Here is a 229715-nt window from a genome sequence, read left to right on the forward strand (position 1 = left end):
TTTTGCGGAAAAGTAGTATTTGCCACTGATTGACTGGAATGCTCGTAGATAATCAAATCTCAGTGGTCAAACGCGTGAGTCGTGCAGGGCGACCGGTCGCGTAACCGGCTGATTCAGGTTTATCTTTTGGTAACAAGACCATCTCCAAACGGGGTGTAAATTCAGAAGCAGATGAAATGCGGCGGTCATTCCGGTAGCGGGGTGGCGGCCATCCGGTTCAGCATCGGCGCAACTGTCGTGTACGACGTGACGCACATGCCGACGGCATTCCCGTCTGCCGACGCGCGCCGCCTGGATGGCGGGTCGCGTCAAAGCGGGAACGTCGTGGCTCCCGCAGCCGCGCGTTCCCTTCGAGTTCGATGACAACGAGGCCGGATGACATCCGGCTCGACCTCCGGGGGCTCTCGCCGTGTGCAGTTTCGATCTTCGCCAAAGCTGCGGAAACGCAGCGCGGAAAGGCGGCCATGCGCCGCCGGCCGCAGCGCACGCGAACGGTTCGCGGAGTGGAGAAAGTGATGGTTCGCTATGAATATGCCAATAACGCGCGATAAGAGCGCCGGCGCGGGGAGTGGTAACGGGCAGCGTCCGTTGATTTACTGGACGCAGTCGCCGTCCGTCATGCTGCGAAAGGAACTGGCGCGACGCGACTGGAAAGTGTCGATCGTCGCGCAGGCGAGCGAGCTGCGCGAAACGTCCGGCGAAATCACCTGCGGCATCCTCGACCTGAGCGGCGGCCATGCCGACGCGATCGGCAGCATCGCGTCGACCTGCGCGTCGATGCGCGACGTCGTCTGGGTCGCACTCGTCGACGCCGGCCAGACCGCTTCGCCGAACGTGCGTGCGCTGTTGCGCGACTATTGCTTCGATTACGTCACGTTGCCCGCATCGCACCAGCGGATCGCCGATACGGTCGGCCACGCGTACGGGATGGAGTGCCTGTTCGCGCGCGACCGGGAGCGTCTCGAATCGGAGGAAAAAGGCATCGTCGGCACCTGCAGCGCGATGCTGCGGCTGTTCGATACGGTGCGGCGCTTCGCGCGCACGGATGCACCGGTGTTCGTGTTCGGCGAAACGGGTACCGGCAAGGAGTTGACGGCGGTCGCGATCCACCGCCATTCGGAGCGCCGCAACGGCCCGTTCGTCGCGGTCAACTGCGGGGCCATTCCGCCCCATCTGTTGCAGTCCGAACTGTTCGGCTATGAGCGCGGCGCGTTTACCGGCGCGAACGCGCGCAAGATCGGCTATGTCGAAGCGGCAAACGGCGGCACGCTGCTGCTCGACGAGATCGGCGACCTGCCGCACGAGAGCCAGGCGAGCCTGCTGCGTTTTCTGCAGGAGCGCGCCATCCATCGCCTTGGCGGCAGCGATCCGGTGCCGGTCGATGTCCGGATCGTATCGGCGACGCACGTCGACCTGCGCGGTGCCATGGAGGAAGGGCGCTTTCGGCCGGACCTGTTCCATCGCCTGTGCGTGATGCGCATCGACCAGCCGCCGCTGCGCGCGCGCGGCAAGGACATCGAGCTGCTCGCGCATCACATGCTCGAACGCTTCCGCGGCGATGCGCGCCATCGCGTGCGCGGCTTCTCGACCGATGCGATCACGGCGCTCTACAAGCACGACTGGCCCGGCAATGTCCGCGAGCTGATCAACCGCGTGCGCCGCGCGGTCGTGATGACGGAAGGGCGCCTGATTACCGCGCAGGATCTCGAACTCGAATACTGTCTCGATGCCGCGTCGCCGTCGGTGGCCGACATCCGCAAGTCGATCGAGCGCGAGGCAATCGAAACCGCCTTGCTGCGCACGCGCGGGCGCGTCGCGGCTTCGGCACGCGAGCTCGGCGTGTCGCGCGCGACGCTGTATCGCTGGATGGAGGCTTACGGGATCGAGCGGCCGCGCGGGACGGGTTCGTCCGATTGAGATTCGACCGGGGCGCTCGCGGCTTTCGGCAGCCGCGAGCGTCGCGTCAACCGGCCTGCGTGGCGCGCACCGAGCGCGCGGCGTTCACGGCCCGGATGTCCACCACCGGCGGCCCCTCGGCCGCAGCCCGGTGCTTTCCGGCCACTTCAAGCGGCACGAGCGCGACACGCGCCGGCGTGCCGGGCGCGAGATGGAACCAGTCGTCGCGCGGCATGAAGCCCGGCGCATCGATCTGCACATGGCGCGCGACGTGCCGTGTGTCGATGTCGACGTGCCACGTGTCGCCGGTGCGCGACACGCACGCCTCCAGCCCGAGTTCGCGACGCACCAGCACGGCCGGGTGCGTGCGGGACGGGAAATGGAACGCCTGCGACAGCAGCGTGCCGTCGTCGGCGCGTAGCGTCGCGACGACGGTGTCGTGTTCGCAGGGCCCGAAACGGTACGCATAGGTCCAGTCGAAGAAGCGGCCGAGCAACTCGGCCGAGCCGATTCGTACCGTGTCGTGTGCCGCGATCCGTACCGGGCAGCCGGCCCGCGCGACCGGCGTGCGGCCGTCGCGCAGCGCGACCAGCTCGAGCGCCGCCGACAGCGGCGCAGGGCGCTCGTTGACGACATGCACGTCGAGCCCGTTCAAGCCTTCGTCGACGAGCAGCACCTGCACGGGTTGCAGGACCTGGCGCAACGCATGCCACGCCGATTTCGGCCGATGCGCGGCGTCGATCACGCCCCAGCCGGCGCCCGGCATCACGTCCAGGAATTGCCAGACGAGCGCACCGGCGCAGCGCGAGCCGGTGCGACGCCATTCGGAAAACGTGTCGCGCATCAGGTCCGCGATCACCGCGCGCGACAGCTCGAAGTAGCGTGCCGGATCCTCGCGCCGCAGCCGGTCGGGCGCGACGTCGTAGAGCGTCTGCAGATAGTGGTCGCGAATGTCCTCGAAATCCCACGACGTGCCGGGGTCGCGCGGCACGGCGGCCTTCCAGCGCGGCTCGTGCACACCGGGCCAGCCGAGCTCGGCGAGTGTCGTATCGCACGGCACGTTCGAGAACGCGAGGCATTCGCTCGCGAAGCGCACGTCCGCGCGGCGCGCGTCGTCGAGCGGGCGCAGGTACGCACCGACGCCGTAGTAGTGCGACACGCGTTCGCGTGGCGCGAACGGCAGCACGCCGCCGTCGGGCGAATCGGGCACGTACGGGACGTCGGGCCGGCGCGCGGCCGCAAGGCCGGCCAGCCGGTCGGCGGTCAACTCGAGGAAGCGCTGCTTCGGCCCGAGCCCGGACATCGCGGCCTGTTGCGCGATCTCGCTGCCGCCGCACAGTACGGCAAGCGACGGCGAGGTGCCGTGACGCGAGAGGAACTGCCGGGCTTCGCGATCGACGTTGTCCGCGAATGCGGGATCGTCGAGCGCATAGTCGAAGTTCGCGAACATGAAGTCCTGCCAGACCAGCAGCCCGAGCCGGTCGCACCAGGCGTGAAAGGCATCGGCCTCGTAGGTCATCGTGCCGCCGACGCGGATCATGTTGAAGCCGGCGTCGCGCGCGAGCCCGAGCAGGCGGGCGTAGGTGGCGTCGTCCGCATGCAGCGCGAGCGGCGCGGCACTGCTCCAGCACGCGCCGCGCGCGAACACGGGCACGCCGTTGATGCGCAGCCCGAAACCCTTGCCGTCGGCACCGGCGTCGACCTCGATCGTGCGGAAACCCGTCTCGCCGAGCGGCCGCCGTTCGTCGCCGATATGCAGTGCAATGTCGTACAGTACCGGCTCGCCATGCGTATGCGGCCACCAGAGGCGCACGTCGGGCACCGCGACGCTTGCGCGCAGACGGTCGGCGCCGGCCCGTTCGAGGGTGGCATGGTGCTTGCCGCACGACAGCCGTGCCGCGAGCGCGTCGGGCAGCGGTGCGGCGAACGTCAGTTCCGCGTCGAGCCAGCCCGTGTCGCCTTCGATGCGCGCACGCAGGTCGCAATCGACGAGAACGGGTCCGTCGGCCGGATCGAGCACGTCCACGGGCCGCCACGGGCCGGTCGGCACATGCGGCGGGAACCAGCCCGGCATGTGGCCAAACAGCGACGTGCGGATCGTGCGCAGTGTCGCCGGCTCCGCGAGCCGCGTGCGCCAGCGCGCCCGGCGCGGCGCGCGCGCGTCGCGCAGGTGCGGGGCGAGCGCGCGGAAACAGAGGGTCAGCCGGTGCGTGCCGTCGAGCGACACGGCGACGTCATGCGCGACGAACATGCTGTCGGAGTGGAGGATCGGCGTGTCGTCGAGCCACGCCTGCGCGAGCGTCGCAAGGCCGTGAAAGCGCAGCACGCGCGGCCCGTGTCCGCGTAGTTCGATCCGGTACCAGTGGTCGCGCTCGTCGAGCGATCCGGCTTCGTCGAGCCGGCCGGCGAGCGCAAGCGACTGCGCGACCGTGCCGGGCACGGTCGCCGGGATCCAGTCGTCGCCGGCGGCCAGGAGGTCGCGCGGTTCCCGTGCGGCACCCGCGGCCGTCGCCAGCATCGACCACGCGGGCAGGGCACGCGCGCGCGTCACCGCATGACCGGCACGGGTGCCGCGGTGTCGCTGCGCACGGGCGTCATGTGCCGCAGCGGCAAGCCGATCTGCCGCGCGCAGGCGACCACATCCGAGTAGGCGGCCTCGATCGCTTCGAGCGTCGAGTCGCCGCGCTCCTCCTTGCCGCGCGCGCAGGCGCGTGCGAGCCGGAATTCCAGCACCATCGCTTCGGACGCGATGCGATCGCACGCGGCGCGGATCTCGGCGAACGGCCCGACGCAGCCGCTGGCCTGCAGCCAGCGCGCGTAGTGGCCGAACAGTTCGAAATTCGCGCCGAGCTGACGAACCGAATTGAACGAGTAAGCATGGAAGTGCTCGAGCGGTGAGTCGGCGAGTGTCCGCGCGTCGGTCTGCAACTGCCGCCGGAACGCGGCGATCGGGTCGACGACCGGCAGGCGCCGCAGGTGGCGCTGCAGCGCGGCGAGCGACGTTTCGCACAGCGCGCGCTCGTCGAGCGGCGCGAACCGCCGCTTCGCGCATTCGACGTACGGCGGCAGCGTCATCGGCGAACTGCCGCCGACGAGCCCGTCGTAGTCGAAATCCTCGGCCACGTAATAGCCGCTGTTGTGGAAGTAGCCGATCTGGCGTTTCGCGCGGTCGATCGCATCGATGCCGATCGTCGTCTTCGTGTGCTGCATGCGGTAGCTGCTGCCGCGCGTATCGGGCAGGAACCACGCGTCGACCTCGACGATCATCAGGTGGCCGCGCGCGACCTGCGTTTCGATGTGCCGGTCGAGCGGTTCGTAGATCGAGTGCTCCTGCACGACGATGCCGTACAGCCGCTCCAGTTCGTCGTGCGGAAACTTGAAGAACGTGAACTGGTCGCCCTCGAAGTCGAGCGCAATCGTGAACGGCAGCGCCGCGTACGGATTGAAGCCCCACCACCGGAGCACCTCGAGCCACATGTCGACGTAGCAGTTGGTCTGTTTCCAGACCATCTCCTGGCTGTGCAGCGGATGCGGCCGGTAGTGGCGCGCGCGGTGGCGCACATCCTCGAACGACGCGTCTTCGCCGTCGCGGGACACGAATCTCATGGCGTGCCCCACAGCACGTCGCGGACGTCGCGCGGCCACGCATCGAGGTCGAAGCCGTGATGGCGGAACAGCGCGAGCGTGAGCCGTTCGAGGCCGAAGCCGACGCAGCCGGTGTGCGCGACGTCGCCCGTCGCGGTGCGGATGTCCCACAGCAGCCCGAAATGATCCATGTGGTAGTTGAAGCTCAGGCAGGCGGTCTGGCGATCGTCGTGTTCGATCGGAATCAGCAGCTCGAACTTCAGGTTCTGCTCGCGCTGGCTGTTCGCGACGATCTTGCCGCCGCGCCCGAAGAACGGATCGTTCGCGAGATCGATCGCGTTGGGCAGGCGCAGCGCCTCGATCATCCGCGTGCCGCGTTCGATCCACGTCTCGCGGAACGCCACGATCTGCTCGGGCGTGCCGATCCGCACATATTCGCGCATCCGGAACAGCTGCATCCGGGTCGGATCGAGCGACGGCTCGTGGCGGAAGCAGTATGAGAAGACGTCGACGATCCGCCCGTCTGCCGGCAGCGCGCCCGCACGCGCGACGACAGGATAGACGGGGTAGCACGCGGCCGGCGTCATCACGACATAGGTCGGTTTCTGGCTTTCCGTCCAGTCGTCGCCGCGATCCAGGCACTGCAGCACGCGCTGGTGCTGGCGCTCGTCGCCGCAGAACGCATGCACGCTGCCCGCGAGCTGCGGGAAGCTCTTCATGTATTCGCTGCGCTCGAACTCGGTGCGGCTCATCGCCGGCGGGAAGCGCAGCACTTCCGCCTGCTGGTCGGCACCGATGCGCGTGACGAACGCATCGAGCGCTTCCACGACGCGCTCGAATCGTTCGCTGCGGCCGAACAGGCCCTGGATGCCGGTCGAGACCAGCAGGCCCGCGTCGATCAGTTCGTCGCGCAGCGGGTTGACGCCCGCGCGGTCGATCGGCGCGTCGGCGGGAGCGGAGGAGGGCACGGCAAGGCGATCGTTCACGTATGTTTCTCCAGCGTCGCAGGACGCAGTGCGAGCAGCAGGTTCGAGGTATTGGCGGCAATGCGGTCGTTGCTGATCATCAGCGGCGCCGCGTGCAGGTCGCGAATGTGGCGGCCGATGCTGAACGGCGTGCCTTGCTTGTAGCCGGCCATCCCGCAGATCATCATGGCCTGGTGCGCGACTTCCAGCGCGGTCGTCGACACGTAGGTCTTCAGCGTGTTGATCTCGGCGGCCCAGGCCATGCCGGCCGACCACGAGCGCGCCGTCGCATTCGCATGGAGGCGCAGTACGTTGTCGACGCGGGCCTGCATCGCCTGCATCAGCGCGAGCGACTCGGCGATGCGCCGCGACGCGGGCGACGGCGCGCCGTCGGTCTGGCGTGCCTGCGCGCGGAAGAACTGGTGTGCGCGATGGAACGCGTCGCCGGCCACGCCGATCCATACCGCGGCCCACAGGATGTGTGACACCGGCACCATCGTTTCCTCGGCGATCTTCGCGAACGGCACCGGCAGGCACTGGACGGCGGCGCCTTGCGCGTCGAGCTCGAAGCCGTTGCTGCAGGTGCCCCGCATCCCGAGCGTGTCCCATTCGCCGCGACGCGTGAGCGTGTAGCCGTCTCGCAGCAGCGTGACGAGCACCTGCTCGGAAGCCGGCGCGTCCGCATCGCGTCGCGCGGTCGCGAGGATGCCGTCCGCATAGTCGCCGTAGGAGATCGTCGGCGCGGATTTACGCAGCCGGAACTCGCCGCCGTCGGTTTCGAGCGCGCACTGGCTTGCGCGCAGGTTGCCGCCGACGCCGTTTTCCGACGTGGCCGATGCGAGCAGCCACTGATGGCGCACGAGCTGCTGCAGGAACAGCTTGTGCCAGCCCTGGTCGACCGCGTGGTCGACGATGCACGCGACCTGGATTTGGTGCATGGCGAACACCATCGCTGACGACGCGCAGGCCTGGCCGAGAATCGAGCAGGCCGACACGACGTCTTCCAGCGACGCGCCAGCGCCGCCAAGATGGGTTGGCACCATCGCGCCGAGCAGGCGGCGCGCGCGCATCGCCTCGATCGCCTCGACGGGGCAGCGCGCGTCGCGGTCTACCGCGTCCGCGTGCTGGGCGGCGATCTGCGCGACGGCATGCGCGGCCTCGTCGAGCCGACGCGAATCGCTGTCGGACGCGAGTTCGGGAAGCAGCGCGCTCATGCGGAATGCTCGGTGCGTTGCAGCGTGGCGATCGTGTCCGCGAGCGCATCGATGCTGCGGAACAGGTTGCGGTTCAGCATCTCGTCGGGAATCTCGATGTTGAATTGCTTCTCGATCGCGAGCATCAGCTGGATCGTGTCGAGCGAGGAGAGGCCCGCTTCGTAGAGGTCGTCCCCGTCGCCGATCGAATCGATCGCGGCTTCGAGGTGGGCGACGTGCTTCAGGATGGTTCTGATTTCGTTTTTCACGTGCTGCTCCGGCGTGCGTGGTGTCGTCCGCTCGGGCAGACGCGCGATACGCGCTGACGTCCCCCCGGCAGTCCGGCATCAGTAGACCATTGGCAGACACTGCGTTCTGTTCGCCACCCTACAAACAGCTAACCCCGCGCACCGACGCGCCGCGCCGAGCGGGCAGGCCGGTCAGGTGCGCGATGCGGCCGGCACACCCGAGTCGGCCGACAGGATGCGCTTCATCTCGTCGCGCACGATCGCCCGGCAGCCGCACGACATTTTTTCGAGGCCGTCGAGGTTGGCGAGCTCGATCGAGCTACGGTATTGCCGGATCAGGCCCAGCTTCTGGATTTCGCCGGCCGCATCGGTGACCGTCTCGCGCCGCACGCCCAGCATCTGCGCCAGCATGCTGTGCGTCACCTGGATCTCGATGCTGCGTGTGCGGTCGTACGCCAGCAGGAACCATCTGCATAACTGATGTTTGAGCACGTGATGGCGGCTGCAGAACGTGATCTGCGAGACCTGTGCCATCAGTACGCGCACGCAGACGAACACGAGATGGCGGATCACCGGCGACGCATCGAACGCGGCGGCGAACACGCGCCGGTCGAGCCGGTAGACGAAACCGTCGCGGCAGGCGACGGCCCGGCAGGGCATCCGGCCGCTGCCGCCGATCACGTCGTCGCATACCACGCTCTCGCTGCCGATCTCCGCGACTTCGAGCGTCATGCCGCCGGACGACACGTACTGCAGCGAAATGGCGGTCGTGACGGGCAGGTAGACCGCGGCGAGCATCTCGCCGGGTTCGCAGAGCACCTGCCCCGATTTCAGGTGGACCAGTTGAAGGTGGGGCGCCAGCGTCGCGAGCTCGTCGCGGTCGATGGCCGCGAGAAACCGGTTCGCGTCGAAGCTGTGGGAAAGCTCGATCATGCCGTTCGCGTACGCGACGGCGTCAGGGGCCTGGTGAGTCACGGCGCATCCTCGTAGGGTGGCGGTCGCGCGTCGTCGCGGCGATACCCCGGAAAGGGGAATTCGCACGCTCGTGCGGACTTGTGTTCGTCATGAATGGAGTGGCGGTGCTGGAGAAAAGGCTAGCACGCCATTGAATTCGATCAATTGCACATTGCGTCATTTCACAAAGTTTGACGATTTTCTCCCGAGTGCAAACGTTATCCGGATTTAATGATTCATTCCGTCGGAATTAATCATCCGAAAACAGAATGCGACTGACGGCATTCATTCGGTGTCGGTCGTGAATCAATCGGGCGGTGGCGCGCATCGCGTGGAGAAAGTGCCTGCTGTACATTGAACATTATTTGACAAATAAATGGTGCGCGCAAGAATGTCTATATCAATCAAAGGCTTGTCGGAGAAGTGTGCGGTGGGTAACAGAGTTTTGAATTAGTGCGTCGATTCAAATTTGAGACAGTTTCAAACAACCGTGTGAGGTGGGGTGTCACTGCGGAGTGTTGTCCAGTACGTCATGTAAACAATTGAAAATGGACTGTAAGTATATGAACGGCAAGCCTCGCGACGCCGGTGCGGCTGCCTCGGTTCGATGCAAACGAAATGATCAGTCAAATGGCGTGCAGTGTCCGTCGTTCGGAAGAGTGTCCGGAAATGAGACGGTTTTTTGTTTTTTAGCCGATTATTCGGGCGATCTAAATCCGGCGTGATTCACATATTAAGGATGGGCATGTATTGGCACGTAAATCGCTTATTCGGGCTGGCGTGTCGAAACGGGACGGCCGACTCGATCCGGCGGCGACAAGCCGATGGTCGGTCGGAATCAGGGTTGTGGGCCGCAACCACTGTCAACGTCCAGGCGCGCATCGCGATAACGAGTTCCGTGCACGCGGCTGCAGGCGGCGCGGACAATAAAAGGGATACAGACATGCTTCATCTTCACTCGAGCTACTCGGCGAACGCCATCCTCGCAGCCCTCCCGGAGGACAGCATCCGCACCATGGCACCGCATCTCGAACTGGTCCGGGTCAAGGCCGGGGCGCTCGACCGGGTCGGCGAGCCGATGCGCCACGTGCATTTCCCGACGACGGCAATGATGTCGGTGCAGCACCTGATGGAGGACGGTGCGATGGTCGAGGTCGCGCAGATCGGCCGCGAGGGGGTGGTCGGGCTGGCCACGCTGGCCGGGGGCGCCTCGGTGTCGCACCGGGTCGAAGTTCGCATTGGCGGGATGGCCTATCGCGTGCCGAGCTGCGTGATGCGCGCCGAATTCGAGCGATCGCCGGCCACCTATCGTCTGTTGCTCAACTACTGCCAGGCGACGATGGCGCAGATTTCGCGCAGCGCGCTGTGCAACCGGCATCACTCGGTCAGCGAGCAGCTCAGCCGCTGGCTGCTGCTCGCGCACGATCGCATCGACGGCGACGAACTGGCCGTCACGCAGCAGACGATCGCGAACATGCTCGGCGTGCGGCGCGAAGGCGTGACGGAAGCGGCAGGCAACCTGCAGGAAGCCGGGCTGATCCGGCAGCGCCGCGGCCGCATCACGGTGCTCGACCGCGAAGGCCTCGAACATCACGCGTGTGAATGCTACGACCTGATTCGTGCCGACTATCGCAGGTTGCTCGGCACGCGCGGGACGGCGAGGTCGACGCCGATTCGCTCCCGCATGCCGGAGGCGCGTTGCGGGTTCCCGGCACATGGTGCGTGACGATGCAGTCGAGGTCCGGTGGAACCAATGCGATACGGCGTGCCGCGATCGCAGCGACCGACGTCGTGCTCGTGCTGGCGGGCGCGCTCGCGGCGCAGGCGGCGTCGGGCCTCGCGTGGCGCGAGCTGTCCGATGCGCAGCGCGGCGCGATCGCGCTGTTGTGCGTGTTGACTGTGGCGTTGCTGCCGCGTTACCTGCGCAGCGTGCGCGGCAGCGTGGCGCCGCAAGGTGGCACGCATGCGCTGACGCAGACGATGGTGGCGCTCGTCTGCGCAAGCGTGCTGACGGTGGCCGCCGCGACGTGGATCATGAACCGCGGCGGCACGGTCACGACACGCTGGATCGTGCGCACGGTGCTGGCCGGCGATGCCGCGCTGCTGCTGGGCCGCGCCGCGCTGCTGGCGCTCGCGCTGACGCGTGACGACCCGCGCGCGCGGCAGCGCCGCGTCGCGGTAGTCGGTGCAACCGCGTACGGGCGTGTCGCGGTCGAGCGGATGCAACTCGCGCCGCAGGGCCCGTTCGTGGCGGTGTGCGTATTCGATGACGATGCGCAGGCAGCCTCCGGCGGCATCGGCGGCGTGCCGGTGATCGACGACTGGAACGCGTTGCGCGACCTGATTCGCGGCGGCGAGATCGACGAGGTATGGCTCACGCTGCCGATGTCGCACGAGTGGCGGATCCAGCGCATCGTCCGCGAATTGCGCGACGAGTTCGTGGAGCTGCGGCTGCTGCCCGACGTGCGCCAGATGGCGGTGGTCGATCGCTCGGCGACCGACGTGCTCGGCATGCCGGCGATCAATCTCGCGACCACGCCGCGCTCGGCGCCGGAGCTGTGGGCGAAGTTCGCGTTCGACCGGCTGTTCGCATTCGGCGTGCTGATTCCGTTGCTGCCGCTGCTGTCGATGCTGGCGATCGCGGTCAAGCTGTCATCGCCGGGGCCCGTGCTGTTCAGGCAGCGCCGCAAGGGCGTCGACGGCCGGGAGTTCGACATCCTGAAGTTCCGGACGATGCGCGTGCATCGCGACCAACCGGGCGTCGTGCGGCAGGCGTCGCGCAACGATTCGCGCATCACGCGCGTCGGCGCGTTCCTGCGGCGCACGTCGCTCGACGAACTGCCGCAGTTCTTCAACGTGCTGTTCGGGCAGATGTCGGTCGTCGGCCCGCGTCCGCACGCGATCGAACACGACGATTTCTACCGGCAACTGATCGACTGCTACATGTACCGCTACCGTGTGCGGCCCGGCATCACCGGATGGGCACAGGTGAACGGCTATCGCGGCGAGACGCGCAAGGTCGAGGCGATGGAAGCGCGCGTGAAGTTCGATCTGTTCTACATGCAGAACTGGAGCTTCTGGTTCGACATGAAGATCATCCTGTTGACGGTCGTGCGCGGCTTCATCGGGCGCAACGCGTTCTGACGAAGCCTGGCCCCGGAACGCCGCCGGTTCGTTGGCCGGGCCTTCCGTCGGGAGCGAATGCGAATGCGAGTGCGGCGCGCCGTTGCACGTGCCCGCCGCGCGTACCGTGCTCCGCCTCGCGGCGCGCGGCGGCGGCGGGAACGCGCGTCAGCGCATCACGAACGCGTCGGGATAAGCCGAGTGCTCGGCGGTATCCCTGACGCACGCCTGCGCGATATCGAGCACGTCGCGCACGGCCGGGTTGTTCTTCAGCGCATGCTGGTGAACGAGGTAGAAATTGAACCACTGGCTCGAATCGAACGGGCGCGCAACCAGCTCGCGGTTGGCGCACAGGTCGGCGGCGGTCAGCGCATTGAGCAGGCTGACGCCGTCGGTGAGCCGAATGACTTCGCCGAGCGAGCTCATGCTGACGCGCAATTCGTAGCCGAGCCGGCGGCGATCGCTTGAATCGTCGTAGATCAGATGGTCGGACTGGATCGGCTTGATGTACTGCTGATCGGCAAGATCGTCGTAGGTCAGCAGCTTGCGCGCGGCAAGCCGGTTTTTGCGCGTCAGCAGCGCGACCATCTTCGCGCCGAACACCGGCACGAAGATCAGGCCCGGTTCGTGGATCTCGTAGGACACGATCGCGAGATCGAGGCGGCCGCCTTCCACATCCGAGATGAGCCGTCCGCTCGCGGCGACGTCGAGCGCGACACCCGTGCCGCCATGCGCCTGCGCATACTGCTGCGCGAGCCGGGGCCCGAAGCGGTGGCACAGCCCCGGCGCACACCCGATGCGCAGCGACGCGACCCCGTTGTCCTGCAACAGCGAAATTTCCTCTTCGATGCGATTCAGCCGGTCGAGCAACTGCACGGCCTCGTCGAGCATGTAGCGGCCGGCCGGCGAGATCTGCAAGCGCTGGTTCTCGCGTGCGAACAGCCGGATCCGCAGGCTGTCCTCCAGCCGCGCGAGGGCATGACTGACTGCCGACTGCGTGATGCCGAGCTGAACGGCCGCTTGCCGTGTGGAGCCGGCCGTGGCGATCGCATGGAAGATTTCGATGTCGCGCAGGCTGAAGTCGCTCCGCATGTTCGCTCCGGTCAATCAATTGATTAAAAAAGATCATATATTGACCGAAAAATAATTCAAAGCGAGACTGCGATCCAGTCAAACAACAGGCCGGTTCCTTTTGCTGTCTTGGCTTTCGAGCTGTCGGCAGATGATGAATCAAATCGGTCACTCATCTTACGGAGACACTTTCAGCGCCGTTGCGCCACCGCGCAGCGCGCTGTCCGCCATGCCATGTTCGATTTCCATCTCGTGTTCAAGTACCTGCCGATGCTGTTCGAAGCGGCCGCCGTGACGGTGGAGCTGACGCTGCTCGCCACCGTATTCGGCCTGGTCATCGGCCTTGGCGCCGCGCTCGGCCGCCTGTCGCGCCATCGTGTGCTGCGTGATGCCACGAGCGCCTACATCTGGCTGATCCGCTCGACACCGCTGCTCGTGCAGCTCTTCATCATCTATTTCGGGCTGCCGCAGTTCGGCATCGAGCTGTCGCCGTTCACGTCCGGCGTGATCGGTCTGGCGCTCAACGTCGGCGCCTACAACGCGGAGACGATTCGTGCGGGCATCCTCGCCATTCCGCACGGGCAGATCGAGGCGTCGCGGTCGCTGGGCTTTGGCGCCGCGCGCACGATGCGGCTCGTCGTGCTGCCCCAGGCGCTCAAGTTGATCGTGCCGCCGCTCGGCAACAACCTGATCATTCTCACCAAGGACACGTCGCTCGTGTCGACCATTACGCTCGCGGAGCTGTTCATGCGCACACAGCAACTGGTCGGCGCGACCTTCAAGCCATTCGAACTCTATTTCGCCTGCGCCATGATCTATGCATTGCTGACCACCGGTACGAGCATGGCGCTGCGCCAGCTCGAACAGCGTCTGATCCTGAAGGGAGGTCGCGCATGAACGGGGCCCAGCCGCAGATCGTCCTGCGCGACATCTACAAGACCTATGGCGCGCTCCACGTGTTGAAGGGCATATCACTCGAGGTCCGCAAGGGCGAGGTGGTCGTGCTGATCGGGCCGAGCGGATCGGGAAAGAGCACGCTGCTGCGTTGCGTGAATCATCTCGAGACGCCGACGCGGGGCGAGGTGAGGGTGCTCGGCGGTCTCGTCAACGATCCTGCCCGCGGACACCGTGCCCAGGAGCGTTACCTGAATACGATGCGGATGAAGGTCGGCATGGTGTTCCAGCATTTCAACCTGTTCCCGCACCTGACCGTGCTCGAAAACCTGACGCTCGCGCCGATGCAGCTGCTCGGCATGACGGCCGCGCAGGCACGCGACGAAGCGAGGGAACTGCTCGACAAGGTCGGCGTGCTCGACAAGCAGGATGTCTATCCCGGCAATCTGTCCGGTGGCCAGAAGCAGCGCGTCGCGATCGCGCGGGCGCTGGTCCTCAAGCCCGACGCCATGCTGTTCGACGAGCCGACGTCGGCACTCGACCCCGAGATGGTCGGCGGCGTGCTGGCGGTCATGGAGCGGCTGGCAAAGGCCGGCATGACGATGATGGTCGTCACGCACGAGATGCGGTTCGCGGAGCGTGTGGCGGATCGCGTCGTCTTCATGGCCGACGGCCGGATCGTCGAGGACGGCTGCCCGTCCGAGATCTTCCATCGGCCGTCGCACGAACGGACCCAGGCGTTCCTTGCCGACATCCGGTGAGTGCGCGCGACATCGAATCCCCCTACGCAACCCGAAAAGGACGTCAATGAGCGACCATCTCTTTTACCAGTCTGCCGTGCAGTTGCCGACCATCGCGCGCGCCGAAGGCATCTATGCCTGGGACACGGACGGCAAACGTCACATCGACGCGTGTTCCGGCGCCATCGTGGCCCAGTTGGGACACGGCCATCCGGCCATCCGCGACGCGATGCTCGCGCAGCTCGACAAGGTCGCGTTCTCGTACCGCACACAGTTCGAGAATCAGCCCGCCGTGGATCTCGCGGAGAAGCTCGTCGGCCTCGCCGGCGGCCGTTTCGATCGCGTGTTCTTCTCCAGTGGCGGCTCGGAGTCCGTCGAATCGGCATTGAAGCTTGCACGCCAGTACTGGGTATGCCGCGGCGAGCCGGCGCGCAGCGTGTTCATTGCGCGTCAGCCGTCCTATCACGGCTCGACGATGGGAGCGCTCGCGATGACGAGCTACACGCCGCTTACCCGGCCGTTCGAGCCGATGATCCAGCTCTATCCGAAGGTTGCTTCGCCCACGCAGTATCGCGTGCCGCCCGGCACGAGCGCGGAACAGCATGCGCTCGATTGTGCGGACGAACTCGACGCGGCGATTCGCGAAGTCGGTGCCGAACGGGTGGCCGCCTTCGTCGCGGAGCCGATCGGCGGCGCCAGCACGGGCGCCGAAGTGCCGCACGATGCCTACTTCAAGCGTATCCGCGAAATCTGCTCGCGGCACGGGATCCTGCTGATTCTCGACGAAGTGATGACGGGCATCGGCCGCACGGGGCGCTGGTTCGGCTTTCAGCACTGGAACGTCGACGCCGACATCCTGTGTGTCGCCAAGGGGCTCGGCGCCGGGTACTACCCGACGTCGGCGATCGTGACCCGGGCCGAGCTGACCGACCCGATCCTGGCGTCGGGCGGGTTCCAGCACGGCTATACCTATGCCGGCAATCCGCTCGCGAGCGCGACGGCGCTGGCCGTGATCGACGTGATCGAACGCGAGGGGCTGGTGGAGAACGCGGCAGTGACAGGCGACTACCTGCGCAACCTGCTCGACGATCTCGCGACGCGGCACGACTTCATCGGCGACGTGCGCGGACGCGGCTTTCTGCAGGCGATCGAGTACGTGTCGGATCGCGACGCGAAAACCCCGTTCGACCCGGCGCTCCGGTTCGGCGAGCAGGTGACGCGCGCCGCGCGTGAACAGGGCGTGATCGTCTATCCGCGCAAGTCGCTGATGGGAGAAACCGGCGACCATACGTTGATTGCACCGCCGCTGATCACCACGCGCGCGCAATGCGACGAGATCGTCGAGCGGCTCGACCGGGCATTCCGGACGCTCGGGCGATGAGGGGCCCACGCATGGACAAGCGCATGCAACTGGCCGACGCGGTCGCACCGATCCCGGACGGCGCGTCGATCATGGTCGGCGGGTTCGGGTCGCCGGGCACGCCGTTCTCGCTGCTGGCCGAGTTGCAACGTCAAGGCAAGCGCGATCTGACGATCATCAAGAACGACGCGAACCAGGACAACTACGGCGTGTCGCGACTGATCGAGGCCGGTGTCGTGCGTCGGCTGCTGACCACGCATCTCGGCTTGAGCGGGCCCGCGCGGCGCGCCTACCTGTCCGGCGCGCTGCAGGTCGAATTCTTTTCGCAGGGGTTGTTCGCCGAGCGCATTCGCTGTGCGGGCGTCGGCCTGCCCGGCGTGGTGACCGATATCGAACTGCCGCCGGAACTCGGCGTGACGCGCGAGACGATTTCGGTCGATGGACGGACGCTGTATTTCGAATCCGCGCTGCATGCGGATTTCGCTCTGCTCCGCGCCGACCGGGCCGATCCCGGCGGCAACCTCCGCTTTCGCGGCGCGGCGCGCAACTTTTCGCCGCTGATGGCGATGGCCGCGGATCGGGTGCTGGTCGAGGCACGCGTCGTCGACGCGACGCCCATGGCACCCGACGACATCCATACGCCGGGCATTCACGTGCACGGCCTCATCCAGATCGACGGAGACAGCGATGAATACCAGCCCATCCAGCGCTGACCCGCGCCACGTGATCGCGCGCCGGGCCGCGCGCGAGGTGGCGCGTGGGCAACTGATCAACCTCGGCATCGGCTTGCCGACCCTGATTCCGTCGTATCTCGGCGATCCGCCGGCCGCCTGGATCCACTCGGAGAACGGCATCGTCGGCGTCGGTGCGCTCGCGTGCGCGGCCGATCTCGACCGCGAGTTGATCGATGCCGGCGGCGGCTATGTGTCGGTCGTGCCGGGCGGCGCGATCGTGGACAGCGCCGAGTCGTTCGGCATGATCCGGCGCGGGCTGGTCGACATCACGTTCCTGGGCGCGTTGCAGGTGTCGGCGCACGGCGACCTCGCGAACTGGCTCGTGCCGGGCGGCCTCGTGGCCGGTATCGGCGGCGGCGCGGAACTCGCGCAGAAGGCGCGCCGCGTGATCGTGACGATGCCGCACACCGACAAGAACGGCCGGCCGAAGATCGTCGAGCAATGTACGTTGCCGCTCACGGCCCGACGCCGTGTCGCGATGGTCATCACCGAACACGCGGTATTCCGGTGCGACGCGGACGGGCTGACGCTGGTCGAGCGACTGGGAGCGATGAGCGTGGCGGACATCCGGAACCTGACCGATGCCGACTTCACCGTTGCCCGGGAGGCCGCATGACGTACACCGATCGCGACGCATGGATCGTCGGATATGCACGCACGCCGATCGGGCGTGCGTTTCGCGGCGCGTTCAACGATACGACGTCGCCGACCCTTGCCGCCCTGTCGTTACGCGCCGCGGTGGCGCGCAGTGGCCTCGATCCGGAACGGATCGACGACGTGATGCTCGGCTGCGCATTGCCGGAAGGCACGCAGTATTACAACGTCGGCCGGCTGGCGGCGCTGGCGGCGGATCTGCCCGTCAGCGTGCCGGGCATGACGGTCGACCGGCAATGCGCGTCGGGACTGATGTCGGTTGCGCTGGCGTCGGCGCGAATCGCCGGTGGCGAGGCCGATGCGATTCTGGCGGGGGGCGTCGAATCGATCAGCCTCGTCCAGAACGCACACATGAATCGCTACCGTCAGCAGGACGAACAGTTGCTGGCCCGACACGTCGACGCCTATATGCCGATGGTCGAGACGGCGGATGTGGTCGCGAGTCGATATCGCGTGTCACGTCGCGCACAGGACGACTACGCGGCGCTCAGCCAGCATCGCGCTGCGCATGCGGCGCAAGCGGGCTGGCTGCGCGATGAAATCGTCGCGGTCGACGTGCGCAAGCTCGAGCGGGACAAGGCAAGCGGCGACAGCGTGCCGCGGAGGCTACAGGTGAGCGAAGACGAGTGCAGGCGCCCCGGTACGTCGGTCGACGCGCTGGCCGCGCTCGATGCCGTGCGTGACGGGGGCACCGTGACGGCCGGCAACGCCTGTGCGCTCGCGGACGGTTCGGCCGCCTGCGCGGTCGTATCCGGTGCGATGTTGCGGACGCTGGACGCACCGCCGCTCGGGCGCATGATCGCGTGCGCGGTAGCCGGCTGCCGGCCCGACGAGATGGGCGTGGGCCCCGTGCCGGCCGTCCACAAGCTGCTCGCGCGCACGGGTTTGTCTCCTGCCGAAATCGACCTGTGGGAACTCAACGAAGCGTTCGCGTCGCAGGTCGTGCATTGCGTCGATGCGCTCGGGCTGTCGTACGAAACCGTCAACGTCAACGGCGGCAGCATTGCGCTCGGTCATCCCTATGGGATGACGGGCGTGCGGATGGTCGGCCATGCGTTGCTCGAAGGGGCGCGACGGGGCGTACGCCGTGTCGTCGTCACGATGTGCATCGGCGGCGGGCAGGGCGCCGCCGCGCTGTTCGAGGTCGCGCACCGCTAGTGGCCGCGCGATGCCACGTCGAACGCGTCGCCGCGTTCGACTCACGATCAAATCGACATTCTGGAGACTGGAAATGACTTTGATGCAACGATTGACGATGGTGGCCTGCGCGGCGCTCATCGGTGCTGCCAGCGTCGCGGCCCACGCCGACGATCTCGACAGGGTCCGGCACACGGGCAACCTGACGTTCGCACTGACCGGCAAGTATCCGCCCTTCAGCTTTATCGACGAGTCGGGCAAGCTGACCGGCTTCGACGTCGATATCGGCAACCGCGTCGCGAACCGGCTAGGCGCGAAGCCGGTCCCGGTCATGACCGCCTGGGACGGCATCGTCGGCGGGTTGCTGGCCGGCAAGTACGACGCCGTGATCGGCAGCCTGGCCATCACCGACGAACGGTTGAAGGCCGTGGATTTCACGCGGTCGTACTATCGTTCGGGCGCGCAACTCTTCGTGCCGAAGGGCAGCACCGTGCAGGACATCGGGCAACTGAAGGGCAAGGTGGTCGGTGTCACGCTCGGCGAGACGTATGAGGCGTGGCTGCGCAAGAATCGGCCCGATGTGCAGGTGAAGACCTACAAGGGGCTGCCCGACATCCTGATCGACATGCAGAACCGCCGTATCGAAGGATTCGTGACCGACCGCATCGCGGGCATCCTGACGATACGCGACAAGCACGTCGATGCGAAGCCGGCCGGGCCGCTGCTTTATCCGGAGAAGATGGGGATCGCGGTGCGCAAGGACAGCCCGAAACTGCTGGATGCGATCAACGCCGCGCTCGATACGATGCTCAAGGATGGCGAGTACGGCGCGATCAGCAAGCAGTGGCTCGGCGAGGACGTGCGCTGAGCGCGCAGTCCGCCGAAGCAGCAGCATGCCGGCGGCGGGCGCGGCGTTCGAGCCTGCGCTCGCCATCGGACGCGTTGCTTCACGGTGCGATCGTGTCGTGATTTCGCGTCCGTCCCCAGTTTCAGCAAACCCATGGCGAGCGCTGCAGTGCACGCTGATTCCGGTCAACACACGCGTGTTCAATGGGTTTATCCTGCGTCGAATGCGTCCGGCAGTTCTTGTCTCCGGGCGCACATCCGGACACGGTGGCAGGCGGTGACGCCTGCCCGCCGCGCACCGGCGCGACACCGCGCGCCGCAATGCTCCGCGCGGAACCCGGAACAGGAGAGACTGCCATGCCGCTCGACGAACAACAACGGCAGACGCTGAAACGGCGGCTGAACGAGAGCGAGCAGACGTTGCGTGCGGAGATCCGCACGAGCGAAGACCAGCGCGCGTCGGAATCCTATGCAGACCTTGCCGGCGCGGCGCCGGACGAGGGCGACGAGGCGAATGCGGATCTGTTCGTCGACGTCGATCATGCGTTGATCGGCATGAAGCTGACCGAACTGCGCGCGATCGGCCGCGCCCAGCAGCGGATGCGCGACGGCAGCTACGGCGAATGCATCGACTGCGACGGCTCGGTTGGCTACGAGCGCCTGCTGGCACGCCCGGCCGCCGAACGCTGCACGCATTGCCAGTCGATCCACGAGCGGCAGTACGCCACGACGCCGCGCGCCTCCCTCTGACGTTGACGCTGCGACCGGAACGGCGCTGCACGCGATACGCGGCCGGCGTACGATGACGAACGGGCGCCCGGCGGTGTCAGCATGCGGCGCCGGGCGGGCAGACGCCGTCGCGCACGCGCGCGGCGCCATCCACGTGGAAGGGAGCCACGCCGATCATGCCGATCAACAATGCCGGGTGTGCGGCCGTGTTCGCCGAGATCGCCGACATGCTCGAGATCCAGAGTGCCAATCCGTTCCGGGTGCGCGCCTACCGCAACGCCGCACGGACGATTGCCGACTACGGGCGCGATATCCCGACGATGATCGCGAATGGCGACGATCTCGGGAAGATTCCGTCGATCGGGCCCGACCTCGCGTCGAAGCTGCGCGAGATCGCCGCGACCGGCACCTGCGAGCTGCAGCAAACGCTGCGCCACGCGTTGCCGGGCGCGATCGTCGAACTGCTCGACGTGCCGGGGCTCGGCGCGAAACGCGTGAAGGCGCTGCATGACGCACTGCACGTCGATTCGCTCGAGCAGCTTCGCGCGGAAGCGAAGAGCGGGCACGTGCGCGAGCTGCCGGGCTTCGGCGCGAAAACCGAAGCGCATCTGCTCGAAGCGATCGACGACCGGCTGAAGCGCGAGCCCCAACGTTTCTTGCTGCCGGATGCGGCGCACGCGCTGCTGCCGCTGCTCGAACGCCTGCGCGCGATCGCGGGCGTCGGCAAGGCCGTGCCGGCCGGCAGTTTCCGCCGCCGCCGCGAGACGGTCGGCGATCTCGACATCCTCGTCACCGCACGCGATCCGGTCGCCGTCGCCGAAGCGTTCGTCGGCTATGGCGAGGTGGCGCGCGTGCTCGCGCACGGCAAGACAAAGTCGAGCGTCGTGCTCGCCAGCGGGTTGCAGGTCGACCTGCGCGTCGTCGATGCCGATGCGTTCGGCGCGGCGCTCGTCTACTTCACCGGATCGAAGGCGCACAACATCGCGTTGCGCAGGATCGCACAGGCCGGCGGGCTGAAGATCAACGAATACGGTGTGTTTCGCGGCGACGAACGGATCGCCGGTGCGACCGAGGCGTCGGTCTACGCGGCGATCGGGCTGCACGACGTGCCGCCCGAATTGCGCGAGGATCGCGGCGAGATCGACGCGGCGCGCGCGGGCACGCTGCCGGCGCTGGTCGAGCGCAAGCACGTCCACGGCGACCTGCATGCGCATACCGACGCATCGGCCGGCCGCGACAGCCTGCGCGCGATGGCCGATGCGGCACGCGCACGCGGGTTCGCGTACCTGGCCATCACCGACCGGGCATCGCATGCCGGCGGCGGTCGCAACAGCTTCGACTGGCTTGCGCACCAGCTCGACGAGATCGATCGCCTCAACGCGTCGTTCGACGATTTCGTGCTGCTCAAGGGCGTGGAGGCCGGCATTCGCGAGGACGGCAGCCTCGATGTGCCCGATGCGATGCTCGGCCGGCTCGATCTCGTGGTCGGTGCGGTACGCGACGGCTTCGAGCTGTCGCGCGATGCACAGACCGCGCGCATGCTGCGCGCGATGGACCATCCGCATTTCACGATTCTCGCGCACCCGACGGGCCGCGTGCTCGGCGAGCGCGACGCATGCGAACTCGACGTGCCGCGCGTGATCGCGCACGCCGCGGCGCGCGGCTGTTTCGTCGAACTCGATGCACAGCCGCGGCGGCTCGACCTGCCGGACATCTGGTGCCGCGAGGCCGCGAGGGCCGGTGTGCCGGTGGCGATCGGCTCGGATGCGTGCAGCACGGACGAACTCGACAATCTTGCTTACGGCGTCGATCAGGCGCGACGCGGCTGGCTCACGCGGCCCGACGTGCTGAACACGCGCACGCTTGCGCAATTGAGGCCGCTGCTTGCACGCACGATGGGGGCGCACGGCGCGTCGAAGCGCGGCGGCGCGAAGGGCGCGTGAACGCGGCCGGCGGCGCGTGCCGCCAGCCATCAGCCATCAGCGATGCGTAAGTGCGGTCACGTCATGCCAGCACGTCGGCCGCCGGCACATAGGGCAGGCCGAGCGCCAGCGCGACCGCTTCGTACGTGATGTGCCCGTCGCACACGTTCAGCCCCGCGCGCAGATGCGGATCGTCGGTCATCGCCTGCTTCCAGCCCTTGTCGGCGAGCGCGAGCGCAGCCCCAAGCGTCGCGTTGTTCAGCGCGAAGGTCGACGTGCGCGCGACTGCGCCGGGCATGTTCGCGACGCAGTAATGAACGACACCGTCGACGACGAAGGTCGGGTCCGCATGCGTCGTCGCATGCGAGGTCTCGAAGCATCCGCCCTGGTCGATCGCGACGTCGACGACGACCGCCCCGGTACGCATCGTCGCGATCATGTCGCGCGTGACGAGCCGCGGCGCCGACGCGCCCGGCACGAGCACCGCGCCGATCACGACATCGGCATCGCGCACGGCTTCGTCGATCGTGTGCGCATTCGAGCAGACGGTCGTGATCCGGTTGGCGAACACGAGGTCGAGCTGGCGCAGCCGGTTCACGTTGGTGTCGAGCACGGTGACGCGTGCGCCGAGGCCGACCGCCATCTGCAGTGCGCCGGTGCCCACCACGCCCGCGCCGAGCACGACGACATGCGCGGCCGGCACGCCGGGCACACCGGCCATCAGCAGGCCACGGCCGCCACGCGGGCTTTCGAGGTGAGTCGCCGCGACCTGGATCGACATGCGCCCGGCCACCTCGCTCATCGGCGCCAGCAGCGGCAGGCCGCCGCCCGGGCCCGTGACGGTTTCGTAGGCAATGCAGACGGCGCCGGACTTCACGAGCGCGGCTGCCTGTTCGGGATCGGGCGCGAGATGCAGGTACGTGTAGAGGATTTGCCCGCGACGCAACATCGCGCATTCGGCCGGCTGCGGCTCCTTGACCTTGATGATCATGTCGGCGCGCGTGAAGACTTCGTCGGCGCCGTCGCAGAGCGATGCACCCGCGGCCGTGTAGTCGTGGTCGAGCAGGCCGATCGCCGTGCCCGCGCCGCGCTGCACCAGTACGCGATGGCCGTGTCGCGTCAGTTCGCGCGCGCCGGCCGGCGTGAGGCCGACACGGTATTCGTGGTTCTTGATCTCCTTCGGCACACCGATCAGCATGAGTCGCCTCCATGGCCTTCGTTATCGTTGTCGTGCAGGTGCGCGATGCGGCGAACGATGCACGTGCGGCCGATCGCGCAGGGGCGTATCGACCGCAGTACTGGAATAACAGGGTAGTAGTGCGCGGAGGGAAGTCAAGCGGCCGGCACGCGTGCGCCTGCGCGCGCACTGCATCGCAACATGCGTCGTGGCGGGTTGCGACCGGACGTCGCAATGCATGTGTTGCCGGGTTTCGGTATCGTCACGTGTGTCGCGGGCCGAGGCCGCGTGCCGGAACCTTGCCGACAACACATCGAGATAACGAGACAACGAGACGAGGACACTGACCGCCATGACCGGAGCGTATTTCATCGTGCCGACGCTTTGCGCAATCGCACTCATTCACGTCTACTGGGCGTTGGGCGGGCGGCGCGGCAAGGGAGCGGCCATTCCGGAGCAGGACGGCAAACCGCTGCTGCGGCCGACCGCCATCGGCACGCTCGCCGTCGCGGCGGCGTTGCTGGGCGGCGCGTGCGTGGTTGCCGCGCGTGCCGGCTGGCTGGGGCTGAACCCGTATCACGGCTCGATCACGTTCGCGGTCGTTGCGCTCGCATTGATCTTCGCGGTGCGGGCCGTCGGCGATTTCCGTTACGTCGGCTTCTTCAAGCGGATTCGCGGGTCGCGTTTCGCGCGGATGGACACGTTGTATTACTCGCCGCTTTGCGCGGCACTGTCGCTGTCCATCGCGTCGATGTTCTGGCCGTGGTGAGCGCGCGTCCCGGCGCGCTGGCGTACCCCTCTCCATAAGGAATCCCGCCGGCACGGCGTCGGTCAGCCCAGCGCCGTTTTCAGCTAGGAAGCGCAGGTGGCCTTGCCGATGCACGCGCGGTGCATCGACCTCGAACGTCACGGGCACGCCGTCGCGCGTGCCGACGGCCAGCGCCGTCCGGAGGTCCGCCGACCGATGCCCGTGATGACGGGCGCCGGCAGTTCTTTCTTCCAGGTACGCATGAGGCGCGGCGGCTGCCAGGCCGACATGCAAACCGGCCCCCTCGGCTACCCCGTGTGGCCGGAAAGAGACAGGCTTCGGCGAAGCTCGACGCACAACAATCCTCTGCCTGACGCCCGCATCGACCGGTAATCGCGCGATCCTTGCGCGTTCCGGCTTCCGGATTTTTCAATTGTTGCGATTTTCAATGCATTGAATTGCATTGGCGCGTCTTTTATTGGAACCGGTTCCATATATAATCCGCGGCACTTGTCGCCGGATCCGAAAGAGGGTCGTGCACGTCGCGCTTGCTGTCGGCAAACGTGACGTCTAAGTTGAATGAGGGTCATGAGCGATGAGGGGCAAATACGGGCAGATGCCGGTATTTGTCAGACGATAAGACCCGTGAGAGGTCGATCCGTGCGGCGCAGCCTGAACCGGCGCGCTGCGCGGCTGCATGAAGGCGCTGCTGCGCGTTGCACGAGCGGTGCCTGCATCGAGGTTGTTCGCAACAGACGAAACAACAGGACGGCCAGCCGCGTGCGGCATGGCTGCCATCCCGGACGTACCGCATGCGGAGTGCGCGCGTCCGGGCCCCGATCCCCAACGATCAACATCCGACCATGTCCACGTCACCTGACAAACCCAACTCGCGCCGCCGTTTCCTGCGCACGTCGGTCGCGCTCGTGCCGATCGCGTCGGTCGCCGGCTGCGACCTGCGCTCGTCGTCGCCGTCCGCGACGACCGGCAACGCGCCCGGCGCATCGGCCAACGCCGAACGCGCGCCGTACAAGCCGACCTTCTTCGATGCGAAGGAATGGGCGTTCGTCCAGGCCGCTGTCGACCGGCTGATTCCGGCCGACGCCGAAGGCCCCGGCGCGCTCGAATCGGGCGTGCCCGAATTCATCGACCGCCAGATGGAGACGCCGTATGCGCACGGCGCGACCTGGTACATGCAGGGGCCGTTCCAGCAGGGCGTGCCCGAGCTCGGCTACCAGTTGAAGCTGGTGCCGCGCGACATCTACCGGCTCGGCATCGCGGCGGTCAACCGCTATTGCGAGAAGACCCACGGCAAGGCGTTCGCGGATCTCGACGCGCCGACGCGCGAAACGGTGCTCGGCGCGCTGGAGAAGGGTGGCGCGCAGATCGACGACGTGCCGCCTGGCGTGTTCTTCGGCCAGCTGCTGCAGAACACGCGCGAAGGCTACTTCTGCGATCCGGTGCATGGCGGCAATTACGACATGGCCGCATGGAAGATGATCGGCTTTCCGGGCGCGCGCGCGGACTTCATGGATTTCGTCAACCAGAGCGGCAAGCCCTATCCGTACGGCCCCGTCTCGATCAACGGGGAGCGCAGCTGATGGCCGCAGAGAAAAAGCCGCATGTCGATGCGGTGATCGTCGGCTTCGGCTGGACCGGCGCGATTCTCGCGAAGGAACTGACCGAAGCAGGCCTGAATGTCGTCGCGCTCGAGCGCGGCGAGTATCGCGACACCTACCCGGACGGCGCGTATCCGAACACGATCGACGAGCTGACCTACAACATCCGCAAGAAGCTGTTCCTCGACCTGTCGAAGACGACGGTGTCGATCCGCCACGGCGTGAGCGACACCGCGCTGCCGTACCGGCAGCTCGCCGCGTTCCTGCCGGGCGAAGGCGTGGGCGGGGCGGGTCTGCACTGGTCGGGCGTGCATTTCCGGATCACGCCGGAAGAGCTGCGCCTGCGCAGCCACTATGAAGAGCGCTACGGCAAGAAGTTCATCCCCGAAGGGATGACGATCCAGGACACGGGCGTGACCTACGACGAGCTTGAGCCGTATTTCGATTTCGCCGAGAAGGTGTTCGGCACGTCGGGGCAGGCGTACAAGGTCGGCGGCAAGGTGGTCGGCGACGGCAACGTGTTCGAAGCGAACCGCAGCGACAACTTCCCGTTGCCCGCGCAGCTCAACACGTATTCGGCGCAGCGCTTCTCCGACGCGGCGAAATCGCTCGGCCTGCATCCGTACCGGCTGCCGTCGGCGAACACGTCGGGCCCGTACACGAACCCGTACGGCGTGCAGATGGGGCCGTGCAACTTCTGCGGCTACTGCAGCGGCTACGCGTGCTACATGTACTCGAAGGCGTCGCCGAACCTGAACATCCTGCCCGCGCTGAAGCAGGCGCCGAACTTCGAGCTGCGCTCGAAGTGCCACGTGCTGCGCGTCGACCTCGACGACACGAAAAAGCGCGCGACGGGCGTGACCTACGTCGATCCGGCCGGGCGTGAAGTGCACCAGCCGGCCGATCTCGTGATCGTGGCCGCGTTCCAGTATCACAACGTGCACCTGCTGCTGCTGTCGGGCATCGGCAAGCCGTACGACCCGATCTCGGGCGAAGGCGTCGTTGGCCGCAATTTCGCGTACCAGAACCTGTCGACGATCAAGGCGTTCTTCGACAAGGACACCTACACGAACCCGTTCATCGGCGCGGGCGGCAACGGCGTCGCGGTCGATGACTTCAACGCGGACAACTTCGACCACGGCCCGCTCGGCTTCGTCGGCGGCTCGCCGCTGTGGGTGAACCAGGCCGGCGTGAAGCCGATCAGCGGCATCGCGACGCCGCCCGGCACGCCGCAGTGGGGCTCGGCGTGGAAGAAGGCGGTCAAGGACAACTACGCGCACACGATCTCGATGGACGCGCACGGCACCAACATGTCGTACCGCGACGTGTATCTCGACCTCGATCCGACCTATCGCGATTCGTACGGCCAGCCGCTGTTGCGGATGACGTTCGACTGGAAGGACAACGACATCAAGATGGCGCAGTACGTGACCGGGCAGATGAAGAAGATCGCGGAGGCGATGGGGCCGAAGGCGATCGGCGTGTCGACGCGCGAGTTCGGCAAGCACTTCGATTCGCGCGCGTACCAGACGACCCACCTCGTCGGCGGCGCGATCATGGGCACCGACCCGAAGACGAGCGTGCTGAACCGCTACCTGCAGTGCTGGGACGTGCACAACGTGTTCGTGATGGGCGCGTCGGCGCTGCCGCAGGGCATCGGCTACAACCCGACCGGGATCATCGCGGCGCTGGCCTACTGGTCGGCGCGTGCGATCCGCGAGCAATACCTGAAAAATCCTGCCCCGCTGGTGACCGTATGAAGAGGACGATGAACCACAACGTCGCGCGCCGGGTGTCGCGCGCGCTGGCGGCCGGCGCGACCTGGGCGGCGTTCGGCTTCGCAGGCTCGACGGCCTTCGCGCAGCCGGCAGCGCCCGCGGCGGCTTCCGGCCCGGCGGCCGCACCCGCGGCCCAATCCGCCGACGCGGCCCTGATCAAGCGCGGCGAATACCTCGCGCGAGCGGGCGACTGTATCGCATGCCACACCGCAAGCGGTGGCAAGCCGTTCGCGGGCGGGCTGAAATTCGATACGCCGATCGGCGCGATCTATTCGACGAACATCACGCCGGATCCGAAAACGGGCCTGGGCGGCTGGACGGCCGAGGACTTCACGCGCGCGGTGCGCGAGGGCGTGCGCAAGAACGGCGACACGATGTATCCGGCCATGCCGTTCCCGTCCTATGCACGCCTGACCGACGACGACATGAAGGCGCTGTACGCGTACTTCATGCACGGCGTCGCGCCCGTCGAGCACGAGAACCGCGCGGTCGACATCGTGTGGCCGCTGTCGATGCGCTGGCCGCTCGGCATCTGGCGCAAGATGTTCGCGCCGACGCCGAAGCCGTTCAACGCGGCGCCGTACACCGATCCGGTGGTCGCGCGCGGCGCGTATCTCGTGCAGGGTCTCGGCCACTGCGGCGCGTGCCATACGCCGCGCGCGCCGACCATGCAGGAGCGCGGGTTGACCGACGCGGACGGCCCGGACTTCCTGGCCGGCGGTGCGGCGATCGACGGCTGGGTGCCGACGAGCCTGCGCGGCGAGCCGCGCACGGGCCTCGGTACGTGGACGGAAACCGAGATCGTGCAGTTCCTGAAGACGGGCCGCACGCTGCGCACGGCCGCGTTCGGCGGGATGACGGACGTGGTCGGTCACAGCATGCAGCACATGACCGACGACGACCTGAACGCGATCGCGCGCTACCTGAAGACGCTGCCGCCGCGCGTGCAGGGTGAACAACCCCACGTGTACGACGCGGCTGCCGCGAAGGCGCTGCAGGCCGGCGACGCCAGCAAGCCGGGCGCAGCCGTCTATCGCGACAACTGCACGGCCTGCCACCGCAGCGACGGCCACGGCTACACGCGCGTGTTCCCGGCCCTCGCCGGCAACCCGGTCGTGCAGGGCGACGATCCGACCTCGCTGATCCACGTCGTGCTGGAAGGCAGTGCGCTGGAGGGCACGCGCACCGCGCCGTCGACGTTCACGATGCCGCCGTTCGGCTGGCGCCTGTCGGACCAGGAAGTCGCGGACGTGTCCAACTTCGTGCGCACGAGCTGGGGTAACACCGGGGCGCCGGTGACGGCCGCACAGGTCGCGAAGGTGCGCAAGAGCGTGCCGTCGACCCGGCCCGAGCCGCCGCCGGGCGCGCGGTTCCCGCAAGCGTCGCGCTGACGGGGCGGCGGGGCGCCAGCCCCGCCTGTCCGGTTTGCTTCAAGGCGCCGCCGCACCCGCGCGGCGCCTTTCATTGCGCCGGGGTTGCACCCCGCAAAGGCGCGCCAACGCGTGAAATTTTCGCGGTGGCGCGCCATTTTTCCGCCTCATCCCTTATCCTTTCGTTCTTGAACCTTACTAAATAGTTACAAGAACTCGGGAGGGGGGATGCCTCATGACGTCAGCCTGATTGCGTTGCTCGCGGCCGGTTTCGGTCTCGCGATGGTCTTCGGTTACTTCGCGTCGCTGCTGAAAATGCCGCCGCTCGTCGGCTATCTGCTCGCCGGGATCGTGATCGGTCCCGGTACACCCGGCTTCGTCGGCGATCTGTCGCTCGCGCAGCAGCTCGCCGAAGTCGGCGTGATGCTGCTGATGTTCGGCGTCGGCCTGCATTTCTCGCTCGGCGATCTCCTCGCCGTGCGCAAGATCGCGCTGCCGGGCGCGATCGTCCAGATTACAGTGGCCACGCTGCTCGGCGGCGGGCTCGCGCTTACCTGGGGCTGGAGCGTCGGTGCGGCGCTCGTGTTCGGGCTGGCGCTGTCGGTGGCGAGTACCGTCGTGCTGTTGCGCGCGCTCGAAGGGCGCGGGCTGGTCGAGACGGTCAACGGGCGCATCGCGGTCGGCTGGCTCGTCGTCGAGGATCTCGTGATGGTGCTCGTGCTGGTGCTGCTGCCGCCCGTCGCAGGGCTGCTCGGCGGCACGCCGCCCGGCGACGCGCATGCGGCCGGCGGCAGTGTGTGGAGCACGCTCGGCGTCACGATGCTGAAAGTCGCGGCGTTCATCGCGTTGATGCTGGTGGTCGGCAAGCGCGTGTTTCCGCGCATTCTGTGGCTCGTCGCGCGCACGGGCTCGCGCGAGCTGTTCACGCTGTGCATGATCGCGGCCGCGGTCGGCATCGCGTTCGGCGCGGCGAAGCTGTTCGACGTGTCGTTCGCGCTCGGCGCGTTCTTCGCCGGGATGATGATGCGCGAGTCGGAATTCAGCCGGCGCGCGGCCGACGAGACGCTGCCGCTACGCGATGCGTTCTCGGTGCTGTTCTTCATTTCGGTCGGGATGCTGTTCGACCCGAAGATCCTGCTCGCGGAGCCGCTGCACGTGATCGAGGTTGCGGCGATCGTGCTGGTCGGCAAGACCCTCGCGGCGGTCGCGCTCGTGATCGCGTTCCGCTATCCGCTGAATACCGCGCTGACGGTCGGCGCGGGCCTCGCGCAGATCGGCGAGTTCTCGTTCATCCTCGCGGGGCTCGGCCGCGCGCTCGGGCTGCTGTCGGCCGAGGGGCAGAGCCTGATTCTGGCGGTCGCGCTGATCTCGATCGCGATGAATACGCTGCTGTTCGCGATGATCGATCCGGCGCTCGCGTGGATCCGCAAGCATTCGGCGTTCGCGCGCAAGCTCGAGGCCCGCGACGATCCACTCGCCGCGCTGCCGATGTCGACGCCGCAGACGCACCTGACCGGGCAGGTCGTGATCGTCGGCTACGGCAAGGTCGGCACGCGGATCGCGCACGCGCTGGACGAGCGCGGCATTGCGTATGTCGTCGTCGAGCAGAATCGCGAGCTCGTCGAGAAGCTGCGCGAGGAAGGTGTCGCGGCCGTGTCGGGCGATGCGATCGAGCCGATCGTGCTCGTGCAGGCCCATATCGCGCGCGCCGGGATGCTGGTCGTCACGCTGCCCGACGTGTTCGACGTGCGGCAGATCGTCGAGATCTCGCGCACGCTCAATCCGGCGCTCGAGGTCGTGCTGTGCACCAACAGCGGCGACGAGGCCGCGCTGCTGTCGAACGAGGGCATCGGCACCGTGTTCATGGGCGAGACCGAGCTCGCGCGCGGGATGACCGAGCACGTGCTCGGCCGGATGGTGAAGCCGGCTGCGGCCGCCGCGCATTGACCGCAGGCGGGATCGCGCCGCGCACCGGGCAGGGCGCGGCGGCCCGGGCGGCCGCCGGCCCCGCGTCCCTGTTCAGGATCAGTAGAACGTCTCGAGCGTCAGTTCCTGCGCCATCACGCGATTGCCGGCCAGCAGGCCGCCATCGACGGGCAGCGCGACACCGGTGATGATCCGTGCGGCCGGCGAGCACAGAAACAGCGCGGCCTGTGCGACGTCGTCGGGCGTCGCGAAATCGTCGAGCGGATACCACTTCCTCAATTGCTCGAACACCTGCGGGTTGCGCTGCACGCGCGCTTCCCACGCGGGCGTCTTCACGGTGCCCGGCAGCACGATGTTCGCGCGCACGCCGTCGCGGCCGTATTCGATCGCCAGCGATTTCGTGTAGCTGATCAGCCCGGCCTTCGCCGCGCTGTACGCCGGATGTCCGAGCGCGTGCACGCCGTTGACCGAACCGATGATCGCGATCGCGCCACGCCCGCGCGCACGCATGCCGGGCAGCACGGCTTCGACGCTCACGTAGGTGGCCGTCAGGTTCGCGTCGAGATCCGTGCGCCAGGTGGCAGGCGTCGTGTCGCGCAGCGTGGTCGACGCCGCCGTGCCCGCGTTCGCGACGAGCACGTCGACTTGCGGATGCGATTCGAGCATCGAACGCAGCCGCTCGGCGTCGGTCAGGTCGTCGACGACCGGCGTCGCGCGCGCGTTGCCGAGCGTATCGAGGAAGCGGTCGAGCGACGCGCGGTCGCGATCGAGCGCGAGCACGCGGTCGCCGGCCGCGAGGAAGGTGCGGCACAGCGCCTGGCCGATGCCGCCGGCGGCGCCCGTCACGAGGGTGGTGCGTGTCATGTCGGCTCCTTGGGTTGGCTCACAGACCGAGTGCGGCGCGCGCCTGCTTTTCATTGTCGCGCGTGATCAGCGTGCCGGACGTCAGCACGAGCGGCGGCGGCACCTGGTTCTTCGTGACCCAGTCGTACATGTTCACGCTCGTCTGGTAGCCATGCTGGCGCGGATTCAGCAGGATCGAGCCGTAGAAGCCCGTCGGCTTCGGCTTCGCGAATTCGTTGAGCGCAACCTGGCTGCCGTTGATGCCGACCGCAACCATCGCGTCGGCGCCGATGCCGCGCCCCTCGGCGGCGCGCACCGCGCCGACCGTCGTGTCGTCGTTCGAGCCGAACGCGACCCAGCGCTTGAAATTCGCATGCTTGGTGAGCGCGATGTTCGCCGCGTTGAATGCGCCTTCGGTGTCCGCCGTCATTTCGGGGGCGTCGATCACGTTCGCGGCCGGAAAGCCGGCGGCCTTGAGCGCGTCCACCGCGCCCGTCGTGCGCTCTTTCGCGGTCGGCAACTGGTCGTACGCGATCCGGATGATGCCGACCTCGGCCGGATTCCAGCCGCGCCGTTTCGTCTCGTCGGCAATCGCCTGGCCGACTTGCTGGCCGATCTTGTACGCGGAGATGCCCATGTGGGGCACGCCCTGGAGCGGTGCGCCGTGGCCGTCGACGAGCTGATCGTCGACCGACATCAGCTTGATTCCCGCGCGCCTGGCCTTGGCGGCGATGCCGGGGCCGAGCTTCACGTCCGGGGCGCAGATGATCACGCCCTGCGCCTTTTGCGCGGCGAGGCTGTCGAGCGCGGTCGATACCTTTTCACCGCTCGGCGTCGCGATCTTGATCAGCGTGAAATGCTTTTCCTTCGCCGCCTGTTCGGCGAAGCGCCATTCGTCCTGGAACCACGGATCGTCCGGCTGTTTGACGAGGAAGCCGATTTTCACGTCGGCGGGGTCGGCGGCATGGGCGGGTACCCCGCCGACCAGTGCCGCGCTCGCGATGGCCAGTGCGAGCGTCTTCCAGTGGAATCGCATGCGTGTCTCTCCTTTGTTGTAATCGCGCACGCGGGCAGGGCTGCCCGACGCGCGGAAAAATTGTAGGAGGAGGGAGCGGGAACGCTCAAATGATGCGCGGCATTCCTAGAAAGTGGGACGGTGCCCGGCGGCGGGAACGGGTGTGGAGGCGACGAGTCGGTGAGGGCGTCACGCGCGCGCCGGAGGCCGACGCGTCGCGCGAGCTGCGCCGATCATCCCGCCGCCGTGTTTGCCTGCGCCGGCGCTTTCGACGGCGCGGCAGTCTTCAGCGGCGCGGCGGTTTTCGGCGCAGTGGCCGTCTTGGTCTGCGCAGCCGCTTTCGGTGCAGCTACCGTCTTCTGCGGCGCAATCGCCTTTGCCGGCGGCGTCTTCTCGGGCTCGACCGGTGCGTCGGGCGGCACGCCGAGCAATTGCAGCGAGCCGCTCGTGACCGATGCGAACACCGGGCCGGCCACCGTGCCGCCGTAATAGCCCTTGCCGCGCGGCTCGTCGATCATCACCGCGACGATCAGGCGCGGGTTGCTCATCGGCGCCATCCCCGCGAACAGCGCGCGGTACTTGCCCTTCGCATAGGTCGCGCCGACCTGCTTGCGCGCGGTACCCGTCTTGCCGCCGATCCGGTAGCCGTCGACGCGCGCGCGGCGCCCCGTGCCGCCTTCGCCGACCGCCATCTCGAGCATCGAGCGGATCGACGCGGCCGTTTGCGCCGACGTCACGCGGTGGCCGCGATGCGCGTCGATCGTCTGCTGGTCGGTGCCGTTCTTCAGCAGCGACACCGGATGCAGCGTGCCGTCGCCCGCATAGGCCGTATAGGTTTGCGCGATCTGCAGCAGCGACATCGACAGGCCGTAGCCGTACGCCATCGTCGCCTGTTCGATCGGCCGCCAGCGCTTGTAGCCGCGCAGCCGGCCCGATGCGACGCCCGGGAACGTCAGTTCCGGCGCGCGGCCGATCCCGTATTCCTGGTACTTGTTCCAGATCGTTTCGGCGGGCAGGTTCAGCGCGAGCTTCGCGAGCGCGACGTTGCTCGACTTCTGCAGCGCCTGCGATACCGTCAGCGAGCCGTGGTTCGACGTGTCGTGGATCACGGCCGGGCCGATCTTGTAGGTGCCCGGCGACGTGTTGATGATCGTGTTCGGCGTGACCTTGCGCTCGTCGATCGACAGCGCGACGACGAGCGGCTTGATCGTCGAGCCCGGTTCGAACGTGTCGATCACGGCACGGTTGCGCAACTGCTGGCCGGTGAGGCGCGCGCGGTCGTTCGGGTCGAAGGTCGGGTAGTTCGCGAGCGCGAGGATCTCGCCGTTCTGCGCGTCGAGCACCACGACGCTGCCGGCCACCGCGTTGTTTTCGACCACGGCCGCCTTGAGCTGGCTGAACGCGAGCTGCTGGATGCGGCGGTCGATCGTCAGTTCGATCGTCGCGCCGTGCTGCGCCGGGACGAGCGGGCGCGTATCCGACACGATGCGGCCGAGCCGGTCGCGAATCACCTCGCGCTGCCCGGAGGTGCCCACCAGGCGTGCATTCGCCGCGAGCTCGACGCCTTCCTGGCCCTTGTCCTCGATGTTCGTGAAGCCGACCACGTGCGCGGCCGATTCGCCTTCCGGGTAGAAGCGCTTCGAATCGGCGATCTGCGTGATGCCGTCGATCGCCAGCTTGTCGAGCTTGCCCGCGGTGTCCGCATCGACCTGCCGCTTGAGCAGCACGAACGTTTTGTCGTTGCCGAGGCGCCGCTTGACCTCGACGAGCGGCATGTCGAGCAGCTTCGAGATCTGCGGGTAGTCGGTGTCGGCAACCTGCTTCGGGTTCGCCCAGATTTCATAGGTCGACAGGCTGACGGCGAGCATCGCGCCGTTGCGGTCGACGATGCTGCCGCGCGTCGCGTCGAGCTCGATCGTGCGCTGGTAGCGCTTCTGGCCCTGGCCGACATAGAACTCCTTGTTCGCCACCTGCACCCAGAAGGCGCGGCCGATCAGTGCGGCAAACGCGAGGAACACGATGATCACGATCAGCTTCGAGCGCCACATCGGCAGGCGCGACGCGAGCATGGGGTTCTTGGTCGCGGCCGCGTACGGATCGGCGGGGTGGGTCTTCTTTTTCACGCTCATGCAATGGCCGGGTCGGGCCGCCGGAGGGCGGCTAGTCAGTCTGAATAATGCGATTGTAATAAATGAGTAAACACCGTGTGGGGAAAGTGTGTTCCGGCCCTGAGAAAAAGCGGGTATCGGTGCTCCGGCAAAGGGCGGAATCGGGGCGGAAAGGCGGGGGATGCGGCACTTCACCGACGCGACGCGGCCGGCGAGGCAAGGCGGGCGATTTGCTGCGTGTCGATCCGGGCGCGCGATCCCGGGGACGGCCGATACCGGCCGCCCCCGGTATGCGATCAATTGCCCGGGGCACGGTTATTTATTTGAACCGGAAAATGAAAACGCCCCGATATGGGGCGCCGTTAATGCTGAATATCGAAATGAATATCGTTGAAACCGGAATAAACCCGAAAACCGCAGACGAATTACATCGATGATTTCTATCGGGCGACGGAAATGAACTCGTGGTATTCCGGCTCGCTGGTGCAACGATCGACGGCCTGCAGCCGCCACGCGCCGGGGTGATCGCCGGCGAGCACGGCGGGGCCCTGTTCGCGCTGCGTCGCATCGAACGACAGTCCCTTCAACTGGCACACGGCATTCCCGCCGTCGGCCGCGCAGAGCGCCATCGCGCCCTCGACATCGCGCACCTTGCCCCAGGTCGGAAGATCCATGCCCTGATGTGCCTCGCGCGACCACAGCCCCTCGTCAGTATCGACCCACAGTACCGCGAAGGAATGCCGGGTTGCCGATTCGCTGCCATTAATCCGAATGGTGAGGCGCATTGTGATCGTCTCCTATAAAAATGACACATTCGACCGTTTTGACTTGAACAGTCTAGATAGACTGGTGTGAAACGCAAGTGATAAACCGCAATAAATCCGTATTGAGTTCATTACGGTTTCAGATGGAACGACGTCTGACGATTCATGGTTATTCCAGTGGTGCGCGCAAACACGCGCGCACCGGCGATCGCGATGCCGATGGGGGCCGGGGCGATCATCGAGACATGGGATGACATGGCCGGGAGGCGCGTCGATCTGTCGCGCGCGGCCGGCTGCGGAAACCGGGCCGATCCGCGGTGGTGCCGCATCGTCGGAAGGCGGCCCGATCGGATGTTGCGGCGTTTTGACGGCGCGGCCGGTACGACAGACTCCGACAATCGCGTACAAATCGGCACACTTTCACGAAACTTTCGGGACAGACTTGCCTGCGGTCGGGCCCCACACTGGAATCTTCCCGATCCAGTGCCGCGGACGCCCGTCCTCGGCGGCTGCCGCCGCCTCGTGCCAGAGACGCGATCGACGCGATCGCGGGCCGCACGCCCGATCGGGACTGCCGGGGCGCGCGTCAGGCCCCGGCCCGGCCGGTGAGCCGTGCGCAGCCCGCAACCGCGGGCATCGCGCCGCCCGGCCGACTCATCGAAGGAGACTATCGTGCTGATCTGGAAAACCGCGTTGTCGCTCAACTGGCGGACGAGCCTCGTGTCGCCGGCCAGCGCACCGGTCGCGGCGGCGAACGTCGGGCGCCTGGTGCTGACCGGCGCAACCGGCTTCATCGGCAGTACCGTGCTGACGGCGCTCGTCAATGCGGGGCTGCTCGACCGCATCGTCTGCGTCGTGCGTGCGCAGGATCGCGGCCACGCCGTCGCGCGGCTGCGCGAAGCGGCGCTGCGTGCGGGGCTGGCGCCGTACTGGGCGTCGCGCCTGACCGATGCGAACGTGATCGTCGGTGCGCTCGGCGACGTATGGCAGGGCGCCGACGCGTCGCGCCTCGCCGCCGCGACGCACGTGATTCACTGCGCGGGCCATGCGTCGCCGGCCGACGGCGTGCACCTGCGGGCCGACATCGCCGATGCGGTGCGCTTCGCCGAACGCTTCGCACGGGCGCCGCGCCTGCAGCGCTTCGTGTATGTCGGCACCGCCTACGCGCATGCGGGCCGCGGCGGGATCGTGCAGGAAGAGACGGCGGGCGACGCGGCGAACGACGTCGCGCGCGACGAGGAAGGCCTGCCGGGCGCGGTGCTCGCGGCGGACTACCTGCACGCGAAGGCGCAGACCGAGCAGCGCCTGCGTGCACTCGGGCTGCCGCTCGTCGTGGTGCGGCCGTCGCATGTGGTCGGCCACACGGTGCTCGGTACGCGGCCCGCGCCGAATTCGTTCTGGATGTTCCGGCTGGCGCATGCCGCGCGCCGCTTCACCGCGCGGCCGATGACGCGCATCGATATCGTGTCGGTGGACGACGTGGCGCGCGCGACGATGCTGCTGGCCGTCAAGCCGACGCTCGCGCACGACGTGTATCACGTGTCGGCCGGCGACGAGGCGCCGCAGGTCGCGCAGATCGTGCGTGCGATGGACGAGGCGGCGGGGATGACCGGCGCGCCGCGCTACGCGGCATGTGCACCGGCCGAATTGCCGCTCGTGGTGCGCGATGTGCTCGGGCGGACCGATCCGGCCCTCGAGCGCGTGATCGGCCGGGCGCTGCAGCGTTGCGGGGAATTCGCGACGGTCGATCGCGTGTTCGACAACCGCCGCGTGCGCGACGAAATCGATTTCGAGCCGTTGCCGTTCATCGATTATGTCGAGGAGTGCATGCGCACGTCGCGTGGCGTGGCCGTGACCGAGCTGATGCGCGGCGCGGTGCACTGATCGCCCGCGCCGCATCGGCCCCCGTTTCCGCCGCTGGCGGGAACGGGGGCCGTTCTCACGTGTTGCCGCCGAGCTCGATGAGCCGGTCGAGCGCGCGATAGATGTCTTCGAGGCCGTCCTGGCCGAACCGCGACTCGAGCTGCCGGTACTGCTCGTCGATCCGCGGACCGATTTCCGTGACCAGTTTCCTGCTTTGCGGCGTTAGGCTGACCAGCAGCCGACGCTGATCTTCCTGCGCGCGCGTGCGCGTGATCAGGCCGTCGCGCTCCATCCGTTCCAGCACGCCCGTGAGGCTCGGGCTCAGGATGCAGCAGCGCCGCGCGATCTGTCCCGCTTCGAGCGCATGTGCCGGCTCGCCGTCGAGCACGCGGATGATCCGCCATTGCTGTTCGGTCAGCGCGAATTCCTTGAGAATGGGGCGAAACAGACCCATCAGCGTTTCGCGGGCCTCGAGCAGCAGCATGGCCAGATTGCGATGGTCGAGCGTTCGGTTCATCGGGGTGAGCAGTGGACGGGGACGCATCAATCTTAACAGCCGCGGGTAGTGAATTTCGCATATCAGGGTAATCGAGGTTGTCAGCGCCCGATTGTTTACTTAAGATGTTAACTATTGACGATGCGCCGCGACGCGCGGCAGGGGAATGACGCATGGAGCTGTCTTGCACGACCGCCGCGGCGCCGCCGTTGCCGGTCGCCATCGGTACCGTCTACGGTGCGCTGCTCAACGAGCGCGCGGCGCTCGACGCACTCGGCGATGCCGTGGACGCGCCGCCTTACGGCCGCCCGCCGCAGGCGCCGATCCTGTACATCAAGCCCGCCAATACGCATGCGGCCGACGGCGCGGCCGTCGTCGTGCCGGCCGGCGTCGACGCGCTGGAGATCGGCGCGTCGGTGGCCGTGGTGTTTTCGCGCCGCGCGACCCGCGTGCCGGCTGACCGGGCGCTCGACTACGTGCACGGCTTCACGCTCGCAAGCGACGTGTCGGTGCCGCATCCCGATTACTACCGTCCGGCCGTGCGCTTCAAGTGCCGAGATGGTTTCTGCCCGCTGGGCCCGGCCATCGTGCCGGCCGCCGCGCTGGGCGATGTCGATGCGATCGGCCTGACCGTGCGGATCGACGGCGAGGTGGCCGTGTCCGCTTCGACGGCCACGCTGATTCGCCCCGTGCGCGAGCTGATCGCCGACGTGACGGCCTTCATGTCGTTCGACGCGGGCGATGTACTGCTGCTCGGCGTCGCGGGCGGCGCACCGCGCGCCCGCGCGGGCAGCACGATCGAGATCGCCGCCGCCGGCATCGGCACGTTGCGGCACACGCTGATTGCGGAGGAAGCACGATGAAGACGGCGCGCGTGATCTACAACGGCGCACTGCATGCAGCCGAACCGGCCGGCGACGGCGCGATCCGCCTCGATACGGGGCGCGTCGTTGCGGAAGAGGTGGTCGAATGGCTGCCGCCCGTCGCGCCGCGCACGACGTTCGCGCTCGGCCTCAACTATGCCGACCACGCGAAGGAACTCGCGTTCAAGGCGCCGAGCGAGCCGCTGATCTTCCTGAAGGGGCCGAACACGTTCATCGGCCACCGGTCGCGCACCGTGCGCCCGGCGGATGCCACCCACATGCATTACGAGTGCGAGCTGGCCGTCGTGATCGGCCGGCCCGCGCGCAATGTGAGCCGCGCGCAGGCGCTCGACTACGTGGCCGGCTATACGGTCGCGAACGACTATGCGATCCGCGACTATCTCGAGAACTACTACCGTCCGAACCTGCGTGTGAAGAACCGTGACACCTGCACGCCGCTCGGGCCGTGGTTCGTCAGCCGCGACGAGATCGGCGATGCGGGCGACCTGACGCTGCGCACGACGGTGAACGGCCAGGAGACGCAGCGCGGCAGCACGCGCGACATGATCTTCGACGTGCCGGCGCTGATCGAGCACATCAGCGGCTTCATGACGCTCTCGCCGGGCGACCTGATCCTGACCGGCACGCCCGAGGGGCTGGCGGATACCAAGCCGGGCGACGAGGTCGTGACCGAGATCGAAGGGATTGGCCGGCTCGTGAACACGATCGTCGGCGAAGCAGACTACTATCGCGCCGGCTGAGCCCGTCGCCCAAGGAGAGAGCATGACCATCAAGCACTGGATCGACGGCCGCGAAGTCGAAAGCCGCGAGACGTTCACGACGCTGAATCCCGCGACGGGCGATGTGATCACCGACGTCGCATCGGGCGGCGAGGCCGAAGTCGATGCGGCCGTGCGCGCCGCGAAGGAAGCCTTCCCGAAATGGGCGAACACGCCGGCCAAGGAGCGCGCGAAGCTGATGCGCAAACTCGGCGAGCTGATCGAGAAGAACGTGCCGATGCTCGCGGCGCTGGAGACGCAGGACACCGGCCTGCCGATCGCGCAGACGAGCAAGCAGCTGATTCCGCGCGCGTCGGAGAACTTCAACTTCTTCGCGGAAGTGTGCGTGCAGATGAACGGCCGCACCTATCCGGTCGACGACCAGATGCTGAACTACACGCTGTACCAGCCGGTCGGCGTGTGCGCGCTGGTGTCGCCATGGAACGTGCCGTTCATGACCGCGACGTGGAAGACGGCGCCGTGCCTCGCGCTCGGCAACACGGCCGTGCTGAAGATGTCGGAGCTGTCGCCGCTGACGGCCGACCAGCTCGGCCGCCTCGCGCTCGAAGCCGGCATTCCGCCGGGCGTGCTGAACGTCGTGCAGGGCTATGGCGCGACGGCCGGCGATGCGCTGGTGCGCCATCCGGACGTGCGCGCGGTGTCGTTCACCGGCGGCACCGTCACCGGCAAGCGGATCATGGAGCGTGCCGGTCTCAAGAAGTATTCGATGGAACTCGGCGGCAAATCGCCGGTGCTGATTTTCGACGACGCCGATTTCGATCGCGCGCTCGACGCGTCGCTGTTCACGATCTTCTCGATCAACGGCGAACGCTGCACGGCCGGTTCGCGGATCTTCGTGCAGCGCACGATCTACGACCGCTTCGTGCAGGAATTCGCGCGCCGGGCGAACAATCTGATCGTTGGCGATCCGTCCGATCCGGCCACGAATCTCGGCGCGATGATCACGCGGCAGCACTGGGAGAAGGTCACGGGCTATATCCGCATCGGCGAGCAGGAAGGCGCGCGCGTGGTTGCGGGCGGCGCGGACAAGCCGGCGGGCCTGCCCGACCATCTGCGCAACGGCAACTTCGTGCGGCCGACCGTGCTGGCCGACGTCGACAACCGGATGCGCGTCGCGCAGGAAGAGATCTTCGGGCCGGTCGCGTGCATCATTCCGTTCGAGGACGAAGATGAAGGGCTGCGGCTCGCGAACGACACCGCGTACGGTCTTGCTTCGTACATCTGGACGCAGGACGTCGGCAAGGTGCATCGCCTCGCGCGCGGCATCGAGGCCGGGATGGTGTTCGTGAACAGCCAGAACGTGCGCGACCTGCGCCAGCCGTTCGGCGGCGTGAAGGAATCGGGCACCGGTCGCGAGGGCGGCGAGTACAGTTTCGAGGTGTTCGCGGAGATCAAGAACGTGTGCATCTCGATGGGTTCGCACCACATTCCGCGCTGGGGCGTGTAACGGGCGAGGGTCGTCTGGCAGCACGAATGATTCCTTAGCCGGCACGCCGGCCACGCATGGGGCTGGAGTAAGCGCTAAAGCGCTAACTCCGGCCGACCGCGAAGCATGGGGCTGAAGTAAGCGCTAAAGCGCTAACTCCAGCCGACCGCGAAGCATGGGGCTGGAGTAAGCGCTAAAGCGCTAACTCCAGCCGACAGGAGACTTGAACGATGGGCAAACTGTCCCTCGCCGCAAAAATCACGCACGTGCCGTCGATGTACCTGTCGGAATTGCCCGGCAGGCATCACGGCTGCCGCGAAGCGGCGATCCGCGGCCATCAACTGATCGGCGAGCGCTGCCGCGCGCTCGGCGTCGACACGATCGTCGTGTCGGACGTGCACTGGCTCGTCAACGCCGGCTATCACGTGAACTGCAATGCGCGGTTCGCGGGCACGTACACGAGCAACGAGCTACCGCATTTCATCCGCGACATGGAGTACGCATATCCGGGCAACCCGGCGCTCGGCCAGTTGATCGCCGAGACGGCCAGCGAGCGCGGGATCGCAACGCGCGCGCACGAGATCGACAGCCTCGAACTCGAATACGGCACGCTCGTGCCGATGCGCTACATGAACGCCGACCAGCACTTCAAGGTCGTGTCGATCGCCGGCTGGTGCATGTGGCATCAGCTCGACGAAAGCCGGCGCTTCGGCGAGGCGCTGCTCGAAGCGATCGAGAAGAGCGATTCGAACGTCGCGTTCCTCGCGAGCGGGTCGCTGTCGCATCGCTTCAACGACAACGGCAGCCCCGAGGAATCGATCCACCAGATCAGCCGAGAATTCTTCCGGCAGGTCGACCTGCGCGTGGTCGAGCTGTGGAAGCAGGGCGATTTCAAGACCTTCTGCGCGATGCTGCCCGAGTACAACACGCATTGCCACGGCGAAGGCGGGATGCACGACACCGCGATGCTGCTCGGCTTGCTCGGCTGGGATCGCTACGATAAACCCGTCGAGATCGTCACCGACTATTTCGCGAGTTCGGGTACCGGGCAGATCAATGCGATCTTTCCGTTGTCCTGAGCGTCGCGCCACGCATTCGACAGGAGACTCGACATGCCCCATATCGTCGTCGAATACACCGCGAACATCCGCGACGACGCGCGCATTCCCGCGCTGCTGCGCACGATCAACGAAACGCTGATCGCACAGGGCGGCGTGTTCCCGACAGGCGGAATCCGCTCGCGCGCGATCGAGCTGCAGGACTATTGCGTGGCCGACGGCACGGAGGACGACGCATTCGTCCACGTGATGCTGAAGATCGGCTCGGGCCGCACCGACGCGCAGAAGAAGGCCGCGTGCGATGCGCTGTTCGACGCGGTCAAGGCGCACTTCGCGGAGCTGTACGCGAAACGCTACCTCGCGCTGTCGATGGAGCTGACCGAGTTCAGCGAAAGCGGCTCGTACAAGCACAACAACATTCACGCCCGCTACAAGCGGGCCGGCTGAACCCCATTCCCGATCCGACCATGCTCGAACCCGCCATCATCGACCAGCTCGCGAAGCGTCTGCACGACGCCGAGCGCGAACGCCAGCAGATCCGCCAGATCTCGCTCGACCATCCCGACATCACGATCGACGACGCGTATGCGATCCAGCGCGCGTGGGTGGCCCTCAAGCTCGCGGAAGGCCGCACGCTGAAGGGACACAAGATCGGCCTCACGTCGAAGGCGATGCAGAACACGTCGCAGATCGACGAGCCGGACTACGGCGCGCTGCTCGACGACATGTTCTTCGCCGACGGCGGCACGATTCCCACCGGCCGCTTCATCGTGCCGCGCGTCGAGGTCGAGCTCGCGTTCGTGCTCGGCAAGCGGCTGACCGGCCCGGACTGCACGATCTTCGACGTGTACGACGCGGTCGACTACGTCGTGCCCGCGCTCGAGATCATCGACGCGCGCAGCCAGTCGATCGACCCCGACACGAAGCGGCCGCGCAAGGTGTTCGACACGATCGCCGACAACGCGGCGAACGCGGGCGTCGTGATCGGCGGCCGGCCCGTGAAGCCGCAGGACGTCGACCTGCGCTGGGTCGCGGCGATCATGTCGCGCAACGGCGTGGTCGAGGAAACGGGCGTCGCGGCCGGCGTACTGAACCATCCGGCGAACGGCGTCGCGTGGCTCGCGAACCGGCTCGCGCGCTTCGACGTCGCGCTGGAGCCGGGGCAGATCGTGCTCGGCGGGTCGTTCACGCGGCCGTGCGCGGCGCGGCCGGGCGACACGTTCAGCGTCGACTACGGCCCGCTCGGGACGATCCAGTGCTACTTCGAATGAGGTGAGCGAACGATGCAGATGCCTTCGAATGTCTTCAAGGCCGCGCTCGCGCGCGGCGATGCGCAGATCGGGCTGTGGCTCGGGCTCGCGAATCCGTACAGCGCCGAGGTGGTTGCGGGCGCCGGTTTCGACTGGTTGCTGATCGACGGCGAGCACGCGCCGAACACGGTGCCGACGATCCTCGCGCAACTGCAGGCGATCGCGCCGTATCCGTCGCATCCGGTCGTGCGTGTGCCGTGGAACGATCCGGTGATCGTCAAGCAGGTGCTCGATCTCGGCGCGCAGACGTTGCTCGTGCCGATGGTGCAGAGCGCGGATGAAGCGCGCGCGGCGGTGGCGGCGACGCGTTATCCGCCGCATGGCATTCGTGGTGTCGGCAGCGCGCTGGCGCGTGCGTCGCGGTGGAATCGTGTCGGCGACTACCTGCATCGCGCGAACGACGAGATGGCCGTGCTCGTGCAGGTCGAGACGCAGGCGGGGCTCGATGCGATCGATGCGATTGCGCGGGTCGAAGGTGTCGACGGCGTGTTCATCGGGCCGGCGGATCTGGCCGCAGACCTTGGGCATCTCGGCAATCCGGGGCATCCGGATGTGCAGGCGGCAATCGACGGCGCGATCCGGACGATCAAGGAGGCCGGCAAGGCACCGGGGATCCTGAGCGCGGATGAGGCGGCCGCGCGGCGTTATCTGGAAGCGGGAGCGCTGTTCGTCGCGGTCGGGGTGGATACGACGCTGCTGGCGAGGAGTGCGGAGCGGTTGGCTGCGCAGTTCAAGGGGAAGGGCGGCGAGGCCGTGAAGAGGCGGGACGGGACGTATTGACGAACCGGTAGCGGCTGGCGGTTTCCGCCTGCTGATGCGGCACACCCATCCGTCGCGGTGCAAACCCGCCTCCATATCCCCCCCGGCGTCATCCCCAACGCCCGCCGGACCATGTCGATGAACGCGCTCGCATTGTCGTACCCGGGATCGAGCGCGATCGTCGTCACCGGCGCGACATCGGCAATCCTTTCCGGCGCCCGCAGCAGCCTGGCCTGCTGACGCGACTGCGCGAACGTCAGCCCCGACTCGGTGACGAAGCGGCGATACGTCGTCCGCGGGCTGATGCCGGCCCACCCCTCCAGCTGCCGGCTGTCCACGAGGTTCGTGGCCAGCGCGTTGATGATCTTCATGGGCCGTTGGTTCTTCGGCCGCGTGCGCCACAGCATCCCTGATCGTGCGAGGTCTTGCCAACCTCAATGCTTCACTGATCTGAGGACGGTTAGAATCGCGCTGGAGGACCCATCTCATGCCAATGAAAAAGAGTGCGCTCGTGACGGCCGCCATTGCAACGCTGAGTCAGCGAAGCGTGGCCATCGATAGGGCGCAAGTGCAGCTGAAGTGGTTGATATCCCTGCGGTGAATCTGAGTAACCGAGCATTTGAATTGCCTCATGGCGATGCTATTTAATACAGCGGCCATCCGAAAGATAGGCCAGATACATTCAGGCGCAGGAATCGACGGATGAGCAAGAATCAAGACATCCAACATGCAGGTCCGCAACCAATGACCGGGTTTGTGTTGCTGTTCGTCGACTGCCTGTCGGCCACGATGCCGAACGGTTCGACCTCCGTGTCAAATGGTGACGGTATTGGTGGTGCTGGCGAGTCGGGCCGCGCGTGAAATTTTTGATCGATACATTGCGCTTCGCCGTCGCCACCTTACTGCTCGTCACCACGGCGCATGCAGGCGCCCTGACTTCCGCCGGTCATCAGTGGACCACTGCTACGTCTGATCTTCCACGTGACGAAAAACTGCCGCTCTTCGATCCACATCGAAAAGACTTCACCTGCGTAGTTGAGGCGCAACGGGTGCCTCCAGTGGATCCGCAGGCGGACATGTGGTTTCAGCAAGCGTTGATCTTGGACGATCCGGCGGTACCTGCCGACAACATCGACTATGCGAAGGTGTATCAGCTCTATCTACAGGCCGCTGGAAGAAACCACTGGAAGGCGATGCTGAACCTCGCATCGCTGATTTTGAGCAATCGTTCCGGCGTACCGGAACACGATCCCGAAGCCGCGATTCAGTGGGTCGAGAAGGTCATGAGGCTCGATATTCCCGATGCATACGACCGGATGGGCATCTATCACCTCGACGGGGTGGTCAAGGGCGGCGGTGCCAGCAGGGCGTACGCATTTTTCCAGCGAGCCGCCGATCTGGGGAGTCCGGCCGCGATGGCTTTCCTTGGCTACAAGCTGGCTGCGTCTTACGACAACCCCGGCGAAGGTTTTTGGGCCAACCAGGAGGTGGGAACCCGGATGCTCGAATGTGCGCTGGCACAGGGATATGGCGATGCCGCAGAGAAACTGGGTTTGATCTACGCCCGTCCCAATACGCTCGAGGCAAAACGCCGTGCACTGAACGTCTTGCATGAAGGCGTCAAGCTGGGAAGCGCCAAATGTGCCGATAGCCTTGCGGCGGAATTTGACGGGATGGACCTCGACAATGGCACCAACCTGGTCGGCCATATCGACAAGGCACGTGCTCGACGCTACGGCAAAGTCGCCGATGGCCTGAAACTTTACGATGGGCGATTGAAGCTTCCCAACCTGGACAAGATATTGCCCTTGCCGCCAGCGCCGCTCCCCAAATGGAACGGCGATATACAAACGCTGATCAATACCGCGAAGGCGGTCACTTAGCCGACGAGGCGACCAAGAGCGACGCCGCGCACACGATGAGGTTTCGAGCGCGCGACAAGTCTCATCGGGTCAATGCCGGTCAGCAAGCAGTTCGAGGAAGCAAGTTGATTCGCTCAATGAAAAACGTTCCAGCGCGCCGCAGCGCGCGACCAGCAGCCATGCCGGTGCGGTTTCTGGCTGCGCTCGCGTTAGGCGTGCTGGTGGCCGGCTGCCATCAGGGGGCGTCGCAGGCAGGCGCGACCGCACCGGTGGTGCCTGCAGCCAGCGCGGTCGAGAATCCGGCGTCGGTCAGCGGATTGAATTACGCATCGTATGGGGTTGGAAGTTTCTCCATCACGGATTCCGAAGGTCGAAGCGGGGGAGGTCCGAACATCGCACCGGTTGGCAAGACCGGGGAACCGAGTGGTGGTGGCTCCGAATCGTGCTGCGTCTATGTGCCGGAGAAGTGGCGCGACGGCATGACGGTGCACGTGCGTTGGGAGCGTGACTCGCACCCATACGACGCCAACGACCGTAGCGGCGACCAATGGCTCGAAGCCGTGGCAAAAGTGCCGCCGTATGGACCCACGCAGTACAACTTCGTGGTGCAGTTCCTCGAGGACGACCGGATTCGCGTCCGCGTCGACGACGGCAGTTCGTTGGACAAGCCGGCCAGCAACGATCCGTATGTCGTTCAGGGTGTGCTCGACGCCACGGCGAACGCGCAGATGCAGGCGCTGCGCGAGCGCGACAAAGCGGCCGAGGCATACGACCGGCAACTGCAAGAAAAGGTGGATAAGGCGTTGAATCACGAGGCGGGCAAATGAGCCTGATCCAATAGCGGAAGTGCATGCCGGAGGCCGGTCGTCCTGGCGAAGCGAAGCAGGTGTGGAGCGAGGGGCGTGCCAAAGCCGTTGATCCGAAGATGGGCTGCATGGGCTATGACTGACTTCCGCCAAAAGAGGAACTTGGTGACGACCTATCCGAAATGCTGGTGATGTCACTCGTTCGCCAGAAATTCTTGTTGGCTAGCGATCAATGACGCGCCACATGCGGTCGTCATCCCGTCCAGCGCTACCGCGCGGCCTTCGATCGTGTACTGGCTCGAGCCTTGAACGATTGGATAAGCGCCGTTGCACTTCGGACACGAGACCATGTGGCCGACGCCAGATGCGGACCTGCCGTTCAAATTCGAAAGTCCAAAGCCTTCGAGCACCATACCGCCGTGATCCGTTGTGTCGCCTTTGCGGATGATGGCCTTCATAGTGATGGATGCCTCCGTTCAGAAATGAAATCCTACAATATCGTTCGATTGCCTGGCAGGAGCGTCGAGGTAGATGCTCGATGCCATGAAATCGGTATCGAAGTTGCGAAGCAGATCTATTTGCCCGTTTTCAGGAGGCGAATTATTTCGGCGTTTTTGCTGATATCAGCAACGTCCAGAGGCGTTTGGTCGAATTCATTCTTCATTTGCTTCTTGGCTCCGCATTTCAGAAGAAATTTAACCGATTCTACTTGCTTCATCATTGCTGCCTGATGAAGCGGTGTATTGCCCAAGTCACCTACAATGTTCACATCGGCGCCAGCATCAATCAACACCCTCATATCGTCAATGGCACCCTTGCGCGCGGCAAGATGCAAGAGAGTATCGTCCACCGCTCCTCGTTGATTTGGGTCGGTCAGTTCAAGGCCCAAAAATTCAGGGTGGGTCTTGTACTTCTCAAAAACAGATTTCAGTTGCTCTTTTGAGGACATTTTTGCGTGCATTTCCTATTGTGATCATCCTTCAGATTCCGAAGGCGATTTTTCCAACCGGCAAGCTTTTGGTCATGCCGCCCTGGTAGCCACTTTTGATCCCATGCCTCGTACAATTTAATGCACTTCTCGGCATGGTCGATTTGTCGAGAAAGTGTCGAACAGTCGTTACTGCCAGGAGGAGGTGTATCACAGATGCCTTTAGCATATTCGTACTCGGACTGGCGTGCATCTGTTGCGCTCTGTGTTCCGGAATTGGAGACCGCATTCGCCATCCAGATCATCGCTCCGGCACCGACAACGGCTCCCAGCAAGCCACCGACAATGGTGCCGATTCCTGGAAACACGGCGGTTCCGCCGGCAGCGCCCAGCTCAGCGCCTGCCGCCATGGTAAATAACCCAGTCGGATCGATGGACTCTCCCGGCCGATTATCCGCATAAGCGTAGTGGTTCGCTCCGCCTAGCAGTCCAATAGGGTCCTGATTGATATATCGTCCGACTTCTGGATCGTAGTACCGATGCCGGTTGTAGTACAACCCGGATTCAATATCGCGATACTGTCCAGGATACCGAATTGGGTTGTCGATCTCGGCGACAATCTGATGTTGAGTTTGCCCGTAACCCTCGAAATCCACCGCCCACACAACATTGCGGTCGTCATCGATCAGTTCCTGCGGCGTACCTAAGTGATCGTTCAGATAGTGATAGCGCTTGCCATCTGCCAGGCGTGCGAGCGGGCCCTGATGATCAGGATGCGCAATATAGGTCACGACGGCGTCATCGTGCGTGGTCGCGCCCGCATGCACCTCTTGCAGCATCCAGTCGCGGTCCCACACAAAGAGGGTCATGCGTGACGGCTGACCGGCAGGCGTATGAACCTTTGCGATTCGCCGCCCCATCGCGTCATAGCAATATTCCGTGCGTCCGCCATCGACATACTCGATGCCGATAAGCTGATGCCCACCATCGTAGCGATAGCGCGTTACGCGCGGCGGCGATGCCGCCGTGTTCGCTCCGGGAGTGTCTTGGCGTGACAGCAGCCTGTCGAGCAAGCTCGGCGTCGATTTGGCTGATGGTATGTCCGTCATGAGTTGGGCCGTTCGCCCTATCCGGTTGCCGTGACCGTCGTAAGCGAACTCCAGCAGCGTTTGTGTCGCTGTGTCGATCGAAATAAAGCGCGTTAGTCGGTCGCCGATTACACCTTGTTCGTTGTCCGCGAGTACGGTTTCTGTCACGTCGCCGGTCATCCTGGCCAGCAGGTTTCCAGTCGGGTCGTATCGGAACGTCTCGCTCGTCACGTCGGAAATCGCTTCCCCACCTTCGCTCCAGCGCCCGCAGCAGCCTGGCCTGCTGACGCCACCGCGCGAACGTCAGCCCCAATTCGGTGACGAAGCGGCGGCTCATCGTCCGCGCGCTGATGCCGGCCCATTCGACCCATTTGGTCGAGCCGTGCGGCGACAATCCGGGATTCACCGTCATGCCACCGCGCGTGAGGCCAAAAGACAGCCCCGTGCGACACACGCCCGCCGCATCCGGCTCAGAAGCGCTGCTGAATCCCCGCCGTCACCCCGACCTGCGTGGTGCCATACCCGTTGACATCACGCGATACGCCCACCTTCTGTCCATGTTGCCCGATCGCAAACGCACCGGCCGCGTACAGCACCGTGCGCTTCGACAGTGCGTACTGCGCGCGCATCGACACGAGCGTCGGATCGGCGTCCGTGCCGCCCTTGATGTTCTGGTGATACACGGCGCCGATCAGCGAGAACGTCGGCGTGAACTGGTACGAGCCGCCGAGCCAATACATGTCGCTCAGCTGGTTCGCGGCGCTCGTGCGATACGCACGCTTGTAGTTCCGATAGCCCGCCATCGTCTTCAGGTTGCCGAAGTCGTAGCTCAGGCCCGCATGAATCCCCTGGATGTAGTTGACCGGATCGGCCGGCGTGACGCTGTCGGACGCGCCGTTCTGCCGGTCGAACGCGACCACCGCGGCGAACGGGCCACCCTCGTAGCCGATCGCCGCGTCGTACTTCGAGCTGGTCTTCACGCTGCCGGGCACGTTGCCGAAGCCGTACATCGCGCCGAACTTGAAGCCGCTGAATTCGCCGTCGTAGCGCACCGCGTTCGACGAGCGCGTGAACATGCCGTCCTTGCGGCCGCCGGTCGCCATCGACGACGTCGCCCACGAATAGTTCTGCGCATACCCCATCGGGTCGAACGGCAGCATGTAGTCGTAGGTGACGGTGAAGTTGCGGCCGAGCGAGATCTCGCCCCACTTGCCCTTCAGGCCGACGGTTGCGCGGCGCCCGAAGATCGAGTCGGGGCCGTCGTCGGACGCACCGTTTGCGAGGTCGATCCCGCTTTCGAGACGGAACACGGCCTTCAGCCCGCCGCCGAGATCCTCGACGCCGCGCAGGCCCCAGCGCGACGTGTTCTTGTTACCGGACTTGAGCTTGTACGAATTGCCGCCTTGTGGCGCCGCGTGGTTGGCGAACTCGATGCCGGCATCCATGATCCCGTACATCGTGACCGACGACTGCGCGTGCGCGGCGCCTGCGGTGAGGCCGGCGACGGCGGCCGAGCCGGTCAGGACGGCGGCGCGAAGGGAACGTTCTGCGCGTGACTTCATTGACGGTGTCTCCTTGGTTCTTGTGAGTGGGTGAAACAGGGGGAAGCGGATGCGGCGCGCAGCACGCCGCGGCGGACGCGGGGGAGGCGTCCGCCGGACCTGCGTGTCATCGGATGGCGCGATGCGCGCGGCGTGCATGCGCGGCGGCGAGCGGGCCGCCGCGTGGGTCAGCCCGCTTTCGCGAACGCCCAGCAGTCGTTGGTCGGGAATTCGATCCAGTGCTTGCCCGCTGCGCGCGGCACGTGGCCGAACGCGCGCAGGCGCATGTCGCCGCAATGGAACAGGTATTCCCAGCGGTCGCCGAGATACATCGACGTGACGAGGTCGGCCTGCAGCCGGTTCGCGCCCGGGCCGTCGGCGACCTGCACGCGTTCGAGGCGGATCACGGCCTGCGCGTCCTGGCCCGGCGCGAGCGTGTCGCGTGCAAGCGCGCGGATTTCCCAGCCGTCGCCCGCGAGCGTCACGCATTCGCCGTCGATCGCCGCGACGCGCGCATCGATCCGGTTGTTGCTGCCCATGAACTCGGCTGTGTACAGCGAACGCGGCGCACCGTACAGCTCGGCCGGCGTGCCTTCCTGCTCGATGCGGCCATTGCGCAGCAGCAGGATGCGGTCGGACATCGCCATCGCCTCGGTCTGGTCGTGCGTCACGCACAGGGCCGACAGCCCGAGCGACACGATCAGCTCGCGCAGCCACGCCCGCGCTTCTTCGCGCAGCTTCGCGTCGAGGTTCGACAGCGGCTCGTCGAGCAGGATCACCGGCGGGTTGTAGACGAGCGCCCGCGCGATCGCGACGCGCTGCTGCTGGCCACCCGACAGTTGATGCGGAAAGCGCTCAGCGAGATGACCGAGGCCGAGCTGGTCGAGCGCGGTTTGCACGCGGCGCTTCTGTTCGGCAGGAGCTACGCGGCGCAGCTTCAGCCCGTAGCCGACGTTGTCGGCGACGGTGCGGTGCGGCCACAACGCGTATGACTGGAACACGAGGCCGAGCGAGCGCTGCTCGACGGGCAGGTCGACGCGCTGCGCGCCGTCGAAGAACACGCGGTCGTCGAGCTGGATGCGGCCGTCGGATGGCTGTTCGAGGCCGGCCACCGCGCGCAGCAGCGTGGTCTTGCCGCTGCCCGACGCGCCGAGCAGGCACACGACTTCGCCGGCCTTCAGTTCGAACGACACACCCTTGAGGATCGGATTGGTGCCGTAGCTGAGGTGCAGATCGTCGACGATGAGCTTATCCATGAAGTTTCACTCCGAAACGCAGGGCCACGCCGAGACCGGCGCCGACCATCGCAATGTTGATGACAGAGAGCGCGGCGACCTGGTCGACGGCGCCGGTCGCCCACAGCGACACGAGCAGCGCGCCGATCACTTCGGTGCCGGGTGACAGCAGGTAGACGGCCGTCGAGTATTCACGCTCGAAGATCATGAAGATCAGGAGCCACGCGGCGAGCAGGCCGAAGCGCACGAGCGGCAGCGTCACGTCGAGCGACACGCGGCTGCGCGTCGCGCCGACGCTGCGGCCGGCTTCCTCGAGTTCGGGGCCGACCTGCAGCAGCGCGCTCTGGATGAGCCGCATCCCGTACGCGAGCCACACGACCGTGTACGCGATCCAGATGCTCCACATCGAGTTCTTCAGCTCGCGCAGGCCGGGCACGAACAGGAAGATCCACAGGAACGCGAGACCGGCGAGCAGGCCGGGCACCGCGCGCGGCAGCAGCACGAGGTAGTCGAGCAGCTTGGTGGCCCAGTCGGGGCGGCGGTGGCCGGCGAACGCGACGAGCGAGTAGAAGCCGATCGCGAGTGCGCCGCCGATCACGCCGATGCCGAGCGTATTGACGATCGCGCGCACCAGGTTGTCCTGCTCGAACAGCTCGATGAAGTTCGACAGCGTGAGCACCTCGGCAAGCGCGACGCCTTCGCCCCAGTTGGTCACGAACGCGCGCAGCACGATGCCCGAGATCGGCACGATCACGGTCAGCATCAGCCACAGCGCGACGATCGCGAGCGCGACCCAGCGCCATACGCCGAGCGGCAGCACCGTCGCGCGGCCGGCCTTGCCCTTCACGGTGACGAAGCGGTTGGCGGTCTTCAGCAGGCGGCGTTGCAGCAGCACGAGCGGGAACGTGATCGCGACGATGCACACCGCGACCGCGGCCATCAGGTGATACGACGGCACGCCGAGCTTGTTGGTCAGCTTGTACAGGTAGGTCGCGAGCACGAGGTGGCCTTCCGGATCGCCGAGCACGAGCGGCAGCCCGAACACCTCGAAGCCGAGGAAGAACACGAGCACGCCGGCGAACAGCAGCGCGGGCATCGTCATCGGCAGGCTCACGTCGAGCGCGACACGGAACGGGCGGGCGCCCGTCACGCGGGCGGCTTCCTCGACGTCCGAGCCGAGGTTGCGCAGCGCGGCCGACGAGTACAGGTACACGTGCGGCACGTGCGTGAGGCCGACGATCACCGTGATCGCGAAGATCGAGTACACGTTCCAGGGCACGCTTTGCACCCCGAACAGTTCCTTGAACCACACCGAGTAGAAGCCGACCGGGCCGGCCGCGACCACGTAGCCGAACGCGAGCACCATCGGCGACACGAACACCGGCGTGAGCAGCAGCGGTTCGAGCCAGCGGCGGCCGGGCAGGTCGGTACGCACCATCAGGAACGCGAGGATGCCGCCGAGCGGGATCGAGATGAACAGCATCCCGCCGGCGATGATGAACGAGTTCTTCACGGCCGACCAGAAGTCGGGATCGCTGAAGATGAAGCGGAAGCCTTCGATGCCGAGCGTCTTGTTCGCATCGAAGAACGGCGCGGACAGCAGGCTCTGGAACAGGATGAAGCCGAGCGGCAGTGCGACCGCGACGGTCAGCACCGCGACGACGATCCAGCGCAGCATGCCGGCGAGCGGCCGCAGGCTGTTGACCGGCAGCGCGGGAATCGCGTCGCGCGGGCCGGTAGTGGGTGGAACGGCCGGTGCCGTTCCGCGGGTGCTGGTTGAAAGCATGAGTTCGCCCCTGCGGCCATCCGGATGGCCGCCTCAAGGAAGTCGGTAAGGGGAAGGGGCCGCCCGCGCCGTGTGCGGCGGGCGGCCGGCAGTCAGCGGATCAGCCGATCAGCGCTTGATCGCCTGCTGCCATTGCTTCAGGAAAGCGAGGCGCTTCGACTGGTCGAGATAGACGAGCAGGCCGGTGCCGATCTGGATCGGCTTCAGCGAATCGCCGAGTTCCTTCGTGAGGCTCGCGGCCGACGTTTCGCCGGTCACGTCCGCACGGATCGCGTACAGGTTCGCCTGGTTGGCGATCAGCGTCTGGCCGCGCTTGGACAGCAGGTAGTCGACCCACAGCTTCGCGGCGTTCGGGTTCTTCGCCTTCTTCGAGATCGTGGCGAGACGGCTCACGACCTGCGTGTAGTCCTTCGGAAACACGTAGCCGATCGACTTGTCCTTCTTCGCCTTCGCATACGCATACGAACCGATGATGTTGTAGCCGATCAGGTTCTCGCCCGACGAGATCCGCTCCATCATCGCGCCCGTGCTCGACTGCAGCTTCGGGCCGGTCGCGCCGATCGCCTTCACGAGCTCCCACGTGACCTTCTCGTTCACGTGCGCGTCCTGCGTCAGGTAGTTGAAGCCGACGCCCGATTTCTCGATGTCGTAGGTCGTGACCTTGCCCTTGAACTTGTCGGCCTGCGTGGTCAGCAGCTTGATCAGGTCGGCGCGCGTCTTCGGCACTTCGTTCTCGGGAATCAGGCGCTTGTTGTAGACGATCGCGAGCGGCTCGAACGTCGTGCCGTACGCCAGCTTCTGGTATTGCGCCCACTGCGGCACGTTCGCGCTTTCGGGCGAGTCGTACGGGGCCATCAGGCCGTCGTTGACGAGCTTCACCTGCAGATCCATCGCCGAGCTCCACAGCACGTCGGCGCTGGTGCTGCTTGCCGCGTTTTCGCTGATGTAGCGGTTGTACAGCTCGGTGCTGTTCATGTCGTTGTACTCGACCTTCACGCCGTACAGGCTTTCGAAGTCCTTGATCAGCGGGCGCACGAGGCCCGTGTCGGTCGTCGAGTAGACGATCAGCTTGCCTTCCTTCTTCGCGGCGTCGATCACGCCCTGGTAATTCCCCGGATACCCGGCCGGAACCTGCGCGGCGGCGCTGCCGGCGGCAGTGCCCAGAACGACCGCCAGCGCGGCGGCGAGGTGCTTCGGTGCAAACGGCATGTCTTCCTCCAGTTACGTCTAGGTGTTGTTCGAGTGGAGCGGATGTTAATTGCGGCGCACTTTCAGCCTGCTTTCATTTCGGTTCACAATCGCGTCGTTTGTGTCATGGATTTCCCGAGGTCGACGCGGCGGCGGCCGCGCGTTTCGCGGCGCGCGGCACGATCTGGCAAGGCAGGAAGGCGGGTTGCCGGCGAGCGCGGCAAGGATGGCTGGGGCGGCTATGCGGGTTGCGCGAGCAGCTTGCCGAGCAGCCGGCCGCCATGCCGCGCATGCGCGGCCGTCAGCGCGGCGTACCCGACGACGACGCCCGCTTCGCACCGGGCGCTTCGACAGAATCCGTGGATCGGCTGCAATTCGATGCCGTCCGCTTTGGCTTGCGCGACATACGTCGCGTCGTCCATCCCGGGCGGCAGCCACAGCACGAAATGAAAGCCCGCGTGTTCGCCGGACACCGAATACCGCCCGGTGGCGTGTTTCGCCAGCTGGTCGAGCACGATGTCGCGTCGTTGGCGGTACGCGTGACGCGCGGCACGCAGATGCTTCGCAAAATCGCCGTGCGCGATGAAGCGGGCCAGCGCCAGCTGCGGCGCGGCGCCGACCGAGCGCGCGGTTGCATGCCACACGGCCGACAGCGCCGGCCGCAGTTCCGCCGGCACGACCATGAAGCCGATGCGCAGCCCCGAGAACAGCGTCTTGTTGAACGAGCCGCAGTAGATCACGCGATCGCACGTGTCGAGCGATTTCAGCGCGGGCAGCGGGGCGGTCTGGTAGCTGAATTCGCCGTCGTAGTCGTCTTCGATGATCCACGTGCGGTTGCGCTGCGCCCAGTCGAGCAGTTCGAGCCGGCGCGACACCGACATCGTGACGCCGAGCGGCGCCTGGTGCGCGGGCGTCACGTAGGCCGCGCGCGCGTCGGGATGCCGATCGAGCAACCCGGTGTCGATGCCTTCCCGATCGACCGGCACGTCGATCACGGTCGCGCCCGCGATCGTGAAAATCTGCCACGCCGACGCATAGCCGGGATCCTCCATCAGCACCGTCGAGCCGGGCGTGAGCAGCGTGCGCGCGACGAGATCGATCGAATGGCGGATGCCGGTCGTGATGAAGATGTCGGCCGCATCGCACGGGATGCCGCGGTATTCCCGCAGGTACGCGGCGATTTCATTGCGCAGGCTTTCGACGCCTTGTGCCGGCGTCGCCCCGAGGTCGTGCGCCGTCGCGGCAAGCAGGCTGGCCCCGAGTGCCTTCTTCCATTCCTGCATCGGCAGCAGGCCGGGATCGGCCAGCCGCGCGACGAACGGAACGCCCGGGCGCACGCCTTGTTCCGGCGCGGCGGCGTCGGTCGTGCGCGGCGGTGCGGGCCGCGGGTCGGAAGCGGGAAGGCCGTTGTCGCGCGACTGCGCGGCCGCGCGCAGATAGCTGTCCGGCACCACCGCGCATACCCGCGACCCCGATCCTTGCGTGCGGGCGATGTAGCCCTCGGCGCACAGCCGGTCGTACGCCGCTTCGACGGTTCCCCGGGCGACACCCCAGCGCGCGGCGAGGGTGCGGCTGGACGGCAGCGGACTGTCGCCGGGCAGCAGGCGTTTCAGGATCGCGTCGCGCAGCGTGTCGGCAATGCACTCCTGCTTCGACTGCGGACTGCCCGCGGACAGCCAGGCGGGGCACGGCAGATCGAGCGGAATCGCGGCTTTGCCTCGTGCCATAGTGGTCTAGTCAATGCTGGATTTAATGGCCCTTCAGCTTATATCACTTTGACCTTAGATTGCTGTCGACCACATCAATCCGACCGGAGACGGGCTCACCGCATGAAAACGCGTTCATTACCCCAGTGGGGCTGGCTGTTCCTGTTGATGCTCGTCGTGTGCCTGCCGCGGGTCACGATCGATGCGTACCTGCCGTCGCTGCCGGCGATGGCGGACGCGCTGCACGGCACCGACGCCCAGTTGCAGCTCACGCTGACCCTCTACATGGTCGGCTATGCGCTGTCGATGCTGGTGTCGGGGCCGTTGTCCGACCGCTACGGCCGCCGTCCCGTCCTGCTCGGCGGCTTGTGCCTCTACGTGGTTGCGAGCGTCGCCTGCGCGTGGTCGACCAGCATCACGGCGATCGTCGCCGCCCGCATCTTCCAGGCGTTGGGCGGCTGCAGCGGAACGGTGGTCGGGCGGGTGATCGTGCGCGAGCGCTTCCCGACTGCGATGCAGGCCACGATGCTGGGCCGGATCTCGGCCGGCATGGCGCTGTCGCCGGTGATTGCGCCGCTGGCCGGCAGTGCGGTTGCCGAGTGGCTCGGCTGGCGCGGCGTGTTCGGATGGCTGGCGGCGGGTGGGCTCATCGCGACGGCGATGGTACTGCGCTACCTGCCCGAGACCCGCGAAAGCGACGCGCGGCCGACGCCGGGCGCGGGGCTCCTGCGGACATACGCGGGCCTGCTGCGCGAGCGCCGTTTCCTGCGCTACTCGCTCGCCATCAGTTTCGCGTACTGCACGTACTACCCGTTCATCGCGGAATCGTCGACGCTGTTCCAGCGGCAACGCGGCGTATCCGGCCCGGTGTATGCGGCGATCTTCGGCCTGACCGTGCTCGGCTACCTGATCGGCTCGAACGTGTTCGCGCGGACCGGCACCCGCTGGAAGGCCGATTCGGTCATTGCGGTGGCGGCGGGCGTCAATCTGGCCGGCGCCGTCGCGTTGTGGATCGGAGGTGCGATCGCGCCGACGGCGGTGGCGGCGCTCGTCGTCCCGATGTTCTTTGTGATGATTGCCGTCGGGATCGCGATTCCGGCCTGCCAGTTTGCGGTGATGCAGCCGTACACGACGATCGCCGGGACGGCGTCCGGGCTGTTCTTTTTCATCCAGATGGGAATCACGGCCGCGTGCGGCGGCGTGCTGGCATGGCTGTCGGATGGCACCGCGCGCCCGATGATCGTCGTGACGGTCGGCGCGAGCGTCGCGTTCGTGGCGGTGGCGGTCGGCCTGCGCGAGCGGCGGCGCGCAGGCGACGGTTCACGCTTCGCGACACGGAACCGGCCCGCCGCCGAGCGTTGAGCGATGGTCGGCCGGCCCGGCCGACGCGCGCCCGCGCCGGCGGCGCAACCGGTGTTTCCGCGAGGCGTCGGCATGGAAAGGATCATGTAATGTAGCGACCTGTCGCTGACCTTACCGGAATCCCCATGCGTGTGCTGCTCGTCGAAGACAATCCGAACCTCGCCCAGTCGCTGAACGACGCGCTGAGCGCGGCGCGCTTCGCGGTCGATCACATGGCGGACGGCGAGGCGGCCGACCACGTGCTGCGCACGCAGGATTACGCGCTGGTGATCCTCGATCTCGGGCTGCCGAAGCTCGACGGGCTGGAAGTGCTGCGGCGGCTGCGCGCGCGGCGCAATCCGGTGCCGGTGCTGATCCTGACCGCGCACGGCTCGGTCGAGGATCGCGTGAAAGGGCTCGATCTTGGCGCCGACGACTATCTCGCGAAGCCGTTCGAACTGACCGAACTGGAGGCGCGCGCCCGCGCGCTGATCCGCCGCAGCCTCGGCCACGAGCATTCGCGGGTCGAATGCGGGCCGCTTTCGTACGACAGTATCGACCGCAGCTTCCATCTCACGGGCGAGCCGCTGTCGCTCACGCCGCGCGAGCGCTCGGTGCTCGAGGTGCTGATCCTGCGCAACGGCCGTGCGATCAACAAGGACACGCTGTCGGAGAAGATCTTCGGGCTCGACGAGTCGGTCAACGCCGATGCGATCGAGATCTACGTGTACCGGCTGCGCAAGAAGCTCGAGAACACGGGAGTCGCGATCGTCACGTTGCGCGGGCTCGGTTATCTGCTCGAAGCGAAGGCGAAGGCGGAGGCGGCCGAGTGAGCCACCGCCGCGCTCACGATCCTTGCACGGGGCCGGTAGACGCGTTGACTCGCTACGCCGGATCGACACGTTCGCGACCCGCCAACGACACGCATGCCATTCACGGCCGACCGCGCGGGCGCGGCGAAGCGCGCCGCGCATGCTCCGCCATGCTCCATCGGCCGGCCTGGCGGGGGGGGCGAGTGACCCGCCCGAACCTGCGCACCCAGGTCGCGCTGTGGTTGCTGCTGCCGCTGCTCGGCCTGCTCGCGCTCGACTCGTGGCTCACGTACCAGCGCGCGATGAACGCCGCGCACGTCGCGTTCGACCGGACGCTGTCGTCGTCGCTGAAGTCGATCCGCGAAGGTGTGCGGCTCAATGACGGCGAGATCGAGGTCGACCTGCCGTATCTCGCGCTCGAAATGCTCGAATCGAGCGACGGCGGCAAGATCTACTACCTGATCCGCGAGGACAACGGCCACACGATCACCGGCTATCCGGACCTGCCGCTGCCGCAGGGGCGCGACGCGGGCGACGGCGCGCTGTTCGTCACGCGCTACTACGACGTCGTCTATCGCGGCGAGCAGTTGCGGATGGCCGCGCTGCGCATCCCGGTGCACGACGTGCCGACCGCGCAGTCGCGCATCGTGTGGGTGATGGTCGGCGAGACGATCGAGGCGCGCCAGGCGCTCGCGCGAGAGATCCTGATGGGGTCGCTGCTGCAGGAAGGATTGCTGGTCGTGCTGGCGCTCGGCATCGTGTGGCTCGGCGTCGGGCGCGGGCTGCGGCCGCTGAACCGGCTGTCGGCCACGGTCGCCGCGCGCAGCGAGGACGATACGACGCCGCTCGATACCGGCGCGGTGCCGAGCGAACTCGCGCCGCTCGTCGAGTCGATCAATCAGTACATCGGCCGCACGCAGCGGATGCAGGTCGCGCGGCGCCGCTTCTTCGCGGATGCGGCCCATCAACTGAAGACGCCGCTCGCGGCCGTGCAGGCCGGCGTCGAGCTCGCGCTGCGGCCCGATGAGCAGCCGCGCGCGAACGGGCATCTGCGGCGCGCGAACGGCGCGGTGCGGCAGGCCGCGAAGATCGTCCAGCAACTGCTGTCGCTGTCGCGGCTCGATTCGGACAGCGGCCATGCGGTCGCGCACAAGCCGGTCGCGCTGCACCGGCTCGCGCGCAGCGTGACGCTCGACTGGTCGCCGGTTGCACGCGCGCGCGACATCGATCTCGGTTTCGAGCACGAGGCCGACCTCGACGTGCACGGGCAGTCCGACCTGCTCGGCGAGATGATCGGCAACCTGATCGACAACGCGATCCGCTATGCGGGCGACCGGGCGGTGATTACGGTGCGCGTGTCGCGCGATGGCGAGCATGCGCGGCTCGACGTCATCGACAACGGGCCGGGCATTCCGGCGGACGAGCGTGATGCCGTGTTCGAGCGCTTCCATCGCGGCAGCAAGACGCAGACGGTGGAGGGGACGGGGCTCGGGCTGTCGATCGTGCGCGAGATCGCGCGCGTGCATCAGGGTAATGTGACGCTTGCCGATGCGGCCGGCGGCGGGCTGGTTGTCACGATCCGGTTGCCGGCGCTGAGCGATGCGGCGCAGCGCGCCGCGTGATGGCGACTAGCGATGCGGGACGCGCTGGCTGTGAGTGGCGGCTTCCCGGCATTGAAGGGGCGAGCGGTTCCGCACGCGCGGCTCAATCGCCGAACCCGATCTCCGCTTCCAGCGACTGGCCGACTTCGAGCCACGTGCCCGCGCCTTCGACGACGATCGCGTTGATGCCGAATGTCAGTTCGCCGTCGAAGTTCGGGTTCGCACGATAGGTCTGCATCGTGTCGGTCGGCTCGTGCGGCCACGCCGGATTGGGCGCGCCGGTGACCTGGTCGATCGTCGGCATCGGGCAGCGCGTGCACAGCTTCACGAGACGCAGCCGCACGGGTGTCGCGCCTTCGGTGTCGAGATGCTCGACGAAATCCTCTTCGTATGCGGCGAGATCCGACACGACGATGTTCGGGCGGAAGCGGTTCATCGGAATCGCCGGCGCACCTTTCGCGGCGAGCCGCGCGTTCAGGTCGTCGAGCGACGACTGACCGATCACGAGCAGCGGGTAACCGTCCGCGAACTGCGTGTGCGTATCGATCTCGCCGGTCCATTTGCGATTGCAGCCGCGGCGCGTGTCGGACCCGAAGCGCGCGAGCTTCGTGGGCATGCCGAGGAATTCGGTGAGCCACGCGGCCGTTTCGGCGCCCGTGTCGATCGCGTCGACGGTGTCGCGCCAGACGGTCGCGGCCATTTTCGGCGTGGCGGGCGTTACGTCGCCGTCGAGCGGCGTGCGGATCTCGCGCATGCCCGGTGCGTTCAGCACGAGCGCATCGCTGTCGAGCGCGGTGCGGATCAGCGCGAGGCGCGGATGCGTGCGCTGCGTGATCATCTGCCCGGCGGGGTCGGTGATCAGCCAGTGGCGGTCGTACGCCAGGCCCGTTTCGAGCAGTTGCGCGCGCGACAGCGCGATGCCGGCGCAGGATTTGATCGGATAGACGAAGAGTTCGGCGATGGCTGGCATGACGCTGGCTGAAGGCGGATGGCGAGACTGCGATTGTGCCAGATCGTGCCGAAGCCGGTCGGACGGCTGCACGCCGTCGAGCGGCCGGTCATGCGAGCGGGAAGCCCGGGTCGAACGTCGCGCGCACGTCGAGCGGCTGGCGCAACAGCCCCGCCTTCAGGTAGAAGTCGGCCGTGCGTTGCTGTTCGGCGATGACCGTCGCGTCGATCGGCAGCCAGCGCGTATTGCGGCGCTCGAACTGCAGCCTGGCGGCCGCCGGCGGAATGCCGATGATGCGCGCGAGTGTAGCGGAATACGCGTCGACGTGCCGGTACGACCATGCCTGCGCGCGCACGACGCGCCGCAGGAAATCGTGCAGCACGTCGCGCTTCGACGCGATCGCCGCGTCGGTCGCCGCGATGTAGCTGAGGCCCGACCACAGTCCGCGGCCGTTGACGAGCACGCGCGCGCGGCCGCTCGTTTCGGCGAGCGCGGTATAGGGTTCCCAGGTCGCCCACGCGTCGATCGAGCCGGTTGCGAGCGCAAGCATCGTATCGGCCGGTGGCAGGAAGCGGAACGAGACGGCGTCGGGCGGCAGGCCGGCCGCGTCGAGCGCCTTCAGCGTGACGAAATGGCCGATCGAGCCGCGCGTCGTGCCGATCCGCTTGCCCTTCAGGTCGGCCGCGCCTTTCAGCGCCGCATCGGGCCGCACGAGCACCGCCGTGCCGTACGGATCGGAACGGTTCGCGCCGATCACCTTGATGCGCGCACCCGACGCGAGCGCGAAGATCACCGGTGCGTCGCCGATCGGCCCGCAGTCGACGGCGGCCGCGTTCAGCGCCTCGGCGAGCGGCGCGGCGGCCGGGAACTCGGTCCACGCGATGTCGTACGCGAGGCCGTTCAGTTCGCCGGCCGCTTCGAGCAGCGCGCGCAGCCCGCCTTTCTGGTCGCCGGCGCGCAACAGCGGCCGTGTGCCCGATTGCGCGCGTAGTGCAGCCGGGGCCGCGGCGATCGTGGCGAGGGCGCTCGCTTGCGCGAGGAAATGGCGTCGGGTTGGATTCATCGTGAAGTTCGGTTGGAGGAGACGTTCAGGGATTCACTCAGTGCGGGAGCCCGGCCTGCACGTCGCGCACGGGTTCCGTGTCGACGCGCAGCAGCAGCGCGGTCAGCGGATCGCGGTTCGCTGCCGGTACTGCCGGTTGTGCCGTGGCGTCCGAGCGGCACAGCAGGTCGGCATCCGACCAGCCGGCGCTGCCCGGCAACGCGCGCGCCCGCAGCCAGCCACGGCGATCGGCGAGAAGCTGCGTGCCGCCGAGCGCGTCGGGCGCCACGCCGGCGATCGTCGCGAACGCGAGCCATGCGTCGGGCGTCGATGCGACGCAATCGGCTCGCGCGGTGCCGGCCGCCTGCGCCGCGGGCGGCGTACCGCTTGCCGTGACGAGCAAGGTTTGCCAGCGCGCATCTTCCGGCGGGGGCGTCGCGCCCGGCGCGAGCGCGACGATGCGCACGCGCTGGCCTTCGCGCCAGCGCTCGAGCGATTGGGGTGCGGCGGTGCCGCAGCGCACGTCGAGCGCCGGGAGCGGGACGGGCACGGGCCACGCGCCTTCCGCCTGCGCACCGCTGCCCGCGGCGAGCGCTTTCAGGTAGTCGAGCAGCGCCCAGGTGTCCTGCGGGCCGAGCGTCGCGGCGAAGCCGGGCATCGTCGACACGCCGTGTTCGTCGCGCGTGCCGTGGCGCACGCGCCAGAACAGCTCGCCGTCGAGACGGCGGGCGAGCAGCGCGCCGGCGAAAGTCGGCGGCCAGTGCGAGAGCGTGGCCGCGAGCGGCCCTTCGCCGCGTCCGTCCGCGCCGTGGCACGCCGCGCAGTGTTGCGCATACAGGTGCGCGCCGCGCATCACGTTCGATACCGAAAACGGCGCGGGATCGCGCTGGAAACTCGTCGGCACGGCGGGCGAGAGCCACAGCGAAGACGGCGGCCACGGCGCGAACCACGCAACGGCCAGCGCGGCGAGCGCCGACGCGACACGCCACTTGCGCGAAGCGAACGCGATGCACGCGAGCACGACGGCCAGCGTCGTCGCCGCGGCGGCGAACGCGAGTTGCCGCGTGAGTCCCGCGTCGATGCGCAGCGTTTCGAGCGCGATGCGGTGTGTCCACGGCCACGCGGCTTGACCGTCGGCGTCGCCCGTCAGCCCGAGCGCATGCAGCACGCGCGCCAGCGCGTTCTGCGCGCGATACAGCCCTTGCAGAAACATGAGCGCCCAGTCGGCGAACGTCGGCGCGTTCATCGGCACCCTTCCCGCCGCGGGGCGGCCCATCGTCGAACGGCACCGCGCATCTACCAGCTCGCATCGAGCCCGAGGTGCCGCAGCGCGTCGTGACGCAGTTCGGCGAGGCGCGGGTCGCCGCGATGGCGCGGGTAGGGCAGGTCGACGTGCAATTCGGCGACGATCCGCGCGGGGCGCGGCCCGAACACGATCACGCGCTGCGCGAGGAACAGCGCTTCCTCGACATCGTGCGTGACGAGCAGCGCGGAGAAACCGTCGCGTTGCCACAGTGCGGTGAGCTCGGCCTGCATCGTGAGCCGCGTCAGCGAATCGAGCTTGCCGAGCGGCTCGTCGAGAATCAGCAGGCGCGGATCGTTGACGAGCGCGCGGGCCAGCGCGACCCGCTGCGCCATCCCGCCCGACAACTGGTGCGGGAACACGTTCGAGAATTCCTGCAGCCCGACGCGCGCGAGCGCATCGTCGACGCGATGCTGCGACGCACGCGCCACGCCGCGTGCCTCGAGGCCGAGCGCGACGTTTGCACGCACGCGCCGCCACGGGTACAGCGTCGGGTCCTGGAACACGACGATGCGCGACGGATCGGGTCGTTCGATCGGCACGCCGTCCTGTGCGATCGTGCCTTGCCGCGCGGCGTCGAGGCCCGCGACGAGGCGCAGCAGCGTCGATTTCCCGCAGCCGCTCGGGCCGAGCAGCGCGACGAATTCGCCGGCCGCGACCGACAGCGTGACGTCGTTCAGCACCGGCAGCGCGCCGCCGGGGCCGTCGAACGCATGGCTCACGCGGCGGATGTCGATGCGCGCGCCGCGCAGTGTCGTGGCGGCGGGCGCAGCGGCAATGGAGGAGTCGAGTACGGCGGCGCTTACCATTTGACGGTTCCTTTCTGCCAGGCGAGCACGCGGTCGCGCACCGCGAACAGCAGCGCGATCAGCCCGGAAAACAGCAGCGCCATCACGATCAGCGCCGCATACATGTTCACGTACGATGCCCAGCCCTGTGCCCAGCTCAGGTACCAGCCGAGCCCGGACTTGACGCCCATCATCTCGGCGACGACCAGCACCGTGAACGACGCGCTCAGCCCCATGAAGATGCCGACGAACACGTGCGGCAGCGCGGCCGGAATCGCGACGCGCAGCACGAGGAAGCGCGCGTTCGCACCGAGCGTGCGCGCAACGTCGTAATACTGCTTGTTGACGCTCGCGACACCCGACCACGTGAGCACCGCGACCGGGAAGCCGGTCGCGAGCGCTACCAGGAACGCGGCGGCCGAATAGCTCGACGGGAAGAAGTAGAACGTGAGCGGCAACAACGCGGTGGCCGGCACGGGGCCGAGCACGCGCAGCACCGGATGCACCCAGTAGCCAATCCGGCGCGACCAGCCGATCGAGACGCCGACCGCGAAACCGACCGCGACGCCGTACGCAAAGCCGAGTGCGAGCAGCTTCAGCGTATTGCCGGCGCTGCCGAGCAGGCGCGGCCAGTCGTCGACGTAGACCTCGATCAGCGCTTGCGGCGGCGCGAAGAACGGCGTCGGCAGCCAGCCGGTTTTCGCGGTGACGATTTCCCACGCGGCGAGCACGAGCGGCAGCGCGACGAGCCATGGGCCGGCCGGCCGCACCCGCGCGAGCCGCGTGCGCGTTGCGGGGACGAGATGGCCGAGCGTCGCGGCGACGAGCAGCAGCGCTGCGATCGTCCACGCGCCGACGGCGAATTCGTCGGTGTACGCCCAGTCGCTGAAACCGACGACGCGGTTCGGCCACAGCCGCGTGAGTGCGCCGAGCGCGGCCCATGCGAGCGCGGCGACGATACCGGTCGGCCAGGTGCGTGCGCGCCGGGCTTCGGCGGCGAGCGTGGCTTCGCACACCGTGCACGCGACGCGCGGCGCGGATGCAGCGGCACTGCCGCCGGAGGGGGCGGCCGCGGTGCGTGCGGGGGCAGCGTGTTCGATCGTCGACATCGCGTTACCCCAGCACGTTCGCGTAGACCTGCTGCGCAAAGCGCTGCGGGTCGGTGCTCTTCTTCAGCACGCTGATGCGGCGGAAGTCGTCCGCGTAGAACGCGATTTCCTGCTGCAGGTCGACGTTGGTCGGGTGGTGGTTGTAGGTGAGCGTCGCGTAGAGCTTGCGCAGGTCCTCGGGGCTGATCTTCGGCGAATACTTCGCGAACACCTTCGCGGCTTCGTTCGGGTTGTCGTGCGTGAACTCGGTGGCCTGCACGATGGAGCGCGCGAGCGCGGCGGCCGACGGCCGGTCGTTGCGCACGAGGTCGCCGCGCGCGCCGATCACGCAGCACACCTTGCGCGCGTATTCGCCGGACAGGTTCGTCGCGAGTTCGGTATACGCCTCGTTGCTGCGCTTTTCGAGCAGATAGAGGTTCGGGTCACCATCGGCGATCGCGTGAATCTCGCCCTTGTCGACCGCCACGCCGAGCAGGTCGGCCGGATACTGTCGCCACGTGATGTCGCGCTCGGGATCGATGCCGTTCTTCGCGAGCAGGATCGAGAAGAAATGCTTGCCTGGCGCGGCCAGGTCGCTGACGCCGACCGTCTTGCCCTTCAGCGCCTGCAGCGTCGTCACGCCGGCCGCCTTCGCGCCGAGCAGCCGCACGCAGCCGCCATGCGAGCTGCCGATGATCTTCACGTCGAAACCGGCTTCGAGCGGCTTCAGCCAGCGATGGATCATCCCGACCGCCGCATCGGCCTTGCCGGTCGCGATCGATTCGAGCAGCTGGTCGGTCGAGCCGCTGTAGTTGATCAGCTCGACCTTCAGGCCGTTCTTCTCGAAGAAGCCGCGCTCCTGCGCGACGACGATCGGCGTCAGGCAGAACGCGTTCTGGTTCCACGCGAACGTGAGCTTCTTCAGCGGCGGCGCGGACCAGGCCTTGCGCCCCAGCGTGATCGCGGGCGCGGCGAGCGCGGCGGCACCGGCGGCGCGCAGCAGCTTGCGGCGTTTGTCGTCATGCGAATCGGCGGGCGCGGATGCGGTGGTTCGGGTCATGTGGTCTGGTCTCCGGTCGTGCGGAAAGGGTTCAGTCGAGCAGATCGGGTTCGTCGGCGACGACGCGCGCGAACAGGCTGTCGAACGCATGCAGCGCACCCTCGGGGCCGCCGATCTGGCCATGCGTGTGGCGCGCGGTGGCGTGATCGATCGGCTGCGGCGTGCCGGCCGCCTCGGCCAGCAACTGCGTGTGCGCGGCGTTGTCGAGCGCGATGTACCACCACGCGGCGGCCTCGACGGTCGGGCCGGCGGTCAGGATCCCGTGGTTCTTCAGGATCGCGCCCTTGTGCGTGGTGCCGTCCGGCTTCGCGAGCGCATCGGCGATCCGTGCGCCTTCGCTCGTATCGACGACCATCCCCGTGAAGTCGTCGAACAGCGCGTGGTCTTCGTAGAACACGCACGCGTCCTGCGTGAGCGGATCGAGCGGACGGCCGAGCGTCGACCATGCCTTGCCGTACGTCGAATGCGTATGCGCGGCGGCGACGATGTGCGGATGTGCTTCATGGATCGCCGCATGGATCGCGAACGCGGCCTTGTTCAGCGGCCGCGTGCCGATCGCGGTTTCGCCGCGCGCATTGACGAGCAGCAGGTCGGACACCTTGATCTGCGAGAAATGCACGCCGAGCGGATTCACCCAGAAGTGGTCGGGCAGTTCGGGGTCGCGCGCGGTGATGTGGCCGGCGAGCCCCTGCGCGAAGCCGAAGCGTGCGAACAGGCGGAATGCGGCCGCGAGCCGTTCCTGACGGTGACGGCGCTCGGCGGCGACGTCGATGCGAGGCGCCGGTGGATCGAACCAGAAATGCTGGCGCGGCGACGCGGCGAGCGTGAGGCCCGACGCAGTGCGTTCGGGCGTGGACAGAACGGCGGACATCGGATGGGTCTCCCGGGTTGGCTCAGGCCGCGCGGCGTGCCGCGTCGCGTGCGGCGACGGCACTGCGCACGCGGGGAATCAGTTCGCGGCCGTAGTCGATCGCGTCTTCGAGCGGATCGAAGCCGCGGATCAGGAACGTGGTCACGCCGAGGTCGTAGTAGTCGAGCAGCGCATCGGCGACCTGTTCGGGCGTGCCGACGAGCGCGGTCGAATTCGAGCGCGCGCCGGTGAGCTTCGCGATCTCGGTCCACAGCCGCTTGTCGACGCGCGAGCCGCGATCGGCCGCGGCGAGCAGGCGGCGCGCGCCTTCGCTCTGCTGCGGTCCGCCGGCGCCGAGGCCGGCCGCTTCGCGCAGCCGGCGTGTTTCGTCGAGGATGCGATGCGCGCGCGCCCACGCTTCGTCTTCGGTCGCGGCGAGGATCGGGCGGAACGACACCGAGAAGCGCACCTGGCGGCCGTGCTTCGCGGCTTCGGCGCGCACACGCGTCGTCAGGTCGCGCACCTGGTCGAGCGATTCGCCCCACAGCGCGTAGACGTCCGCGTGCTTGCCGGCCACTTCGAGCGCGGCTTCCGATGCGCCACCGAAATAGATCGGCACATGCGGCTGCTGGAACGGCTTCACTTCTGAAAAGCCCTGCTTGAACCGGTAGTGCGTGCCGTCGTGATCGAATGGCTGCGCTTCGGTCCAGATCCGCCGCAGGATGCCGAGGTATTCGTCGGTGCGGGCATAGCGTGCATCGTGGTCGAGGAAATCGCCGTCGCGTTGCTGTTCGCTGTCCGAGCCGCCGGAGATGAAGTGCACGGCGAGCCGGCCGCGGCTGAACTGGTCGAGCGTTGCAATCTGCCGCGCGGCGAGCGTCGGCGCGGTGAAGCCCGGGCGATGCGCGAGCATGAAGTGGATCCGCTCGGTCGCGGCCGCCGCTGACGCGATCGTCAGCGTCGCCGACGGGCCGGTCGAGTGATGCGGCACGAGGATGCGGTCGAAGCCGGCCGTCTCGTGGGCGCGTGCAAAGTCGCGCACGTAGTCGGGATCGACGACGGGGCCGGAAGGCGGGTGGATCTCCGACTGCTTCTGGCTCTGGATCATGCCGATGAATTCGACGCTCATCTGGGTCTCCGGTGCAGGGACGTCCCGGCGCGCGGCCGGGTAGGAATGGAGCGCAGGTTAACGCCGCGATCATGCGGAATGGAAATAATCAATCCCGATTTGAATATCAGATTTGCATGGTTTGGGCGGGGGAGCGCTGCGCATACGCTGTGGGCTCACGAACGATCGGGGGCGCGGGCGCCGGCGCATCCGGCGCCGCGCGTTCCGGATCGCCGATGTCGTGAGAATCGCGCCGCGTGGCGATCGATTGCCGCTGTTGCGGCGTTTGCCGCGGTTGCCGTCTTTCCGTCGCCGTTGCCGTCTTTCCGTATTACCCAGGGAATCCGTTTCGATGTCCGCCAGCCTTGCCGCTTCCTCGCCGTCACCGCAGCCGCCTTCGCTGCGCCTCCTGCCCACCGATGATGTCGACGACGCGCGCGTTGCCGGGCTGCTCGACGGCCTCGCGCCGGCGCTGGCTGCCGATGCGGCGCGCAACGACGTCGACGGCTGCTTTCCGCACGAGAACTTTGCTCGGCTGCATCGCGCGGGGCTGATCGCGCAGGTCGTGCCGCGCGAGCATGGCGGCGGCGGTGCGACGCTCGCGCAGGCGAGCCGGATCGTGGCCGCTGTCGCGCGGGCCGATCCGGCGACCGCGCTGGTACTGACGATGACGTACTTGCAGCATCGCGCGCTCGGCCGCGCCGACAACCGCTGGCCGGCGCAAGTACGGCGGGCGGTGTTCGACAGCGCGGTCACGCACGGCGCGCTGATCAACGCGCTGCGCGTCGAGCCCGCGCTTGGCTCGCCGTCGCGCGGCGGTCTGCCGGAAACCATTGCACGACGTGACGGCGACGGCTGGCGGTTGTCCGGCCACAAGCTCTACAGCACCGGGATCCCGGCGCTGCGCTGGCTGGCCGTGTGGGCGCGCACCGATGAACCGGCGCCGCGGGTCGGCGTGTTTCTCGTGCCGCGCGACCGCGATGCGGATGGCGATCGCATCCGCGTGATCGAAAGCTGGAATCACCTCGGCCTGCGCGCGTCGGGCAGCCACGAGGTCGTGTTCGACGACGTGTGGCTATCGGCCGATCATGCGGTCGATGTACGTGCGCCGGAAGCTTGGGCCGTGTCGGCCGCAACCCACGCGGATGCCGACGCGCAGGCCGACCAGCAGGCGTGGATGGTCGCGCTGCTCGGCAGCCTGTACGACGCGGTGGCGCGTGCGTCGCGCGACTGGCTGGTCGGGTTCGCGACGACGCGCGCGCCGAGCGGGTTGGGTGCACCGCTTGCAACGCTGCCGCGCGTGCAGGAGGCGGTCGGCGAAATCGAGGGCTGGCTGCATGTGAACCGTGTGCTGCTCGACGATCACATTGCGCGCACTGACGCAGGCAACGCGCCGTCGGTCACGACGAGCGGTCTCGTCAAGCGGACGGTGACCGAGCACGCGATCCGCGTGGTCGAGCAGGCGCTGAAGCTGTCGGGCAATCACGGGCTGAGCCGCGCCAATCCGCTCGAACGCCACTACCGGGACGTACTGTGCAGCCGCGTGCATACGCCGCAGGACGATGCGATCGCGGTGGCGGCGGGGCGTGCGGTGCTCGAGGCGGTGAGCCGGGGCGAGACTAAAGGCGAAGCGAAGGGCGAAGCGAAGGGCGAAGCGAAGGTCGAAGCGAAGGTCGAAGCGAAGGTCGAAGCGAAGGTCGAAGCGAAGGTCGAAGCGAAGGTCGAAGCGAAGGGCGAAACGAAGGGCGAAACGAAGGGCGAAACGAAGGGCGAAACGACGGGCGAAACGACGGGCGAAACGAAGGTCGAAACGAAGGGCGAAACGAAGGGCGAAACGAAAACAGGCGGGGCGTCGGTCAACGAGACCGAACGCGGCCGCGGCGATGCGTGAGCGGAGCAGGGCTGGCGCGGGCGTCGATCGGGCAGCGCGATGCCGTCGCCGCCCGGTTCGGTCACGCAGCCTTGCCGTGCGCCTGCTCGGGCAAAGCAAACGCCGTGCGCGCATGTGCGGCAACGGCTGCGAGCGGCGCATCGAAGCGGGCCGCATCGTGCCGGCGCAGCAACCACAGATCGATCTGCGGCTTGAAATCGGTGAGCGGCACGATGTCGAGCGCATCGCGCAGCGGGCTGCCTTCGACAAGCGGCAGCGGCATCAGCCCGATACCGAAGCCGTTCGCGACGCTCTGCAGCTGCAGGTCGCGGCCGTAGGTGTCGAGCGTGACCGGCATCGGCAGGCCCTGAGCGTCGAGCGCGCGCCGCAAGCCCGCACGAAAGCCGCAGCCGTCGGGATTGAGCACCCAGCCATGCGCGTGGCAATCGGCGAGCCGGTAGCTGCGGCGCGGCCAGTCACCCTTGCGGCCGACCGCGACGAGCCGCGTGGCCAGCAACCGTTCGCCCTCGACCTGCGCCGGCAGCACCATCTCGCGCGCGAGGAACACGAGCGCCGCATCGAGTTCGCGGCGGGCGACGCGCTCGACCAGCATGCCGCCCCACGCGGTCGTGACCTGCGTCGCGAGCGCGGGCCATTGCGCGGCGAGTTCGGCGATCAGCGCGGGCAGCATCAACTCGCCGAGGCCTTGCGTGAGCCCGATCCGGAATTCGCCGGCGGGCGGCTGCTCGCCGGCCGTCAGTTCGCGCAGCGCATCGACTTCGCGCAGGATCGCGCGACACTGCTCGAAGACCTGCCGGCCGATGTCGGTCGGGCGGGGCGGCTTCGTGTTGCGATCGAGCAGGATCACGCCGAGCGCTTCCTCGAGATTCTGGACGCGCCGCGTGATCGCGGGCTGCGTCATCCCGAGCTCGGCCGCGGCCTGGCTCAGGGTCTGGCAGCGGACGACCGCTGCAAAAGCGTCGATATCGCTAATTTTCATGTTTGTTCTGCATGGTCTTTCGGGTGCATCATGACGATCCATCATATTCGGCATCATATTCGAGGAGCCAGCCGATGAGTACGCTTTCGTTGCATCAGACGCCGCTGCGGCCGTTCGTCGACGGTCTGGGCGCGCTGCTCGCGTCCGGCGCGAACGAGGCGCGCATCCTCGACGAGGGCGGCGCGCTGCTTGCCGCGCTCGTCGAACACGACGACTGGTTGCCCGACGCATTCGCGCAGCCCGACCCCGCGCGCTATCGGCAGTACCTGCTGTATCTCGATCCGGACGAGCGGTTCTCGGTCGTCAGCTTCGTGTGGGGGCCCGGCCAGACGACGCCGATCCACAACCACACGGTGTGGGGGCTGATCGGGATGCTGCGCGGCGGCGAGTTCTCGCAGCCGTACCGGTTCGACGCAGCGGGCAAGCCCGTGCCGGCGGGCGACGCCGTGCGGCTGCAGCCGGGCGAAATCGAGGCCGTGTCGCCGCGCATCGGCGACGTCCATCGCGTGACCAACGCGTTCGCGGACCAGGTCTCGATCAGCATCCACGTGTACGGCGCGAACATCGGCAAGGTCGAGCGCGCGGTGTTCCTGGACGACGGTACCGTGAAACCTTTCGTGTCGGGCTATTCGAACGCCTGATACAACGCCCGCCGGCGCGGCTGGTTGCAAGCGACCGGCTGCGGGCGACCGGTTGCCCGCACGCGCCGGCGGGCCCAAGATTCATCCGTTCCGCTTTCTTCACCGACTTCAACGCATTCAAGACAGAGACACCGTGACGCAATCCGCCGATTCCACTTCCCGCTTTCCCGTCGCGTCGTACCACGACGTGCGCGCACGCCTGCTGGCCCGCGACGAGATCGCGCTGATCGACGTACGCGAGGAAGATCCGTACGCGCAGGGCCACCCGCTGTGGGCCGCCAACTTTCCGCTGTCGAAACTCGAACTCGACGCATGGACGCGGATTCCGCGCCGCGACACGCCGATCGTCGTGTTCGGCGAAGCAAACGGCGAGGATCTCGCGCCGCGCGCGGCTACGAAGCTCGCACAACTGGGCTATACCGACGTGCGGCTGCTCGACGGCGGCCTCGCGGGCTGGCTCGCCGCGGGCGGCGAACTGTTCATCGACGTGAACGTACCGAGCAAGTCGTTCGGCGAATGGGTCGAGGCCGAGCGGCATACGCCGTCGCTGTCCGCGCCGGAGGTGCAGGCGCTGATCGACGCGAAGGCCGACGTCGTGATCGTCGACGCGCGCCGTTTCGACGAGTACCAGACGATGAACATCCCGACGTCCACGAGTGTGCCGGGCGCGGAACTCGTGCTGCGCGTACGCGCGCTCGCGCCGAACCCGGCGACGCAGGTGATCGTCAACTGCGCGGGCCGCACGCGCAGCATCATCGGCACGCAGTCGCTCGTCAACGCGGGGCTGCCGAATCCGGTCGCCGCGCTGCGCAACGGCACGATCGGCTGGACGCTCGCGGGGCAGACGCTCGAGCGTGGCGCAGCGCGCCGCTTTCCTGACGACATCGACGCGACGCAGCGTGCCGACGCACGCCAGGCGGCGCGCTCGGTGGCCGAACGCGCAGGCGTGCCGCGCATCGCGCTCGCGGATGTCGCCACGCTCGACGAACCGGGCCGCACGCTGTACCGCTTCGACGTGCGCGCGCCGGAGGAATACGAAGCCGGCCACCTGCCGGGCTTCCTGAGCACGCCGGGCGGCCAGCTCGTACAGGAGACCGATCATCACGCGGCTGTGCGCGGCGCGCGGATCGTGCTCGCCGACGACGACGGCGTGCGCGCCGACATGACCGCGTCGTGGCTCGCGCAGATGGGCTGGGACGTGCGCGTCGTGGAGCCGGAGGACGGTACGGCGAAGTTCGGCGAGCGTGGCCAGCCGCCGCGCGACGTACCGGCGACGCCGCCCGTGACGGACGTATCGCCCGCGACGCTCGCGGGCTGGCTGAAGGAGGCAGCACCCGGCGAGCTGGCGATCGTCGACGTGACGGCCAGCGCGAACTACGTGAAGCGCCATATCCCGGGCGCGTGGTTCGCCGTGCGTGCGCAGTTGCGCGACGCGCTCGCGGCGATTCCGCCTGCGAAGCGCTATGTGTTCACGTGCGGGTCGAGCCTGCTGGCGCGGTTCGCGGCGGACGATGCGCGTGCGCTGCTGCCGGCTTCGGCTGACATCTCGGTGCTGACCGGTGGCACGGCCGCGTGGATCGAAGCCGGGCTGCCGCTCGAAAGCGGCGAGACGCATCTGGCGTCACCGCGCGTCGATCGCTACCGGCGCCCGTACGAAGGCACCGACAACGCGGCGGCCGCGATGCAGGCGTATCTCGACTGGGAGTACGGACTGGTCGATCAGTTGAAGCGGGACGGTACGCATCACTTCAACGTGATCTGACCGAGGCGGCGAAACGGGGCGCGGCGGCACGCAGTGCGCCGCGCCCCGTTACCGCACGACGGGCACGTTCTGCGCGTGTCAGCGCTTGAACGTATCGACGGCCGTGCGGCCGACGGCCGGATCGTCGGTGAAGAAGCCGTCGATGCCCGCGCGCAGGTACGCCTGGATTTCGCGCACCGAGCCGGCGGTATTGCGCGTGGCCGGCGTGCCGCCGTCCTTCAGCGACGCGGGCAGGAAGTTGTTCTCCGGGCGGAACGTGTACGGATGCACGACGAGGCCGGCCTCGTGCGCATAGCGCACGTAAGGCGTCGGCTGCTGCAGCGTGCCGTCCGCGGCAACCGCGATGATCGACGTCTTGTACGGGCCGACGCCGTTCGCATAGGTCGCGATCTCGCGCATGCCGTCGCGTGTCGACAGGTCGCCGTAGGTGCGCTTGTCGTTCGCCTTCACGAAGTCGTACGGGCGCTGGCCGGCTTCGTCCATCAGCTGCACGAGCTTCCAGTTCGGCTGGCTCGACTTGATCCGGTTGCGGATCGTCTTCAGGTTCGCGACCTCGAACGACTGGATGTAGACGGTCGCCGTGCGCGCCGTGTACGTGTCCTTCAGCAGCGCATCGACGAGACGGTCTTCGAGCGGCAGGTTGATCGACTGGAAGTAGGTCGGATGCTTGGTTTCCGGATACAGGTGGATCGTGCGGCCGGTCTGCGCGGACATCTGCTTCGCGAGCGCGACGATCTCGTCGAACGTCGGGATCTCGAACTGGTCGTTGTACGCGGTGTTCGCGGGGCGCACCTGCGGAATGCGCTCGCGGGCTCGCAGCGTCTTCAGCTCGGCGAGCGTGAAATCCTCGGTGAACCAGCCCGTCAGTTCCGCGCCGTCGATCGTCTTGGTCGCCTTGCGGCTCGCGAACTGCGGCAGCGTCGACACGTTCGTCGTGCCCGAGATCTCGTTCTCGTGACGCGCGACGAGCACGCCGTCGCGGGTCGACACGAGGTCGGGCTCGATCACGTCCGCGCCGTCCTCGATCGCCTTGCGGTACGACGCGAGCGTATGTTCGGGGCGCAGCGCACTCGCGCCGCGATGGCCGACCACCTGGACCTTCGCGGAAATCGGCTGGGTGGGATCGGACACGACGTCGTCGTCGCCACCACAGGCGGCGAGCAGGAACGCGGCGGCACAGGCGAACGGGACGTAGCGCAGGGAGGTCGGGCGCTTGAAGAGCATGGCGGTGAACCTTCGAAACGGGAGTCGGAAAGGGGCGGTCGCTCCGGCGGTGCGGCTGTCGTGCCGTGTCGCACGGAGTCGAATGGGACGCGATCGTCGCATCGAATAATTACATATGTATTGCTTTCACCTTTCCATTCAATATTTTTAGGGCGCGATGCCCGCGACAGGGCTGTCGGCGGCGGCCTGGCGCATGCCGCATTCCGCCCGTCTCGGGCAGGCCGCGCGCCGGATGCACTAAACTTGCGGGAATTTTGCATCGCCGCGCCGGGGCCGACGCCCGCCTGGCGCGACGATGCGGCGACTCGCGGGCCGGTGCGGGCGCCCGGCGCCCGTGTGCGCCCGGGGCCCGCGCCGGCCGATTTTTCCCGACCCATGACGACTCGAACTGATTCCGCTTTCCTGCTCGGCGACCTGCTGAAGAACGTTTCCCGCTCCTTCTACCTGACGCTGCGCGTGCTCCCCGACGGCATGCGCGACCCGGTCGGCCTTGCGTACCTGCTCGCGCGCGCGGCCGACACGATCGCCGACACGGCGCTCGTCGCCCCCGATCGCCGGGCGGCGTTGCTGACCGACCTGCGCGACGAGGTTGAACGGCTCGGTGACGGCGTTGCGCTGTCGCGCGCGCTCGAGGACGTGACGCGGATGCAGACCGATTCGCACGAACACGTGCTGCTCGGCTCGATAGAGCCGATGCTCGCGCTGCTGCGCACGCAGCCGGACGCCGATCGCGCGTCGATCCGCAAGGTCGTCGCGACGCTGACGGCGGGGATGGTGTTCGACCTGCGCACGTTTCCCGACGAGCAGTCGGGGCAGGTCGCGTCGCTGCCGACGCGCGCCGAACTCGACCGCTACACGTATCTCGTCGCCGGCTGCGTGGGCGAGTTCTGGACCGACATGACGGGCATGCACACGCCGGCCGCGCGTGGCTGGAACCTGCCGGACATGTGCGAGAAGGGCATCCGTTTCGGCAAGGCGCTGCAGATGACCAACATCCTGCGCGACTGCGGGAAGGATCTGCGCATCGGCCGCTGCTACTTGCCCGACGACGTGCTGGGCGCGCACGGGCTCCGCGTCGCCGACCTGATGGCGCCCGACGCGTCGGCGCGTGCGCGCGGCGTACTCGTCGACCTGCTGCGCGTGACGCTCGACCAGTATCGCGACGCCTGCCTGTATACGCTCGCGATCCCGCGCCGCTTCGTGCGGCTGCGGCTCGCGTGCCTGTGGCCGATCATGATCGGCCTCGAAACGCTCGAGCTGCTGGCCGGCCACGACGCGTGGCTCGATCCGGCGAAGCCGGCCAAGGTGCCGAGAAAGCGCGTCTACCGGATCATGGCGTCGTCGCTCGCACTGGTCGGCTCGAACGCCGCGATTCGTGCGCGCATGACCGCGCTCGCCGATGCGGTGAGCGCGCACCTGGTGCAACCGGCCACGCGCTGAATCGCACTGAACGATGCCGGCACGACAGGTGCCGGCGTCGCCTGTCGGCCCGCGTTCGCCGGGCCGCTCCCGTCCATCTCCCAGGCTTCGACTAAAACGTTTTCATTATTTCGTGTCACGAAATGTGGGTGTCATGAACGTCAGCGATCCTGCGCGGCGGCGTGAATCGTGGCGTCAGCCGCGGTCGCGCATTTGTAAGATGGATATTGCCGAAGGCATCTGACGACATCCGACGGTCTCGTTGCACCCGTAAAAATGTAAAGCTAGGGTTTTCACCGGGAAATGCCGGAGAGGCCCGCCGTGCAAGCGTTTTCAGGTGTTATGTAACCGTTTGGTGAACCCGCGCGTTGCGTCGATCATACGATGACCGACTGCTGTGTTGGGAAATAATCGGTAATCCGTCAGAATTGCGCCGGCATGTACTCGCACATGTGTCAGGTCATAAAACCACACCACAAAAGAAACATTCTTTGAGGACGGAGAATCAATGAAAAAGCGCGTCGCTGTTGCCATGACGGCAGCTGGCCTTGCAGCCGCTACCGCCGCTCACGCCCAGAGCAGCGTGACCCTGTACGGTATCGTCGATAACGGTCTGGCTTACCAGAACAACTCGTCGGCAGTCGGTGCAACCTCGGGTGGTCACTCGAAGGTGCAGATGTCCACCGGCGTGTGGGCAGGCAGCCGCTTCGGCCTGAAGGGCAGCGAAGATCTCGGCGGCGGCACGAAGGCGATTTTCCAGTTGGAAGCTGGCGTCAACACGGCTAACGGCTCGTCGCAGTGGACCAACGGCATCTTCACGCGTCAGGCGTGGGTGGGCCTGACCAACAACACGTACGGTACGCTGACGGCCGGCCGCCAGTACACCGCGTACTACACGCTGCTGTCGCCGTACAGCCCGACGACCTGGCTGACCGGCTACTACGGCGCGCACCCGGGCGATATCGACTCGCTGGATACCAGCTACCGCGCGAACAACTCGCTCGTGTACATGTCGCCGAAGTTCTACGGCTTCACGGTCGGCGGTTCGTACTCGTTCGGCGGCGTCGCAGGCGCGACGAACCGTGGCTCGACGTGGAGCGCGGCGATCCAGTACCTGAACGGCCCGGCAGGCATCGCGGTCGGCTATCAGAAGATCAACAACGCGACGCTCGGCGGCGGCGTGTGGGGCGCGAACTCGACGGTCCAGAACGGCCTCGATGCGAACGGCAACGGCGCACAGCCGGCAGTGTCGTCGATCAACAACGGCTACGCCACCGCGCAATCGCAACAGCGTATCGCTGTGACGGCTGGCTACCAGTTCACGCCGGCATGGGACATTTCGGCATCGTACTCGAACGTCCAGTACACGCCGGGCGTCGGTTCGTCGTTCCGCAACACGGCCATCTTCAACACGGCTGGCGCCGTGCTGCACTGGAAGGCAGCTGCTCAGTGGGACTTCGCAGCGGGCTACTCGTACACGGCGGCAACGCAGTCGAACGGCATCACGAGCGCAGCGAAGTACCATCAGGTCACGCTGTCGCAGTACTACAGCCTGTCGAAGCGCACGGGCCTGTACGCAGTTGAGGCTTACCAGCACGCAAGCGGCAACACGTTCAACGCCAAGACCGGCATCATCGCTGCAACGACGTCGATCGGCGACGGCGTGGGCGCAGGTTCGAAGCAGAACCAGATCGGTGTCGGCGTCGGCATGATCCACCGCTTCTGATGTCGCGCGGCGCGCGAGCGCCGCTTGCGGCACGCGGTATGAAAACCGGCCTTCGGGCCGGTTTTTTTTCGTCGCGACTCCTGCGCGAATCGGGCGGGACTGCGCCGACACCCTGATTCCCGGCGTCCCGGGCGGGCGTGTCCCGGCCGTCCGCAAGATGGTCATGCCTCGCGCGTGCGCAGGCGCCGGTATCCCCACAGCGCCACGAGCAGTACCGCTGCGCCTGCGCATGGCGCGACGACGAATCCGGCTCGTGCGCCGCCGTCATCCACGACCTGACCCGATGCCGCGGCGCCCAGCGCTACGCCGACATTCAGCCCGGTCATGCTCGGTCAATTGGCGCGCCAGTACCGATCGTTCCACCAGTGACATTGCCGCGAATGTGTCTCATGTTCACATCGAAGCGGCGGCACCTCCGGGTACCGTCATCGGCGAAGCCGCATCCGGCCGGTGCCGATGTCGTTCCGCCGCTCACTCCGCCGCTCACTCCGCCGCGTCATCCGTCCAGCTTCCTGCCAGCGCCTGGAACAGCGCCGCCGTATCGGCAAGCCGGTCGGCCTGCGCGCGCGTACGGTCGCGCGCCGTCTGAAGCGTCTGCCGCTGCGCGTCGAGCAGGTCGAACGTGCTGATCCCGCCTGCCGCGTAACGGTCGCCGGCAATCCTGTTGCTGGCCGCCGCTTCCTGCGCGGCGGTGTCTCTCGCCTGCAGTTCGGCCGCGTCGTGCTCGACCGCGCGCATCGCGTCGGCCACCTGCTGCAACGCGTCGAGCACGGTTTCCCGGTAACTCGCGAACGCCGCGTCGTACGCCGCTTCGGCCGCACGTTTCTTCGCGCGCAGTTCGCCGCCGTGAAAGAGCGGTTGCGTCAGGCCGAGGCCGACATTCCACACATTCAGCCCGCTCACGAGATCCGCGATGCGCGTGCGCTCCGAGCCGATCCCCGCCGAAATCGACAAGCGTGGATACAGGTTCGCGGTGGCGACGCCGACGTTCGCGCTCGCCTGGTGCAGCACGGCTTCGGCCGCGCGGATATCGGGCCGTTCGCGCGCGAGCGTCGACGGTAACGCGACGGGCAGCGTGTGTGGCAGCGCGAGCGCATCGAGCGTGAGGTCGGGCAGCACGGCATCGGACGGCGGCGCGCCGAGCAGGATCGCGAGCCGGTGGCTGGACTGCGTGAGGCGGGCCGCGAGCGGCGGCAGCGACGCCTGTGTCTGCGCGAGCAGCGCGCGTTGCGCATGCACGTCGGCCCGCGACACGCCGCCCGCCGCGAAACGCGCTTCGACGATGCGCAATTGCCGTGTTTGTGCGTCGATCAACTGCCGTGTGAGCGCGACCTGCTGCGCGAGCGACGCACGCAGGATCGCGGTCGCGACGACGTTGCCCGCGAGCGTCAGGCGCGCAGCGTCGAGCATGTACGCCTGGTAGTCGACTTGCGCGCGAAGCGCCTCGAGCGCGCGCCGGTTGCCGCCGAACACGTCGAGCACGTATGACACGCTCACCGACGCGTCATAAAGCGTGAACGGCCCCGGGCTGGGCACGTTGGCGGGCAGGCCGAACGCGGTCGTGTCGACCTGCTCGCGCGTGGCGGAAAGGCTCGCATCGACTTTCGGCAACATCGTTGCGCCGGCTTCGGCCGCATGGTTCTGCCGCGCTTCGTTGAGCCGCGCGCGGGCCTCGGCAAGCGTCGGGCTGTTATGCCACGCGGTATCGACGAGCCGGTTCAGGGGTTCGGAGTCGAACTGCGTCCACCATTGCCGAGGAGTGTGCACGGCGGAGGTGAACGCCTGTGCGTCGCCGGCCGGGCCGGCCGCGGCGGCTGTCGTCGAAGGCGGTTCGCCGCGCGTGTAGTGCTGCGTGGCAGGCGTATCCGGCGCATGGAAATCCGGCCCGACCGCGCATCCGGCGACGAGCAGCGCGGCGGCGGCCAGTGTGCAGCCGCGAGCGGCGTAGGAGGGGCGACGCGAAGCCGGTTTCATCGGGCGGCACCTAGTCGAGCGTACGCCGGTAGAAACGCAGCGCGACGCCCATCACGACGACGGTGAACAGCGCGACCGGCCACACGGACGGCCACAGGTCGCTCCAGCCGTTGCCTTTCAGCAGGATGCCGCGTACCAGGCGGTTGAAGTAGGTGAGCGGCAGCAGGTTGCCGATGAACTGTGCCCACTTCGGCATCCCGGCGAACGGGAACATGAAGCCCGACAGCAGGATGTTCGGCAGGAAGTAGAACACCGCGAGCTGCATGGCCTGCAACTGGTTCTGCGCGAGCGACGACAGCGTGATGCCGACCGTCAGGTTCGCGGCGATGAACAGCAGCGCGGACAGGTAGATCGCGAACACGCCGCCGACGAACGGCACGTCGAACACGAAGCGCGCCGCGGCGACGATGATCGATACCTGGATCAGCCCGATCAGCACGTACGGGACGATCTTGCCCGTCATCACCTCGAGCGGCCGCACGGGCGTCGCGAGCAGGTTCTCCATCGTGCCGCGCTCGCGTTCGCGCGTGATCGCGAGGCCCGTCATCATCACCATCGTCATCGTCAGGATCACGCCCATCAGGCCGGGCACGACGTTGTACTGCGTGATGCCCTCGGGGTTGTACAGCCGGTGCAGCACGACGTCGAACGCGGCCGGGCGCCCGTTCAGGTAGGCGAGCGGGCCCGTCAGGTCCTTGTCCGCGACGGGTTGCACGAGGCCCGGCAGCGCGCCGATCGCCGATGCGGTCGCGACGGGATCGGTCGCGTCCGCCTCGACGAGCAGCGACGGACGCTCGCCGCGCAGCAGCCGCCGCGAGAAATCGGCCGGCACGTTCAGCACGAACTGCACGTCGCCGCGGGCGAGCGCATGCCGGCCGGCCGCCTCGTCGGGCAGCGTCTCGACGATGTCGAAGTACGCGGAATTGCGCATCGCGGCGACGAAGCTGCGCGCGAACGGGCTCGCATCGGCGACGATCACCGCCGTGGGCAGGTGCTTCGGATCGGTGTTGATCGCGAAGCCGAACAGCGTGAGCTGGATGATCGGTACGCCTACGATCATCGCGAACGTCACGCGGTCGCGCCGCAGCTGCAGGAATTCCTTCAGCACGATGCTCCACCAGCGGGCGACCGAGAATGCGTCGCGCAGACGCGCCCACGCGTTCATGACGACGCTCCGCCGGGCGGCCCGGATGCGCGGCCCATCATGAAGATGAAGACGTCCTCGAGCCCGGTGTCGATCGGCGCGACCTGCAGCGCGGCGGGCCCGCCGGCCTGCGCGGCGACCTGCGCGAGCGTCGCGTCGAGCCGGGCGGGATCGCGGCCGCTCACGTGCAGCGCCGAGCCGAACACGACCGTCTGGTCGACGCCCGGCATCGTGCGCAGCTGGGCAGACAGTTCGCTCAGATGCGCGCCGGTGATCGCACGGGTCGCGAGCCCCTGCGACGCGACGATCTCCGCCGACGTGCCCTGCGCGAGCAACTCGCCGTACGCGATGTACGCAAGCTTGTGGCAGCGCTCGGCTTCGTCCATGTAGTGCGTGCTGACGAGCACCGAGATTCCCTGCGCGGCCAGCCGGTGCAGTTCTTCCCAGAAATCGCGGCGCGCCGCCGGGTCGACGCCGGCCGTGGGCTCGTCGAGCAGCAGCAGCGCCGGCTCGTGCAGCATGCACGCGGCCAGCGCGAGGCGCTGCTTCCAGCCGCCCGACAGCGCGCCCGTGAGCTGGTCGGCGCGGCTCGCGAGGCCGAGCGAGTCGAGCGCGCGCGCGACGGCCGCCTTGCGGTCGCGCATCCCGTACACGCGCGCGACGAAGTCGAGGTTCTCGCGGATCGACAGGTCTTCCCAGTACGAGAAGCGCTGCGTCATGTAGCCGACGCGCCGCTTGATCTGCGCGCTGTCGCGCACGATGTCGTAGCCGAGACAGGTGCCGCTGCCCGAGTCGGGCGTGAGCAGCCCGCACATCATCCGGATCGACGTGGTCTTGCCGCTGCCGTTCGGCCCGAGAAAGCCGAAGATCTCGCCGCGCGCGACGCGCAGCGTCACGTCCTTCACGACATGCTTGTCGCCGAAATGCTTGTTCAGGCGATCGACGTCGATCGCGTACGGTGCCGGCGGCGCGTTCATGGCACCCTCACGGCGACCGGCTGGCCCGGGTGCAGTTTCGGCGCGTTGGCGACGGCGGGGCGCGCCTCGATCATGAACACGAGCTTGGTTCGGCTCTCGTTGCTGTAGATCACGGGCGGCGTGTACTCGGCCTCGTTCGACACGTAGGTGATGCGCGCGGGCACATCGGCTGCACAGCCGTCGCAGTGGATCGCGACCGTGCGCCCCGGCGCGAGCGATGCGATGCGGGCCTCCGGCACGAAGAAGCGCACCTTCAGGTTTTGCGGCGGCAGCATCTGCACGACCGGATTGCCGGCTTGCACCCATTCGCCGACGCGATACAGCGTGTCGTACACACGCCCGGCGGCGGGCGCGGCGACGCGCTTCTGATCGAGTTTCCATTGCGCCTCGGCGACTGCCGCCTGCGCGGCGTCGACCTGCGCGGCCTGCGCGGCGACCTGCTGCGCGCGGCCGGGCAGGCGCGCGACGTCGACTTGCTTCTGCAGTTCGCGCATCTGCGCGGCAGTGGTTTGCGCGGACGTGCGCGAATCGTCGAGCTGCTGCTTCGACAGGCCGCCAGCCGCGTACTGGCTTTCGTCGCGCGCGAGTTGCGCGGCGGCTCGCGCGGCCTGCGCGGCGGCCTGTGCAAGCTGCGCTTGCGTGACCGCGATTTCCGGCGGGCGCTTGCCGGTCTGCAGGTCGGCAAGCTGCGCGCGGGCGGCCGCGAGCTGGTGCTGCGCCTGCAGCAGCGCGGCCGTTTCGCTGACGGCTTCGAGCGAGAATGCCGGCGTGCCGGCGGTGAGGGTCTGGCCGCGCGCGACCGACAACTGCGTCAGCGTGCCCGATTGCGACGACGACAGGTACACGAATTCGCCTTCGACGTAGCCCTGGTAGGTCGTGCCGTTGCCGGCCGACCGTCCGCAACCGGCGAGCAACGCGACAGCGACGGCGATGACGGCGGCGGCCAGCGCGAGCGGCAGCGCGCGGGGCGCGTTCATGACGGCCTCCGCGGCGACGGCGAGCGGGCCCGCGTGCGAGGTGCGGCGGCCGGCGGCTGCATGCCCGAACCGAGCAGCGCGCGGACGTGGCGGTGCAGCACGTCGCGGTCGATCGGCGGCAGGCCGCCGCGCGCGCTTTGCCACAGTTTCGCGGTCGCGAGCGGCAGCATCACCAGCGCGATGATCGAATGAAACAGGAACGCGGGTTCGAGCGCGGGGTTAAGCGTACCGGCCTGCTGCGCGCAGCGGATGCGTTCGGCGAAGCGCCCGACATGTTCGAGCGGAATGCGCCGGACCATCCGCTCGCGCAGCAGCCCGCCTTCATGGATGATCTCGCGCAGCCAGATCGACGGCAGCCACGGCATGCGGCGCGTGACGTCGAAGAAGCGGTCGACGAGTTCGGCGACGAGCGCGAACGGATCGTTTTCGATCTGCGGGTCGGTCGGCCGCCACACGAACGCGATGGCCTGCGCGAGCCGTTCCTCGACGATCGCGTCGAGCAACTGCTCGCGATTCGTGAAGTAGTAGTGAACCATCGCCGACGTGACGCCGGCGGCGGTGGCGATCTGCGCGACGGTCGTCGCGGCGATGCCGCGCTCGGCGAACAACTGCATCGCGACGTCGAGCATGTGGTCGCGCAGGTCGAAATCGTCGACCGACGGGCGGCGCCCGCGCGGCCTGGCGACGGTGGATTTCGCGTTCATGAAATCGACGCTAATTGATGAGTTAGTTAATTTCAAGGAAGGGTTTTCGCTGCGCTTGACCAGGATCAGGTGCGGCTCGAATCGCGGCGCGTGCGGGCGTGGTGTCGCGACGGTCGTGCACCGCCACGCGGCGTTCGAATGAAGGAAGCGGCTACAGAAGAAGCGCCGCGCGCGAACGCGGGTGTCGCGCGCTCAGGCCGCGCGCCGGTTGCCCTTGACGATCCAGTCGCTGAACGTCGCGTCCGCCGGCCCGCGGCGCGGTGCGGCTGCCACCGCGCCCAACGACGCTTCGTCGGAATGCCGAGGGGGCTGCTCGATCGTTTCACGCGGGCTGTGCCCGAATTCGGCCTTGAACGACCGGCTGAAGTGCTTGTCGCTGGCGAATCCGTAGCGCCATGCAAGATCCGCGATGCGGGTTCGCGGGCGGGTCGGGTCCGCGAGCCTGTTCCGGATACGCACGAGCCGGGTGCGCTGCACGAGCTTCATCACGCCGCCGTCCGGCTGGAACAGCCGGTACAGCTTCGGGCGCGAAACGCCGATCGCCTTGCAGATCGCGTCCGGACACAGGCCGGGGTCGGTCAGGTGCTGCTCGATGTAGCTTCGCGCGCGCTCGCGCAGCGCGGCGTCGATCTCCGTGCCGGCCTGCATCAGCGTGTCGGGGCAGGGTTGCACGCACGCGTGCAGCAGGTTCGTCGTCGCCTGCGTCAGATAAGGCACCTGCGCGGCGGACAAGCCCGCCAGGTTGTCGTGGAACGCGAGCAGGTAGTCGGCGAGGATGCCGCCCATCGCCGGCGCCATCGCCCAGCCGTGCAGCTTCGCGGTATCCGGATGGAACAGGTCTCGCGGCAGGGTCACGATGACCGTGTCGCCGGTTCTGACGATGCAGTCGAACGCATGCGCCGTGTCGATCAGGTACAGGCCGCCCGGGCGCGTATCGACCGTCCTTTTGCCGAATTGCCAGGTGATGCTGCCGCCGAGATGCAGCAGCAGGTAGTAGTGATCCAGCCCGTCGGCGCGGATCTGCCGCGCGGTGCGCGCCATCCCGTATGCGACGTTGCGGTCGGGATTCAGCCAGGTGCGCCGGCCCATCGTGTACGGCCCGACGCGCGTCGCGTCGAACTGGCAGTCGAACGGCACCGACCGGTCGTCGGGGGCGGCGAACGACCAGCTGCCGCTGGCGGCCGCCCATGCGTCGAACCGCTCGGCGGGCGGCGCACCGAGCGTGGAAACGCGATAGGTGTCCAGCACGGACGGGCTGTTCATGGCTTGCCCTTCGGGTAGGGAAGACGCCGTTTCGTTGATTCCCGGAAACAGGAAAACGGAACGCGAAAAACGCGATGCCGGCAGGTCGAACGGAAAGGCAACAAATAGAGACGCACAGACACCTGTCGTCGCGCGGGCCATCATATCATCGGCCCGCAACACGCTTGAACCACGACAAACAAACATGAAAAGCAGTACCGAGGGCCGTGCGTGAAAACAGTCGGGAACCGGCTGCTGTTTGCAAGGCGGTATCCGGGGCAGCCATGACGAAAAAAAGATGGGCCGGGGTGTCGATGGCGGCGCTGGCCAGTCTGCTCCTGCCCGCGTGCGGGGGATCGGACAGGCCGGCGCCGGATTCGACGGGCAGCCGCGCGAACGGGGTCGATGTATCAAAATCCGAATGCGATCCGCTTTATCGGGACGGCGATACCGTCCGCCTGCATGTGTATGTGCGCGCGTCGGCGCACAGCCCGATTGCCGACGACGGCGTCGTGACGCGGACGTATTTGCCGGCCACGTTCCAAGGCATGTCGCTGACACGGGAAACCGAAGCCGCGGCCGATTCGATCGTGCAAACGCATCGCTACTATCGCGTCGGTCATGGCGTGCGCACGTATTACGGCGAGGATCAGACCATCGCCGGCAAATTGATGCTGCGTGACATTTATGCGCCGCCCTATGCGGAGGCGATCAGCCTCGAAGGAAACGAATCGGCGCTATATCGCGATACGGTCACCGTTCCGGCCGACGGCCAGCAAACGGCCGTTTCGATTCGGCGTGCCTATGTCGGGCGCGACACCGTTCGCCTACGGAACGGCAAGACGTTCGCCGGCGCATGCCATTACCGGATCACGCAGGTCGCGGCCGATTCGGACGGCCGGGTGACGACCGTCGCCGACGAATGGCGGGCACCCGGTGTCGGCGTGGTCAAAACGGTCGCGGCCGTTGGCGGGATCGACACCGTAACGCGGGAACTGGAATCGGCCACGGTCGGTGGCCGGGTGTATTGAGGCCGGCCCGCGCGCGGGCCGCGCCGACAGCCCGATTCACGGGCCGTTCGGCGTGCCGCCGCCCGCGACGTTACTGATCGATCGGCGACGTCAGCGGCGCGTGTTCGCCGGTCAGCCCGAACACGACAAGCTGTGCGGGCTCGGTCGCGCTTGCGTTGCGCGACACCTGGTGGCGGGAGCCGGGCGCCTCGTACCAGCCTTCGCCGGCACGGTAGCGATGCAGCGGCCCGCCGTTCACCTGCGACAGCACTTCGCCTTTCGACACGACAGCGAATACCGAGCCGAGGTGTTTGTGCGCCTCGGAAGCCTGTCCGGGCGCATAGTCGACGGTCGCGACGACCGCAAGCTTGCCGGGCGCCTCGGGCACGGCCTGCTGCATGATCGTGTGCACGTTGTCGCCGGCGTCGTGCGCGCGGGCGACGGCCGGCAGCAGCGCGGCGCCGGCCGCGAGCGATGCGCACAGGGCGGCGCGACGGAGGAGCGTAGCGTGAGTCATCGTCGTCTCCTTACTCGGGCATCTTGCGGAACGCGATCGCGAAGCGGTTCCACGAGTTGATCGTCGCGATCAGCATCGACAGGTCGAACAGTTCCTCGTCGGTGAAGTGCGGCTTCACGGCTTCCCAGACGGCGTCGGGCACGTGGTTGCTGGCGACCAGCGTCAGCGCCTCGGTCCATTCGAGCGCCGCGCGTTCGCGTTCGGTGAAGAACGGCGTTTCGCGCCACGTGACGACGGTGGCCAGGCGGCGGTCGGTTTCGCCGCCCTTGCGCGCGTCGGTCGTGTGCATGTCGACGCAGAACGCGCAGCCGTTGATCTGCGACGCGCGCAGTCGGACGAGTTCGGCGAGCGGCTTCTCGATCGAGCTCTTCGCGAGGAATTCCTCGGCGTTGCGCATCACCTTGATCGCATTCGGGCTGGCGGCATAGAAGTTCAGGCGCGGTTGCATGGCAGGTCCTTGTTCGGTGGGAGCGCACGGTGGCGCGACAGGACCCACTTTAAGGCGCATGCTGGCCTGCTTGAATGGCCAATTTCCGGTAAATTCAGGTAACCAGTGGCGGGTTGCCGAGGCTGCCCGAACCCAGCAGGCCGGCCAGCTTCGCGAGCGCCGTGTCGATGCGCAGTGCGTCGATCCCGCCATAGCCGAACAGCAGCCCCGCACGGACCGGCACGCCGACGTGGAACGCCGAGATGCCGTACAGGCCGATGTCCTGCGCGCGGGCCCCGCGGACCAGCGCCGCTTCGTCGAGCCCCGGCTTCAGGTAGGCGGCGAGGTGGATGCCGGCAGTCGGCACGATCGCGTCGAACCACGGCGCGAGTTCGCCGCGCAGATGCGCGATCAGCATCTTGCGGCGCGCATCGTAGTGCTTCTGCACGCGCTTCAGGTGCCGCGCGAAATCGCCTTCGAGCATGAAGCGCGCGAGCGCCGCCTGCGTCAGCGTGCAGGTATGCCAGTCGACGATCTGCTTCGCCTTGGCCAGCGCGCCGCGCAGTGCACGCGGCGGAATCGCGTAGCCGATCCGTAGTTCGGGAAAGATCGTCTTCGAGAATGTGCCGACATACGCGACGAGGCCCGTGCGGTCGAGGCTCTTCAGCGATTCAACCGGCCGGCCCTCGAAGCGGAATTCGCCGTCGTAATCGTCCTCGATGATCACTGCGCGGCGGCGCTGCGCCCATTCGAGCAGCGCGACGCGGCGGTCCAGCGTCATCGGCATCCCGAGCGGGAACTGATGCGAAGGTGTGACGTAGACGAGGCGCGCGTCGTCGGGCAGCCGTTCGGTGACGAGGCCGTGCGCGTCGACCGGCACGCCGATCACCGTCGCGCCGAGCGACGCGAACGCGGCGCGCGCGGGTGGATAGCCGGGATCCTCGACTGCGACCACATCGCCGGGCCGCACGACGACACGGGCGATCAGGTCGAGCGCCTGTTGCGCGCCTTGCGTGACGAGCACGTCGTCCCAGCCGCACGCAACCGCGCGGCTGAACGCGACATAGCGCGCGATCGCGCCGCGCAACTGCGGATCGCCGGCCGGGTCGTGGTACTGGGCTGGGCCGCGCATCTGCTGGCGCAATGCGTGATGCAGGCAGCGCCGCCACGCGTCGAACGGGAACAGCGCCTTGTCGGTCACGCCGCCGCGGAAGTCGAAGCCGGGCGAATCCTGCGGCATGGGCATCGAGAGCGCGTCGGGCAGATCGTCCCACAGCGTGCGGGCATCGACCGCGTCGACGCGCGGTGCTTCCTCGACGAGCGACGGCGCCGACATCGCCGCGGCGTGCGGCACGCGCGCGAGGCCGTCGGCGACGAACGTGCCGTCGCCCGCGCGCGTATTCAGGTAGCCCTCGGCGACGAGACGCTCGAACGCGTCGAGCGTCGTCTTGCGCGAGACGCCGAGCTGTTTCGCGAGGTCGCGCGTCGACGGCAACCGCGCGCCGCCGGCGAGCCGCCCGTCGACGATCGCGGTGCGCAGTTGCCGGAAGATTTGCCCCGTCAGGTCGTGACGGCCTTCGATGCGGATGGCGATGTCCATCGCGGTGGTTACCTCGATTGCCGTGATTTTGTGTCGGCCAGCATACCGGAAGTCGATCGCAGCGGCATGGTGCGGGCTGCTTGATTGCGTGGTGGCTTGGCGGGATGCCTGCACCGGTCGCCATGAGGCGAGGAAGCGGGGGCGTCCGGCCGAACCGACCGGGCGCGGCATCCTGGCGACTGGCATCCGCTGACCGCATCGCCGGATTGGACCTCGGCTGGCCGCTGCCTTACGATCCACGAAACCCCACACCGGAGCGAGCCCATGCTGTCCGAAGACGAACTTGCGCTGCTCGACGCGATCCGTGCCACCGGCAGCCTGTCGCGCGCGGCGGCGCGGCTCGGCAAGGCGCCGTCGACGGTGTCGCACGCGGCGCGCCAGCTCGAAACGCGCTTCGACGCGCTGCTGTTCGACCGGCGTGGCTACCGGCTGCAGCTCACGCCGGCCGGACAGTTGCTGACCGACGAGGCGGCACGGCTGGCACTGGACGTCGCGCGGCTGACGCAGCGCGTGCGGCAGGTCGCGAGCGGCTGGGAAGACCGGCTGTGGATCGTCAGCGACGAGGTGCTGGAGTTCGACACGCTGCTGCCGGTCGTCCGCGCGTTCGATGCGCTCGACTCGGGCGTGTCGTTGCGTTTCACGCACGAAGTGCTCGGCGGCACCTGGGAAGCGCTGCGCGACGGGCGCGCGGACCTGGTGGTCGGCGCGACCAACGAGCCACCGGCGATCCCCGGCTTCAAGTGGTTCGAGCTGGGCGCGATGGAATGGGTGTTCGCGGTGTCGCCGCGCCATCCGCTGGCCGCCGCGAGCGGTGCGCTGACGCGGGACGCGATCGGCGCGCACCGCGCGGTCGTCGTCGCCGATTCGTCGCGGCGTGCGGCGGGCCGCGCGTATGGCCTGCTCGGCGGCCAAGCCGTGCTCGCGGTGCCGTCGATGCGCGCGAAGATCCTTGCACAGCGCGACGGGCTCGGCGTCGGCTGGGTGCCGCGCAGGCGCGTCGCGTCGTTGCTCGCGCGCGGCGAACTCGTGGAAAAACAGACGGCCGATCCGCGCGAGCCGAACCTGCTGTATGTCGCGTGGCACGGCGACCGGGACGGCCGCGCGCTGCAATGGTGGCTCGAGCAATTGCGCGAACCGAGGCTCGCGCAGCGCCTGCTCGACGGCATCGACGTGGCCGGCTGACGCGGCGCGGAACGGAGCGGAGCGGGTCAATCGAACCCGCCCGCCCAAACACGTTCGACGATTTCGCACATGTTCGCCGCACCCGTCGTACGGCAAGGCCGGGCGCCGCGCGCATCCTGTGTTCACGGTCAACTCACCGGTTCACAGGAGAACATCATGCAACGCTTCGAAGGAAAGACGGTCCTCGTCACGGGCGGTAACAGCGGCATCGGCCTCGCGGCCGCCAACGCATTCGCGGCAGAAGGCGCGCGCGTCATCATCACCGGGCGCGATGCGCAGACGCTCGAGGCCGCGCGGCAAACGCTCGGCGCAGGCGCGCTCGCGATCCGCAACGAGGCCGGCAGCGTCGCGTCGGCCCGCGCGCTGGCCGATGCGATCGCATCGGCGGGGGCACGGCTCGACGCCGTGTTCATCAACGCGGGCGTGGCGAAACTCGCGCCGTTCGCCGACAGCGACGAGGCCATGTGGGATCTCGTGTTCAACACCAACGTGAAGGGCGCGTATTTCCAGATCCAGTCGCTGGTGCCGCTGCTGAACCGCGGTGCGTCGATCGTGATCAACGGCTCGATCAACGCGCACATCGGGATGCCCGGCTCGTCGGTGTACGCGGCTAGCAAGGCGGCCGTCAATTCGTTCGCGAAGACGCTGTCGGCGGAACTGCTGCCGAACGGCGTGCGCGTGAACGTCGTGAGCCCCGGGCCCGTGCAGACGCCGCTCTACGGCAAGCTCGGGTTCGATGCGGCCACGCTCGACGCAACGGCCGACAAGATCAAGGGCCTCGTGCCGGTCGGCCGGTTCGGCACCCCGGACGAGATCGCGTCGACGGTGTTGCACCTCAGCGCGCCGGAATCCGCGTTCATCGTCGGCGCGGAGATCATCGCGTCGGGCGGGATGGGCTTGCTCTGAGCGATGAGGCCACGGCGGGGATTGCAGCCGGCCGGCATGACGCCGGGCGGGCAGTCCCCGCCACTTGTCGGACGGATGGCGTCCTCACATCGCATCCATCACCGCGCCGTACAGGCACCAGGCCTGTCACCACCGGCTTCGAGCTGCGTCACCGTGAGCCCGGAGAACGTCGCGCGGCCTTGCTCGGCAAACACGGCGATGCGGTCCGCGTCGAGCGGCGGGAAGATCAGGTCGGTGAGCGCCACGCGGCCGCCGTTCGCGAACACTTCGACCGAGCCGCGATCGACGACGATCTCGAGCCGCAACTGCCCATGCTCGAGCGGGAGGTTCACGATGTGCTCGCGGCTGAACGTGTCGGCGAAATTGGTTTCGCCGGACTGCGACCGGTCGAGCGTCAGCGTGCGCTTCTCCGTGTCGTACACGATCCGCGTGCCGACCGAGCCATCCGCCGAGCGCCGGACGATCAGGCCCGCCTGTGCCGCGTGCTGCGGCGCGATCGTGACCGTGATGCGCTGGACGACGCCGCGCGTCGTGGCCGACAGCGCGCGTGTCGTGGAATCGACCGTGAGGTCGCCTTCATGGACGGCGGGACGGCCGTCCGCCCATGCATCGAACGCGGCGGCCGGTGCGACGACGAGCGCCGGTTCGCCGTCGATCGTTTTCAGCGACAGTTCGCGCGGCAGGGTCGTCGCGCCACGCCACGGCGCGGTCGGCACTTTCGCCGCGTAATCCCAGTTGCTCATCCACGCGATGGCTACCGGCCGTGTGCCGGGTGCGCCCGAGAAGGTGCCGGCTGCGTAGAAGTCCGCGCCATGGTCGACCCAGCGGAATTGCGCGGGATCGGAGCCGGCGGGCGCAATGCGATCCGGCGTAAACGTGCGACCGTCGAAGTTGCCGACGAAGTACATGGCGCCGGAGCCGCCGGCGATCGACCACGGGTTGACATTGACGATCATGACCCACCGGATTCGCGCCGGGTCGCCGTCGAGCGGCAGCGGTACGAGGTCGGGCATTTCCCACAGCGTGCCGTCGTGCGGCACGCCTGGCCGCATGAAGTCGCTCAGGAATGTCCAGTGGATCAGGTCGTCCGAGCGATAGAGCTTCACGACGTGCGCGTCGGCGACGACCGTCGTCATCAGCCAGTAGCCGCCCGGCGCATACCACGTCACTTTCGGGTCGCGAAATTGCTTCGATTCCGGATCGAGCGTCAGCACCGGATTGTGTGCGTACGGCTGCCAGGTCGTGCCGTGATCGAGGCTGTACGCGAGCGACTGCGCCTGGATGCCCGGCGCGTGACCGGAGCCCGCCTTGTACACGCTCGTATAAAGCGCGACGAGCGGCGGGTGGCCCGGCTTGCCCAGGCCGGACGTATTGAGGCGGTCGGCGACGATCGAGCCGGAGAAGATTTCCTCCGTCGCGTTCGCGCGCATCGCGACCGGATGCTCGCGCCAGTGGACGAGATCGGTGCTCGTCGCGTGGCCCCACGACATGTTGCCCCAGTCGCGGCCGAGCGGATTGTATTGATAGAACAGGTGATAGCGGCCGTTGTCGTAGACGAGCCCGTTCGGGTCGTTCATCCAGTTGCGCGCGGGTGTGTAGTGGACCGCGGGGCGCCATTGCGGCGTGCCGTTGTCGGCCGGCGCATTGCAAGGTGTGGCGGCGACCCGGGTACAGGCCGCGCAGGCCATGCAGGCGAGCAGCATCCGGGCGATCCGGACAGAAAAGCGAAATGACGTCGATATCATGCGGGGTCCCGTGCTCCGCCGTGCAAAGCGGGAAAGGAGGGCGCATGCCGCTTTCAATGGCGGTGTGCGCAATGGATGGAGGGAAAAAAGGGGAGGCGCGCACGCGACACGCGCGATACGCGCCTCCGTAACCCCGTGCCTTTACCAGCGTTCGTTATTGTTGGTTATCCTGATTTCACTGGCCGTTGCCGCCGTTGTGACCGGCACCGGTCGCGGGCAGGTTCGCCGGAATGTCGCCGTAGCCGCCGAGCCCACCGCGTCCATAGGCTCGATCGACCGCCGTCGACGTGCCGTTGATGTTGACCTTCACCGTCGGCGCGAGCGTGCCGCCGCGGCGCGGCCCGATCGCATCGATGAACGACTCGACGAGCCCGCCCGGCATCACGTAGTGCGAATACGACTGGAATTCGCGCGGGTTCTGGTTCGGGTCCTGCGAATACGGTGCGCCGGCCGGTGCGGAGAAGTCGGTCGGGTTGCCGAGCACGAGACCGCTGCCGCTGTTCAGCGGCAGGAAGTCGCTGCGGATGCCGTTGCCGACGAAGCCGTACACGCCGTCCGGGCCGTCGACGCCGGCCGCCATCGTCGTGCGGTGGCTGATCGTGAACAGGTAGTACTTGCCGTCCTTCAGGTAGATCTGCGGGCGCTCGGTCTGGTCGTCGACGCAGTTCGCCGACAGGATCGGCGGCAGGAACTTCCACTCGGTCAATTGCGGGTTCGTCGCGATCGCCAGGCCGACGTTGGCCTTTTGATACACTGCGCCCGAATTCATCACCGCGTTGAGATCTTCCTTGTACGGATCGTTCGGCGCGTAGCCGAGGTCGGCTTCGGTGCAGGTGCGAGCGCCGCGCGGGCCGCCCGTGTTGCCCTCGAAGACCATGTAGGTCTTGCCCGGGTGCGCGGGATCGGTGAACACGAACGGATCGCGGAACGAGAAGTAGGTGTTCTGCTGGCCGGTCTGGTAGTAGTTGCCGTCCGGCTGCAGCAGCGCCTTGTGATCGTCGAAGCCGCTGAACCACACGTGCTTGTCGTCCGCGTGGATGTGGCCGTCGGCGCGCGTGATGATTGCCTGCGGCGGCGTGATGTCGGCGCCGCCGGGCGCCGAGCGGTTGAACGACGTCGCGGTGTAGTAGAGGCTGACGTTGTCGCCGTTCGTGAGGCGCGCCGAGCCCGACCATTCTGCGTTGTTGGTCATCGGCGCGGTGCCGAACACCTTGACGCTGGCGCCGTCGGGGAACAGGTGGCCACCCCAGGTCCAGCCGCCGTTCGCCGGGCGCTGCGATGCGGGGATGCCCGCGCGGCGGTAGAAGAAGCCGATGCGCGCATGGACGTGACGGTCGTCGAACGTATAACCGGCGTGCGGATCGGCGGTGAGCGAGAAGATCACCTCCCAGCCCTTGTAGCTGAGCTGGTTCGCGCGCAGGTCGGCCAGGGGCCACGTGTCCCATACCCACACGTTCGAGTTGATCAGCGGGAAATCCTGCGGGATGTCCGGCATCGTCAGCGCTTGCGGCAGCGAGTTCTTGTCGGCGCCGGCGGTGTGCGACTGCGCGACGATCTGGCGGATGTCAGCGCGGGTCCAGCGCATCGTGAAGTTGCCTTCGGGATCGTAGGCCTGCTGCGTATGGGGCGTGGGCAGGGGCGCGCCCGTGCCGGCGGACTGCGCATGCGCGACGGACGCGAAGGCGGCGAGTGCGCCGCCAGCGAGGAACACGCGTTGGACCGCCGTCCGGCGGAAAAAGGAAAAATATGTCATCTCGTCGTCGTTTCCAGGGAAAGTGAAAGTGAACGGCTGAGTGGGCATCGATGTCCAAACCGGTTTGGATGCTATTTCAAACCGGTTTGGACGTCAAAAGATAATTATTTGACGGTAATCGCTACCGAACGGAAACAATTGCCGCCCATTGGTATGCCGTGCGGCATAGGGAATGCGAGGAACGACGGTGAAGGTGAATCTGAAGGCGCTATCGGACGCGCTCGGGCTGTCGCGGACGACGGTCAGCCGCGCGCTGAACGGTTACGACGACGTCAGCGAGGCGACGCGCGAACGCGTGGCGCGGGCTGCCCGGGAAATGGGCTATGTGGCGGATCCGACCGCGCGCCGGCTCGCGACCGGGCGCGCGGACGTGATCGGGATCGTCTATCCGTTCGGCGCGGGCGATCTCGGCGATCCGCGTTTCGGCGAGGTCGTCGCGGGCATCACCGAGCGGCTCGCGGAACGCAATCTGGATTTCATCATCGCGTCGGCGCGGCCGAACGCGGAACTGGACACCTATCGGCGCATTGTCGACGGCAAACTCGTCGATGGCCTGATCGTCGCGCGCACGCTGGTCGACGATCCGCGCATCGCGTACCTGCAAGCGAGCGCATTTCCGTACGTGGCCTACGGCCGGACCCAGGTCGCCGAGCCGTATGCGTGGTTCGATTTCGACAACGAGGCCGGCGCGCGGGACGCGGTGCGCCGGCTGACGGCGTTCGGGCATCGGCGCATCGCGATGATCAGCGCGCCGCTGGCACTGAATTTCGCCGCGCAGCGTCGTGCAGGCTATCTGTCGGCACTGCGCGAAGCCGGCATCGAGCCGGATCCGGCGTGGCTGGTCGAGTGCCCGTTTACGCACGACGGCGGGTTGCAGGCCGTGCGGGCGCTGCTCGCGCGCACCGAGCGGCCGACGGCGCTGCTGGTCGACAACAATATCGCGGGCGGCGGCGCGTTTCGGGCGCTCGTGGATAGCGGGCTGCGGCTGGGCGAGGACATGTCGCTGATCGTCTACGACGGCGTGCCGCCGGACATCGCGCATCCTTGTCGCGTGACGGCGGTCGTGCAACCGACCGGTCACGCGTCGGGGCGCGCACTGGCGGAACTGATGCTGCGGCTGCTGGGTGACGGCGTGCGCGAGCATCGGCTCGAGGCGCCGGCAATCGAGGCAGGAGACACGGACGGTCCGTTGCGCGGCTAGCCGGCGCGGTGCAGGGGAGGGACGCGAGCGACCGCAACCACTTGCGGAGTGCGCTCCTCCGAAAAGGCCATGACGACGGCAGGGGCGAATGTCCGTTTACTAGACGACCGGTCTAATCCGGGGCTATCATCCGTCCTCATGAATGCGGCGACGTCCGTGGCACTGGCAAAAAAGACGCGAAAATGCCATTTCGCGCTGCGATGCTGATGGTGCAGCGAGACGCCGTCGTTTTATTTTGAATTGTTCTAGACGACTGGTCTAATAGGCGCATGTCGCATTCGGATACGCGGGTCGCACGTTGACGCGTCGCAACTGACTAACCGACAGGCGCGCCGCGCCGGCCGGGTTGCCCGGTTGTGCAGCCCCGTTCCCCATCCATTTTCGAAGGAGTGTCCGATCATGAAGATTCTGGTTGTCCTGACCTCGCACGACACGCTCGGCGACACCGGCAAGAAGACCGGCTTCTGGCTCGAGGAACTGGCCGCGCCGTACTACGCGTTCAAGGATGCGGGCGTCGAACTGACGCTTGCGTCGCCGAAGGGCGGCCAGCCGCCGCTCGACCCGAAAAGCAACGATCCGGCCGCCCAGACCGACGCGACGCGCCGCTTCGAAGCCGATGCGGCGGCCAAGGCCGAACTGGCTTCGACGCGCAAGCTGGCCGACGTGTCCGTGGACGACTACGACGCCGTGTTCTACCCGGGCGGCCATGGCCCGCTGTGGGATCTCGCCGAGGATCTGCATTCGATCGGCCTGATCGAGCGCGCGCTGGCGGCCGGCAAGCCGGTCGCGGCCGTGTGCCACGCGCCGGGCGTGCTGCGTCACGTGAAGAACCCGCAGACCGGCGAATCGGTTGTGCGCGGCAAGCGCGCGACGGGCTTCACCAACAGCGAGGAAGCGGCCGTCGAACTGACGGAAGTGGTGCCGTTCCTCGTCGAGGACATGCTGAAGACCAACGGCGCGCAATTCGAGCGCAGCGCCGACTGGGCGCCGCATGTCGTCACCGACGGGCTGCTGATCACGGGGCAGAACCCCGCATCGTCGGAGCCGGCCGCCGAAGCGCTGCTCGCGCTGCTCGGCCACCGCTAAGCCGCCAAGCCGCCAAGCCGCCAAGCCGCCAAGCCGCCAAGCCGATGGCGCCGGCCGGGCCGGCGCCGTACCGTATCCGTCGCCGGGCGCAAGCCGCCCTGCGACGGCCCGAATCGTTCCGTCGTGCGTACTGCACGACGCGTTCCCAGTCGTTTTGCAGAACCAAGCAAAGGAGTCGTGGATGTCTGCCCTGTTCGAACCGTTCAAACTCAAGGATGTCACGCTGCGCAACCGCATCGCGGTGCCGCCGATGTGCCAGTACGTCGCCGAGGACGGCGTCGTCAACGACTGGCATCACGTGCATCTGGCCGGCATCGCGCGCGGCGGCGCAGGCCTCGTGATCGCCGAGGCGACGGCCGTGTCGCCGGAAGGGCGCATCACGCCGGGCTGCGCGGGGCTGTGGAACGATGCACAGGCCGAAGCGTTCGCGCCGTCGGTCGCGGCGATCAAGGCGGCCGGTGCGGTGCCCGGCATCCAGATCGCGCACGCGGGCCGCAAGGCGAGCGCGAACCGCCCGTGGGAAGGCGACGACCATATCGCCGACGGCGATCCGCGCGGCTGGCAGACCATCGCGCCGTCGGCGGTGCCGTTCGGCGCCCACCTGCCGAAGACGCCGCGCGCCATGACGCGCGACGACATCGCACGCGTGCAGGCCGACTTCGTTGCGTCGGCGAAGCGCGCACGCGACCTGGGCTTCGAATGGCTCGAGCTGCACTTCGCGCACGGCTATCTCGGCCAGAGCTTCTTCTCGGTGCATGCGAACCAGCGTGACGACGAATACGGTGGTTCGGCCGAGAACCGCGGCCGCTTCCTCGTCGAAACGCTGGCGGCCGTCCGCAAGGTGTGGCCCGAGCATCTGCCGCTGACCGCGCGCTTCGGCGTGATCGAATACGATGGCCGCGACGAAGAGACGCTCGCCGAGTCGATCGCGCTCACGCAGCGGTTGAAGCAGGAAGGGCTCGACATGCTCAGCGTGTCGGTCGGTTTCTCGACGCCCGATGCGCAGATTCCGTGGGGCCCGGCGTTCCTCGCGCCGATCGCCGAGCGCGTGCGCCGCGAGGCCGGGCTGCCGGTGTCGTCCGCGTGGGGGATCGACACGCCGCAACTGGCGAACCGCGTGGTGGCGGAAGAGCAGCTCGATCTCGTGATGGTCGGCCGCGCGCATCTGGCCGACCCGCACTGGCCGTACTACGCGGCCAAGCAGCTCGGCGTCGAGCGTCCGTCGTGGACGCTGCCCGCGCCGTACGCGCACTGGCTCGAGCGTTACCGGACGGCCGACAAGGTGGCCTGAACGGGCGTGTCGCCGGGGCGGCGTGCGCATGAGATGCGCCGCCGATCCGGCGCCGATGGATAGAATGGCGGTTCGCGCCGGCTGGTTGCCGGCGCGAACCGCCATTTTTTTCATTTCGACAGAGGTGCCATGGGCGCACATGTCCCGTCGTCTCCTGATTCTGCCGCACGGCCGCGCACGCAGCAGATCTCCCGCGCTGTCCTGTATGCGGCGCTGCTGGTGATCGCGCTGTGGGTGATCCGCGATTTTCTTCCCGCCATCGCCTGGGCCTGCGTGATCGCCATCGCGATGTGGCCGATGCTGAAGCGCTTCGAATCCCACCGGCTGTTCCGCAACCGCCCGACGCTCATCGCGCTCGTCATCACGGCGGCGATCTCATTGCTGGTCGTGCTGCCGGTGGCCGTCGCGGCGACCCAGGCGATCGGGCAGGCGCATGACCTGCGCGAGTGGCTGCGCACGATCCAGGACAACGGCATCCCGGTGCCGGATGTGGTCGGCCGGCTGCCTTACGGCGCGGCGCAGGTGACCGAATGGTGGCAGGCCAACCTCGGCCATCCGCTGCATGCGGCCAGCGCGATGCACGGCGTCAATAGCGAGAAATTCATCGCGTTCGGCCGGCAGTTCGGTACGAAGCTCGCGCACGGGCTGCTCGAATTCGGCTTCATGCTCGTCACGCTGTTCGTGATCCTGCGCGCCGGCCACAAGCTGTCGGGCGCATTGCTGCAGGGCGCGCGGCGCGCGTTCGGGCGCAGCGGCGCGGAGCTGATCGAGCGGATGGTCGCGGCCGTGTTCGGCACGGTGACGGGGCTCGTCGTCGTCGGGCTCGGGGAGGGCGCGCTGCTCGGCATCGCGTATGCGCTGGCCGGCGTCCCGCATGCGGCGCTGCTCGGCCTCGTCACGGCGATCGCCGCGATGCTGCCGTTCTGCGCGCCGATCGTGTTCTGCGGCGCGGCGCTGTGGCTGTTCGTCCAGGGGGCGACGATGTGGGCCGTCGCGGTGGCCGTGCTCGGGTTCGTCGTCGTGTTCATCGCCGAGCACTTCGTGCGGCCGGTGTTGATCGGCAGCTCCGCGCGGCTGCCGTTCCTGCTCGTGCTGTTCGGCATCCTCGGCGGCGCCGAGACGTTCGGCCTGATCGGGTTGTTCGTCGGCCCCGCGCTGATGACGGTGCTGACGATGCTGTGGGCCGAATGGATTGCATGACGATGCGTGCCGGGGCGGCGGCATGATGCGGCGGTACGGCGGCGCGATCAGGTGCATATCGGCCGCCGCGACGGGCGACGATCTGGCTTGTGCCGTGGCATGCAATGCAGGGATCCGGATAACGTTCTCTACATTTCTTTTCGATCCGGACCCAAAGGTCGAGTAGCATGGGGCTTTTGATCACGCCGGCATGGCGCAGCAGATTTCACCAAGCATGCGATTGATTACGATGTCCCGTCCCGCAGCGACGCTGTCCCTGGCCGCCAGCTGCCTGATGTTGCACGGTTGTGCGTGGTTCGACTCGTGGCTACCGTTCTCGTACTCGCGCACGCCGCTCGCGCGGGCCGCGTCGCGGCATGGCGCGACGCGCGCCGATGTCGTCCGCGCCGGCGGCAATCCGCGCAGCGTATGGATGGTCCGCAACGGCAACGGCGTCTGCTACAACTACTTCATCGAGCACGGCAACGATCACCGCGAGTATTTCGTCGTGTTCGACAGGGCCGGCGTCGTCACGCAGCACGGTTTCGATTCCTGCATGAATGCCGACCGCAAGGGCACGCTCGCGCCGGGCAAGGCCGCTTCGCGCTAGCGCGGCGGCCTTGCCCGCCCGGCATCATGCGATCGTGTCGACCACGCCGCCGTCCACCCGCAACGCGGCGCCCGTCGTCGCCGACGCGAGCGGCGAGCACACGTAGACGACCAGGTTCGCGACTTCCTCGGGCGTCGCGGGCCGCTGGATGATCGAGCTCGAGCGGTGGTTGCGCACGAACTCCACGGCCACGTCTTCGACGCTGCGGCCGGTTTCGTCGGCCGTTTCCTTCAGCAGTGCCCGCACGCCGTCCGACATCGTCGGCCCCGGCAGCACCGAGTTGACGGTCACGTGGGTGCCGGCCGCGAGCTTCGCGAGGCCGCGTGCGATCGACAGCTGCGCGGTTTTCGTGAAGCCGTAATGAATCATGTCGACCGGGATGTTCAGGCCCGATTCCGACGAAATGAACACGATGCGACCGGCATTGCGTTCGATCATCCCCTTCAGGTAATGCCGCGCGAGGCGCACGCCGGACATCACGTTGGTCTGGAAATAGTGGTCCCACTCGGCGTCGTCGATATCGAAGAACGCCTTCAGGCCGTAGATGCCCGCATTGTTGACGAGGATGTCGGCCGCGGGCGTGTGCTGCGTGATGCGCGCGGCGCCGGCGGCATCGGACAGGTCGGCCGCGATGCCGTCAAAGCCCGCGTCGGGGACGGTCGCGCGCAGGTGCGCGAGCGCGGACTGCACCGACGCGTCGCTGCGGCCGTTGACGACGACGCGCGCGCCGGCACGCGCCAGCCCTTCGGCAATCGCGAGCCCGATACCGGCGGTGGAAGCGGTGACGACCGCGGTTTTGCCTTTCAGATCGATATGCATGAGCGTGACGGGAGAGGAATGAAGGGGAATCGCCGCGGTGCCGCGGCGGACGGAATTCAAAGCTTAGGCGAAACGGCGCGATCCGGCGTCGAAGCCGGTGATCTGGTGATCCGGCGTCGAAGCCGGCGATACGGCAATCCGGCGATACGGCGATACGGCGACACGGCGACACGCCGATACGCCGATACGCCGATACGGTTGCGCGGCGCCGCACAGTCTTGTACGGTGAGCGTTCGCCGTCTTGACCGAGAGCCCGCCGCGTGAGCCGTACCACCCATCGATCCGTCGTACCTTCGCCGTTCTGGCGTGATGCCGCGTTGCCGTTCATCGAGGCGCGCACCGTCGACGACGGGCGCTCGATCTGCTACGCGAAGCACACGCACGACACGTTTTCGGTGGGCGCGATTGTCGGCGGCACGAGCACCTACCTGAACGGCGCGACGAACGAGCACGTCGGGCGCGGCGTGCTGGTGATCATCGATCCGGAACAGGTGCATGCGTGCAATCCGTATGGCCCCGACGCGTGGGCATACCGGATGGTCTATGTCGACGTGCCGTGGCTCACGCGGCTGCAGCATTCGCTGGGCCGCAATCCGAACAGCGATTTTCACGGCTTTTCGCCGAAGTTGACCGAGCGGCACGACCTGTTCGCGCAATTTGGCAGTTTCTACCGCACGCTCGTCGCGCCCGGCATCGATCCGCTCGGCAAGGAAAGCGCGGCGGTCGAGTTCTTCACGGCGCTGCACGGCGCGCTCGATCGCGAGCTGCCCGGCCCGCGCGCCGGGGACGACAACGCGAGGCTCGCGCGCGCGGCCGACTACATCGCCGCGCATTGCCGCGAGGGTGTCACGCTCGATGCGATCTGCGCGGAGGCCGATTTGTCGCCGTCATACCTGATCCGTGCGTTCAACGCGCGTTACGGGATGACGCCGCATGCGTTCCTGATCGATCGCCGCGTGCAGTACGGCCGCACCGAGCTGCGCCGCGGCCGGCCGATCGCCGACGTCGCGCTCGACGCGGGTTTTGCCGACCAGGCGCATTTCCAGCGCGCGTTCCGGCGGATCGCGGCCGCGACGCCCGGGCAATACCGCAGCGCGACGAACTGAGCGGCGCTCGGCCTGCACCGGCCACCGCTCGTTCCCGACACGGCCTGCGTCAGATGTCGAGCAGATAAAGCGCGCTGCCGGCCAGCAGCAACGCCATCAGCCGGTTGAACATGCGCATGCGCCGCGCGTTCGCGAGCCGGTGCTGCAGCGACGCGCCCGCATACCCCCAGCACGCGATCGACGCGAAGCAGATCACGAGATACAGCGCGGCGAACTGCCAGACCTGCGCGCGGTCGCCGTCGGCCGCATACGCGCCCATCGCGGCCACGCACGCGAGCCATGCCTTCGGATTCAGCCACTGCAGCGCCGCGCCGGACGCCGCCGACGGGCCGGCCACGTCCGGGTCGGCCGACAGCCGGCCGTCATCGAGCGCGAGCCGCAGCGCCATATACAGCAGGAACGCGATTCCCGACCACTGCGTGGCCGTCGTCAGCACGGGCCAGCGCGCGAGTGCCTCGTGCAGCCCGAGGCCGATCAGCAGGAACAGCGCGACGAAGCCGAGCGTCGCGCCGGCCGCGTAGCGCAGGCTCGCGCCGAGGCCGTGGCGCGCGCCCGCACTGAGCGCGACGATGTTGACGGGACCGGGGGTGATCGACGAGGCGAGCGCGAACGCGGCCATCGAAACCAGCATGCTCATTGGAAGTCTCCATGCAAAAGATCGAAAGTCGCATCGAGACTACGGGAGCCGCATCGGCCCGTATTGAAGAAAACTGCCCTCGGCGGCGCGCGCGGCCGCCGTCAGTGCAGGGCGCGCGGCGCGTGCGCCGGCCGGGTATCGCGCAGGTCGGCCGGGCGCAGCGGGCCGCCGGCACAGGGTTGAGTCGATACCGAGAACCCGAACGTGTTGATGCCGCCCGAACAGGCGACGAATACGCTGCCGCCGTGCATTTCGGCGACGGCCTTCACGATCGACAATCCGAGCCCGTGGTTCTCCTTGCTGTTCGCACGGGCCTCCTCGAGCCGGTAGAAGCGCTCGAACACGTGCGAGCGCCGGACGGGGTCGATCGGCTCGCCGGGGTTCGCGACGGACATCTCGACGAGCGTGTCGCGCCGCACGATCGTCACGTTGACCGTCGCGCCCGGCGCCGAATGCTGGATCGCATTGATCAGCAGGTTCGTCATCGCGCGGCGGAACAGCGACGGATCGACGGCCGCGCGCGCATCGCCGTGCAGCTCGGCGCGCAACTGCGCCTCGTCGAGCGGGATTTCGAGGAAGTCGAGCATGCGCCGCACCTCGTCGGCGAGCGACACGTCCTTCAGGTCGGTCGCGCGTTCGCCGCGGTCGCTGCGCGACAGGAACAGCATGTCGTTGATGATCACGCGCAGCCGCTCGAATTCCTCGAGGTTCGATTGCAGCGTCTGCTGCATCCGCTCGACCGTGCGGTCGCGGCTGGTCAGCGCGACCTGGGTCTGGCCGATCAGGATGCTGATCGGCGTGCGCAGTTCGTGCGCAACGTCCGCGTTGAATGCCTCGAGCCGCGCGTAGGTTTGCTGGATGCGGTCGAGCGCACCGTTGAACGAGGTGGCGAGGTCGCGCAGCTCGGCCGGCAGCGCGTCGGTCTGCAGCCGCTGGCGGCGGTTCGCGAGGCTGATCGCCGATGCGTCCTGCGACAGCCGGTCGAGCGGCGCGAGCCCGAAGCGCGCGACCGCGCGGCTCAGCAGCAGCGCGATGATCGTCGCGATCGTGATCAGCCCGGCGAGCGTCCAGCCGAAGCGGCGCAGCATCCGCTGCGTGCGTTCGCACGAGCTGGCGACGACCAGCTTCAGCGTCGGCCGCTCGCCGTTGCCGGCCACCGTGACGGTTTTCGTCATCACGTCGTAGGTGCTGTGGTTCAGCGCGTATTGCTGGAACGCGCCGAACGGCGCGCCGACGGGCACGCCGTCGACGGGCTTGCCGAAGCGAAAGTCCGGATTCGGGCTGTCCACCTGGTAGCGTGTCGAGCCGTCGGGCGGTTCGAGGTCGGCGAGCTTTTCCTGCATGAGACGCCCGCGCTGGGGCGTGAGCGCATGCGACACGATCATCTCGGCGACCTTGGTGCGTGTGTCGAGCGTCGCGCGCAGCTCGGCGAACAGCTGGCGTTCCATCATCACGAACAGCCCGCAGCCCACCAGCGTGAAGACGAGCAGCGACACGATGCCGAACATCGCCGACAGCCGCTGGACGATCGAGCGTTTCATGCGGGCCTCTCGCCGTCGCCGTCCTCGCGCGCCTCGAGCACGTAGCCCATGCCGCGGATCGTGTGCAGCAGCTTGTCCGTGAACGGGCCGTCGAGTTTCGCGCGCAGGCGCTTGATGGCCGTCTCGACGACGTTCGCGTTGCTGTCGAAGTTCACGTCCCACACGAGTTCGGCGATCGTCGTCTTCGACAGCACCTCGCCGCTGCGCCGTGCGAGCACGCCGAGCAGCTGGAATTCCTGCGCGGTCAGGTCGAGGCGCGTGCCGTCGCGGGTCGCGCGGCGGCCGATCAGGTCGACCCGCAGGTCGCCGATCGAGATCAGCGTCGATTCCTGCACGCGCGCGCGGCGCGTCAGCGCGCGCAGCCGCTCGATCAGTTCGAGGAACGAGAACGGCTTGGTCAGGTAGTCGTCGGCGCCGCCGCGCAGCCCGCGCACGCGGTCGTCGACACGGTCGCGCGCGGTCAGCATGATGACGGGCGTCTGCTTCTGCGCGCGCAATGCGCGCAGCACGCCGAAGCCGTCCAGCTTCGGCAGCATCACGTCGAGCACGACCACGTCGTAGTCGAATTCGACGGCCTTCCACGCGCCGTCTTCGCCGTCGAGCGCGGTGTCGACGACCCAGCCTTCTTCGGTCAGGCCGCTCTTCAGGTATTCGACGACTTTCGGTTCGTCTTCGACGATCAGGACTTTCATGTTCGAATCCGTTGTCCGGGTAATCCGGTTAAGGGCTCGGCTGCGCCGGAGCCAGCGCCGGGGCGGCCGTGGCGACCTCGGCCGGTGCCGGGCCACCCGCAGCATGGCCATCCCAGCCGCCGCCCAGCGCCTTCGCGAGAAACACGACGAGCGCCGCGCGCTGACCCTGGATCTGCACGGCCTGCCGCTCGCTCGTCAGCAACTGCTGTTCGGCCGTCAGCACGTCGATGAACGGTGTCAGGCCGCCCGCGTAGCGATCCTGAGCGAGCGACACGAGCTTGCGCGCGTCGTCGACGGCCGCGGCGGCCTGCTGCGCCGCGTCGGCGAGCACCGACAATCCCGTGACGGCATTCTGCACCTCCTGGAACGCGGTGAGCACGGTCTGCCGGTAGCTGGCCTGCGCGGCGACATAGCCGGCCTGCGCGAAATCGACGCCGGCCTTCAGCTTGCCGCCTTCGAACAGCGGCTGGCTGAGCGACCCGCCGACCGACCACAGCAACGCCGGCACGGTGAACAGGCCCGCGAAGCGGGTCGCGTCCCAGCCGATATCGGGCGACAGCATGATGCGCGGGAAATACGCGGCGCGCGCGACGCCGATCTGCGCATTCGCGGCGGCCATCGCGCGCTCGGCCGACGCGACGTCGGGGCGCCGTTGCAGCACGTCGCTCGGCAGGCCGGTCGGCAGCGCCGGCGCGTTGATCGGCACGACGCGCGGCGCGATCGAGAACGTGGGGGCCGGCGTGCCGACCAGCGTTGCGATCGCGGTTTCGACCTGCACGCGCTGCTGGAGCAGCAACTGCGCCTGGGTGCGCGTCGCGTCGAGCTGCGCGCGCTGTTGCAGCAGATCGAGACCCGATACCGCGCCGAGGTCGTGGCGCGCGCTCACGTAGTCGAGCGCCTTCTGCTGCAGGTCGATCGAGCGCTTGACGACGTCGATCTCGGTATCGAATTCGCGCAGCGCGAAATAGCTCGACGCGAGATCGGCGGTCAGCACGAGACGCGCGTTCGCGAAATCGTCACGGGCCTGCTCGGTGGTCGCCTGCGCCGATTCGACGCTGCGGCGCACGCGGCCGAACAGGTCGAGTTCGTAGCTGACGGCCGCGCCGACCTGGATGTCGTTCTGCACGGTCGACGTGCTTTGTGTCGCGTAGTTGGTTTGCGGCCGGTCGGACGAGATCTTGAAGCGCTGGCCGCTCGCGTTCAGGCCGACGGCCGGATACTGCGCCGACGCGACCGACGCGAGCGTCGCCTTCGCCTGGTCGTAGCGCGCGGCGACGGCCTTCAGGTTCTGGTTGTTGCGCAGCGCTTCGGTTTCCAGCGCGTCGAGCTGCGGATCGCCGAACGCGGTCCACCATGCCGGGTCGAGCGGCGCGCGGGCCGGCGCGGCCGGATGCCAGTACGCGTCGGCCGGATCGAGCCGCCACGCGGCCGGCGTGTCGACGTCGGGCCGCTTGTAATCGGGGCCGACCGTACAGCCGGCGAGCGCGGCCGCGAACGCAACGGCAGTGGCGACCGACGTGGCAGCGGCGGTAGGCCGCCGGCGGATGCGCATCGCGATCACGACTTCGCCTCCGCGGCGCCGGAGGCCGGCTTCGCGGCCGGCGCCGAGACGATCACCTGGTCGCCGTTCGTGAGCGCGTCGCTCGGGTTCGTGACGAGGCGGTCGTTCGGCGTGAGCGGGCCGTCGACTTCGAGCGTCTGCCCGATCGTGCGCACGACCGTCACCTGCTTCAGGCGGACCTGGCCGTTCGCGTCGACGGTCGCGACCGTCGGGCCTTCGGCACGGAACAACAACGTATTGGCCGGCACCTGCAGGCGGCCGACCGGCGTCATCGGCAGTGTCGCCTGCACGTACGCGCCGGGCAGCAGCCGACCGTCCGGGTTCGGCAGCGTGATCTCGATCTGCAGCGAGCGCGTCGCGACGTCGATCGCCTCGGACGTGCGCGTGATCGTCCCGTCGAACGTGCGGCCCGGCAGCTCGGCCTGCGCGACGCTCACATGCTGGTCGACCTTCACTTGCTGTGCGTACGCCTGCGGCACCTGCACGTAGAGGCGCAGCCGGTCGGCCTGCACGACCGTGAACAGCGAGCGGCCCGCGTTGCCCGAGCTGACGAGATCGCCGACGTCGACGTTGCGCTGCGTGACGATCCCGTCGATCGGCGCGACGATCCGCTGGAAGCCTTTCAGCTCGGTGAGGCGGCGCATGTTCGCGTCGGCCGCCGCGAGGTTCGCGGTGCCCTGGTTGAACGCGCCTTGCCGGTCGTCGAGTTCCTGCTGCGAGACGGCATCGCGCTGGCGCAACTGCTGCGCGCGGTCGAACGACGTCTTCGCGAGGGCGAGCGCGGCTTGCGCCTGCTGGCGCTGCGCGGTGGCCTGCGCGAGTTCCTGGTTCAGCTCGGGCGTGTCGAGTTCGGCGAGCGTCTGGCCCTGCTTCACGTGCGCGCCGATGTCGGCTTGCCAGCGCAGCACGTAGCCGCTCGCGCGGGCGTAGATCGGCGCCTCGACGAAGCCGCGCAGCGTGCCGGGCAGCGTCAGCTTGCCGCCGGTGGCCGCATCGACCGGATGCACGATCGTCACGTACTGGCGCGTGTTCTGCTCGGCGACCGCGTCGAGCCGGTTGCGGTTCAGCACGTTGACGAAGACGGTGCGCGCGGCGCCGGCGGCCAGCAGCACGCCGATCACGACCAGGACGACTTTCCCGCGTCGCGATACCGACGTGCGCGTCGGCAGGTGCATGCCGTGTTCGTCCACCTGGATGCCGACGGAGCTGTGATGTTTCTCTTCCATGAATTCAACCAAATCAACCGGGTAGTGGGACGAAAGTCAGTGTCCGGCCTGGCGCGCGCGCCGGCGGGCCAGCCGCGCATGCACGCCGCCGAACACGAGCGGCACGAACAGCAAGGTCGATACGGTGGCGAACAGCAGCCCGCCGATCACCGCGCGTCCGAGTGGCGCATTCTGCTCGGCGCCTTCGCCGAGACCGAGCGCCATCGGCACCATCCCGATGATCATCGCGAGCGCCGTCATCAGCACCGGCCGGATCCGCGTCGCGCCTGCTTCCAGCGCGGCCGTGAGCGGCGGCGCGCCGGCCTCGAGACGCTGGCGCGCGAACGACACGACCAGAATACTGTTCGCGGTCGCGACGCCCACCGTCATGATCGCGCCAGTGAGCGCGGGCACGCTCAGGTGCGTGCCGGTGATGAACAGCATCCAGACGATGCCGGCGAGCGCGGCCGGCATCGCGCTGATGATGATCAGCGGGTCGAGCCACGACTGGAAATTGACGACGATCAGCAGGTAGACGAGCACGATCGCCATCGCGACGCCCGCGCCGAGGCCGATATACGACGTGCGCATCGTCTCGATCTGGCCGCGCATCGTCAGCTCGGTGCCGCGCGGCAGCGTCGCGCGCGCATCCGACACGATGCGGTCGATCTCGCCCGCGACCGCGCCGAGGTCGCGGCCTTCGACGCTCACGTACACGTCGATCGCCGGGCGGATGTTGTAGTGCGTGATCACGGCCGGGTTCGCGGTGCTGCGCACCTGCACGAGGTTGCCGAGCAGTTGCAGCGGCGCGCCCGTGCGGCCGCTTGCGGAGATCGGCGTGCCGAGCAGGTCGTCGACCGACGAGATGCTGTATTGCGGGGTCTGGATCTGCAGCGGGTACTGGACACCGGAGCGCGGGTTGATCCAGAACGACGGCGTGGTCTGAGAACTGCCGGACAGCGAGATCAGCATGTTCTGCGCGACGTTCTGCGCGGAGAGATTGAGCTGCTGCATGCGCGTACGGTCCATGTCGGCCAGCAGGGTCGGCTCGTCGTTGCGTTGCAGCACGTGCACGTCGACGGCGCCGGGGATTTGCCTGAACTTTTTCATCAGGCTGCTCGCGATAGTCATGTTACTCGCGAGATCGTTGCCGAGCACCTGCAGGTCGATCGCGGCCGGTTGGCCGAAGTTCAGGATCTGCGTGATGATGTCCGACGGCTGGAAGAAGAACTCGACGCCCGGGAAGCGCTCCGGCAGCACCGTGCGCAGCGCCTGCACGTAGTGCTGGGTCGCGCGGTGGCCGGGCTTCAGCGCGATCAGCAGTTCGCCGTCGAGCGTGCCGATCGTGCCCGCGTTGCTGTATGACAGGTTGATGCCGCTCACCGGCAGGCCGAGGTTGTCGACGATCGCGCCGAGTTCGTCCGGCGGCACGGTTTCGCGGATCACGCGCTCGACCTGGTCGGCGAGGCGTGCGGTTTCCTCGATCCGGTAGCCGGTCGGCGCGCGCATGTGCAGCCGGATGTTGCCGGAATCGGCATTCGGGAAGAAGTCGCGGCCGAGCACGAACACGAGGCCTGTCGACAGCACGCAGAGGCCGAGGAAGCACATCGCGTAGAAGCGGCGGCGCACCAGCAGGATGCTGAGCAGCACGATGTACCACGCACGCAGCCGCTCGAACGCGTTGTTGAACGCATGGTGGATGCGCGCGAAGCGCGATGTCGCGTGATCGGGGCCGGTACTTGCCTGCTGCGGGCGGAACAGCAGCATCGCGAGCGTCGGCACCAGCGTGCGCGACAGCACGTACGACGCGAGCATCGCGAACACGACGGCTTCCGCGAGCGGTACGAACAGGAAGCGCGCGACGCCCGTCAGGAAGAACATCGGCACGAACACGATGCAGATGCACAGCGTCGACACGAACGCGGGCACCGCGATCTCGCCGGCGCCTTCGAGGATCGCGTCGTGCAGGTTGGTACCGAGGTGCAGGTGCCGCTCGATGTTCTCGATCGTCACCGTCGCATCGTCCACCAGAATCCCGACCGCGAGCGCGAGCCCGCCGAGCGTCATGATGTTGATGGTCTCGCCGAGCGCGGACAGCGCGATCAGCGACGTGAAGATCGACAGCGGGATCGAGATCGCGATGATCAGCGTGCTGCGCCAGTTGCCGAGGAACAGCAGGATCATCATCGCGGTCAGCACGGCGGCGATCAGCGCCTCGTGGATCACGCCCTGGACGGCCGCGTTGACGAATACCGACTGGTCGAACAGCGGCGTGATCGTGAGCCCCTCGGGCAGGGTCGGGATCACCTTCGGCAGCAGCGTTTTCAGGTCCGACACGACCTTGAGCGTCGACGCGTCGCCGCTTTTCAGGATCGAGATGAGCACGCCGCGCTGGCCGTTCTGGCGCACGACGTTGGTCTGCGGCGCGAAGCCGTCGCGTACCGATGCCACCTCGCGCAGGTAGGTCGTCGCGCCGTTGACGGTCTGGACCGGCAGGCTGCTGATGTCGGCGATCGTATCGGCCGACGCATTCGTGTCGATCCGGTATTCGGTCTGGCCCATCTTCGCGGTGCCGGTTGGCAGCACGAGGTTCTGCGCGTTGACCGCGTTGACGATGTCGGCGGGCGTGAGCCCCTTCGCCTGCAGCGCCTGCGGATCGAGGTCGATCGCGACCACACGCGTGCGGCCGCCGTACGGGAACGGGATCTGCACGCCCGGCACCGTTATCAGCTGCGGGCGCAGGAAGTTGAGCGCGATGTCGGCGAGCGACTGTTCGCTGAGCGTCTTGCTCGACAGCCCGAGCTGGATCACCGGAATGCTCGACGCCGAATAAGTGATCACGAGCGGCGGCGTCGCGCCCTGCGGCATCTGCCGCACGATCGCCTGCGCGGACGAGACCGTTTGCGCGATCGCCGTCTGCACGTTCGCGCCCGGTTGCAGGAACACCTTCACGACCGCGATGCCGGGCAGCGACGTCGATTCGACGTGCTGGATGTTGTTGACGGTCGTCGTCAGGATCCGTTCATGCACGGACGTGATGCGGTTCGTCATCTCGGTCGCGGAGAAGCCGCTGTAATTCCAGATGACGCTGATCACGGGAATGTTGATCGCGGGCAGCACGTCGACCGGCGTGCGCATCAGCGCAAGCGGGGTGGCCAGCACGATCATGATGGCCATCACGATGAACGTGTAGGGGCGCTTGAGCGCGAGATTGACGATCCACATGGAGGCAGCGGGACAGGCGGTGATCAGGCGTGGGTAAAGGGAACCCGAATGATAGGCGTCGGCGTGGAACGGGTTACTGTCGCGAAACTGGCGGAATTGTCAGGTTGGGGCGCAGCGGCCGATTGCCGATTCAGCAGAGGAAACGCAGCGTGGCGCGACGGCCGGCAAACGGCCGCGATACCGGACGGGCACGCTGCGTCGGCGGCGATTCCGTTCATCGGCCCGCGCTCAGATCTGCTCGATCCCGACACGCGCGAGCGCCCCCAGGTCGACGACGTCGATCTGGTTGTAGGCGAGCCGCAACGCGCCGAGCTTTTCGAGCTGCTGCAGCGCCTGGTTGATCCGCTGCCGCGATACGCCGACGAGCATCCCCAGTTCCTCCTGCGAGATCGACAGCGACGGACCGGTGTCCGGGTACAGGTCGGGGTTGAACAACTGCGTGAGCGCCTGCGCGACGCGGGCGTCGACGTCCAGCAGCCGGCTGTTCTGGATCGACGCGATGAATTCGCCCATCCGGTTGTTCAACTGGTGGATCACGAAACGCGTGAACGGCAGGCTCGTGTCGAGCAGCGCGTGGAACGTGTCGACCGGCACGAACAGCACGGTCGAGCGCTGGATCGCGACGACCTCGTACTTGCGCAGCTCGCGCTTGATCACGCTGCCTTCGCCGAACCAGCCGCCCGACGGCACGCCGGAGAACGTGCAGCCGCGCCCGGACGCATTGAAGATCGCGAGCTTCAGCAGCCCGCGATGCACGCCGATCCAGTATTCCGACGGCGCGAGCCGATGGGCGATCACGTCGCCGGCCTCGCACTGCTCGACGCGCGACTGTGCGAGCACGAGCGCCTGGTGCTCGGGCGCGAGCGTACGGAACCATGCGCATTGGCCGAACAGCGTGGCCAGCGCCGGCAGCGGGCCCGGTTCGGAAAGGGCGTCGGCCGGGTGGGCGGGCGCGTCGGGCGGTGCGGCGAGAGGGTCGTGCATGGGTGCGGGTTTGCGAGGATAGGGATAACGCGCAGCGCGTGAAAGGCACTCTGTCGCTTCGATGACAGACGGCTCACAATAGCGCCCGTTAGGCTGTCGGCAATTGAACCACATCAAAACGATCCGGGGTGGCTGCACCCCGGTCGACAGGACACGGGAGACAGGATCATGACGCAGATGTTCGAGGCCGGACTCGGCCGCCGCGACGCCAATTACGTGCCGCTCACCCCGATCGACTTCCTGGTCAGGACGGCCGAAGTCTACGGCGAGCGCCTCGCGATCGTGCACGGCGACGTGCGGCGCACCTGGGGCGAGACCTACACGCGCGCGAAGCAACTGGCGAGCGCGCTCGCGCGGCTCGGCGTCGAGCGTGGCGACACGGTCGCGGCGATGCTGCCGAACATCCCGGCGATGGTCGAGGCGCACTTTGGCGTGCCGATGGCCGGCGCCGTGCTGAACACGATCAACACGCGGCTCGACGTGTCGTCGGTGCTGTTCATGCTGCGTCACGGCGAGGCGAAGGTGCTGATCGTCGATACCGAATACGCGGAGTTCGCGCATCGCGCGGCGCTCGAGGTGCCGGGCCTGAAGATCGTCAGCGTGGCCGACGCGATGCCGGCCGATCCCGCGCGCTTCGCGAGCGCGACCGACTATGAGGCGCTCGTGGCAAGCGGCGACGCCGACTATGCGTGGACGCCGCCCGCCGACGAATGGGAAGCGATCGCGCTGAACTACACGTCCGGCACGACCGGCGACCCGAAGGGCGTCGTCTATCACCATCGCGGCGCGTATCTCGCGGCGATCAGCAATATCCTCGAATGGGACATGCCGAAGCATGCCGTCTACCTGTGGACGCTGCCGATGTTCCATTGCAACGGCTGGTGCTTCCCGTGGGCCGTCGCGGCGCGCGCGGGCGTGAATGTCTGCCTGCGCAGGTTCGACGCGAAGACGGTGTTCGACCTGATCCGCCGCGAACGCATCACGCACTACTGCGGTGCGCCGATCGTGCAGAGCGCGATCGCGAACGCGCCGGCCGAATTCCGCGAAGGCATCGACCACACGGTGCACGCGATGGTCGCGGGCGCGGCGCCCGCGCCGGCCGTGATCGCGAAGATGAAGGAGATCGGCTTCGACCTGCTGCACGTGTACGGGCTGACCGAGGTCTACGGCCCGGCGACCGTGTGCGCGCAGCAGTCGCACTGGGAAGACCTGCCCGACGAGGAGCGCGCGCGGCTCAATGCGCGCCAGGGCGTGCGCTACCACCTGGAAGCGGGCGCGACGGTGCTCGATCCGGACACGATGGCGCCGGTGCCGGCCGACGGCGAGACGCTCGGCGAGATCATGTTCCGCGGCAACATCTGCATGAAGGGCTACCTGAAGAACCCGAAGGCGACCGACGAGGCATTCCACGGCGGCTGGTTCCATACCGGCGATCTCGCGGTGCTGATGCCGGACGGCTATATCCGGATCAAGGATCGCAAGAAGGACATCATCATCTCGGGCGGCGAGAACATCTCGAGCATCGAGGTCGAGGATGCGCTGTACCGGCATCCGGCGGTGGCGGTCGCGGCCGTCGTCGCGTTGCCCGACCCGAAATGGGGCGAAGTGCCGTGCGCGTTCGTCGAGCTGCGCGAAGGCGCGAGCGCGACCGAGGCGGAGATCGTCGCGCATTGCAAGCAGCTGCTCGCGGGCTTCAAGGTGCCGAAGGCCGTGCGGTTCGGCGAACTGCCGAAGACCTCGACCGGCAAGATCCAGAAATTCCAGCTGCGCAATGCGGTGGGATCGGACAAGGCGATCGATCTGGCGGGCGGCGACGTGCCGGGTAAGAAGACGCAGTAATCCGCCACGCTCGCCGGGCCGGCGGTTGCACGTCGTCGATCCGGCGGCCGTGCCGCCGGGCCGCCATCGTTCAGGTACGGATCGTCATCAGCGCGGGCAGCGCCGTCACGTCCGGCTGTTCGTCGAGATGCCACAGCCAGTCGATCGCGCGGCGCGTTTGCGCGGCCTTCCAGTAGGGCCGCACGCACTTGGCGAACTTGGTTTCGAAATCCGCGCGCGTCATCGGATGGTGCGGGAAGCCCGGCAGGTCGTCGACTTCCCGCGTGAACCTGCGCCCGTCGTCGGTCACGGCCGTCACGCGATTCGGCACGTACTGCGGAAAGCGCGCCGTCAGCGCGGGATCTTCCACGACCGTGATCCGTTCGATCAGCGCGTGCAGTTTCGGGTCGCGCAGCGCCGCCGGGGTATAGCTGGCGGTCGTGATGTCGCCGTCGAGCATCGCGCGCGCGACGATGTACGGCAGGCTGTGATCGGCCGTCTCGCTGGTTTCGGGCGCCCATTTCTGCCGGTCCTTGCCCGCGGTGACGTAGCCGACCTGCGTCGTCGCGATCTCGATGCTGCGGATCCGCCCGAGATCACCGACTTGCGCGGCAACGTCGATCGCCGCCGGAATCGACGTCTGCGTGAGCCCCTGCGCCGGGTAGAACTTCACGATGCAGTCGTTGATGCGGAAACGCCCGCCGCGCCCGCCGAACTGCGCCAGGTCGACGTCGAATGCCCCCGAGATCTGCCGGAAGAAGCCGGCGTTGCCCTCGAAGATCGGCGACGGGCCGGTCAATCCCTCGCGTGCCAGGCGCGTGGCGAAGATCGCGTTGCGCGCGGCGTCCGCATCGGCCAGCGCCTTCCAGTTCGACAGTTCCTGGATGCGCGTCTGGTTGAGGGCCATGTGCCCGTTGATTGCAAGATTCACGGCCTGCACGAGCTGCGGCCGGGTCAAGGCCATCAGCCGGCCGGTCGCGAGCGCGACGGCAGGCAGGCTGTAGCACGTGTGGTCCCAGCCGCGCGGGCTGATCGCGGCCGCGTCCATCAGGCGGCAATTGATCTCGTAGGCCAGCGCGATCGCGAGGATCAGGTCGCGGCCGCTGCCGCGCTGCGCTTCGGCCACGGCCAGGCACGGTGCGACGTTGTCGCTCGGGTGGCCGGTTTCCTTGCCCGCGTACGCGTCGTTGAGGTCGAAGTAGCGGAGCGCGGCGCCATTGGCGAAGGCGGCGAGATCGGGCGTCGTGCGTTGCGCCGTGCCGAGCAGCGTCGACGAGCCGCCGCCCGTTGCGAGCGCAACCTGTCGCGCGATGCGGACCGGCGCTTCGTCGTGGGCGGCGATCGCGCAGCCGAGCGCGTCGATGAAATGCGCCTTGACGGTCTCGATGGTGGCCGCGTCCAGATCCTCGTAACGGAGCGAGGCGGCGTAGTCGGCCAGCCGATGGGCGAGGTTGTCGGGCGACGCGGGCGTCTGCGCAGACGTGCGCAACGGCAGGGCGCCCGCGACGGCGGCGCTGGTCAGGGTGGAAAGGAAGTGGCGTCGGTTCATGTTCTGGAGCATCGGGAAGGAGTGATCGGAAAACGTGCGCACGGCAGTCGGGCGGCGCGCTAGAACAGCTTGCGCATGCCGATGGCGATGCCGAGCGAACTGCTGCGGTTGCTGGCGAGCGAATAGTTGAGGAAGCGGTAGTTGTAGTTGTCGAAATCGAGCGCGGCGCGCCATGCGTAGCCGCTGGTCAGATAGAGCGTGGTGGCTTTCGACAGCGCGTAGTTGAATTGCACCGTGATCTGCTTCGGGTTCTCGGGGTCCGGGGCCGGCTGGCCGGCCGCGGGATTCTGCTTGCCGATGTCCTCGTAATAGAACGCGCCGATCACCTGCAGCGTGGGCGAGACCTGGTAACGCGTGCCGAGCCAGTAGAAGTTGAAGCGCGTGACCACGCCGGGCGTCGTCACGTTGCCGTTCGCATGGGTGAAGCCCGCGATCAGTTGGGCCGCGCCTACCGTGTAGATCGCGGAGGCCGCATAACGCCGGAAATGGGTGATGTTCCCGGGCTGCGTGCCGTTGACGTTGTCGTAGGCGGCGGCCACCGACAGCGCGGCCCCCGTGTATTCGAAGCCGATCCCCGAGGCCGCGCCGCTGCGAAACGATCCCGGCGTGCCGCCGAACGAGTAATGCGCCTGGATCGCGACCGGCCCGTAGGTCACGCGGTACTTCGCCATGTTGTTCTCGCGGAAGTTCAGGCCGACGATCGCGCCGGCGGGCTCGTAGATCGTCGAGTACGCGATGGTCGGCGAATAGTGTTCCATCACGTCGAACAGCGTCGTGTACTGGCGGCCGAGGCGCAGCGTGCCCCACCGGTCGTTTTGCAGCCCGACCCACGCGGAACGATCGAATCCGCCGGAATTGGTGCCGTTGTTGAGGTTGATCCCGCTTTCCAGCCGGAACACGGCCTGCCAGCCGTCACCGAGCGCTTCCGAGCCCTTGATGCCCCAGCGGGAGCCGCTTTTTCCGCCCGAGCCCATCCGCACGAGCGACCCGGAGCCGCCCGACGTGGCGGCGTTCTGGTGCGTGAGGGTCTCGAGGTAGATGTCGGCGACGCCATACAGCGTCAGACTGCCCTGTGCGCTCGCGGTGGCGGAGGCCACCCCGAGGCCGCACAAGGCGAACAGCTTCTTCTTCATTGTTGTCTCCTGGTTTTTGATGTTGTTGTGTCAGTCATGCGAATCGACGGGACGGCCGGCGTGCGAGACGCGCGGCGCGCCGGCCGCAGCGGTGACGGGCGCGGCCGCGTGCCGGCCGGCGACGCACGTTCGCCGGCACGTCGCGCGCGTGAACGGGCGCTAGCGGGGCGCGGCCTGCGCGCGGCCCGACGGCGCCTGGTGCCGCGCGAGCACACGTCGTGCGCGCTCGACTGCCGGCGCGTCGATCATCTTTCCGCCGACGCGCAGCGCGCCGCGCCCATCCGTGCACGCGGCTTCGTACGCGTCGATCAGCGTCTGCGCGGCCTGAATCTCGTCGTCCGTCGGCGCGAATGCGCGGTTCAGGATCGGCACCTGCGCGGGGTGGATGCAGGTGGCGCCGGCGAATCCCATTGCCTTCGAGCGTTGCGCCATGCGGGCGAATGCGTCGAGATCGTCGAGCGAGTCGGGTGTGCCGGCGAGGCCGAGCGGCATCACGCCGGCCGCGCGCGCGGCGATGACCAGCAGCTGCTTGGGCACGTTCAACACGTCCGCGCTCGCGTCGCTCTCGCAGTGCAGCGCGAAATCGCCGCCGCCGAGCATCAGCGCCGCGATGCGCTGCGAGGCGCGGGCGATCCGCGCTCTCGCCTCGAACGCACCCGGCGTCTCGATCATCGCGATCACGCGGATCGCACCGCGCGCGACGCCATGTTCGTCTTCCAGTTCGCCGAGCAGCGCGTCGATCGCCTCGAGGTGCGATGCGCCGAGGACTTTCGGGATCGCGACGCCGCCGGCCCCGGCGGCAACCGCCGCGCGCAAGTCGTGCGGGAGCCATTGCAGCGAGCCGTTGACCCGGACCAGCACGTCGCTGCCTGCCGCCTTCAGGCGCGGCACGGCCGCCGCCAGCGCGTCGCGCGCAAGCGCCTTCCGGTCCGCCGGCACGCTGTCTTCGAGATCGAGCAGCAACGCGTCGGCGCCGCACGTCGCGGCCTTGTCGACGAAGCGCGGGACGTGGGCCGGCACGTACAGCAGCGAGCGCCATCCGGGTGCGTTGCAGGTGAGATTTTTCATGGCAATCCGTAAAAATGAAAGTGACTTTCATTTTTGTGCGGATCGTGAAGGTTCGTCAATATCGAGGTTTACCCGAAAAAACAACGGGAATATGAGGATTCGTGGATGGTGATCGATCCGTTGCCTGTTGACACGGTGAGTCACATCAATAAAAATGAAAGTCACTTTTGTTTTTGTGTGGATGTGCCCCGGTGCCGTCCGCCCCGGTTTCTCTTTGCGAGGTAGGTATGAATGCTCAGGCTGATGGCGGCGTTTCGGCCGTCAATCGCGCGTTGTCGGCGCTGCTGGCGTTTGGCGACGCGCCGAACGGATTGATGCTCGCGCAGGTCAGCGAGGCGACGGGGCTCAACATGAGCACGTTGCTGCGCCTGTTCGAATCGCTCGAGATGTTCCAGTTCGTCAAGCGCATGCCGGACGGCCGCTATGTGCTCGGGCCGGCCACCTTCCATCTCGGCATGATGTATCGCGAGTCGTTCCAGCTGCGCGAGCACGCGGTGCCGTTGCTGACGCGGCTGTCGGAGGAAACCGCCGAAACCTCGGCGTTCTACGTGCGTGACGGCGACGAGCGGGTCTGCCTGTTTCGCGCGTATGCACAGCGTGCCGTCCACACCAACGTGCGCGAAGGCGACCGTTTCCCGCTCGAGGCCGGGGCGGCCGGCCGGATCCTGCTCGCGTTCTCGGGCACGCGCGGCGGCGATTACGACAAGATCGCCGAGCAGGGCTACGCGGTGTCGATCGCGGAACGCGACCCGGAGAGTGCGGCGATCGCCTGTCCGGTATTCGGGGTGGGCCGTTCGCTCGCCGGCGCGATTTCGCTGGGCGTGCCGCGCTATCGCTTCAACAAGAAGGTGCTCGCCGATTACCTGCCGCGCGTGCAGGCCGCGGCGAGCGAACTGACCCATACGCTGGGCGGCGATCTGCCGGTGTCGGGCAGTGTGCCCGCGGCAATCGGCCCGCAGGGCGAACTGCAGGATTAATTCACCAGGAGAATCGTCATGTCGGAACCCTTGGCGCAAGCCGGAATTGAAAGCGCCAGTCACGCGGGCCGCATCGGCCCGCTCCAAGCCCGCCAGTTCGACGCTGACGCCGCCGGCCCGCTGTCGGGCGTGCGCGTGGTCGACCTGTCGCGGCTGATGGCGGGCAACATGCTGAGCGTGCAGCTCGCGGATTTCGGCGCGGACGTCATCAAGGTCGAGCCCGAGCAGGGCGATACGCTGCGTGCGGTCGGCGCGGGCGGCATCAGTACGAACTGGAAGGTGTACGGGCGCAACAAGCGCAGCGTGTGCGTCGATCTGCGCACGCCGGAAGGCATCGACATCGTGCTGGCGCTGGTGCGCGATGCCGACGTGTTCATCGAGAGCTTCAAGCCCGGCGTGCTCGAGCAGATGGGCCTCGGCCCGGACGTGCTGCTGGCGGTCCGCCCGAAGCTCGTGATCGCCCGCATTTCCGGGTGGGGGCAGACGGGGCCGTACCGCCACAAGCCCGGCTTCGGCACACTCGCGGAAGGTTACTCGGGCTTCGCGGCGATCAACGGCTTCGCCGACCGCGAGCCGGTGCTGCCGCCGATGTTTCTCGGCGACATGACGGCCGGCCTGTCGGGCGCGATCGCCGTGATGGTCGGGTTGTGGGCGCGCGACGCGAACGACGCGCCGGGCCAGGTGATCGACGTGTCGTTGTTCGAGCCGCTGCTGTCGATCCTCGGGCCGTCCGCGGCGAACTATGCGATGACCGGCAAGGTCAAGCCGCGCACGGGCAGCCGCTCCACCAACACCGCGCCGCGCAACGCCTATCGCACGCGCGACGACCGGTGGCTGTGCCTGTCGAGCTCCACGCAGACCATGGCGGAGCGCCTGTTTTGCGCGATCGGGCGGCCCGATCTCGTGGACGATCCGCGCTATCGCACCAACGTGCTGCGCGTGCAGCATGCGCAGCAACTCGACGAGATCGTCGGCGGGTTCATCGCGGCGCGCGATCTGGCCGACAACCTTGCGTTCTTCGAGGAGGCGGGCGTCACGGCCGGCCCGATCCATGATATTAGCCAGGTTGTTCAGGACCACTACGTGATAGGGCGTGAAGCGCTGGTCAACCTGCCGGACGAAGATGTCGGCACGCTGCCGATGCACAACATCGCGCCGCGCTTCTCGCATACGCCGGGCACGTTCCGGCGGCCGGCGCCGCGGCTCGGCGAAAACAATCGCGAGATCCTCGTGCCGTTGCTGGGCGAGCGCGAGTTCGCACGCCTCGCCGAACGCGGGGTGATCTGCCACGGATGACGACGGACGGGCACGCGCTTCCGCGGCCCGCGACAAACACAATCGAGGAGACCTTCGACATGAACCCGCGCTGGAACCACCGGCCGCCCGGCTCGAACTGGGGCGATTTTGGCGACGACGACCAGAAAGGGCGTCTCAACTGGCTCACGCCGCAGAAGACCCTGGAGGGCGTGCGCGAGGTGCGGGAAGGCCGCGTGTTTTCGCTCAGCCTGCCGCTCGACGTGCCGCATGGCGGCGGGCTCAACGCGCGGCGGAGGCCGCCCGCGATCATGCCCGCGCTGCTGCACGACAAACCCTACTTCGGCTATCGCGCGGACGAGCAGGTGGCGCATGCCACGGACGTCGTATGCGACGACGCGTTCTGCCTGCATTCGCAGTTCTCGACCCAATGGGACGCGCTGTCGCACGTCGGCGGCCTGTTCGACGCGGATGGCGATGGCGAAGCGGAAGCCGTGTTCTACAACGGCTTCCGGATGGGCGAGCACGTGCGGGTACCCGAGGCCGGCGCGCAGGTGGGCGGCGCTCGCGCGCTCGGCATCGAGCACATGGCCGCGAGCGGCGTGCAGGGGCGCGGCGTGATGATCGACCTGCGGCATCATTTCGGCGATGCGCGTCGCAAGGTCGGGTATGACGATCTCATGGCGGTGATGCGCGCCGACGACGTCGTCGTCGAGCGCGGCGACATCGTCTGCCTGCATACCGGTTTCGCCGACCTGCTGCTCGAAGCCGAGGTGCCGGGCCACGCGCTGGACGTGCACGCCGCCTGCTGCGTGCTCGACGGCGACGATCCGCGCCTGCTCGAATGGATCGACGTGTCCGGGCTCGCCGCCCTGGTCGCGGACAACCACGCGGTCGAAGAGCGTCCGCGATCGCCCCTGCCGCGTACCGAACGCGGGCCGCTGATGCCGCTGCACGCGCTGTGCCTCTTCAAGCTCGGCATCCATCTCGGCGAGCTGTGGCACCTCACGCCGCTCGCGCGCTGGCTGCGCGAACACCGGCGCAACCGCTTCCTGCTGACGGCGCCGCCACTGCATCTGCGCGGCCTCGTCGGCTCACCGGTCAATCCGGTCGCGACCGTCTGAACGCGGCGCGACACCCCGCATTCCTTTCCGGAGACAGCAGCATGTCCAACTCAACCGCGCTTGCCGTGACGGCGCGTATCGACCGTTTGCCGCCGACGGCCTGCATCTGGCGCCTCGTGCTGATGCTGAGCGTCGGCGGTTTTTTCGAGGTCTATGACCTGTTCCAGATGACGTACCTGCCGGCCGGCCTCGTCAGCGACGGGATTTTTCACGTCGGCGCGAAGGGCATGTTCGGCCTGTCCGACCAGGCGACGCTCGGCGCGGCGACGTTCATCGGCCTGTTCATCGGCGAAATCGCCGTGGCGCGGCTTGCCGACCGTTTCGGGCGGCGCGCCGTCTTCACCGGCTCGCTGCTGCTCTATACGTTCGCCAGCCTGGCGATGTGCATACAGCAGACGGCGGTCGGCATCCATCTGTGCCGGCTGGTCGCGGGCATCGGCGTGGGCGCCGAACTGATCACCATCGGCGCGTACCTCACGGAACTCGTGCCGAAGGGCATGCGCGGTCGCGCGTTCGCCGTGTGTTTCGCGATCGGCTATCTCGCGATGCCGGTGCTCGCGCTCGCGTCCTGGTTGCTGATCCCGCGTGCGCCGCTCGGCATCTCCGGCTGGCGGTGGGTGATTCTCGCGGGCGGCAGCGGTGCGGTGGTCGTCTGGTGGCTGCAATCGCGGATTCCGGAATCGCCGCGCTGGCTCGCGATGCGCGGCCGCGTGGACGAAGCCGAAGCGGTGCTCGGAAAGATCGAGGCGCGCGTCGCGAGCGAGCATGGCGGGCCGCTGCCCGACGTGCCGCCCGTCGCGGCGAGCGAAGCGGACACCGTACGCGCGGTGTCGATGTGGGATGACGGTTTGCGCGGCCGGACGCTGATGCTGATTGCGTTCAACGCGTGCCTGAGCATCGGTTTCTTCGGCTTCAGCCAGTGGCTGCCGAGCTTGCTGGCCGCTCGTGGCACGCCCGTGACGCAAAGCCTGCTCTATGCGTTCCTGATCGCGTTCGCGTATCCGCTCTCGCCGCTCGCGGCAGGGCTGTTCTCCGATCGCATCGAGCGCAAGTGGCTGATCGTGGCGACTGCGTTCGGTGTCGCGCTGTTCGGGACGGCATTCGCGATGTCGTCGTCGGCCGCGGCCGTGATCCTGTTCGGCATCCTGATCACATTTTGCAACACGACGCTCGCGAGCAATGCGACCGCCTATCAGGCCGAGGTCTTCCCGACCGCCATCCGCAGCCGCGCGCTGGGGTTCGTCCACTCGTTCGGCCGGCTGACCGGCGTGGTGAGCAGCTACCTGATCGCGCTGATCCTCGCGCATCTCGGCGTGCCGGCGGTGTTCGTGCTGATCGGCGCAAGCATGCTGGTCGTGATGCTGTCGATCGGGCTGTTTGGTCCGCGCACCAATCGCCGTTCGCTCGACGAGATCGCGGCGCCGGCGGCTGCACGGCAGGGTGCGGCGGAATCGGAGTCGGCGGGCCGGTATCGGGGCCCGGCCGTGCGCGCGAGACAGCGGTAGTCCGGGCGCGACCGCTTCCGAGCGGCGCGTGCCGGGATCAGCGGCGACGCGTCAACCCGGAATGAGCCATGCGATCACGAGATACCGGGCGACCTTCGCGACGGTGACGATCGCGAGGAACGACGGCAGCGGCTCGCGCAACACGCCGGCGATCATCGTCAGCGGATCGCCGATCACGGGCGCCCAGCTCAGCAGCAACGACCAGCGGCCGTAGCGCGCATACCAGCCCTCGGCGCGCGCGAGCGCGGCCGGCTTGACGGGAAACCAGCGGCGCTCGCGGAAGTGCTCGATGCCGCGCCCGAGCGCCCAGTTGATCACGGAGCCGGCGACGTTGCCGAGGCTCGCGACGAGCACCAGCGCCCACGCGGGTTCGCGCCCGGCGAGCAGCAAGCCGGCGAGCACGGCTTCGGACTGGAGCGGGAACAGGGTCGCGGCGACCATCGACACGGCGAACAGGCCGCCGTAAGTGAGCAATTCGGACATCGCGCGATTGTACCGGGCACGCGCCGGCCGCCGTGTGGCACCGGGTTACACGATCAAGCGTTCATGCGTTCATGCGGCGTCGGCGGTGCCGAACAGCAGGTGCGAGATCACCGACTTGTCGACGGGTTCGTCGTTGAGCGTGCTGGCCAGCAGTTCGCCCGCGAGTTGCTGGGGCGAGAACACCATGTCGGGTTTCAGCAGGCGCAGCCGTTCGAGATTGCGCTGCTGGTTCACGAGCGCGACCGTGCGCACCGACGGTGCAATCTCGCGGATCGCGAGGATGATGAACGCGTTCTCGGCGTCGTCGGAGCGCAGCGCGAGCACGGTGCGCGCGGTCGCCGCGGCGGCGCTTTCCAGCACCGCGTGGTCGGTCGCATCGCCGACGATCAGGTCGGTCGTGGCCGGATAGTTGTGCTCGACGCCGGCCGGCACGACGACGGTCACGGCGTAGCCGCGCTTGCGCAGCCCGTCGTGCACCGCATGCGCAACGGGTGTCGCGCCGACGATCAGGTAATGATGCTTGCGGATCACGTTCGAAATGCCTCCCTTGACGATCCGTTTCAGATTGCCGCCGATGACCGGGCCGACGACCGCGCTGATCGACGTCGCGAACACCGTGATGCCGAGCACGATCACCGACGCGGTGAACAGGCGCGCGGTCGGCGCGTGCGGAACGATGTCGCCGTAGCCCACCGTCGACATCGACACGATCGAGAAATAGACGGCCGTGGCGAGATCGTGGACCGGCGGCGTGAATTCGTCGCCGAGATACAGCACGCCGAAGGTCGCGTAGATCAGCAGCGACACGATGCTCAGCAACGCGAACAGGCTGCTCGCGGCGACGCTCGCGCGGTCGAAGTGCCGCCAGTAATACAGCAGCGCGACGGCCAGCACGGCCGTATAGACGAACACCGCGTGGCTGCGATAGCCGCCGAGCACGCTGATCGCGGCGGCCGCGACCAGCAGCAGGATCGACAGCACCCAGGCGACGCGGGCGCGCAGCACGATGCCGATGGCCATCGTCGCGAGGCCGGCCGCGACGACCACTTGCGGCAAGACGACGAGCCCGGCGTTGTCGACGAGGTTCAGCGCATCGACGAGCCACGCGTGATGCACGCCGAGCCTGGCATGCTCGACCACAGGGCGCAGCACCATGAGCGCATCGAGTGCGAGGAGGAGGGCGAGATACCAGTGCAGGCCGATCGGCGCTAACAGGCGCCGCAGGCGGGTAGTGAGGGGCATCATCCAGTCGCCCGGCTGGCCGGGCATGTCCAACGAACCAGCCGCTACCCTAAAGCATTCGGCGATCGCGTGCTTTTTCGACGGGCATGGCGGCGGCTGCGATGAAGCCGGCCGCCCGGCCGGCGGTTCAGTTCCAGCCGACCATGATCGCGCCCATCCCGACGAGCAGCCCGCCCGTCACGCGGTTCATCGCGCGCATCCGCGCCGGCCGTTGCAGCGCGCGGCTCAGCCGGTGCGAGAACAGCGCCATCGACGCGACCCCGCCCGCGAACAGCACCGCGAACGTCGCCGCGAGCAGCAGGAACTGCTGGTTCAGGCTCCAGTCGGCGCTCGGGCTGATGAACTGCGGAAAGAACGACGGAAAGAACAGCAGCGTCTTCGGATTGAGGCCCGAGGTGGCGACGCCGCGCCAGAACAGCGCGCGGTGCGAGTCGGTCTCCGGCGTTGCCGCGCCGGCCGGCCCGGTCGACGTGGCGGGTGCGCCGACCGGCGCACGGCTGAGCCATTGCTTGCAGCCGAGCCAGACGAGGTAGGCCGCGCCGACCCAGCGCAGCACGGTCAGCGCGTGCTCGTCGAGGTGCACGAGGGAATTCAGACACAGCGCGGTCAGCGCAAGTTGCAGCAGCACGGCGAGCGTGCCGCCCCAGACGCACGGCAGTGCGCGGCGCCAGCCGGCGCGCAGTGCCTGGTTCATGGTGAGAAGGTTGACGGGGCCGGGAGCGTAGACGAGAACGGCGGAAGCAGCGAGAAACGAGAGGTAAAGCCTGAACGACATGACGGGTAGGGCAGGAACAGGAACACGGGCGCCGAAGCCGCGCGGCCGGATAGGCGCGCGGGCGGCGGGGAATCGCATGCCTGCTGGCCGGCACCGCAACTCGTGATTGCGGCCGTGCGTCCCGGTGCGAGGGGGTTGTCGCGGGGAGCGTGCCGGACAGCTGGCATGGGTAAAAATATATCAAGGGGCCGGATTAAAAGGCTTCCGCATTTCCACACAAACCGACACAAATCCGGAATGTCGTTCAGATAGAATCCCGGTTTTCAGTAGAAGATTCTTCTTGCCATGGCCACACGTGAACGCTCGCCGAAAACGCTCGACAGTCAGGACCGCAAGATCCTCGGGGCACTGCAGAAAAATGCGCGTCTGTCGAACGCCGAACTGGCCGAACAGATCGGCATGTCGACCACCGCGTGCTGGAACCGCACGCGGCAGCTCGAGGTGGACGGCTACATCGACGGTTATGTCGCGCTGGTCAACCAGCGCAAGCTGGGCTATGCGGACATCGTGATCCTCGAAGTCACGCTCGATCGTCACGAGGACGACGCGCTCGCCCGTTTCGGCGAGGAACTCGCTGCACTGCCCGAGGTGCTCGAGGCTTATCTCGTGTCGGGGGAGTACGACTACTGGATCAAGGTCGCGGTGGACGGCACCGCCGGCTACGAGCGTTTCCTGCGCGAAAAGCTGTACAAGATTTCGAGCATCCGCCACAGCCGCTCGATGTTCGCGCTGCGCTGCATGAAGGACGTGCCGTCGATTCAGGTGTGATGGGAGCCAGCATGCGGCCGGCGTTGAAACGACGGCGCAGTTGGCTGCGCGTGGGCGCGGGGAAAGACGGCAACCGGGCGTGGGGCGAGCCGCATCGCGCGGTTCGGCACCCGGGCCGGCAAAGCGGATGAATCTTCCATCCGGGACGATCCGGCGTAATCGCACGCCGGCTCGATAACGGCTGCCCGCCCGGGCAACCGTCAGGCAAAACCACGCCGACGCCGATCGGCGCCGGAATCGGCTTCAAGGTGACTTCTACGCGCGCCCGACGCTGCGGGCGCATTCAACCGGGGGAACCCCGGCCGGTTTCCGACCGATAGCCAGGCGATGTGCGGTGCACTGCATGCCGATGCCCGACGCTGCGGCCTCGTGGCGCGCGTCCGGGCAAGCGGATCAGGCAGGGTGTTGTGCGATCAACTGGCGGACGGTCGTTCCGTTCAGTGCGGCAGGCGTGCGTGCGCTTCAGCGATGACTTCGCAGTTCTCGAGGTGGAGTGCCCAAGCTTCTGCAATCAGGTCGCCCACACGTGCGAGCCAGCCAGTGGATTCGGTGGAACGGTCGGAGATATTGGACGTTTGCATGACGAAGCCCCGTATAGGTGGCGAGTTAGGGATAACCCTAATCATAGCGAAACGGCTCCGCTTTGTGAAATGCGATTTCGTTATATGAGAATTACTGACACTTTGTGTTGCTGCTTCGCAACATGAGTCTCGGGTTGGTTTGTCTCCGACGCGCAGGCGTGGCGAGGCCGTGCCTGCACGGCCTCGCATGGGACGAGAGAGGGGATTCGAGCGGTAAGGAAGCGGGCGGAAGCAGGCGGCGGATTACCGGCCGATCCACCCGAACCGCCACGACAGCCGCCGTGCCGCGGCGAGCAACGCTTGCGCGAGATCGCTGTCCGGCCCGCGCGGAAAGCCTCGCGACGAGCCGATGATCGCGATCACGAGCCGGATGCTGCCGGTGTGATCGAACACGGGCGCGGCGACCGTTCCGATGCCCGGCACTGGTGCGTCGAATGCGAAATCGAGTTCGTCCGCGCGGATCGTCGCGAGCCGCGCGCGGAAGGCGTCGTCGGCCGGCGCGGCGGCGTTGCCCGCGAGGCGCACGGGCTCGTCGGCGAGCAGGTCGGCCAGTACGTCGTCGGACATGCCGGCCGCGAAGATCCGTCCGATTGCCGTATTGACGAGCGACATCACGGTGCCGACCTGCAGGCTCACGTGCTGTGGCCGCGCTGACTCTTCGAGGCGAATCACGGTCGGGCCGAGCGGCCCCAACGTCGCGGCCGCCACGCTCATGTCGGTCGCGCCGGCCAGCGCGACGATCTCGGCTTCCGCGTCGCGCGTCGGCGACACGCGCTGCATCGCGATCAGGCCGAGCGCCTGCCCGAGCGGGCCGCCGCTGAAGCAGCCGGCGTCGTCGCGGCTCAGCAGGCCGATCTTCTGCAGGCTGACGAGATGCGGAAACGCCTTCGCCGCCGGCATGCCGGCCGCCGCCGCGAGATCGCGCAGCGGCAGCGCGCGGCCCGCCGATACCAGCGCGAGCAGCAGCTCGCCGGTGCTGTCGAGCGCATTGATCCCGCGCTGTGCCTTTGCATCGTCGGCCAATGCAGGCGGCACACGCGGGGCGGCCGGGGCCGGGCCCGACGCGGGCGGCGGTGCGTCGTGCACCGCGCCGAGCGATGCGGTGGCCTGCCGTGCCGCGTCGCGCAGTGCCGCCGCGATCGGGCCGTCCCAGTCGACGTCGATCGAGCCCGTCGAACCGATCACGGTCAACGCGAGCTGCAGCTTGCCCTCCGCGTCGAACACCGGCACGCACATCGCGCTGACACCGGGGCTCGGCAGATCGACGCCGCGCTCGATGCCGCGCGTGCGGATCGCGTCGAGTTCGGCCGGCGGCACGCCGGCGTCCGGCGCGGGCTGCTCGGCGCCCGCGAGCGTGGCGCCCGCACCGGCCTGGCTGGCCGCCATCGCGTCGAGTTGCGCGGGATCGCCGAATGCGCGGAACACGCGGCCGGTGGCCGTCGTGTCGAGCGACATCACCGAGCCGACGTGCAGGTTCACGTGCAGCGGATAGCCGCCGTGCTCGATGCGCACGATCGTCGGCCCGAGCGCGCCCGGCACCGACAGCGCGACGCTCAGGCCGACCGCTTCCGCGAGCCGCGCCGCGTGCGGCCGCGCCGCGCGATAGGCCGGCTGGCGCTCGATCGACATCAGCCCGAGCCGCAGCGACAACGGGCCCGGCTCGTAGTTGCCGGTGATCGCGTCGCGCTTCACGAGCGCGAGCCGCGTCAGGCTTACGAGATAGGTGTGCGCCTGCGCGGTCGACAGGTCGGCCGCCGCGGCCAGCTCCGACAGCCCGAGCGGCTTGCGCCGGCGCGCGAGCGCGTCGAGCAGCCGGCCGCCGACCTCGACACTCTGGATTCCGCGCTGCGCCTTGGGCGGCGCGTCGTCTGCGCTGACTTCGTGGTTCTGCACGCGATGATTCTTCCGTTGACGAAACCCCGCATGGTATCCGACGCCATTTATCGCGCCAGCCCGCAGGTTTACCCGTATTAAACAATAGCAAGCGACTTTGTCATTGACAAATATTCGGCGCGAGACGAAGATCCGCTCACTCCCCTCAACACATGGCTCGCAGCCACGGAACGCAACATGGCCAAAGCATTCGCCTCCCAAGCCGATCTGGAAGAGAAGAAAGTCACCTGGACGAAGCTGTCCGAGAACGCATATGCGTACACCGCCGAAGGCGACCCGAACTCGGGCGTGATCATCGGCGACGACAGCGTGCTGATCGTCGACACCACCGCGACGCCCGCGATGGCACAGGACCTGATCGCGAAGATCCGCAGCGTGACCGACAAGCCGATCAAGCACGTGGTGCTGTCGCACTACCACGCGGTGCGCGTGCTCGGCGCATCCGCGTATTTCGACGAAGGCGCGCAGCACGTGATCGCGAGCCGTGGCACGTACGAGATGATCGTCGAGCGCGGCGAGGCCGACATGAAGTCGGAGATCGAACGCTTCCCGCGCCTGTTCGCGGGTGTCGAGACGGTGCCCGGCCTGACCTGGCCGACGCTCGTGTTCGAGCGCGAGATCACGCTGTTCCTCGGCAAGCTCGAAGTGAAGATCATGCACGTCGGCTCGGGCCACACGAAGGGCGACACGATCGTCTGGATTCCGTCGCAGAAGGTGCTGTTCTCGGGCGACCTCGTCGAATACGACGCCGCGTGCTACTGCGGCGACGCGCAGCTCGAACAGTGGCCGGCCACGCTCGAGGCGCTGCGCGCGCTCGGCGCCGAGAAGCTCGTGCCGGGCCGCGGCCCCGCGCTGCTGAACCCGGCCGACGTGAACAAGGGCCTCGACTACACGAAGGATTTCGTCACGACGCTGCTCGCACAGGGCCGCAAGGCCGTCGAGCAGAAGCTCGACCTGAAGGCATCGATGGCGCTCACGCGCGAAGCGATGGACCCGAAGTTCGGCCACGTGTTCATCTACGAGCACTGTCTGCCGTTCGACGTGTCGCGTGCGTTCGACGAAGCGAGCGGCATCACGCATCCGCGCATCTGGACCGCGCAGCGCGACAAGGACATGTGGGCCGCGCTGCAGGACTGAGCGGCTTGCACAGGCGGGGCACCCGACAGGGCGCTCCGCCTTTTTTCTGAAGCGGCGACTGGCCACGGCTTCCTGCCGTCTTTCCGTCCGCCGTATCCGATCTCACAAGAAAGCAGGGCGCACGTACGCCCTGGGAGACGGCTGCGCGCTCGAATCGTGCAGCCGGTTTGGAGAGAGACATGCCCCAATCGCTTCCCGCCGAAGCGAGGCTCGCACACGCGAGCGCTTCGGCTTCCCCCTCGGCCGCCACGGACGACGCACTGCTGTTCCGCAAGATCGCGTGGCGGATCGTGCCGTTCCTGTTCCTCTGCTACGTCGTCTCGTTCCTCGACCGGATCAACATCGGCTTCGCGCAGTTGCAGATGAAGCACGATCTCGGCTTCAGCGACGCGATGTACGGCCTCGGTGCCGCGGTGTTCTACGTCGGCTACGTGTTCTGCGAAGTGCCGAGCAACCTGCTGCTCGCGCGATTCGGCGCGCGCCGCACCTTCACGCGGATCATGCTGCTGTGGGGCATCGCGTCCACCGGGATGATGTTCGTGTCGCAGCCGTCGCATTTCTATGTGCTGCGCTTCCTGCTCGGTGTGTTCGAAGCGGGCTTCTTTCCCGGCATCGTGCTGTACCTGACCTACTGGTTTCCCGCGAACCGGCGTGCGGCCGCGATCTCGGTGTTCTTCGCGGGGGTGGCAGTGGCCGGCGTGCTCGGCGGCCTGATGTCGGGCTGGATCATGCGCGACATGAGCGGCGTGCTCGGGCTGTACGGCTGGCAGTGGATGTTCGCGATCGAAGGCGCGCCGGCGATCCTGCTCGCGTTCGCCGCGTTCACGAAGCTCGTCGACCGGCCGCAGGACGCTGCCTGGCTCACGTCCGACGAAAAGGCGCGTGTCGCCGCGCTGTGCGCGGAAGGGCGCGGCGCCGGACATGACGCGCACGACCGGCGCAGCCTCGCGGCCGCATTGACGAATCCGCGCGTCTATCTGTTCGCGTTCATCTATTTCTCGCTGACCTGCGCGTCGCTGACGCTCAACTTCTGGATGCCGCTGATGATCCGCGACTTCGGCGTGACCGACGTCGTCGCCGTGAGCCTGTACACGGTGGTGCCGAACGCGGTCGGCGCGGTGGGGCTGATCCTGATCGCGCGCCGCTCGGATCGCACCGGCGAGCGCCGCAAGCACTTCGCGTGCTGCACGATCGGCGGCGGGCTCGCGCTCGCGGCGCTGACGCTGCACCTGCACAGCTTCGCGGCGATGCTCGCGTGCCTGTCGGTCGCGGCGACGCTGATCTTTGCCGCGCTGCCGATCTTCTGGGCCGTGCCGACCCGCTACCTGTCGGGCAACGCGGCCGCGGCCGGGATCGCGCTGATCAGCAGCATCGGGATCACGAGCGGCATCGTCAGCCCGTGGGTGATCGGGATGATCCGCACGAAGACCGGCAGCATGGATCTCGCCGTGTATCTGCTGGCCGCGCTGCTGGTGGCGAGCGGGGTCGCGTTGATGCTCGGCGTGAAAGGCGAAGGCGCGCCGCGCGACTGAGCGGGCAACGGCCGGTCGCTGCGCGCGGGCGGCGGCGACCGGCGTCACATGTCCGCCCCGTACCCGAATCCATCGAGGAGACGATCGATGTCAGCCCCTCTTCAAGCGGACGCCGCGCGTGCCGTCGCGTCCGGCGTTGCTGCAACGGACGACGATGCGCTGTACCGGCGCATCGGCGCGCGGATCGTGCCGTTCCTGTTCATCTGCTACATCGTGTCGATCCTCGATCGCAGCAACATCGGCTTCGCGCAGTTGCAGATGCGGCAGGACCTCGGCCTGACCGACGCGATGTACAGCCTCGGCGCGGTGCTGTTCTTCGTCGGTTACGTGCTGTTCGAGGTGCCGAGCAACGCGCTGCTGCGCCGCTTCGGCGCGCGCCGCACATTTGCGCGGATCATGTTCCTGTGGGGCGCCGTGTCGGTCGCGATGATCACCGTCGACAGCGCGAAGCACTTCTACGTGCTGCGCTTCCTGCTCGGGCTGTTCGAAGCCGGGTTCTTTCCGGGCGTGGTGTTCTACCTGACGTACTGGTATCCGGCGCGGCGGCGTGCGTCGGTGCTGTCGATCTTCTATGCGGGCGTCGCGGTGGCCGGGATGGTCGGCGGGCTGCTGTCGGGCTGGCTGATGCGAGGCATGTCGGGCGTGCTCGGGCTGCACGGCTGGCAATGGATGTTCGCGATCGAGGGCGCGCCCGCGATCCTGCTCGGCGTGATCGCGTGGTTCTGGCTGTGCGATCGTCCCGAACAGGCGCGCTGGCTGTCCGACGCCGATCGGCAACGGCTCGCGGCCGACCTGGCCGCCGACCGCGCCGGTGCCGATACGCCGGCGCCGCACTCGCTGCGGCAGGTGCTGGCCGAACCGCGCACGTACCTGTTCGCGTTCATCTATTTCTCGCTGACCACCGCGCTCCTGATGCTGCTGTTCTGGATGCCGCTGATGATCCGCGAATTCGGCATTCACGACGTCGTGCAGATCAGCCTGCTGTCGGTGGTGCCGAACGCGATCGGCGCGGCCGGCCTGATCGCGATCGCGCGGCGCTCCGATCGCAAGCGCGAACGGCGCTGGCACTTCGCCGCATGTGCGTTCGGCGGCGCGGTGGCGCTCGTGCTGCTGACGCTGCATCTGCCGAGCATCGTCGCGATGATGGCGCTGCTGTCGGTCGCGGCGATGCTGATCTTCGCCGCGCATCCGGTGTTCTGGGCCGTGCCGTCCGCGTATTTCTCGGGCGCGGGCGCGGCGGGCGGGATCGCGCTCATCAGCAGCATCGGCGTGTCGAGCGGCATGATCACGCCGTGGCTCGTCGGGTTGATCCGCACGAGAACGGGCAGCATGGACCCGGCGATGCTGATGATCGCGGCGCTGCTGGCCGCGTGTGCGGTCGCGATGCTGCTGGGTGTGCGTGCGGTGCCGCGGGCGGATGCGGCGTGACGCTGGCGGCTGCCGGGCGATTCAGTGGAGGGGCAGGAACAGCCCGGGCAGCACGGGCCGGCCGTGCAGCACCAGCGCCCCGTCGATCAGGCGGCCGCGCGCCTGCAGGTCGATCGTCAGGCAGGCGATCGCCGCGATGATCCAGACGGCCGATAGGCCTGCCGCCCGGAAGAGCGCGGTGATGAGCACGCGAACGCCGGTGTACGGGTCCTGCGTCGAATTGGCGGACAGGTAGCCGATCAGCAGCGCCAGCAGCTCGATGAATGCGACGACAAGCACGCCGGTCGCGATTCGCGTCGTGCGTTTGGCGTTGTCCATGGCAAGTCGGGCTGAGCCGGGCTGGGGCGCCAGCCTACGCGATCGGGTCCCGAATAGGTCGCGTAACGGGGGCGGCCGGATGCCGGGCGCGGCGCGGCTGCCGCCCGGCCGACATCGCGTCGGCTACGCCCGATACACCTCGATCCGGTTGCGGCCGCGCTCCTTCGCGAGATAGAGCGCCTTGTCGGCGCGCGACAGCGGCTGGTACGCGCCGAAGTCCGACACCCGCATCGCGTCGATGCCGATGCTGACGGTCAGCGTGACCTGCTGATCCTCGTGCATGAGCTGCGCCTGCATGGCGCGTTGCTGCACACGCTGCGCGAAGGCCAGGGCCTTGTCGAGATCCGACTCCGGCAGCACGATCGCGAATTCCTCGCCGCCGACCCGGCCGACGATGCCGTCCGGCCCGGTTTCCGCGAGCAGCAGCCGCGCGAAATGCCGGAGCGCGCGGTCGCCGACCGGGTGGCCCCAGCGGTCGTTCAGCGCCTTGAAGTGATCGAGATCGAGCATCAGCACCGCGGCGGCCAGGCCGGTTGCGCGCACGTTGCGCAGCGCGGCTTCGCTTTGCCGCATGAAGGCGTGGCGGTTCGACAGTTGCGTCAGGTGGTCGGTCGTCGCCATCCGGTGCAGTTCGGCCTCGATGTGCTTGCGGTCGGTCGCGTCGGTGATGAAGCCGTGCCACACGGTGCCGCCGTCGGCCGTGCGCAGCGGGCGCGCATCGCCTTCGCGCCAGCGCAGGCCCTGGCCGGGCAGCAGCACGCGATATTCGAGGCGCCACGGCGTCAGTCGCATCGACGAGTCGTGCAGCGACTGCCGATAGGCGAGCAGGTCGGCCGGATGGATCCGCGTCTCGACGGCCTCCGCGCTGCGGGCGATCTGCTCGGGCGTCAGTTCGTAGATGTCGCCGACCCCCGCGCTCGCGTAGGAGAAGAAGCGGCGCCCGTCGGGCGCCTGCCGCAGCTGGAACACGAGCCCGGGCACCTGGTCGGTGAGATCCGTGACGAGCGCGGCCGAGTCGCGCAACCGCGCGGCGAGCTCGCGCAGCGCGGTGATGTCCGTGGTGGTCCCGACCATCCGGAGCGCACGGTCGTTGCCATCGCGGGCAATCACCTTGCCGCGGCTGCAGATCCATTTGTATGAACCGTCCTTGCAGCGGATGCGGTGCTCGACCGCGTAGTAGTCGGTGCGGCCTTCGAAGTGCGCGAGCATCGCGGCCTTCACGTCGTCGATGTCGTCCGGGTGCAGCCGCTCGTACGCATCCTCGATCCGGGTACTGAGCTCGTGCGGCGCGTAGCCGAGCATCGCCTTCCAGGCCGGCGAGTAATGGATCTCGCCGGTTGCCACGTTGCGATCCCATACGCCGGTGCCGCTTTCGGTCAGCGCGAGCGTGGTCAGTGCGCTGTGTTCCTCGACGATGCCGAGCCGTTCGCGCAACGCACTTGCTTCGATCGCGCGGGCAAGCGTGCTTGCGGCGAGCGTGGCGAGGTCGCGCAGCACCGCATGCCGGCGGGCGTCGAGCGTCTGACACGTATCGTCGACGATGCACAGCGTGCCGAGGGTCGCGCCATCGGGCGACGCCAGTTCGCAGGCCGCGACGATCCGCAGTGCATGAGGCGGGCGGTCGTCGTCTTGCCCGGTGCGGTTCGCAGCGGGCAGGGCGAAGCGGGCATCGGCCGCCGGATCCGGCTCGGCTTGGGGTGGCAGGCAATCGGCGGGAAGTCGATCGGGAAGCGGATCGGGCAGTGCGCCGTCGGCGGCCAGCACGCATTGCGCATTGGCTTCGGTGCGCGCAATGAACGCGCCGGCGGCGCCGAAATGGGCACGCGCGACACGGCAGACGGTGTCCAGTTCAGGCAGGGGTGCAAGCGCCGGCAGACGGTCGGCCGTGCCGCGCGCGGAGGCCGGCGCATCGCCGGTCTCGGTGATGAACATCCGGAACCGCATGGTCGAATTCCGCAACGGACGATTGCGCTCGTGATCAGACGAATGCCGGTCGAACGAGGCTGCTTGGGGGACTGTAATCGCAGAGCTTACTGTTGCGCGGAATGCGTGGCAAGCGGCCTGAAATCGGCTGTCGGTGCGTGCCGATGCGCCGGTCGGGAAAGGCGCCGGCGCATGTTCCCGCAGACGAATCCCGCGAGCGACGCTCGCCCGCAAACCCGCTGCCGAACCGCGGATGACGGCGGGCGATTCACCGCGCGTCACCGCGTTCCGCAGCAGGTCCCGGGGGCGACGCGCGAGTTGCTTTCGACTTGCGGGAAGTCCCGCGCTCAGCGGGCCGTCGCGTAGCGCGGCGCGGGCGTATCGGTCGACAGGTGCGGCGCCATCGTGCGGCGCGCGGCTTCGTATGCTTCCCATTCGTCACCCGCGTGCAGCGACGGGATCGTCACGAGTTCGCCGCGATCGAAGCCGATCAGCGCCGCGTCGACCATGTCGGACGCCGGCATCACGATTTCCTTCGGCAGATGCTCGAGCGGCAGGCCGCCTGTCTGCCAGAAATCGGTGGCGGTCGCGCCGGGCAGCACGGCCTGCACCTGCACGCCCTTGCCGGCGAGCTCGTGATGCAGCGACTGGCTGAACGCGAGCACGAACGCCTTGCTGCCGCCGTACACGCCGTTCAGCGTTTCCGGCGAGATCGCGACGATCGACGAAATGTTGATCACCGCACCGCGGCCGCGTGCGACGAAACCGGGCACGGCCGCATAGGTGAGGCGCGTGAGCGCGGTCACGTTCAGGTCGATTATCCGCGTCATCGCGTCGACGTCGCTGTCGAGCAGCGGCGAGTGCGTGCCGATGCCGGCGTTGTTCACGAGCAGCGTGATGCTCGCGTCCTGTTTCAGCTTCGCCTCGACGGCGGCGAGTGCCGTGCGGTCGTTGAGGTCGGCGTCGATGATCTCGACGCTGCGGTGCGTGTCGTTCGTGATGCGGTCGGCGAGGGCGGCCAGCCGGTCGCGGTTGCGCGCAACCAGGATCAGGTCGTAACCGCGGCGTGCAAGGCGGTCGGCGTAGATGGCGCCGATGCCCGACGAGGCGCCGGTGACGAGGGCGGTACCGCGATGTGCTTGCGTCATGATGTGCTCCGTTTCGATGGGGATGGCCGGATGGCGTGAAGCCATTCTGGTCTCGAATCGTTGCGACACAAATGACGTAGATGGGTATGATTCAGGACATCGGGCCGACCCGCACGCCCGGGATGGAACGGGAGAACGCGCATGCACCGCATCGGCTTTCTGATCAGCGACGGCTTTCAGATCATGGCGCTCGCCGCGCAGTCGGTGTTCGAGTACGCGAACATGGGCATGAGCGAGCCGTTCTACGTGATGGACAACTATTCGGTCGACGGCGGCGACGTGCGCTCGTCGCTCGGGCTGCCGGTCGCCACGCGCGCGCTGCGCGGGCGGATTGCCGTCGATACGTGGATCGTCGCGGGCGTCAACGATCCGCTCGTGTCGCCCGCGCCGGCTGGCGTCGTCGCGTTCCTGCGTCGCGCGAACGCGCGCGCGCGGCGGATCGCCGGCATCTGTACCGGCGCGTTCGTGCTGGCCGAGGCCGGACTGCTCGCGCAACGCCGCGCGACGACGCACTGGGCGTTCGGCCGCGCCATGCAACGAAGCTACCCGGAGATACGCGTCGAGGAAGACCGGATCTACATCGTCGATGGCCCGATCTGGACGTCGGCCGGCATGACGGCCGGCCTCGACCTTGCGCTCGCGATGGTGGAAAAGGATCTGGGCGCCGATGCGGCCCGATCGGTCGCGCACAAGCTCGTGATGAACCAGCGGCGGGCCGGCGGCCAGTCGCAACATTCGGAAATGCTGGATCTCGCGCCGAAATCCGACCGGATCCAGAATGCGCTGAACTACGCGCGGCAGCATCTCGGCCGCGCGTTGACCGTCGAGGATCTCGCCGACGCCGTCCATCTGAGCCCGCGTCAGTTCAGCCGTGTGTTCACGCTCGAAACGGGGCAGTCGCCCGCGAAGGCAATCGAGCGGCTGCGGCTCGAATCCGCGCGGCTGATGATCGAGCAGAGCCGCCATTCGCTGGACGTGATTGCAAAGGAAAACGGCTTTCGCGACCGCCGGCACATGCGCGAGGCGTTCGTGCGCGGATTCGGCGTGCCGCCGCAGGCGATGCGGCGCGACGCGCGGACGGACGAGCGGGAAACGGGCTGAACCGTCACGGACCTCAGTGGGTTCTTCCTGTCCGGTTGACGATTACGTGACGAGCGGCTCGATCGATCTCCGCTGCCGCCCGGCATTCAACGTGTGACGAAAGGCGCGGCGGCGTCCGGCGCCGTGCGCGCATGCTTGCGCTGGCGCAGCAGCGCGACGCGGCAGTTCTCGCGCGCGGTCTCGCGGCCGTCGTCGTCGAGCAGCACGAGATCGCCGCGCATCACGTTGAGCGTGATCACGTCCTCACCCGGTGCGCCGAGCGTTTCCGGCGTATGTACCGAGCCGGCCGGTTCCAGCACCGTCGAGCCGGCGTGCGCCACCCAGTCGTATTCGCGGTAGCGCCACGCGCCCTGCAACGTATGGACGAATACCTCGCCGTCGTGACGGTGGCGCGGCAGCGTGCCGCCGGCCGGCATCTTCAGCAGCGCGGTCAGCGTGTCCTCGGCCGCATTGATGTGCAGGTACTTGATCGCCAGCCCCGGCAGGTCGGCGCTCATCGGCAGCCACGGCAGCGCGTCGCCGGGCAGGCACGAGATCGGCGGCAGGTCGGTGGAGAGCGGGGTGGACGGCTGCGTCATGGCGGGAGGCGGAGCGGAAATGGGGAGCCCGCATTATCGCAGAGCCGGGTGGCGCAGCCGAACCGGACGTTTCGCATCGACTTGAGCGCCGGCGAAAAGGATTCCTTACAGCCTGAAATATGCAGTCAAACTGTACAGTTTTCCTGTATATCTGCTATCTTGAATTCATGAACACGCCAACGCCACCCTCCGACGCCTTCCCGCTGGCCGGTCTCGCCGGCGAGCTCCGCATCTCGGTCGGCAAGCTGATGCGGCGAATGCGGGAGCAGATCCACCCGAACGACCTCACGTCATCGCAGAAGTCGGTGCTGTTGCGGCTCGACCGTGACGGCCCTGCGACGGTGTCGGCGCTCGCGCGCGCCGAAAGCGTGCGCCCGCAGTCGATGCGCGTGACGGTCGCGACGCTCGAGACGCTGGGCGCCGTCAGCGGCGCGCCCGATCCGTCCGACGGCCGGCAGACGCTGATCGCGCTCACGCCCGGTTTCCGCAAGGTGCTGCAGGCCAACCGCGCGGCCAAGGACGACTGGCTGTTCCGCGCGCTGCACGCACAACTGTCGGAGACAGAGCAGGCCGAGCTCGCGGCGGCCGTGAAGCTGCTGCAGCGGCTCGCCGAATTCCAGGAACCGCCGCGTCCGTCACCCGCATCGACCCGTTAGCCGAAAGGACAGCCCGAACATGAACCTCCCGCATCTCGTGTCGTATTTCTTCGGCGGCGCGTTTCTCGCGAACGTCGTGCCGCATCTCGTCAGCGGGTTGCGCGGCGAGCCGTTCCAGACCCCGTTCGCGAATCCGCCCGGGCGCGGGCTGTCGTCGTCCACCGTGAATGTCGTGTGGGGCGTCGTGAACCTCGTGATCGCTTATGTGCTGGTGTGCCGGGTCGGCGCTTTCGATCTCCGGGTCACGGCCGACGCGGCGGCGTTCGGTCTGGGCATCCTCCTGCTTGGCCTGTTCCTCGCGCGGCACTTCGGTGCGCTGCACGGCGGCAACGAGCCCGATCGGGAGCGGCCATGAGCGTGCCGGCGGCGGGCGTATTCCGCTCGCTTCGCAGCTTCAACTATCGCGTGTGGGCGATCGGCTCGCTGGTGTCGAACATCGGTACGTGGATCCAGCGCACCGCGCAGGACTGGCTCGTCCTGACGCAGCTCACGCACCACGATGCGTCGGCCGTCGGGATCGTGATGTCGCTGCAGTTCGGCCCGCAGCTTCTGCTGCTGCCGTGGACCGGTTACGCAGCCGACCGTTTCGACCAGCGCAAGCTGCTGATGGCGACGCAGGCGCTGATGGGCGGGCTCGCGCTCGCGCTGGGGCTGCTGACGGTGACCGGCGTCGCGCAGCTGTGGCACGTGTATCTGTTCGCGTTCCTGTTCGGCTGCGCGTCGGCGTTCGACGCGCCGGTGCGGCAGACTTTCGTCGCGGAACTGGTCGCCGATCGGGAGCTGGCGAATGCCGTCGCGCTGAACTCGACGTCGTTCAACGCGGCGCGGATGATCGGGCCGGCGGCGGCCGGCTTCATCATCGCGTCGGTCGGCACCGGCTGGGCGTTCCTGCTCAACGGGCTCAGCTTCGTCGCGGTGCTGGTGTCGCTGTCGATGCTGCGCGCCGACGAGTTGCGTGCCCACGCGCGGGCCGACCGCACGCGCGGGAGCCTGCTCGACGGGTTCCGTTACGTGTGGCAGCGCCCGGATCTGAAGGCGATCCTCGTGATGCTGTTCCTGATCGGCACGTTCGGGCTCAATTTCCAGCTGTTCATCTCGACGATGGCGGCCAGCGTGTTTCACGTCGACGCGCGCGGCTTCGGTGTGCTGTCGTCGATGATGGCCGTCGGCACGATTACCGGTGCGTTGCTCGCGGCGCGCCGCGACCGGCCGCGCTTCCGGCATCTGTGGATCGGCGCGGCGCTGTTCGGGCTCGGCTGCACGCTGGCCGCGCTGGCGCCGGGCTACTGGCTGTTCGGCGCCGCGCTCGTGCTGACCGGGATCGCCGCGATCACCTTCATGAACTCGACCAACAGCCTGGTGCAACTGTCGACCGAGCCGGCGATGCGCGGCCGCGTGATGGCGCTGCGTCTCGCGGTGGCGCTCGGCGGCACGCCGATCGGCGCGCCGGTGGCGGGCTGGGTCGCGAACCATCTGGGCCCGCGCTGGGCGCTTGGTGTCGGCGCGATGTCCGGGTTTGCGGCGGCGCTCGTCGCGACGCATTTCATGAGGCGCATGCGTGCACAGCCGGGCACGGACGACGGTAGCTGACCGGCCGTGACACCGGCGCAGGCTGCTCGAGCACCCGAGCACCCGAGCACCCAAGCACCCAAGCACCCAAGCACCCAAGCACCCAAGCACCCAAGCACCCAAGCACCCAAGCACCCAAGCACCCAATCGCTCAATAGCTCAATAGCTCAATAGCTCAATAGCTCAATAGCTCAAGCGCCCAGCCACTCAGCCACTCAGCCGCGACAATCGTTACGCCGCCGGCCGCGCCGTCGCATGCGCGGCTTCGAGACACGACTGAAACAGCAGCGCGGCCCGCGACGGCCGCGGCGAGCGCCGCAGCAGGCTCACGAACCGGCACCGGTAGTTAAACCGGTGCGGCGCGATCGGCTGCATCAGCCCCTTGTTTTCGAAGCTTTCCGCGTAATGGTCGGGCAGGAAGCCGAGATAGCGGCCGGACAGGATCAGCGTCGCGATCGACTCCTGATCCGACGCGGTCGCGCTGCGCGTGAGCTTCGCGCGGTGACTCAGTTCCATGTTCGGCGAATGGAAGCCGAGGCCCGCGAACGCATGGTTGCGGATCGTCGTCCACGTGAGCTTGCCGTGCGGCGCATCGTAAAGCGGGTGCTGGCGGCCGCAGTAGAGCAGCATCCGTTCGTCGAACAGCTCCGAATACACGAGGCTGCCCGAGTTGCGGTGCGCGGGAATGATCCCGACCTGATAGCTGCCGTCGATGATCCCGCGCTCGACCTCGTTGATCGACGCGACATGCAGGTTCAGCGCGACGTCGGGCGCTTCGTCGGCGAACTGGCGGATCGCGTCGCCGAGCCGCGCATTCGCGTTGGTGGCCGTCTTGTCGAATACCGCAATGTGCAGTTCACCGCCCATCCTGTCGTGAATGCCGTCGATCCTGCTGCGAAATGCTTCCATCGACGCGAGCAGCCGCAGCGTCTCCTCGTACACCGTCTGGCCCTCGGGCGTCAGCGTGAAGCCCGCGCGGCCGCGCCGGCACAGCACGAGGCCGAGGCGCGTTTCGAGGTCCTTCACGTGCCGGCTGATCGTCGAGATGCCGATATTCAGCTCCAGTTCGGCCGCCGCCATCCCGCCGCACTGCACGACGCCCTTGAAGACCCGCAGCAGGCGGAGATCCATGTCGCTGAGCTGCCCGAGCAGCGCGCGGCTCTTCGGTTTCTTTGCTTGCATAGTTGAGCAAGTGAACATTGATATTGCGATATTCAAAAGACTAATTGGCGTCCCGACAATGTGCAACATCATCACAAGGAGGAGGGGCGCGCCGCGCCGACCGACATGACCGACATCACCACCGCCCAGCAGGACGAAACCAACCTCCGTACCGACGCCGCCTGGCTCGACGCGCACTGGATGCCGTTCACGGCCAACCGCCAGTTCAAGGCCGACCCGCGCATGATCGTGTCGGGCAAGGGCGCGTATTACACGGACGGCGAAGGCCGCAAGATCTTCGACGGCCTGTCGGGCCTCTGGTGCACGGGCCTCGGTCACGGCCGCACGGAAATCGTCGAAGCCGTGAGCCGCCAGGTCGCGCAGCTCGACTACGCGCCGGCGTTCCAGTTCGGCCACCCGAAATCGTTCGAACTCGCCAACAAGATCAAGGACCTGACGCCGGCCGGCCTCGACTACGTGTTCTTCACGGGCTCGGGCTCGGAAGCGGCCGATACGTCGCTGAAGCTGGCCCGCGCTTACTGGCGCGCGAAGGGCAAGGGCACGAAGACGCGCCTGATCGGCCGCGAGAAGGGCTATCACGGCGTGAACTTCGGCGGTATCTCGGTCGGCGGGATCGGGCCGAACCGCAAGATGTTCGGCCAGGGCCTCGACGCCGACTTCCTGCCGCACACGCAACTCGCCGAGAACAAGTTCTCGCGCGGGATGCCCGAGCACGGTGCCGAGCTGGCCGACCGCCTGCTCGAGCTGATCGCGCTGCACGACGCGTCGAACATCGCGGCCGTGATCGTCGAGCCGTTCTCCGGTTCGGCGGGTGTGGTCGTGCCGCCGAAGGGCTATCTGAAGCGCCTGCGCGACATCTGTACCGCGCACGACATCCTGCTGATTTTCGACGAAGTCATCACGGGCTTCGGCCGTGCCGGCGCGATGACGGGTGCCGATGCGTTCGGCGTGGTGCCGGACATCATGAACTTCGCGAAGCAGGTGACGAACGGCGTGCAGCCGCTCGGCGGCGTGATCGCGACGAAGGAAATCTACGACACGTTCATGGCCGCGGGCGGCCCCGAGTACATGCTCGAGTTCCCGCACGGCTACACGTATTCGGCGCATCCGGTCGCGTGCGCGGCTGGCGTCGCGGCGCTCGACCTGCTGGTGAAGGAAGACGCGGTGGCCCGCGTGCGCGATCTCGCGCCGCATTTCGAGGCGGCGGTGCATGGGCTGAAGGGCCAGCGCCACATCGCGGACATCCGCAACTACGGGCTGGCTGCCGGCCTGACGATCGCGGCGCTGCCGGGCGAGCCGGCACGGCGCCCGTACGAGATCGCGATGCGTTGCTGGGCGAAGGGTTTCTACGTGCGCTACGGCGGCGACACGATCCAGCTGGCGCCCCCGTTCATTTCGGAGAAGCGCGAGATCGACAACCTGGTCAACGCGCTGTCCGACGCACTGAACGAAGTGGACTGAGCCGCGGCCTGCGCTGAGCGATAACCGAATTCACGAAAGAGCCAGATACATGAAACACGACAGCAACGTAACCTCCACCGTCGGCCACCTGATCGACGGCAAGCGCGTCGACGGCGGCAGCCGCGTCCAGCCGGTGTTCGACCCGGCCACCGGCGAATCGCACAAGAGCGTCGCGCTCGCCGACAAGCTGACCGTCGAAGCCGCGATCGCGTCCGCGCAGGCCGCGTTCCCGGCCTGGCGCAACACGCCGCCGCTGAAGCGCGCCCGCGTGATGAGCCGCTTCAAGACGCTGCTCGAGGAGCATGCCGACGAGCTGTGCGCACTGATCACGGCCGAACACGGCAAGGTGCTCGCCGATGCGATGGGCGAGTTGCAGCGCGGGATCGAGAACGTCGAATACGCCACCTACGTGCCCGAGCTGCTGAAAGGCGAGCACAGCAAGAACGTCGGCCCCGCGATCGATTCGTGGAGCGAGTTCCAGGCGCTCGGCGTCGCGGCCGGCATCACGCCGTTCAACTTCCCGGTGATGGTGCCGCTGTGGATGTGGCCGATGGCCGTCGCGTGCGGCAACACGTTCGTGCTGAAGCCGTCCGAGCGCACGCCGTCGTCGACGTTGCGCATGGCCGAGCTCGCGCTCGAAGCCGGGCTGCCGCCGGGCGTGCTGAACGTCGTGAACGGCGACAAGGAAGCGGTCGACACCTTGCTGACCGACCCGCGCGTGAAGGCGGTGAGCTTCGTCGGCTCGACGCCGATCGCCGAATACATCTACTCGACCGGCTGCGCGCATGGCAAGCGCGTGCAGGCGCTCGGCGGCGCGAAGAACTTCGCGGTCGTGATGCCGGACGCCGACATCGGCAACGCGGTGAACGCGCTGATGGGCGCCGCGTACGGCTCGTGCGGCGAGCGCTGCATGGCGATTCCGCTGGTCGTCGCGATCGGCGACGAGACGGGTGACAAGGTCGTCGCGGGCCTGAAGGCCGAGATCGAGAAGATGAAGGTCGGCCCGGGCAACGGCGCGGGCGTCGACATGGGCCCGCTCGTCACGCAGCAGCATTTCGAGAAGGTGACGGGCTTCGTCGAAGCGGGCGTGGAAGCGGGCGCGACGCTCGTCGTCGACGGCCGCAGCGTGAAGGTCGACGGCCACGATGGCGGCTATTACCTCGGCCCGTGCCTGTTCGACAACGTGAAGCCCGGCATGCCGATCTACCAGCACGAGATCTTCGGGCCCGTGCTCGGAGTGATCCGGCTGAAGTCGCTCGACGAGGCGATGGCGCTGATCGACGCGCACGAGTACGGCAACGGTACGTGCCTGTTCACGCGCGACGGCGAGGCCGCGCGCTACTTCGGCGACAACATCCAGATCGGCATGGTCGGTATCAACGTGCCGCTGCCGGTGCCGGTTGCGTATCACTCGTTCGGCGGCTGGAAGCGCTCGCTGTTCGGCGACCTGCACGCGTATGGCCCGGACGCCGTGCGTTTCTACACGAAGCGCAAGACGATCACGCAGCGCTGGCCGTCGGCCGGTGTGCGCGAAGGGACGGTGTTCAGCTTCCCGTCGAACCGCTGACGTGCCACCCGGCTGCATGCGTCGTCCGCCTGCCTGGCGGCGGTCAACGCAATGCGGCCGACGTGACCGCGCAAAGGCCCGCTTCGATCGACGATCGGAGCGGGCTTTTTCATGCCAGCGCGGATGGGGCGGAAGGCGGCAGAACGCTTACGGTACCACCACGTGCCACATGTCCTTGAAGTTGTCGCCGTTGCGGTCGCCCTGTTTCATGTCCTTCGAGAAGAAGTACAGCGGCTTGCCCTTGTATGCCCATTGCGGGCTGCCGTCGTCGCGCTTGACGATCGTGTAGGGCCCGACCGGAGCGTCGGTTGCACTGGCCTTGTAGGGCGGCCAGAAGGATTCGCACTGGCCGGTGCACGCGCTGGTGCCGGCGTTGGCCTTGTCCTTGTCGAACGTATAGACGGTCATCCCGTTCGCGGCGACGAGCGAACCGTTTTCGACTTTCGTGATCGAGCCTTGGGCCGACGCCGAAGCGGATGCAATGGCGAGCAGGGCGGAGCTGACGAGCAGCGCGGCTTTCATGAGGGCCTCCTGTAATCCGGTGGGCGGCCGCGATCGTGCACGGGCGAGCGTGCGCCGGGATCGCGATGAATGGTGCCGGAACGCAGTGCCGTCGCCGCCGGTGCGAGCGACGCAGGGTCGAATGGCGGCGAACGGAGCGCTCCATTCACGATAGGCGGTTTTTGGCGGGGCTGCGAGAACATCGGGGGCGTATCGGCCGCGCGTCGGCGTCACGCAACGGCATGGCGATCGCCGCCGTGCTTCGTTCCGGTATTAAGCATCCGTCCCCGAGGGGCGCGTTGCGCATGCCCGTGCGTCAGCGTCTCGCCCGATTCGTCAGCGCGACGCCCGCGATCACGAGCGCACCGCCGGCCAGCATCGACGGCGACAACGGCTCGCCGAGCAGCGCAACCGACAGCAGCACGCCGAACACGGGCACCAGGTTGGTGAACACGGCCGCGCGGGCCGGTCCGAGTTCGCGGATCCCCTGCGAATACCAGACGAACGCGACCACCGTGCCGATCGCGCCGAGGTAGAGCATCGACGCGACGGCCTGCCACGTCAGCGGCGTGCCGCTGGCGGCGGGCGAACCGAACAGGTGCGCGACGATCAGCAGCGCGAGGCCCCACAGTGCCGCATACGTCGTGGCCGCCAGCGGCGACAGCCCGTCGAGCGCGCGCCGGCCGATCACCGTATAGGCGGCCCAGCTCAGCACCGCGCAGAGCATGTAGCGTTCGCCGGCGCCGAACGTGTTGCCGAGATCCGTCAGCACCCGCAGCAATTCGCCACGGCTGATCACGATCAGCGCGCCGAACAGCGCGACGGCGATGCCGGCCCAGCGCGACAGCGACAGGCGTTCTCCGCGCACGACGATCGACAGCAGCACGGCGGTGGCGACGGGATTCAGCGCGACGAACAGCGCGGTGCGCCCCGCCGGCATCCGCGCGAGTGCCGCGAAAAAGCACACGTTGTACAGGAAGATGCCGGTCGCACCGAGTCCGAAGGTCGTCAGGATCTGGCGGCCGCGCAGCTTCGGCAGCCCGCCTTCGATCTTCCATGTCAGCACGACCAGTAGCAGCGCGGCGATCGCGAAGCGGCCGGTGGCCGCGGCGGTCGCCGACATCGTCGCGGCCAGGATCCGGCCCGCGATGAACGTCCCGCCCCAGAACAGCGCGACGAGCGTGAGTTTCACGTAGATGGCCGCGTGCGGCCGGGTGGCGACGATGGCGGCGGGCGGGGCGGGAGCGTTCATGTGACGGGGTTTCTCGGTGAGCGCCTGCGGCAACGCATGAGCGACCGTGCGCGGCCCGCGATTGCAAATCGCGCGATGGCCGGCGTGCAGGCTGGATTCAGGGGGATCGGATCGGGCGCTGCGTCGTCAGCGAAACACGGGCGCCGACGCGAGCGTGGTCAGCACGACGGGCATCGCGAGCGCCGCGGCGATCGTCTGGAACGCGGTGATGCCGGCCATCAGCGGCGCGTCGCCGCCGAGCTGGCGCGCCATGATGTACGACGCCGACGACGTGGGCAGCGCCTGGAACAGCAGCGCGACCGTCAGCGCCGCGTCGCCGAGCCCGAACAGGCGGCCGGCGGCGAGCGTGATGAGCGGCATCGCCATGAACTTGAACGCCGACGCGACGCACACCGGTTGCAGCCACGCACGTGCCGCATCGAATCTCAGTGCCGCGCCCACGCACAGCAGGCCGAGCGGCATCGACGCGACGCCGAGCGCGCGCACGGCCGGCGCGACAGCCGCCGGGAACGCCACGCCGCTAGCCTGCATCGCGATCCCGAGTGCGCACGCGACGACGAGCGGATTCGACAGGATCTGGCGCACGAGCGCCGCCGCGCCGAGCCGCGTGTCGCCATAGCGCGCGAACACGAGCACGCACATCAGGTTGACGGTCGGGACGATCGCCGCGACGCACACGGCCGCGAGCGCGATGCCTTTTGCACCGAACAAACCGGCCGCGAGCGCGGTGCCGACATAGTTGTTGAAGCGCACGGCGCCCTGGAACACCGACGTGAAGCCGGCGCCGTCGACCCGCACAAACGGACGGACCAACAGAAGAAGCGCCGCGGCGAGTGCGGTCGAACCGACCAGCGCTGCCGCGAGCGGTAAAACGGGCAGGGCCTGCAGCCGTGCATTTGCGAGGCCGTCCGCGAACAGCGCGGGCAGCAGCACGTAGTAGCACAGCCGCTCGGCCTGTGGCCAGAACGCGTCGGCAATGAAGCCCGTGCGCCGCAGGCCGTGGCCGAACGCGACCAGCAGCGCGACCGGCGCCAGCGCGAGCAGGATCGGGCCGATCATCGGCACACCTTCACGCGGCCTGCGCGGGCCATGCGGGCCGCCGCGAGCGGCTGGCACGCAAAGCGGCGAAACGAGGCGGGAATCCATCCGGCGGGCAACATGGCGACACGCAATCGAAAGAGTGACGATGCCACCAAGTTAACACGCGCAAGCAACAGGAATAATTGTTAATTATCGGGTGTTCAATGAGAAATTTTCATCGATGAAGCGGTGACTTCGGCCGCGAGCGCACGCGCGAAACGTTCGGCCGGACGCGACTGGTGTTCGAGCAGGACGACCGCGCGCCCCATCTGCGGCTGGCCGAACGGCAAGCGCGTGACGGGCGGCAGGCGCGCAAGCGTCGCATCGGGGAGCGCGACGATGGCCGCGCCGAGCCCTCTCGCGACCATGCGTGCGATCGTTTCCGCGCTGTCCAGCACCATCTCCTCACGCACGCGCACGCCGATGCGACGCAGCTCGGCGGCGATCATGCGGCCGGCCCAAGCCTGCGCATCGAAGCGGATGAACGGCAGCGCGTCGAGCAGCGCGACCGCGTCGCGTTCCGCATGGTCCGGCGGCGCGAGCAGCCAGAAGCGATCTTCGTACAGCGTGGTCCACGTCAGTTCCGCCGGATGCGGGCGCACCGGGCTCGTCGTAATGGCTGCATCGAGTTCGCCGGCCGCGACGCGGTTCGCCAGTTCGGCCGACATGCCGGCCGACACGTGCACGCGCAGCCCCGGGTGCGCCGCGCGCAGCGCGAGCAGCGCGTCGGGCAGCGGGCCCGACAGCGCGGTCTGGATCGCGCCGATCCGCAGGCGCCCGACCAGCTTCTTCTCGTCGCTGAGCGCATCGGGAATCCGGTCGACCATCGCGAGCACCTGCTCGGCCTGCGCGAGCAGGATGTTGCCGGCCTCGGTGAGTACCGGCTGCCGGCGCGAGCGATCGAACAACTGCACGTTGTATTCGCTTTCCAGCGTCTTGATCTGCAGGCTCACCGCCGATTGCGTGAGCCCGATGGCTTCGCCGGCGCGCGCGAACGTCCGGTATCGGGCGATGGCGACCAGCGTTCTGAATGCGCGTAATGACATGGGCGGACGGATGTGGGCAGAGGCAGCCGTGTACGAAGCGGATCCCGGGCGGCGCGATCTACGGCGCGTTGCGGTGAGCGGCTCGCAGGGCCGCCGCCAGGGTTCGCGACATCATGCCCGCGCGTCTCGAATCGGGCAACCGGCCGGGATGCGGCGCGCCGCGTGTCGCCGACAAGCCGCGATGGTTCGAGCGCTTCCTAAAATGATATAGTTCTATTGTTAGAATGTTTGAGCCGGGCAAGCGTGCTGCCTGAAGCGCAGTGACGCGGGTTCCGGCGTGTCGAGACCGAAGTGGAAACAGGAGCAGGGGCATGACCAAGGTGGCACATCCGGGTTTGTCGTCGCAGCGGCTGAAAGCGCTCGACACGCGGCTGAACGAACGGTACGTGGCGTCCGGGCGCTTGCCGGGGGCGGTGACGATGATCCATCGCCGTGGCGAGCTGGCGCACGTGAATGTAGCCGGATCGATGGACGTCGAGCGGGCGAAGCCGATGCGCGAGGATGCGATTTTCCGCATCTATTCGATGACCAAGCCGATCACGAGTGTCGCGTTCATGACGCTGGTCGAGCAGGGGCTGGTCGCGCTCGACGATCCCGTGTCGAGCGTGATTCCGGCATGGAAGGATCTGGGCGTTGCGGTGGCCGGCGCGCGGAGCCTCGGCGGGTTCCAGACCCGGCCTGTCGCGCGCGAGATGCTGATGGTGGATCTGCTGCGCCATACGGCCGGGTTGTCGTATTTCTTCCAGGCCCGCACGAACGTCGATGCCGCGTACCGCGAACTCGCGCTCGGCGAACCGGGCAACCCGGGCGGTCTCGACGGCATGATCGCGGATCTGGCCCGGCTGCCGCTCGACTACTCGCCGGGCGACGAATGGAACTATTCGGTCGCGACGCACGTGCTCGGCTATCTCGTCGAGAAGATCTCAGGGCAACCGTTCGCCGATTACCTGAAGCAGGCGCTGTTCGACCCGATCGGCATGCCCGACACCGGTTTCTTCGTGCCGGACGAGCAGGCCGAGCGCCTGTGCGCGTGCTATCGCCCGGGTGCCGATGGCGGGCTCGTGCTGCAGGACGACCCGGCCGCCAGCGCGTTTCGCCGGCCGCCGGCGCTGGCATCGGGCGGCAGCGGGCTCGTGTCGACGGCCGGCGATTACCTGCGCTTCTGCCGGATGCTGCTGAATCGCGGCTCGATCGACGGGCACCGGATCCTGAGCCCGAAAACCGTCGAGCTGATGACGATCAACCATTTGCCGGGCGGCCAGACGCTCGACCGGATGTCACGCTCCAGTTTCAGCGAGGCCGTGTATCCGGGGCTCGGTTTCGGGCTCGGCTTCGCGGTGACGCAGGATCTTGCCGCGACGATGCAGCCGGGCAGCGTCGGCGATTACTTCTGGGGCGGCGGCGCCAGCACGGCCTTCTGGATCGACCCGGCCGAGGACCTGATCGTCGTGTTCATGACGCAACTGCTGCCGTCGACGACGTACCGGATTCGTCGCGACCTGCGGCATTGGGTCTACGGTGCGATGTGCGACGACGAAGGCGGCGCGTCGGCGTGACGACGCGGCGAGCGGGTCAGGCCGCCGGCTTGCGCGCGGTTTTCCGGACGCCCGTGCGCGGCGACGGGATCAGGTCGGCACTGCGGTCGTCGCCGTCGAGATCGTGCGTGATGTCGAGCACGAAACGGTCGGCGCGATACAGATAGAGCCCGGCGTGGACGATGCAGCCGTCGCCGTCGGTCCACCAGCGGCGCATGCGAATCAGCATGTCGGCCATGCTGCAGTCGGCGCCGTCCGACGCGAGCAGGTCGGCGGTTTCCTGATCCGCATAGGCGGCCGTGATTTCCTGGCGGGCCTTCGCGAGCGGAAGCCGGTTGTATTGGCGGACGAGATAGCCGACCTTGTGCCGCGCGTCGCTGCCTTTCGGAAAGCGGTCGTAGGTTTCGCGTGCGACATAGCTGTCCATCACGCCGTAAGGCGTGCCGTCGTGCAGATGAAGCGTGCGGATCCGCATGTAGGCGGCGCGCATCGGCTGGCCCGTCTGCAATGCGGCGGGCAGCGCGGTCACGGCTTCGCGCAGCAGCACGCGCAGGGTCTGGCCGGGCGCGAGCTGCAGCGGATCGTTGATCGCGGCGCGCAGCGCCGGGTTATCCGCCGGCGAGACGACCTCGGCCGTGACGAACGTGCCGCGGCCGCGGGCGCTGCTCACGAGCCCTTCGGCGCTCAGTTCGGCCAGCGCCTGACGCACCGTGATCGTGCCCGCCTGATAGAACGCGCACAGCTCGGGAATCGGCGGCAACTGGTCGCCGCGCTTCCATTCGCCCTGGTGGATTCGTCCACGCAGCAGGCTGGCAATCCGCGCATAAAGGGCGACCCCTTTGCGTTCTGGGGGCGACGACGGGTTCAAAGACGGGCTCCTGGAATGATGCGGGCGGTGGTGGGGTTCGGATCAATGCCTAACATTCTACTATTGGAATGTATGCGCGCTCGCGCATCAGGCAGAGCCGGCAAGCGACGCTGCACGCCGGCGCCATGCGCCGTACGCGGCGCGTCACACCCACAGCCGATACATCCAGAACGACTCGTCCTCGATGAAGCGTTGCGTGAATTCGCTCGGTGAGAAACCCGTAATGCGCTTGACCTCGCGGCTCAGGTGCGCCTGGTCGGCGAACCCTTCGTCCAGCGCCAGCGTGGCCCAGTTGAACGCGGCGCCGGCTTCGAACCGGTCGCGCGCCGCGAAGAACGCGCTTTCCGTCCTGACGAGCGTTTGCCATTCGCGCAGCGAACGGCCGCTGTAGGTCTTGATTCGCCGTTCGACCTGCCGCGGGCTGTGGGTGTGCCGCCATTCGCGCGCTTGCAGCGCGAGGCGTTCGACCCAGCTGCGTCCTGCGTTGCGGAGCGACGACAGCGGCGTCGCGGGCCGCAGCGCCTGCCAGCGCGGTGCGAGATGACGTTCGATTGCCGCCAGCACGTCGGCATCGCGGTCCGCGCCGACCAGTGCATCAAGCAGCGGGCGCCAGTCGTGGCCGAGGCACGCGTACGCGTCGAGTACGCGGTCGTGGATGTCCGGCAGCGCGATGCCGAACAGCGCCCGCGCCGCATCGGCGGTGAAGCAGATCATGCCGATCCGTCCGCCGGTCGGCGCCCAGGCTACGGTAGGGGCCGAATGGCTGCCCGACAGCGTCGCTGCGGCACCGAAGGGGCGCCACCGGGGCCCGTCGGCCGTGGGTTCGACGAAGCCCACGTCGAGATCCCGATACCACGACACGCACACGAGCGGCGTGGCCGGAAAATGCGAGAGCCGCTGCGCGTCGCTCAATTCGAACCCGCGCGTGTCGTGCAACACGATCGCGACCACCGCGCCCTGCAGGGCAGCCGGCGCGGGGTACAGCCGCCCATGCGGTGACCGCCCGTCGCTCAGCGCGCGGGGGGCGCGTGCCAGCGGATCGGGGCACGACGGCGAGATCGATGACGGGTCGGAGAACATGACGCCGGAGTATAGGGACGGGCCAGTCGCGTGTCGATGTCGTTTGCGTTCAAGACCGCCCGCATGCCGATTCGGATAATCCGGCCCATGAACACGCGATCCACTTCCCAATGTCCATTCCATGCGGACGCCGCGGCTTCGGCGCCCGTGCTTCACCCGCCCGGCGTATGGCCGCCGGGGCCGCCTACCGGCCTGACGGGTTGGGGGCTGTTGCGCGCGATGTCGCGCGACCTGCTCGGCACGCTGGCCGGTTGGCAGCGCGCTTACGGTGATGTCATGCACTTGCGCATGTGGCCCGAGCATGCGGTGGTCGTGACCGATCCCGCGCTCGTGCGCGAACTCCTGGTTACGCATCATGATGCGGTCGGGCGCTGGGAGCGAGCCGTCCGGGTGTTTGCGGAGGTTCACGGCCATAGCGTGCTGATCGCCGAAGGCGACGCGTGGCGCGACAAGCGGCAGGCGTTGCAGCCGAATTTCATGCCGAAGCCGGTGCAGGCGTTCGTACCGTCGATCGCGGCGACGGCCGGACATGCGCTCGCGCAGTGGCCCGCGCGCGATCCTGACTGGCCGATCGAAAGCGCACTGACGTCGCTGGCGATGGACGTGATCATGCGCACGATGTTCTCCGATGCGATCGGCGACGATGCGCGTGCGGCCGAGGAAGCCGTGCGCGTGGTGAGCGCAGCGGCCAACGCCGATTTCTACTGGCCGGCAAGCACGCCGGACTGGATGCCGTGGAAGCGTGGCAAGGCGCGTGCGATGGCCGTGCTGAACGGGCTGATCGACCGGCAACTGCAGGCGCGTCTCGACTTGCCGACGCACGCGTGGCCAGACGATCTGCTGTCGCGCCTTTTGAAGCTGCATCGGGACGACGCACGGCGATGGCCGCTGCAGTCCGTGCACGACGAATGCATGACGGCGTTCCTCGCGGGCCATGAGACGACGGCCGGGGCACTGACCTGGTGGGCCTGGTGCATGGCGGCGAATCCGGCGGCGCAGGCCGCCGCACGCGACGAAGTGGTGCGCGTGCTGGGCGGTCGCGCGCCGTCCGCCGAGACGCGATCGTCGTTGCGCTACCTGACGCACACGCTCGAGGAAACGCTGCGCCTGTATCCGTCCGCGCCGATCCTGATCAGCCGGCGGGCGTCGCGGCCGATCGTGCTGGGGCCGTGGCAGTTTCCCGCGCGGACGCTGTTCATGCTGCCGCTGCAACTCATGCAGCGCGATGCGCGATGGTTTGCGGAACCTGAAGTGTTTCGTCCCGAGCGTTTTGCGGACGACGCGCCGGCCGCGCCGCGTGGCGCCTACATGCCGTTCGGCACGGGCCCGCGCGTGTGTCTCGGGCAGCATCTGGCGATGACGGAAATGACGGTCGTCGCGGCGATGATCCTGCAGCGCTACGAATTGTCGGTGCCGCCCGGCATGATGCCGCCGCGGCCGGTGCTGAACGTGACGCTGCGGCCGGAGCGTCCGCTGCATCTCGCGATCGCGCCCGCGGCGGACGGCGGTGCCGTGTGATGCGTGTGGTGCGGTGCGGCCGCGCGAGCGGGGCGCTGATTCGACGGCGCATCGGCCGCGACGGCATTCCCGGGGGATGCGCGTGTCGTGAACGATGGGCGTTCGCGCGATGCGGTGTCATCGAATCGTCGGAATGTGAATGCGTGTCGCCGGGTGCCGTCGGCGCCACTGGCGCGGCATCGCGCAGCACCTATGCTTGAAGGGCCCAGGCCGGGCGGAGCCCAAGGAGGATGGTCATGCGCATGCTTCTCAACATACGAATCCCTCACGAACCGTTCAACACGCTGGTGCGCGACGGCAGCGTCGGCGACGTGATCGGGCGAATACTCGAAGCGGTCAAGCCGGAGGCCGTGTATTTCACCGAGCAGAGCGGCGGGCGCGGGGCCGTCGTGATCGTCGACGTGCATGACCCTTCGCAGATCCCGGCGCTCGCGGAGCCGTGGTTCCTGATGTTGAATGCGGACTGCGAGTTCCGCGTGGTGATGTTGCCGGACGATCTCCGGAACGCCGGGCTCGCGCAACTCGGCGCGAAGTGGAAGTAGCGGGAAGCTGCCCATGCCCCTGCGCCTGCTCGAGAACCGGGCAGGCGGCATGGCGTGGCGCTCTCGCGCCGACTAACGTGCCGGCTGCGGTGGTTCAACGTTCGCCGCTTGCCCGTCTTTCGGTCGCAACAGCAACAGCAGGCCGCTCAGTGCCGCCGCGGCGACGAACACGAAAAAGAACCGCTCGTTCCATTGATACTCGCTGGCGGACGCCGTGCCACCGTGATTCCCGGCCGTGGCGCCGATTTCCAGCAGGAACGTGAAGACCGCCGGCACGGGCGCGGAACCGAGGTAGGCCAGGAACGCGAACTGCAGCCGGCCGCGGGTCAGGATCGACCAGACGTTCTTGCCCATCAGGCAGGCGACCAGCACCACGGGCGGGACGAGCACGATCGAGGCGGCACTGATCGCGCACAGAAACAGCCAGCCAAGTCCGATGATCGGAATGAGCGACATGAGTCGGGGCTCCAGTTTTCGGGCAATCTTGTTGTCGACGGGCATCCGCACCGGCATTACCGGACGACCACGGCATGCGGCACTTCACGGAGTGTGCCCGATTCCACGCCGGTTGCCATCCATCAGCATCGATGCGGTCATCCGGCCGCGTCTTCCCCCAGCGCCTGGATGAAGCGCGAAAACAGCTCGGGCTGTGACGAAATCCCGAGCTTCGCGTACAGGTGCCGCCGGTGCACCTTCACCGTTTCGGGTGATATCGCGAGCCGCTCGGCAATCGCCTTCGACGAATTGCCGCGCAGCACCATTCTCGCGATCGACATCTCGCGATCGGTCAGCACGCCCGCGCCGAAGCGGGCGAGCGCCTGCTCGACCCGCGCGCCGAGATCGGCGTCGGGCGCCGCGCGTGCCGCATCACCCACCAGCCGCCAGTGCTGCCGGATCGCCGCGAGCACCCACGGCATCGCGGCCGTCAGCTTGCCGAGCGGCTCGACGTCGAACCGCGTGCCCGCGCCGAGCGACAGCGACAGCAGCATGTCGGCGTTCGGCCGCACGAGGATCTGGATCTCGTCGTCGCCGACCGCGTCGCGGAAGTAGCTGAGGAAATATTCGCTCTGCCGGAACAGGTCGGGCGCGACTTCCTCGAGCCGGTAGCAGCCGTCGGCGAGCCCGTCGTGCGCGGCCTGCAGGAACGGGTCGAGCAGATACACGCCGTTCAGGTAGAGCGGCACGGGTGAGGCGGCATCGGTGCCGCCCGTGTCGTATTCGTCGAGCACGAGCGGCACGCCGTCGGGGCCGATCGCGGTCGCGAGCGCGTTGTCGAACGGCACCATTTCATTGAGCAGCAGCACCAGGAACCGCCAGAAGCGCGGCTGGCCGAGATGATCGATTGCGCGGCCGAGCGCCTGGTGCATCGCGATTTCGGAAAAGAGACGATCCATACCACCACCGGAAGGGCGTAACACGAAGGGGGAATAGCGGTCCTGAAATTGGCTTCCTAGACTGCCACGCAATCAATCGGGCCCGAGTATGGGCGTTCAAAAAAGAGTGGCAAAGGGTTGGCCCAAGCACAGGAGAACGAAATGGCGATGATGTCGGAATCGACGGGCACGCTGCAAGCGGCGCCTGCAACGGAAGACGCGCCGCGCGCGCTGTCGCAGACGCTCAGCGTGCGCGATGCGGTGATGATCACCGTATCGGGCGTGACGCCCGCGAGCTCTATCTTCGTGATCGCGCCGTTCGCGATCCAGCAGGCCGGCAGCGGTGCCGTGCTGTCGTTCGTGCTCGGCGGCGTGCTCGCGCTGGCGTTCGCGCTCTGCTACGCGGAGCTCAGCGCCGCGCACCGCAGCGCGGGCGGCGAGTACGTGATGGCCAAGCGCGTGTTCGGCACGCTGCCCGGCTACCTGACCTTCATCACGGTGCTGTCCGTCAGCGTGTTCATCCCGGCCGTGCTCGCGAGCGGCGCCGCGCCGTACCTGAACAACGCGCTCGGCACGCACTTCAGCAACCAGTCGGTCGCGCTGACGATCGTGCTGCTCAGCTACCTGCTCGGCATGCTGAACATCAAGACGAACGCGTGGATCACGGGCGCGTTCCTGGTGGTGGAGATCGGCGTGCTGATGCTGATCGCGGGCCTCGGCTTCGGTTCGCCGCATCGTGGCGCCGACGCGCTGATCGCGCCGGTCGTCGCGAGCGGCAACACGCTCGTGCCGGCGACGCTGGCCGCGATCGTCCCGGCGATCGGCACCGCGATCTTCTGCTACAACGGCTTCGGCTCGGCCGCCTATCTCGCGGAAGACCTGCGCGGCGGTAACCGCAACGTCGCGAAGGCGGTGATCTACTCGCTGCTCGTGATCCTCGTCGTCGAACTGATTCCGCTCACCGCGATCGTGCTCGGCGCGCCGTCGCTGACGGAGCTGACGAAGAGCACCGACCCGATCGGCTATGTGGTGCGTTCGCTGAGCAACCCGGCCGTGTCGCGCGTGGTCAGCGGCGGGATCTTCCTGTCGGTGTTCAACGCGATCATCGCGATCGTGATCACGATGGGCCGGCTGCTGTACAGCAGCGGCCGGCACGCGCTCTGGTCGCGCACCTGCAACCGCGCCTTCTCGACGATCCATCCGCGCCTCGAATCGCCGTGGCTCGCGACGATCGCGCTCGCGGTGCCGTCGGCGGGGCTTGTATTCGTGTCGAGCCTCGACGAGCTGACCGCGTTCACGGTCGACCTGCTGCTGCTGATCTACCTGGTCGTCGGGCTGGCCGCGCTGGCGAGCCGGTTCGTGCGCCGTGACGTCGAACATCATTACCGGATGCCGCTGTGGCCCGTGACGCCGCTTGTCGCGGTAGCCGGCGCCGCGTATACGCTCTACACGACGCTCGCAACGGCGACGAAATCGACCGACCTGCTCATCATCGCGGGGTTGCTGATCGCCGCGCTCGTGATGTATGCAGTCTGGGCGCGCCACAGCGAAGCCTTCCGCGCGCTCTGAGCGCCGGATCGACGTATTGCCATACCGAAACACCGAACCATTAGAAGACTGGAGGAACTGCATCATGCGCACGAGGGATCTCGGCATCCGCATCGGACTCGGCACACCGGGCCGCTTCAACGCGATCACGGACGTTCCGGGCGTGCGGGTCGGACATTGCACGCTGAACGTCGAGAACGGCGACGCGTCGATCCGCACCGGCGTCACCGTCATCGAGCCGCGCGCGGGCGGCGCGCACGATTCGCCGTGCTTCGCGGGCGTGCACGTGCTGAACGGCAACGGCGACGCGACGGGGCTCGAATGGATCCGCGAGGCCGGCCTGCTGACCACGCCGATCGCCTATACGAACACGCACAGCGTCGGCGCGGTGCGCGATGCGCTCGTCGCGAACGAGCGCGAAGCGGCGGCCGGCCGCGTGTACTGGTGCATGCCGGTCGTGATGGAAACCTACGACGGGCTGCTGAACGACATCTGGGGGCAGCACGTGAGCGCCGCGCATGTGCAGCGCGCGCTGGCTGCCGCACAGTCGGGGCCGGTTGCCGAAGGCGGCGTGGGCGGCGGCACGGGGATGATCTGCCACGAGTTCAAGGGTGGCATCGGCACCGCGTCGCGCATGCTCGCGGCCGAAGCGGGCGGCTGGACCGTCGGCGCGCTTGTGCAGGCGAACTACGGCGTGCGCGAGATGCTGCGCGTGGCCGGCTACCCGGTCGGCGAAGTGCTGCGGCACGTGCCTTCGCCGTTCCGCGCGCCGGACGCGCAAGGCGAGGCCGGGATGGGCTCGATCGTCGTGACGATCGCGACCGACGCGCCGCTGCTGCCGCACCAGTGCACGCGCCTGGCGCAGCGCGCGAGCGTCGGGCTGGCGCGCGTCGGCGGCGGCACGGAGGATTCGAGCGGCGACATCTTCCTGGCGTTTGCAACGGGCAACGACGGCTTGCCGGCGGCGAACTACGGCAGCAAGGGGGCACCAACCACCGGCGTGAAGATGGTCAACAACGACCATATATCCGCGCTGTTCGTCGCGGCGGCGGAAGCGGTGGAGGAAGCGATCGTGAATGCGCTCGTCGCGGGCGGCGACGTCGAATCGCGCGGGGCGAAGGTCGAGGGGCTGGGGCAGGCGCGCTTGCTGGATGCGTTGCGCGAAGTGGGCTGGCGGCCGGGGCGCGGCGCCTGAAACGGCATGCGCCGCTTCAATCGAAGCGGCGTGGGGTGGAGCGGCGATGCGGCGATCGGCCGGGCCGCCGCTCGCCCGCGCAAGCAGTGCGGGCGGTGCGGGCCTGGCCGTGACGACGCGGCGTCATGCTCAGCTGCCGAAGTAGATGTTGCAGAAGCTGACGGGGCCGACACAGGCGTTCGGGTCTTCCTGCTTCGATTGCGAACGATCGACGCGGCCCGCGGTTGCGACGGCTTCAGCGCGGTTCGCCTGTTGCGGTGCGACGTCTGCCGGTGCCGGCTGTGCGTGAGCAACAGCAGCGGTGAGCGACAGGGCAACGAGGGCGAGGTGCAGCGGCTTCATTTTGATTTCTCCTGGGTGAGTGCCAGTCTCGCTGGCAGTGAGGAAACTATAGGCTCGCACTGCTTAAAGATTAATCACCGCGGCTGTAGAGCTTATTTCCATCCGGAACAAGGATCCCGTTGCGCGCGCACCGATCGTCAATGGCGGTGGCGGTTGAACGGCGCGTCCTTGTCCAGCAGTGCGCTGCGCACGAAGTGCAGGCAGCCGACGATCCGCTGCATGCGGTGCCGCTCTTCGGGCACCGCATACCAGGCCTGCAGCGTGTGCTGTGCCGCGCGGATCGCGAGATTCACCGATTTCAGCGTGCGCGCATGATGGCCGGGCGTCGGATCGTCGAAGAAGCGCGGCAGTTCGTGCAGCACCGTTTCGACGGAACCGGCCCAGCGCAGTGTCTGCGGCGGTTTCGATGCGGAGAACGCGTTCAGCTCGTCGCGCAGGTCGATCACCGCGTGGCCGACCTCGAGCGTCGACAGCATCCAGCGCATCGCGTCGCGATGCTGTCGCGTGCGCCGCACGAGCAGCGTGCGCAGTTGCGCCATCAGGTCGTGCGTGCTCGACTGGAAGCGCTGCGCGAGGCGCTCCGTTGACCCTTCGCACGCCAGCGTGACCTGGCGGCGCAGGTCGTGCGCGATGCGGCCCGTGAGCCACGGCATGTGGGTCGGGAACACGACCGCGAACACGAGCGAACACGCGAGCATCGCGATGACGATCGCCAGGCCGTTGTTGATCAGCACCTCGGGCGTATACGCGATCACGTTGTCGGGCCCCGCGAGCAGGCAGAAAAACACCGCGAAGCCGATCCCGTAGCCGGACAGTCCCGGCCGCATCGCGAGAAACGCGCCGAGGCCGAGCACCGGCGCGAGCGCGGCGCACAGCAGCGGGAAGCCGTCGATGTTCGGATACACGTAGCACAGGAACACGTAGCCGACGGCGGTCGCGAACGCCGCGCCGACGCCCATTTGCGCGACGAACTTCGGCGCGCGCGGCGACGTCGAGCTGAGCGCGCACGCGATCGCGGTGGCGATCACGGCGAGCGGGCCGCTCGGCCATTCGGAGGCAAGCCAGAACGCGCTCATCGCGCCGACGGCGACGATCGTGCGCAGGAACGCGAAACCGACGAAGAACGAGTTGGTCTTCACCGCGTAATGCGTGACCGAGCGCTCGAACGCGTGATCGTCCTGGTCGAGCGACGCATAGGTATCGGCGTAGCCGAGATATTCGCCGATGAAGCGGTACAGCAGCTCGATCGCGGTATCGAAGTCGAGCAGGCCGCCGGCCGCATGCTCCTCGATGTTTCGTCGCGATGCGCGCGCGGCTTTCGGCAGTGCGCTATGGAAGCGGCGCAATTCGAGCAGCGCGCCGGTGGCCGGCGCGATGCCGCGCTGCCGCTCGTCGCGCAGCGCGGCGAAGCGCTGCGCGAGCGCATCGACGTGCGGCGCCAGCGCATCGAGCACCGCGTCCGAGCCATTGGCGCGCAATCGCTTGACGAGCTGGTGCAGCGCATGCAGCCGCGTGCACGCGTTCATGAATTCGCTGTTCAGCCGCGCGAGGCGGCGGCTGCGCGCGCGAATGTGCGGATCCTCGAACGACGCGAACGCGCGGTTGGCCTCGAAGCCGACGATGTCGTCGACGAAATCGGCGAAGCGCCGCTCGAAATCGCCGCGTGCGACGTCGCCCGCGAGGGTGCCGGCCGTGAACGCCGCGAACGTCGCGTGGCGGTTGCCCAGCGAGCGCATCAGCGCCTTCGCGGAGCTGAGCGGCAGGATCAGCGCGCTGACCGCGCCCGAGCAGGCGATGCCGAGCGCGACTTCCGCGGCGCGCGTGAGTGCGGACTGGAACAGCGTCTGCGGGGTCATCACGGCCGGCAGGCCGATCAGCGCGGCGGTGTAGCCGGCGAGCACGAAGCCGTACCAGCGGAAGTGGCGGTTGCGCACCGCGAGCGCGATGCAGGTGCCGATCCACAGCGTGATGCCGGCCATGTACAGCTCGGGCTGCTGCGCGAACAGCCCGCCGAGCGCGAGCGCGGCGACGAGGCCGGCCGCCGTGCCGAGCACGCGGTAGAAACTCTTCGCGAACACCATCCCCGACAGCGGCTGCATCAGCACGAACACGGTCGTCATCGCGGTGCGCGGCTGGGACATCTCCAGGCGCATCGCGATGCCCATCGCGAGGAGCGCCGCGAACACGGTTTTCGCGAGGTGCAGCCAGATCAGTCCGTCGCTCGCGGCCCAGTCGCGCGCCGCGTCGCCGAGTGGATCGAGCCAGGTCCTCCATCGTGCCGGTTCGATGGATGGTCGCTCGATCGCAGGTTGTGGCTTCATGAAAAGAGGGGGCCGGTACGGGGCCGGGCGAGATGCGCGGCGCGTCCGAACGGGTCCGTTCGACTGTTGAGGCGCCGATTGTAGGAGTGCGGCGCCCGCGCATTAACGCAGCTGCGGGGAAACGATAGTTGCAGCCGGAGTAACAATCTGTCGCATCCAGTGGAGGAAAATAGCGGCTCCGCTACAGGTTGCTCACAGGAATGGATACCCTACAAAACATGCGGGTGTTTTCGCGCGTGGTCGAGACGGGCAGTTTCACCGCCGCCGCGCAATCGCTGAATTCGACGACGGGCGCGATGTCGCGCGCGGTGTCGGAGCTCGAGGCGCGCCTGCGCACCCGTCTGATGAATCGTTCGACGCGCCGTCTCGCGCTCACGTCGGCCGGCGAAAGCTATCTGCGGCGCTGCCGCCAGATCCTCGCCGACGTCGACCGCGCGGAAGAAGAGGCGAGCTGCGCGCACGAACGGCCGGCCGGCGTGCTGCGCATGCACAGCTTCGCGAGCGTCGGCCACCACTATGTGTTGCCCACGCTGACGCGCTATCACGCGCAGTTTCCGGACGTGTCGATCGAGCTGTCGCTGTCGCAGCGCATGCCCGACCTGTTCGACGGCACGAGCGACATGGCCGTCGTGACCGCGTCGTCGCTGCCCGATTCGGAACTCGTGTCGCACCTGCTCGGCTCGACCTTCAGCATCCTGTTCGCGTCGCCCGACTATGTGAAACGCCACGGCGCGCCGGTTCGTCCGCAGGATCTCGCCGCGCACGCGTGCCTGACGCTGTGCACGCCGGCGTTCCCGACGCACGAATGGGTGCTCGAAGGGCCCGAAGGCGTCGAGCAGATCCACGTCGCGGGGCCGGTGCAGACCAATACGGCCGAATCGCTGGCCCTCGCGATCCGCGACGGCATCGGGATCGGCATGCTGCCGCTGTATTCGGCGATCGACGCGCTGCGCGACGGCACGCTCGTCCGCGTACTGCCCGCGCATATCCTGCAGAAGATGAACGTCTACGCGCTGTATCCGTCGCGCCGCTTCGTCGATGCGAAGGTGCGGACCTGGGTCGAGATGCTGCGTGCCCAGGTGCCGGGGATGATCGCGCGCGACGTCGAGATGCTGAACGCGATCGATCGCGAACCGCAGGCCGCCTGAGCGGCGGACGCGCGTCGGCATGCTGCCGGCTTCTTCTCTTCACGCAAACAACGCGAACGCGAATGCAACCCGCGCCGCGCCCGCGACACATCGTTCACGCGGGCTCGGCGCATCGTCATGCCGTTACAGCGCGGGCTTGGCCGCCGCGCCCGATTCCGTTGCCGGCGCGCCGGCCGGGCCGTACGCGGCATGCGCGGCCTTCTGTTCCGCGAGACGCTTTTCGTGGAGTCGTTCCTGCGCCGCCATGATGTCATCCGGATAGTTGTTGGCTTCGCCGCGCGCAGGGTTGTAGCCGACCGACTCGAGATCGATCAGCTCCTGCAGCACTTGCGCGCGCGTGACGGGCGACTTTGCCGACTGGGCGAACGACAGGGCCGGTGCAGCGAGCAGGACGGCAGCGGCGGTGGTAACGACGAGCGATTTCACGAGGTTCTCCTGGGTACGGGGTGGGCGGCCGGTTCGACGCGCGATGCGTGACCCCGACCTTTGCTGGCAGTCTACGCAGCACCCTCGCGCGTAAAAACCCCGATTCCAGGCAGGCAGCCTTCCAGATGGAACAACATTGGTGCAAGGCGCCCACAGCGAACGAACCCGCGTGAAAACGCGGGTTCGTGGCCAACGGGCGACGCTACCGCGCGCCGGTCAGAAGCGCGTGCGCATACCGATCGTGCCGACGATCTGGTTCGCCGTGCTCGATGCGCCGCCCGAGCCGTTGATGAACGCCTGGTAGCCGCGGCCCGAGGCGTGCTGATACATCGCTTCCGCGTACACGTCGGTGCGGCGCGACAGCTTGTAGACGGCCTGCAGGTCGACCTGATGCCACTTCGGATCGGTGCCGTGCTTGCTGTCGGGGTTCGACACGCTGGCGTCCGTGTACACGTAGGCCGCGCCGAGGCTGACGGCCGGCGTCACCGCGTAGCGCACGTTCACGTCGTAGTTGTTGAACGCGACCTGGCCGGTCGAGCCGAACGAGCCGGTGTTGTCGTACTGCGAGCGCGTATAGACGAAGCCGACGGTGGCCGGGCCGAACCCGTAGCTGATGCCGCCGCCGTACGAACGCATGCGGTCCGAGCCGATCGACCAGCCGCCCTGGTTCAGGCTCTTCGCTTCGGCCGCATCGGTCGCGCCGGGGCTCGCGCTCGTCGAGCCCTTCGTGCCGTTCATCTGCAGGTACGCGCCGGCCAGCTTCAGCGGACCGTTCGTGTAGCTGGCCGCGACGCTGTACGCGCGGTTCGCGCCGAAATTGGTCGCGTTCGAGAACGCGTACATCGCGCCGACCTTGAAGCCCGCGTAGGTCTCGCTCGTGTACTTGACCGCGTTGTTGATGCGCAGCGAGTGGTTCAGGTTGTCGTTGTCGAACGGATGCGCGAAGCTCGTGTCGCCGAAGTCGCCGGCCGTGGCCGACAGCGGCGCGACGAAGTCGACCATCGTGTCGTACTGGCGGCCGAGCGTCACCGTGCCATAGCCGTTCTGGCTCAGGCCGACGTACGCGTGGCGGCCGAACAGCTTGCCGTCCTGCCCGAGCCCGCCGTTGTTCACGTTGAAGCCGTTCTCGAGCACGAACAGCGCCTTCAGGCCGCCGCCGAGATCTTCGGTGCCGCGAAACCCGATGCGGCTGCCGTTGACGGTGCCGCTGTTCAGGCGCCACAGCGACGAACCGTTGGCGTTGTTGGTGTAGACGATGCCGGCGTCGATCAGGCCGTACAGCGTCACCGAGCTCTGTGCGTGAGCGAGCGGGGCGAACAGCGCGGCGGTGCATGCGCCGGCGATGAGGGTTTTTTTCAAGTCAAGGCTCCTGCGTGTGGGACTGGGAACGAAAGTTCGGCGCAAGTATAGGAATGCATCGCGCGCGCAAGGCCACCGGGGGCCGCGAGCGCACCTTTCCGGATCCGGCAAGAGTCCTTCACAAAACTGACACGACGCGCCGCACGCGCGAGACGAGGGCGGTTTTTGCGTGGCCGCACGCGGGTGGCAGCCGTTCATCGAGGCGCGCCTGTCGCGTCGTTGCAACATGCGCGGCGTGCGGCACGGCGGTTGATCGGCGCGACCGGCGAATCACGTCGTGCTCGACGCGGACAGCGACTACGAAGCGGTGCGCCGGCGGGCCAAGGCCACGCTGTCGATCCGCCACGGGAAGGTGATCACGCGCCGCGAACCGGAGCGCGTCACGTATCCGGATTGAGGCGAACGATGGACGACGGAGGGTAGCGGCCGGCCTGTCTTCAGGTATTCATGGAATGCATGAGTAGATTCGAAAAATACGTTTGTCTCATGATGAGCGCCGGCCTACGATGCGGTCCTGACGACGGCGCGCGTGTTGCGCGCCGTCTTTTCGATCCCATTTGCCGACCCCATGCGCCTCGATCTCCCGTCCGCTCCCGCCTCTTCTTCGCCGGCCGCCAGCCCGTTCGCGCGTGTGGCCGTCGTCACGATCCTGACCGGCGTCGGTGCGGGCCTCGGCGGCATGCTGCTCGCGCTGCTGCTGCACGCGATCCAGCACGTCGCGTATGGCTACAGCGTCGCGCACGTGATCGGCACCGAGAGCTTCCTCACCGGCGTGACCGGTGCCGATCCGCTGCGCCGGCTCGCGGTGCTGATCGTCTGCGGGATCGTCGCCGGCGGCGGCTGGTGGGCACTGTACCGGTATGGCCGGCCGCTCGTCAGCATCCGTCACGCGGTGCGCGCGGTCGATCCGCGGATGCCGTTCGTCAGCACGACGATTCACGCACTGCTGCAGATCGTCACCGTCGCGCTCGGCTCGCCGCTCGGCCGCGAAGTCGCCCCGCGCGAGATCGGTTCGCTGCTGGCCGGGCGGCTTGCGCATGCGGCGGGGCTCACCCCCGACGATTGCCGGCTGATGGTCGCGTGCGGCGCCGGCGCGGGCCTCGCGGCCGTCTATAACGTGCCGCTCGGCGGCGCGATCTTCGTGCTCGAAGTGCTGCTCGGCACGTTCGAACGGCGTGCGCTGGTCGTGGCGGTCGCGACGTCGTCGATCGCGGCGGCCGTCGCGTGGATCGGCCTCGGCAACGAACATCAGTACACGGTGCCGCCGTTCGTGCTGAACACGCCGCTGGTGGCGTGGTCGATCGTCTGCGGGCCGCTGTTCGGCTTTGCCGCATACGGCTTCGTGCGGCTCACGACGCGTGCCCGGGCGAACGCGCCGAAAGACGGGCGGCTGCCCGTGCTCGCGCTGCTCAACTTCGCGGCGATCGGCGTGCTCGCGATGCGGTTTCCGCAATTGCTCGGCAACGGCAAGGGCCCGGCGTCGCTCGCCTTCGACGGCACGCTGACGATCGGCCTTGCCGCGGCGCTGCTCGTGCTGAAGGTGCTGATCGAGGCCGGCAGCCTGCGCGCGGGCGCCGAAGGCGGCCTGCTGACGCCGGGCCTCGCGAACGGCGCGCTGCTCGGCATCGTGCTTGGCGGGCTGTGGAGCCTCGTGTGGCCGGGCGCGTCGATCGGCGGGTGCGCGCTGGTCGGCGCGACCGCGTTTCTCGCCGCGTCGATGCAGATGCCGATCACGGCGGTCGTGCTGCTGCTCGAATTCACGCGCGCGGATCACGACAGCCTCGTGCCGATGCTGCTTGCCGTGGCCGGGTCGCTCGTCGCGTACCGGTTCGCGCAGCGGTTGGCCGAGCGGCGGATCGATTCGGTTGCAACCGTGAGCACACCAGCGACCGCTGTTCGTTAACGCACGCGCATCCGTCCTGTTCGCCGGCGGTGCCGATCGCACCGCCAGTCGCCGTTTTCCTCCCCGTTTCCACGACCGCGCCAGCACGCAATCGCAGCCGCGCGCGCCCAAGCGCGTTCGCCGGTTCTGTGCAAGAATCCGCGCGTTTCCGCGCCTCAACCAACAACGACACGCGCGGACGTCCCTATCAGGAAACGAGGAGCTCAAGTTGATTCAGCGCATTTCCCGCTTTTTCACGCAGGTGGTTCACCGCGTGTTGCCCGACCCGTTGATTTTCGCGATCCTGCTGACGATCGTCACGTTCGCGCTCGCGTTCGGCCTGACGCCGAATACGCCCGCGCAACTCACGACGATGTGGGGTTCGGGTTTCTGGAACCTGCTCGCGTTCTCGATGCAGATGGTGATGATTCTCGTCACCGGCCATGCACTCGCGAGCTCGCCGCCCGTGAAGCGCATGCTCGTCGCGCTCGCGAGCACCGCGCGCACGCCGGGGCAGGGCGTGATGCTCGTTGCGTTCGTCGGCGCGCTGGCCTGCGCGATCAACTGGGGTTTCGGCCTCGTGCTCGGCGCAATGCTCGCGCGTGAAGTGGCGCGCCGTGTCGCCGGCAGCGATTACCGGCTGCTCGTTGCGTCCGCATACATGGGCTTCCTGAGCTGGCACGGCGGATTGTCGGGTTCGGTGCCGCTCGTCGCGGCCACGAAGGGCAATCCGATGGAGAAGACCATCGGGCTGATCCCCGTGTCGCAGACGATCTTCACCGGTTACAACGCGTTCATCACGATCGGCCTGATCGTGATGCTGCCGTTTCTCGCGCGCATGATGATGCCGAAGCCCGGCGACGTCGTCAGCGTCGATCCGGCGCTGCTCGCCGAACCGCCGAGCGTCGAGCGCCAGCTCGGGCCCGACGCGACGTTCGCGGAGCGGATGGAGGAGAGCCGCGCCTTGTCGGTCCTCGTCGCGGCGCTGTGCGCGGCGTTCCTCGTGCTGAAGTTCGTGCAGAAGGGCTTCGCGCTCGACATCGATACCGTGAACCTCGCGTTCCTCGCGGCCGGCATCCTGCTGCACCGCACGCCGATGGCCTATGCGCGCGCGGTGGCCGGCGCGGCACGCGGCGCGTCGGGGATCATGATCCAGTTTCCGTTCTATGCAGGCATTCAGGCGCTGATGGATCACTCGGGGCTCGCGGGCGTGATCACGAAGTGGTTCGTCGATATCGCGAACGTGCACACGTTCCCGCTGCTCGCGTTCCTGAGCTCGGCCGTGATCAATTTCGCGGTGCCGTCCGGCGGCGGCCACTGGGTCGTACAGGGCCCGTTCGTGATGCCGGCGGCTCAAGCGCTCGGCGCCGATCTCGGCAAGGCCGCGATGGCGATCGCGTACGGCGAGGCGTGGACCAACATGGCGCAGCCGTTCTGGGCGCTGCCCGCGCTGGCGATCGCCGGGCTCGGCGTGCGCGACATCATGGGGTACTGCGTGACGACGCTGCTGTTCTCGGGCGTCGTATTCGTCGCGGGGATGTATCTGTTCTGATGCGGCAGGGCGCGATGCGGGCGGCGTTTGACGCGCGCATCGCGCCGGCTTGAATCGCGCGGTCGGTCAACCGGGCGACCGCGAGTCGGCATGCTCGTGCCCGTGACGCAGCGCGAGGCTCGCGAACGCCGCGACGACGAGCGCGGCCGCAAGCAGCGTCAGCCCGTTCTTCGCATTGCCGGTGGCCTGTTCGATCGCGCCGACGACGGTCGGCCCGACGAAGCCGCCGAGCAACCCGCACGTATTCACGAGCCCGAGCCCGAGCCCGCCGGCCAGCGCGCTGCCGGCGAGCCGTGACGCGGGAAAGGTGAACACGATCGATTGCACGACGAAGAACATCGACGCGGCCACGCACACGCAGGCGAGCCCGGCGACAGGAGACACATGCGCGGCGCCGACCATCCCGGCCGCCATCACGATTAGCCCCGCGCACAGCATCCGCCGTGAATGGCGCGACTCGCGCGCGAAGCGCGGCAGTGTCCCGGCCCCGATCGCTGCGGCGAGCCAGGGCAGCGCGGTCAGCAACCCCACTGCGAACGGCGAGAAGCGCCCCGAAGCACCGATGATGCTCGGCAGAAAGAAGATCACCGTGTAGATCGTCAGTTGATGGCAGAAGTACACGAAGATCGCGAGCCAGATCTGCGGATCGCGCAGCGCGGAACCGAACGCATGGCCGCCGTGTGCGGTGACACCCGCATCCTGTTCGGCGGCCAGCGTGCGCTCGAGCGCACGGCCGGTTTCCGCGGAGAGCCACGGCGCGGCGCTCGGGCGATCCGGCAAGCGCGCCCACACGACGAACGCGAGCAGGATCGCCGGGATGCCTTCGACGACGAACAGCCATTGCCAGCCGTGGAAGCCGAGCGCGCCGTCGAGTTCGATCAGCGCGCCGGCCAGCGGCCCGCCGACGATGTTGGCGATGCACACGCCGAGCAGGAAGTAACCGGTTGCGCGCGCCCGCTCTTCGCGGCCGAACCAGTACGTCAGGTACAGCATCACGCCGGGAAACAGGCCGGCCTCGGCGGCACCGAGCAGCAGGCGCATCACGTAGAACGACGTCTCGCCGCGGACGAACGCCATGGCGATCGACAGCGCACCCCAGGTGATCATGATGCGCGTGATCCAGAAGCGCGCGCCGACGCGATGCATGACCAGGTTGCTCGGGATCTCGAAGAGCGCATAGGTCAGGAAGAACAGGCCCGCGCCGAGCCCGTACGCGGCCGATGAAATGCCGAGATCGACGCCCATCGAGTGTTTGGCGAACGCGATGTTGGTGCGGTCGAGGAAACTGATCACGTAGGCGGCGATCAGCAGCGGCATCAGTTTGCGGAACAGCAGCCGGTTCAGCGACGCGCTTGCGTCACTTGTGGCGGAGGGCAGGGCCTGGGCTTGATGGGTGGACATGCGGACGACTCCGGTAAGGGCGAACCGGCGCGCGCGGCAAGCACGGCGCGCCGTGTTCGGCGGATGCCGCTGCGACGTGCGCAGCGGATGGGCAGACGACGGAGCCGCGCCGGCGGCGCTCGAACGGAGCGGGGCGATGATGGGCGTCCTGGCGCCGGCCGGCTGCGGCCGGCGCCTTGTCACTGCGCTTGCGGGTCCTGGTGTTGGGGCGCGAAGCGGCGATCAGAAATTCACCGCGTCACCGCCCTTGAGTGCGAGCATCGCGCGCGCCTCGGCCGGCGTCGCGATGTCCAGCGACAGGCCTTCGAGCACCTGCCGCATCTTCAGTACCTGTGCGGCGCTGGATTCCGCGAGCTGGCCGGGCGCGATCCACAGCGAATCCTCGAGCCCGACGCGCACGTTCGCGCCCTGTGCGGCGCCGATCGTCGCGAGCGGAATCTGGTTGCGGCCGGCACCGAGGATCGACCAGACGTAGTCGCTGCCGAACAGTCGGTCGGCCGTGCGGCGCATGTGCATCAGGTCTTCCGGGTGCGCGCCGATCCCGCCGAGCAGGCCGAACACGCTTTGCACGAAGAACGGCGGCTTCGCGAGTCCGCGGTCGACGAAATGCGCGAGGTTGTACAGGTGCGAGATGTCGTAGCACTCGAATTCGAAACGCGTGCCGTTCGCGCCGCAGCGCGTGAGGATCGTCTCGATGTCGGCGAAGGTGTTCTTGAACACGAGGTCGCGGCTCTTCTCCAGATGCTCGCGTTCCCACGGATGCTTCAGCTCGCGGAAGCGCTCGAGCATCGGGTACAGCCCGAAGTTCATCGAACCCATGTTCAGCGAGGCGACCTCGGGCTGGAAATGCAGCGCAGGCTGCAGCCGCTCGTCGACCGTCATGTGCGGGCTGCCGCCCGACGTCAGGTTGATCACGGCGTCCGTCTGCGCCTTGATGCGCGGCAGGAATTCAGCGAACACCGCAGGATCCTGGGTCGGTTTGCCGTCCGACGGGTTGCGTGCGTGCAGGTGCAGGATCGCCGCGCCGGCCCGGGCAGCCGCGACGGCGGCCGTCTCGATCTCGTGCGGCGTCACGGGCAGGTACGGCGACATCGAAGGCGTATGGATCGCGCCGGTCGGCGCACAGGTGATGATGACTTTGCGAGCGTTTGCCATGGATGAATTCTCTTCGGTGAGCGATGCAGGACGCGTCAGAGCACTTCGACGTTGCCGCAGACGGAGATCGCCTGTCCGGTGATTCCGTGTCCGCCCGGCGAGCACAGGAACAGCGCGGTCGCGGCGATCTCGGCCGGATCGGTCATTCGCCGCAGCGAGATCTTCTCCAGATAACGCTTTTCCATCTCGTCGTAACTGACGCCGAGCTGCTGTGCGCGCGCTTCGATCACGCGGCGCATCCGGGGGCCACGCACGATGCCGGGCTGGATCGCGTTCACGCGGATGCCGAGCGGCCCGAGTTCGATCGCGAGGCTCTTCACGAGGCCGACCACGGCCCACTTGGTCGCCGCGTAGGGCGTGCGGAACGCGTAGCCGAGCCGGCCCGCCACCGACGACAGCGCGATGATTGCGCCGCCGTGTTTCGAGTCGCGCAGCAGCGGCACCGCGCGGCGCGCAAACTGGAACTGCGCGGTCAGGTTGATCGCGACGGTCTGCTCCCACTGCACCGGGTCGATTTCGTCGATGCCGCCGGTCGGGCCGGCGATGCCTGCGTTGTTGACGAGCACGTCGAGGCCGCCGAGCCTGGCCGATACGTCGGCGAACACCTGTTCGACGGCGGCCGGGTCGGATACGTCGGCCAGCGTCGCGCTGATCGCGATGGCCCTGGCACGCGGTGGCCGGTCCGCGAGCGCCGCAATCGCGGCTTGCGAGGCATCGCAGACATGCACACGCGCGCCGCATTCGGCGAAGGCGTCGGCGATTTCGAGGCCGATGCCCGAGGCACCTCCGGTCACGAGGACGCGCAGGCCGTCATAGGGTTTCAGCAGGTCGGAAGCTGTCATGCCGGGTTGTCTCCATGGTTGATGTTGTCGGATGCGGCCGCCCGCGACCGGGCGATCGCGGCAAGCGGCTGCTACGGCTTCGCGTTCGCGGTTCGCGGCGTCTGCCCGACACGCAGCGTCTCGGCCAGGTCGTGCGCGGCGCCGCCGATGTCGAGTGCGATGCCGGCCCGTACGCCCGTGCCGTCGCGCCGCTCGAGCGCATCGACGATCGCGCGGTGGGCATCCATCGAGCGCCGCATGTGCGGGATGTCGAGCGCGACCATGTTGAGGAACGGCCCGACGCGCATCCACAGGTTCTCGACGATCGCGAGCGTGCTTTCGCTCGCGCCGTGTGCGTAGATCGCGCTGTGGAAGGCGAAGTTGCTTTGCAGGTAAGCGCGCGAACGGCCGGCCTCGACGTGTGCCTGCATCGTTTCGCAGGTCTTGCGGACGGCTGCGATCTGCGCATCGGTCATTCGGGCGCAGGCGCGTTCGGCGATGCAGCCTTCGAGCGCGATTCGCACGTCGCGCAGTTCGTCGAGCATGTCGAGCGTCATCGGCGGCACGACGAGCGCGCGGTTCGGGCCGTCGACCAGTGCGCGTTCGGCGCGCAGCCGCGTGAGCGCGGCGCGCACGGGCATCGTCGACGAACCGACCGCTTCCGCGACGCTGCGCAGGCTCAACGCCTGGCCGGGCGCGAAACGGCCGCTCATCAGCGCTTCGCGCAGTTGCTGGTAGACCTTGTCGGCCATCGTTTCCTGTTCGATGGCTTTGAGGGCGGGCGGGACGATACGAGGCGCCACGGCGGGTTCTCCTGGGTTTGATCTGCGATCTGTGATCACACTTGCAATGTGCGAAGTGTGGTCGCCGGAGCGCGTGGCGTCAAGGCGAACGGGATCGGGGAAAACGAGGGGGCGCGGCAGACGAACGGCGGGCTGACCGCTACGGCAATGACATCCATTCGTTCAAGGCCGTTCGATATGGGGCGGCCGCAATCGGCACTGTTTCTTCCGGGTTGCGGACTTGACGCGGCTGACGGAGCGGCGGCGGGGGCGCTTGCACGGGACGGATTCAAACGTTGCAGGCCATCGGACGTTTGTTGCTTGGCGACTGAAAGGCGCTATGTTATAAAGGCGCCGAGAGCAGGCCGGGCGTTTCTTCGAACAACAGATCACATTCGCAGTACCAAGAAAAATCATGGCCGAACCGGCGTATATCGAGGGTGAGGACACGCGTGTGCGGGTCCTGTTTCATGTGACCGATTTCGGCAACGGCGGGATCGAATCGTCCCTGATCCAGTGGCTGCGGATCCTCGACCGCAAGCGTTTCCGCGCGATTCTGTCGATTACGTACGCGTCGCCGATGCTGGCACAGCGCTTTCGCGCACTGATCCCGGAAGACATCCCGATCGAGATCCTGGTGGGTCCGCAGTGGCTGCGCTATTTCCAGGATCGCCGTCACGCGCACAAGCTCGGCAAGGCGGGCCGGATCGCGCGCGATCTCCACGGTGCGCTCGCGGTGCGCCCTCACATCGGGCGGCGCGTTGCCGAACTCGCGCGCAACGTGGACGTCATCGTCGACTACGACCTGTCGCTGCGGCGCCTTGCCGGCCGGTTCGGCGTGGCCTGGATCGGCGTCAACCACTTCAGCTTCGTCGCACGGCTCGGCGGCCAGGGTCGCCGCGTGCGCCGCCTGCTCGACCAGTACAGCCGCTACGACAGCATTGCCGCGCTGAACCCGCAGATGGGCGACGAAGCCGACCGGATGTTTGGCGACCGTCTGCAACAGGTGACGGTCTTGCCCAACGCCATCGACATCGACGCAATTCGCGCAAACGCGACGGCGCCGCGCCCGGCACTGCCCGGCGGTGTCCCGTACATCGTCTCCGTCGCACGTCTCGACGAGCTCCAGAAAGATCACCGCACGTTGCTGCGCGCATATGCGCAACTCGTCGCGCAGCGCGACGTGCCCGAGCATCTCGTGCTGGCCGGCGACGGCGCATACCGCGACGAACTCCGGCGTCTGGCGGATGCGCTCGGCATCGGTGCGCGGGTGCATTTCATGGGGCAGATGGACAACCCGCATCCGTTGATGGCGGGCGCGTCGATTCTCGTCCTGAGCTCGAAGAACGAAGGGATGCCGATGGTGCTGATCGAGGCGCTCGCGCTCGGCAAGGCGATCGTGTCGACGGACTGCCCGACCGGGCCGCGCGAGATTCTCGATCACGGTCGCGCGGGGCTGCTGGTGTCGGTCGGCGACGTCGACGCGCTGGCCAATGCGATGGCGCAGTTGCTGTCCGACGACGTGCTGCGCGCGGATCTCGCCGCGCGTTCGTTCGATCGTGCCGCATGCTTCGGCATCGCGGAAAGCAACCGGCGGCTCGACGCATGCATCGATGCGATTCGCGTGAAACGGGCGGGCCGGCTTCGCCAGCAAGCGCATGCGCGCGTGCAGCGCGCCAGCTGACCCCTGGCGCGCGGGTGCCACGCGCCCCGCCATGCGCGGCGCGTGTGCGGCTTACCGCACCGGCTCGTCGTTCAGCGTACCGAGGAACGCTTCGATATCCTTGATATCCTGCGCCGTCATCGCGGGCTGGTCGCCCGGCTTGCGGTCGAACGGCGCATCGGTCACGTCGACGTTCGCCCGATACTTCGGCGGGATGTCGTCGTACTCGTCGATCTTCCCGTCCGCGCCGCGCGAGTAGAACTTCTGCGGCGAGATGCTGCGCTCGTTGTAGAACGCCATCACCTGGTCGAGCGTGTGGAACACGCCGTTGTGGAAGAACACGTGGCGCGTCGCCGCGTTGCGCAGCGTCGGCGTCAGGAACATCGCGCAATACTGCGTCTGGTCCTTCAGGTCGTCGCGGAACGGCCCGCACACGCCGAGATCGTAGAACGCCGGGTTGCGGTTCTGCGCCAGGTCCTTGTTGCGCGGCGCGCCGAGCGCCTCGTACTGGTAATCGGTAAACATCGGCGGCAGCCCGTCCTTGCCGGGTTTCGACAGGTGGCAGCCCGCGCAATTCGCCTTGTCCGGATCGTTGAACAGGCGCAGCCCGCGCAGCTCGGCTTGCGACAGCCGTGCGCGGCCTTCGAGCCAGCGGTCGTACTTGCTGTTGTACGGGTGGAACGACGGATCCTCGACCTGGTAGCGCGCGATCGCGAACATCGCTTCCGACACCGCGAGTTGCGGGCTGTCGAACACGCGCGCGCCGAACAGTTGCTCGAGCTGCGCGCGGTGCGACGACTGCGCGAGCTTGCGCGCGACGTCGTCGATGCTCGCGTTCGCCATCTCGACCGGGTTCAGCAGCGGGCCGAACGCCTGCTGCTGCAAGGTATCGGCGCGGCCGTCCCAGAACATCCCGCCCTGCGGCACGAGCTGCGGCGCGGCCGACGTGCCGGCCACCTTCTGCGCCTTGACGACGCCGGCCGCCGACGCGGCCTGCTGCGCAACGGTCGGCGCGGCGTCGTTTTCACCGGCATCGGGGCCGATGCTGAAGTTCGGCTGGCGGTACAGGTACATCAGCGACGGCGGCGGTCGATAGCCCTGCTGCGTCATCGCGAGGCCGCCGGGCTGCACGTCGAGCGCGTTCGGCGGGCCGTACGCATGATCGGGACTGTGGCACGACGCGCACGACTGCTTGCCCGACGCGGACAGCGACGGATCGGCGAACAGCGCGCGGCCGAGCTGCGCGACTGCCGACAGCGGCTGCGCGGCGGGCCGCTGCAGCACGACCGGATGCGGGTTCGCGCCGGTCCAGTCGGCGACGACGGTGCCGATCGCCGCGGGCACCTGCGCGGGGAACGCGATCGCGAACGCACCGTAGCCGAGCACGGCGGCGCCGATCACGAACGCCGCGCGGCGCAGGAGGCGGGAAGGCGTGCGGGTGCCGGTGGTGCCGGGAGACGGGAACGCGGGGCGAGCTGTCATGCTGTCGGTCGGAAATCGGGCGCCGCACGAAGCGGCGCGTTAAATGGAAACGGCCGGCGCGTGATGCGCCGGCCATGCGGTCACGACGTACCGGTCAGATCGCCGGTGCCGCGCTCAATGCGGTGCCGAGCGTCGGGTCGAGATACAGCGGCGTCGTGTTCGGCTTCGACGTGAAGTCGAACAGCGCGCGCAGGTCGCCCGCCGTCGCATCGAACGAACCGCCGCCGATGCGCTGGCCGCCGAGCCAGTTGTCCTCGATGAAGCGCACGACGGACGACTGGTCGATCATCGTGTGGTCGACGTAGTTCTGCTTCGCGTACGGCGAAATCACGATCAGCGGAATGCGCACGCCCGGGCCGCAGCGGCCGTTCACGGTCGCGCCGTTCACGCCGGTGGTGCCGCCCGTGCCGCACTTGCCGCTGCCGTTGACCTGGTCGACCGGGTCCGACGACGCACGCGTCGGCGCCGTGTACACGTGGTCGTACCAGCCGTCCGAGTCGTCATAGGTGACGATCACGGCCGTGTTCTGCCAGTCCGGCTGCTGCTGCAGGAAGTTGACGACCTTCGTCACGAACGCCTGCTCGTCGAGCGGATCCGAATAGCCTGCGTGCGCGTCCTGTGCGGCCGGGGCCTTCAGGTAGCTGACCGACGGGAAGTTGCCGGCCTTCACGGCGGCGAAGAAGTCGTCCGTGTCGTACTGGTGGTTCGCCGGTTCGGCGGTCTTGCCGTCCGACTGGAGGCTCGCGCCGATCGCCGCGACCGAGCTCGGGCGCGTGTGCTGCGGGTTCGCGGTCGACGCGTAGTACTGGAACCAGTTGTGGTGCGGGATGTAGTCCGACGTCGCGGCGTTCACGGCGGTGGCGACCGTGCTGCGGGCGCAGCCCGTGGTGCCGTTGCCGTTCGTCGTCGACAGGTTGAAGCCGCCCATGAAGCCGCCCCACGTGATCTTCGCGCCGTTCAGCAGGTCGCCGATGTTCTTGCCCGTCATCATCGCCTGGTCGGTCGTGCTCGAGCACACATCGTAGCCCGGGTCGACGTCGTTGATCATCGTGAAGCCGCCCTGGCCGTCATTGATGTAGTACGAGCTCTTCGCGAGCGTCGACGGCTGCGCGGACGTCTTGACGACCTGCATGCCGTTGGTCTGGCCCGACACGACGTTCAGCGCGCCCGGCGTCGACGGGCCGTACGACGTCGTGTACATGTTGTCGCTCATCGCGAAGCGCTGCGCGTAGTTCCACAGCGCGGTCACCGTGTTGCCGTCGAAGTAGCCCATCACCTGGCCCTTCGTGCCGAACGCGCCGGCGCCGCCGGACGAGCCCTTGCCGGTGTATTTCGGGAACAGGTCGGCGAGGCCGTTGTCCTCGGCCTGCTGCTCGGCCGTGTACGCGTGGTTCTGGTCGGCGGTCGCGGCTTGCGTGCGGTCGAGACGGAACGGGTTCGCCGCGTCGGTGCCGTTGGCCGTGTTCGTGAAGTTCGGGTTCGCGGTGAGCAGCGTGCCCGTCAGGCCGTTGGGCGTCGGCGTGCCGGACTTGGCGGTGAAGGCCGGTTCGCCCGACGGGTTCGTCGCGTTCGGGTAGGTGCCGAAGTAGTGGTCGAACGAGATGTTTTCACCGTAGATCACGACGACGTGCTTGATCGGCGTGGCGGTCTGCAGCGCATCCTGCGACGACACGGCAGGCGTCGACGTGGGGTCGTCGCTGCCGCCGCAGGCGAACAGCGCCAGCGCTGCGGCAGCGCAGGCGGTGACGAGCAAGGCTTGACGGAACATCGGGAAACTCCAGGTAAGGTCTTCGATGGTGGAGAGCGGCCCCGTCGCCGTGTCGGTTCGGCGCGGAGCTCGTGAGAGAGCACGCGCATTGGAACAGTCGCGTATGAAGATATGGGGACGGAGTGTTTTCGCGATGGTTGCGCTGCGGTATCGATTTCATTACGGCGGAACGCGGAGCGAAAGAGAACGGAAAGGGGCGGACCGCATGCCACTTTTGCGTCACATACGGCTGCGCGCGGGGCCGCTGCCGCGGATCCCGCGCCGGGCGGGCGAAAGGGCGGAGTCGGCTGGTTTGCGCACGGTGCTGCGCTGCGCCAGTTTTTTGACAATCGAATGACGGATTCATACGATGAACGCCCTGCGGCGACGATTCCGCGTGGCCGACCGTCAGTGAGTATTCAACGTGCCGATCCCCGTTCTGTTTGCTGTTCTGTGTGCGGCGTTCCTTCATGCGTCATGGAATGCGCTCGTCCGCAGCAGCGGCGACCGGCTGCGGTCGGCCACAGTGCTGCAGATCGCGATCGGGCTGTTCGCGCTGCTGTTCCTGCCGGCCGCCGCGCCGATCACGCCTGCGAGCTGGCTCTATGTCGTCGCGTCGGCTGTACTGCACGTCGTCTATACGCTGCTGCTGGTGCGCGCGTACGAGCACGGCGACCTGACCGTCGCGTATCCGGTCGCGCGCGGCACCGCGCCGCTGCTCGTCACGCTCGGCGCGGCGGCGTTCGCGGGCGAGCACCTGAATGCGGGCGCGCAAGCCGGGCTCGTGCTGATCTGCGCGGGCATCATGGCGATCGGCCTGGAGCGCGGGCGCGACGCGAAGCACCGGATGATGCAGGTCCTGCCGACCGCGTTCGCGACCGGCGTGTCGATCGCGGCCTACAGCGTGGTCGACGGGATCGGCGTGCGGGAAAGCGGCAACACGGTCGGCTATACCGCGTGGATGTTCGTGCTGACGGGCGCGATGATGGCCGCGTACTACCGGCTGCGGGCGGGGCCGTTGCGGCTGACGCAGGATGTCGGCGAAACGGCGAAGGCGGCGTGCGGCGGCGTGTTCGCGGCGCTCGCATACGGCATCGTGATCTGGGCGATGGATCGCGCGCCGATGGGGCCGGTGTCGGCGCTGCGGGAAACGAGCGTGGTGTTTGCGGCGCTGATCGCGCGCGTGTATCTCGGCGAGCGGCTGACGCCGCGCCGGGCGGCCGGCTGCGTGGTGATCGCGGCGGGGGCGTTGCTGATCAGTGCGTTTGAAGCGGTGAGGTGAACGGGCCGGCGGGTGCGCGACCCGTGGCTTCAGGCTTCAACCGGCATCGCACTCGTGCACTTGATCTCGTCGAGACACACGCTCGAATGCACGCCGCTCACACCGGGAATCCGCATCAGTGTCTCGAGCAGGAACTGCGACAAGCCCTTCAGGTCGTGTGCGACGACCTTCAACACGTAGTCGATGTCGCCCGTCACGGAAAAACACTCCTGGATCTGCGCGAGATCGGACACCAGTTTCTGGAACTTCGACAGGTCGCGGATATGCCCGCGCTCCATCGTCACGTGCACGAAAGCGGTGACGCCAAAACCGAGCGTGTCGGGGCACAGCCGGGTTTCGTAGCGACGGATCGCGCCGATCTCCTCCAGCCGTCGGTGGCGGCGCAGCGTCTGCGCGGGCGACAGGCCGACGGCCTTCGCCAGATCGAGGTTCGACGCGCGGCCGTTCTCCTGCAGGATCGATAGCAGATGGCGATCGAGGCGATCCAGAACCGGTTCATGCATTTTTGTTTCCTCGTTTGTCTCCTGGATGCAATCTTATCTCATAATGTAGGGTTTGCATGAACGGGTTACGAAACCCGATTTCGTCGTCGCGACGCTAAACTGACGCCGGATTTTCGTGTGCGAACGCAGCAAGGCGGGCGCGGCGACAGTCGGCGGCCGGTCTGGCGGGCATGCCGACACGAATCGGGCGCCGCCACGCGAAGATTGCAGTCCCCAACCCGGCGGCTCCACGAACGGCCCCGGCACAGCAAAACAGCGCCCGGCACACCGAGGCGCGCCGCACCGCTTCAGGCGGAGGCGGACAGAGTGGAGAAGACATGGTTTCTGGAAACGAGAGCGACGGCCTGAAGCGCGGGCTGAAGAACCGGCACATCCAGCTGATTGCGCTCGGCGGCGCGCTCGGCACGGGGCTGTTCCTCGGCATCGCGCAGACGATCAAGATGGCTGGCCCGTCCGTGCTGCTCGGCTACGGGGTGGCCGGCATCATTGCGTTCTTCATCATGCGCCAGCTCGGCGAGATGGTCGTCGACGAGCCTGTCGCCGGCTCGTTCAGCTACTTCGCCAACAAGTACGTCGGCCACTTCACCGGCTTCCTGTCCGGCTGGAACTACTGGGTGCTGTACATCCTCGTCAGCATGGCCGAGCTGTCGGCTGTCGGGATCTACGTGCAGTACTGGTGGCCCGGCGTGCCGACCTGGGTGTCGGCGCTGGTGTTCTTCGTCGCGATCAACCTGCTCAACCTGGCGAGCGTGAAGTCGTACGGCGAGACGGAATTCTGGTTCTCGATCATCAAGGTTGCCGCGATCGTCGGCATGATCGGCTTCGGCGGCTGGCTGCTCGCGAGCGGCCACGCAGGGCCGGAGGCCACCGTCCGCAACCTGTGGCAGCACGGCGGCTTCTTCCCGAACGGCGTGTCGGGGCTCGTGATGTCGATGGCGGCGATCATGTTCTCGTTCGGCGGGCTGGAGCTGATCGGGATCACCGCGGCCGAGGCCGACGATCCGAAGCGCAGCATTCCGCGCGCGACCAACCAGGTCATCTACCGGATCCTGATTTTCTACATCGGCGCGCTCGCCGTGCTGCTGTCGCTGTATCCGTGGGAAAAGGTCGTCAGCGGCGGCAGCCCGTTCGTGCTGATCTTCCACGCGCTGAGCAGCAACGTGGTCGCGAACGTGCTGAACGTCGTCGTGCTGACGGCCGCGCTGTCGGTCTACAACAGCGGCGTGTACAGCAACAGCCGGATGCTGTTCGGCCTCGCGCAGCAGGGCAACGCGCCGAGGGTGCTGTGCTCGGTGAACAAGCGCGGCATTCCGCTCGCCGCGCTCGGCGCGTCGGCGCTCGCGACCGGCGTGTGCGTGCTGATCAACTACTTCATGCCGGGCAAGGCGTTCGAGGTGCTGATGGGCCTCGTCGTGTCGGCGCTGATCATCAACTGGGCGATGATCACCCTGATCCACCTGAAGTTCCGCCAGGCGAAGCGCGCGGCCGGGGAGGAGACTTCCTTCCGCAGTCTGGGCTATCCTTTCACGAATTACCTGTGCCTGGCATTCATGGCCGGCATTCTCGTCGTGATGTACCTGACGCCGGATCTCCGCCTGTCGGTGTACCTGATCCCGGTATGGCTCGCGGTGCTCGCGGTCGGGTATCGCTTCCGTCAGAAGAATGCAGGCTATGCGGTGCACGACAGCGCATCCGCACGCTGATACAGGCCACGACCGATCATTCTTCCAAACGAGACCGACATAGCCATGTTCGAACACATCGACGCGTACCCGGGCGACCCGATCCTGACGCTCAACGAGAACTTCCAGAAAGATCCGCGCGACCAGAAGGTCAACCTGAGCATCGGCATCTACTTCGACGCCGAAGGCCGGATTCCGGTGATGGGCGCCGTGCGCGAAGCCGAAACCGCGCTGCAGCGTGACAGCAGCGCGAAACCGTACCTGCCGATGGTCGGCCTGCCCGCGTATCGCGACGCGGTGCAGGCGCTCGTGTTCGGCGCGGATCACCCGGCCCGCGCGGCCGGCCGCATCGCGACGCTGCAGACGCTCGGCGGCTCCGGTGCACTGAAGGTGGGCGCCGATTTCCTGAAGCGCTACTTCCCGGATGCGCAGGTGTGGCTCAGCGATCCGAGCTGGGAAAACCACCGCTTCATCTTCGAGCGCGCCGGCTTCACGGTGAACACGTACCCGTACTACGACGAGGCGACGGGCGGCCTGAAGTTCGACGCGATGCTCGCGGCGATCGACGCGCTGCCGGCGCGCAGCATCGTGCTGCTGCACGCGTGCTGCCATAACCCGACCGGCGTCGACCTCGACGAAGGCCAGTGGGAGAAGCTGATCGACGTGATCGAGGCGCGCGGGCTGCTGCCGTTCGTCGACATGGCGTACCAGGGCTTCGGCGCGGGCCTCGACGCGGATGCGTTCGCGGTGCGCGAACTGGCCCGCCGCGGCGTGCCGGCACTGGTCGCGAACTCGTTCTCGAAGAACTTTTCGCTGTACGGCGAGCGCGTGGGTGGCCTGAGCGTCGTCTGCGAGGATGCCGCTGCCGCCGACCGCGTGCTCGGCCAGCTGGCCGGTGCCGTGCGCTCGAACTACAGCAACCCGCAAACCTACGGTGCGAAGGTCGTGGCGGCCGTGCTCGGCACGCCTGCGCTGCGCAAGCAGTGGGAAGAGGAACTGGCGGCGATGTGCCGCCGCATCGCACGGATGCGCCAGTCGATCCATGACGGCCTGCGCGACCATGTCAGCGGCGAGGCACTGACGCGCTACGTGAAGCAGCGCGGGATGTTCACGTACACGGGCCTGACCGAATCGCAGGTCGACGCGCTGCGCGAAGTGCACGGCGTGTACATCCTGCGTTCGGGGCGGATGTGCGTGGCGGGCCTGAACGACTCGAACGTCGCCATCGTCGCCGATGCCATCGGCAAGGTGCTGAAGAGCGGCGTCTGATCGCGGCGCGCTCCGGCGCGCCACGCGGCTGGCCGAACCGGCTGTCTCCCGCAAGGGGGCAGCCGGTTTTTTTGTTGGGCGGCCGCAATGTGCGCCACGCGGCTGACGCTCGGGCAGGCGCGGGGGTACGATCACGGAATCCGACGCAATACGACAAGGAGCGACATGGGCATCCGGATCATCCAGCTCGGCACGCCGCGCGCGGCCGGCGAGGGCCTGCGGATCGGCACGGTGCGGCGGCCGCCGCGCGGCGTGCCGAAGGCGGAATTCGCGTCGCGTAACTACTATGATGTATGGTTGCCGACGCTGTCGCCGAGCCCCGAACTCGTCGCACAGGCGCAGGCCGCCGAAACCGATGCCGAGTGGAACGCGTTCCGGCGTCACTTCCGCGCGGAGATGGCGCATGGCGATGCGTCGAAGGTGCTCGACCTGCTGGCGGCCCTGTCAGCGAGCACCGCGTTCTCGATCGGCTGTTACTGCGACGACGAACGCCATTGCCACCGCAGCGTGCTGCGCGAGCTGCTCGCGGAGCGCGGCGCGGCAATCGAGCCCGACGCGGGCTGAACGCGGTTTGACGCAGCGTCGCGCAGTCGCGCCGGCACGCCGCCGTGCCGATATCGTGCGGCGCAGCGAACCGGTTGACGTGGGTCAAGCGCGCGGGCGCGCGCGCCACTATGCTCTTGTCATGGAGCCATCACGACGATGACAGGCCGACAGATGCAGATTGTCTTCCCGCCGGAACCCCCCGAATATTGCGCACGCGACCTGGTCGTGGCGTTTTCGGCGCTGGTCGACGGACGTTGCGTACAGTGCGCGGTCACGGCCGAGGCGCTGGAAGATCATTTTGGCGCGCCGTCGCTGCTTGAACGCGACCTGCTGGCTGCGTTCGAAGGGCACCGGTCGGCGATCGAGGCGATGGCGCGACGCATGCTCGAGGAAATCGGCGGCCGGCCGGTGCTGCTGCACAGCGGCCACTTCCGGCTCGAAGACTGATACCGCAGGAGGGTGCATGACACTGCAGGGCAACATTCACGAACGCGACTGGTCCGTCGAAGTCGAGACGCGCCCGTGCGAATCGGGCGAATTCCGCTGCCGCGTATCGGTCGAGCATGGCACCGGTGCCGCGCGTTTTCATCACACGTTCGAGCACAGCCATGCGTATCCGACCGAGCGCGAGGCGATGATCGAAGGGCTGCGGGCGGGCATGACGTGGATCGAGATGAAGACGTCGCAGACCTTCAACGTATGAACGGTCCCGCGCCGATGAAGGCGCGGGCAGACTATCGGCCGGACGGCGATCGAAGCAATCGCGCCGTGCCACGGGCAACACGTGCCGCCGCCTTTCGGTGCGGGCGGCACTTGCAAGGCGGTCGACGCGCGGGCGGCCCCGTCAGGAGACACGACATGGGCGTGGGCATGCAGATCGCCTGCCACGGATTCGCGGGTTCCGCCGCGGTCGAAGCCGAAGCCGGCGCGCAGCTGGTGCGGCTCGAACGGTTTCGCGCGCTGATCGACGGCTGCCATCTCGCCATCGAATTGCGTGCCGCCGCCGATGGCGCGCGCCAGTACGACGTGCGGCTCGACCTTGTGATGCACGACACGGCGCTCTGGCCGCTGCCGGCGTGTGTCGGCAGCGACGTGGACGACACGCTGCGCCGTGCGTTCATGCAGGCCGAACAGGCGCTGATCGCATGCCAGGCGGGTAGTGCGAGGGTGGGGCTGCGCAACGCGGTGACCGGCGGCGCGGTGCGATGAAGCATCGCGTGCAGTGGCGCGCGGGCCGCCAGGCGTCGCCTTGGTCTGGGTCCGTCAGACCCGTGCGAGCGCTTGCGAGTCGATGATGCGCACGCGCTTGCCGCGCGTTTCGACCAGCGCTTCGCGATGGAACCGCGAGAACATCCGGCTGACGGTTTCGAGCTTCATCCCGAGATAGCAGCCGATTTCCTCGCGCGTCATCCGCAGGTTGAATTCCGTCGCCGAATAGCCGCGCGCCTCGAAGCGCGACGACAGGTTCAGCAGGAAATGCGCGACGCGTTGCTCGGCCGACATCGTGCCGAGCAGCAGCATCTGGCTCGATTCGCGGACGATTTCGCTGCTCAGCATCTGGTAGAGGAAGTGCTGCATCGGCTTGATTTCGCGGCACGCCGCTTCGAGCGCGCCGAACGGGATGATGCACACGACACTGTCCTCGAGCGCGATCGCGTCGCAGCAGTGCTGGCCGCCGCCGATACCGTCCATCCCGAGCGTTTCACCGGCGATCTGGAAGCCCGTCACGTGCTCGCGGCCGTCGCGATGCATCATCACCGTCTTGAACGAACCGGCGCGCACCGCATAGATGCTCTGGAACGGATCATCGATGCGGAACAACGCTTCGCCCTGGCGTACCTGCCGCGTCGTGCAGATGATCGCGTCGAGGCGGCCGTATTCGGCTGCGGTCAGGTGCGGCGGCAGACACATCGAGCGCATTGCGCACACCGAGCAGCGTGCGGCGGGATGTTTGGCTGCGGCGTCGGCGCGCGTGACCGCGCGAAGCGGAATCGTCGGCCGAGGCGTGATGGATACGTCGGCGGCGCAGGCGGTGGCTGTGGACATGAGTCACTCCGGCTCGTCAGGGGTGGTGCGCGCGGGCGTGCACCAGGGATTCGATGACGCGGCATGCGGCGTCGAATTCGACGGTCTTGTCGAAGAAGTAGTCGGCTCCGGCCGACGCGCATGCCTCTCTGAATGCCGGCGCCGAGTGATTCGTCAGCACGATCGTGACGATGCGCGGCGCGGCCTTCGACAGCGTCCCGATCAGGTCGAGGCCGCTGCCGTCCGCCAGCCGCAGGTCGACGATCACCACGTCCGCCTGGCTGCTGCGGATATGCGTCCACGCGTCCTGGCCGTCCTCCGCCTCGCCCACGACGGCGACGCCGCGGATCGCGCCGACGAGCAGCGCGATCCGCTGCCGGACGGCGACAGCGTGATCGACGAGAAACACCCGAAGTGCGGCGGGCAACTGGCTGGCATTCATGCCGGCAGTATCGTGTTGCGCCGCCGAAAATGAAATCGGCCGAATTGGAAGTTGATGTAGGCCGCTGCGACGCGTTGTAGGGCGATTCCTACAACGCGTACGGAAAACCGCCGAAGCGGTGCCGAGAAGGGGGCGCGAACGTGGCCGGCGGGCTGCGCCGCCGAATCAGCCGGCCCGGCGCGCGTCCAGCGCATCGCGCGCCGTGCGGCACGCAGCCAGATCCCACGCGGCACAGCCGACGCTCTTGAACAGCAGCGGCCCGTTGCGGTCGAATGCGCCGCCGAGCACGTCGGCGAGCGACGCGACATCCTGCCAGTCGACCTGCGCGACGATCAGGTCGCCGGCTTCGTGGCGCGCGCCGGCCGGATCGTCGACCACCAGCCGGCTGGCGCGCACCGTGTTCGCGTCGATCTCGGCCGCGTCCGCGGTGAACGCGCCGACGCCGACCACGAGCCGGCCTTCGCGCGCGGCTTCGCGATAGACGGGCGTGCGGCTCGTCGTCAGCGTGACGACGACATCGATCGCATCGGGAATCGCGTCGCCGTCGAGCGGCACGAGACGCGGCGAGTGCGCGCGATGGGCGGCACAGAAGGCAGCCGCGCTGTCGGCGCGCGTGCCGCGCACGTGAAGGCGCGCTTCGGGAAAGATCGCCGCGAGCGCTTCCGCGTGATTGGCCGCCTGCTTGCCGGTGCCGATCAGCAGGATGTCGTGCGGCGCGGCGCCGTGCAGCGCCTGGATGCCGAGCGCGGTGATGGCCGCCGTGCGGCGTCCGGTGACCGTCGGGCCGTCGAGCGCGAAGCGCATCTCGCCGGTGGTCGCATCGTATGCCGTGACCTGGCCGAGGATCGTCGGCAGCCCGCGCGCGCCGTTGCCCGGGCACACGTTCACGAGCTTGTGGGTCGCGAGGTCGCGCGCGCTCGACGGCATCGACAGCATCACGCCGCCGGCCTGCAGCGGCACGACCAGGCGTTCGGGGCTGACGATCTCGCCCGACGCATAGTCGGCGACGGCCTGCCTGAGCGTGGCGAGCAGCGCCGGGTAGTCGAGCAGCGCGGCCGTATCGGCCGCATCGAAAACGGGAATCGGGGAAAGAGCGGTCATCGTGTACGTCGTATGCGTCGGTGAGCGTGGACGACGGGCGCATGCCGCGCCCGCCACAGGGCTGCCGGATACCGTGACACAGGGCAGTGTGGATTGAATCTATACCACTTTCTGGCCCGCTCGCAACCCAGAAAATAAAGCGCGTCGCTGTTTTTGGTTCTAATATCTGTCCAGAAGGGTCGCCATGGCGTCGATGCCGGCGCGCTCCGGTATAGTGCGAACCCATTCCAGATTCACGCCCGTGACCGGGCAGGAGCCATACGATGATGTCCGCGCGTCCCGACACACTCGAAGGCGGCTTCAGGCCGCTGCAGATCTACGAGCAGGTGGCCGAGAAGATCCGCGACGAAATTCGCGCGGGGCGCTATGCCGCCGAGTCGCGGCTGCCGTCCGAGCGCGAACTGGCGGGGCTGTTCCAGGTCGGCCGGCCGGCCGTGCGCGAAGCGCTCGGCGCGCTGCAGAACGAAGGGCTCGTGTTCACGAAGCGCAATTCGGGCACCTACGTCGTCGCGTCGCCGCTCGACGTGCTCGCGCAGCGCGGCGACACGCACACGGCGTCCGAACCCGATTTCAGCCCGACGTCGACGCTCGACGTGCGGCTGATCCTCGAGCCCGCGATCGCACGCCTCGCGGCCGCGCACGGTCGAGCCGATGCCGGCGCCGAACGCTATCTGGCTCAGATGGAAACCATTACCGATGTCGACGATCCGCATCAGCGCGCGCTGTGGAACGAGAGCGACCGGCTGTTCCACCGGCAGCTCGCGTTGATGACCGGCGACGCGCTGATGGTGAAGATCGCTGACGAAGTCGCGAAGACGATGGACCAGCCGCTATGGAAACGCCTGAAGGACGACGGTATCTACGATGCGGGCCGGATCCGGCTCTACGTGTCCGAACACCGGCTGATCTACGAGGCGATCGTGTCCGGCGACGCCGATGCGGCGGCGTTCTATGTCGAGCAGCACATCCGCCGCGTGCGGCGCGACATCACGCCGAAGTGACCGCGTCACGTTCGTTCTGGTCTGAAAAATGACCAGAATCGAAGTTTTTATTTTGAAATTGCTTGCATGGTGACCACGCGTGTCCTACATTGGTTTCACACAAAACCAATCAGGAGACATCATGCGACACCTCGTTACCGCGCTCTCGGTGGCCATCGCCGCCGGCGCGCTGACTTCCGCGCACGCGCAGGAAGTCGTGATGATCGGCCATTCGGCGCCGCTGACCGGCCCGCAGGCCGCGAACGGCAAGGACAATGAAAACGGTGCGCGCCTGGCCGTCGACGAACTCAACAAGGCCGGTATCAAGGTCGCCGGCAAGACTGTCACGTTCAAACTGGTTTCCGATGACGACCAGGCCGACCCGAAGGCCGGCGTGCAGGTCGCGCAGAACCTCGTCGACAAGGGCGTCGTCGCGGTGCTCGGGCCGTACAACTCGGGCGTCGCGATTCCCGCGTCGCGCGTGTACTCGACTGCCGGCGTGCCGATGCTGCCGGTCGCGTCGAACCCGGCGCTGACCAAGCAGGGCTTCAAGAACATCTTCCGGATCGGCGCGAGCGACGAACAGCTTGGCGGCACGATGGCCACCTTCGCGGCGAAGACGCTGAACGCGAAAACCGCCGCCGTGATCGATGATCGCACCGCTTACGGCCAAGGCGTGGCCGAGCAGTTCATGAACGTCGCGAAGGCGAACGGAATCAAGATCGTCGACCAGGAATACACGAATTCGTCGGCCACCGATTTCCTCGGCATTCTCACCAAGATCAAGGCCAGCAACCCCGACGTGATCTTCCTCGGCGGTTATGCCGCACAGGGCGCGCCGATGGCCAAGCAGATGAAGCAGCGCGGTCTGCGCGCGAAGCTGCTCGGCGGCGACGGCATCTGCTCGGCCGACATGGGCAAGGTCGCGGGCGACGCGGCGTCGATCGTCTATTGCGCGCAGGGCGGCGTCGCGCTCGAGAAGACGGCGGCCGGCCGCGAATTCCTGAAGAAGTACCACGACACGTATCACACCGATACGCAGGTCTACGGCGTGAACTACTACGACGGGATGAAGCTGCTCGCCGACGCGATGGTCAAGGCCGGCACGACCACCGACAAGGCGAAGCTGATCGCCCAGCTGGCGAAGTCGAACTATGCGGGCGTCGCGGGCACCTATTCGTTCGACGCGAACGGCGACCTGAAGGGCGCGCCGACCAGCGTCTACGTGATCCGCAACGGCCTGCCGGAGCCGTACGCGAAGTAAGCGGCCAGCCTGCCATCGGACGGCGGCGCGGCCGCCGTTCTTCGTTTCAACGCATTCGATCGACCATGAAAATTTCCCGATCCCTTTCCACCGTCGAAGTCCATACGGGCGGCGAAGCGTTCCGCATCGTCACGAGCGGGCTGCCGCGTCTGCCGGGCGACACGATCGTCCAGCGCCGCGCGTGGCTCAAGGAGAACGCCGACGAGATCCGCCGCGCGCTGATGTTCGAACCGCGCGGCCACGCCGACATGTACGGCGGCTACCTGACCGAGCCCGTGTCGCCGAACGCCGATTTCGGCGTGATCTTCCTGCACAACGAAGGCTACAGCGACCATTGCGGGCACGGCGTGATCGCGCTGTCGACCGCGGCCGTCGAGCTTGGCTGGGTGCAGCGCACGGTGCCGGAAACGCGGGTCGGCATCGACGCGCCGTGTGGCTTCATCGAGGCGTTCGTCAAGTGGGACGGCGAGCATGCGGGGCCCGTGCGCTTCGTCAACGTGCCATCGTTCATCTGGCAGCGCGACGTGTCGGTCGAGACGCCGTCGTTCGGCACCGTGACGGGCGACATCGCATACGGCGGCGCGTTCTATTTCTACGTCGACGGCGCGCCGTTCGACCTGCCGGTGCGCGAAGCGGCGGTGGAGAAGCTGATTCGCTTCGGCGCGGAAGTGAAGGCGGCCGCGAACGCGAAGTACCCGGTCGTGCATCCGGAGATTCCGGAGATCAACCACATCTACGGCACGATCATCGCGAACGCGCCGCGCCACCCAGGCTCGACACAGGCGAACTGCTGCGTGTTCGCGGATCGCGAGGTCGACCGTTCGCCGACGGGTTCCGGCACCGGCGGCCGGGTTGCGCAGCTCTACCAGCGCGGGCTGCTCGCGGCCGGCGACACGCTCGTCAACGAATCGATCGTCGGCACGGTCTTCAAGGGGCGCGTGCTGCGCGAAACGACGGTCGGCGACATCCCGGCCGTGATTCCGGAAGTGGAGGGCAGTGCGCATATCTGCGGATTCGCGAACTGGATCGTCGACGAACGCGATCCGCTCACCTACGGTTTTCTCGTGCGCTGAGTTGCCGCGCCGCTCGGCCGTGCTTCGCTCGGCCTCCCGTTTGTAGTACCAGGCTTGGCGCGTCGTTCCCGTTGCGGGGCGCGCGCCTTTTTTGCGTGCGAACCGCCCGCGCAGCCGCCTCGCGTGAGCCGGTGCGACGCCAACGCTGTCCGGCGGGCCGCGTGAGTTTGGTACGATGCACCCTTTTCAGCCGAGCTCCACCCGCGTGAATCGCCGAAACGTGTCGTCAGTGCGTGCCTTCTGTGCCAGATGGGTCGCGCGCGCCCAACCCGTCGCGGCTGCCGCCGCCGCGCGGGTCAAGCCTCTCGCCGCCACCGCGTGGCACCATGTCCGTCATCCGACGCGTCGCGGCGTGCTGCTCGCGGGCGCCGCCGTGCCGGCGCTGTTCGTGGTGTACGTGGTCGTGCTGATCCCGTTCACGCCGGGCATCGGCGACATCCGCAAGGCACGCGTCGACCAGCCCGCGCAGGTGCTGTCCGCCGACGGCAAGCTGCTGGCCGAATTCAAGCCGTCGAACCGCGAGTGGGTGCCGCTCAAGCAAATCTCGCCGCACATGGTCGACGCGCTGATCGCGACCGAGGATCACCGCTTCTACGAGCACCACGGCCTCGACTGGAAGCGCACGGCGTCGGCCGCGCTCCATACGTTCTCGGGCAGCCGCCAGGGCGGCTCGACGATCACGCAGCAGCTCGCGCGCAACCTGTATCCGGACGAAATCGGCCGCGCGCCGACGCTCACGCGCAAGGTGAAGGAGGCGATCACCGCGCTGAAGATCGAGGCCGTCTACAGCAAGGACCAGATCCTCGAGACCTACCTGAACACGGTGCCGTTCCTGTACAACGCGTACGGCGTCGAGATGGCCGCACGCACCTATTTCGACAAGTCGGCCGATGAGCTCGACGTGCTCGACAGCGCGACGCTCGTCGGGATGCTGAAGGGCAACAGCTACTACAACCCGGTGCTGAATCCCGAGCGCGCGCTGCAGCGGCGCAATACGGTGCTGGGCCAGATGGTGAAATACGGCAAGCTGACGCCGGCGCAATTCGCGCAGCTGCAGCGCCGGCCGTTGCGCATCGACTTCGAGCGGCAGAAGGAGCCGCCGGGGCCCGCGCCGCATTTCGCGCAGCAGCTGCGCAAATGGCTGATCGCGTGGGCCGACCGCAACGACTACAACATCTACGCGGACGGGTTGATCGTGCGCACGACGATCGACTCGCGGCTGCAGCAGATGGCGACCCAGGCGCTCACGCTGCAGGGCAACCAGCTGCAGGGCATCGCGAACAACGCATGGAGCGGCCGCGACGGCTGCGGCACCGACAACGAGGTGTTCCGCGCCTTCATGCGCGAGTCGCCCGAGTACAAGGCCGCGCAGGACGCCGGCAAGGACGACGCGGCCGCGATGAAGCTGCTCGCGGCAGACCGCGGCTTCATGCGCGCGCTGTGCAAGACCAAGACCGACGTGCAGGCCGGCTTCCTCGCGATCGATCCGCGCGACGGGCAGATCCGCGCGTGGGTCGGCAGCCGCGACTTCACCAACGAACCGTTCGACCACGTCGCGCAGGCGCGGCGCCAGCCGGGCTCGACGTTCAAGCCGTTCGTCTATGGCGTCGCGTTCGCGAACGGGATGAAGCCGGACGACACGTTCATCGACCAGCCGGTCGAGATCCCGTTGAAGGGCGGCGAGATCTGGCGGCCGAACGACGACGTGCCGCCGACCGGCAAGCCGATGACGCTGCGCGACGCGGTCGCGCTGTCGCGCAACCGGATCACCGCGCAGGTGATGGAGAAGGTCGGTCCGGCTGCCGTGGCCAGGCTCGCGCGCGACATGGGCGTGCGCGAAAGCCCGCTCGAACGCGTGCCGTCGCTCGCGCTCGGTACCAGCCCGGTCACGCTGAAGGAGATGGTCGCGTCGTACGCGACGATTGCGAACGGCGGGCTGTATGTCGAGCCGCAGATGGTCACGCGCATCGAGAACCGCCAGGGCGACGTGCTTGCCGAGTACGCGCCGGCGCCACCCGAGCGCGCGCTCGACACGGAAACCGACAAGACGCTGCTCAGCGTGATGCGCGATGTCGTGACGCGCGGTACGGGCGGCAGCATCCGCACGCGCTTCGGGATCCGTGGCGACGTGGCCGGCAAGACGGGCACGACGCAGGACAACGCGGACGGCTGGTTCATCCTGATGCAGCCGGGCCTCGTTGCCGGTGCGTGGGTCGGTTTCGACGACGGCCGCGTGACGTTGCGCAGCGATTACTGGGGGCAGGGCGCGCATAGTGCGCTGCCGATCGTCGGCGATTTCTTCCAGCGTGGGCAGCGCGCCCGGATCGTCGACACCAAGGCGAAATTCGATACCGAGCCGTCGCCGGGCTGGTTCGCGTCGCTGCGCGAGCGCGTGACGGACCTGTTCGACACGTGGTTCCCGCCCGAGGCGAAGAAAGCGCCCGCGCCGGTCAGGACGCAGCGGGTGGAGCGTGCATCCGAAGCCGACACGGGCGCGGCGTCGGCCGCATCGTCCGCATCGGCGCCCGAAGCGGCATCGGGCGGTATCGTCGAGGAATGGGTGCCGGCGTCCGAAGTGGCCGCGTCGGCCGCCGCGCTGTCGGCGGGCGCGTCGCAACCGCAGCCCGCGCAGCCGCCGGCGGGGGCGAGCGGAGGCAACGCGGGCTTCGGCACCGCACCGGCCGCAGCCCCTTCGACCGCGCCGGCCCAGCCGCCCGTACCGGCTGCGTCCGACGCAAACGGCACTTCGCCGTAACGCAGCCGTTCAGATTTCGCGCGATGCTGCCGTAATCATGTTGTCATGACAGCTCGCGCGGTCGTTCCGCGCCTCCCCGATGAGGCCATCTACCGACTACGTCACGCTCGCGCGTGACGATCTCGCCGCCGGCGTCCCGCTCGGCTTCGATCTCTACGATGCCGACGGCGCCGCGCTGCTGCCGGCCGGCACGACGCTGCGCGATGCCGCGCAGCATGCGTTCCTGTTCGACCATTTCCGCCCGGTACGCCGGCGCGACGATGCCGATGCCGCGCCGCGCGAGCCTGACGCGGTGCCGCACGCCACGCGGATGGGGTTGTCGGCGGGCGCCGCGATCGGCCTCCGCCGCCGGGTCGGCGCGACACGCGGGCTGCAGCGCTGCCGGCTGATCGGCATCGCCGCGTCGGGCGCGCTGTTCGTCGAGCCGCAGCCGGCCGCTGCGTTCGATTTCGCGCGTGGCGACGACATCGAGGCAGTCGCGATCGGCCGTGCCGCGGTGTCGCGTTTCGGTGCGACGGTCGAGTCGGTGCAGACGTCGGGTGCCGCGCGGTTCCTGATTTTGTCGCCGCCGGGCTTCGTCGACCGGCTGCGCACGCGCGCGGAGCCGCGCGTGCCGGTGCGGATCGCGGCCTGCTGCGCGGGCGGGGCGGAGGGCGCGGAAGGCATCGGGATGGTGCACGACATCAGCGTGAGCGGGCTGTCGATTGCCGTCGACCGACCGATTGCTGCAACCGGCGAACCCTTGCGCGTGCTGCTTCCGTACGCAGCGGGCGACCGGGTCGAACGGCTGGCGCTCGACGGCACGGTGCGGGCCGTCCATGCCGACCCGGCGGCGCCTGCGCTGACGCTGCATCACGCGGCATTCGGCGAGATCGGCGCCGATGACCTGATCCGCCTCAAGGCGCTGCTGTTCGACCGGCTGATGGCGGCGTCGGATGCCGATCGGCGGCGCTGAGGCGCGGCCGGGCGCGCGGGGTGCCGTGTTGAGGTATTCGGTGCGCGAACGCGGATAATCATCTGATGATTCAATGGATTCCGCGCCGATTGTATATTTTTCGTCAACAGTGAATTCGCGATTTAAGTATTTACCCTGATAGCGTGGCCTCCTAGACTTCTACTCATGCGCAACGACCCCGAGTCCGAAGCGCCTGACAAAACAATTCTGGAGGTAACGCATCATGAAGTCGCTGATCAAGGCAGTTGCACTGGCCGCTCTGGTGGCCGCACCGGTCGTCTCGTTCGCACAGAGCCAGCAGCCGCTGACGCGCGCGCAAGTGCGCGCCGAGCTGGTCCAGCTCGAAAAGGCGGGCTACAACCCGAACGACTGGATGAACTACCCGGAAAACATCCAGGCCGCTCAGGCAAAGATCGCCGCCGCGCAGAACACCGGCGCGCAAGCTGATGCAACGGGCTACGGCGCGAACCCTGCCGCTGTGTCGCAGTCGGGTCAGCGCGTGGTCGTGCCGGCCGCAACCGACCGTTCGTCGGTGTTCTTCGGCCACTAAGCCGATTGCCATGCGGCGGCTTGTGCCGCCGCTGGAAGCATCGCATTGAAAAGAGCCCGCACTCGGTTGGAGTGCGGGCTCTTTGCATTGGAACGCCGCGGCGCGATGCTTTCAGCCGCGGGGAAAGCGCAGGACATGCGAAAACTGGCGATGGGTCCATGCGATATCAACCCGTGCCGATAATCATGTCGCATGCAACGTAGGCCGGATACGCTTCCGCGTTGCATCGTTGGGGTACGATCGCCGGAGGCTGGAATAGCGGTTTCGATCAACGGAGAAGCGATGCGCCTGTATTTGGTCAGCGGAACAGTGTCAAATTTGCGCTTTTCGCGCGAGGCGTATTCGGCATCAAAATTTCAAAAATTCGAAGAGACGGCAGCGGAATTCGCGCCTTTGGTGTTTGAGGCCCTGAGTGAAAATGGCATGGCGACGCAGAGCGATCCTGACAGGGTCCGCCCCAAACCACCCAAGGGTTACTGGATCGAGATAGAGGTGGCGGGGCGAGCGCTCAAAGGCTGGTTCGGCAGTATCTCGATCGAGAATGGCGGGCATGTCGACGCCGTCTGTGACGAAAACGGATTGTTGATGGCGCTTCACAACCCGTTTGCGAGGCTGATCGTATTCAAGCCGCCTTGCCCTGACGGCCTGAAGCCCGTTTTCAACCGATCCTTGCTTTACGCGTACCTTGCCGTGACCGCGCTTTTATTTTTTGGCCAAGCCTTGGTGCTTGCGTTCGTGGTATCCACATGGGGCCTGTTCTTTGACGCAATGCCGATTCTGCTGGCAACGACGATGTCTGTTGTGGCGCTCTTCGTGCTTTTGGCCTTCCGCGGTGAATTGATCAATGGGTGGAGAACCAGAAAGATTCTCAAGTTGCTCGGTTTGTCGGATACGGCGAGCAAACTGACGGCGGAATACATCGGCACCGGTTACGCGTACCGCTACTGACGGTTTGAGCCCGAATCTCCGGCCTCTTTCGAGCCGGCGATTGGGGTGGCTGCGCGATCGTTCCATCAGGCGAATCCAGGGTTTCAGCCGCGAGCCAACCCACAAAAAACGTGCGTTGCCGGCATCCCTGAAATCGATGCGACGGGTTCACGCATGGGCTTCAATACCACCCATCGTCACCGCGCGGTATTCGCCTGCCGAGCCCGCGTCGCGAGCACCGCCGCGACTCCGCCGAGGATCGCGGCCGATGCGAGCGCGAGCCGCCATGTCGGCTGTTCCGACAGGAACAGCACGGCGCCGCATGCGGCGATGGGCGGAACGGAGAGCTGAACCGCCGCGGCGCGCATGGCCGTGAGGTGCCGCAGCGAGGCATACCAGACCACGTAGCCGAGGCCCGACGTCAGCGCACCGGAAAGCGCGGCGAGCGCGGCGCCGGCCGGCGTGACATGAAAGCGGGCGGCGAGCGCGACGCTCAGCGCCAGTGCCAGCGGCGCGGCACGCAGGAAATTGCCGGCGGTTGCCGCGACCGGATCGACGGGCCGGCGGCCCCGTATCGAATAGATTCCCCATGCAATGCCGGCGGCCGTCATCAGCGCGGCACCTTGCGGCGTCGGCGCGGCGAGCCCGGGTGACACGAGATACACCAGCCCGCCAAGCGCCGCGCCGAACCCGGCCCAGCCGGTTGCGGCAAACCGTTCGCCGGCATGCCATCCCGCCGCGAACATCGTCAGTTGCACCGCGCCGAACAGGATCAGCGCGCCGGTGGCCGCGCTGACGGTCAGGTACGCAAACGAGAAGCACGCGACGTACACGAACAGCATCGCCGCAGCCGGCCAGTCGGCGGGCGGGGCGGGCCGTCGAGCACCGATGCGCGCGACGATCGCGAGCATCAGCGCGCCGGATACGAGCCGCAGGCTGCCAAAGCTGGCCGCGTCGATCCGTCCGGCCTGCAGCGCGAGTCGGCACAGCAGCGAATTCGACGCGAACGCGAGCATCGCGATCGACGTCAGCGCGACGACGCGCACGCCCGGCCGGACATGCAGCGCGAATGCGGAGGCGGGCGGTCGCATCAGGGCCTCACGCGTGGCTGGCGACGATCAGCACGGCCGCGCCGAACAACGCGACGCCGAGCGGCGCGGTGAGCGCCTGCCCCCATGACGCATTCTTCTCGAGGGCCATCAACGCGGCGAGCAACAGCATCCAGCCCAGACTGCCGGCGCCGACGACGAACATCAGCAGCATCAGCGCCCAGCAGCAGCCGACACAGAAGAGCCCGTGGCTGACACCCAGTGCGAACGCATGACGCATCGGCGTGCGGCCACGCCAGCGGCTGATCACGAAACTGAAGGGGGTGCGGCAGCGGTCGAGACAGTGCGTCTTCAGGCCGCTGAACTGGAACGCGCCGGCGAGCGCGAACACGGTCGCGCCGATCAGCCAGCCACGCCACGCGAGCGCCGGCACGTGCGCGACACCGGCCAGCAGCAGCCCGTGCAGGCCGTGCGCGACGAGGCCGAAGCCGCTCCACGTGGCGACGTAGCCGGCGCCGACGAGCGCGAGCAGGCGTGTCTGGTCGGGGCGGCTCGCGACGACACGGGCGAACGCATCGAACAGCGACAGCGTCGTCGGCAGCATCATCGCGAGGATCATCAGCGTCCAGCCGGCCGCGGCGAATGCCGCCGGCAGCCACAGCGAGCCGCCCGGCAGCGCGCGGCAAAGCGCGCTGAACGGTTCGGTCAACGCGCTGTCGCCGTGGTCGAGGTACCGCCCGTACGGACTGCGTGTCCACGCCCACAGGGTGAGCCACGCGAACGCGACGAGACTCGCGAGCACGAGCGGAAATACGCGCCGATGCAGCGACGCTGCCATGACCGTTGGCGTGCGATCGCGCTTCACGCGTCGAACAGGAACGTGCTCTGCAGCGCGTTGTGATTCTTCAGATCGACGTCGATGCCGATCGCCGCATTCTTCGACCGATAGACGGGCGCCTTGCCGACGAACACCGGCGCGCCGGGCACCGTCGAGAACACGGTGTCGGTCAGCGTCGTCTGCGCGCCGCTCGGGCCGAGGTACGGCTCGAGTTCCGCGTGGTAGTCGGTGCCGATCGACAACGTGCCGCGTGCGCCTTCGACATTGAACGTGATGGGGGCGCGTTCGATCGACACGACCTTGCCGATCAGTTTGGCGAGTTCGGCGATCGGGCCGCCGGCCTGGCCCGTGTAGACCTTGAGGAGCGCCTGCTCCTGCGCCTCGGACGCCGTGTCGCTGAGATAGATCGCAGCCGTCCAGTTGCCTTGCAGGATGTTGCCCGGCACGCGGCACACAGCGGCGATCGTGTTGCCGCTCACGTCGACGCCGTCGACGGCGCCCTTGTCGACATGCCACGCGACGATCGTGTCGCAGACGCCGAAATCCGGATCCTCGCCGATCCAGCACGGGCAGAGTACGCGACAGTTGCAGACCTCGAGCAGACGGCCTTCAAGGTGATAGCTCATGATTCCCTCCAGGGGGCGACGGCGAATGCACGTTGGGCTGGGGGGAGGAAGCTGACTGACGAATCGTCACCCCGCTCGGCGATGCGAACGCGAAATGCGCTGAGGAATGCGCGGAAGCGGAGACGGGATGGATGCGATAGCGCGGGCCTGAAGCGGCGTATCGATTTTCAAGTGTAGGTGCGCAAGGCCGTTATGCAAGCCGTCGCGTGCTGCGACACCGGCTGACAAGCCAGCGCGCGTGCGCTAGCATCGCGATCGGTGTCGCCGCGGCACGGCGGCGGCGCGATGCGCGTCAGCGCGGCAAGCCCGGCACCGGGTTCCCCGACCTCAACGAACAACCAGGAGCATCCATGCGTGTCTTGACCGGTCTGCTGTGCTCGCTGGCGCTGGCGGCGAACGTCGCCCATGCGCAGTCGAATTGTGCCGACGCGACGGATCAGGCGGCGATGACCGCATGTGCCGATCGCGCCTACAAGAAATCCGACGGGGAGCTGAACCGGACCTACCAGGCCGTCACCGCGCGCCTGCGCGATGCGCGGCCGCTCGCCGACAAGCTCGTGAATGCGCAGCGTGCGTGGATTGCGTACCGCGATGCCGAGTGCAACTTCTCCAGCGCGAATGCCGAGGGCGGCAGCGCGTATCCGATGGTCGTGTCGACCTGCCTCGACGATCTGACCAAGGCGCGCACCGAAACATTGAAGGGCTATCTGTCCTGCGAGGAAGGCGATCTCGCATGCCCGGTGCCGGCCAAATAAGCATCCTCGGCGGGCCGCCTGCCGCGCGGCCGGTGGCGTCCGCCATCCGTTGCCGGACGTCGTCCGTTACACGTCGTCCGTTTCGTCGAGCAGCTTGTGCCGCATCGCGTAACGCACCAGCGCCGCTTCGTGCGGCATCTGCATCTTTTCCAGGATTCGCGTCTTGTAGGTGCTGACCGTCTTCGCGCTCACGCACAGCGCGTTGGCGATCTCGGTCAGCGTCTGGCCGGCGGCGATCCGCCGGAATACGTCGAATTCGCGATCGGACAGCCGCTGGTGCGGCAGCGTCTCGGCCGGCTCGTTCAGGCTCTGCGCGAACTGCTCGGCCATCGCGAGGCTCACGTAGACGCCGCCCGACGCCACCTTCGTGACCGCGCCGACCAGCTCGGCGCTCGCGCTTTCCTTCGTCAGATACCCGGACGCGCCCGCGCGGAACGCGCGCACCGCGTATTGCTGCTCCGCGTGCATGGTCAGCACGAGGACGCGCAGCGCGGGCTTCTCGTCCTTGATCTGCTTGATCAGTTCGACGCCGTTGCGGCCCGGCATCGACAGGTCGAGCACGAGCACCTGCGCGGGCGTGGCGCGCACGAGCGCGATCGTCGACGGGCCGTCGCAGGCTTCGCCGGCCACCTCGAATCCGGTGGCGTTCTGGAGGATGTGCCGCAGACCGTCGCGTACGAGCGTATGGTCGTCGGCGATGAGCACCTTGATCATGAGATGAGCGTTTCCTGTTGTACGGTACTGAGCGGCAGTGCGACGGTAATCGAGAAACCGCGCGCGAGCGCGGTGTCGATCGTCACGGTGCCGCCCAGCATGTGGGCGCGTTCGCGAATGCCGATCAGGCCGAACGATTTGTCTTCGTGGGCCGGGCCGCCAGGCGCCGAGCCGCGGCCGTTGTCCGCGACGCGCAACACGCAGAAGCCTTCCTCGACGTCGAGCCGCAGCGCGACGCGCGTCGCATCCGCGTGGCGCGCGACGTTCGTCAGCGCTTCCTGGACGATCCGGAACAACGTGGTCGCGCCCGCGCTGGTGAACGTGAGGCCGCCCGTTTCGATGTGCCGCTCGACATCGATCCCGTAGCGGTTCGTGAAATCGTTCGCGAGCCATTCGATCGCGGGCACGAGGCCGAGATCGTCGAGCATCACGGGCCGCAGGTCGGCCGCGATGCGCCGCACCGACGCGACCGTCGCGTCGATCAGCCGCCGCATGCCCTGCAGATGCCCGAGCACGCCCTCGTCGGGCGGCGCATGGCGGGGGCCGCGCAACTGCTGCTCGACCACCGACAGATCCATCTTCAGCGCGGTGAGCTGTTGGCCAAGGTCGTCGTGCAGTTCGCGCGCAATGCGGGTCTTTTCCTCTTCGCGCACGTTCTGCAGGTTCGCCGACAGTTCGCGCAATTCCTCGCGCGACTGCTTCAGCGCGTTCTCGGCGCGTTGCCGCTCGGTGATGTCGCGCAGCATCACCGTGTAGAGCTTGCCCGACGCGTCGCGGATCTGCGAGATCGACGCCTCGATCGGGAATTCCTCGCCGTTGGCGCGCAGCCCGAACAGCACGCGCTGGCGGCCCATCTGCCGCTCGGACACGCCCGTCACGCCGAACTGGTCGACGTGCTTCGCGTGCGCGGCGCGGAACCGCTCGGGAATGAAGCGCGACAGCGGCGCACCGATCGCCTCCATCGCGGACACGCCGAACACTTGCTCGGCCATCGGATTGAAGATCACGACCGTCTGCTTTTCGTCGATCGTGATGATCGCTTCCATCGACGAACGGATGATGCCCATCATCCGCGCCTCGTTGAGGATGCCGCGGCTACTCGCGCCGGAATCGGCGCTGCCGGCGCGGCGGCGTAGCAGCGCATGGACGAGCACCGCGAACGCGATCGAGGCGATCAGCCCCGCGGTAAGCACGGTGCCGGCCGCGCGTTGCGCGCCGGTTGCGCTCGGGCGGCCGTCCGCGGAATAGGCGAGCGTCAGCACGGTGCCGCCGAAATTCAGCTCGTCGGTGCGCCGCATCAGGTCGGGCGATTCCGACGCCTCGTCGGTGGTCGTTTCGACGCTGACGATCGGGCGCCGATCGCCGCCGGCGGTCATCCACACGTCGATGCCGCGTTCCGCGTCGAGTGCGCGCTCGATCAGGCGCCGCGGGCTCAACGCCGCGAACAGCACCCCGTCGGTGCCGGTTTCGCGGATGCCGGCCGGCGTGCCTGCCGCATGCGGCGACGCGGCGGCCGGCAGGAACAGCGTGAAGGTGCGGGCGTCGCGGGACGTGTCGTCGTCGGCCGGGTGGACGCCGAGCGCGATGTCGCCGGTCTGCAGCGCGCGCGCGAGCGGTGCCGCGTCGGACGCACCGAAGCGCACGACGGGTGAATTCGTCGCCGGTGCGCTGAGCGCGGCAGTCGCGAGCGTGCCGGCCGGTATCGGCTTCGCGCCGGCGAGGGCGGCGCGCGTCGCGGGCGGTAGCGGCGCATAGCCGAGCTGGCGAACCGGCGAGCGGGCGCTGTCGAGATCGAGCGTGTCCGCATACCGGCGCCATTGCTCGGGCGTCATGCCCGGGACGAGGCTGAACGCGCCGCGCGCGCCTTCGAGCACGGCCACGCCGGATTGCAGCTCGTGGCGGAGCATCGCGGTCACGTGCGACGTGCGACGTTCGAAACGCGTATGGACGGCGCCTTGCCACTGGTCGCGCACAAGCAGCGCGACGCCGAGGGACAGCGCCGCGCCGGCGCACAGCGTAACGACGCCGGCCGCGAGCGGCTGGCGTAACATGATCTGGAGGCGCGTGGGCCCTCGGGCGTCACGCGTCGGGGTTCCACTTGCGGTCATTCGATGGCCATTCTGTTGTCAGGGGCCGCCCCGTGGCACGGGAGCAGCGCAGCAAAACCGGGCAAAACTCGCACCGGCTGCACGCAACGTCTATTTTCAAGATGAAATTGTGCGCGATTTACACGTTTTTTGTAATGGGGTCACTAGAAATTGCGGCAACCGGCGTGAAGCAGCGGGCGCGCCGGCCGCGTTTGACGCGCATCAACGGGCGCGTCGGCACGTGGGGCAGACTGTTCGGCAGGCCAGCCGGCACCGGGCCGGGTGGCGATAACGGGCCGTCGTCGCGCAGCGCGCGACGCGTGCCCGGTCGGAGGGACGGACCATGTACAAGCGGATTTTCGTCGGGCTCGACGGCAGCCCGAGCGCGCGTCTCGCGCTGAACGAGGCGATCCGGATCGCGGCGGCGTCCGGCGGCGAAGTGACCTGCGCGTATGTCGTCGAGCATCGGCCGCAGCTCGTCGACGTCGATGCGGGCTTCGCGGCCGAGCGCGTCGGCGATGCGGCCGCGACCGATGCCGCGACGCCGGTGCTCGACGATGCGAAAGCGATGCTCGCACAGGAGCAAGTGCCAGGCACCGTGCGCGCGCTCGACGCATACGGCGAGGATGTTGCCACCGTGCTGATGCGCACGGCGGCCGAAGCCGACGCCGACCTGATCGTGATGGGCACGAGCGGGCGGCACGGCTTGCGCCGGCTGCTGCTCGGCAGCGTTGCCGAATCGCTGCTGCGCGCGGCCGACCGGCCCGTGCTGCTGGTGCGGCACAGCGAGCCCGGCGCGCCGGCGGCTGCGTGACGCACGCGGTACGGCGCTGACGCATGAGCGGTCGCGGCCGGCGACTGTCGCGCGCCTGCGCCGGATGACGGTCTGATGAAACGGACACGCACGACGCGCCGGTCGACGCACGGCGTGTGAGCGCGGTTGTCGTTGCTGTCGCATCGGCCGGGTGAGGGCGGCGCGCCCGAGTCATCCACGGGCGCAATCGCGTGCCCGCGATTGCATCCCGACACGCAGTTCTGGCAGCATCGACCGGTGTCCGCTTGTTCGCCGCGCGCATGGCCGCGGCGATCGACGCAGCGGCATCCGGCGGGAGACGGTCGCGTTCGCGATGAGCGAAGCGAGGCCGTGCGCCGGGTGCCCGGTTCCTGACCTTACCGACGTCATCCGCCATGCCGATTTCCGCTACCGACCTGATTCGCCAGTTCGACCTGCAGCCGCATCCCGAAGGCGGCTATTTCCGCGAAACCTACCGTGCGACCGATTCGGTCGTGCGTCCGTCCGACGGTGCGCCACGCGCCGCGTCGACGGCGATCTACTACCTGCTGTGCGACGGCGCGTATTCGTCGTGGCACCGGATCCGTTCCGACGAGGTCTGGCATTTCTACGCGGGCGACCCGATCGAAGTGTGGGTGCTCGACGCGCGCGACGGATTGACGATTCACCGGCTCGGCAATCCGCTCACGCATCCGGGCACCGTGTTCCAGGCGGTCGTGCGGGCCGGGAGCTGGTTCGGCGCGCGCTGCGCGGCGCCGGAGCACGTTGCGCTGGTCGGTTGCACTGTGGCGCCGGGCTTCGAGTTCGCGGAATTCGAACTGGCCGACGCCGCGGCGCTGGCCGCCGCGTTTCCCGACTACGCGGAATACGTCGTGCAGCTTGCTCAGCGCACGGACATGTGACCGTCACGGTGGTGTAACCCATCGCGCGAAGCCCGTGCCGATGGCGCGTGTTCCGCGCGATCGCGGCCAAACCCGTTTAGAATGCCCGTCATGCACAGGTCGGCTGCGGACGTGCCGCGGCGGCCGGTGCCCAGCTGTACCGACGGCCCCCGTCGCGCGGCTGGATGCCTTCCAGGAGCGCCGCCGTGTGGCACTTTCCCATCGCTATTCCATCGTCGCTCGGCCCATGGGCCGTGTTCGCGAGCGTGTTGATCACGCAGCTCGGTGTGCCGGTGCCGGCCGTGCCGATGCTGATTCTCGGCGGCACGATGGCGGCAATGGGGCAGGCGTCCTGGGTCAGCATGTTCGCGGCGGCGATCGGCGCGACGATGCTGGCCGATTCGCTGTGGTTCTTCATGGGCCGCACGCGTGGCCGGCGCCTGCTGAACGGCCTCGTGCGCTTCTCGCTGTCGCTCGACACGACGCTGCGTTTCGCGCGTAACGTATTCGAAAGATACGGCGCGCCGTTGCTCGTGCTGTCCAAATTCCTGCCGGGCCTTGGCCTCGTGTCGGCGCCGCTGCTCGGCACGACCGCGATCGGCGTCGGCGTGTTCCTGTTCTGGGATCTGGCCGGCGCGTCACTGTGGGCCGCGTTCTGGCTGATCGGCGGCGCGGCCATTCACGACCAGATCGTCCAGTTCGTGCTGTGGGTGCGCGCAAGCGGCGGCACGATCCTCGATGCGTTCCTCGCGATCTTCATCACGTTCCTGCTGTACCGGTGGGTGCGGCGTGTGCAGTTCCGCCGCTATCTCGCGCAGGTTCGCATCTCGCCGCCGCAACTCGTCGAGATGATGACGTCGGACGAGCCGCCGCTGATCTTCGACGCGCGGCCGAAAGCGATTCGCGAGCGCGAACCGTACCGGATCGCCGGCGCGGTGCCGGTCGATCTCGATTCGCCCGATCTGCTCGACCCGGAATTGCTGAAACGGCCGATCGTCGTCTATTGCGTGTGCCCGAACGAGGCCACCGCGAAGCGCCTGATCGCGAAAATGCAGCGCAAGAAGATGATCCACAACATCCGCGCTCTGAAGGGCGGGCTCGATGCGTGGGAGAAGCACGGCTTCCCGGTCGAGCCAATGCCGGCCGATCTCGATGCGTCGCGGTATTTCGTGCGTCCGGAACACGGCGCGCTCGAAGGCGAATATACGGTGCGCGCGACGCTGTCGAAGTGATGCACGAAAAATCCCGTCCGGCCCGTTATGCCGTTCGATATCTTCGGAAAAACCTCAACTGAACGGCATTAGCGTCGAAACGTCGATAGAACACATCGCAATCGTCACCTTTACAGCCCACTCGTGCACCTCAGAATGTGGCTACGGCCACTAAAAGCTCAGGATGCTGAGATTTCATGGTCGAAGAAGCGAGCCAAACTTGCGGTGCCATCCTCCCTCGAGGTGGGAACATCAGCCGTCACGGTGCCATTACGGATCACCAATACGCGATGAGCGTATGCCAACGTCTCAGAGCGATGTGCGATGCTAATCACGGTCGACTTGGCGAATCTCTCTTCCACTTTGCGAAGAATTTCTCGTTCAGAGTCGATATCAATCGCCGACGATGCCTCGTCCAGTACAAGAACGGTGGGTTCTATCAAAAAAGCCCGAGCTAATGCGATACGCTGACGTTCACCTCCAGAGATCGCCATGCCACGCTCCCCAACAACCGCATCGAACCCACCAAGCCGGTCAAGTAGAGGATTAAGTCCAGCGAAATCAACCGCTTCCTTCAACAGTGTAGTATCACCTCGATCCTCCGGTACTCCGTACAAGAGATTTTCTCTAAGGGACCGATGAAGAATCTGCGACTCTTGAGAAAGGAGTACCACCTTGCCAGTCAGAATACCCGCACCATCTTCTTTTCGGAGCTTTGCACCGATATGAATCTCACCGGATTCCGGTGACAGCACACCGACTAGCAAGCGAACGAAGGTGGATTTACCACCGCCTGAAGGACCGATGATTCCAATTTTCTCACCCTGCTGTATCTTGACAGACAGATTTCGAATCGTTGGATTTTCGCCGTAACTAAAGCTGACGTCTTTGAACTCTACGTCGAAGCCTGATGAACTCGACGCTTGTTGTTCCGATGAGCTTTCCGGATCATCCATCACATAGCCGAGGTCGGAAAGCGAGCTTTTTAGCTTGCCGATGTATTCAAGTGACGCAGTATAGGTTCGTCCAAATGACTCGATACGTATCGATGCAAAAAAAATCAAAAATAGTATCACTTGTATCTGAGCGAACGACTCACCGCCAACCCGCGCATCATAAAGAAAGTAGATCGCAGACGCGAACGCTGCAGAAATGACGATCACTCTCTGCATGAAGGACGAGACTTCGATTTGTCGCTGAGATTTATCGTAGATGTGCGATTCGTTTTTCAACAAGGTATCGAGTCGAGCAATTTCCGCCAGTTCCGTTCCATACAACCTTATCATCTCCACGTTACCGAACGTGTCTACGACATGGGCAGACACATGAGATGTCGACCTCACCGCAGCAGCTATATCTGTATTGTTTCGACGAGACAGCCAAACGGAAATGCACAGAAAAAGGGCGGACCAACCTAAGAATCCAATCAGAATTTTAATTGAGACATTGGCAATAAAAGCCGCCAGAACGGTAACGACAGCGAATGTTCGAACAATATTGACAAAGCTATCCGCGAACAATGATCGAAGAGAAAACGAAGCAACGTTTATCAGGCTGTCCAGTCCTCCAGTCGATTGGGTGCTAAAGAAAATCCTGCCCCTGCGAATTGTCTGTCGATACAACACCCGCTTCGAAATCGACCTGATGTGTTGAAGGCAAGTCGAGTTTATCAAGCCTGCTGTCAATTCAGCGATGGACCAGATGCTCAACGGTGCGACGATATAGCTAGCCGTCAAGAAATCCGGACGTCCATTCGCAGAGCGCAGGGCGTAGGCGCAGACGGCGGGAAAGGCCAATGCAGATGCCGCAGCGATAAATGTGAGGACGAACGCCACGATCATCTTCGTAAAGCCCAATTCGCCCAGGCAAGTAAAAATAAATTCCAATATAGGCCGCTGTGTGATTTTCTTTAGGAACACTTTTCTCATGGACATTTCGTCATTACTCGCGGCCGAATTCTGGAAGATTTTGATAGTTATTTGCTGATGTCATTAATACCCGGCGCAATATAAGGCGCCAAACGTTAAACGGTTCGTAGTCAGATTTTTTTAGGACAAAATCGATCATTTCACGAATATCCGTCTGACTTCTTCGCTTATCACCGTATCGAGACAAAAGTGATTGCGCAATCGCTGCACCGCTCAAATTCGGCGCTTCCTGCTTGATGTCAGGGATATCACGAATCAAACACGAACTCGGAAGCTGAGATGACGATTCCAATTCGAGGAGCGCGACGTGATGATGCACGGTTCCGTCCGCGAGATGGATTTCCACGGGTACACAGTATTCTCCCTTTACGAGAGTGTCCTTGAGTGGGATTTCTGCACTATATCCTTCCGGCACTACCTTCTTCAAAAATAAAGCATGAATTTCTGAAATAATTGAAGTGAATGCCTTGACCTCCACTACTCTGCATTTTTTTGATTTGACGTTTATCTTAAGCAGTGCAACGTCCGAGTCGATTGTGGTTTTAGAGAAGAACGAGTCTATCTTAATTGAATGATCTACTCGTGAATCGAACACGAAGCGAAAAAGAAGGCCGTCGTAAGGAGGTTCCCCTCCACCTATCAGAAGCGACCCATCATTTGCATACGTTAGCGCGCTGTAGGGAGAATGGCCAATCGCTTGGCGATCCAAAGCATCACCCGCCGTTTTTGAAAGGCGATACAACCATCCATCTGCTGCGAAGTAGACGGAGTTTGACCCAGTCGAAATAGGTGTGGTTATTGGACCACTAAATTTGCGGCGCCATAGTACCTCGCCTTCCTCTATAGTAAAGGCACCCACCTCTCCGCGCAAAGTTGACCAGTAACCATTTATTCCATCGCTGGTGATGAGTTGGCGCCCCGAACTACCATCGGTGCGAAACGATTTCAGCACCTGCCCGGTGACAGCGTCCAGCTGTTTGATAGAAGTTGGCGCTCCAGTCCAGATGCGATCGTTGCGCGTGACGAGGAAGCCGGAAGCGTCTGAACTGATGATCGGGCCCTCTCCGAGATCTGTCTTCCATTTTGGAAGACCATCCAGAGAGAAGTTCAACAAATAGACATGTCCGGCATTCTCAACCTGAGAGACGGTAGCAAGCGACAATATCTGATGTTTGTGTATTTCTATTTTTCCAAAGAAGAATGTGTTAGGTGACTCAATCGTCCATTGGACGCTGCCGTCCGAACTAAGACTGTACAGTGTTCCACCACTCGAAAAGAGGATGCTTCCACTATCAACCGATACCGGGGAGCGCACTCGCGCCGTAGTGCAAAATCTCCACCTAATTTCACCCGACGCCTGATCAATCGCGACGACATCTGAAAAATTAGATAGAACGATGACAAGACTTTCTGTAAGCGCGGGACACCCATAACCGCCGTTCGGTATGGCGGCATCCCAAATGAGTTTTAGATTTTTCGTTTCGTATTTCTGGACAATGTATTCCCGCGTCTTTTCTCTATAGACAATAACGAAAAAGAACAATCCATCTTGTGTCGCAATGGGCGTGCGGACGAGTCCGGCAATGCGATTCAACGATGCGATGTGAAGGAGTGCTCCTTCATTTTCAATCTTAAGCCGAGAATCAAACATCAAAGAGACACTCCCTCTGCTCAATTAAATTGCCGAAATATTTGCAAAGTTACGTGATAAAGATTGAGAGGCAGCGCCCTTGTTGGCGATGTATGGCTGGCGCACAAATAATCGATCCTCAAATACGTATGGCCGCTCTCCGCGAATAAGAAGCTCAGCTTCCAGGTTGATGTCGAGATTTGGCTTGATATCTACGCCGATTGCAAGCTGAAGTGACACATTTGCACCATCGAGGGCCCAATTGCCTTTCACGTCGCGAACTATTTTTCGTTGACGATTTTCTTCGGCCAATACGCATGACACGATAACATGCGTAATTCGCATGTTTTCCTTATCCATCAACGGGATACGCGGCTTATAAGTGCTTAGCGTAGTTCGAAGCATGAAGTTGCCGCTTTCGTCGATCGATTCAGAGATATCCAACTTGGGTGGCACTGCAAAAAAACAAACGCCGAGGCTCGAATCAACACCGCAGCAGGTTATCGTTTCATAGGATATCCACCGCTTCCCGGCGAATCCACCTCCCCACTTGCGATCCCAAGGGTCGGAGGCGACGAACGCTTCTTTGCGGTCATCGTAGCCTGTCAACAGAACAGCGTGAGACTCAAGGTCAATGCGTTCGTTGTCGTAACCCGGCGCCGTATAATCAGCGGCACTGTGCAGGCGAATCAGTACCGGAAAACCTTCGGCAATCGAGTGTTTCATCGCCTCGATATACTTTGGAGCCCATGGGTGATAGCCCGTTAATGAAACAAGTCCGGTGTATTTGCTTGCGCTGGTTGACCGCTCAACTGCTCTCAGATTTGACATGCACATACCTCATATCTATCAGGTTTGAAGGGCAACAACATCACTGCACGATCAGTACGGATTGAAGGTGTTATATCAGATTAGAGTCACGCCACCGCTTGCAGTTACGGTAGGTCCAAGACTTCGGTTCGTCAAATTATCAATTTCGCTATGCTTATTTGAAAGAAGCGATTTTACGTACCGTAATTTTTGGTGATTCGTGCGATCCGCTGCTGTTCACGACAGAGGCCAACATCACATGTCGGCAGCATCCCCTTATGCTGCAAGCCCAACGTCTCCTTGCATCGCAATTTCCGTAGAAGCTGCGGCTAGTTGCTCTAGGTGGACATCGAGTTTTGCAATCCACTGATAAGCGGTTTTGGATTCGGATTGACGCGTCGCAGATCATGCACCGTTTGAATTGTCATGACGAACGACGTGGTGTCCCGCGTGAACTATAGTGGGTCAACAGACGGTGTTTTAACGAAGGGCGAACAGTGCGCGTACGCAGTTCCGGACTGCACGCACTGACCTTACGATCGAAATTTGCTGTTGGTGAAGCCCCTTGCTGAGCAGGCGTGTCACGCCGATATGTCGTAAATCATGCCAGTGTTCGTTTTCAACACCGACATTCTTCGCGAGCGTTGGAAACGCATGCTGGACAGCAAAGACGGATAGACCTTCCCAAACGTTATCGGAAGCGCCACGCGGCAATGATCTAAGAATTTCCAACATTCGGAGTGACACCGGAACCTGCCGCGCTGTTCCGTTCTTTGTCATCGGAAAAAGCACGAACCGCTGGTCAAAGTTTACGTTCGGCCATGTCATCGAGAACTGTTCGCCTTGCCTCATACAGGACAGAATCGCCCACTCGATAGCGGGTTGTAGAAGCTTGTTCCGAACCGTGTTGCATCCCTCGTAGAGTCGTGCCTCTTCGTCCGGGGTGATGACTCGTTCTGGCGGCTTGTTGTCCCTCGGCTTTCGTACGAACTTCATCGGGTCTTCGACAAGCGGCACGCCCCAATCCGAACGCGCGGCCCGAATCACTGCGCGGAGGATCGTGAGTTCCCGGAGAACTGAACCTCCCGTGACCGTTTTCAACCGGCCATCGCGCCACGACTAAATTCAGTTCCGCGAACTTGACATCAGCGAGGCGCGATTGCAACAGAGCCATCGCGCGGTACGATTCGGAGCGCTTGCCCCGATGGTGGGGCATGATTACTTTCGAATACCTTTCGATAGCTTGCCCGACAGTCATTTCGTGCGCTGTTCGATCGCGGGGCGCTTCGCCGCGAGTCATGGCGAGTTCCTTGGCTGCGGCCCGTTCCTTCGCTTCTGTGCCGTCCTTGAATGAGCGGGAGACGAGCGGGTATCCCTTCTTACGAATCTTGACGTTGAACGTGACGCCGCGTGCGCCTTTGCGCTTGCTGATGGCTGCCATTGTCTAAGAGGTGTCCCAAGTAAAGCTTGGTTGATGGGTACACTTCCCGTCAGGCTCAGCGTGCCGGTCCTCTTGCGTGTGCCCGAACGAGGCCACCGCGAAGCGCCTGATCGCGAAAATGCAGCGCAAGAAGATGATCCACAACATCCGCGCGCTGAAGGGCGGGCTCGATGCGTTGGAAAAGCACGGCTTCCCGGTCGAGCCAATGCCGGCCGATCTCGATGCGCCGCGGTATTTCGTGCGTCCGGAACACGGCGCGCTCGAAGGCGAATATACGGTGCGCGCGACGCTGTCCAAATAAATCCGCGCGCGGCATACGCGCGCATTCGGCGCATTCGAATTCCGCCGCCGGTTTCACCCGCCGCGATCTTTACCAAAATCGACTGGCGTGAAACCGCTGATTCTCCATATAATCCCGCCTGCATATTGCGTGCGCATGATCGCGCACATTCGACGCGTGTTCGTTCGCGCCGAAAGCGATTGATCCCGTCGCCGTCCGTCACGCGCACAGCCGCGTCACACGGGCCGCACGGGCGTATTCCGTGAAAGGCCCGATCCGTTTTCCGGATTGTTCCGGAAAATACGGATAATTCGCGGCGATTCCAATCGGATTGACGCAGTATCCGTGTCGTTTCTTATTTAGAAAACGACGGCGGAGATTATTTCGTTTTCGGCATGCCGGTATCGGCATGAACGGTCGCGCATTGACATCGACAATGACGGCGGCCCGTTCGCGGCTGCCAGGAGACGGACTTGAAACAACCAGAAGACCAGTTGCACCGTGGGCTGGAAGAGCGGCACATCAACCTGATGGCGCTCGGCGCGACGATCGGCGTCGGCCTGTTCCTCGGCTCGGCCACCGCGATCCGCGTCGCCGGCCCGGCCATCCTGCTGACCTATCTGCTGGGCGGCATCGCGATTTTCCTGATCATGCGCGCACTCGGCGAGATGGCGATCGCCAATCCGGTCGCCGGCGCGTTCAGCCGCTACGCACGCGATTACCTCGGGCCGCTCGCCGGCTACCTGACCGGCTGGACTTACTGGTTCGTGTGGATCGTCACCTGTATGGCGGAAATCACGGCGGTCGGCGTCTACATGCACATGTGGTTCCCCGGCGTACCGAACTGGATCTGGGCGCTCGCGGCGCTCATGGCGATGGGCTCGGTGAACTTCATCGCGGTCAAGCTCTACGGTGAATTCGAGTTCTGGTTCGCGCTGATCAAGATCGTCACGATCGTGCTGATGATCATCGGCGGCGGGCTGATGATCGCGTTCGGCATCGGTAACGGCGGCGTCGCGATCGGCCTCTCGAACCTGTGGGCGCACGGCGGCTTCATGCCGAACGGCATCAACGGCGTGATCGCGGCGTTGCCGATCGTGATGTTCGCGTATCTCGGCGTCGAGATGCTCGGCCTCACCGCCGGCGAGGCGCGCAACCCGGAGAAGTCGCTGACGAAGGCGGTGAACTCGGTGTTCTGGCGCGTGCTGATTTTCTACATCGGCGCGCTGTTCGTGATCATGTCGCTCTATCCGTGGGACCAGATCGGCACGCAGGGCAGCCCGTTCGTGATGACGTTCTCGCGACTCGGCATCCCGGCCGCCGCCGGCATCATCAACTTCGTCGTGCTGACCGCGGCGCTGTCGTCGTGCAACAGCGGCCTGTTCAGCACCGCGCGGATGCTCTACAACCTCGCGCAGCAGGGCCAGGCACCGAGCAAGCTCGGCAAGGTCAACCGCAACGGCGTGCCGGTGTACGGCGTGATCTTGTCGGTCGCGCTGCTGCTGATCGGTGTGCTGCTCAACTATCTCGCGCCGCAGCACGTGTTCACGTGGCTCACGTCGGTGTCGACGTTCGGCGCGATCTGGACGTGGTGCGTGATCCTGATCGCGCAGATGCGCTTTCGCCGCACGCTGTCGGCCGACAAGATCGCGCGCCTGCCGATCCGCGTACCGTTCTATCCGCTCGGTTCGTTCGTCGCGCTCGGTTTTCTCGTGCTGGTCGTCGTGCTGATGGCGTTCACGCCCGACACGCGTGTCGCGCTCGTGATCGGGCCGGTATGGATCGTGCTGCTCGGCATCACGTATGCGCTGTTCTATGCGAATCGTCCGGCGGTATCGGTGCCGACGAAGTCGTAAGCGGCACGGGCAGGAGCCCGCGCGTTCTTGATCGCGATCATGCGCGCGCGGGCCGGACGGCCTATGCTGAACGAATCGATTGTCCGCGCTTCGCGTGGCATTCCGTCGATCCCCGCGACCGCGGCGGCTGTCCGGCCGCCGCGCGCCGCCTCCGCGCGAAGCTCCCGTCGTCGTTCCGCGACGACGCGCACGCACGGAGACCTTCGCCATGCAGCCTGCCCAACCCATCCCGACGCTTGCGCGAATCGCGCTGGCCGTCGATCCAACGCCCGAATCGCTGTCCGCCGCGCGCTACGCGCGCACGCTGCTGCAACCCGGCATGCGATTGCGCATCGTCTGCGCCATCGACAACCCGCGCCTCGTCTTGCCCGACATCCCACGCATCGACGCGCTGCTGACGTCCGCGCGCGAGGACATGATGCGCGAGGCGCAAGCCACCGGAGAACGGATCGCCGCGTTGTTCGCCGACAGCGGCATCGAGGTCGAGCAGGCCATCATCGATACGTCGGTGACGGGCGGCTCGGTAGCCGATGCACTGGTGAGCGATACGTCGGCGTGGCGCGCGGACGTGCTGGTGGTCGGCGCGAATCCGCATCACGGGCTGCTGCGGCTGGTCGAAGGCGCGATGTCGGACACGTTGACGACACGCGCGCGCTGCGCGCTGCTGATCGTGCCGGCCGCCTATGAGCGGCCGTCGGACGGCGGCCTGCAGCGGCTGATGTTCGCGGTCGACGGCAGCGAGCCGGCGCTGCACGCGGTGCGCGTCGGGCTCGGTTTCGCGGTGCCGACGACGTTGCTGTACGCGGCCTACGTGATCGATCGCGCGGTTCGTCTGACGGATATCGTGCCGGTGCGCGCGCTCGAGGATGCCTATCGCGCGGAGGGCGAGGAGGCACTCGCGAAGATCGGCCCGCTGTTCCATGCGACCGGGAACCCGACCAAGCGCGGTGTCGTCGAAACCCGTCCGACCAGCGACGACGTGGCCCATGCGCTGATGCGCGATGCCGTGCACTGGCGTGCCGAACTGCTGGTGGTCGGCACGCACGGCCGGCGCGGCATCGCCGCCTGGCTGATCGGCAGCGTTGCGCGCCGCGTGGCGCATCTCGCCCAGGTGCCCGTGTTGCTCGTGCGCGGTGCCGAGTAAATCGCGCGATGTCACGATCAAAGCGGGCTTGGGTTGATCTGCGTCAGAAATGGCGCGCGTATCGCGTGAGACCTTGACGGAACATCCGGCAACGCGGCCGGTCTGTCGTGGATGCACCGCGCAGCCACGCAGCGATGCGAGCGTCACAGCCTGCGATCGGCGGTGCATGCGCCGCCGTCACATCAATTTCCGGAGCCGCGACGTGCAGGGCACGGCGCGTCATCCGGCCGAGAACTCTCTGGCACGAGGGTAGGCAGCCGTCGGCTGCCTTGGAGGACGGGCGGGGTGCAGGTCACCCCGTCCGCTTTCCTCGTTCATGTTGTCGTTGGCCCCGTCTGGATTGCTTTCCCCGCAGGAATCGTTGTCATTGCAGCCGTGTGGAACGGCGCGTCACGATGCGTGATGGCGCGCGGTGGCGCCGATGCGGATCGGTGACGATCGCGGCAGGCGCGCGGCCGCCGTACAGGCACGGCGTGCGGCAGGCGCTGCCGAGGTGGCGCGGTTCGCAGCCGGCGCACGGCCCCCGTGCCGTGCCGGCCGCTTGCGCGCTCAGGGCGTGCGAAGCATCGACCGCAGGTCGTGCCGGCGGCCCGCGCCGCGGCGCACCCGCGGCCGCTGGCGCGCCACATGCAGCGGCGCGCACGCGCTGCACCTGCGGTTGCGCAGGCGGTTTGCATGCGGCCAGCCGGGGCGCGCCTTGCGGCGCGGCTCCGCGACAACCGCCGCGTCGGATGCGGCCCGCGCGCAGAGTGCCGCGGCGAATCGTTGCAACGCGAGCACCGAACCCGCGACGCTCTGGTACTTCTCGCGGCCGATCTGCCCGTCGAGCGTGACGAGCAACCCGGCTTCGCGTGCGAGCGCCAGCAAGGTGTCGATATTGTCGGACGGACGGTTGCCGGCCGACACGGCTCGGGCGGGCAGGGCGCGCGCGTTGCCCGACGCGTGCCGCTGGCCGTCCCGGCCCGGTAAGTAGCGATGTGCCATGGTTGGTCTCCTGCGCCAGGCCCCGCATGCCGGCTCGATGGCCGGCTGAGCGATTGCCCGTATGAACGTTTCGTCCATGTCACCAGTATCGTGTGGCGCCCGTGCGCTGCCAAGCAGCGCGCGCTGAAGTCGCTGTCAGGGATTGCGCGGTGCGTATCGGAATCCGCTGACACGCAGGGCGACCGATCGGCCGTCCCGGCGACGATCCGGCGCGTTCGTTCCGACGAATGGGCCAGGCGTGGCGGCAGTCGCTTGACGCATGATTTCGGCCGGTCTAGCTTCGCCACTGCATCGGCGTCGAGCGGCCTCCATCGTTTGCCCGTCAGCCGGTGCCGCGCCTCGGGGTGGCGTGGCAGGGCTTCCAGTCTCGTTCGCGGGCAGTTCGCGCCGCGGATCTTGCGCGGTCGATTCGGAGACGGATCGGCGCGGCGGCACGCAACGTGCCGTTGATCGTGCGCAAACACGCGCCGGCGCATCGCACGCCGCGCGGCCATTCAGTCTTTAAGCTTCCGGTATCTACTTCTTTTCGTTCCTCGACCGTCAGGAGTCCGTCGATGTCCAAGGACAATTTGCTCGATTCACTCAAGGAAGCCGCCAAACAGCGCTCGATCGGTTCGGATCAGTTGCGTGCGATGCTCGACGACGAAGTGCGCGCATTGTCGTCCGATGCGCGGGTGCACGACTACATCCACGTGTTCGCGATCCGGCACCTGCGCGAACGGATGCGCCAGCAGGACGATTTCGACCACGATACGCGGGCCGACGGGTCGTCCACGGCATCCGATCCGCGTCCGAGCCACCGCCTATGACGGGCATGCGCCGCGGCTGACGCCGCGGCCGTGACGCGCTCCGTCGCCTGGCCAGGGCCGGAACCTGATCGACATGCAGGCATCCGTCGACAGCGAACCGGCCTGTTCCCACTCCCTTTCGATCGCCGTGCGCAAGACCGCTGGTATGGTCGCCGCATCCGGCGCCGGCCGGGTGCGGCGACCCTGACGAAATCCTGACAACCGGCATTGCGTTTCGTCATACGTTTCACTGAATTGTCACAGCGGCCTCAAGTAAGCGGCGGGATTGCCGTTTACCCGGTGAAATCGTCCACCGGGCGTTCGCGCTCCCTTACCGAGTCGTTGCCATGTTCTCGTCCATCCGCGCCCGCATCCTCGCCGCGTGCGTCTCCATCGTCGTATTCGCGCTCGTCGCCACCACGCTCATCAACTACTTCATCGCGCGTTCGTACAACGACGATGCGATCGATCGCAACCTGACCTCCGTCGCAAGCGGCCACGTAGTCGGGATCGCCGACTGGGTCGGCACCCGGAGCCGGATGATCGCGTCGCTGCAGGATGCCGCGCTGACCCCCGATCCGCTGCCGGTGTTCAAGCAGATGGCCACCGCCGGCGGCTTCACGAACGTCTACGCGGGCTATGCCGACAAGGCGTTCCACTTCTCCGACCCGACCGGCATCCCGCCCGACTACGATCCGACCGGCCGCCCGTGGTACAAGCAGGCCGCGCAGGCCGGCAAGCCGGTCGTCACGCCGCCTTACGTCGACGCCGGCACGGGTAACCTCGTCGTCACGTTCGCGGTGCCGATCCTGCGCGACGGCGCACTGAAAGGCGTCGTCGCCGCGGACGTCTCGATGGACACCGTGATCGCGAACGTGAAGTCGATCCACCCGACGCCCGCGAGCTTCGGGATGTTGATCGACAGCAACGGCCATGTGGTCGCGCACCCGGATCCGAAGCTCACGCTGAAGCCGGTCGCCGACGTGTCGGCCGAACTCGGCGCGACGAACGGCGCGACGATCGCGGCCGCAACCGCGCCCGTCGAGGTGAGTGTGGGCGGCGACGCGAAGCTGGTGCGCGCACGCCCCGTGCCGGGCACTGACTGGTACGCGCTGGTGCTGCTCGACAAGAGCGAAGCGACGGCCGGCATGCGCTCGCTGCTGACCGCTTCGCTGATCACGCTGCTCGTGATCGTCGGTGTTGCATCGCTGATCATCGGCGCGATCACCGCGACCGCGTTCCGCCGCCTGTCGCAAGTGCGCCAGGCGATGGCCGCGATCGGCTCGGGCGCCGGCGACCTGACGCAGCGCCTGCCGGCCGACGGCCGTGACGAAGTGGCCGACATCGCACGCTCGTTCAACAGCTTCGTCGACAAGCTGAACGACGTGATGCGCCAGATCCGCGATGCGAGCGAATCGGTGCGCACGGCCGCGAACGAGATCGCGGCGGGCAACCAGGACCTGTCGTCGCGCACCGAATCGGCGGCGGCGAGCCTCGAGGAAACGGCGGCATCGATGGAAGAGATCACCGCGACCGTCGGCCAGTCGGCGGCGGCAGCCGGCCAGGCCGACGAGCGTGCGGCGGCCGCGTCGCGGATCGCGTCGCACGGTGGCGTGGTCGTGTCGGACGTCGTCGCGACGATGGAGAAGATCGAGGAAGCATCGGGCCGGATCGGCGACATCATCGGCGTGATCGACGGCATCGCGTTCCAGACCAACATCCTCGCGCTGAACGCGGCCGTCGAAGCGGCGCGCGCGGGCGAGCAGGGCCGCGGCTTCGCGGTCGTCGCACAGGAAGTGCGCAGCCTCGCGCAACGCAGCGCACAGGCCGCGCGCGAAGTGAAGGTGCTGGTCGAATCGACGGTCGCGAGCGTGTCGGCCGGGTCCGGGCAGGTGCGTCAGGCTGGCGACACGATGCGCGAGATCGTGTCCAACGTGTCGAACGTGACGACGATCATTTCCGAGATCACGCACGCGGCGAACGAGCAGACGCGCGGCATCCAGGAAGTGAATCGCGCGGTCACGCAGCTTGACGAAATGGTGCAGCAGAACGCGGCACTCGTCGAACAGTCGACCGCTGCCGCGACCGCGCTGCAGTCGCAGGCGAACGCGCTGGCGACGACGGTCGGGCGCTTCAAGGTCGCGTAACGCGCGACCCGGCGGCGGCGGCCGGGCGCGATCGTGTCGTGCGTCGCGCCGCTGCGCCGCCGCACTTCGCGAGCCGGGGCTGGCGTCAGTCGTGATCGGGGGGCGGAGACGGGGCGTGCGGCTTGCGTCGTTCGTGCTCGCCGGACGGCTTGGCGGGGTCGATACGGGTCGCGCCGCCAACGGCGGGCGGGTCGCTGGCCGGGAACGACTCTTCGAGCCCCTCGTCGATGCGCTCCTCGGTCCGGTCGTCGGACGGCGGGCGCGATGTGGCGAGCCGGAAGGATCCGACAGCCGGCGACACGGTGTCGTCGCGGCCGGTGGCGTGAGCGGTCATGGTCGAACCTCCTTGGTCATTGATGCAGGTGCAAGTGCCGTGCCGGCGTGCCCGGACGGCGGCACCGTCGCGGGTAGACGACACGACTTCGTGGTGAATGCATCCAGGGAAAGGATACGTGACGACACGAACGTCTGTGGCGGCGATTTCTCCAGCGTTCCACGCTTCACCGCCGATTCCTGCGCAAGGCAAAGTGCCCGCGCGTAGCGGGCGCTTTGCGTCTGCGCGCGCGTCGCGTAGGATGTCCGTTAATTCAGCGCACGCTACGTTCGCGCCGCAGGCTGCCAGCCGCTGCAGCCGAAGAAGCGCGATGCGCTTTCCTTCAGGTTCGTTTCGCGCAACCGACGGGGACCGCCTTGATGACTGTTGCTCGCCCTTTGCTGTCGCCCGGCGCACGCCGGTTCGTTTCCGGTGTGTCGGCCTGCGCGGCGCTCGCCGCGGCCGGTGCCCGCGACGCGTCGGCCCAGACGCCTTCGCCGCTCGGCGAATGGCAATACTCGGCGGGTGTGCCGCTCGAAAAACTCTACGACCCGAACATCTCCACCTGGGATATCAGCGTGGGGGCCGCGATGACGCTGCAGCCGCGCTATGCGGGCTCCGACCGCTATCGCGTGTTGGGCGGTCCGAACCTTGACATCCGCTATCGCGACCTGTTCTTCCTGTCGACGGGCGAGGGGCTCGGTGCGAACGTGCTGCGCGGGCCGAACTGGCGCGTGAGCCTGTCCGTCGGTTACGACCTCGGGCGCCGTTCGGCCGACGATACCGAGCACCTGAACGGCCTCGACAACATCAACGCGGCACCGGTGATGAAACTGGCGGCCGATTATGTGATCTCGAAGGAATTTCCGCTCGTGCTGCGCGCGGATATCCGGCGCAGCATCGGCGGCTCGAATGGCTGGGTCGGCGATTTCTCCGCGTACATGCCGCTGCCGGGCAGCAACGAGCATTTCTTCTGGTTCGCGGGGCCGACCGTGTCGTTTGCCGATTCGCGCTACATGAACAGCTGGTTCGGCGTGAACCAAGGCGCTGCCGCGCGTTCCGGGTTGCCGGCCTATTCGTCGGGGGCCGGGCTCAAGTCGTTCGGCGCGGGCGTGACGATGGCCTGGTTCGTGAACAAGCACTGGTTCGTCACGTTCGACGGCGCGATCGAGCAGCTCGTCGGCCGCGCCGCGCGCAGCCCGATCACGCAGCAGTCGACCAACGGCGTGTTCGACATGTCGGTGAATTACCAGTTCTGACCGCGGCCGGCAGCCGCGCGGGACGATACGGCGTGCGGCATCTGCCGTCACATTTGATATGATTCCGACCTGTACAAATGTACAGTGATCAATCCCCGTGACGCCTGCTTCGCCGACGCCTCCGGCGTTTTACTACCTGACCAATTTCGAACGCGCGCTGGCCTGGCTCGGCGCGCGTTACGACGACCTGTTCGACGCGCACGAGCACGCGTTCGTCCGGCAGTTCGCCGCGCTGCCGCAGGCGTCACGCGCGCTGCTCGTGCGGATGCTGATGCGCAACGGGGCCGACTTCCGCGCCAGCAAGCTCGTGTACGACGAAATCGGCTGCACGCTCGACGCGGCCGCGCCGCTCATCGAACTCGGCTGGGTCGATCCGGCGCCCGCGCTGACGCTCGACGAACTGTTCGCGCTGTCGACCAAGGCCGATCTGCTGCGCATCTTCCCGGCACTCGCCGCGCATGCGGGCGAGCGCAAGCCCGACTGGCTCGACCGGCTGCGGCCCGCGCACGACGTCGCGCAACCGCTCGACGCGTGGTGCGCGCAGGCCGGCGATCGCGTGCTGCGCGTGACGGTGGGCGCGCTGTGCGACCGGCTGCGCCTGATGTTCTTCGGCAATCTGCATCAGGACTGGAGCGAGTTCGTACTCGCCGATCTCGGCGTGTTCCAGTACGAAAGCGTGCCGATCGCACCGTCGTCGCGTGCGTTCCAGCAGCGCGGTGACGTCGACACGTATCTCGCGCTGCAGACGTGCCGCGATGCACTCGACGCCTGGCCCGACGATCTGCCGTTCGACGACCTGATGCATGCGATCGACGCGGTCGGCTGCGCGCAGCCGTGGCTCGCGACGCGCCGTGCGAAGCTGCTGTTTGCGCTCGGGCAGACCTGCGAGCGCCGGGCCGACTGGGCCGCCGCGCTCGACGCGTATGCGCGCAGCGCCTGGCCCGGCAGCCGCCATCGGCGCATCCGCGTACTCGAACGCTGCGGGCGCGACGACGATGCACTCGCGCTGGCGCTCGATGCGCGCGGCGGCTTCGAGAGCGACGAGGAGCGCCAGCGTGTCGAGCGCATGCTGCCGCGCCTGCAGCGCCGGCTCGGCCAGCGCGTCGAACGTGTGGCCGCCGCCGCGGACGTGCCGCGCGAAACGCTCGTACTCGCGCGCCCCGATGCGTTCGTCAGCGTTGAATTCGCGGTGCGCGACCATCTTGCGCAACCGGCTTCGCCGGTCCATTACGTCGAAAACACGCTGATCAATTCGCTGTTCGGGCTGCTGTGCTGGGAACCCGTGTTCGCCGCGGTGCCCGGTGCGTTCTTCCACCCGTTCCAGCGCGGCCCGGCCGACCTGCACGCACCCGATTTCGCCGCGCGCCGGACGGACGCGTTCGCTGAGTGCTTCGCGCAACTCGATTCAGGCGCCTATCGCGACACGATCCGCCGCCATTTCGCGACGAAGGCGGGGCTGCAATCGCCGTTCGTGTTCTGGGGCGTGCTGAGCGACGAACTGCTCGACGAGGCGCTCGCGTGCCTGCCGCCCGAGCACTTGCGACTGTGGTTCACGCGCCTGCTCGCGGATATCCGCAGCAACCGTTCGGGGCTGCCCGATCTCGTCCGCTTCTGGCCCGGCGAGCGCCGCTACGAGCTGATCGAGGTGAAAGGCCCCGGCGACCGCCTGCAGGACAACCAGACGCGCTGGCTCGCGTACTGCGTCGCGCACGGCATCCCGGTGCGCGTGATCGATGTCGAGTGGGCCGGTGAAAGCGTCGCGCATGTCGAAGCGGCGGGTCTGTCCGCATGAGCTACGTCGTCGCGGTGCGGGCGATGTGCGAGTTCACCGCGCGACGCGGCGATCTCGACCTGCGCTTCACGCCCGCGCCGACTGCACTCGAAGGCATCGCCGGCCACGGCGCGGTCACGTCGAGCCGAGGCGCGCGCTACGAAACCGAGATCGCGCTGACGGGCACGTGGGGCACGCTCACCGTGCGCGGCCGCGCGGACGGCTACGATCCGGTGGCGAACCGCGTCGAGGAGATCAAGACCTATCGCGGCAGCCTCGATGCGATGCCGGCCAACCATCGCGCACTGCACTGGGCGCAGGCGAAGGTCTATGCGCACCTGATGTGCGACGCGCGCGGCTTCGCGGAAATCGACGTCGCGCTCGTCTATTTCGACATCGTGTCCGAGCGCGAGACGATGCTGACGCAAACGCTGGGGGCGGCAGAGCTCGCGACGTTCTTCGCGGAGCAGTGCGCGTGCTTCGTCGGCTGGGCCGAGCGCGAGACGGCCCACCGCGCGGCACGCGACACGGCGCTGCGCGCGCTCGCGTTTCCGCACGGGCAGTTCCGCAGCGGCCAGCGCGAGCTGGCGGTGTCCGTCTATCGCGCGGCACGCGACGAGCGTTGCCTGATGGCGCAGGCGCCGACCGGCATCGGCAAGACGGTCGGCACCGTGTTTCCGCTGCTGAAGGCCTGCGGCGAGGGCGAGCTCGACCACGTGTACTTCCTGACCGCGAAAACGCCTGGCCGCGCGCTCGCGCTCGAAGCGGCGACGACGCTCGGCGCCGGCACGCGCGCGCTGCCGCTGCGCGTGCTGGAACTCGTCGCGCGCGACAAGGCATGCGAGCATCCCGACAGCGCGTGCCACGGCGAATCGTGCCCGCTCGCGAAAGGGTTCTACGACCGGCTGCCGGCCGCGCGCGATGCGGCGATCGAGGCCGGGCTGCTCGATCGCGATACCGTCCGCACGGCGGCGCTTGCGCACGACGTCTGCCCGTACTACCTGTCGCAAGAGCTCGCGCGCTGGTCCGACATGATGATCGGCGACTACAACTACTACTACGACGGCAGCGCGATGCTGCACACGCTCGCGCAGCAGAACCAGTGGCGCGTCGGCGTGCTCGTCGACGAAGCCCACAACCTGCTCGATCGCGCGCGCAAGATGTACAGCGCGTCGCTCGATCCGTTCGCATTCGCGACTGCGCGCGAGGCCGCGCCCGCCGCGCTGCGCAAGGCCTTCGACCGGCTCGCCCGCGCATGGGGCACGGTCAATCGCGCGCAGGCCGAGCGCTATGCCGCGTATCCGGAGATACCGGGCCCGATCGTGTCGGCCGTGCAGAACCTCGTCGCGGCGATCGGCGAACACCTGGCCGACGCGCCGCGCGCGAACGGCGACGCACTGCTGCGGTTTCATTTCGAGGCGATCCAGTTCGGCGTGCTGGCCGACGCCTTCGACAGCGCGTCGATCTTCGACGCGACGCTGCATGGTGAACCGATGCCGCGCCAGCCGGCGCTCGACGGCGTTGCGTCGCCCGGCCGCCGGCGCCGCGTTCAATCGACGCTGTGCGTGCGCAACGTGATTCCGGCCGGCTTTCTCGCGCCGCGCTATGAAGCCGCCTGCGCGACCGTGCTGTTCTCGGGCACGCTGAGCCCGTTTCATTTCTATCGCGACACGCTCGGGTTGCCCGGCGACACCGGCTGGCTCGACGTCGACGGGCCGTTCCGCGCCGAGCAACTGACGGTGCGCGTCGCGAGCCACGTGTCGACGCGCTGGCGCGACCGCGACCGTTCGCTCGAACCGATCGTGGACCTGATCGCCGCGCAATACGCGACGCGGCCCGGCAACTACCTCGGCTTCCTGAGCAGCTTCGACTACCTGGGACGCGTGGTCGCGCTGATGCAGACGCGGCATCCGGACGTGCCCGTCTGGGCGCAGGCGCCCGGCATGGCCGAAAGCGAGCGCGACGCGTTTCTCGCGCGCTTCGATGCGGGCGGGCGCGGCGTCGGCTTCGCGGTGCTGGGCGGGGCGTTCTCGGAAGGCGTGGACCTGGTCGGCGAGCGGCTGATCGGCGCGTTCATCGCGACGCTCGGGCTGCCGCAGGTCAACGACGTCAACGAGCAGATGCGGCGCGCGATGGACGCGCGTTTCGGCAACGGCTACGACTACATGTACCTGTATCCGGGCCTGCAGAAGGTCGTGCAGGCGGCTGGGCGCGTGATCCGCACCGAGCACGACGAGGGCGTCGTGCACCTGATCGACGACCGTTACCGGCGGCGCGAAGTGCGCGATCTGCTGCCGCGGTGGTGGCGGATCGGGTGAGACGGAAGAAGCGCTGCCGGCGGACCGTCGATTCCCGCAAGTGGGCGCCATCCGTCGCGTAGCGAGATCGGGCGGCCGCGGACGCGGCCAGGGTGGGCGCTGCCGCTACAGCACATTCAGCATCGCGAGCGCGGCTTCCTGCAGATGCGGCAGGACGCGCCGCACGGCCGCGTCGGTCGTCTCCGCGCCGATCGGCATGTTCGTGCTCAGCGCGGCGACCACTTCGCCGTGACGGTTCTTCAGCGGCACCGCGATCCCGCGCACGCCGACCTGCAATTGCTGTTCGATCGCCGCGAAACCGGCGTCGCGTGCCTGGTCGACCTGTTCGAGCAGGCGCGCCTTGTTGGTGATCGTGTGCGGCGTGAACGGCGGCAGTTCGGTGTCGTCGAGCCACGCGCGCACGGCTTCGCGATCGGGATGGTGGGCGAGCAGCACGACGCCCGGCGACGTGAGCGGCGCCGGCACGCGCGCGCCGAGCACAAAGCCGGTCGTCATCACGCGCGACACGCCGTTGCGCGCGATGAACACGAGTTCCCAGCCGTCGAGCACGCTCACATACGCCGACTCGTTCAGCGACGCGCTCAATTGCTGCAGATAGGGCTGGACCGTACGCGGCAGGCGCGCCGAATCGAAGTACGACCAGCCGACCCGCAGCACGCGCGGCGTGAGGCCGTACAGCTTGCCGTCGGTGTACACGTAGCCGAGCGATTCGAGCGTCAGCAGGTAGCGCCGTGCGGCCGTGCGCGTGAGGCCGGTGCGCGCGGCGGCCTGGGTGGGTGTCATGCGCGCGTGCTGGCTGTCGAACGCCTCGAGGATCGCCAGGCCTTTTTCGAGGCCGGCAATCCAGTCGCGTCGGTCGAGTTCGGGCTTTTTCATCGTCGGGAGGGGGAGGCAGGGTGCGCGGTAATCGCGCGCGATCGGGCGATTATCGCGCAAATCGGATCTGCCGCGACGCATGGCCGGGCTTGTATGATTCGACGCTGGATGCGTGCCCCGAGCCCGGAACATGATCGTCGACGACCACCGATATCTCCTCGTGCCAATCGCCCGCCGTATCGCCCGCTGCGCGGTGCTGCTGGCGTTGGCGTCGTTGCCGGCGGCGCCGGCTCGGGCCGAGGCGCCGGCCACGCAGGACGCATGGACCGTGGCGGCCAGGCAGGCCATCCTGCAGCGGCTGCAGATCCCGTCCGGGGCGGGCCATCCGTCGTCCGGCAGGTACACGGCGCGCCTGAGCGCGCGAATCGGCCGCGACGGCTCAGTAACGCAGGTGGAAATCGGGCAGTCGTCGGGCTATGCGGATCTGGATCAGGCGGCGGTGGCCGCGTTCCGGCGCGGGAACGTGCCGGCGTTCTCGCCGGACATGCTCCAGGATTCGATGCTGCTCAATGTGCCGATCGTCTTCGATCTCGGCCCGGCGCAACCGGATGCCGGCAACGGGCGGCGGTTCAGCGATGCGATGACGGGGCTGTCGTTCTGGGTGCCGGTGCCGCTGGAGGTGGGGGAACGACATGCGCGGCCGTCGATGCCGCTGATCGTCGACGTGACGAATCCCGAGCCGGTACCGCGCTATGCGGGGAAATCGGACAGCCTGTGCGCGGTGGCGCTGAAGTCGCAATCGTCCGCGATGGCCGACGTCTCGCAGCGCGAGCTGAATTCACCGGAGGCGATCGCGAACCTGAAGGCGTCGATCGAGTCGACGATTTCGATCCTCGGCGTGATCGAGCGCGTGTCGCCGATCGAGTTCGGCGGCGGCGTGATGGGGCAGGAAACCGTGTATTCGCCGAAGATCGGGCCCGATCATGAGCGCGTCAGGCTGTACATGGCGCTCGGCGATACGCCGAGCTACCGGATCAGCCTGACGTGCGCGACCTATGTGGAAGACCTGCCGAAAGCCTTGCCGCTGTTCCGCAGCATCGCGAGAACGATGGCGTTGGGGAAGTCGCGCTGAGTGGCAGTCATGACCTCGGGGCGAGGTGCGCCACGTTCAGCGCGCGTCAATACCGGCGGGATCGTGCGTCAGTCATCGATGCCGATGTGCCGGTAGCACAGGGCGGCGACTTGCCAGCGGCCGTCGTTGATGACCCAGAGTTCGGTGAAGGCGTTCCGCTCCCGGACCTGGCCGTTTTTCCGCATCGCGCTCACCCCGGATATCGTGGCCCATTCGCCGTGCTCGGTGATGCACCGCGATTCGTCGACGTACGTCACGCCCGACATGCGCGCAACGTACTCGGCCGCGAAGGCCCGCAGACGGGCAAGCTGCTGTTGTTTCGTCTTCGTCAGATCGCCGTGCTTGACGAAGAAGTGAGAACTTTCCACGTAGGCCAATTGCTCGACGTCGCCGGTGAGGTAGGCGTCTATCCATACTTCGCGCATCGACAGCAGGTCGAATTTCGGTTTCATGCGGTTTAGGGGAAAGCGGGTGAACCGATCGATTCCGGGCTGGAATCCAGGGGCGTTGTCGTTTCGACTGTTTCGATGCCGGCATGCCGGATGCTGAATCGCGGAATCGGAAACAGGGCGTTAGAATCCCCCGGCTCGGCGCATTCGGGCAATGGGACGCGTATGAATTTGAGGCGGGCCGCTTGCCGCCCGAGGGTTTCCGGCGGGTCTGCCCCGCGCACCTGCCCGTGCAGGCACACTTGAAACCGGACCGAGCGCCACATCGACTGGAACCGGACATGAAAATTCGCCAAGCTCTGTTTGTCGCGTACGTCGCGTTCGTACCGTGGCTTGCCGCAGCCAATCCCTCATCCGACACGGCGCTGTCGCGCCCGACCGTCGACGTACGTGCGTGGCCGCGCACGTCGTCGCCGGCATTCGGTTGCATGCTCGAAAGGACCTTCGGCTACCGCGACAAGCGCTTCAATTGCTCGCTGAAGCAGTACAGGAACACCGGCGATGCGTGCAAGAACACGACGGCGTACTACGAAGGCCCGGCATTCCCCGACCGGCTCGCGGCCCGCGTGCATCCGCTCGCGACGAAGGTCGATCTCGACTGGGAGCAAGGCAGGTTGCAAATGGTGACCGTCACGCTCAAGGGGACGTGGAACGAAGCGGACGTGCGCAACGCATTCGGATTGCCGCGTGACGACGCGCGCACGCCCACCAAAGTGGAACTGCGGAAGGCGCCGGGCAACCTGATGGACACGAGCGTCCAGTATCCATCCAGCCCGACCGACGACAGCCTCGGCCTGCGGCCGAGCAATCCCGCACGCGGGACGACTGCGGTGATGCTATACGGCTTCGATCACATGGGCGCGGGCGACGTCGACTGCGGGGACGCTGAGTGACGCTGACGCCTGGCGGGTAGCGCGGCCGGCCGGAACCGGCTGACGGGCAGGTGGGGGTGCTTGCCGGGCTGCCTGTCGAGGCAGCCGGAAGAAAACGGGAGGGGAAAAGGCGGCAGCGATGTCGCGCGTGCCGCCTCCGGTGCAGCGCTCGTTACTCGCTGCTCGTCCACTCGACGTTCGCGCCGACCGAGCGCAGGTTCTCGACGAAATGCGGGTGTGCGCGGCGGATCGGCAGCGCGTTCATGATTTCCGAGCGGCCTTCGATGCTCGCGGCCACCATCAGCAGCGCGATCGCGACGCGAATGATGTACGGGCTCTCGACGCGCGCCGGCGTCAGTTGCAGGCCGCCGAACGTGATCAGACGATGCGGATCGGACAACAGCACGTGCGCGCCGAACTTCGACAGTTCACCCGACCAGCCGAGCGCACCGTCGTAGACCTTGTTCCAGAACATCGCGCTGCCTTCCGCGCGCACGCCGAGCGCGATGAAGATCGGCAGCAGGTCGACCGGCAGGTATGGCCACGGCGCGGCTTCGACCTTGGTGAGAATGTTCTGCGTGAACGGGCGGCGCACGCGCAGCGGGCCGTCGCGTTCCGCGCGCGACCAGCCGTCTCGGTGCGTGACGTTGACGCCGAACTTCGCGAACGTGCGGTCGATCAGCGGGAAGTGCTCGGGCGACGAGTTGCGCACCGTGATGTCGCCGCCCGTGATCGCGCCGAGCGCGAGGAACGTCGCGATCTCGTGGAAATCCTCGGCGAAACGGAACTCGCCGCCGCCGAGCTTGCGGCCGCCCGTCACGCAGAGCCGCGACGTGCCGATGCCCTCGATCGCGACGCCGATCATCGCGAGGAACTGGCAGAACTCCTGCACATGCGGCTCGGACGCGGCATTCATCAGCGTCGACGTGCCGTTCGCGGTCGTCGCGCACAGCGCGAAGTTCTCGGTGGTCGTCACCGACGCGTAGTCGAGCCAGTGGTCGTTGGCGGTCAGCGGGCCGTCGGTGCGGACGATCAGCGAATCGGGCGTGCGCTCGATGTGCGCGCCGAAGCGCTCGAACACCTCGACGTGCGGATCGATTTCGCGCACGCCGAGCGTGCAGCCCTTCACGTCGTTCTCGAGGCGCGCGACGCCGAAACGCGCGAGCAGCGGCGGGATCAGCATGATCGACGAGCGCATCGCTTCCGGCAGCCGGTGGACGGCCGGATCGAATTTCGTGTTGCGATGGTGGAGTTCGAGCAGGCCCGTCGTGAAATCGACCGATACGTCGCTGCCGAGCGTGCGGAAGATGTCGAGGATCTTGCGTACGTCGGTGATATCCGGCACGCCGATGAGACGCAGCGGCTGATCGGTCAACAGGGTGGCGCACAGAATCGGCAGGACGGCGTTCTTGTTCGCGGACGGCTTGATGTCCCCGCGCAGCGGAGTGCCGCCGTGGACGATGAGATTCGACATGATATGGGGGCGTATCGGTGACTGACGTAGGCCCATATGATGCCATTGGTCGGCGGGCGGCGTGGAATGTTCAGAGGGGAAAAGGGGAAATCGGCGGGTGTAACTGACAGTGTTTGACGTCGCGCGCACGAACGCGACGCAGTGGCGCCGTTGCTGGCCACCGTCGAACCATGCGCGATGGCCGGCCGCGCGTCGGGCCGGCCATCCGGTCAGGTGGTTACTGCGCCGCCCGCATCCGCGCGGCGACCACCAGCGAGATCAGGCAGCCCACCGCGAGATAACCGGCGACGAGGTGCCACGAACCGCCGGCCACGCTGACGAGGCCGACCGCGATGAACGGCGTGAACCCGCCGCCGACCACGCTCGCGAACTGGTAGCCGACGCCCGCGCCGCTATAGCGGTATTCGGCGCCGAACAGTTCGGTGAACAGCGGCTGCTGGACGCTCACGACCATGTCGTGCGCGGCGTTCGCGAGCAGGATCGAGAAGATCACGATCCATGCGATCGACCGCGCCTCGAGCGCGAGGAAGAACGGCACCGCCGACGCGACGCCGATCAGCGCGCCGATCAGGTAGATGCGGCGCAGGCCGTAACGGTCGGCCAGCCACGCGAAGCACGGGATCGTCACGCAGCTCACCGCGCCGACCAGCAGGCCGATGTTCAGGAACAGGTCGCGCGACATGCCGAGATTCGTCGTCGAGTAGCTGAGCGCGAACGCGGTGACGATATACATCGTGAACAGTTCGGCGAGGCGCAGCGCGATGATCAGCAGGAATGCCTTCGGATGGCGCGTGAGCGCTTCGAGCACCGGCAGGCGCAGCTTGCGGTTGCCGTGTTCGACCTTGTCGACGAACTCCTGCGATTCGTCCATGTTCTTGCGTACCCACAGCCCGATCAGCACGAGCACGATGCTGAACACGAACGGCAGGCGCCAGCCCCACGACTTGAACGCGGCCTCGCCGAGCGTGTGGCTCAGGATCGACACGATGCCCGTGGCCAGCACGAGGCCGACGCCGTAGCCGACCTGCACGCCGCTGCTATAGAACGCCTTCTTTTGCTTCGGCGCGCTTTCGACGGCCATCAACGCTGCGCCGCCCCATTCGCCGCCGACCGCGAAACCCTGGATCGCGCGCATCAGCACCAGCAGCACGGGCGCCCACCAGCCGATCGTCGAGAACGCGGGCAGCAAGCCGATCGCGACCGTCGACAGCCCCATCAGCATCACGGTCAGCACCAGCATCCGCTTGCGCCCGAGCCGGTCGCCGTAGTGGCCGAACACAATGCCGCCGAGCGGCCGGAACAGAAAACCGACGCCGAAGGTCGCGAACGCCGCGAGCGTGCCCATCGTCGGGCTGACTTTCGGGAAGAATTCGGAATTGAATACCAGCGCGGCGACGATCCCGTACAGCAGGAAGTCATACCAGTCGACCACGGCGCCGACGAAGCTGCCGATTGCGGCCTTGCGGGCCTGGCTGCGTATGCGGGCACTGGCGGTGGCGTCGAGGGTGTCGAAGGTTGGGGTCATGGCGGTGTCTCCTGGCACGGCGCATCGAGGAATCGTGGCGGTGCCGCGTCCGATGCTGCATTGAAGTCGATGGGTGAACGGAGAATAGGGCGCGCGCCGCACGGCGGCAATTGGCCAATCGGACAAAATGCGCGATTATCGTTCAAGTCCGTGCGATTATCGAACGCTTTCCGGGTTTGCACTAGGCGGGGTGACGATATCCCGTTTGGCCGGGGTGTGCCACCGTGAACGAACTGGTTAAAATCTGCAGCATTGATAATTCGCCCGTTCGGGGCGGATGCGCGGCGGCCACCCTGGCCGCGCATGCCGCACGCTACGGGCGCCATCCCCATCGACGCATGCCCCCGGAGACTGGAATGCCCGGCATTTCCCACCCCCTGTCCAGCGATACGCCGCCCGTTCACGATCCGGCTGCCAATCCGCTCGGGATGGCCGGCCTCGAATTCGTCGAATTCGCGGCGCCCGTGCCGGAAGCACTCGCGCAGCGCTTCGAGCAACTCGGGTTCAAGGCGATCGCGCGACATGTCAGCAAGAACGTCACGCTGTACCGGCAAGGGCAGATGCATTTCCTGATCAACGCCGAACCCGATTCGTTCGCCGCGCGCTATGCGGAGGAATACGGGATGGGGGTCTGTGCGATCGGGCTGCGCGTGGCCAGCGCCCGGCGCGCGTTCGAGCGGGCGATCGAGCTCGGCGCGTGGGCGTTCGAGGGCGAGAAGGTCGGGGTCGGCGAGCTGAAGATTCCGGCGATCCAGGGCATCGGCGATTCGCACCTCTATTTCGTCGACCGCTGGCGCGGGCGCGACGGCCAGCGTGGCGGCGTCGGCGACATCTCGATCTTCGACATCGATTTCCGGCCGATCGACATCGCGACCGCGCATACCGATCTAGACTGCGTGGGCGTCGGGCTGCAGCAGGTCGATCATTTCACGCAGACTGTCGGCGCGGGGCGCATGCAGGAGTGGCTGGATTTCTACCACGACCTGCTGCATTTTCGCGAGATCCACGAAATCGACGCGCACTGGCATGTGTCGGAGGAATCGCGTGTGATGGTGTCGCCGTGCGGCGCGGTGCGGATTCCGGTCTACGAGGAAGGCACGCGGCGCACCGAGCTGATGCACGCGTATCTGCCCGACCATCCGGGCGAGGGCGTGCAGCATGTCGCGCTCGCCACCGACGACATCCTGTCCTGCGTCGATGCGCTGCGTGCGAACGGCGTCGAATTCATCGAGCCGCCGGCCCGCTATTACGACGACATTGACGCGCGGCTGCCGGGGCACGGCGTCGATCTGGACGCGCTGCGCCGCCGCGCGGTGCTGGTCGACGGCGAGATCGGCAGCGACGGTGTGCCGCGCCTGTTTTTCCAGACCTTCGTCAAGCGCTGGCCCGGCGAAATCTTCTTCGAAATCGTGCAGCGCAAGGGGCACCACGGGTTCGGGGAAGGGAATCTCGCGGCACTCGCCCGCGCGCGCGACGCCGGCTGAGCGGCCGCGGCGCCCGCATCGGGCGCCACACGCGATACTTGACGCTTCACGCGCCGACGGCCGGCACGCGGTTCGGCGCGGGGTCGTTCGGCTCGCGCAGCACGCACGCGGTGCCACCCGGCGTGTACATCGACACGACACAGCGATTGCACGACGTGCAGCCCGACTGCGCGAGCCGGCCGTCACGCAGCCCGTTGACGAAACCCGGCTCGAACACGAGCGCACGAGCGAGCGCCACCGCGTCGAAGCCTTCGCGCATCGCCAGCTCGACGTTCCCGCGCGAACGCACGCCGCCGAGGTAAGCGAGCGGCATCCTGACGGCCGCGCGCACTTTCCTCGAATGCTCGAGGAAATACATCTCGCGAAACGCGCCCATCTTCGGCTCGGTGAGCTTCTGCAACGCCATCGCGGCACGCACGATCGCGTTGTCGGCATTGGCGCGCGCGTCGCCGGGCAACGGGCTGCCGAACAGCTGCCACACCGATTCGACGTTCATTCCGCCGCTAAGCACGAGCAGATGCGCGCCTTCGGCTTCGAGCCGCCGCGCGATTTCGCATGCGTCGTCGGCCGTTCCGCCGCCGCGCACGCCTTCGGTCACGCCGATCTTGCAGACGACGGCGAGGTCGCGGCCCACCGCATCGAGCACGCGGCGCAGCACCTCGGCCGGGAAGGCGGCACGCCGTGCCGCGTCCCCGCCGTACGCATCGCGGCGACGGTTGTACAGCGGCGACAGGAACTGGCTGAGCAGATAGCCGTGCCCCATGTGGATCTCGACCGCATCGAAGCCGGCGTCGCGCGCATGGCGTGCCGCCTGCGCGAATTCGTCGGCGATCGTCGACATCTGCTCGCGCGTCATCGCCTGCTTCAGAAAGCGGCCGCTCATCACGCCGACCTTGTTGAAGCCGCCCGATGCGCTCAATGGCCGTGCGGTCGACAGCGACGGCAGGAACGTGAAGCAGCCGCCGTGCGTGATCTGCGCGGATGCGGCCGCGCCGTGGCGATGGACGGCGTCGGTCAGCGCGCGGAACTGGCGGACCGTCGGCACGTCGAGCCGCGCCTGGTCGACGAACGTGCGGCCGTCGTCGCTGATCGCGCAGTACGCGACGGTCGTGAGCGCCGCGCCACCTTCGGCAATGCGTTCGTGAAAGCGGACGAGCGCGCGCGACGGCACGCCGTTCGGCGTCATGCCCTCGTTGGTGGCGGACTTGATCAGGCGGTTGTGCAGCGTCAGCGGGCCGATCTGCAGCGGGCTGAACGCGGTCGTGAGGTCGGCGGATTCCATGAGGGGGCGGGCGTCGGGAATGGGCACGGCGACCATTGTGCGGCGATGGCACAGGCGCGCATCGTCCGGGTGGACGAGCCGGGTGGTCGTGATGGCAAGCCGGTGTGCCGACGGTCGCTCCAGGCGGGCCGGCCTCACGCCCCGGGAGCTTCGTTCGTCATCCGACATGATGCGATGCCGGCTGCTTCCGTTCCGGCATCGCGGCGGGTGTGTCAGTTCCGTCCGGAGGAGCCGTCGAATCAGCGCATTGACGCGCCGTATCCGGCTCTCGATCCCGGCCGATGCGCCAGCGCAACCCGTACTGGACGGGATCTCGATCGCGGCGGATGTGTCAGTCCGGCCCCGATGATCTGTCGAGTCAGCGCATTGAGTCGCCGCATCCGGCTCTCGAGCCTGGCCGACGCGCCAGCGCAACCCGTACTGGACGGGATCTCGATCGCGGCGGACGTGTCAGTCCGGCCCGGATGATCTGTCGAGTCAGTGCATTGAATCGCCGTATCCGGCTCTCGAACCCGGCCGATGAGCCAGCGCAACCTGTAACGGGCGTGATCTCGAATCAGTGCAGCGAATGCCACCCGACGCTCAAGCCCGCCCCAAACCCGACCGCACCCCGTCGATCCATCACGCGGGATCGCTTACCCCGAGCTTGCGAACCTGCCGGCGCATGCCATCGAAGATCGCGTCTGCCACGTCCGCCGGAAAATCCGCCGGGATCTGCGCGGCGGCTTCGGCGATCGCGGGTTCCGTGCGCGCGGCGACGGCCGCCATCGCAGTGCGTACGTCGTCTTCGGTCAGGCCGACGCGCCGGCCCTGCGCGATCCAGTGGCGCGGCTGGATTTCGCCGATCACGTAGTGCCGGTTCTTCCCGCACACGGCCATCGCGAGCCGTGCGCGGCGCGGCGGAAGCTGGTTGCGGCGCGTGCCGAGGATCGGATGCGCGGACAGCACGTCGTACAGCGGCGTGCTGCGGTACGTGTTGCCGGGCAGGTGCGCGATGCTGAAGTTCTTCGCGTGCCCGTCGATCGCCGCCAGTACCCAGAACACGAGCTGCGCGACGAAGAAATTCATCCGGTCGTGCGCGGCGTCGGCCGAATTCGCGAGGATGCCCATGATCGTCTCGATGCCGGGACCGCCGTCGGATTCGTATTTCGCGCCCGATGGCGTGCCGGTCGCCTGGCACATGTCCTCCTGCGGCAACCGCAGGATCCACGTGCGGTCGCGCGAAGCTCGCCGGTCGAAGCGCTCGACGATCAGCGCCTTCTGGTCGTCGAACCGGCCGATCTCGCACGGCGCGACCGGCAACCCGTACGCGGCGACGAGCC

At 67.3% G+C, this 229715-nt stretch carries 199 protein-coding genes and 5 pseudogenes (1 of these 204 only partly in view); 99 read left to right on the forward strand and 105 right to left on the reverse strand.

Annotated elements, in window-relative coordinates; translation table 11 throughout:
- Window positions 1-525 precede the first annotated feature (525 nt).
- Window positions 526-1917: a sigma-54 dependent transcriptional regulator gene (locus LGN19_RS02235; RefSeq protein ID WP_175016958.1), complete on the forward strand. Its 1392-nt coding sequence runs from the start codon at window positions 526-528 to the stop codon at window positions 1915-1917.
- 46 nt (window positions 1918-1963) lie between these two features.
- On the opposite strand, the gene LGN19_RS02240 is transcribed toward LGN19_RS02235, so the two are convergent.
- The 6 genes from LGN19_RS02240 to LGN19_RS02265 all read right to left on the reverse strand — a co-directional run bounded on the left by LGN19_RS02240 (window position 1964) and on the right by LGN19_RS02265 (window position 8862).
- A complete protein-coding gene (locus LGN19_RS02240; RefSeq protein ID WP_226213050.1) occupies window positions 1964-4414 on the reverse strand; it encodes a glycoside hydrolase family 2 protein in 2451 nt (816 codons plus the stop codon).
- 29 nt (window positions 4415-4443) lie between these two features.
- On the reverse strand, window positions 4444-5502 hold the full coding sequence (locus LGN19_RS02245) for a DUF1839 family protein (RefSeq protein ID WP_122946849.1): 1059 nt from the start codon (window positions 5500-5502) through the stop codon (window positions 4444-4446).
- Complete coding sequence (locus LGN19_RS02250) at window positions 5499-6467, reverse strand: amino acid--[acyl-carrier-protein] ligase (RefSeq protein ID WP_226213052.1); 969 nt, start codon at window positions 6465-6467, stop codon at window positions 5499-5501. Before LGN19_RS02250 ends, LGN19_RS02245 begins: the two co-directional genes overlap by 4 nt.
- On the reverse strand, window positions 6464-7660 hold the full coding sequence (locus LGN19_RS02255; RefSeq protein WP_174956422.1) for an acyl-CoA dehydrogenase family protein: 1197 nt from the start codon (window positions 7658-7660) through the stop codon (window positions 6464-6466). The genes LGN19_RS02250 and LGN19_RS02255 overlap by 4 nt, the downstream gene beginning before the upstream one ends.
- On the reverse strand, window positions 7657-7908 hold the full coding sequence (locus tag LGN19_RS02260) for an acyl carrier protein (RefSeq protein WP_006490451.1): 252 nt from the start codon (window positions 7906-7908) through the stop codon (window positions 7657-7659). The genes LGN19_RS02255 and LGN19_RS02260 overlap by 4 nt, the downstream gene beginning before the upstream one ends.
- 171 nt (window positions 7909-8079) lie before the next feature.
- The gene (locus LGN19_RS02265) at window positions 8080-8862 is read right to left on the reverse strand and encodes a Crp/Fnr family transcriptional regulator (protein WP_174956421.1); all 783 of its coding nucleotides are present in this window, start codon (window positions 8860-8862) and stop codon (window positions 8080-8082) included.
- A gap of 922 nt (window positions 8863-9784) precedes the next feature.
- Between LGN19_RS02265 and LGN19_RS02270 the strand changes: the two genes are divergently transcribed.
- Both LGN19_RS02270 and LGN19_RS02275 read left to right on the forward strand, forming a co-directional pair.
- Entirely contained in the window at window positions 9785-10567 is a 783-nt protein-coding gene (locus tag LGN19_RS02270; protein WP_174956420.1) for a Crp/Fnr family transcriptional regulator, read from the forward strand.
- A gap of 2 nt (window positions 10568-10569) precedes the next feature.
- Entirely contained in the window at window positions 10570-11985 is a 1416-nt protein-coding gene (locus LGN19_RS02275) for an undecaprenyl-phosphate glucose phosphotransferase (protein ID WP_122946854.1), read from the forward strand.
- Between the two features lie 147 nt (window positions 11986-12132).
- Here LGN19_RS02275 and LGN19_RS02280 read toward each other — a convergent pair whose 3' ends face one another.
- Window positions 12133-13056 carry a LysR family transcriptional regulator gene (locus LGN19_RS02280; RefSeq protein WP_174956419.1) on the reverse strand — a complete coding sequence of 308 codons (924 nt, stop codon included), beginning with the start codon at window positions 13054-13056 and terminating at the stop codon, window positions 12133-12135.
- A gap of 108 nt (window positions 13057-13164) precedes the next feature.
- Here LGN19_RS02280 and LGN19_RS02285 point away from each other — a divergent pair, with 108 nt between their 5' ends.
- From LGN19_RS02285 to polX, 9 genes are all read left to right on the forward strand, one after another.
- The gene (locus LGN19_RS02285; protein WP_226213054.1) at window positions 13165-13932 is read left to right on the forward strand and encodes an amino acid ABC transporter permease; all 768 of its coding nucleotides are present in this window, start codon (window positions 13165-13167) and stop codon (window positions 13930-13932) included.
- Entirely contained in the window at window positions 13929-14690 is a 762-nt protein-coding gene (locus tag LGN19_RS02290; RefSeq protein ID WP_226213055.1) for an amino acid ABC transporter ATP-binding protein, read from the forward strand. Before LGN19_RS02285 ends, LGN19_RS02290 begins: the two co-directional genes overlap by 4 nt.
- A gap of 46 nt (window positions 14691-14736) precedes the next feature.
- Window positions 14737-16050 carry an aspartate aminotransferase family protein gene (locus LGN19_RS02295; RefSeq protein ID WP_122946857.1) on the forward strand — a complete coding sequence of 438 codons (1314 nt, stop codon included), beginning with the start codon at window positions 14737-14739 and terminating at the stop codon, window positions 16048-16050.
- Between the two features lie 11 nt (window positions 16051-16061).
- Window positions 16062-16742, forward strand: a complete 681-nt coding sequence (locus LGN19_RS02300) for a CoA transferase subunit A (RefSeq protein ID WP_226213057.1) — start codon at window positions 16062-16064, stop codon at window positions 16740-16742.
- The gene (locus LGN19_RS02305) at window positions 16717-17379 is read left to right on the forward strand and encodes a 3-oxoacid CoA-transferase subunit B (RefSeq protein ID WP_226213059.1); all 663 of its coding nucleotides are present in this window, start codon (window positions 16717-16719) and stop codon (window positions 17377-17379) included. Before LGN19_RS02300 ends, LGN19_RS02305 begins: the two co-directional genes overlap by 26 nt.
- Window positions 17376-18575, forward strand: a complete 1200-nt coding sequence (locus LGN19_RS02310) for an acetyl-CoA C-acyltransferase (RefSeq protein WP_226213062.1) — start codon at window positions 17376-17378, stop codon at window positions 18573-18575. The genes LGN19_RS02305 and LGN19_RS02310 overlap by 4 nt, the downstream gene beginning before the upstream one ends.
- 73 nt (window positions 18576-18648) lie before the next feature.
- Complete coding sequence (locus LGN19_RS02315) at window positions 18649-19422, forward strand: ABC transporter substrate-binding protein (RefSeq protein ID WP_226213063.1); 774 nt, start codon at window positions 18649-18651, stop codon at window positions 19420-19422.
- Window positions 19423-19757: 335 nt separating this feature from the next.
- On the forward strand, window positions 19758-20150 hold the full coding sequence (locus tag LGN19_RS02320) for a TraR/DksA family transcriptional regulator (RefSeq protein ID WP_226213067.1): 393 nt from the start codon (window positions 19758-19760) through the stop codon (window positions 20148-20150).
- 155 nt (window positions 20151-20305) lie between these two features.
- Window positions 20306-22072, forward strand: a complete 1767-nt coding sequence (gene polX, locus LGN19_RS02325) for a DNA polymerase/3'-5' exonuclease PolX (RefSeq protein ID WP_226213069.1) — start codon at window positions 20306-20308, stop codon at window positions 22070-22072.
- 61 nt (window positions 22073-22133) lie between these two features.
- Here polX and ald read toward each other — a convergent pair whose 3' ends face one another.
- Window positions 22134-23249 carry an alanine dehydrogenase gene (gene ald / locus LGN19_RS02330; protein WP_226213071.1) on the reverse strand — a complete coding sequence of 372 codons (1116 nt, stop codon included), beginning with the start codon at window positions 23247-23249 and terminating at the stop codon, window positions 22134-22136.
- Between the two features lie 331 nt (window positions 23250-23580).
- Here ald and LGN19_RS02335 point away from each other — a divergent pair, with 331 nt between their 5' ends.
- The 5 genes from LGN19_RS02335 (at window position 23581) to LGN19_RS02355 (ending at window position 30690) form a co-directional block, all read left to right on the forward strand.
- A complete protein-coding gene (locus LGN19_RS02335) occupies window positions 23581-23997 on the forward strand; it encodes a DUF3995 domain-containing protein (protein WP_174956414.1) in 417 nt (138 codons plus the stop codon).
- Between the two features lie 842 nt (window positions 23998-24839).
- Complete coding sequence (locus LGN19_RS02340) at window positions 24840-25577, forward strand: gluconate 2-dehydrogenase subunit 3 family protein (protein WP_226213072.1); 738 nt, start codon at window positions 24840-24842, stop codon at window positions 25575-25577.
- On the forward strand, window positions 25577-27355 hold the full coding sequence (locus LGN19_RS02345) for a GMC family oxidoreductase (protein ID WP_122946866.1): 1779 nt from the start codon (window positions 25577-25579) through the stop codon (window positions 27353-27355). Before LGN19_RS02340 ends, LGN19_RS02345 begins: the two co-directional genes overlap by 1 nt.
- Entirely contained in the window at window positions 27352-28764 is a 1413-nt protein-coding gene (locus tag LGN19_RS02350) for a c-type cytochrome (protein ID WP_122946867.1), read from the forward strand. The genes LGN19_RS02345 and LGN19_RS02350 overlap by 4 nt, the downstream gene beginning before the upstream one ends.
- Window positions 28765-28971: 207 nt before the next feature.
- Entirely contained in the window at window positions 28972-30690 is a 1719-nt protein-coding gene (locus LGN19_RS02355; protein WP_226213078.1) for a cation:proton antiporter, read from the forward strand.
- Window positions 30691-30768: 78 nt separating this feature from the next.
- Here the strand turns inward: LGN19_RS02355 and LGN19_RS02360 are convergent, their stop codons facing one another.
- From LGN19_RS02360 to LGN19_RS02375, 4 genes are all read right to left on the reverse strand, one after another.
- Window positions 30769-31533, reverse strand: coding sequence for an SDR family oxidoreductase (locus LGN19_RS02360; RefSeq protein ID WP_122946869.1), 765 nt, complete (start codon window positions 31531-31533; stop codon window positions 30769-30771).
- A 19-nt stretch (window positions 31534-31552) separates the two neighbouring features.
- Window positions 31553-32548: an arabinose ABC transporter substrate-binding protein gene (locus LGN19_RS02365; protein ID WP_226213080.1), complete on the reverse strand. Its 996-nt coding sequence runs from the start codon at window positions 32546-32548 to the stop codon at window positions 31553-31555.
- Between the two features lie 212 nt (window positions 32549-32760).
- Window positions 32761-34656, reverse strand: coding sequence for a peptidoglycan D,D-transpeptidase FtsI family protein (locus LGN19_RS02370; protein ID WP_226213082.1), 1896 nt, complete (start codon window positions 34654-34656; stop codon window positions 32761-32763).
- Between the two features lie 419 nt (window positions 34657-35075).
- Window positions 35076-35420 (reverse strand): DUF3564 family protein, encoded by a 345-nt coding sequence (locus tag LGN19_RS02375; protein WP_122946872.1) that lies wholly within the window; start codon window positions 35418-35420, stop codon window positions 35076-35078.
- Between the two features lie 651 nt (window positions 35421-36071).
- Between LGN19_RS02375 and LGN19_RS02380 the strand changes: the two genes are divergently transcribed.
- Window positions 36072-37283: an SDR family oxidoreductase gene (locus LGN19_RS02380; protein ID WP_226213083.1), complete on the forward strand. Its 1212-nt coding sequence runs from the start codon at window positions 36072-36074 to the stop codon at window positions 37281-37283.
- A 55-nt stretch (window positions 37284-37338) separates the two neighbouring features.
- On the opposite strand, the gene hpaR is transcribed toward LGN19_RS02380, so the two are convergent.
- Window positions 37339-37779 (reverse strand): homoprotocatechuate degradation operon regulator HpaR, encoded by a 441-nt coding sequence (hpaR, locus tag LGN19_RS02385; protein ID WP_048245409.1) that lies wholly within the window; start codon window positions 37777-37779, stop codon window positions 37339-37341.
- A gap of 152 nt (window positions 37780-37931) precedes the next feature.
- Between hpaR and LGN19_RS02390 the strand changes: the two genes are divergently transcribed.
- The 7 genes from LGN19_RS02390 (at window position 37932) to hpaI (ending at window position 43995) form a co-directional block, all read left to right on the forward strand.
- Window positions 37932-38621, forward strand: coding sequence for a fumarylacetoacetate hydrolase family protein (locus tag LGN19_RS02390; protein WP_226213088.1), 690 nt, complete (start codon window positions 37932-37934; stop codon window positions 38619-38621).
- On the forward strand, window positions 38618-39382 hold the full coding sequence (locus tag LGN19_RS02395; protein ID WP_174932431.1) for a fumarylacetoacetate hydrolase family protein: 765 nt from the start codon (window positions 38618-38620) through the stop codon (window positions 39380-39382). Before LGN19_RS02390 ends, LGN19_RS02395 begins: the two co-directional genes overlap by 4 nt.
- A 22-nt stretch (window positions 39383-39404) precedes the next feature.
- Window positions 39405-40868 carry a 5-carboxymethyl-2-hydroxymuconate semialdehyde dehydrogenase gene (gene hpaE / locus LGN19_RS02400; RefSeq protein ID WP_122946876.1) on the forward strand — a complete coding sequence of 488 codons (1464 nt, stop codon included), beginning with the start codon at window positions 39405-39407 and terminating at the stop codon, window positions 40866-40868.
- 209 nt (window positions 40869-41077) lie between these two features.
- A complete protein-coding gene (gene hpaD / locus LGN19_RS02405; RefSeq protein WP_226213090.1) occupies window positions 41078-41926 on the forward strand; it encodes a 3,4-dihydroxyphenylacetate 2,3-dioxygenase in 849 nt (282 codons plus the stop codon).
- Between the two features lie 33 nt (window positions 41927-41959).
- On the forward strand, window positions 41960-42352 hold the full coding sequence (locus LGN19_RS02410; protein ID WP_226213092.1) for a 5-carboxymethyl-2-hydroxymuconate Delta-isomerase: 393 nt from the start codon (window positions 41960-41962) through the stop codon (window positions 42350-42352).
- 20 nt (window positions 42353-42372) lie between these two features.
- Window positions 42373-43176, forward strand: coding sequence for a 2-oxo-hept-4-ene-1,7-dioate hydratase (hpaH, locus tag LGN19_RS02415; RefSeq protein WP_226213094.1), 804 nt, complete (start codon window positions 42373-42375; stop codon window positions 43174-43176).
- Between the two features lie 12 nt (window positions 43177-43188).
- A complete protein-coding gene (hpaI, locus tag LGN19_RS02420; RefSeq protein ID WP_226213102.1) occupies window positions 43189-43995 on the forward strand; it encodes a 4-hydroxy-2-oxoheptanedioate aldolase in 807 nt (268 codons plus the stop codon).
- 80 nt (window positions 43996-44075) lie between these two features.
- Here hpaI and LGN19_RS02425 read toward each other — a convergent pair.
- Window positions 44076-44366, reverse strand: a pseudogene (locus tag LGN19_RS02425) (helix-turn-helix domain-containing protein); the annotation flags it as partial.
- Between the two features lie 310 nt (window positions 44367-44676).
- On the opposite strand from LGN19_RS02425, the gene LGN19_RS02430 reads away from it, so the two are divergent.
- The 3 genes from LGN19_RS02430 to LGN19_RS02440 all read left to right on the forward strand — a co-directional run bounded on the left by LGN19_RS02430 (window position 44677) and on the right by LGN19_RS02440 (window position 46663).
- Window positions 44677-44835, forward strand: coding sequence for a hypothetical protein (locus LGN19_RS02430; RefSeq protein WP_226213103.1), 159 nt, complete (start codon window positions 44677-44679; stop codon window positions 44833-44835).
- Window positions 44832-45857, forward strand: a complete 1026-nt coding sequence (locus LGN19_RS02435; protein ID WP_319000613.1) for a DUF6396 domain-containing protein — start codon at window positions 44832-44834, stop codon at window positions 45855-45857. The genes LGN19_RS02430 and LGN19_RS02435 overlap by 4 nt, the downstream gene beginning before the upstream one ends.
- 116 nt (window positions 45858-45973) lie before the next feature.
- The gene (locus LGN19_RS02440) at window positions 45974-46663 is read left to right on the forward strand and encodes a DUF3304 domain-containing protein (RefSeq protein ID WP_226213104.1); all 690 of its coding nucleotides are present in this window, start codon (window positions 45974-45976) and stop codon (window positions 46661-46663) included.
- Window positions 46664-46836: 173 nt separating this feature from the next.
- On the opposite strand, the gene LGN19_RS02445 is transcribed toward LGN19_RS02440, so the two are convergent.
- From LGN19_RS02445 to LGN19_RS02485, 9 genes and pseudogenes are all read right to left on the reverse strand, one after another.
- Complete coding sequence (locus LGN19_RS02445) at window positions 46837-47100, reverse strand: PAAR domain-containing protein (RefSeq protein WP_226213106.1); 264 nt, start codon at window positions 47098-47100, stop codon at window positions 46837-46839.
- A gap of 116 nt (window positions 47101-47216) precedes the next feature.
- Entirely contained in the window at window positions 47217-47591 is a 375-nt protein-coding gene (locus LGN19_RS02450) for an ankyrin repeat domain-containing protein (protein ID WP_226213111.1), read from the reverse strand.
- Complete coding sequence (locus LGN19_RS39730) at window positions 47570-48889, reverse strand: RHS repeat-associated core domain-containing protein (protein WP_319000614.1); 1320 nt, start codon at window positions 48887-48889, stop codon at window positions 47570-47572. Before LGN19_RS39730 ends, LGN19_RS02450 begins: the two co-directional genes overlap by 22 nt.
- Before the next feature lie 22 nt (window positions 48890-48911).
- Window positions 48912-49031: pseudogene (locus LGN19_RS02460) on the reverse strand (helix-turn-helix domain-containing protein); the annotation flags it as partial.
- Between the two features lie 97 nt (window positions 49032-49128).
- Window positions 49129-50220: a porin gene (locus LGN19_RS02465; protein ID WP_174956401.1), complete on the reverse strand. Its 1092-nt coding sequence runs from the start codon at window positions 50218-50220 to the stop codon at window positions 49129-49131.
- 167 nt (window positions 50221-50387) lie between these two features.
- Window positions 50388-51455 (reverse strand): ABC transporter ATP-binding protein, encoded by a 1068-nt coding sequence (locus tag LGN19_RS02470; RefSeq protein ID WP_226213113.1) that lies wholly within the window; start codon window positions 51453-51455, stop codon window positions 50388-50390.
- Window positions 51448-53220, reverse strand: coding sequence for an ABC transporter permease (locus LGN19_RS02475; protein ID WP_174956399.1), 1773 nt, complete (start codon window positions 53218-53220; stop codon window positions 51448-51450). Before LGN19_RS02475 ends, LGN19_RS02470 begins: the two co-directional genes overlap by 8 nt.
- A 108-nt stretch (window positions 53221-53328) precedes the next feature.
- Window positions 53329-54429 carry an ABC transporter substrate-binding protein gene (locus LGN19_RS02480; protein WP_122946888.1) on the reverse strand — a complete coding sequence of 367 codons (1101 nt, stop codon included), beginning with the start codon at window positions 54427-54429 and terminating at the stop codon, window positions 53329-53331.
- A gap of 218 nt (window positions 54430-54647) precedes the next feature.
- Complete coding sequence (locus LGN19_RS02485) at window positions 54648-56135, reverse strand: PLP-dependent aminotransferase family protein (RefSeq protein WP_226213119.1); 1488 nt, start codon at window positions 56133-56135, stop codon at window positions 54648-54650.
- Between the two features lie 102 nt (window positions 56136-56237).
- Here LGN19_RS02485 and LGN19_RS02490 point away from each other — a divergent pair, with 102 nt between their 5' ends.
- The 3 genes from LGN19_RS02490 to LGN19_RS02500 all read left to right on the forward strand — a co-directional run bounded on the left by LGN19_RS02490 (window position 56238) and on the right by LGN19_RS02500 (window position 59889).
- Window positions 56238-57476 (forward strand): multidrug effflux MFS transporter, encoded by a 1239-nt coding sequence (locus tag LGN19_RS02490; protein WP_226213120.1) that lies wholly within the window; start codon window positions 56238-56240, stop codon window positions 57474-57476.
- A 125-nt stretch (window positions 57477-57601) separates the two neighbouring features.
- On the forward strand, window positions 57602-58288 hold the full coding sequence (locus LGN19_RS02495; protein ID WP_226213121.1) for a response regulator: 687 nt from the start codon (window positions 57602-57604) through the stop codon (window positions 58286-58288).
- Between the two features lie 182 nt (window positions 58289-58470).
- The gene (locus LGN19_RS02500) at window positions 58471-59889 is read left to right on the forward strand and encodes a sensor histidine kinase (protein WP_226213122.1); all 1419 of its coding nucleotides are present in this window, start codon (window positions 58471-58473) and stop codon (window positions 59887-59889) included.
- Between the two features lie 82 nt (window positions 59890-59971).
- Here LGN19_RS02500 and LGN19_RS02505 read toward each other — a convergent pair whose 3' ends face one another.
- The 8 genes from LGN19_RS02505 to LGN19_RS02540 all read right to left on the reverse strand — a co-directional run bounded on the left by LGN19_RS02505 (window position 59972) and on the right by LGN19_RS02540 (window position 68077).
- A complete protein-coding gene (locus LGN19_RS02505) occupies window positions 59972-60838 on the reverse strand; it encodes an MOSC domain-containing protein (RefSeq protein WP_226213123.1) in 867 nt (288 codons plus the stop codon).
- Between the two features lie 88 nt (window positions 60839-60926).
- Window positions 60927-61880, reverse strand: a complete 954-nt coding sequence (locus LGN19_RS02510; protein WP_226213124.1) for an ABC transporter substrate-binding protein — start codon at window positions 61878-61880, stop codon at window positions 60927-60929.
- A gap of 37 nt (window positions 61881-61917) precedes the next feature.
- Window positions 61918-63105 carry a c-type cytochrome gene (locus tag LGN19_RS02515; protein WP_226213125.1) on the reverse strand — a complete coding sequence of 396 codons (1188 nt, stop codon included), beginning with the start codon at window positions 63103-63105 and terminating at the stop codon, window positions 61918-61920.
- 50 nt (window positions 63106-63155) lie between these two features.
- Complete coding sequence (locus tag LGN19_RS02520) at window positions 63156-63971, reverse strand: ABC transporter ATP-binding protein (RefSeq protein WP_226213126.1); 816 nt, start codon at window positions 63969-63971, stop codon at window positions 63156-63158.
- On the reverse strand, window positions 63965-65059 hold the full coding sequence (locus LGN19_RS02525) for an ABC transporter permease (RefSeq protein WP_175222015.1): 1095 nt from the start codon (window positions 65057-65059) through the stop codon (window positions 63965-63967). Before LGN19_RS02525 ends, LGN19_RS02520 begins: the two co-directional genes overlap by 7 nt.
- Before the next feature lie 4 nt (window positions 65060-65063).
- On the reverse strand, window positions 65064-66098 hold the full coding sequence (locus tag LGN19_RS02530) for an ABC transporter substrate-binding protein (RefSeq protein ID WP_226213127.1): 1035 nt from the start codon (window positions 66096-66098) through the stop codon (window positions 65064-65066).
- 31 nt (window positions 66099-66129) lie between these two features.
- Window positions 66130-66969, reverse strand: coding sequence for a class II aldolase/adducin family protein (locus LGN19_RS02535; RefSeq protein ID WP_226213128.1), 840 nt, complete (start codon window positions 66967-66969; stop codon window positions 66130-66132).
- 22 nt (window positions 66970-66991) lie between these two features.
- Window positions 66992-68077 (reverse strand): LLM class flavin-dependent oxidoreductase, encoded by a 1086-nt coding sequence (locus tag LGN19_RS02540; protein ID WP_226213129.1) that lies wholly within the window; start codon window positions 68075-68077, stop codon window positions 66992-66994.
- 331 nt (window positions 68078-68408) lie between these two features.
- Here LGN19_RS02540 and LGN19_RS02545 point away from each other — a divergent pair.
- A pseudogene (locus LGN19_RS02545) lies at window positions 68409-69704 on the forward strand (acyl-CoA dehydrogenase family protein); the annotation flags it as partial.
- 304 nt (window positions 69705-70008) lie between these two features.
- Here LGN19_RS02545 and LGN19_RS02550 read toward each other — a convergent pair.
- Window positions 70009-70983 carry a LysR family transcriptional regulator gene (locus tag LGN19_RS02550; RefSeq protein ID WP_226213131.1) on the reverse strand — a complete coding sequence of 325 codons (975 nt, stop codon included), beginning with the start codon at window positions 70981-70983 and terminating at the stop codon, window positions 70009-70011.
- Between the two features lie 17 nt (window positions 70984-71000).
- Between LGN19_RS02550 and LGN19_RS02555 the strand changes: the two genes are divergently transcribed.
- On the forward strand, window positions 71001-71567 hold the full coding sequence (locus LGN19_RS02555; protein WP_122946903.1) for a cysteine dioxygenase: 567 nt from the start codon (window positions 71001-71003) through the stop codon (window positions 71565-71567).
- Window positions 71568-71700: 133 nt separating this feature from the next.
- Window positions 71701-73329, forward strand: coding sequence for a rhodanese-related sulfurtransferase (locus LGN19_RS02560; RefSeq protein ID WP_226213132.1), 1629 nt, complete (start codon window positions 71701-71703; stop codon window positions 73327-73329).
- A gap of 78 nt (window positions 73330-73407) precedes the next feature.
- Here LGN19_RS02560 and LGN19_RS02565 read toward each other — a convergent pair whose 3' ends face one another.
- Window positions 73408-74553, reverse strand: coding sequence for a glycerophosphodiester phosphodiesterase (locus LGN19_RS02565; RefSeq protein ID WP_175222022.1), 1146 nt, complete (start codon window positions 74551-74553; stop codon window positions 73408-73410).
- A gap of 375 nt (window positions 74554-74928) precedes the next feature.
- Here LGN19_RS02565 and LGN19_RS02570 point away from each other — a divergent pair, with 375 nt between their 5' ends.
- Window positions 74929-75993, forward strand: a complete 1065-nt coding sequence (locus tag LGN19_RS02570; RefSeq protein WP_226213133.1) for a phytoene/squalene synthase family protein — start codon at window positions 74929-74931, stop codon at window positions 75991-75993.
- A 487-nt stretch (window positions 75994-76480) separates the two neighbouring features.
- Window positions 76481-77698, forward strand: coding sequence for a porin (locus tag LGN19_RS02575; protein ID WP_226213134.1), 1218 nt, complete (start codon window positions 76481-76483; stop codon window positions 77696-77698).
- Between the two features lie 161 nt (window positions 77699-77859).
- Here LGN19_RS02575 and LGN19_RS02580 read toward each other — a convergent pair whose 3' ends face one another.
- The 7 genes from LGN19_RS02580 to LGN19_RS02610 form a co-directional block, all read right to left on the reverse strand.
- Window positions 77860-78024, reverse strand: a complete 165-nt coding sequence (locus LGN19_RS02580) for a hypothetical protein (protein WP_205186411.1) — start codon at window positions 78022-78024, stop codon at window positions 77860-77862.
- Window positions 78025-78181: 157 nt separating this feature from the next.
- Window positions 78182-79672: an efflux transporter outer membrane subunit gene (locus LGN19_RS02585; protein WP_226213135.1), complete on the reverse strand. Its 1491-nt coding sequence runs from the start codon at window positions 79670-79672 to the stop codon at window positions 78182-78184.
- A gap of 10 nt (window positions 79673-79682) precedes the next feature.
- Window positions 79683-80837, reverse strand: a complete 1155-nt coding sequence (locus LGN19_RS02590) for an ABC transporter permease (RefSeq protein WP_089453073.1) — start codon at window positions 80835-80837, stop codon at window positions 79683-79685.
- Window positions 80834-81793, reverse strand: coding sequence for an ABC transporter ATP-binding protein (locus tag LGN19_RS02595; protein ID WP_226213137.1), 960 nt, complete (start codon window positions 81791-81793; stop codon window positions 80834-80836). The genes LGN19_RS02590 and LGN19_RS02595 overlap by 4 nt, the downstream gene beginning before the upstream one ends.
- Window positions 81790-82770 carry an HlyD family secretion protein gene (locus tag LGN19_RS02600; protein WP_226213138.1) on the reverse strand — a complete coding sequence of 327 codons (981 nt, stop codon included), beginning with the start codon at window positions 82768-82770 and terminating at the stop codon, window positions 81790-81792. Before LGN19_RS02600 ends, LGN19_RS02595 begins: the two co-directional genes overlap by 4 nt.
- Entirely contained in the window at window positions 82767-83474 is a 708-nt protein-coding gene (locus tag LGN19_RS02605; protein ID WP_226213139.1) for a TetR/AcrR family transcriptional regulator, read from the reverse strand. The genes LGN19_RS02600 and LGN19_RS02605 overlap by 4 nt, the downstream gene beginning before the upstream one ends.
- A 192-nt stretch (window positions 83475-83666) precedes the next feature.
- Complete coding sequence (locus tag LGN19_RS02610) at window positions 83667-84737, reverse strand: helix-turn-helix domain-containing protein (RefSeq protein WP_226213140.1); 1071 nt, start codon at window positions 84735-84737, stop codon at window positions 83667-83669.
- 293 nt (window positions 84738-85030) lie between these two features.
- On the opposite strand from LGN19_RS02610, the gene LGN19_RS02615 reads away from it, so the two are divergent.
- On the forward strand, window positions 85031-85747 hold the full coding sequence (locus LGN19_RS02615) for a hypothetical protein (protein ID WP_226213141.1): 717 nt from the start codon (window positions 85031-85033) through the stop codon (window positions 85745-85747).
- 70 nt (window positions 85748-85817) lie between these two features.
- Here LGN19_RS02615 and LGN19_RS02620 read toward each other — a convergent pair whose 3' ends face one another.
- The 3 genes from LGN19_RS02620 to LGN19_RS02630 form a co-directional block, all read right to left on the reverse strand.
- Complete coding sequence (locus tag LGN19_RS02620; protein WP_175222030.1) at window positions 85818-86243, reverse strand: cupin domain-containing protein; 426 nt, start codon at window positions 86241-86243, stop codon at window positions 85818-85820.
- 10 nt (window positions 86244-86253) lie between these two features.
- Window positions 86254-86691, reverse strand: coding sequence for a carboxymuconolactone decarboxylase family protein (locus LGN19_RS02625; RefSeq protein ID WP_006479143.1), 438 nt, complete (start codon window positions 86689-86691; stop codon window positions 86254-86256).
- A 94-nt stretch (window positions 86692-86785) separates the two neighbouring features.
- Window positions 86786-88270, reverse strand: coding sequence for a PLP-dependent aminotransferase family protein (locus LGN19_RS02630; RefSeq protein WP_226213142.1), 1485 nt, complete (start codon window positions 88268-88270; stop codon window positions 86786-86788).
- Between the two features lie 264 nt (window positions 88271-88534).
- On the opposite strand from LGN19_RS02630, the gene LGN19_RS02635 reads away from it, so the two are divergent.
- Both LGN19_RS02635 and LGN19_RS02640 read left to right on the forward strand, forming a co-directional pair.
- The gene (locus LGN19_RS02635) at window positions 88535-89452 is read left to right on the forward strand and encodes a LysR family transcriptional regulator (RefSeq protein WP_122946918.1); all 918 of its coding nucleotides are present in this window, start codon (window positions 88535-88537) and stop codon (window positions 89450-89452) included.
- 156 nt (window positions 89453-89608) lie between these two features.
- Entirely contained in the window at window positions 89609-90358 is a 750-nt protein-coding gene (locus LGN19_RS02640) for an SDR family oxidoreductase (protein WP_226213143.1), read from the forward strand.
- A 98-nt stretch (window positions 90359-90456) separates the two neighbouring features.
- Here the strand turns inward: LGN19_RS02640 and LGN19_RS02645 are convergent, their stop codons facing one another.
- The gene (locus LGN19_RS02645) at window positions 90457-92103 is read right to left on the reverse strand and encodes a glycoside hydrolase family 32 protein (protein WP_226213144.1); all 1647 of its coding nucleotides are present in this window, start codon (window positions 92101-92103) and stop codon (window positions 90457-90459) included.
- Window positions 92104-92278: 175 nt separating this feature from the next.
- A complete protein-coding gene (locus tag LGN19_RS02650) occupies window positions 92279-93856 on the reverse strand; it encodes a glycoside hydrolase family 68 protein (protein WP_226213145.1) in 1578 nt (525 codons plus the stop codon).
- 172 nt (window positions 93857-94028) lie between these two features.
- On the opposite strand from LGN19_RS02650, the gene LGN19_RS02655 reads away from it, so the two are divergent.
- The 5 genes from LGN19_RS02655 to LGN19_RS02675 all read left to right on the forward strand — a co-directional run bounded on the left by LGN19_RS02655 (window position 94029) and on the right by LGN19_RS02675 (window position 99223).
- Window positions 94029-95057: a substrate-binding domain-containing protein gene (locus LGN19_RS02655; RefSeq protein WP_226213146.1), complete on the forward strand. Its 1029-nt coding sequence runs from the start codon at window positions 94029-94031 to the stop codon at window positions 95055-95057.
- Between the two features lie 399 nt (window positions 95058-95456).
- A complete protein-coding gene (locus LGN19_RS02660) occupies window positions 95457-96143 on the forward strand; it encodes a type 1 glutamine amidotransferase domain-containing protein (protein WP_122946922.1) in 687 nt (228 codons plus the stop codon).
- Between the two features lie 181 nt (window positions 96144-96324).
- Window positions 96325-97434, forward strand: a complete 1110-nt coding sequence (locus LGN19_RS02665; RefSeq protein ID WP_011355338.1) for an NADH:flavin oxidoreductase/NADH oxidase — start codon at window positions 96325-96327, stop codon at window positions 97432-97434.
- 129 nt (window positions 97435-97563) lie between these two features.
- Window positions 97564-98634, forward strand: coding sequence for an AI-2E family transporter (locus LGN19_RS02670; RefSeq protein ID WP_122946923.1), 1071 nt, complete (start codon window positions 97564-97566; stop codon window positions 98632-98634).
- Between the two features lie 214 nt (window positions 98635-98848).
- On the forward strand, window positions 98849-99223 hold the full coding sequence (locus LGN19_RS02675) for a hypothetical protein (RefSeq protein ID WP_122946924.1): 375 nt from the start codon (window positions 98849-98851) through the stop codon (window positions 99221-99223).
- 24 nt (window positions 99224-99247) lie between these two features.
- On the opposite strand, the gene LGN19_RS02680 is transcribed toward LGN19_RS02675, so the two are convergent.
- Window positions 99248-100042, reverse strand: coding sequence for an SDR family NAD(P)-dependent oxidoreductase (locus LGN19_RS02680; RefSeq protein ID WP_226213147.1), 795 nt, complete (start codon window positions 100040-100042; stop codon window positions 99248-99250).
- A 260-nt stretch (window positions 100043-100302) separates the two neighbouring features.
- On the opposite strand from LGN19_RS02680, the gene LGN19_RS02685 reads away from it, so the two are divergent.
- Complete coding sequence (locus LGN19_RS02685) at window positions 100303-101148, forward strand: AraC family transcriptional regulator (protein WP_226213148.1); 846 nt, start codon at window positions 100303-100305, stop codon at window positions 101146-101148.
- Between the two features lie 49 nt (window positions 101149-101197).
- On the opposite strand, the gene LGN19_RS02690 is transcribed toward LGN19_RS02685, so the two are convergent.
- The 7 genes from LGN19_RS02690 to LGN19_RS02720 all read right to left on the reverse strand — a co-directional run bounded on the left by LGN19_RS02690 (window position 101198) and on the right by LGN19_RS02720 (window position 110993).
- Window positions 101198-101785 (reverse strand): LysE family translocator, encoded by a 588-nt coding sequence (locus LGN19_RS02690; RefSeq protein ID WP_122946927.1) that lies wholly within the window; start codon window positions 101783-101785, stop codon window positions 101198-101200.
- Window positions 101786-101886: 101 nt separating this feature from the next.
- Window positions 101887-103326, reverse strand: a complete 1440-nt coding sequence (locus LGN19_RS02695; RefSeq protein WP_226213149.1) for a heavy metal sensor histidine kinase — start codon at window positions 103324-103326, stop codon at window positions 101887-101889.
- The gene (locus LGN19_RS02700) at window positions 103323-104018 is read right to left on the reverse strand and encodes a heavy metal response regulator transcription factor (RefSeq protein ID WP_089453057.1); all 696 of its coding nucleotides are present in this window, start codon (window positions 104016-104018) and stop codon (window positions 103323-103325) included. The genes LGN19_RS02695 and LGN19_RS02700 overlap by 4 nt, the downstream gene beginning before the upstream one ends.
- A 28-nt stretch (window positions 104019-104046) precedes the next feature.
- Window positions 104047-105570, reverse strand: a complete 1524-nt coding sequence (locus tag LGN19_RS02705) for an efflux transporter outer membrane subunit (protein ID WP_226213511.1) — start codon at window positions 105568-105570, stop codon at window positions 104047-104049.
- A gap of 5 nt (window positions 105571-105575) precedes the next feature.
- On the reverse strand, window positions 105576-106805 hold the full coding sequence (locus LGN19_RS02710; RefSeq protein ID WP_226213150.1) for an efflux RND transporter periplasmic adaptor subunit: 1230 nt from the start codon (window positions 106803-106805) through the stop codon (window positions 105576-105578).
- A gap of 36 nt (window positions 106806-106841) precedes the next feature.
- Window positions 106842-110009 (reverse strand): efflux RND transporter permease subunit, encoded by a 3168-nt coding sequence (locus tag LGN19_RS02715; RefSeq protein ID WP_226213151.1) that lies wholly within the window; start codon window positions 110007-110009, stop codon window positions 106842-106844.
- 228 nt (window positions 110010-110237) lie between these two features.
- On the reverse strand, window positions 110238-110993 hold the full coding sequence (locus LGN19_RS02720; protein ID WP_226213152.1) for a Crp/Fnr family transcriptional regulator: 756 nt from the start codon (window positions 110991-110993) through the stop codon (window positions 110238-110240).
- Window positions 110994-111161: 168 nt separating this feature from the next.
- Here LGN19_RS02720 and LGN19_RS02725 point away from each other — a divergent pair, with 168 nt between their 5' ends.
- Window positions 111162-112832 carry an acyl-CoA synthetase gene (locus LGN19_RS02725; protein ID WP_226213153.1) on the forward strand — a complete coding sequence of 557 codons (1671 nt, stop codon included), beginning with the start codon at window positions 111162-111164 and terminating at the stop codon, window positions 112830-112832.
- A 70-nt stretch (window positions 112833-112902) separates the two neighbouring features.
- Here the strand turns inward: LGN19_RS02725 and LGN19_RS02730 are convergent, their stop codons facing one another.
- The 3 genes from LGN19_RS02730 to LGN19_RS02740 form a co-directional block, all read right to left on the reverse strand.
- The gene (locus LGN19_RS02730; RefSeq protein WP_226213154.1) at window positions 112903-114360 is read right to left on the reverse strand and encodes an MmgE/PrpD family protein; all 1458 of its coding nucleotides are present in this window, start codon (window positions 114358-114360) and stop codon (window positions 112903-112905) included.
- A 59-nt stretch (window positions 114361-114419) separates the two neighbouring features.
- Complete coding sequence (locus LGN19_RS02735) at window positions 114420-115493, reverse strand: porin (protein ID WP_226213155.1); 1074 nt, start codon at window positions 115491-115493, stop codon at window positions 114420-114422.
- 159 nt (window positions 115494-115652) lie between these two features.
- On the reverse strand, window positions 115653-116561 hold the full coding sequence (locus tag LGN19_RS02740; protein ID WP_226213156.1) for an HpcH/HpaI aldolase/citrate lyase family protein: 909 nt from the start codon (window positions 116559-116561) through the stop codon (window positions 115653-115655).
- Window positions 116562-116788: 227 nt separating this feature from the next.
- On the opposite strand from LGN19_RS02740, the gene LGN19_RS02745 reads away from it, so the two are divergent.
- From LGN19_RS02745 to LGN19_RS02760, 4 genes are read left to right on the forward strand one after another with little or no spacing between them, the layout of a single operon-like run.
- On the forward strand, window positions 116789-117538 hold the full coding sequence (locus tag LGN19_RS02745) for an IclR family transcriptional regulator (RefSeq protein ID WP_122946936.1): 750 nt from the start codon (window positions 116789-116791) through the stop codon (window positions 117536-117538).
- A gap of 18 nt (window positions 117539-117556) precedes the next feature.
- A complete protein-coding gene (locus tag LGN19_RS02750) occupies window positions 117557-118834 on the forward strand; it encodes a CaiB/BaiF CoA transferase family protein (RefSeq protein WP_226213157.1) in 1278 nt (425 codons plus the stop codon).
- A gap of 59 nt (window positions 118835-118893) precedes the next feature.
- On the forward strand, window positions 118894-119916 hold the full coding sequence (locus LGN19_RS02755) for a cyclase family protein (protein WP_122949507.1): 1023 nt from the start codon (window positions 118894-118896) through the stop codon (window positions 119914-119916).
- 41 nt (window positions 119917-119957) lie between these two features.
- Window positions 119958-121421, forward strand: a complete 1464-nt coding sequence (locus tag LGN19_RS02760; RefSeq protein WP_226213158.1) for an MFS transporter — start codon at window positions 119958-119960, stop codon at window positions 121419-121421.
- A 51-nt stretch (window positions 121422-121472) separates the two neighbouring features.
- Here LGN19_RS02760 and LGN19_RS02765 read toward each other — a convergent pair whose 3' ends face one another.
- The 3 genes from LGN19_RS02765 to LGN19_RS02775 all read right to left on the reverse strand — a co-directional run bounded on the left by LGN19_RS02765 (window position 121473) and on the right by LGN19_RS02775 (window position 123921).
- Window positions 121473-121904, reverse strand: coding sequence for a YqaA family protein (locus tag LGN19_RS02765; protein WP_122946939.1), 432 nt, complete (start codon window positions 121902-121904; stop codon window positions 121473-121475).
- 69 nt (window positions 121905-121973) lie between these two features.
- Window positions 121974-123149, reverse strand: a complete 1176-nt coding sequence (gene kch, locus LGN19_RS02770) for a voltage-gated potassium channel protein (protein ID WP_226213159.1) — start codon at window positions 123147-123149, stop codon at window positions 121974-121976.
- Between the two features lie 124 nt (window positions 123150-123273).
- A complete protein-coding gene (locus LGN19_RS02775; protein WP_122946940.1) occupies window positions 123274-123921 on the reverse strand; it encodes a LysE family translocator in 648 nt (215 codons plus the stop codon).
- A 285-nt stretch (window positions 123922-124206) separates the two neighbouring features.
- On the opposite strand from LGN19_RS02775, the gene LGN19_RS02780 reads away from it, so the two are divergent.
- Window positions 124207-124689, forward strand: a complete 483-nt coding sequence (locus tag LGN19_RS02780; protein ID WP_021159229.1) for an Lrp/AsnC family transcriptional regulator — start codon at window positions 124207-124209, stop codon at window positions 124687-124689.
- A 437-nt stretch (window positions 124690-125126) separates the two neighbouring features.
- On the opposite strand, the gene LGN19_RS02785 is transcribed toward LGN19_RS02780, so the two are convergent.
- Both LGN19_RS02785 and LGN19_RS02790 read right to left on the reverse strand, forming a co-directional pair.
- Window positions 125127-125270, reverse strand: a complete 144-nt coding sequence (locus tag LGN19_RS02785; protein WP_226213160.1) for a hypothetical protein — start codon at window positions 125268-125270, stop codon at window positions 125127-125129.
- Window positions 125271-125513: 243 nt separating this feature from the next.
- Window positions 125514-127163, reverse strand: a complete 1650-nt coding sequence (locus LGN19_RS02790) for an IclR family transcriptional regulator (protein ID WP_226213161.1) — start codon at window positions 127161-127163, stop codon at window positions 125514-125516.
- A gap of 177 nt (window positions 127164-127340) precedes the next feature.
- On the opposite strand from LGN19_RS02790, the gene LGN19_RS02795 reads away from it, so the two are divergent.
- The 3 genes from LGN19_RS02795 to LGN19_RS02805 all read left to right on the forward strand — a co-directional run bounded on the left by LGN19_RS02795 (window position 127341) and on the right by LGN19_RS02805 (window position 131260).
- Window positions 127341-128300 carry an MBL fold metallo-hydrolase gene (locus LGN19_RS02795; protein ID WP_174956349.1) on the forward strand — a complete coding sequence of 320 codons (960 nt, stop codon included), beginning with the start codon at window positions 127341-127343 and terminating at the stop codon, window positions 128298-128300.
- Window positions 128301-128479: 179 nt separating this feature from the next.
- Window positions 128480-129832: an MFS transporter gene (locus LGN19_RS02800; RefSeq protein WP_226213162.1), complete on the forward strand. Its 1353-nt coding sequence runs from the start codon at window positions 128480-128482 to the stop codon at window positions 129830-129832.
- 87 nt (window positions 129833-129919) lie between these two features.
- Window positions 129920-131260: an MFS transporter gene (locus tag LGN19_RS02805; RefSeq protein ID WP_226213163.1), complete on the forward strand. Its 1341-nt coding sequence runs from the start codon at window positions 129920-129922 to the stop codon at window positions 131258-131260.
- Window positions 131261-131281: 21 nt separating this feature from the next.
- On the opposite strand, the gene LGN19_RS02810 is transcribed toward LGN19_RS02805, so the two are convergent.
- From LGN19_RS02810 to LGN19_RS02820, 3 genes are all read right to left on the reverse strand, one after another.
- Entirely contained in the window at window positions 131282-131578 is a 297-nt protein-coding gene (locus LGN19_RS02810) for a hypothetical protein (RefSeq protein ID WP_226213164.1), read from the reverse strand.
- A 123-nt stretch (window positions 131579-131701) separates the two neighbouring features.
- Window positions 131702-133522 carry a sensor domain-containing diguanylate cyclase gene (locus LGN19_RS02815; protein ID WP_226213165.1) on the reverse strand — a complete coding sequence of 607 codons (1821 nt, stop codon included), beginning with the start codon at window positions 133520-133522 and terminating at the stop codon, window positions 131702-131704.
- A gap of 326 nt (window positions 133523-133848) precedes the next feature.
- A complete protein-coding gene (locus LGN19_RS02820) occupies window positions 133849-134649 on the reverse strand; it encodes an SDR family NAD(P)-dependent oxidoreductase (RefSeq protein ID WP_226213166.1) in 801 nt (266 codons plus the stop codon).
- Between the two features lie 141 nt (window positions 134650-134790).
- Between LGN19_RS02820 and LGN19_RS02825 the strand changes: the two genes are divergently transcribed.
- Window positions 134791-135750: a GlxA family transcriptional regulator gene (locus tag LGN19_RS02825; RefSeq protein ID WP_226213167.1), complete on the forward strand. Its 960-nt coding sequence runs from the start codon at window positions 134791-134793 to the stop codon at window positions 135748-135750.
- An 86-nt stretch (window positions 135751-135836) separates the two neighbouring features.
- On the opposite strand, the gene LGN19_RS02830 is transcribed toward LGN19_RS02825, so the two are convergent.
- On the reverse strand, window positions 135837-136328 hold the full coding sequence (locus LGN19_RS02830; RefSeq protein ID WP_226213168.1) for a 2,4'-dihydroxyacetophenone dioxygenase family protein: 492 nt from the start codon (window positions 136326-136328) through the stop codon (window positions 135837-135839).
- Window positions 136329-136495: 167 nt separating this feature from the next.
- On the opposite strand from LGN19_RS02830, the gene LGN19_RS02835 reads away from it, so the two are divergent.
- The 3 genes from LGN19_RS02835 to LGN19_RS02845 are packed head-to-tail and all read left to right on the forward strand — an operon-like array spanning window position 136496 to window position 138574.
- Complete coding sequence (locus LGN19_RS02835; protein ID WP_226213169.1) at window positions 136496-136984, forward strand: MarR family winged helix-turn-helix transcriptional regulator; 489 nt, start codon at window positions 136496-136498, stop codon at window positions 136982-136984.
- A 19-nt stretch (window positions 136985-137003) separates the two neighbouring features.
- Window positions 137004-137339 carry a hypothetical protein gene (locus tag LGN19_RS02840; RefSeq protein ID WP_174956341.1) on the forward strand — a complete coding sequence of 112 codons (336 nt, stop codon included), beginning with the start codon at window positions 137004-137006 and terminating at the stop codon, window positions 137337-137339.
- Window positions 137336-138574 (forward strand): MFS transporter, encoded by a 1239-nt coding sequence (locus tag LGN19_RS02845; RefSeq protein ID WP_122946951.1) that lies wholly within the window; start codon window positions 137336-137338, stop codon window positions 138572-138574. Before LGN19_RS02840 ends, LGN19_RS02845 begins: the two co-directional genes overlap by 4 nt.
- Before the next feature lie 210 nt (window positions 138575-138784).
- Here LGN19_RS02845 and LGN19_RS02850 read toward each other — a convergent pair whose 3' ends face one another.
- On the reverse strand, window positions 138785-139735 hold the full coding sequence (locus LGN19_RS02850) for a LysR family transcriptional regulator (protein WP_174956339.1): 951 nt from the start codon (window positions 139733-139735) through the stop codon (window positions 138785-138787).
- Window positions 139736-139840: 105 nt separating this feature from the next.
- Here LGN19_RS02850 and LGN19_RS02855 point away from each other — a divergent pair, with 105 nt between their 5' ends.
- Complete coding sequence (locus tag LGN19_RS02855; RefSeq protein ID WP_122949511.1) at window positions 139841-141196, forward strand: aspartate aminotransferase family protein; 1356 nt, start codon at window positions 139841-139843, stop codon at window positions 141194-141196.
- A 49-nt stretch (window positions 141197-141245) separates the two neighbouring features.
- Window positions 141246-142763 (forward strand): CoA-acylating methylmalonate-semialdehyde dehydrogenase, encoded by a 1518-nt coding sequence (locus tag LGN19_RS02860; protein WP_226213170.1) that lies wholly within the window; start codon window positions 141246-141248, stop codon window positions 142761-142763.
- A gap of 147 nt (window positions 142764-142910) precedes the next feature.
- Here LGN19_RS02860 and LGN19_RS02865 read toward each other — a convergent pair whose 3' ends face one another.
- From LGN19_RS02865 to LGN19_RS02880, 4 genes are all read right to left on the reverse strand, one after another.
- The gene (locus LGN19_RS02865; RefSeq protein WP_226213171.1) at window positions 142911-143285 is read right to left on the reverse strand and encodes a hypothetical protein; all 375 of its coding nucleotides are present in this window, start codon (window positions 143283-143285) and stop codon (window positions 142911-142913) included.
- A 295-nt stretch (window positions 143286-143580) separates the two neighbouring features.
- A complete protein-coding gene (locus tag LGN19_RS02870; protein ID WP_226213172.1) occupies window positions 143581-144516 on the reverse strand; it encodes a DMT family transporter in 936 nt (311 codons plus the stop codon).
- Between the two features lie 126 nt (window positions 144517-144642).
- A complete protein-coding gene (locus LGN19_RS02875; protein WP_226213173.1) occupies window positions 144643-145575 on the reverse strand; it encodes an AEC family transporter in 933 nt (310 codons plus the stop codon).
- Window positions 145576-145757: 182 nt separating this feature from the next.
- Window positions 145758-146642, reverse strand: coding sequence for a LysR substrate-binding domain-containing protein (locus LGN19_RS02880; protein WP_226213174.1), 885 nt, complete (start codon window positions 146640-146642; stop codon window positions 145758-145760).
- A gap of 311 nt (window positions 146643-146953) precedes the next feature.
- On the opposite strand from LGN19_RS02880, the gene LGN19_RS02885 reads away from it, so the two are divergent.
- A complete protein-coding gene (locus LGN19_RS02885; protein WP_226213175.1) occupies window positions 146954-148198 on the forward strand; it encodes a serine hydrolase domain-containing protein in 1245 nt (414 codons plus the stop codon).
- Window positions 148199-148214: 16 nt separating this feature from the next.
- Here the strand turns inward: LGN19_RS02885 and LGN19_RS02890 are convergent, their stop codons facing one another.
- Complete coding sequence (locus LGN19_RS02890) at window positions 148215-149045, reverse strand: GntR family transcriptional regulator (protein WP_226213176.1); 831 nt, start codon at window positions 149043-149045, stop codon at window positions 148215-148217.
- Window positions 149046-149189: 144 nt separating this feature from the next.
- A complete protein-coding gene (locus LGN19_RS02895; protein WP_226213177.1) occupies window positions 149190-150125 on the reverse strand; it encodes a helix-turn-helix transcriptional regulator in 936 nt (311 codons plus the stop codon).
- 87 nt (window positions 150126-150212) lie between these two features.
- Between LGN19_RS02895 and LGN19_RS02900 the strand changes: the two genes are divergently transcribed.
- Both LGN19_RS02900 and LGN19_RS02905 read left to right on the forward strand, forming a co-directional pair.
- Window positions 150213-151643, forward strand: a complete 1431-nt coding sequence (locus LGN19_RS02900) for a cytochrome P450 (RefSeq protein ID WP_226213178.1) — start codon at window positions 150213-150215, stop codon at window positions 151641-151643.
- Between the two features lie 236 nt (window positions 151644-151879).
- A complete protein-coding gene (locus LGN19_RS02905) occupies window positions 151880-152185 on the forward strand; it encodes a panthothenate synthetase (RefSeq protein ID WP_122949512.1) in 306 nt (101 codons plus the stop codon).
- A 72-nt stretch (window positions 152186-152257) separates the two neighbouring features.
- Here LGN19_RS02905 and LGN19_RS02910 read toward each other — a convergent pair whose 3' ends face one another.
- Window positions 152258-152641, reverse strand: a complete 384-nt coding sequence (locus tag LGN19_RS02910) for a hypothetical protein (protein WP_175016955.1) — start codon at window positions 152639-152641, stop codon at window positions 152258-152260.
- A 137-nt stretch (window positions 152642-152778) separates the two neighbouring features.
- Window positions 152779-153579: a helix-turn-helix transcriptional regulator gene (locus LGN19_RS02915; protein ID WP_122946962.1), complete on the reverse strand. Its 801-nt coding sequence runs from the start codon at window positions 153577-153579 to the stop codon at window positions 152779-152781.
- Window positions 153580-153720: 141 nt separating this feature from the next.
- Between LGN19_RS02915 and LGN19_RS02920 the strand changes: the two genes are divergently transcribed.
- Both LGN19_RS02920 and LGN19_RS02925 read left to right on the forward strand, forming a co-directional pair.
- The gene (locus tag LGN19_RS02920; protein ID WP_226213179.1) at window positions 153721-155127 is read left to right on the forward strand and encodes an APC family permease; all 1407 of its coding nucleotides are present in this window, start codon (window positions 153721-153723) and stop codon (window positions 155125-155127) included.
- A gap of 64 nt (window positions 155128-155191) precedes the next feature.
- Window positions 155192-156301, forward strand: coding sequence for a P1 family peptidase (locus LGN19_RS02925; protein ID WP_226213180.1), 1110 nt, complete (start codon window positions 155192-155194; stop codon window positions 156299-156301).
- 129 nt (window positions 156302-156430) lie between these two features.
- Here LGN19_RS02925 and LGN19_RS02930 read toward each other — a convergent pair whose 3' ends face one another.
- Window positions 156431-156643, reverse strand: a complete 213-nt coding sequence (locus tag LGN19_RS02930) for a hypothetical protein (RefSeq protein WP_122946964.1) — start codon at window positions 156641-156643, stop codon at window positions 156431-156433.
- Window positions 156644-156780: 137 nt separating this feature from the next.
- Entirely contained in the window at window positions 156781-158964 is a 2184-nt protein-coding gene (locus tag LGN19_RS02935) for an FUSC family protein (RefSeq protein ID WP_226213181.1), read from the reverse strand.
- 200 nt (window positions 158965-159164) lie between these two features.
- Here LGN19_RS02935 and LGN19_RS02940 point away from each other — a divergent pair, with 200 nt between their 5' ends.
- Window positions 159165-160112 (forward strand): LysR family transcriptional regulator, encoded by a 948-nt coding sequence (locus tag LGN19_RS02940; protein WP_226213182.1) that lies wholly within the window; start codon window positions 159165-159167, stop codon window positions 160110-160112.
- Window positions 160113-160235: 123 nt separating this feature from the next.
- On the opposite strand, the gene LGN19_RS02945 is transcribed toward LGN19_RS02940, so the two are convergent.
- Both LGN19_RS02945 and LGN19_RS02950 read right to left on the reverse strand, forming a co-directional pair.
- A complete protein-coding gene (locus LGN19_RS02945; protein WP_226213183.1) occupies window positions 160236-160538 on the reverse strand; it encodes a DUF4148 domain-containing protein in 303 nt (100 codons plus the stop codon).
- A gap of 216 nt (window positions 160539-160754) precedes the next feature.
- Window positions 160755-161897 carry a porin gene (locus tag LGN19_RS02950; protein ID WP_122946967.1) on the reverse strand — a complete coding sequence of 381 codons (1143 nt, stop codon included), beginning with the start codon at window positions 161895-161897 and terminating at the stop codon, window positions 160755-160757.
- A gap of 259 nt (window positions 161898-162156) precedes the next feature.
- Between LGN19_RS02950 and LGN19_RS02955 the strand changes: the two are divergent.
- The 3 genes and pseudogenes from LGN19_RS02955 to LGN19_RS02965 form a co-directional block, all read left to right on the forward strand.
- Window positions 162157-162294 (forward strand): annotated as a pseudogene (locus tag LGN19_RS02955) (cytosine deaminase); the annotation flags it as partial.
- Between the two features lie 171 nt (window positions 162295-162465).
- The gene (locus tag LGN19_RS02960; protein ID WP_226213184.1) at window positions 162466-163800 is read left to right on the forward strand and encodes a chloride channel protein; all 1335 of its coding nucleotides are present in this window, start codon (window positions 162466-162468) and stop codon (window positions 163798-163800) included.
- Between the two features lie 208 nt (window positions 163801-164008).
- Window positions 164009-165331 (forward strand): TIGR00366 family protein, encoded by a 1323-nt coding sequence (locus LGN19_RS02965; RefSeq protein ID WP_043183641.1) that lies wholly within the window; start codon window positions 164009-164011, stop codon window positions 165329-165331.
- 66 nt (window positions 165332-165397) lie between these two features.
- Here LGN19_RS02965 and LGN19_RS02970 read toward each other — a convergent pair whose 3' ends face one another.
- The 4 genes from LGN19_RS02970 to LGN19_RS02985 all read right to left on the reverse strand — a co-directional run bounded on the left by LGN19_RS02970 (window position 165398) and on the right by LGN19_RS02985 (window position 169511).
- Window positions 165398-166732 (reverse strand): MFS transporter, encoded by a 1335-nt coding sequence (locus LGN19_RS02970; RefSeq protein ID WP_226213185.1) that lies wholly within the window; start codon window positions 166730-166732, stop codon window positions 165398-165400.
- Between the two features lie 222 nt (window positions 166733-166954).
- Window positions 166955-167887 (reverse strand): 3-keto-5-aminohexanoate cleavage protein, encoded by a 933-nt coding sequence (locus LGN19_RS02975; RefSeq protein WP_122946970.1) that lies wholly within the window; start codon window positions 167885-167887, stop codon window positions 166955-166957.
- Window positions 167888-167922: 35 nt separating this feature from the next.
- Window positions 167923-168729 carry an SDR family oxidoreductase gene (locus LGN19_RS02980; RefSeq protein WP_122946971.1) on the reverse strand — a complete coding sequence of 269 codons (807 nt, stop codon included), beginning with the start codon at window positions 168727-168729 and terminating at the stop codon, window positions 167923-167925.
- 71 nt (window positions 168730-168800) lie between these two features.
- Complete coding sequence (locus tag LGN19_RS02985; protein ID WP_122946972.1) at window positions 168801-169511, reverse strand: GntR family transcriptional regulator; 711 nt, start codon at window positions 169509-169511, stop codon at window positions 168801-168803.
- A gap of 394 nt (window positions 169512-169905) precedes the next feature.
- Between LGN19_RS02985 and LGN19_RS02990 the strand changes: the two genes are divergently transcribed.
- Window positions 169906-171174: a glycosyltransferase gene (locus LGN19_RS02990; RefSeq protein WP_122946973.1), complete on the forward strand. Its 1269-nt coding sequence runs from the start codon at window positions 169906-169908 to the stop codon at window positions 171172-171174.
- 51 nt (window positions 171175-171225) lie between these two features.
- On the opposite strand, the gene LGN19_RS02995 is transcribed toward LGN19_RS02990, so the two are convergent.
- Window positions 171226-172635, reverse strand: a complete 1410-nt coding sequence (locus LGN19_RS02995) for a cytochrome-c peroxidase (protein WP_175222052.1) — start codon at window positions 172633-172635, stop codon at window positions 171226-171228.
- A gap of 94 nt (window positions 172636-172729) precedes the next feature.
- A complete protein-coding gene (locus LGN19_RS03000) occupies window positions 172730-174403 on the reverse strand; it encodes a phospholipase C (RefSeq protein WP_226213186.1) in 1674 nt (557 codons plus the stop codon).
- Window positions 174404-174806: 403 nt separating this feature from the next.
- On the opposite strand from LGN19_RS03000, the gene LGN19_RS03005 reads away from it, so the two are divergent.
- Complete coding sequence (locus LGN19_RS03005) at window positions 174807-175664, forward strand: EamA family transporter (RefSeq protein WP_122946976.1); 858 nt, start codon at window positions 174807-174809, stop codon at window positions 175662-175664.
- 29 nt (window positions 175665-175693) lie between these two features.
- Here the strand turns inward: LGN19_RS03005 and LGN19_RS03010 are convergent, their stop codons facing one another.
- Window positions 175694-176167, reverse strand: coding sequence for an Lrp/AsnC family transcriptional regulator (locus LGN19_RS03010; protein ID WP_122946977.1), 474 nt, complete (start codon window positions 176165-176167; stop codon window positions 175694-175696).
- A gap of 317 nt (window positions 176168-176484) precedes the next feature.
- Between LGN19_RS03010 and LGN19_RS03015 the strand changes: the two genes are divergently transcribed.
- The 6 genes from LGN19_RS03015 to LGN19_RS03040 all read left to right on the forward strand — a co-directional run bounded on the left by LGN19_RS03015 (window position 176485) and on the right by LGN19_RS03040 (window position 180873).
- Window positions 176485-177870, forward strand: coding sequence for an amino acid permease (locus LGN19_RS03015; protein ID WP_226213187.1), 1386 nt, complete (start codon window positions 176485-176487; stop codon window positions 177868-177870).
- Between the two features lie 45 nt (window positions 177871-177915).
- Window positions 177916-179118 carry an amino acid aminotransferase gene (locus tag LGN19_RS03020; RefSeq protein WP_122946978.1) on the forward strand — a complete coding sequence of 401 codons (1203 nt, stop codon included), beginning with the start codon at window positions 177916-177918 and terminating at the stop codon, window positions 179116-179118.
- Between the two features lie 165 nt (window positions 179119-179283).
- Complete coding sequence (locus LGN19_RS03025; protein WP_174958415.1) at window positions 179284-179682, forward strand: DUF488 domain-containing protein; 399 nt, start codon at window positions 179284-179286, stop codon at window positions 179680-179682.
- Between the two features lie 138 nt (window positions 179683-179820).
- A complete protein-coding gene (locus LGN19_RS03030; RefSeq protein WP_122946980.1) occupies window positions 179821-180111 on the forward strand; it encodes a DUF1488 domain-containing protein in 291 nt (96 codons plus the stop codon).
- A 16-nt stretch (window positions 180112-180127) separates the two neighbouring features.
- Window positions 180128-180367: a hypothetical protein gene (locus LGN19_RS03035; RefSeq protein WP_039367346.1), complete on the forward strand. Its 240-nt coding sequence runs from the start codon at window positions 180128-180130 to the stop codon at window positions 180365-180367.
- A 155-nt stretch (window positions 180368-180522) separates the two neighbouring features.
- On the forward strand, window positions 180523-180873 hold the full coding sequence (locus LGN19_RS03040) for a metal ABC transporter ATPase (protein ID WP_226213188.1): 351 nt from the start codon (window positions 180523-180525) through the stop codon (window positions 180871-180873).
- 54 nt (window positions 180874-180927) lie between these two features.
- Here LGN19_RS03040 and LGN19_RS03045 read toward each other — a convergent pair whose 3' ends face one another.
- From LGN19_RS03045 to lhpI, 3 genes are all read right to left on the reverse strand, one after another.
- Window positions 180928-181710, reverse strand: a complete 783-nt coding sequence (locus LGN19_RS03045; RefSeq protein ID WP_122946982.1) for a helix-turn-helix domain-containing protein — start codon at window positions 181708-181710, stop codon at window positions 180928-180930.
- Between the two features lie 16 nt (window positions 181711-181726).
- The gene (locus tag LGN19_RS03050) at window positions 181727-182131 is read right to left on the reverse strand and encodes a response regulator transcription factor (RefSeq protein ID WP_122946983.1); all 405 of its coding nucleotides are present in this window, start codon (window positions 182129-182131) and stop codon (window positions 181727-181729) included.
- 165 nt (window positions 182132-182296) lie between these two features.
- Window positions 182297-183232, reverse strand: coding sequence for a bifunctional Delta(1)-pyrroline-2-carboxylate/Delta(1)-piperideine-2-carboxylate reductase (gene lhpI / locus LGN19_RS03055; RefSeq protein ID WP_226213189.1), 936 nt, complete (start codon window positions 183230-183232; stop codon window positions 182297-182299).
- 263 nt (window positions 183233-183495) lie between these two features.
- Here lhpI and LGN19_RS03060 point away from each other — a divergent pair, with 263 nt between their 5' ends.
- The 7 genes from LGN19_RS03060 (at window position 183496) to LGN19_RS03090 (ending at window position 191757) form a co-directional block, all read left to right on the forward strand.
- Window positions 183496-184233, forward strand: coding sequence for a FadR/GntR family transcriptional regulator (locus LGN19_RS03060; RefSeq protein WP_122946985.1), 738 nt, complete (start codon window positions 183496-183498; stop codon window positions 184231-184233).
- 121 nt (window positions 184234-184354) lie between these two features.
- Window positions 184355-185476 carry a branched-chain amino acid ABC transporter substrate-binding protein gene (locus tag LGN19_RS03065; protein WP_174958413.1) on the forward strand — a complete coding sequence of 374 codons (1122 nt, stop codon included), beginning with the start codon at window positions 184355-184357 and terminating at the stop codon, window positions 185474-185476.
- 65 nt (window positions 185477-185541) lie between these two features.
- The gene (lhpH, locus tag LGN19_RS03070; protein WP_043183670.1) at window positions 185542-186549 is read left to right on the forward strand and encodes a trans-3-hydroxy-L-proline dehydratase; all 1008 of its coding nucleotides are present in this window, start codon (window positions 185542-185544) and stop codon (window positions 186547-186549) included.
- 175 nt (window positions 186550-186724) lie between these two features.
- On the forward strand, window positions 186725-189304 hold the full coding sequence (locus LGN19_RS03075) for a penicillin-binding protein 1A (protein ID WP_226213190.1): 2580 nt from the start codon (window positions 186725-186727) through the stop codon (window positions 189302-189304).
- Between the two features lie 79 nt (window positions 189305-189383).
- Window positions 189384-190259: a PilZ domain-containing protein gene (locus LGN19_RS03080; RefSeq protein WP_226213191.1), complete on the forward strand. Its 876-nt coding sequence runs from the start codon at window positions 189384-189386 to the stop codon at window positions 190257-190259.
- Window positions 190260-190482: 223 nt separating this feature from the next.
- On the forward strand, window positions 190483-190809 hold the full coding sequence (locus tag LGN19_RS03085; protein WP_122946990.1) for a DUF4148 domain-containing protein: 327 nt from the start codon (window positions 190483-190485) through the stop codon (window positions 190807-190809).
- 282 nt (window positions 190810-191091) lie between these two features.
- The gene (locus tag LGN19_RS03090) at window positions 191092-191757 is read left to right on the forward strand and encodes a hypothetical protein (protein WP_226213192.1); all 666 of its coding nucleotides are present in this window, start codon (window positions 191092-191094) and stop codon (window positions 191755-191757) included.
- A gap of 176 nt (window positions 191758-191933) precedes the next feature.
- Here the strand turns inward: LGN19_RS03090 and LGN19_RS03095 are convergent, their stop codons facing one another.
- Genes LGN19_RS03095 through LGN19_RS03105 form a run of 3 tightly spaced genes read right to left on the reverse strand, consistent with a single transcriptional unit; the run spans window position 191934 to window position 194249 of the window.
- Window positions 191934-192827 (reverse strand): DMT family transporter, encoded by an 894-nt coding sequence (locus LGN19_RS03095; protein WP_226213193.1) that lies wholly within the window; start codon window positions 192825-192827, stop codon window positions 191934-191936.
- A gap of 7 nt (window positions 192828-192834) precedes the next feature.
- Window positions 192835-193623 carry a DUF2182 domain-containing protein gene (locus tag LGN19_RS03100; RefSeq protein WP_122946993.1) on the reverse strand — a complete coding sequence of 263 codons (789 nt, stop codon included), beginning with the start codon at window positions 193621-193623 and terminating at the stop codon, window positions 192835-192837.
- Window positions 193624-193646: 23 nt separating this feature from the next.
- Complete coding sequence (locus LGN19_RS03105; protein ID WP_122946994.1) at window positions 193647-194249, reverse strand: DUF1326 domain-containing protein; 603 nt, start codon at window positions 194247-194249, stop codon at window positions 193647-193649.
- A 350-nt stretch (window positions 194250-194599) separates the two neighbouring features.
- Between LGN19_RS03105 and LGN19_RS03110 the strand changes: the two genes are divergently transcribed.
- A complete protein-coding gene (locus tag LGN19_RS03110) occupies window positions 194600-195004 on the forward strand; it encodes a lysozyme inhibitor LprI family protein (protein WP_122946995.1) in 405 nt (134 codons plus the stop codon).
- A gap of 66 nt (window positions 195005-195070) precedes the next feature.
- On the opposite strand, the gene LGN19_RS03115 is transcribed toward LGN19_RS03110, so the two are convergent.
- Both LGN19_RS03115 and LGN19_RS03120 read right to left on the reverse strand, forming a co-directional pair.
- Window positions 195071-195718: a response regulator transcription factor gene (locus LGN19_RS03115; protein ID WP_006483707.1), complete on the reverse strand. Its 648-nt coding sequence runs from the start codon at window positions 195716-195718 to the stop codon at window positions 195071-195073.
- Window positions 195715-197826 carry a PAS domain S-box protein gene (locus tag LGN19_RS03120; protein WP_226213194.1) on the reverse strand — a complete coding sequence of 704 codons (2112 nt, stop codon included), beginning with the start codon at window positions 197824-197826 and terminating at the stop codon, window positions 195715-195717. The genes LGN19_RS03115 and LGN19_RS03120 overlap by 4 nt, the downstream gene beginning before the upstream one ends.
- A gap of 322 nt (window positions 197827-198148) precedes the next feature.
- Here LGN19_RS03120 and LGN19_RS03125 point away from each other — a divergent pair, with 322 nt between their 5' ends.
- The 3 genes from LGN19_RS03125 to LGN19_RS03135 all read left to right on the forward strand — a co-directional run bounded on the left by LGN19_RS03125 (window position 198149) and on the right by LGN19_RS03135 (window position 200711).
- Entirely contained in the window at window positions 198149-198619 is a 471-nt protein-coding gene (locus LGN19_RS03125; protein ID WP_122946997.1) for a universal stress protein, read from the forward strand.
- 374 nt (window positions 198620-198993) lie between these two features.
- A complete protein-coding gene (locus tag LGN19_RS03130) occupies window positions 198994-199500 on the forward strand; it encodes a cupin domain-containing protein (protein WP_226213195.1) in 507 nt (168 codons plus the stop codon).
- A 185-nt stretch (window positions 199501-199685) separates the two neighbouring features.
- Entirely contained in the window at window positions 199686-200711 is a 1026-nt protein-coding gene (locus tag LGN19_RS03135) for a DedA family protein/thiosulfate sulfurtransferase GlpE (protein ID WP_174958403.1), read from the forward strand.
- 158 nt (window positions 200712-200869) lie between these two features.
- Here the strand turns inward: LGN19_RS03135 and LGN19_RS03140 are convergent, their stop codons facing one another.
- The 4 genes from LGN19_RS03140 to LGN19_RS39860 all read right to left on the reverse strand — a co-directional run bounded on the left by LGN19_RS03140 (window position 200870) and on the right by LGN19_RS39860 (window position 206054).
- Window positions 200870-202618, reverse strand: coding sequence for an ATP-binding cassette domain-containing protein (locus LGN19_RS03140; protein ID WP_226213196.1), 1749 nt, complete (start codon window positions 202616-202618; stop codon window positions 200870-200872).
- A gap of 13 nt (window positions 202619-202631) precedes the next feature.
- Complete coding sequence (locus tag LGN19_RS03145; protein ID WP_226213197.1) at window positions 202632-204269, reverse strand: PQQ-binding-like beta-propeller repeat protein; 1638 nt, start codon at window positions 204267-204269, stop codon at window positions 202632-202634.
- Between the two features lie 24 nt (window positions 204270-204293).
- Window positions 204294-205079 (reverse strand): C39 family peptidase, encoded by a 786-nt coding sequence (locus tag LGN19_RS03150; protein ID WP_226213198.1) that lies wholly within the window; start codon window positions 205077-205079, stop codon window positions 204294-204296.
- Between the two features lie 459 nt (window positions 205080-205538).
- Complete coding sequence (locus LGN19_RS39860) at window positions 205539-206054, reverse strand: site-specific integrase (RefSeq protein ID WP_226213199.1); 516 nt, start codon at window positions 206052-206054, stop codon at window positions 205539-205541.
- 518 nt (window positions 206055-206572) lie between these two features.
- Here LGN19_RS39860 and LGN19_RS03160 point away from each other — a divergent pair.
- The 3 genes and pseudogenes from LGN19_RS03160 to LGN19_RS03170 form a co-directional block, all read left to right on the forward strand.
- A pseudogene (locus tag LGN19_RS03160) lies at window positions 206573-206800 on the forward strand (cytochrome P460); the annotation flags it as partial.
- A gap of 452 nt (window positions 206801-207252) precedes the next feature.
- The gene (locus LGN19_RS03165) at window positions 207253-208635 is read left to right on the forward strand and encodes an amino acid permease (protein ID WP_175222063.1); all 1383 of its coding nucleotides are present in this window, start codon (window positions 207253-207255) and stop codon (window positions 208633-208635) included.
- Between the two features lie 208 nt (window positions 208636-208843).
- Window positions 208844-209779, forward strand: a complete 936-nt coding sequence (locus tag LGN19_RS03170) for a universal stress protein (RefSeq protein WP_122947001.1) — start codon at window positions 208844-208846, stop codon at window positions 209777-209779.
- Window positions 209780-210328: 549 nt separating this feature from the next.
- Here LGN19_RS03170 and LGN19_RS03175 read toward each other — a convergent pair.
- A complete protein-coding gene (locus tag LGN19_RS03175; RefSeq protein WP_226213200.1) occupies window positions 210329-210763 on the reverse strand; it encodes a hypothetical protein in 435 nt (144 codons plus the stop codon).
- Window positions 210764-211317: 554 nt separating this feature from the next.
- On the opposite strand from LGN19_RS03175, the gene LGN19_RS03180 reads away from it, so the two are divergent.
- Window positions 211318-211572 (forward strand): DUF3562 domain-containing protein, encoded by a 255-nt coding sequence (locus LGN19_RS03180; protein WP_122947004.1) that lies wholly within the window; start codon window positions 211318-211320, stop codon window positions 211570-211572.
- 326 nt (window positions 211573-211898) lie between these two features.
- The gene (locus LGN19_RS03185; RefSeq protein WP_122947005.1) at window positions 211899-213698 is read left to right on the forward strand and encodes a methyl-accepting chemotaxis protein; all 1800 of its coding nucleotides are present in this window, start codon (window positions 211899-211901) and stop codon (window positions 213696-213698) included.
- Between the two features lie 85 nt (window positions 213699-213783).
- Here the strand turns inward: LGN19_RS03185 and LGN19_RS03190 are convergent, their stop codons facing one another.
- The gene (locus LGN19_RS03190) at window positions 213784-214032 is read right to left on the reverse strand and encodes a hypothetical protein (RefSeq protein ID WP_122947006.1); all 249 of its coding nucleotides are present in this window, start codon (window positions 214030-214032) and stop codon (window positions 213784-213786) included.
- 359 nt (window positions 214033-214391) lie between these two features.
- Between LGN19_RS03190 and LGN19_RS03195 the strand changes: the two genes are divergently transcribed.
- The 3 genes from LGN19_RS03195 to LGN19_RS03205 all read left to right on the forward strand — a co-directional run bounded on the left by LGN19_RS03195 (window position 214392) and on the right by LGN19_RS03205 (window position 219359).
- The gene (locus LGN19_RS03195; RefSeq protein ID WP_226213201.1) at window positions 214392-215270 is read left to right on the forward strand and encodes a MipA/OmpV family protein; all 879 of its coding nucleotides are present in this window, start codon (window positions 214392-214394) and stop codon (window positions 215268-215270) included.
- A gap of 97 nt (window positions 215271-215367) precedes the next feature.
- Entirely contained in the window at window positions 215368-217062 is a 1695-nt protein-coding gene (locus tag LGN19_RS03200) for a VRR-NUC domain-containing protein (protein WP_226213202.1), read from the forward strand.
- Complete coding sequence (locus LGN19_RS03205; RefSeq protein ID WP_226213203.1) at window positions 217059-219359, forward strand: ATP-dependent DNA helicase; 2301 nt, start codon at window positions 217059-217061, stop codon at window positions 219357-219359. The genes LGN19_RS03200 and LGN19_RS03205 overlap by 4 nt, the downstream gene beginning before the upstream one ends.
- A 105-nt stretch (window positions 219360-219464) precedes the next feature.
- On the opposite strand, the gene LGN19_RS03210 is transcribed toward LGN19_RS03205, so the two are convergent.
- On the reverse strand, window positions 219465-220235 hold the full coding sequence (locus LGN19_RS03210) for an IclR family transcriptional regulator C-terminal domain-containing protein (RefSeq protein ID WP_011355232.1): 771 nt from the start codon (window positions 220233-220235) through the stop codon (window positions 219465-219467).
- A gap of 130 nt (window positions 220236-220365) precedes the next feature.
- Here LGN19_RS03210 and LGN19_RS03215 point away from each other — a divergent pair, with 130 nt between their 5' ends.
- Window positions 220366-221307 carry a TonB family protein gene (locus tag LGN19_RS03215; RefSeq protein WP_226213204.1) on the forward strand — a complete coding sequence of 314 codons (942 nt, stop codon included), beginning with the start codon at window positions 220366-220368 and terminating at the stop codon, window positions 221305-221307.
- A 68-nt stretch (window positions 221308-221375) separates the two neighbouring features.
- Here the strand turns inward: LGN19_RS03215 and LGN19_RS03220 are convergent, their stop codons facing one another.
- Entirely contained in the window at window positions 221376-221759 is a 384-nt protein-coding gene (locus tag LGN19_RS03220) for a nuclear transport factor 2 family protein (RefSeq protein WP_226213205.1), read from the reverse strand.
- A gap of 278 nt (window positions 221760-222037) precedes the next feature.
- On the opposite strand from LGN19_RS03220, the gene LGN19_RS03225 reads away from it, so the two are divergent.
- Entirely contained in the window at window positions 222038-222649 is a 612-nt protein-coding gene (locus LGN19_RS03225; protein WP_226213206.1) for a hypothetical protein, read from the forward strand.
- Window positions 222650-222800: 151 nt separating this feature from the next.
- On the opposite strand, the gene LGN19_RS03230 is transcribed toward LGN19_RS03225, so the two are convergent.
- Complete coding sequence (locus LGN19_RS03230) at window positions 222801-224102, reverse strand: UDP-N-acetylglucosamine 1-carboxyvinyltransferase (RefSeq protein WP_060359039.1); 1302 nt, start codon at window positions 224100-224102, stop codon at window positions 222801-222803.
- Window positions 224103-224319: 217 nt separating this feature from the next.
- Window positions 224320-225627 carry a shikimate transporter gene (gene shiA / locus LGN19_RS03235; protein WP_122947013.1) on the reverse strand — a complete coding sequence of 436 codons (1308 nt, stop codon included), beginning with the start codon at window positions 225625-225627 and terminating at the stop codon, window positions 224320-224322.
- A gap of 356 nt (window positions 225628-225983) precedes the next feature.
- On the opposite strand from shiA, the gene LGN19_RS03240 reads away from it, so the two are divergent.
- Entirely contained in the window at window positions 225984-227111 is a 1128-nt protein-coding gene (locus LGN19_RS03240) for a 4-hydroxyphenylpyruvate dioxygenase family protein (RefSeq protein ID WP_226213207.1), read from the forward strand.
- Between the two features lie 46 nt (window positions 227112-227157).
- On the opposite strand, the gene LGN19_RS03245 is transcribed toward LGN19_RS03240, so the two are convergent.
- Entirely contained in the window at window positions 227158-228393 is a 1236-nt protein-coding gene (locus LGN19_RS03245) for an NADH:flavin oxidoreductase (protein ID WP_226213208.1), read from the reverse strand.
- 621 nt (window positions 228394-229014) lie between these two features.
- Window positions 229015-229715: the 3' portion of a type II toxin-antitoxin system HipA family toxin gene (locus LGN19_RS03250; protein WP_226213209.1), read on the reverse strand. 640 nt of this gene lie beyond the right edge of the window; only the last 701 of its 1341 coding nucleotides appear in the window; its start codon lies beyond the right edge, outside the window — the gene reads right to left on this strand; its stop codon occupies window positions 229015-229017.

It is taken from the genome of Burkholderia sp. AU30198, assembly GCF_020419825.1.
GTDB lineage: Bacteria > Pseudomonadota > Gammaproteobacteria > Burkholderiales > Burkholderiaceae > Burkholderia.

Coding starts and splice junctions, on each gene's coding strand:
- LGN19_RS02675 (WP_122946924.1), top strand. CDS start 98,849: ATGCGATTGATTACGATGTCCCGTCCCGCAGCGACGCTGTCCCTGGCC.
- LGN19_RS02860 (WP_226213170.1), top strand. CDS start 141,246: ATGAAACACGACAGCAACGTAACCTCCACCGTCGGCCACCTGATCGAC.
- LGN19_RS03150 (WP_226213198.1), bottom strand. CDS start 205,079: ATGTCAAATCTGAGAGCAGTTGAGCGGTCAACCAGCGCAAGCAAATAC.
- LGN19_RS02715 (WP_226213151.1), bottom strand. CDS start 110,009: ATGTGGATCGTCAATCTCGCGCTCAAGCGCCCCTACACGTTCATCGTG.
- LGN19_RS02835 (WP_226213169.1), top strand. CDS start 136,496: ATGAACACGCCAACGCCACCCTCCGACGCCTTCCCGCTGGCCGGTCTC.
- LGN19_RS02635 (WP_122946918.1), top strand. CDS start 88,535: ATGCTGTCCGAAGACGAACTTGCGCTGCTCGACGCGATCCGTGCCACC.
- LGN19_RS02785 (WP_226213160.1), bottom strand. CDS start 125,270: ATGCAAACGTCCAATATCTCCGACCGTTCCACCGAATCCACTGGCTGG.
- LGN19_RS02505 (WP_226213123.1), bottom strand. CDS start 60,838: ATGCCAGCCATCGCCGAACTCTTCGTCTATCCGATCAAATCCTGCGCC.
- LGN19_RS02540 (WP_226213129.1), bottom strand. CDS start 68,077: ATGAGCGTCGAATTCATCGGCATGATCCAGAGCCAGAAGCAGTCGGAG.
- LGN19_RS02680 (WP_226213147.1), bottom strand. CDS start 100,042: ATGCATATCGATCTGAAAGGCAAAACCGCGGTCGTCACCGCTTCCACC.
- LGN19_RS02470 (WP_226213113.1), bottom strand. CDS start 51,455: ATGGATAAGCTCATCGTCGACGATCTGCACCTCAGCTACGGCACCAAT.
- LGN19_RS03115 (WP_006483707.1), bottom strand. CDS start 195,718: ATGATCAAGGTGCTCATCGCCGACGACCATACGCTCGTACGCGACGGT.
- LGN19_RS02805 (WP_226213163.1), top strand. CDS start 129,920: ATGTCAGCCCCTCTTCAAGCGGACGCCGCGCGTGCCGTCGCGTCCGGC.
- LGN19_RS03175 (WP_226213200.1), bottom strand. CDS start 210,763: ATGGCACATCGCTACTTACCGGGCCGGGACGGCCAGCGGCACGCGTCG.
- LGN19_RS02360 (WP_122946869.1), bottom strand. CDS start 31,533: ATGACACGCACCACCCTCGTGACGGGCGCCGCCGGCGGCATCGGCCAG.
- LGN19_RS02600 (WP_226213138.1), bottom strand. CDS start 82,770: ATGAACGCGCCCCGCGCGCTGCCGCTCGCGCTGGCCGCCGCCGTCATC.
- LGN19_RS02885 (WP_226213175.1), top strand. CDS start 146,954: ATGACCAAGGTGGCACATCCGGGTTTGTCGTCGCAGCGGCTGAAAGCG.
- LGN19_RS02595 (WP_226213137.1), bottom strand. CDS start 81,793: ATGAACGCGCCGCCGGCACCGTACGCGATCGACGTCGATCGCCTGAAC.
- LGN19_RS02375 (WP_122946872.1), bottom strand. CDS start 35,420: ATGCGCCTCACCATTCGGATTAATGGCAGCGAATCGGCAACCCGGCAT.
- LGN19_RS02840 (WP_174956341.1), top strand. CDS start 137,004: ATGAACCTCCCGCATCTCGTGTCGTATTTCTTCGGCGGCGCGTTTCTC.
- LGN19_RS03010 (WP_122946977.1), bottom strand. CDS start 176,167: ATGCATGAACCGGTTCTGGATCGCCTCGATCGCCATCTGCTATCGATC.
- LGN19_RS03245 (WP_226213208.1), bottom strand. CDS start 228,393: ATGGAATCCGCCGACCTCACGACCGCGTTCAGCCCGCTGCAGATCGGC.
- LGN19_RS02690 (WP_122946927.1), bottom strand. CDS start 101,785: ATGAGCATGCTGGTTTCGATGGCCGCGTTCGCGCTCGCCTCGTCGATC.
- LGN19_RS02935 (WP_226213181.1), bottom strand. CDS start 158,964: ATGAAGCCACAACCTGCGATCGAGCGACCATCCATCGAACCGGCACGA.
- LGN19_RS03025 (WP_174958415.1), top strand. CDS start 179,284: ATGGGCATCCGGATCATCCAGCTCGGCACGCCGCGCGCGGCCGGCGAG.
- LGN19_RS02510 (WP_226213124.1), bottom strand. CDS start 61,880: ATGAATCCAACCCGACGCCATTTCCTCGCGCAAGCGAGCGCCCTCGCC.
- LGN19_RS02900 (WP_226213178.1), top strand. CDS start 150,213: ATGAACACGCGATCCACTTCCCAATGTCCATTCCATGCGGACGCCGCG.
- LGN19_RS02630 (WP_226213142.1), bottom strand. CDS start 88,270: ATGGACATCGCCATCCGCATCGAAGGCCGTCACGACCTGACGGGGCAA.
- LGN19_RS02865 (WP_226213171.1), bottom strand. CDS start 143,285: ATGAAAGCCGCGCTGCTCGTCAGCTCCGCCCTGCTCGCCATTGCATCC.
- LGN19_RS02855 (WP_122949511.1), top strand. CDS start 139,841: ATGACCGACATCACCACCGCCCAGCAGGACGAAACCAACCTCCGTACC.
- LGN19_RS02605 (WP_226213139.1), bottom strand. CDS start 83,474: ATGAACGCGAAATCCACCGTCGCCAGGCCGCGCGGGCGCCGCCCGTCG.
- LGN19_RS03020 (WP_122946978.1), top strand. CDS start 177,916: ATGTTCGAACACATCGACGCGTACCCGGGCGACCCGATCCTGACGCTC.
- LGN19_RS02800 (WP_226213162.1), top strand. CDS start 128,480: ATGCCCCAATCGCTTCCCGCCGAAGCGAGGCTCGCACACGCGAGCGCT.
- LGN19_RS02590 (WP_089453073.1), bottom strand. CDS start 80,837: ATGAACGCGTGGGCGCGTCTGCGCGACGCATTCTCGGTCGCCCGCTGG.
- LGN19_RS03140 (WP_226213196.1), bottom strand. CDS start 202,618: ATGAGAAAAGTGTTCCTAAAGAAAATCACACAGCGGCCTATATTGGAA.
- LGN19_RS02280 (WP_174956419.1), bottom strand. CDS start 13,056: ATGCGGAGCGACTTCAGCCTGCGCGACATCGAAATCTTCCATGCGATC.
- LGN19_RS03105 (WP_122946994.1), bottom strand. CDS start 194,249: ATGAGCTATCACCTTGAAGGCCGTCTGCTCGAGGTCTGCAACTGTCGC.
- LGN19_RS02825 (WP_226213167.1), top strand. CDS start 134,791: ATGCACCGCATCGGCTTTCTGATCAGCGACGGCTTTCAGATCATGGCG.
- hpaD (WP_226213090.1), top strand. CDS start 41,078: ATGGGCAAACTGTCCCTCGCCGCAAAAATCACGCACGTGCCGTCGATG.
- LGN19_RS03035 (WP_039367346.1), top strand. CDS start 180,128: ATGACACTGCAGGGCAACATTCACGAACGCGACTGGTCCGTCGAAGTC.
- LGN19_RS02310 (WP_226213062.1), top strand. CDS start 17,376: ATGACGTACACCGATCGCGACGCATGGATCGTCGGATATGCACGCACG.
- LGN19_RS02820 (WP_226213166.1), bottom strand. CDS start 134,649: ATGACGCAAGCACATCGCGGTACCGCCCTCGTCACCGGCGCCTCGTCG.
- LGN19_RS03060 (WP_122946985.1), top strand. CDS start 183,496: ATGATGTCCGCGCGTCCCGACACACTCGAAGGCGGCTTCAGGCCGCTG.
- LGN19_RS03220 (WP_226213205.1), bottom strand. CDS start 221,759: ATGAAACCGAAATTCGACCTGCTGTCGATGCGCGAAGTATGGATAGAC.
- LGN19_RS02710 (WP_226213150.1), bottom strand. CDS start 106,805: ATGGAAGAGAAACATCACAGCTCCGTCGGCATCCAGGTGGACGAACAC.
- LGN19_RS39860 (WP_226213199.1), bottom strand. CDS start 206,054: ATGAAGTTCGTACGAAAGCCGAGGGACAACAAGCCGCCAGAACGAGTC.
- LGN19_RS02245 (WP_122946849.1), bottom strand. CDS start 5,502: ATGAGATTCGTGTCCCGCGACGGCGAAGACGCGTCGTTCGAGGATGTG.
- lhpI (WP_226213189.1), bottom strand. CDS start 183,232: ATGACCGCTCTTTCCCCGATTCCCGTTTTCGATGCGGCCGATACGGCC.
- LGN19_RS03215 (WP_226213204.1), top strand. CDS start 220,366: ATGATCGTCGACGACCACCGATATCTCCTCGTGCCAATCGCCCGCCGT.
- LGN19_RS02815 (WP_226213165.1), bottom strand. CDS start 133,522: ATGCGGTTCCGGATGTTCATCACCGAGACCGGCGATGCGCCGGCCTCC.
- LGN19_RS03000 (WP_226213186.1), bottom strand. CDS start 174,403: ATGTTCCGTCAAGCCTTGCTCGTCACCGCCTGCGCTGCCGCAGCGCTG.
- LGN19_RS02235 (WP_175016958.1), top strand. CDS start 526: ATGAATATGCCAATAACGCGCGATAAGAGCGCCGGCGCGGGGAGTGGT.
- LGN19_RS02290 (WP_226213055.1), top strand. CDS start 13,929: ATGAACGGGGCCCAGCCGCAGATCGTCCTGCGCGACATCTACAAGACC.
- LGN19_RS03080 (WP_226213191.1), top strand. CDS start 189,384: ATGAGGCCATCTACCGACTACGTCACGCTCGCGCGTGACGATCTCGCC.
- LGN19_RS02660 (WP_122946922.1), top strand. CDS start 95,457: ATGAAGATTCTGGTTGTCCTGACCTCGCACGACACGCTCGGCGACACC.
- LGN19_RS03205 (WP_226213203.1), top strand. CDS start 217,059: ATGAGCTACGTCGTCGCGGTGCGGGCGATGTGCGAGTTCACCGCGCGA.
- hpaE (WP_122946876.1), top strand. CDS start 39,405: ATGACCATCAAGCACTGGATCGACGGCCGCGAAGTCGAAAGCCGCGAG.
- LGN19_RS02255 (WP_174956422.1), bottom strand. CDS start 7,660: ATGAGCGCGCTGCTTCCCGAACTCGCGTCCGACAGCGATTCGCGTCGG.
- LGN19_RS02350 (WP_122946867.1), top strand. CDS start 27,352: ATGAAGAGGACGATGAACCACAACGTCGCGCGCCGGGTGTCGCGCGCG.
- LGN19_RS03145 (WP_226213197.1), bottom strand. CDS start 204,269: ATGTTTGATTCTCGGCTTAAGATTGAAAATGAAGGAGCACTCCTTCAC.
- LGN19_RS02335 (WP_174956414.1), top strand. CDS start 23,581: ATGACCGGAGCGTATTTCATCGTGCCGACGCTTTGCGCAATCGCACTC.
- shiA (WP_122947013.1), bottom strand. CDS start 225,627: ATGACCCCAACCTTCGACACCCTCGACGCCACCGCCAGTGCCCGCATA.
- LGN19_RS02345 (WP_122946866.1), top strand. CDS start 25,577: ATGGCCGCAGAGAAAAAGCCGCATGTCGATGCGGTGATCGTCGGCTTC.
- LGN19_RS02720 (WP_226213152.1), bottom strand. CDS start 110,993: ATGCACGACCCTCTCGCCGCACCGCCCGACGCGCCCGCCCACCCGGCC.
- LGN19_RS02850 (WP_174956339.1), bottom strand. CDS start 139,735: ATGCAAGCAAAGAAACCGAAGAGCCGCGCGCTGCTCGGGCAGCTCAGC.
- LGN19_RS02750 (WP_226213157.1), top strand. CDS start 117,557: ATGTCGGAACCCTTGGCGCAAGCCGGAATTGAAAGCGCCAGTCACGCG.
- LGN19_RS03090 (WP_226213192.1), top strand. CDS start 191,092: ATGCGCCTGTATTTGGTCAGCGGAACAGTGTCAAATTTGCGCTTTTCG.
- LGN19_RS02555 (WP_122946903.1), top strand. CDS start 71,001: ATGAGTACGCTTTCGTTGCATCAGACGCCGCTGCGGCCGTTCGTCGAC.
- LGN19_RS03030 (WP_122946980.1), top strand. CDS start 179,821: ATGACAGGCCGACAGATGCAGATTGTCTTCCCGCCGGAACCCCCCGAA.
- hpaH (WP_226213094.1), top strand. CDS start 42,373: ATGCTCGAACCCGCCATCATCGACCAGCTCGCGAAGCGTCTGCACGAC.
- LGN19_RS02905 (WP_122949512.1), top strand. CDS start 151,880: ATGCGCATGCTTCTCAACATACGAATCCCTCACGAACCGTTCAACACG.
- LGN19_RS02525 (WP_175222015.1), bottom strand. CDS start 65,059: ATGTCGACGATCGAACACGCTGCCCCCGCACGCACCGCGGCCGCCCCC.
- LGN19_RS03045 (WP_122946982.1), bottom strand. CDS start 181,710: ATGTCCACAGCCACCGCCTGCGCCGCCGACGTATCCATCACGCCTCGG.
- LGN19_RS03040 (WP_226213188.1), top strand. CDS start 180,523: ATGGGCGTGGGCATGCAGATCGCCTGCCACGGATTCGCGGGTTCCGCC.
- LGN19_RS03125 (WP_122946997.1), top strand. CDS start 198,149: ATGTACAAGCGGATTTTCGTCGGGCTCGACGGCAGCCCGAGCGCGCGT.
- LGN19_RS02975 (WP_122946970.1), bottom strand. CDS start 167,887: ATGGCAAACGCTCGCAAAGTCATCATCACCTGTGCGCCGACCGGCGCG.
- LGN19_RS02875 (WP_226213173.1), bottom strand. CDS start 145,575: ATGATCGGCCCGATCCTGCTCGCGCTGGCGCCGGTCGCGCTGCTGGTC.
- LGN19_RS02765 (WP_122946939.1), bottom strand. CDS start 121,904: ATGTCCGAATTGCTCACTTACGGCGGCCTGTTCGCCGTGTCGATGGTC.
- LGN19_RS02570 (WP_226213133.1), top strand. CDS start 74,929: ATGACGACTCGAACTGATTCCGCTTTCCTGCTCGGCGACCTGCTGAAG.
- LGN19_RS02300 (WP_226213057.1), top strand. CDS start 16,062: ATGGACAAGCGCATGCAACTGGCCGACGCGGTCGCACCGATCCCGGAC.
- LGN19_RS03015 (WP_226213187.1), top strand. CDS start 176,485: ATGGTTTCTGGAAACGAGAGCGACGGCCTGAAGCGCGGGCTGAAGAAC.
- LGN19_RS02615 (WP_226213141.1), top strand. CDS start 85,031: ATGGCGGCGCTGGCCAGTCTGCTCCTGCCCGCGTGCGGGGGATCGGAC.
- LGN19_RS03100 (WP_122946993.1), bottom strand. CDS start 193,623: ATGGCAGCGTCGCTGCATCGGCGCGTATTTCCGCTCGTGCTCGCGAGT.
- LGN19_RS02625 (WP_006479143.1), bottom strand. CDS start 86,691: ATGCAACCGCGCCTGAACTTCTATGCCGCCAGCCCGAATGCGATCAAG.
- LGN19_RS02365 (WP_226213080.1), bottom strand. CDS start 32,548: ATGCGATTCCACTGGAAGACGCTCGCACTGGCCATCGCGAGCGCGGCA.
- LGN19_RS03180 (WP_122947004.1), top strand. CDS start 211,318: ATGTCCAAGGACAATTTGCTCGATTCACTCAAGGAAGCCGCCAAACAG.
- LGN19_RS02940 (WP_226213182.1), top strand. CDS start 159,165: ATGGATACCCTACAAAACATGCGGGTGTTTTCGCGCGTGGTCGAGACG.
- LGN19_RS02910 (WP_175016955.1), bottom strand. CDS start 152,641: ATGTCGCTCATTCCGATCATCGGACTTGGCTGGCTGTTTCTGTGCGCG.
- LGN19_RS02480 (WP_122946888.1), bottom strand. CDS start 54,429: ATGCCGTTTGCACCGAAGCACCTCGCCGCCGCGCTGGCGGTCGTTCTG.
- LGN19_RS02495 (WP_226213121.1), top strand. CDS start 57,602: ATGCGTGTGCTGCTCGTCGAAGACAATCCGAACCTCGCCCAGTCGCTG.
- LGN19_RS02700 (WP_089453057.1), bottom strand. CDS start 104,018: ATGAAAGTCCTGATCGTCGAAGACGAACCGAAAGTCGTCGAATACCTG.
- LGN19_RS03085 (WP_122946990.1), top strand. CDS start 190,483: ATGAAGTCGCTGATCAAGGCAGTTGCACTGGCCGCTCTGGTGGCCGCA.
- LGN19_RS02295 (WP_122946857.1), top strand. CDS start 14,737: ATGAGCGACCATCTCTTTTACCAGTCTGCCGTGCAGTTGCCGACCATC.
- LGN19_RS02775 (WP_122946940.1), bottom strand. CDS start 123,921: ATGTCGTTCAGGCTTTACCTCTCGTTTCTCGCTGCTTCCGCCGTTCTC.
- LGN19_RS02440 (WP_226213104.1), top strand. CDS start 45,974: ATGAAAAACGTTCCAGCGCGCCGCAGCGCGCGACCAGCAGCCATGCCG.
- hpaI (WP_226213102.1), top strand. CDS start 43,189: ATGCAGATGCCTTCGAATGTCTTCAAGGCCGCGCTCGCGCGCGGCGAT.
- LGN19_RS02995 (WP_175222052.1), bottom strand. CDS start 172,635: ATGACAGCTCGCCCCGCGTTCCCGTCTCCCGGCACCACCGGCACCCGC.
- LGN19_RS03230 (WP_060359039.1), bottom strand. CDS start 224,102: ATGTCGAATCTCATCGTCCACGGCGGCACTCCGCTGCGCGGGGACATC.
- LGN19_RS02665 (WP_011355338.1), top strand. CDS start 96,325: ATGTCTGCCCTGTTCGAACCGTTCAAACTCAAGGATGTCACGCTGCGC.
- polX (WP_226213069.1), top strand. CDS start 20,306: ATGCCGATCAACAATGCCGGGTGTGCGGCCGTGTTCGCCGAGATCGCC.
- LGN19_RS02925 (WP_226213180.1), top strand. CDS start 155,192: ATGCGCACGAGGGATCTCGGCATCCGCATCGGACTCGGCACACCGGGC.
- LGN19_RS02920 (WP_226213179.1), top strand. CDS start 153,721: ATGGCGATGATGTCGGAATCGACGGGCACGCTGCAAGCGGCGCCTGCA.
- LGN19_RS02795 (WP_174956349.1), top strand. CDS start 127,341: ATGGCCAAAGCATTCGCCTCCCAAGCCGATCTGGAAGAGAAGAAAGTC.
- LGN19_RS02830 (WP_226213168.1), bottom strand. CDS start 136,328: ATGACGCAGCCGTCCACCCCGCTCTCCACCGACCTGCCGCCGATCTCG.
- LGN19_RS02810 (WP_226213164.1), bottom strand. CDS start 131,578: ATGGACAACGCCAAACGCACGACGCGAATCGCGACCGGCGTGCTTGTC.
- LGN19_RS02780 (WP_021159229.1), top strand. CDS start 124,207: ATGGCCACACGTGAACGCTCGCCGAAAACGCTCGACAGTCAGGACCGC.
- LGN19_RS02530 (WP_226213127.1), bottom strand. CDS start 66,098: ATGACCCGAACCACCGCATCCGCGCCCGCCGATTCGCATGACGACAAA.
- LGN19_RS02915 (WP_122946962.1), bottom strand. CDS start 153,579: ATGGATCGTCTCTTTTCCGAAATCGCGATGCACCAGGCGCTCGGCCGC.
- LGN19_RS02640 (WP_226213143.1), top strand. CDS start 89,609: ATGCAACGCTTCGAAGGAAAGACGGTCCTCGTCACGGGCGGTAACAGC.
- LGN19_RS03240 (WP_226213207.1), top strand. CDS start 225,984: ATGCCCGGCATTTCCCACCCCCTGTCCAGCGATACGCCGCCCGTTCAC.
- LGN19_RS02550 (WP_226213131.1), bottom strand. CDS start 70,983: ATGATGCCGAATATGATGGATCGTCATGATGCACCCGAAAGACCATGC.
- LGN19_RS02485 (WP_226213119.1), bottom strand. CDS start 56,135: ATGGCACGAGGCAAAGCCGCGATTCCGCTCGATCTGCCGTGCCCCGCC.
- LGN19_RS02695 (WP_226213149.1), bottom strand. CDS start 103,326: ATGAAACGCTCGATCGTCCAGCGGCTGTCGGCGATGTTCGGCATCGTG.
- LGN19_RS02990 (WP_122946973.1), top strand. CDS start 169,906: ATGGCCGAACCGGCGTATATCGAGGGTGAGGACACGCGTGTGCGGGTC.
- LGN19_RS02520 (WP_226213126.1), bottom strand. CDS start 63,971: ATGGTAAGCGCCGCCGTACTCGACTCCTCCATTGCCGCTGCGCCCGCC.
- lhpH (WP_043183670.1), top strand. CDS start 185,542: ATGAAAATTTCCCGATCCCTTTCCACCGTCGAAGTCCATACGGGCGGC.
- LGN19_RS02340 (WP_226213072.1), top strand. CDS start 24,840: ATGTCCACGTCACCTGACAAACCCAACTCGCGCCGCCGTTTCCTGCGC.
- LGN19_RS02980 (WP_122946971.1), bottom strand. CDS start 168,729: ATGACAGCTTCCGACCTGCTGAAACCCTATGACGGCCTGCGCGTCCTC.
- LGN19_RS02445 (WP_226213106.1), bottom strand. CDS start 47,100: ATGAAGGCCATCATCCGCAAAGGCGACACAACGGATCACGGCGGTATG.
- LGN19_RS03195 (WP_226213201.1), top strand. CDS start 214,392: ATGACTGTTGCTCGCCCTTTGCTGTCGCCCGGCGCACGCCGGTTCGTT.
- LGN19_RS02620 (WP_175222030.1), bottom strand. CDS start 86,243: ATGACTCACGCTACGCTCCTCCGTCGCGCCGCCCTGTGCGCATCGCTC.
- LGN19_RS03075 (WP_226213190.1), top strand. CDS start 186,725: ATGCACCCTTTTCAGCCGAGCTCCACCCGCGTGAATCGCCGAAACGTG.
- LGN19_RS03210 (WP_011355232.1), bottom strand. CDS start 220,235: ATGAAAAAGCCCGAACTCGACCGACGCGACTGGATTGCCGGCCTCGAA.
- LGN19_RS02240 (WP_226213050.1), bottom strand. CDS start 4,414: ATGCTGGCGACGGCCGCGGGTGCCGCACGGGAACCGCGCGACCTCCTG.
- LGN19_RS02960 (WP_226213184.1), top strand. CDS start 162,466: ATGCGCCTCGATCTCCCGTCCGCTCCCGCCTCTTCTTCGCCGGCCGCC.
- LGN19_RS02730 (WP_226213154.1), bottom strand. CDS start 114,360: ATGAACCGACGCCACTTCCTTTCCACCCTGACCAGCGCCGCCGTCGCG.
- LGN19_RS02670 (WP_122946923.1), top strand. CDS start 97,564: ATGGGCGCACATGTCCCGTCGTCTCCTGATTCTGCCGCACGGCCGCGC.
- LGN19_RS02355 (WP_226213078.1), top strand. CDS start 28,972: ATGCCTCATGACGTCAGCCTGATTGCGTTGCTCGCGGCCGGTTTCGGT.
- LGN19_RS03185 (WP_122947005.1), top strand. CDS start 211,899: ATGTTCTCGTCCATCCGCGCCCGCATCCTCGCCGCGTGCGTCTCCATC.
- LGN19_RS03050 (WP_122946983.1), bottom strand. CDS start 182,131: ATGAATGCCAGCCAGTTGCCCGCCGCACTTCGGGTGTTTCTCGTCGAT.
- LGN19_RS03190 (WP_122947006.1), bottom strand. CDS start 214,032: ATGACCGCTCACGCCACCGGCCGCGACGACACCGTGTCGCCGGCTGTC.
- LGN19_RS02490 (WP_226213120.1), top strand. CDS start 56,238: ATGAAAACGCGTTCATTACCCCAGTGGGGCTGGCTGTTCCTGTTGATG.
- LGN19_RS02610 (WP_226213140.1), bottom strand. CDS start 84,737: ATGAACAGCCCGTCCGTGCTGGACACCTATCGCGTTTCCACGCTCGGT.
- LGN19_RS02390 (WP_226213088.1), top strand. CDS start 37,932: ATGGAGCTGTCTTGCACGACCGCCGCGGCGCCGCCGTTGCCGGTCGCC.
- ald (WP_226213071.1), bottom strand. CDS start 23,249: ATGCTGATCGGTGTGCCGAAGGAGATCAAGAACCACGAATACCGTGTC.
- LGN19_RS02515 (WP_226213125.1), bottom strand. CDS start 63,105: ATGAACGCGCCGACGTTCGCCGACTGGGCGCTCATGTTTCTGCAAGGG.
- LGN19_RS02895 (WP_226213177.1), bottom strand. CDS start 150,125: ATGTTCTCCGACCCGTCATCGATCTCGCCGTCGTGCCCCGATCCGCTG.
- kch (WP_226213159.1), bottom strand. CDS start 123,149: ATGATGCCCCTCACTACCCGCCTGCGGCGCCTGTTAGCGCCGATCGGC.
- LGN19_RS02845 (WP_122946951.1), top strand. CDS start 137,336: ATGAGCGTGCCGGCGGCGGGCGTATTCCGCTCGCTTCGCAGCTTCAAC.
- LGN19_RS03170 (WP_122947001.1), top strand. CDS start 208,844: ATGCAGCCTGCCCAACCCATCCCGACGCTTGCGCGAATCGCGCTGGCC.
- LGN19_RS02970 (WP_226213185.1), bottom strand. CDS start 166,732: ATGTCCACCCATCAAGCCCAGGCCCTGCCCTCCGCCACAAGTGACGCA.
- LGN19_RS02585 (WP_226213135.1), bottom strand. CDS start 79,672: ATGAAACCGGCTTCGCGTCGCCCCTCCTACGCCGCTCGCGGCTGCACA.
- LGN19_RS02645 (WP_226213144.1), bottom strand. CDS start 92,103: ATGATATCGACGTCATTTCGCTTTTCTGTCCGGATCGCCCGGATGCTG.
- LGN19_RS02475 (WP_174956399.1), bottom strand. CDS start 53,220: ATGCTTTCAACCAGCACCCGCGGAACGGCACCGGCCGTTCCACCCACT.
- LGN19_RS02535 (WP_226213128.1), bottom strand. CDS start 66,969: ATGTCCGCCGTTCTGTCCACGCCCGAACGCACTGCGTCGGGCCTCACG.
- LGN19_RS02705 (WP_226213511.1), bottom strand. CDS start 105,570: ATGCGCATCCGCCGGCGGCCTACCGCCGCTGCCACGTCGGTCGCCACT.
- LGN19_RS02725 (WP_226213153.1), top strand. CDS start 111,162: ATGACGCAGATGTTCGAGGCCGGACTCGGCCGCCGCGACGCCAATTAC.
- LGN19_RS02275 (WP_122946854.1), top strand. CDS start 10,570: ATGCAGTCGAGGTCCGGTGGAACCAATGCGATACGGCGTGCCGCGATC.
- LGN19_RS03130 (WP_226213195.1), top strand. CDS start 198,994: ATGCCGATTTCCGCTACCGACCTGATTCGCCAGTTCGACCTGCAGCCG.
- LGN19_RS02580 (WP_205186411.1), bottom strand. CDS start 78,024: ATGACCGGGCTGAATGTCGGCGTAGCGCTGGGCGCCGCGGCATCGGGT.
- LGN19_RS02305 (WP_226213059.1), top strand. CDS start 16,717: ATGAATACCAGCCCATCCAGCGCTGACCCGCGCCACGTGATCGCGCGC.
- LGN19_RS02870 (WP_226213172.1), bottom strand. CDS start 144,516: ATGAACGCTCCCGCCCCGCCCGCCGCCATCGTCGCCACCCGGCCGCAC.
- LGN19_RS02880 (WP_226213174.1), bottom strand. CDS start 146,642: ATGTCATTACGCGCATTCAGAACGCTGGTCGCCATCGCCCGATACCGG.
- LGN19_RS02270 (WP_174956420.1), top strand. CDS start 9,785: ATGCTTCATCTTCACTCGAGCTACTCGGCGAACGCCATCCTCGCAGCC.
- LGN19_RS02930 (WP_122946964.1), bottom strand. CDS start 156,643: ATGAAGCCGCTGCACCTCGCCCTCGTTGCCCTGTCGCTCACCGCTGCT.
- LGN19_RS03065 (WP_174958413.1), top strand. CDS start 184,355: ATGCGACACCTCGTTACCGCGCTCTCGGTGGCCATCGCCGCCGGCGCG.
- LGN19_RS02740 (WP_226213156.1), bottom strand. CDS start 116,561: ATGAAAAATCTCACCTGCAACGCACCCGGATGGCGCTCGCTGCTGTAC.
- LGN19_RS02755 (WP_122949507.1), top strand. CDS start 118,894: ATGAACCCGCGCTGGAACCACCGGCCGCCCGGCTCGAACTGGGGCGAT.
- LGN19_RS02565 (WP_175222022.1), bottom strand. CDS start 74,553: ATGCTCTTCAAGCGCCCGACCTCCCTGCGCTACGTCCCGTTCGCCTGT.
- LGN19_RS02655 (WP_226213146.1), top strand. CDS start 94,029: ATGCGAGGAACGACGGTGAAGGTGAATCTGAAGGCGCTATCGGACGCG.
- LGN19_RS02395 (WP_174932431.1), top strand. CDS start 38,618: ATGAAGACGGCGCGCGTGATCTACAACGGCGCACTGCATGCAGCCGAA.
- LGN19_RS03225 (WP_226213206.1), top strand. CDS start 222,038: ATGAAAATTCGCCAAGCTCTGTTTGTCGCGTACGTCGCGTTCGTACCG.
- LGN19_RS02760 (WP_226213158.1), top strand. CDS start 119,958: ATGTCCAACTCAACCGCGCTTGCCGTGACGGCGCGTATCGACCGTTTG.
- LGN19_RS02450 (WP_226213111.1), bottom strand. CDS start 47,591: ATGTCCTCAAAAGAGCAACTGAAATCTGTTTTTGAGAAGTACAAGACC.
- LGN19_RS02735 (WP_226213155.1), bottom strand. CDS start 115,493: ATGAAGAAGAAGCTGTTCGCCTTGTGCGGCCTCGGGGTGGCCTCCGCC.
- LGN19_RS02315 (WP_226213063.1), top strand. CDS start 18,649: ATGACTTTGATGCAACGATTGACGATGGTGGCCTGCGCGGCGCTCATC.
- LGN19_RS02430 (WP_226213103.1), top strand. CDS start 44,677: ATGAGCAAGAATCAAGACATCCAACATGCAGGTCCGCAACCAATGACC.
- hpaR (WP_048245409.1), bottom strand. CDS start 37,779: ATGAACCGAACGCTCGACCATCGCAATCTGGCCATGCTGCTGCTCGAG.
- LGN19_RS03095 (WP_226213193.1), bottom strand. CDS start 192,827: ATGCGACCGCCCGCCTCCGCATTCGCGCTGCATGTCCGGCCGGGCGTG.
- LGN19_RS02745 (WP_122946936.1), top strand. CDS start 116,789: ATGAATGCTCAGGCTGATGGCGGCGTTTCGGCCGTCAATCGCGCGTTG.
- LGN19_RS03110 (WP_122946995.1), top strand. CDS start 194,600: ATGCGTGTCTTGACCGGTCTGCTGTGCTCGCTGGCGCTGGCGGCGAAC.
- LGN19_RS02320 (WP_226213067.1), top strand. CDS start 19,758: ATGCCGCTCGACGAACAACAACGGCAGACGCTGAAACGGCGGCTGAAC.
- LGN19_RS02465 (WP_174956401.1), bottom strand. CDS start 50,220: ATGAAGTCACGCGCAGAACGTTCCCTTCGCGCCGCCGTCCTGACCGGC.
- LGN19_RS02370 (WP_226213082.1), bottom strand. CDS start 34,656: ATGAGCGTGAAAAAGAAGACCCACCCCGCCGATCCGTACGCGGCCGCG.
- LGN19_RS03120 (WP_226213194.1), bottom strand. CDS start 197,826: ATGACCGCAAGTGGAACCCCGACGCGTGACGCCCGAGGGCCCACGCGC.
- LGN19_RS02650 (WP_226213145.1), bottom strand. CDS start 93,856: ATGACATATTTTTCCTTTTTCCGCCGGACGGCGGTCCAACGCGTGTTC.
- LGN19_RS02575 (WP_226213134.1), top strand. CDS start 76,481: ATGAAAAAGCGCGTCGCTGTTGCCATGACGGCAGCTGGCCTTGCAGCC.
- LGN19_RS02410 (WP_226213092.1), top strand. CDS start 41,960: ATGCCCCATATCGTCGTCGAATACACCGCGAACATCCGCGACGACGCG.